Origin of the sequence: Rhizobium sp. RSm-3, from assembly GCF_001854685.1 — a bacterium.
In the GTDB taxonomy this organism is placed as follows: domain Bacteria; phylum Pseudomonadota; class Alphaproteobacteria; order Rhizobiales; family Rhizobiaceae; genus Rhizobium; species Rhizobium ecuadorense.
Genome location: NZ_MAWZ01000059.1, coordinates 112853 through 275450 on the forward strand (window position 1 = coordinate 112853; position 162598 = coordinate 275450).

Annotated in this window: 141 protein-coding genes and 2 pseudogenes (1 of these 143 only partly in view); 72 read left to right on the plus strand and 71 right to left on the minus strand. The window is 61.6% G+C overall.

Annotated elements, in window-relative coordinates; translation table 11 throughout:
- Positions 1-32, plus strand: the 3' portion of a protein-coding gene (locus tag BBJ66_RS30720; protein WP_071092882.1) for a TonB-dependent siderophore receptor. Its footprint begins 2143 nt before the window's first position; the window shows 32 of its 2175 coding nt (coding positions 2144-2175); the start codon falls outside the window, past its left edge; the stop codon is at positions 30-32.
- A gap of 3 nt (positions 33-35) precedes the next feature.
- Positions 36-380: pseudogene (locus tag BBJ66_RS35575) on the plus strand (siderophore-iron reductase FhuF); the annotation flags it as partial.
- A 211-nt stretch (positions 381-591) separates the two neighbouring features.
- Here the strand turns inward: BBJ66_RS35575 and fhuB are convergent.
- Genes fhuB through BBJ66_RS30740 form a run of 3 tightly spaced genes read right to left on the minus strand, consistent with a single transcriptional unit; the run spans position 592 to position 3910 of the window.
- A complete protein-coding gene (gene fhuB, locus BBJ66_RS30730) occupies positions 592-2559 on the minus strand; it encodes a Fe(3+)-hydroxamate ABC transporter permease FhuB (RefSeq protein WP_071092886.1) in 1968 nt (655 codons plus the stop codon).
- A complete protein-coding gene (locus BBJ66_RS30735) occupies positions 2556-3389 on the minus strand; it encodes an iron-siderophore ABC transporter substrate-binding protein (RefSeq protein WP_049732141.1) in 834 nt (277 codons plus the stop codon). The genes fhuB and BBJ66_RS30735 overlap by 4 nt, the downstream gene beginning before the upstream one ends.
- A gap of 32 nt (positions 3390-3421) precedes the next feature.
- Positions 3422-3910, minus strand: a complete 489-nt coding sequence (locus tag BBJ66_RS30740; RefSeq protein WP_049732140.1) for a GNAT family N-acetyltransferase — start codon at positions 3908-3910, stop codon at positions 3422-3424.
- 164 nt (positions 3911-4074) lie between these two features.
- Here BBJ66_RS30740 and BBJ66_RS33920 point away from each other — a divergent pair, with 164 nt between their 5' ends.
- Complete coding sequence (locus tag BBJ66_RS33920) at positions 4075-4731, plus strand: sigma-70 family RNA polymerase sigma factor (RefSeq protein WP_083335664.1); 657 nt, start codon at positions 4075-4077, stop codon at positions 4729-4731.
- Here BBJ66_RS33920 and BBJ66_RS30750 read toward each other — a convergent pair.
- From BBJ66_RS30750 to BBJ66_RS30760, 3 genes are read right to left on the minus strand one after another with little or no spacing between them, the layout of a single operon-like run.
- Entirely contained in the window at positions 4622-5809 is a 1188-nt protein-coding gene (locus tag BBJ66_RS30750; RefSeq protein ID WP_049732138.1) for a PLP-dependent transferase, read from the minus strand. The two genes, BBJ66_RS33920 and BBJ66_RS30750, sit on opposite strands and share 110 nt — an antisense overlap.
- 10 nt (positions 5810-5819) lie before the next feature.
- Positions 5820-7241, minus strand: coding sequence for an MATE family efflux transporter (locus BBJ66_RS30755; protein ID WP_071092889.1), 1422 nt, complete (start codon positions 7239-7241; stop codon positions 5820-5822).
- Positions 7238-8227 (minus strand): GNAT family N-acetyltransferase, encoded by a 990-nt coding sequence (locus BBJ66_RS30760; protein WP_071092891.1) that lies wholly within the window; start codon positions 8225-8227, stop codon positions 7238-7240. Before BBJ66_RS30760 ends, BBJ66_RS30755 begins: the two co-directional genes overlap by 4 nt.
- 193 nt (positions 8228-8420) lie before the next feature.
- Here BBJ66_RS30760 and BBJ66_RS30765 point away from each other — a divergent pair, with 193 nt between their 5' ends.
- Genes BBJ66_RS30765 through BBJ66_RS30775 form a run of 3 tightly spaced genes read left to right on the plus strand, consistent with a single transcriptional unit; the run spans position 8421 to position 14001 of the window.
- Positions 8421-8639, plus strand: coding sequence for an MbtH family protein (locus tag BBJ66_RS30765; protein WP_049732135.1), 219 nt, complete (start codon positions 8421-8423; stop codon positions 8637-8639).
- A 20-nt stretch (positions 8640-8659) separates the two neighbouring features.
- Positions 8660-12649, plus strand: a complete 3990-nt coding sequence (locus BBJ66_RS30770) for a non-ribosomal peptide synthetase (protein WP_071092893.1) — start codon at positions 8660-8662, stop codon at positions 12647-12649.
- Positions 12646-14001, plus strand: coding sequence for a lysine N(6)-hydroxylase/L-ornithine N(5)-oxygenase family protein (locus BBJ66_RS30775; RefSeq protein ID WP_071092896.1), 1356 nt, complete (start codon positions 12646-12648; stop codon positions 13999-14001). The genes BBJ66_RS30770 and BBJ66_RS30775 overlap by 4 nt, the downstream gene beginning before the upstream one ends.
- On the opposite strand, the gene BBJ66_RS30780 is transcribed toward BBJ66_RS30775, so the two are convergent.
- On the minus strand, positions 13974-14687 hold the full coding sequence (locus BBJ66_RS30780; protein ID WP_049732163.1) for a 4'-phosphopantetheinyl transferase family protein: 714 nt from the start codon (positions 14685-14687) through the stop codon (positions 13974-13976). The genes BBJ66_RS30775 and BBJ66_RS30780 overlap by 28 nt on opposite strands.
- Positions 14688-15076: 389 nt before the next feature.
- Between BBJ66_RS30780 and BBJ66_RS30785 the strand changes: the two genes are divergently transcribed.
- Entirely contained in the window at positions 15077-16954 is a 1878-nt protein-coding gene (locus BBJ66_RS30785) for a HAMP domain-containing methyl-accepting chemotaxis protein (RefSeq protein ID WP_071092898.1), read from the plus strand.
- Between the two features lie 136 nt (positions 16955-17090).
- Here BBJ66_RS30785 and BBJ66_RS30790 read toward each other — a convergent pair whose 3' ends face one another.
- Together BBJ66_RS30790 and BBJ66_RS30795 are read right to left on the minus strand one after the other, a co-directional pair.
- Complete coding sequence (locus tag BBJ66_RS30790; protein WP_071092900.1) at positions 17091-17735, minus strand: NrsF family protein; 645 nt, start codon at positions 17733-17735, stop codon at positions 17091-17093.
- Complete coding sequence (locus tag BBJ66_RS30795) at positions 17732-18280, minus strand: sigma-70 family RNA polymerase sigma factor (protein ID WP_049732162.1); 549 nt, start codon at positions 18278-18280, stop codon at positions 17732-17734. The genes BBJ66_RS30790 and BBJ66_RS30795 overlap by 4 nt, the downstream gene beginning before the upstream one ends.
- Before the next feature lie 186 nt (positions 18281-18466).
- On the opposite strand from BBJ66_RS30795, the gene BBJ66_RS30800 reads away from it, so the two are divergent.
- From BBJ66_RS30800 to BBJ66_RS30835, 8 genes and pseudogenes are all read left to right on the plus strand, one after another.
- Positions 18467-18715, plus strand: a complete 249-nt coding sequence (locus tag BBJ66_RS30800; protein WP_010067279.1) for a pentapeptide MXKDX repeat protein — start codon at positions 18467-18469, stop codon at positions 18713-18715.
- A gap of 88 nt (positions 18716-18803) precedes the next feature.
- Positions 18804-19646, plus strand: coding sequence for a cytochrome b/b6 domain-containing protein (locus tag BBJ66_RS30805; protein ID WP_071092902.1), 843 nt, complete (start codon positions 18804-18806; stop codon positions 19644-19646).
- A complete protein-coding gene (locus BBJ66_RS30810; protein WP_071092905.1) occupies positions 19643-20419 on the plus strand; it encodes a molybdopterin-dependent oxidoreductase in 777 nt (258 codons plus the stop codon). Before BBJ66_RS30805 ends, BBJ66_RS30810 begins: the two co-directional genes overlap by 4 nt.
- Before the next feature lie 151 nt (positions 20420-20570).
- The gene (locus BBJ66_RS30815; RefSeq protein ID WP_071092907.1) at positions 20571-21329 is read left to right on the plus strand and encodes a FadR/GntR family transcriptional regulator; all 759 of its coding nucleotides are present in this window, start codon (positions 20571-20573) and stop codon (positions 21327-21329) included.
- A gap of 23 nt (positions 21330-21352) precedes the next feature.
- Positions 21353-22325, plus strand: a pseudogene (locus tag BBJ66_RS30820) (sialic acid TRAP transporter substrate-binding protein SiaP).
- A 260-nt stretch (positions 22326-22585) separates the two neighbouring features.
- Positions 22586-23158: a TRAP transporter small permease gene (locus tag BBJ66_RS30825; RefSeq protein ID WP_071092909.1), complete on the plus strand. Its 573-nt coding sequence runs from the start codon at positions 22586-22588 to the stop codon at positions 23156-23158.
- A gap of 4 nt (positions 23159-23162) precedes the next feature.
- Complete coding sequence (locus BBJ66_RS30830) at positions 23163-24569, plus strand: TRAP transporter large permease (protein WP_049732125.1); 1407 nt, start codon at positions 23163-23165, stop codon at positions 24567-24569.
- A gap of 9 nt (positions 24570-24578) precedes the next feature.
- On the plus strand, positions 24579-25613 hold the full coding sequence (locus BBJ66_RS30835) for an L-idonate 5-dehydrogenase (RefSeq protein WP_071092911.1): 1035 nt from the start codon (positions 24579-24581) through the stop codon (positions 25611-25613).
- Between the two features lie 20 nt (positions 25614-25633).
- Here the strand turns inward: BBJ66_RS30835 and BBJ66_RS30840 are convergent, their stop codons facing one another.
- From BBJ66_RS30840 to BBJ66_RS30855, 4 genes are all read right to left on the minus strand, one after another.
- Positions 25634-26980 (minus strand): NAD(P)/FAD-dependent oxidoreductase, encoded by a 1347-nt coding sequence (locus BBJ66_RS30840; protein ID WP_071093097.1) that lies wholly within the window; start codon positions 26978-26980, stop codon positions 25634-25636.
- A 2-nt stretch (positions 26981-26982) separates the two neighbouring features.
- On the minus strand, positions 26983-27870 hold the full coding sequence (locus BBJ66_RS30845) for a dihydrodipicolinate synthase family protein (protein ID WP_071092912.1): 888 nt from the start codon (positions 27868-27870) through the stop codon (positions 26983-26985).
- Between the two features lie 77 nt (positions 27871-27947).
- Complete coding sequence (locus BBJ66_RS30850) at positions 27948-28643, minus strand: GntR family transcriptional regulator (protein WP_049732122.1); 696 nt, start codon at positions 28641-28643, stop codon at positions 27948-27950.
- 227 nt (positions 28644-28870) lie between these two features.
- Positions 28871-30181 (minus strand): GGDEF domain-containing protein, encoded by a 1311-nt coding sequence (locus BBJ66_RS30855; protein ID WP_071092914.1) that lies wholly within the window; start codon positions 30179-30181, stop codon positions 28871-28873.
- Positions 30182-30333: 152 nt separating this feature from the next.
- On the opposite strand from BBJ66_RS30855, the gene BBJ66_RS30860 reads away from it, so the two are divergent.
- Positions 30334-31983 carry a sensor histidine kinase gene (locus tag BBJ66_RS30860; protein WP_071092916.1) on the plus strand — a complete coding sequence of 550 codons (1650 nt, stop codon included), beginning with the start codon at positions 30334-30336 and terminating at the stop codon, positions 31981-31983.
- 41 nt (positions 31984-32024) lie between these two features.
- On the opposite strand, the gene BBJ66_RS30865 is transcribed toward BBJ66_RS30860, so the two are convergent.
- The 10 genes from BBJ66_RS30865 to BBJ66_RS30910 all read right to left on the minus strand — a co-directional run bounded on the left by BBJ66_RS30865 (position 32025) and on the right by BBJ66_RS30910 (position 43172).
- Positions 32025-32540: a hypothetical protein gene (locus BBJ66_RS30865; protein WP_071092918.1), complete on the minus strand. Its 516-nt coding sequence runs from the start codon at positions 32538-32540 to the stop codon at positions 32025-32027.
- A gap of 231 nt (positions 32541-32771) precedes the next feature.
- Entirely contained in the window at positions 32772-34427 is a 1656-nt protein-coding gene (locus BBJ66_RS30870) for an alpha-keto acid decarboxylase family protein (RefSeq protein WP_071092920.1), read from the minus strand.
- 38 nt (positions 34428-34465) lie between these two features.
- Complete coding sequence (locus BBJ66_RS30875; protein WP_049732117.1) at positions 34466-35290, minus strand: MBL fold metallo-hydrolase; 825 nt, start codon at positions 35288-35290, stop codon at positions 34466-34468.
- A gap of 57 nt (positions 35291-35347) precedes the next feature.
- Positions 35348-36376, minus strand: coding sequence for a sugar phosphate isomerase/epimerase family protein (locus BBJ66_RS30880; RefSeq protein ID WP_190238041.1), 1029 nt, complete (start codon positions 36374-36376; stop codon positions 35348-35350).
- A 128-nt stretch (positions 36377-36504) separates the two neighbouring features.
- Positions 36505-37443 (minus strand): myo-inosose-2 dehydratase, encoded by a 939-nt coding sequence (gene iolE / locus BBJ66_RS30885; RefSeq protein ID WP_071092922.1) that lies wholly within the window; start codon positions 37441-37443, stop codon positions 36505-36507.
- A 39-nt stretch (positions 37444-37482) separates the two neighbouring features.
- Entirely contained in the window at positions 37483-37971 is a 489-nt protein-coding gene (locus BBJ66_RS30890) for a hypothetical protein (RefSeq protein ID WP_049732115.1), read from the minus strand.
- Positions 37968-39086: a ferritin-like domain-containing protein gene (locus tag BBJ66_RS30895; protein ID WP_049732114.1), complete on the minus strand. Its 1119-nt coding sequence runs from the start codon at positions 39084-39086 to the stop codon at positions 37968-37970. The genes BBJ66_RS30890 and BBJ66_RS30895 overlap by 4 nt, the downstream gene beginning before the upstream one ends.
- Positions 39087-39184: 98 nt before the next feature.
- Entirely contained in the window at positions 39185-41056 is a 1872-nt protein-coding gene (locus BBJ66_RS30900; protein WP_071092924.1) for a GMC oxidoreductase, read from the minus strand.
- Positions 41057-41152: 96 nt separating this feature from the next.
- Positions 41153-42580, minus strand: a complete 1428-nt coding sequence (locus tag BBJ66_RS30905; protein WP_071092926.1) for a glycoside hydrolase family 15 protein — start codon at positions 42578-42580, stop codon at positions 41153-41155.
- A gap of 247 nt (positions 42581-42827) precedes the next feature.
- Positions 42828-43172 carry a helix-turn-helix domain-containing protein gene (locus tag BBJ66_RS30910; protein WP_012490137.1) on the minus strand — a complete coding sequence of 115 codons (345 nt, stop codon included), beginning with the start codon at positions 43170-43172 and terminating at the stop codon, positions 42828-42830.
- A 179-nt stretch (positions 43173-43351) separates the two neighbouring features.
- Between BBJ66_RS30910 and BBJ66_RS30915 the strand changes: the two genes are divergently transcribed.
- Together BBJ66_RS30915 and BBJ66_RS30920 are read left to right on the plus strand one after the other, a co-directional pair.
- Positions 43352-43990 (plus strand): acyl-homoserine-lactone synthase, encoded by a 639-nt coding sequence (locus BBJ66_RS30915; RefSeq protein ID WP_071092928.1) that lies wholly within the window; start codon positions 43352-43354, stop codon positions 43988-43990.
- A 162-nt stretch (positions 43991-44152) separates the two neighbouring features.
- Positions 44153-44878 carry a helix-turn-helix transcriptional regulator gene (locus BBJ66_RS30920; RefSeq protein ID WP_049732109.1) on the plus strand — a complete coding sequence of 242 codons (726 nt, stop codon included), beginning with the start codon at positions 44153-44155 and terminating at the stop codon, positions 44876-44878.
- A 16-nt stretch (positions 44879-44894) separates the two neighbouring features.
- Here BBJ66_RS30920 and BBJ66_RS30925 read toward each other — a convergent pair whose 3' ends face one another.
- Positions 44895-45359 (minus strand): Lrp/AsnC family transcriptional regulator, encoded by a 465-nt coding sequence (locus BBJ66_RS30925; protein ID WP_003575601.1) that lies wholly within the window; start codon positions 45357-45359, stop codon positions 44895-44897.
- 126 nt (positions 45360-45485) lie between these two features.
- Here BBJ66_RS30925 and alr point away from each other — a divergent pair, with 126 nt between their 5' ends.
- From alr to BBJ66_RS30940, 3 genes are all read left to right on the plus strand, one after another.
- Positions 45486-46619 (plus strand): alanine racemase, encoded by a 1134-nt coding sequence (gene alr, locus BBJ66_RS30930; protein ID WP_071093099.1) that lies wholly within the window; start codon positions 45486-45488, stop codon positions 46617-46619.
- 30 nt (positions 46620-46649) lie between these two features.
- Entirely contained in the window at positions 46650-47930 is a 1281-nt protein-coding gene (locus BBJ66_RS30935; RefSeq protein WP_071092930.1) for a D-amino acid dehydrogenase, read from the plus strand.
- 82 nt (positions 47931-48012) lie between these two features.
- Positions 48013-49032, plus strand: coding sequence for an AraC family transcriptional regulator (locus BBJ66_RS30940; protein ID WP_071092932.1), 1020 nt, complete (start codon positions 48013-48015; stop codon positions 49030-49032).
- Positions 49033-49154: 122 nt separating this feature from the next.
- Here the strand turns inward: BBJ66_RS30940 and BBJ66_RS30945 are convergent, their stop codons facing one another.
- From BBJ66_RS30945 to BBJ66_RS30955, 3 genes are all read right to left on the minus strand, one after another.
- Positions 49155-50825 (minus strand): globin-coupled sensor protein, encoded by a 1671-nt coding sequence (locus tag BBJ66_RS30945; RefSeq protein WP_083335667.1) that lies wholly within the window; start codon positions 50823-50825, stop codon positions 49155-49157.
- A 296-nt stretch (positions 50826-51121) separates the two neighbouring features.
- A complete protein-coding gene (locus BBJ66_RS30950; protein WP_071092934.1) occupies positions 51122-51841 on the minus strand; it encodes a helix-turn-helix transcriptional regulator in 720 nt (239 codons plus the stop codon).
- 159 nt (positions 51842-52000) lie between these two features.
- On the minus strand, positions 52001-53332 hold the full coding sequence (locus BBJ66_RS30955) for an aspartate aminotransferase family protein (RefSeq protein ID WP_071092936.1): 1332 nt from the start codon (positions 53330-53332) through the stop codon (positions 52001-52003).
- 142 nt (positions 53333-53474) lie between these two features.
- Here BBJ66_RS30955 and BBJ66_RS30960 point away from each other — a divergent pair, with 142 nt between their 5' ends.
- Positions 53475-54023 carry a cupin domain-containing protein gene (locus BBJ66_RS30960; protein WP_049732103.1) on the plus strand — a complete coding sequence of 183 codons (549 nt, stop codon included), beginning with the start codon at positions 53475-53477 and terminating at the stop codon, positions 54021-54023.
- 61 nt (positions 54024-54084) lie between these two features.
- Here BBJ66_RS30960 and BBJ66_RS30965 read toward each other — a convergent pair whose 3' ends face one another.
- Positions 54085-54870, minus strand: a complete 786-nt coding sequence (locus BBJ66_RS30965; protein ID WP_071092938.1) for a pyrroline-5-carboxylate reductase — start codon at positions 54868-54870, stop codon at positions 54085-54087.
- Positions 54871-55262: 392 nt separating this feature from the next.
- On the opposite strand from BBJ66_RS30965, the gene BBJ66_RS30970 reads away from it, so the two are divergent.
- Positions 55263-55940 (plus strand): GntR family transcriptional regulator, encoded by a 678-nt coding sequence (locus tag BBJ66_RS30970; RefSeq protein WP_071092940.1) that lies wholly within the window; start codon positions 55263-55265, stop codon positions 55938-55940.
- A 27-nt stretch (positions 55941-55967) separates the two neighbouring features.
- Here the strand turns inward: BBJ66_RS30970 and BBJ66_RS30975 are convergent, their stop codons facing one another.
- Entirely contained in the window at positions 55968-56969 is a 1002-nt protein-coding gene (locus tag BBJ66_RS30975; RefSeq protein WP_071092942.1) for an Ldh family oxidoreductase, read from the minus strand.
- 226 nt (positions 56970-57195) lie between these two features.
- On the opposite strand from BBJ66_RS30975, the gene BBJ66_RS30980 reads away from it, so the two are divergent.
- Both BBJ66_RS30980 and BBJ66_RS30985 read left to right on the plus strand, forming a co-directional pair.
- Positions 57196-58248, plus strand: coding sequence for a proline racemase family protein (locus BBJ66_RS30980; RefSeq protein WP_190238040.1), 1053 nt, complete (start codon positions 57196-57198; stop codon positions 58246-58248).
- Between the two features lie 98 nt (positions 58249-58346).
- On the plus strand, positions 58347-59201 hold the full coding sequence (locus tag BBJ66_RS30985) for a hypothetical protein (protein WP_049732157.1): 855 nt from the start codon (positions 58347-58349) through the stop codon (positions 59199-59201).
- Positions 59202-59281: 80 nt separating this feature from the next.
- On the opposite strand, the gene BBJ66_RS30990 is transcribed toward BBJ66_RS30985, so the two are convergent.
- From BBJ66_RS30990 to BBJ66_RS31010, 5 genes are all read right to left on the minus strand, one after another.
- Positions 59282-59866 (minus strand): TadE/TadG family type IV pilus assembly protein, encoded by a 585-nt coding sequence (locus tag BBJ66_RS30990; protein ID WP_049732098.1) that lies wholly within the window; start codon positions 59864-59866, stop codon positions 59282-59284.
- A gap of 1 nt (position 59867) precedes the next feature.
- Positions 59868-60398 (minus strand): TadE/TadG family type IV pilus assembly protein, encoded by a 531-nt coding sequence (locus BBJ66_RS30995; protein WP_049732097.1) that lies wholly within the window; start codon positions 60396-60398, stop codon positions 59868-59870.
- A complete protein-coding gene (locus tag BBJ66_RS31000) occupies positions 60395-61729 on the minus strand; it encodes a TadE/TadG family type IV pilus assembly protein (RefSeq protein ID WP_049732156.1) in 1335 nt (444 codons plus the stop codon). Before BBJ66_RS31000 ends, BBJ66_RS30995 begins: the two co-directional genes overlap by 4 nt.
- Before the next feature lie 222 nt (positions 61730-61951).
- Complete coding sequence (locus tag BBJ66_RS31005; RefSeq protein WP_071092947.1) at positions 61952-63217, minus strand: ABC transporter substrate-binding protein; 1266 nt, start codon at positions 63215-63217, stop codon at positions 61952-61954.
- Positions 63218-63269: 52 nt separating this feature from the next.
- A complete protein-coding gene (locus tag BBJ66_RS31010) occupies positions 63270-65381 on the minus strand; it encodes a putative bifunctional diguanylate cyclase/phosphodiesterase (protein ID WP_071092949.1) in 2112 nt (703 codons plus the stop codon).
- Between the two features lie 910 nt (positions 65382-66291).
- Between BBJ66_RS31010 and BBJ66_RS31020 the strand changes: the two genes are divergently transcribed.
- Positions 66292-68469 (plus strand): putative bifunctional diguanylate cyclase/phosphodiesterase, encoded by a 2178-nt coding sequence (locus BBJ66_RS31020; protein ID WP_071092953.1) that lies wholly within the window; start codon positions 66292-66294, stop codon positions 68467-68469.
- Positions 68470-68495: 26 nt separating this feature from the next.
- Here the strand turns inward: BBJ66_RS31020 and BBJ66_RS31025 are convergent, their stop codons facing one another.
- Positions 68496-69428 carry a LysR family transcriptional regulator gene (locus BBJ66_RS31025; protein WP_071092955.1) on the minus strand — a complete coding sequence of 311 codons (933 nt, stop codon included), beginning with the start codon at positions 69426-69428 and terminating at the stop codon, positions 68496-68498.
- Between the two features lie 132 nt (positions 69429-69560).
- On the opposite strand from BBJ66_RS31025, the gene BBJ66_RS31030 reads away from it, so the two are divergent.
- From BBJ66_RS31030 to BBJ66_RS31090, 13 genes are all read left to right on the plus strand, one after another.
- The gene (locus BBJ66_RS31030; RefSeq protein WP_071092957.1) at positions 69561-69992 is read left to right on the plus strand and encodes a DoxX family protein; all 432 of its coding nucleotides are present in this window, start codon (positions 69561-69563) and stop codon (positions 69990-69992) included.
- Between the two features lie 295 nt (positions 69993-70287).
- On the plus strand, positions 70288-70488 hold the full coding sequence (locus BBJ66_RS31035) for a hypothetical protein (RefSeq protein ID WP_225881113.1): 201 nt from the start codon (positions 70288-70290) through the stop codon (positions 70486-70488).
- Positions 70489-70914: 426 nt separating this feature from the next.
- On the plus strand, positions 70915-72108 hold the full coding sequence (locus BBJ66_RS31040; protein WP_071092961.1) for an ABC transporter substrate-binding protein: 1194 nt from the start codon (positions 70915-70917) through the stop codon (positions 72106-72108).
- A gap of 21 nt (positions 72109-72129) precedes the next feature.
- Positions 72130-73002 carry a branched-chain amino acid ABC transporter permease gene (locus BBJ66_RS31045; RefSeq protein ID WP_071092962.1) on the plus strand — a complete coding sequence of 291 codons (873 nt, stop codon included), beginning with the start codon at positions 72130-72132 and terminating at the stop codon, positions 73000-73002.
- A gap of 40 nt (positions 73003-73042) precedes the next feature.
- Positions 73043-74029: a branched-chain amino acid ABC transporter permease gene (locus tag BBJ66_RS31050; protein WP_071092964.1), complete on the plus strand. Its 987-nt coding sequence runs from the start codon at positions 73043-73045 to the stop codon at positions 74027-74029.
- Complete coding sequence (locus BBJ66_RS31055; RefSeq protein WP_071092965.1) at positions 74026-74796, plus strand: ABC transporter ATP-binding protein; 771 nt, start codon at positions 74026-74028, stop codon at positions 74794-74796. The genes BBJ66_RS31050 and BBJ66_RS31055 overlap by 4 nt, the downstream gene beginning before the upstream one ends.
- A complete protein-coding gene (locus tag BBJ66_RS31060) occupies positions 74789-75529 on the plus strand; it encodes a branched-chain amino acid ABC transporter ATP-binding protein (protein WP_049732087.1) in 741 nt (246 codons plus the stop codon). Before BBJ66_RS31055 ends, BBJ66_RS31060 begins: the two co-directional genes overlap by 8 nt.
- Positions 75530-75556: 27 nt before the next feature.
- Complete coding sequence (locus BBJ66_RS31065) at positions 75557-76765, plus strand: aspartate transaminase (protein WP_071092967.1); 1209 nt, start codon at positions 75557-75559, stop codon at positions 76763-76765.
- 76 nt (positions 76766-76841) lie between these two features.
- Positions 76842-77780, plus strand: a complete 939-nt coding sequence (nac, locus tag BBJ66_RS31070) for a nitrogen assimilation transcriptional regulator NAC (RefSeq protein ID WP_071092969.1) — start codon at positions 76842-76844, stop codon at positions 77778-77780.
- A 153-nt stretch (positions 77781-77933) separates the two neighbouring features.
- Positions 77934-79997: a hydantoinase/oxoprolinase family protein gene (locus BBJ66_RS31075; RefSeq protein WP_071092971.1), complete on the plus strand. Its 2064-nt coding sequence runs from the start codon at positions 77934-77936 to the stop codon at positions 79995-79997.
- A gap of 11 nt (positions 79998-80008) precedes the next feature.
- Positions 80009-81685, plus strand: a complete 1677-nt coding sequence (locus BBJ66_RS31080) for a hydantoinase B/oxoprolinase family protein (RefSeq protein ID WP_071092973.1) — start codon at positions 80009-80011, stop codon at positions 81683-81685.
- Positions 81686-81696: 11 nt separating this feature from the next.
- Positions 81697-82506 carry an SDR family oxidoreductase gene (locus BBJ66_RS31085; protein ID WP_071092975.1) on the plus strand — a complete coding sequence of 270 codons (810 nt, stop codon included), beginning with the start codon at positions 81697-81699 and terminating at the stop codon, positions 82504-82506.
- 10 nt (positions 82507-82516) lie between these two features.
- On the plus strand, positions 82517-83218 hold the full coding sequence (locus tag BBJ66_RS31090; RefSeq protein ID WP_071092977.1) for an HpcH/HpaI aldolase family protein: 702 nt from the start codon (positions 82517-82519) through the stop codon (positions 83216-83218).
- Positions 83219-83255: 37 nt separating this feature from the next.
- Here the strand turns inward: BBJ66_RS31090 and BBJ66_RS31095 are convergent, their stop codons facing one another.
- From BBJ66_RS31095 to BBJ66_RS31110, 4 genes are all read right to left on the minus strand, one after another.
- Positions 83256-83966 carry an RNA polymerase sigma factor gene (locus tag BBJ66_RS31095; RefSeq protein WP_071092979.1) on the minus strand — a complete coding sequence of 237 codons (711 nt, stop codon included), beginning with the start codon at positions 83964-83966 and terminating at the stop codon, positions 83256-83258.
- 37 nt (positions 83967-84003) lie between these two features.
- Positions 84004-84324 carry a cupredoxin domain-containing protein gene (locus BBJ66_RS31100; protein ID WP_071092981.1) on the minus strand — a complete coding sequence of 107 codons (321 nt, stop codon included), beginning with the start codon at positions 84322-84324 and terminating at the stop codon, positions 84004-84006.
- 7 nt (positions 84325-84331) lie between these two features.
- Positions 84332-84853, minus strand: a complete 522-nt coding sequence (locus tag BBJ66_RS31105; RefSeq protein WP_071092984.1) for a DUF4142 domain-containing protein — start codon at positions 84851-84853, stop codon at positions 84332-84334.
- Positions 84854-85002: 149 nt separating this feature from the next.
- Positions 85003-85350, minus strand: a complete 348-nt coding sequence (locus BBJ66_RS31110; protein WP_071092986.1) for a DUF488 domain-containing protein — start codon at positions 85348-85350, stop codon at positions 85003-85005.
- 206 nt (positions 85351-85556) lie between these two features.
- Between BBJ66_RS31110 and BBJ66_RS31115 the strand changes: the two genes are divergently transcribed.
- The gene (locus BBJ66_RS31115) at positions 85557-86696 is read left to right on the plus strand and encodes a polysaccharide biosynthesis/export family protein (RefSeq protein ID WP_071092989.1); all 1140 of its coding nucleotides are present in this window, start codon (positions 85557-85559) and stop codon (positions 86694-86696) included.
- On the opposite strand, the gene BBJ66_RS31120 is transcribed toward BBJ66_RS31115, so the two are convergent.
- The 14 genes from BBJ66_RS31120 to tssA form a co-directional block, all read right to left on the minus strand.
- Entirely contained in the window at positions 86693-87601 is a 909-nt protein-coding gene (locus BBJ66_RS31120; protein ID WP_049732075.1) for a serine/threonine-protein kinase, read from the minus strand. The genes BBJ66_RS31115 and BBJ66_RS31120 overlap by 4 nt on opposite strands.
- Complete coding sequence (tagF, locus tag BBJ66_RS31125) at positions 87591-88958, minus strand: type VI secretion system-associated protein TagF (protein WP_071092991.1); 1368 nt, start codon at positions 88956-88958, stop codon at positions 87591-87593. Before tagF ends, BBJ66_RS31120 begins: the two co-directional genes overlap by 11 nt.
- 10 nt (positions 88959-88968) lie before the next feature.
- Positions 88969-92445, minus strand: a complete 3477-nt coding sequence (gene tssM, locus BBJ66_RS31130) for a type VI secretion system membrane subunit TssM (protein WP_071092992.1) — start codon at positions 92443-92445, stop codon at positions 88969-88971.
- The gene (tssL, locus tag BBJ66_RS31135; protein ID WP_071092994.1) at positions 92442-93965 is read right to left on the minus strand and encodes a type VI secretion system protein TssL, long form; all 1524 of its coding nucleotides are present in this window, start codon (positions 93963-93965) and stop codon (positions 92442-92444) included. The genes tssM and tssL overlap by 4 nt, the downstream gene beginning before the upstream one ends.
- Complete coding sequence (tssK, locus tag BBJ66_RS31140; RefSeq protein WP_071092996.1) at positions 93962-95302, minus strand: type VI secretion system baseplate subunit TssK; 1341 nt, start codon at positions 95300-95302, stop codon at positions 93962-93964. Before tssK ends, tssL begins: the two co-directional genes overlap by 4 nt.
- Positions 95292-96482: a type VI secretion system-associated FHA domain protein gene (locus tag BBJ66_RS31145; protein ID WP_071092998.1), complete on the minus strand. Its 1191-nt coding sequence runs from the start codon at positions 96480-96482 to the stop codon at positions 95292-95294. Before BBJ66_RS31145 ends, tssK begins: the two co-directional genes overlap by 11 nt.
- Positions 96483-96493: 11 nt before the next feature.
- The gene (gene tssG, locus BBJ66_RS31150) at positions 96494-97495 is read right to left on the minus strand and encodes a type VI secretion system baseplate subunit TssG (protein WP_071093000.1); all 1002 of its coding nucleotides are present in this window, start codon (positions 97493-97495) and stop codon (positions 96494-96496) included.
- Between the two features lie 21 nt (positions 97496-97516).
- Complete coding sequence (gene tssF, locus BBJ66_RS31155; protein WP_071093002.1) at positions 97517-99298, minus strand: type VI secretion system baseplate subunit TssF; 1782 nt, start codon at positions 99296-99298, stop codon at positions 97517-97519.
- Entirely contained in the window at positions 99291-99800 is a 510-nt protein-coding gene (gene tssE, locus BBJ66_RS31160) for a type VI secretion system baseplate subunit TssE (RefSeq protein ID WP_071093004.1), read from the minus strand. The genes tssF and tssE overlap by 8 nt, the downstream gene beginning before the upstream one ends.
- Positions 99793-100623: a type VI secretion system accessory protein TagJ gene (locus BBJ66_RS31165; protein ID WP_071093006.1), complete on the minus strand. Its 831-nt coding sequence runs from the start codon at positions 100621-100623 to the stop codon at positions 99793-99795. Before BBJ66_RS31165 ends, tssE begins: the two co-directional genes overlap by 8 nt.
- Positions 100620-102008, minus strand: a complete 1389-nt coding sequence (gene tssC / locus BBJ66_RS31170) for a type VI secretion system contractile sheath large subunit (RefSeq protein WP_071093008.1) — start codon at positions 102006-102008, stop codon at positions 100620-100622. Before tssC (BBJ66_RS31170) ends, BBJ66_RS31165 begins: the two co-directional genes overlap by 4 nt.
- Positions 102009-102078: 70 nt before the next feature.
- Positions 102079-103560, minus strand: coding sequence for a type VI secretion system contractile sheath large subunit (gene tssC, locus BBJ66_RS31175; RefSeq protein ID WP_049732064.1), 1482 nt, complete (start codon positions 103558-103560; stop codon positions 102079-102081).
- A gap of 129 nt (positions 103561-103689) precedes the next feature.
- Complete coding sequence (tssB, locus tag BBJ66_RS31180; RefSeq protein ID WP_049732063.1) at positions 103690-104214, minus strand: type VI secretion system contractile sheath small subunit; 525 nt, start codon at positions 104212-104214, stop codon at positions 103690-103692.
- A gap of 79 nt (positions 104215-104293) precedes the next feature.
- The gene (gene tssA / locus BBJ66_RS31185) at positions 104294-105358 is read right to left on the minus strand and encodes a type VI secretion system protein TssA (RefSeq protein ID WP_083335671.1); all 1065 of its coding nucleotides are present in this window, start codon (positions 105356-105358) and stop codon (positions 104294-104296) included.
- Positions 105359-105588: 230 nt separating this feature from the next.
- On the opposite strand from tssA, the gene tssH reads away from it, so the two are divergent.
- The 12 genes from tssH (at position 105589) to BBJ66_RS31255 (ending at position 121167) form a co-directional block, all read left to right on the plus strand.
- The gene (gene tssH / locus BBJ66_RS31195) at positions 105589-108351 is read left to right on the plus strand and encodes a type VI secretion system ATPase TssH (RefSeq protein WP_071093014.1); all 2763 of its coding nucleotides are present in this window, start codon (positions 105589-105591) and stop codon (positions 108349-108351) included.
- Between the two features lie 41 nt (positions 108352-108392).
- A complete protein-coding gene (locus tag BBJ66_RS31200; protein ID WP_003575677.1) occupies positions 108393-108869 on the plus strand; it encodes an Hcp family type VI secretion system effector in 477 nt (158 codons plus the stop codon).
- Positions 108870-109000: 131 nt separating this feature from the next.
- Complete coding sequence (locus BBJ66_RS31205; protein ID WP_210293460.1) at positions 109001-110083, plus strand: hypothetical protein; 1083 nt, start codon at positions 109001-109003, stop codon at positions 110081-110083.
- Between the two features lie 10 nt (positions 110084-110093).
- Positions 110094-111026 carry a hypothetical protein gene (locus BBJ66_RS31210; RefSeq protein ID WP_071093016.1) on the plus strand — a complete coding sequence of 311 codons (933 nt, stop codon included), beginning with the start codon at positions 110094-110096 and terminating at the stop codon, positions 111024-111026.
- A 27-nt stretch (positions 111027-111053) separates the two neighbouring features.
- The gene (gene tssI / locus BBJ66_RS31215; protein ID WP_071093018.1) at positions 111054-113318 is read left to right on the plus strand and encodes a type VI secretion system tip protein TssI/VgrG; all 2265 of its coding nucleotides are present in this window, start codon (positions 111054-111056) and stop codon (positions 113316-113318) included.
- Between the two features lie 13 nt (positions 113319-113331).
- Positions 113332-114438 carry a DUF2169 family type VI secretion system accessory protein gene (locus BBJ66_RS31220; RefSeq protein ID WP_071093020.1) on the plus strand — a complete coding sequence of 369 codons (1107 nt, stop codon included), beginning with the start codon at positions 113332-113334 and terminating at the stop codon, positions 114436-114438.
- Positions 114435-116129, plus strand: a complete 1695-nt coding sequence (locus BBJ66_RS34820; RefSeq protein WP_071093022.1) for a PAAR-like domain-containing protein — start codon at positions 114435-114437, stop codon at positions 116127-116129. Before BBJ66_RS31220 ends, BBJ66_RS34820 begins: the two co-directional genes overlap by 4 nt.
- 8 nt (positions 116130-116137) lie before the next feature.
- Positions 116138-116875, plus strand: coding sequence for a GAD-like domain-containing protein (locus BBJ66_RS31230; protein WP_071093024.1), 738 nt, complete (start codon positions 116138-116140; stop codon positions 116873-116875).
- A 113-nt stretch (positions 116876-116988) separates the two neighbouring features.
- Positions 116989-117717, plus strand: coding sequence for a GAD-like domain-containing protein (locus BBJ66_RS31235; protein WP_071093026.1), 729 nt, complete (start codon positions 116989-116991; stop codon positions 117715-117717).
- Between the two features lie 693 nt (positions 117718-118410).
- Complete coding sequence (locus BBJ66_RS31245) at positions 118411-118974, plus strand: hypothetical protein (protein ID WP_071093030.1); 564 nt, start codon at positions 118411-118413, stop codon at positions 118972-118974.
- Positions 118975-119072: 98 nt separating this feature from the next.
- On the plus strand, positions 119073-120251 hold the full coding sequence (locus BBJ66_RS31250; protein WP_071093032.1) for a hypothetical protein: 1179 nt from the start codon (positions 119073-119075) through the stop codon (positions 120249-120251).
- A gap of 472 nt (positions 120252-120723) precedes the next feature.
- Positions 120724-121167, plus strand: a complete 444-nt coding sequence (locus BBJ66_RS31255; RefSeq protein WP_225881115.1) for a chemotaxis protein — start codon at positions 120724-120726, stop codon at positions 121165-121167.
- A gap of 56 nt (positions 121168-121223) precedes the next feature.
- On the opposite strand, the gene BBJ66_RS31260 is transcribed toward BBJ66_RS31255, so the two are convergent.
- The 8 genes from BBJ66_RS31260 to BBJ66_RS31295 all read right to left on the minus strand — a co-directional run bounded on the left by BBJ66_RS31260 (position 121224) and on the right by BBJ66_RS31295 (position 129781).
- Entirely contained in the window at positions 121224-122669 is a 1446-nt protein-coding gene (locus tag BBJ66_RS31260) for an aldehyde dehydrogenase (protein ID WP_071093037.1), read from the minus strand.
- A 22-nt stretch (positions 122670-122691) separates the two neighbouring features.
- Positions 122692-123477, minus strand: coding sequence for a coniferyl-alcohol dehydrogenase (locus BBJ66_RS31265; RefSeq protein ID WP_071093039.1), 786 nt, complete (start codon positions 123475-123477; stop codon positions 122692-122694).
- Between the two features lie 41 nt (positions 123478-123518).
- Entirely contained in the window at positions 123519-124544 is a 1026-nt protein-coding gene (locus tag BBJ66_RS31270; RefSeq protein WP_071093041.1) for a branched-chain amino acid ABC transporter permease, read from the minus strand.
- Positions 124541-125455, minus strand: a complete 915-nt coding sequence (locus BBJ66_RS31275; protein ID WP_071093043.1) for a branched-chain amino acid ABC transporter permease — start codon at positions 125453-125455, stop codon at positions 124541-124543. Before BBJ66_RS31275 ends, BBJ66_RS31270 begins: the two co-directional genes overlap by 4 nt.
- The gene (locus BBJ66_RS31280; RefSeq protein WP_071093045.1) at positions 125452-126180 is read right to left on the minus strand and encodes an ABC transporter ATP-binding protein; all 729 of its coding nucleotides are present in this window, start codon (positions 126178-126180) and stop codon (positions 125452-125454) included. The genes BBJ66_RS31275 and BBJ66_RS31280 overlap by 4 nt, the downstream gene beginning before the upstream one ends.
- The gene (locus BBJ66_RS31285) at positions 126177-126929 is read right to left on the minus strand and encodes an ABC transporter ATP-binding protein (protein ID WP_071093048.1); all 753 of its coding nucleotides are present in this window, start codon (positions 126927-126929) and stop codon (positions 126177-126179) included. The genes BBJ66_RS31280 and BBJ66_RS31285 overlap by 4 nt, the downstream gene beginning before the upstream one ends.
- Before the next feature lie 6 nt (positions 126930-126935).
- Entirely contained in the window at positions 126936-128252 is a 1317-nt protein-coding gene (locus BBJ66_RS31290; protein ID WP_071093050.1) for an ABC transporter substrate-binding protein, read from the minus strand.
- Positions 128253-128314: 62 nt separating this feature from the next.
- Positions 128315-129781 (minus strand): aldehyde dehydrogenase, encoded by a 1467-nt coding sequence (locus tag BBJ66_RS31295; protein WP_071093052.1) that lies wholly within the window; start codon positions 129779-129781, stop codon positions 128315-128317.
- Positions 129782-129981: 200 nt separating this feature from the next.
- On the opposite strand from BBJ66_RS31295, the gene BBJ66_RS31300 reads away from it, so the two are divergent.
- From BBJ66_RS31300 to BBJ66_RS31310, 3 genes are all read left to right on the plus strand, one after another.
- Positions 129982-130881, plus strand: coding sequence for a helix-turn-helix transcriptional regulator (locus BBJ66_RS31300; RefSeq protein WP_071093054.1), 900 nt, complete (start codon positions 129982-129984; stop codon positions 130879-130881).
- A 319-nt stretch (positions 130882-131200) separates the two neighbouring features.
- Positions 131201-131872 carry a DUF938 domain-containing protein gene (locus BBJ66_RS31305; RefSeq protein WP_071093056.1) on the plus strand — a complete coding sequence of 224 codons (672 nt, stop codon included), beginning with the start codon at positions 131201-131203 and terminating at the stop codon, positions 131870-131872.
- Positions 131873-132031: 159 nt separating this feature from the next.
- Positions 132032-133141 (plus strand): sulfite oxidase, encoded by a 1110-nt coding sequence (locus tag BBJ66_RS31310; protein WP_071093058.1) that lies wholly within the window; start codon positions 132032-132034, stop codon positions 133139-133141.
- Positions 133142-133311: 170 nt separating this feature from the next.
- Here BBJ66_RS31310 and BBJ66_RS31315 read toward each other — a convergent pair whose 3' ends face one another.
- Complete coding sequence (locus BBJ66_RS31315; RefSeq protein ID WP_071093107.1) at positions 133312-134235, minus strand: LysR family transcriptional regulator; 924 nt, start codon at positions 134233-134235, stop codon at positions 133312-133314.
- A 178-nt stretch (positions 134236-134413) separates the two neighbouring features.
- Between BBJ66_RS31315 and BBJ66_RS31320 the strand changes: the two genes are divergently transcribed.
- Positions 134414-135232, plus strand: a complete 819-nt coding sequence (locus BBJ66_RS31320; protein WP_071093060.1) for an alpha/beta fold hydrolase — start codon at positions 134414-134416, stop codon at positions 135230-135232.
- A gap of 141 nt (positions 135233-135373) precedes the next feature.
- Here BBJ66_RS31320 and BBJ66_RS31325 read toward each other — a convergent pair whose 3' ends face one another.
- Positions 135374-135814 carry a hypothetical protein gene (locus BBJ66_RS31325; protein WP_071093062.1) on the minus strand — a complete coding sequence of 147 codons (441 nt, stop codon included), beginning with the start codon at positions 135812-135814 and terminating at the stop codon, positions 135374-135376.
- Positions 135815-136314: 500 nt separating this feature from the next.
- Here BBJ66_RS31325 and BBJ66_RS31330 point away from each other — a divergent pair, with 500 nt between their 5' ends.
- The 3 genes from BBJ66_RS31330 to BBJ66_RS31340 all read left to right on the plus strand — a co-directional run bounded on the left by BBJ66_RS31330 (position 136315) and on the right by BBJ66_RS31340 (position 137798).
- On the plus strand, positions 136315-136824 hold the full coding sequence (locus BBJ66_RS31330) for a nucleoside kinase (protein WP_071093064.1): 510 nt from the start codon (positions 136315-136317) through the stop codon (positions 136822-136824).
- 130 nt (positions 136825-136954) lie between these two features.
- Positions 136955-137302 (plus strand): ArsR/SmtB family transcription factor, encoded by a 348-nt coding sequence (locus BBJ66_RS31335; protein ID WP_071093065.1) that lies wholly within the window; start codon positions 136955-136957, stop codon positions 137300-137302.
- The gene (locus BBJ66_RS31340; protein WP_049730881.1) at positions 137295-137798 is read left to right on the plus strand and encodes an SRPBCC family protein; all 504 of its coding nucleotides are present in this window, start codon (positions 137295-137297) and stop codon (positions 137796-137798) included. Before BBJ66_RS31335 ends, BBJ66_RS31340 begins: the two co-directional genes overlap by 8 nt.
- Before the next feature lie 88 nt (positions 137799-137886).
- Here the strand turns inward: BBJ66_RS31340 and BBJ66_RS31345 are convergent, their stop codons facing one another.
- The gene (locus tag BBJ66_RS31345) at positions 137887-139293 is read right to left on the minus strand and encodes an adenylate/guanylate cyclase domain-containing protein (RefSeq protein ID WP_071093067.1); all 1407 of its coding nucleotides are present in this window, start codon (positions 139291-139293) and stop codon (positions 137887-137889) included.
- A 124-nt stretch (positions 139294-139417) separates the two neighbouring features.
- Positions 139418-139903, minus strand: a complete 486-nt coding sequence (locus BBJ66_RS31350) for a MarR family winged helix-turn-helix transcriptional regulator (RefSeq protein ID WP_071093110.1) — start codon at positions 139901-139903, stop codon at positions 139418-139420.
- Positions 139904-140103: 200 nt separating this feature from the next.
- Here BBJ66_RS31350 and BBJ66_RS31355 point away from each other — a divergent pair, with 200 nt between their 5' ends.
- The 7 genes from BBJ66_RS31355 to BBJ66_RS31385 all read left to right on the plus strand — a co-directional run bounded on the left by BBJ66_RS31355 (position 140104) and on the right by BBJ66_RS31385 (position 150082).
- A complete protein-coding gene (locus BBJ66_RS31355) occupies positions 140104-141687 on the plus strand; it encodes an AMP-binding protein (RefSeq protein ID WP_071093069.1) in 1584 nt (527 codons plus the stop codon).
- Positions 141688-141732: 45 nt separating this feature from the next.
- Positions 141733-142557 (plus strand): p-hydroxycinnamoyl CoA hydratase/lyase, encoded by an 825-nt coding sequence (locus BBJ66_RS31360; protein WP_049730877.1) that lies wholly within the window; start codon positions 141733-141735, stop codon positions 142555-142557.
- Positions 142558-142612: 55 nt separating this feature from the next.
- Positions 142613-143719, plus strand: coding sequence for an NAD(P)-dependent alcohol dehydrogenase (locus tag BBJ66_RS31365; RefSeq protein ID WP_071093112.1), 1107 nt, complete (start codon positions 142613-142615; stop codon positions 143717-143719).
- Between the two features lie 21 nt (positions 143720-143740).
- Positions 143741-145180, plus strand: a complete 1440-nt coding sequence (locus BBJ66_RS31370; protein ID WP_071093071.1) for a coniferyl aldehyde dehydrogenase — start codon at positions 143741-143743, stop codon at positions 145178-145180.
- A gap of 305 nt (positions 145181-145485) precedes the next feature.
- Positions 145486-147417, plus strand: a complete 1932-nt coding sequence (locus BBJ66_RS31375; protein ID WP_071093073.1) for a diguanylate cyclase — start codon at positions 145486-145488, stop codon at positions 147415-147417.
- An 86-nt stretch (positions 147418-147503) separates the two neighbouring features.
- Entirely contained in the window at positions 147504-149801 is a 2298-nt protein-coding gene (locus BBJ66_RS31380) for an FdhF/YdeP family oxidoreductase (protein WP_049730873.1), read from the plus strand.
- Positions 149798-150082, plus strand: coding sequence for a hypothetical protein (locus BBJ66_RS31385; protein WP_071093075.1), 285 nt, complete (start codon positions 149798-149800; stop codon positions 150080-150082). Before BBJ66_RS31380 ends, BBJ66_RS31385 begins: the two co-directional genes overlap by 4 nt.
- 6 nt (positions 150083-150088) lie before the next feature.
- Here the strand turns inward: BBJ66_RS31385 and BBJ66_RS31390 are convergent, their stop codons facing one another.
- The 6 genes from BBJ66_RS31390 to BBJ66_RS31415 all read right to left on the minus strand — a co-directional run bounded on the left by BBJ66_RS31390 (position 150089) and on the right by BBJ66_RS31415 (position 156972).
- Complete coding sequence (locus tag BBJ66_RS31390; protein WP_049730871.1) at positions 150089-151087, minus strand: AraC family transcriptional regulator; 999 nt, start codon at positions 151085-151087, stop codon at positions 150089-150091.
- A gap of 1324 nt (positions 151088-152411) precedes the next feature.
- Positions 152412-153491, minus strand: coding sequence for a quaternary amine ABC transporter ATP-binding protein (locus BBJ66_RS31395; protein ID WP_049730870.1), 1080 nt, complete (start codon positions 153489-153491; stop codon positions 152412-152414).
- The gene (locus BBJ66_RS31400) at positions 153484-154371 is read right to left on the minus strand and encodes an ABC transporter permease (RefSeq protein WP_003592380.1); all 888 of its coding nucleotides are present in this window, start codon (positions 154369-154371) and stop codon (positions 153484-153486) included. Before BBJ66_RS31400 ends, BBJ66_RS31395 begins: the two co-directional genes overlap by 8 nt.
- A 95-nt stretch (positions 154372-154466) precedes the next feature.
- Positions 154467-155468 (minus strand): ABC transporter substrate-binding protein, encoded by a 1002-nt coding sequence (locus tag BBJ66_RS31405; protein WP_049730869.1) that lies wholly within the window; start codon positions 155466-155468, stop codon positions 154467-154469.
- A gap of 68 nt (positions 155469-155536) precedes the next feature.
- Complete coding sequence (locus BBJ66_RS31410) at positions 155537-156331, minus strand: pyrroline-5-carboxylate reductase family protein (protein ID WP_049730868.1); 795 nt, start codon at positions 156329-156331, stop codon at positions 155537-155539.
- Between the two features lie 11 nt (positions 156332-156342).
- Positions 156343-156972, minus strand: a complete 630-nt coding sequence (locus BBJ66_RS31415; RefSeq protein WP_071093077.1) for a TetR/AcrR family transcriptional regulator — start codon at positions 156970-156972, stop codon at positions 156343-156345.
- A 146-nt stretch (positions 156973-157118) separates the two neighbouring features.
- On the opposite strand from BBJ66_RS31415, the gene BBJ66_RS31420 reads away from it, so the two are divergent.
- From BBJ66_RS31420 to BBJ66_RS31445, 6 genes are all read left to right on the plus strand, one after another.
- Positions 157119-159155, plus strand: a complete 2037-nt coding sequence (locus BBJ66_RS31420; protein ID WP_071093079.1) for an NADH:flavin oxidoreductase — start codon at positions 157119-157121, stop codon at positions 159153-159155.
- Positions 159156-159199: 44 nt separating this feature from the next.
- Entirely contained in the window at positions 159200-159805 is a 606-nt protein-coding gene (locus BBJ66_RS31425; protein WP_071093114.1) for a dimethylsulfoniopropionate lyase, read from the plus strand.
- A gap of 34 nt (positions 159806-159839) precedes the next feature.
- Positions 159840-160601, plus strand: a complete 762-nt coding sequence (locus BBJ66_RS31430) for an electron transfer flavoprotein subunit beta/FixA family protein (RefSeq protein WP_071093081.1) — start codon at positions 159840-159842, stop codon at positions 160599-160601.
- A 23-nt stretch (positions 160602-160624) separates the two neighbouring features.
- Positions 160625-161554: an electron transfer flavoprotein subunit alpha/FixB family protein gene (locus BBJ66_RS31435; protein WP_071093083.1), complete on the plus strand. Its 930-nt coding sequence runs from the start codon at positions 160625-160627 to the stop codon at positions 161552-161554.
- Between the two features lie 15 nt (positions 161555-161569).
- On the plus strand, positions 161570-162268 hold the full coding sequence (locus BBJ66_RS31440) for a dimethylsulfonioproprionate lyase family protein (protein ID WP_071093085.1): 699 nt from the start codon (positions 161570-161572) through the stop codon (positions 162266-162268).
- A 94-nt stretch (positions 162269-162362) separates the two neighbouring features.
- Positions 162363-162598: alcohol dehydrogenase catalytic domain-containing protein (locus tag BBJ66_RS31445; RefSeq protein ID WP_148663758.1), on the plus strand; the 236-nt coding region annotated here is incomplete at its 3' end.

Here is a 162598-nt window from a genome sequence, read left to right on the forward strand (position 1 = left end):
ACATGACCGGGACGCTGAAGTATCGGTGGTAGGGCATGGCGGCAAAGACGAATAGGGTGTCTCAGCGTCCGACTTCGATTGCCAATCATCCTGTCGCCCACCAGGCCGTTGACGGCGTGGTGGGCGATGGCGCGTTCTCCTATTGGCCGCGGCAAGCTGCTCGGTGCCCCACCGCAGACGGGCATCGTCCTTGCTTGCAGGGATCTCAGCGGCGCCGCACTCTTTGACGGGCTCATCGCCCGGTATGCGCAAAAATTTCCAGGCAGCGACCGCCGTGCGGTCGTCTCGATGTGGACCCTCTATTATTTCAGCATCCTGTCGATTGCCCCAGCCCGCAGATATTCATGCACCGGATCGGGCTGCCGTTGGAGATCGATAGGCCGGGCGTCGGCGGCCGCGGCGAAGCCTGCCCGCTGAAGGACGGCGCCATTGATCTTCCCGACCTCGGTCTGCCCCTCATTTGGCTGCCGCCACCGACCGGGGTTGAGCCACCGGTCTCGACCTCGGTCGGGTTGGGGTGAGGGGCTGTCATCGGCATGAGTCAGGCGGCCGAACATAAGCCCGCTTGAGACGCCGATTACCGATCACCTTTCATGCCCGCCGGCGCAGAACGATCAGCAGCATCGGGGCGCCCACAAGAGCCGAGATCAATCCGGCGGGGATCTGGTAGGGGAAAGCGATCATGCGCCCCGTCCAGTCGGCGATGACGAGAAGAGCCGCCCCGATGAGGGCGGCAGCGAGGAGCTGGGCGGCGGGCCGGCGAAGACAGAGCCCGTGGGCAAGATGCGGCGCCATCAAGCCGACGAAGCTCAAGGGGCCGACGACGAGTGTCGCCGCCGCCGTCATGATCGCCGAGAGACCGAACAGCACCACGCGTGCGGGAACGATCCTGAGGCCGAGTTCGCTTGCCGTCTCGGTTCCGAGCTGCAGCAGGGCAAGCCAGCGGCTGGCGAGAAAGGCTACGGCCAGGCAGGCGAGCGCAATCAGAAGGGCGCTTGCCGCCACCGCATTGTCGACGAAATAGGTAGAGCCCGCCATCCAGCGGATGAGCGCCAGGCCGCGCGGATCGCCGCTCGCGGCAAGGACGCCGATCCCGGCGTCGAGGATCGCACCGAAGGCGATGCCGGCGAGCAGCACACGGTTCGGGCCGAAGCCGGAACGCGCGCTCAAGAGGAAGATCAGGGTCAGCACGGCAAGGGCGCCGCCGCCGGCAAAGCCAAGCTGGACGGCCAGGCTGGGCGCCGCAAAGACAAACATGGCGGCCGCAACGCCAAGCGTTGCTCCTGCCGATACCCCGAGCACCTCGGGGCTTGCCATTTCGTTTCCGGTCAGCCGCTGCAGGATCAGCCCGGTCACGCCGAGCACGGTTCCGGCACCGAATGCGGCGGCGACCCGCGGCAGCCGCAGGGGAAGGATTTCGTCCCACGAGGCGGCCGGCAGCCATGCCCAGGAGCCGTCGGGTGCACGGCCGAAGAAGATCGCGGCAGTCGCCAATGCGATGACCAGGACGAGCAGCGCAGCGAAGGATGCCGTTCTGTTGTTCATTAGATGTTGGGGTGATGCCACGCCGGGCAGCGCGCGCGAGGCGGTGGCGAGACGTGGGAGAAGAGCGATCAGGATCGGGCCGCCGAGCAGTGCCGTCACCGCTCCCGTCGGGACGAAATCGCCTGGAGCAACAAGCTTGATCGCCTGATCCGTCAGCAGCAGAAGTCCGGCGCCTGCAATAGGTGACCAGATCAACTGGCTGAGAATCCGCCTGGCGCCCGCGAGCCGCACGATCTGCGGGGCGACCAGCCCGATGAAGCCGATGACGCCGACGGCGCTGGTGACGAAGGCGCTGAGCGCGATGGCAATCGCCAGCATGAAACCGCGGGCCCATTTGATCGGCAGGCCGAGGCTCGTTGCGCCGGCATCACCGATCTGGCTCAGCGTCAGCGGTCTTGTGGCCAGAAGGGCAAGCGCCGCCAGCAGCGCCACCTTCGGCAGCAGCGACGCCGGGATCGCCCAGCTCTGCTGCGACAGCGACCCGGCGCCCCAGATGAAAATCCCCGAGAGATATTGATCGTTCATCAGCACCAGGATGGCCGCCGCCGCCCCGCACCAGAGACCGACAATCATGCCTGACAAGATAAGCGAAAAGGGCGAAAAACCGTGGCGGGCGCTGATCGAAAAGATGGCGAAGGCGGCAGCGGCACTGCCGGCAAGCGCGACCGCGTCCCTGCCCCATCCCGTGAGTGAGGGAACAGCGAGCATGACGGACACCAGCGCCAGATTGGCACCGGTGGAAATGCCGAGCGTCGTCGGCGAGGCCAGCGGATTGCGCAGCACCTGTTGCAGGATCGTGCCGGAGAGTGCGAGTGCTGCGCCGGCAATCAGCGCTGTCGCCATGCGCGGCAGCGTCGAATAGAGGAAGAGAAGGCGCTCGGCATCATAACCGCCGGAGGCCGCCTCGAGATGGGGCAGTGCCGCCCAAACCTCCCTTACGGCAAGGGCCAATCCGGAAAAGAGCAGGAGGCCCGCAAGTGCGGGCGCCCCGAAGTGCGAAAATCTGGCCTTCATCGGGCTGAAGTCTCCAGCGTATCGACGACCAGGGTCGAAAACCGCAGCGCCTCCTGCACCATTCCGAACATCAGAACGCCCGGAATGACCGAGATTCGCCGCTGTCTGACAAAGGGAAGGCTGGTCCAGAGCGGGCTGTCGGAAAGCTGCGTCAGGACGTCGGGTGGAAGCAGCGGCGAAACGACAATCAGATGCGCTTCTTCGTCGAGTTCGGCGAGCTGTTCCAGGCCGATCGTTTGAAATCCCCAGTAGCTGGTCTCGCCCTTCCAGGCATTCTCGAGGCCGATGCGCTTCATGGCGCCGCCGAAAAGCCCGGGGCCGCCGTAGATGCGGGCATGTCTGTTGTCGATAAAGTTGATGACGGCAACCGGAGGCGCAGACAGGTTTTTTGTCCGCTCGCGCAATCGATCGAACGTGGCATTGGCATGGGACAGAAAAGCCTTTGCCTGCTCTGCCCGTCCGATCATCGTGCCGAGCCGCAGCGTTTCGGCGTAGGAACAGGTCAGCGCCTCGCTGTGCTCGGCGTAGATGGTGAACCGCTCCACCGGCGCGATCCGTGACAGTTTATCGTCCAGTGCCGCAAGGAAAGGGGTGCTCAGAATGAGCGACGGCCCAATGCTGGTGAGGACTTCGAGATTGATCTCCGATGTGGTGCCGAGATCGACGACGCCGGCCGGCATCGTCGGTTCGACCACCCATTCTCCCCAGTTTCTCAGGGAAACGACGGCGCGCGGCGTCTGGCCCAGCGCCAGCATCGTCGAGGCCAGTCCATAGTCAAGCGAAACCACCCCGCCGTCGCCGGCGCGCACGGTTGCGGGTGCGCCGGTCATTACCAGCGCGCCAAGCAGAAAGTCTCGTCGTCTCAAAGCGTCGTCTCGGCCTGGACGCCGGCGAGCGGCTTGACCATGAACAGGCACGGGTGGTCCTCGTCCCATAGTTTTGCAAAGACCTCCGCCCTGACGAAGCCGTTCTGGTCGTAGAAGCGCCGCGTAGCCTCGAATTGCGGTTCCTCGCGGTCGCGCGGGGCGAGCGTCTTGACCGTCAGCAACCGGGCACCTGCGTCATGGCTGAAGCGTTCGGCTTCTTCGATGAGCTGACGTCCGGCGCCGCGACCGTGATGTTCGGGGCGGGTCGCGATCAGCGCGATTTCGACGGCGCCGGGCAGGTGCGGCTTCAAAGCCATCAGCGCGGTGACGACATCGGCTTCGATATAGCCGAACACCGGCAGCTCTTCGATCACCTGGACACTCGCCTCGATGACCTCCGGTTCGGAAAACCAGTCGGGCAAAGCCCCCATGATCGATCGGCAGAGCTCCGCCTTGCCTGTCAGGATCTCAACTGTCCTTCCCATTTTTTCTCGCTTTCACTCCGTCGATTTAAACTTGACTCCTGTTATCACCTTAAAATAGACACTGCAATCAAATCGTGTACTTTCCCTCCAAAAAGGAGCGCCACGACCGCGTCGACCAGTAACGACAGAGCCTGATTTTCCATTTGTAAAAAGGGTACAGGACAATGCAAGCATTGCTTCGCGATGTGAATGGAAATGCCGTTGTCAACGCCATGATCGAAAACAAGGATAAGCTCCTGAAAACGATTGAAAGCGTTGTCAAATCAAGGTCATATTCCGAGGATATCTTTCAGGATGGCGTGATTAAAGCTTACGGGGTCAAAACAGATGGTATTCGTTGCCCGATCGGCTACGCCTTCCGGATGGTCTATAATCTCGCACTCGACGAAAGCCGCCGCCGCCGTCAGCAGATGAACAACTATAGGTCGATCGACCAGGTTCAGGAGATCACGGCTCCCATCCCCACCGTACTCGACCAGCTTGTCGCTGCCGAGACGCTGCGCGATGTGCTTGCCTCGCTCGAGGCCCTGCCGAAGCGCACCAACGATGCCTTCATACGGCACCGCCTCAACGGCGTGCCGCAGAAGGATATTGCCGCCGAACTCGGCGTCTCACGGACCCTCGTCAACTTCATGATCAAGGCGGCGGAGGAGCATTGCCATCTGGCAATGAACGAGCCCGCCCGCCCCGATCACGAACGCGCGCGGGATATTACCGCTTCGCGGCGTGCAGCGCCTGCTGCAAATCGTTCCACAACAGTTCCGGCTCTTCCAGCCCAACGGCGAAACGAACTGTCTGCTCGCTCACGCCGAACCGGATGAAGGAGGTCATCCGGTCGGGGATCTGCAGCGCCACCTTGGCGGGGACCACCAGCGTTTCGGGTCCCCCCCAGCTGACGCCGAGGCGGATGTCGCGGAGACTATTCACAAAACGGGCGACGTCGATATCGGGATTGAGGTCGAAGGCGAACAGCCCGGCATAACCCGTGAGCGTCGCCCGACCGGGATGATCCTGAAAGACCGGGTGACGAACGCGGGCGATTGCCGCATGCTGCTTCAGCCGATCCGCCAGCAGAAGCCCGCTGCGCTCATGCTCCTTCAGCCGCACACGCAGGGTGCGCATGCCGCGCAACAAGAGCCAGGCCTCGAACGGCGAAAGCTTGGCGCCGACATAGGGATAGGAGGTCGCGTTGATCCTGGCGATCGCCTCCTTCGAACCGACGACGACGCCGGCGACCGTATCGCTGTGGCCGCCGAGATATTTCGAGGCGGCGTGAATGACGATATCGACGCCGTGCTGGATCGGCTTCTGAAAGAGCGGCGTTGCCCAGGAATTGTCGATGATGGTGGTAACGCCCGCCTCTTTCGCCATGGCCGACAGGGCCGCGATGTCCTGCAGCTCGAAGACGAAAGATGTCGGGTTTTCAAGGTAGAGCAGCTTGGCGCCCGAGAGCGCCTTGCGGACCTCGTCGTGGTCCGCCGGGTCGACGAAATCCACCCCGACGCCGAGCCTGCCGAGCAGTTTGACCAGAAGACGGTAGACATCATTATAGAGATGGCGGACGGCAACGACCCGGTCACCAGCCTCTACGAGGCTCAGAATTGTCGAAGTAATGGCGGCCGTTCCGCTCGAGAAGGCGCGTCCATCCTCGGCGCCCTCGAGGCGGGCGACCAGGAGCTCGAATTCGCGGACGGTCGGATTGTCGCCGCGCGAATAGATGTAGTTGCGCGTGCGGCCTGCAAAAACATCCTCCATCGCCTCGTAGCTGTCATAGGTGAAGAGCGAGGTCTGGAAGATCGGCGGCGACACGGCGTTGAATGCCGCCGGATCGACAGGGGTGAAGAGATCGTCGGCGATCGCATGGGCGCCGAGGTCGTGCGGGTTGATCGACTGGTTCATGGTCATCCTCTCATGGACAAAAGCTGGGAGTGGGACGGATGGAGGTCAGATGGCCGGTGGAGCGTTGCCGGAGCGCGCTGAGCGACCTCGCCAGGCAGACGGCCGACAGCAGGCCGGTCAGGGCGGAGGCCAGGAACATGGCGGCCAGCAGGCCTGAAAAGCCGAAGAAGGGCGGCAGCAGCGCAAGCAGCGGAAACAGCAGATAGCCGTTTTGCGCCAGGCCGACGGCAATCGCGGCTTTCGGCCGGCCCTGCGCCTGGAAGAGGATCAGCACCGTTTGCCGCAGGCCGAACAGCAGAAGAGGAAGATGGGTTGCGATGATCGCCTGCCCGGCGATCCCAATCACCGCCTCATCGTCGGTGAAGAACGAGGCGAGATGTTCGGAGAAGGCAAGCGCCATCAGACCATAGGCGCCGCTCACCGCACTCGTGACCGCTGTCAGGATGCGGGTCGCCGACAGCACCCTGGCCATATCGCCTCGACCCCAGGCAAAGCTTAGAATGGACTGAGCCCCAAGCGAGATACCGATAACGGGAAGTGTCCCGACAGCAAGCAGCCGCAAGGCAATCCCGATGCCGGCAATGCCGGCTTCTCCGTGATAGGTGGCGGCGAGCGACACCATGATCGCAATCGCGCCTGCCGTCGTCAGGCTGGTCAGTGTCGTCGGCGCCCCGACGGCAAGGACGGGCCTGAGATTGCGGATATCTGCCAGCCGCCAGTCAAGGCTCAGCTGGACCGTCCCAAGCCGCCTGAAGTGGTAAGCGCCATAGATGGAAAGCGCGACGAGTTGGGACAGGATGGTGGCGATGGCCACGCCCTGCAGGCCGAGGCCGAAGCCGAAGATCATGATCGGGTCGAGGATCATGTTCAAGGCAAAGCAGGCGACCAGCGTCCACATGCTGAAGCGGGCGTTACCCTCGGCGATCGCCAGGAAATCGAGAATAATCTGCGCCATCGTCAGCGGGATCGAGATCGCGATGATGAGGAGGTAATGCTGCGCAAGCGGCTCGATTGCTGATGTGGCGCCGAACAGCAGCAGATCGGGAAACAAGATGAGTGCGAGCGCACTTGCCGCGCCGAAGGCGACGCCGGCAGCAAGACTGATCGAAGCGATTGCGCCTGCCCGCGAGCGGTTGCCGGCGCCGAGTAGCCGCCCGACCTCGGTTGCGACGCCGACGCCGATGCCTTCGCCGAAGGCGGCGATCAGCATCAGGATCGGCAGGACGATCATGATCGCCGCGATCTGGTCTTCGCCGATCATGCCGACGAAGACCATGTTGATGGTGTGATGCGCGGCATTGATCGATAGGCCGAACATGGCCGGCAGTCCAAGCCGCAGCAGCAGCCTGAGAAGCTGAGGACTGGCAAGATCCTCCGGGGCGAGGCTCCGTCGTTTCCTCATGCTGCCGCTCATCTCGCTCATGTCGTTCATGATGCAGGCACCCAGAGATGATCGCCGAAGAAGCGCTCGCGGGTCAGCATCACCAGCAGCGCCCGCTTATGCGGAAAATTGAAATGCTTGACCTTGGCGAAACCCGAGCGATCGAGGTTGCGGATCTGCTGCTCGTGACTGGCGCGCGGCTCGCCGACGATGCGCCTGGTGCGTGGATCGTCGAGGAAGATGAAATGCATCAGCGACGGAAGCCAGGCGCTGATCCATTTCTTGCCGCGATAATCGGGTTCGCCGATCGCCACATGCCAGCCGCGATCGTAATCGTCGGCGTCGTAGAAGGGGCCGAGCCGGTTCTCCTTGGCCCAGTAGACCTCGAAATAACCGAAAGGGATATCCGCGAAACTGCCGATCAGCGGCAGGACATGCGGATCGGCGATCCGCTCCTCCAGGATCTCCCGGTGTTTGTCGAGCGAGCCGGCATCCTCCCAGATCGTGTTGACCTGTTCGTCGTTCATCCAGCGGTGAAAGATGGCAAGGTCGGTCTCGGGGTCGGCGACCCGCAAGCTGATATCGCGTTCCAGCCAGGGGATGAAGCGCTGGTAGACCGTGCCCTTCGGCTTTGCCGGCCGGCGCGGATGATAGCGGCCGGCGGTCATTTCCTGCACCGGCGGCAGCGGATAGGTGAGCTGCGGCAGCCAGAGCGACGGCCATTGCCAGAGGATCTCCGACTCCAGCCTGCCGCCGTCACCGGAAATATGCAGCGGGAGGCTGGTCCGATGCCCCTCGAACATGATTGATTTGATCGAGCGATTTTCCGCCGTCACCGCTTCGGCGGCCGCCATCAGAAGCTCCGCCGATCGCGCGGGATCACCATGGTAGAAGGTCAGCGTCGCGGTGCCGGCCTCGACCTCGAATGCGGCTTCGTGGTGCCCGTGCGCGGTCTTCAGATGGATGAGATTGGGTGCGAGGCTGACGTAGCTGCGCGACTGCAGAACGCGCCTTTGTTTGGCGGCGTCGAAATCCATGATGTTCTCCTTGACCGACAGGGCTTTTGATGCGGCGAGCGTAAGCCCGCTCTTGTGCTGATTTGGTAGAATGACGATCCATCTCCGGCCCGATTTAGGGCTTGGAGAAGAAAAAAATTCTCAGGAATTTTCTAAACCGCAGCCGTCGGGATCCGTCATTTGCGCATGACATCCATCTCTGCAGGAGCCTCGAATGGACAATCTTGAGCCTCGCGACGATCTCTGGATCGCCGTCATCGACACCGAGCGTCACTACTCGGTCTGGCCGCAGGACAAGCGGATTCCCACCGGCTGGGAACCGGCCGGCTTTGCCGGTTCACGTCAGGAATGCCTGGCCCATATCCGCGGCGTCTGGACCGACCCGCGTCCCCTCTCGCTGCGCTCGGCAATGTCAGGCGATGCGCGTCTCTGAATAACGTCCGGATCCCCAAGATGAACAAGCAAATCACAAATTTCGCCGATGCTTCCCCGACCGATGCCGCAATGGATGCGGTCTTCGAGAGCTTTCCGCTGACGATCGCGCAGAAGCGCATCTGGTCGCTGGAGCAGATCGGCAACTACACCGTCTTTCCCGACCAGGTCATCGGGCTGCGATTGAGCCCGGCAGCCGGCATCGAGACGATTGCCGGCGCCTGCCGGGCGCTCGTGGCACAGAATCCGTCGCTTGCCTTGCGCTTCCGCCGGCTGGCGGGCGGGCGCATCGAGCAATATCGCGGCGCATCGAACGCGGTGCCGATCGAGATCCTCGGCCAAGACGGCGCGGCCCTTTCCGAGCCGGATGCCGCGGCTGCACGGAAAGCCTTCCGCGACAAGCGCTTCGATCTCCTGGAGGCCCCCGGTGCGCGCATCCAGATCATCCGGCTTGCCCAGGGACAGTCGCTGCTGACGATCGTGCTGCATCCGATCGTCTGCGACGACCGCGAAAAATCCGCCCTCGCCGGGTCGCTGGCGCGCATTCTCGATGACGAGCCGGTTGGCGACATGCATCCGGTGGACATGTCGGCCGGCACGCGGGAGGCCGATTGGCTGGAGACGGACGAGGCGCGGGAAGCACTTGCCTATTGGCGCGATGCGATCGGCCTCGACTATGCCGCCTCGACCTTTCCCACCCGCTTCAACAGCGGCGGGCTGGCAGGCGTGGCGCGCGCCCAGCATCGATTTTCGATCGAACCCGACCTCTGGAGCAAACTCGAACGGCATGCGGGGGATAAGGGAGTGCATGTCAAGCGTGTGCTGCACGCCGCCTTTTGCGCGCTGCTGGCGCGCTATAGCGGCAACTACGCTTTGCTGACCGGCCTGCTGGTCGCGCGGCCCGACAGGCAGCATTTTGCCAGCCGCGGCCGTGCCGAGCAGGTGCTCCCCCTCATCCTGTCGCTGACCTCTAGACATTCCATCGACGATGTCATCGCGGCGATCTCGCAGGCGAGCGAGGAGGGCGAGCGCCGGCTCGTGCCGCTGGAACGCATCACCCAGGAACTGGTGGTCGACGAAGCCGCCGCCCAGGAAGCCGTGGTCAAGGCGCTGTTCGAATTCCGTGGACCCTATGCGCTGCCCGGCAACGCCACCAATCTAGAGCCGCCGGGGGCCCGCGCCGACAGCGAGCTTTCCCTGGTGGTCGAGGCGCATTCGGACGGTGCATCCGTGCTGATCGACTACGCGCAGGATCTTTATGACGGCGCTTTGGTTGCCCGGCTCGCTAGGCATTTCGGCCTCGTGCTGGAACAGATGGTCGCGCAGCCGAATGTGCGGATCAAGGATGTCGAACTGGTGGGGGCTGACGAGCTCGACTGGTTGTCGGCGCCTTACGAGGATGATGTCGTCAACGACGACAGGCCGGTGCATGAATTGATCGCAGCCCATTCGCGTCGGACGCCCGAGAAGACCGCGATCGTCTATGGCGACGAGGAGTGGAGCCATGGCTGGCTGGAGGCGAGCACCAACCGCCTCGGACATCGGCTGCGGCAGCTCGGCGTCCGCGCCGAGGTGACGGTCGCCATCTTCATCAAGCGCTCGCCTGAGGCCGTGGTCGGCATCCTGGCGACGCTGAAGGCCGGCGGCGCCTATATCCCGGTCGAGCCGGATCATCCGCCGGTGCGCAACCACCACATCCTGCGCGACGGCGGCGTCAAGATCGTGCTCACCCACAGCTGGCTGCGCCATCGCCTGCCGGAAGAGCTCGACACGATCGTCCTCGAACTCGACAAGATCGATCTCGACGGCGAGCCGGATACGCCGCTCTATATTCCCACCCACAAGGATCAGCTCGCCTATGTCATGTACACCTCGGGCTCGACAGGATTGCCGAAGGGCGTCGCCGTCGAGCACGGCCCGCTGACGCACCATTTGCAGAATACCTCGCGTGTCTACGGCATGAGTTCGGAGTCCCGCGAGCTGCCGTTCCTGCCCTTCAGCTCGGACGGCGGTCATGAGCGGTGGATGAACCCGCTGATGGAAGGCGGCAGCATCATTCTTCCCGATCAGCCGCTGTGGACGCCGGAGGAGACGCTGACGGCAATGCGCAAACACGGCGCCAACAATGCCAGCATTCCCACAACCTATCTGCAGCAGCTGGCGGAATGGGCCGATATCACCGACGGCGCGCCGCCGATGCGGCTTTATTCCTTCGGCGGCGAGGGGCTGGCGCAACCGACCTTCGATCTTCTGTCGCGGGCGCTGAAATCGGAATGGCTGATCAACGGCTACGGTCCCACAGAAACCATCATGACGCCGATGGTCTGGAAGGTGAGGGCCGGCACGAAGTTCCAGGGCGTCTACGCCCCGCTCGGCCGCGCCGTCGGGCTGCGGCGCGTCTATGTGCTCGATCCCGATCTCAACCCGTGCCCGATCGGCGTGACCGGCGAGCTCTATATCGGCGGCGAGGGGATCGCCCGCGGCTATCTCGGCAAGCCGGATACCACGGCCGACCGCTTCGTCCCTGATCCGTTCTCGAAGGAGGGCGGCCGGCTTTATCGCTCCGGCGATCTGACGCGCTGGCGCGATGACGGAACCGTCGAATTCGTCGGCCGTGTCGACCATCAGGTGAAGCTTCGGGGCTACCGCATCGAACTCGGCGAGATCGAAGCAGCACTCCTCCAGCAGCCCGGTGTCGGCGAAGCCCTGGTCGTGCTGCGCGACGACGATGCCGGCGAGAAGGCGCTGGTCGCCTATGTCGTGCCCAAGAAGGACGAGACGTTGAACGTCGAGACCGTCCGCGCCGGTCTCGAACGCAGCCTGCCCTCCTATATGGTGCCGGCAGCCGTGGTCGAGCTGGAAAAGATGCCGACCAATCCGAACAGCAAGCTCGACCGCTTCGCGCTGCCGGCGCCCCAGCCGGTCCGGCGCGAAATCGTCGAGCCGGCGACCACACTCGAAGAACAGGTGCTCGACGTCTGGCGGCAGGTTCTGAAGCTGGAAGCGATCAGCGTCGAGGATAATTTCTTCACGATCGGCGGCAATTCGCTCGGCGCGATCCGCATCCTTTCGCAGCTTCGGCAGCGCCGGCCGAAAACGCCGCTCACCGTCGCCGATATTTTCAATAACCCGACCATCCGCGCCTTTGCCGGCGTGATGGAGCAAGGGGCCGACCGGGATCTGTCGGAGGTGATCGTGCTGCGCGCCTCCGGCGCCAAGCCGCGGCTCTATTGCTTCCCGGGGCTTCTCGTCAGCACCCGCGAATATGTGAAGCTCGTCGATTATCTCGGCGCCGACCAGCCGGCGACCGGCTTCATTTGCCATTCGCTCTCCGAAAAGAAGGAAGTCGGCGCGCCGATCGAAGATATCATCGAGAGCTACGTCGATAACATCAGGACCCATAGCAGGGGAGCGCCCTGCACTTTCCTCGGCTGGTCCTGGGGCGGGCTTCTCGCCTATGAGGCTGCCCGCACGCTCGGCAACGAGGTCGACGTCAGGATGATGGCGATGGTCGACGTTTGCGATCTCGGATCGGAATTTGCGATCGGCGCCAAGCCGAGATTCCGGCCGGGCGAGCGCGACGCGCTGCACCGCGACGTCGAGGCATGGCTGCAGAAGACGCAGATGCGTTCCGAATGGGACCGGCTGCTGTCGACGATGGATGCCGATACCTACGATCAGTTCCTTCGCTTCGTCGGCGACGAAAAGGATCCGCTTCCGACCGACGGGCCGGATATCAGCAGCCGCGAGCATACGTTCTGGGTGCTGATCGACAACGCCCTGATCTTCCGCAAGCATCGGCTGGTTCCCCATGATGTGCCGATCTATCCCTGGGCGGCCGACGACAGCCTCAACCGCGGCCTCAACCTGATCGATTGGCGCCGCCTGTCGCCGCGGGCGCACGCGGCCGAAATCATCACCGGCACCAACCATCTGCATATGATCGGGTCTCCCGCCTTCCACTCAAGGCTCGCCCTGCGTCTCAAGGAAACAGAGAAGGACTTCGCATGACCGTCGCTTTTACCCGCAGGGACGCCCTCAACGAGCCGCTCGATCTTGCCGGCATCGGCATCGGCCCCTCCAATCTGAGCCTCGCCTGCCTGCTGGAATCGGTGCCCGAGGTCCGCAGCCGCTTCTTCGAGCAGCGGGACTCCTTCGACTGGCATCCCGGGATGATGATGCCCGGCGTCGAGCTGCAATCGTCCTTCCTGAAAGACCTCGTCACGCCGGTCCTGCCGACCAGCCGCTGGTCGTTCGTTTCCTATCTGGTGGCGCATAAGAGACTGTATGCCTTCCTCAACGCCAATTACGACGCCGTTCCCCGGCAGGAATTCGCACGTTATCTCGCCTGGGTCGCCAAGGGCGTGGAGGGTTTGCGCTTCGGAACGGAGATCCGCGATGTCGAGCACCGCGACGACCGCTTCGTCCTGCGTTTCGACAACGGCCAGGAAGAGGCGCGCAACCTGGTGATCGGCACGGGATCTTCGCCCTTCGTACCCGACTGGGCAAAACCCTTCCTAGGTGCTGATTGCTTCCATAACAGCGAGGCGAAATCGCGTATCAGCGATCTTCGCGCCGGCCGCATCGTCGTGGTCGGCGGCGGTCAAAGCGGCGGCGAGGTCGTGGAAGCCCTGCTTGCCGATCACGGTTCCATGAGCGAACTGACATGGATCAGCCGGCGGCACAATTTCGAGCCGATCAACGACACGCCGTTTTCAAACCAGGTCTTCTCGCCTGAGTATGTGCAGGCCTATCTGAAGCTCAGCGGCGAGCAGAAGCAGGCAGCCCTGAAGAACTCGATCCTGACAAGCGACGGCCTGTCGATTTCGACGATCCACTCGATCTACCGCCGTCTCTATGCGCTGCGTTATCTCGAACCGGGCACGCTCAATGCATCTCTGTCGCCGAGCCGTGACGTGATCCAGATGGAGCGAAACGGCAATGCCTATCGGCTCATCGTCCGGAACCATTTCGACGGCGGCATAGAAGTGCTGCATGCCGATGCCGTGGTTCTGGCGACCGGCTACAGGTTCCGGTTGCCCGATGCGCTCGGCTCGCTCAGCGAAAGGATAAGCCTCGACAGAAACGGCTATCCCACCCTGAACGACGATTACACCATGCAGTGGACGGGGCCGAGAACCAACCGGCTGTTCGCGCAGAATGCCGGCCGGTACTCACACGGCATCGCCGACTCGCAGCTCAGCCTCATGGCCTGGCGCAGCGCCGCCATCGTCAACTCGCTTCTCGGCCGGCAGCATTTCGATGCCGAGCCCGACAACTCGCAACTGGTCTGGGCGACGGAGGTTTCGGCGATGCCGCATCAGTTGCGCGCCGGCTATTCGGACGGCATGCTGTCGTCCTGAAACAGGCGTGTATGAATCTCGGGGAGCCCTGACCGGGAGCAAACAGCCAGCGCAACGACGTGCTGGCTGCCCCTCTCGATCAGACGGTGATGCCATTGCCGGTCCGGTTCGCCGATCATGACAGGGATGCCGACCTTCCGGGAAAAAGCGACATTGCGAGGATCTTCCCGCAAGCCCACGCCAAGCGCCTTGAGATGGCTCTCCTTCAGCGTCCAAAGTTCAACGGCGGCTCGCGCACGTTGATGCGCGGGCAATTCATCGAGCCAGCGTCGCTCGTCCAAGCTGCAATAGGTGTCCAAAGTCACCTCTTCGATCTCGGTGTCGGCGCGCTCGCAATCTATTCCGATGCGCTCGCAGCCCGCCGCAACCGCGACCGCCACCAGCCCGTCGGCATTGGACAGGCTGAATTGCGGTCTATCGCGACCCTCAAGGCTTAGCTTGCCGTGTTCGTCCGCGACCAACACGATCCCACCCGGCAGCGTCCCGGTATGGGCGCTCAACAGGCGCCGTAAGAGATAGCGGCCGGCTATGAACGAGGCTCGATCTCGTTCAAACCGATAGGTCGCCGCCCGATCCCGTTCATCCGGTGAGAGCGACTGCATCCAGCGGTTTCGGTCACGTTCGTTCCTGGAATACTGCCAGAGAGAGATTTCGATACCGGCAGGTTGGCTTTCTGATAGCTGCATGGATCCAGTATGGGTTCCCAGGGCCGATTGGCAAGCACGCAGCTGCTTGCCGACGTTGCGGATGGCAGGCAGCGGCGTCCATTCCCTGACAGGTGCCACACAAGTTAATTTCAGGACCTCTTTCGGCTCTGCTCCACGGCCGACGATCGGCGAGGAGCCGATCTCGGCCAAGAGATATTTTCACTCGCTGAGGCTGTTTTTCTCAAAGTTACCATGAACTTATGGTCGTGTCATGGCTCCAATTAATCGCAGAAGTGTCGGTCGGCGCAAAGTTTTCTAAAAACGACACCGGCGCCGCCGTTTAGTTAATACTAAATTATTAAATCCGGTGCGAGATTTTGCATCAACCGGAAAGCCGGTCGTCCCAGCAAACCTTCGAGGAGACCCGCATGAAGCGCCCGAGTATCAAGCAGGCCCTGATCTTAAAGCTGACAATTATCAGCGCGTTCATGGTTGGACTGTCCTATATCTCGCTGACCACGATGTCGACGCTTCGGGCCAATGCCGAACAGATCGGGACCTTCTGGATGCAGCGGCTGGTGACGGCTCGTGAGATCAAGGACAACTTCCTCGATCTGAAACTGAGCTATGCTCAGTATCTCCTGGAAGACACGGCTGAGGAGCAGAAAGCCGGAAAGCAAGAGATCGACGCCGCAGGCATCGCGCTCGACAAGATTGTCGCCGAATATGAAAACGGCGTCCGCACGGCGCGTGGGCGCGAACTGATCAATCAGATCAAACCGGAACTCAGCAAATATCGCGAACTGGCAGATCACATGATCGCGCTTCAGACCAGCGAGAAGACACCTGAAGCCGTTCGGTTCTTCAAGGAAAATCTGGAGCCGCAAGCTGTGCTGGTGAACAAGGCGGTGGCCGATCTGGTTGCTTTCATTCTTAGTCAGGCCGAAGGCTTCGTAACTGCGAGCGGTGTTTCTGCGGATTCGGCCTTCATCTTGACGGCAGCAATTGCAGCAATCGCCGTATTGATTGCCGTGGCGGGCATCGTGTTTGCCATATCAGGAATTGCCAACCCGATCCGAAGAACCGCATCCGCCATGAAGCGCTTGTCGGATGGCGACCTCGACAGTGATATTCCCTATGCCGGCCGCGCCGACGAAGTCGGTGAAATGGCCAACGCGGTCGAGATCTTTCGTCAGAACGCCCTTAACGTCGTCAGGCTTGAGAAGGAGGCCGCCGACTCCCGCAGTGAGAGCGAGGCGGCGCGCAAGGCCGCCCAGCAACGCGCCGAACGCGAAGCTGAACAATTGCGTTTCGCAACCACGACATTGGGTGGGGGCCTCCGGCGGCTAGCGGCAGGCGACATATCCTTCCAGCTCTCGGAACAGTTTGCATCCGAATACGAAACCTTGCGCGAAGACTTCAACGCTTCGCTCCGGCAGTTGGGTACGACGATCGGCGCGGTGCTGCAGACCGTACACAGCATAGACAATGGCACCGGCGAAATTGCATCTGCCGCGCAGGACCTTTCCAAGCGTACCGAACAACAGGCAGCTTCTCTTGAGGAGACGGCCGCAGCCTTGGACGAGATCACGTCGAATGTGACGATGGCCAGCAAACGCACCGATGAGGCACGCCATGTAGCGGTGGAAGCCAATGTCAGCGCTCAGCGGTCGGCAACCGTGGTAGCGGAGGCCGAACAGGCCATGCGGCGTATCGAGGACAGTTCAGAACAGATTTCGAACATCATTGGTGCAATCGATGAAATCGCCTTTCAGACGAACCTCTTGGCGCTTAACGCCGGCGTCGAGGCTGCCCGTGCGGGTGAGGCGGGCAAAGGTTTTGCCGTGGTCGCACAGGAAGTCCGTGAGCTTGCCCAGCGCGCCGCTCAAGCAGCCAAGGAGATCAAAGGCTTTATTCAAAAGTCGTCAACCGAAGTGCAAAATGGCGTGAAGCTGGTTCTCGAAACCGGAACGTCGCTCAAGTCGATCGGCGAGTATGTCGTACAGATCAACCAGCTGATGGATGCGATTGCCACTTCGGCGCGCGAGCAGTCAACCGGGCTTGCCGAGATCAATACCGCCGTCAATCAAATGGACCAGACGACCCAGCAAAATGCGGCAATGGTCGAGCAGTCGACGGCCGCCGCCGCCTCGCTGTCCTCCGAGGCAGGCCGCCTGCGGGATCTGGTCAATCAGTTTCAATTGGACGGCGACAAAAGCGCGGCAGGCATGGAGCGCGCCGGGCGGGCCTTCGAAGGCAACATGCCGATCCGGTTGGTCACTCCGCGACGTGTGACGCAGAGATGAAGCGCGACTGACGTCCGGTCAGAGAACCGGCATCATTTGTCGTGAGGTCGATGCAGTCAGCATCGAGTTGCTCTTGATCTCCGCGACAACCGGCTGTCTTTGCAGCCCACCCGACGTCGATGCGCCGGAGAAGGATCTACCAGCGCAGCAGGCGAGGGCCGGTGGCGGCGCCGAGCGCGCCGGTGAGCAGGATGCCCAGCGAATACCAGATCAGCACGAAGGGCATGCCGTTCTCGGTGCAGAACCACGAATAGACCCAGGCGCCGGCTGCGCCTGCGGCAATGCCGGCGACGAAGCCCGTCAGCCGCAGATCCGAGGGTGCCGCCTGGCGCAACGCCCAGACGGCGCCGGCATAGACGGGTATCGCGAAACCGAGAATCAGCAACGGGCAATGAAGGGCCGAGGAGCCGAGGATCAGCACCGGGTAAGTTTCGGTCGGGGCCATCATCAGCTGGGCGGCTGCGGCCGCCGTCATGGCGGCGAAGATTAAGGCAAGCAGGCCGAAAAAGCGGCCCTCGGATCCGTCGGGGCGGGAAAGCCGATAGACGGCGAGGAAGGCGGTTACGGCAATCAGCGCATTATAGGCCGATTTGATCCAGAAGACCGGCAGCATCAGCACATCCGGCATATCGACCCGCGGGCCGAGAATGGCCAGCATCAACAGCAGCGAGAGCCCGAGCGCCGGCACGATGCCGAGGGCGAAGCGGCGCCGTAGCGCATTACGCGGCACCGGCTCCAGGTCGCTTGCCAGGCGTTCGATGATATCGTCCGTCTTTGTCACGATGCGCCTCGCAATCTCTCCGCGAGCGCCTTCAGCGCCCGGTGGATGCCTACCTTCACCGCCGATTCAGACTGACCGGTGCGGCTTGCGGCGTCGGCGACCGACTGGCCTTCCAATTTCACCTGGCGGATCAGCTCGCGCTGTCTCGGTGACAGCCCGTTCAGCAACCGCTCGACATCCATGCGGGCCGTCAGCGTATCCTCGCTGAAGTCGCTTTCGATCTCCTCGCCAAGCTCGATCTCGGCCAGCCTGCGCCCGCCGCGGCCGCGATGATGATCGATCAGCTTGTACCGGGCGATCGAGAAAAACCAGGCCGTGAACGGTCTTTTCCGATCATAGGTGGATCGGCGCGAATGCAGTGCCAGCAATGTCTCCTGGACCAGGTCTTCCATATCCGCTTTCGTCGCCGCAGCCATCCTGCGGCTGTAATAGCCGACAAGCAACAGGCGCAAAGCCGTCAGCAAACGCCGATAGGCCGCCTCGTCCCCGTCAAGGGAGAGAAGCATCAATGCTCTCAGGGCTTCTTCCGAATGGGCGGTTGTCATGCTGTCGAAAAGTTCATTCGCAGAAAGCGGCAATCGGTTACAGGGAGGATCAAAAATAATGCCGGCATCACAGCCCTATCACATGCGCGTGAGGCTGTAACGCATTCCGGCGTTGCCTCGAATGGGTTGATGTGAGCCGTCGGCAGACCGCTGGCGGACACGACAATCCCATTCCAGGAGAGTTCCATGACCAAACTTGTTTCCAGCCTTGCAGCCTGCGCCTTCATCGTCGGCCTTTCGCTCGCCGGTGCGGCGTCGGCTGAAGACGCGATGAAATCCGATACGATGAAGAAGGACACGATGCACAGCGACGCGATGTCGAAGGATGCCATGAAGATGGCGGGCACCAAGAAGGACTGCATGCACAAGGCCGGCATGGAAAAGGATGCGATGAAAAAGGCCGATATGACGAAAGCCTGCGATGCGATGAAGTAGGCGTTTCAGATCGGCGCGGCCGCTGAAACTTTATCTGCGGCGGCTGCGTCTTCTCTGCTCGAAATGTACATTCCTCCGGAGAACCATCATGGCGATGATCGATGCCGGCACGAAAACCGGCCGCATGCTTGTCTACCGCCACAGCCTTGCCGTCCGCCTGTCGCATTGGGTGAACGTGCTTTGCCTCACCGTGCTGCTGTTCAGCGGCCTGCAGATATTCAATGCCCATCCGGCGCTCTACTGGGGTCAGTACGGCGCCGACAACGATCCGTCCTTTATCTCCATGGAAGCTGCCGAAGACGGCAGCCAGGTGAAGGGGCTGACGCATGTCGGTTCGTTCACCTTCGATACGACAGGTTTCCTTGGTGTCTCCAATGTCGACGGCGAGGCGACAGCAAGAGGTTTTCCAAGCTGGCTTACGGTTCCCAGCTATCAGGATCTGTCGACCGGCCGGCGCTGGCATTTCTTTTTCGCCTGGCTCTTCGTCTTCAACGGCTTCGTCTATCTCCTCTATGGGCTGATCAGCCGGCATTTCCGCCGGGATCTTGCCCCTGAAGGCAAGGAGCTGACGCTCGCCCATCTCGGCCACGAGGTCGCCAATCATGCCCGGCTGCGTTTTCCGAAAGGAGCCGAGGCACGCCACTACAACACTTTGCAGAAGCTGACCTATCTCGTTGTGATTTTTCTGCTGTTGCCGTTGATGGTTGCGACGGGACTGACCATGTCGCCGGGCTTCAATGCCGTGGCGCCCTGGCTGCTCGATATTTTCGGCGGACGGCAATCGGCCCGCACCCTGCATTTCCTCACGGCCTTTTCGCTCGTCGCCTTCGTCGTGGTGCATGTCGCGATGGTGATCCTGTCGGGTGTGTTCAACAATCTGCGCTCGATGATCACCGGCTATTACGCGATCGAACAGGGAGATGAACGATGAGCCGCCTGATCACCCGTCGACGTTTCCTGATCGGCTCGACACTGACCGCCTCCGCACTGGGATTGAGCGGCTGCGACGCATTGGTCGAGAGCGAGCGGACGAAGTCGGTGCTGAAGATCGCCGAGGGCTTCAGCATGAAGACGCAACGCTTCCTGCTCGGCGACAAGGCGCTCGCCCGTGAATACAGCGAGGCGGATCTGTCGCCGGTCTTTCGCTCGAACGGCACCAGCATGCCTGACAACCCGCAATATCTCGACTGGATGAGCCGGCAGTTCTCGACCTGGAGGCTTGATATCGGTGGGCTTGTGGAAAAACCGGCTCAGCTCTCGCTCGCGCAGTTGAAGGCGATGCCGTCGCGCACGCAGATCACCCGGCACGACTGCGTCGAAGGCTGGAGCGCGATCGGCAAATGGACGGGCCTGCCGCTCGGCGCCTTGCTGCAATCGGTCGGGCTTAAGCCCGAGGCGCGTTACATCGTGTTCCATTGCGCCGATGAATACGAAAAGACGCTGGATGGCACCGGCTGGTATTATGAGAGCATCGATCTGGTCGATACCTTTCATCCGCAGACGATCCTTGCCTATGCGATGAACGGACGCGACCTTGAAGTGGCGCATGGAGCGCCGTTGAGGCTCAGAGTGGAGCGACAGCTCGGTTACAAACAGGCGAAATATCTGACCCGCATCGAGGCGGTCGCCGATCTCGGCCGGCTTTATGGCGGCAGCGGCGGCTTCTGGGAAGATCGTGGCTATGAATGGTATGCCGGCATATAGGGTGCGGGCAGACCTGGCCCACCAGGGGCAGGCTCTCCTGTTTAAGTTTTATGCGGCGGATTGACGCACAACCCCGGCGATGATACCTCTGTCTCAATTGGTCAGGCCAGTTGACCAGATGCGCGCTTAAGAGAAGCCGCGGGGAGGCCCAATGTTTTCGCCTGTTGAATCACGCCGCCTCTACAGGCAGGTGGCGGACCAGATTCGTTTGATGATATCAAGCGGCGAGCTTGCCGTCGGCCAGCGGCTGCCGGCCGAGCGCGACCTAGCGGAGCAGCTGTCGGTGTCACGCCCGACGGTGCGCGAAGCGCTGATCGTCCTGGAGGTCGAAGGCCTCGTCAACATCCGCATGGGATCCGGCATCTACGTGGTGCGCCAGCATGCCGCGACTGCGGCAGGCAGCGAGCGCGAGCCGGTGGAAGGGCCTTTCGAGCTGCTGCAGGCACGCGCCATCATCGAATGCGCCATTGCCGAGGAAGCCGCAGGCTGCGCCGGTCCGGACGGCGTCGCCCTGCTCGACGACGCGCTGACACGCATGAGCGGCGGCGTCAACGATGCGAGCACGGTGCTTGCCGCCGATCGCGCCTTCCACACCGGCATTGCCGCCATCGTCGGCAATGCGACATTGATCCGGGTGACGGGCGAGATGTTCGACATGCGCATGACGCCTTATTTCGCCAAGCTCGCCAGCCACTTCGAGGGGCCGGGAACATGGCGCAGCGCCGTCGACGAGCATCGGGCCATTCGCGACGCGATCGCCGCCGGCGATGGAGCGGGTGCCAAGGCGGCCATGCGCGCCCATCTCACCCTATCGCAGAAGAGGTTTTCCGAGAGCTTCGGGGAGGAGTTTTCGGGAGAGGAGGAGCGCGGCCGCCAAAAGCGGCCCGCGAAAGGAACTGAAAAGATTTAACCCGAGCTCGGGAGGAGAGAGCGATGAAGAGCAGACTGGCAACGATACTTTGCACCGCAGCCGCGATCATGGCGACGACGGCGGTCGCGCATGCCCAGACGGTACTGAAGTGGGCGCATGTCTATGAAACCTCGGAGCCCTTCCACACGGATTCCGTCTGGGCCGCCGAAGAGATCGCCAAGCGCACCGACGGGCGCTACAAGATCGAGGTCTATCCGGCCTCGCAGCTCGGCAAGGAAGCCGATATCAACCAGGGCCTGAAGCTCGGCACGGTCGACATCATCATCTCGGGATCGAGCTTTGCCGCACGCGACTACAAGCCGATCGGCGTCACTTATTTTCCCTATATTTTCCGCAGTCCCGAGCATCTGATCGCCTACACCAGGAGCGATGTCTTCAAGCGCCTCGCCAAAGGCTATGAAGACAAGACCGGCAACCACATCGCCGCCGTCAGCTATTACGGCACGCGCCATACGACCTCGAACAAGCCGATTGCCAAATGCGCCGATATGCAGGGCCTGAAAATCCGCGTGCCCGACGTCCCGGCCTATCTCGCCATGCCGCGCGCCTGCGGCGCCAACACGACGCCGATCGCCTTTGCAGAAGTCTATCTCGCTCTGCAGAACGGCACGGTCGAGGCGCAGGAAAACCCGCTGACGACGATCGAGGCGAAGAAATTCTACGAGGTCCAGAAGAACATCATCCTCACCGGCCATATCGTCGATCATCTCAACACGGTGATCTCGAAGACGCGGTGGGCGAGCCTGTCCGACGAGGACAAGAAGATCTTCGGCGAGGTCATGCAGGAGGCCGCGGAGCGTACGACCAAGACCATCGCCGGCAAGGAGGCCAGCCTGGTTGCGACCTTCAAGGAAAAGGGTCTCAATGTCACCGAGGTCGACAAATCCGACTTCGAAAAGAACGTGATGGAAAATCAAGTTCGAGGATTTCGGCTATGAGAAGGCCGATTGGGAAGCGATCCGGGCGATCCAGTAAGAGCCTGGTCCGTTCGCGCCTGCGGCTGCCCCTCACCCTAACCCTCTCCCCGTAAAAACGGAGAGAGGGGACCTGCCCCGCGAGACGTTGGCGAGGGACGGAGACGTCGCCGCATATCCCCTTCGCCCCGCAGGCGGGGAGAAGGTGGCGGCAGCCGGATGAGGGGCTGCGCCTCCCGGTAGGCAACAAGGCTTATCGACAAACCAAAGGTCGCGCCTGCACGCCGCGCCCTCCTTCCCCAACAGGAACAAGGCCGAGTCATGTCGCAAGAAATTCAAACGCCAATCACGGCCGAGGAAATTGGCCACGAGTTCGAAGGCCACGCACCGACCGCAAACGTCGCGGACTACGCCATCGAGGACTGGATCACGCTGACCGTCTTCTGGCTGATGGCTGGTTGCGTCTTCCTGCAGTTTTTCACGCGCTACGTGCTGAACGACAGCTATGCATGGACCGAGGAGATCGCGATCAACTGCCTGATCGGCGTCGTCTTTCTCGGTTCGGCCATGTGTGTGCGGACATCGCGGCATATCCAGGTGGATGTATTCTATCATTATATGCCGGCAGGGCTGGCGCGCGTGCTCGCCACTTTCGTCGACATCGTCCGCATCGGCTTCTTCGCCTATGGCTGCCACCTGATGTGGCGCTATGTCGATATCGTCGCCGACGAGCAGATGGTCACTGTCGAGCTGCCGCGCAACATCGTCTTCTACTCCGTGCTCGTTGCCTTCGCGCTGATGCTGATCCGCGCGGTCATCGTCTTCATCGCCAATATGCGCCGCGGCTACTCCGTTCTGGAGCGCCCCGAAGAATTCCAGACTGTCGAGGGTTGATCCGATGCTGCTGCTTCTTGGTTCGTTTCTGGTGCTGATGCTGATCGGCGTGCCGGTCGCCATCTCGATGGCCGTCGCATCCGTGCTTTATATCGTGCTTTACGGTGTGGCGCCCGATATCATCGTCGCCCAGCGCATGATCGCCGGCGTCGAGAGCTTTCCGCTGCTCGCCGTTCCCTTCTTCATCCTGGCAGGCAATCTGATGAACTCGGCGGGTGTGACCGGCCGCATCTATTCCTTCGCGGTCGCCCTCGTCGGCTGGATGAAGGGCGGACTGGCGCAGGTCAACATCATCGGCTCCGTCATCTTCTCCGGCATGTCCGGCACCGCACTTGCCGATGCGGCCGGCATCGGCACGATCGAGATCAAGGCGATGAAGGATCACGGCTATCCCGTCGAGGCCGCCGTCGGCGTCACTGCGGCGTCTGCCACGCTCGGCCCGATCTTCCCGCCGTCGCTGCCCTTCGTGATCTACGGCATGATGGCGAATGTTTCGATCGGCGCTCTGTTCATGGCCGGCATCCTGCCCGGCGTCGTCATGACGCTGTTGATGATGATCACCGTCGCCGCCTTCGCCTATAAGAAGCGCTGGGGCTCCGATGCGCCCTTCGATATCAGGCAACTGCTGTCGGCCGGCATGGAAATCGTTGTCGTCCTGCTGGTGCCTGTGGCGATCTATCTGATGATGCAGGCCGGCATGTCGATGAATGCCGCGGCCGGCATCGCCCTTCTCGCCCTTCTGGCGCTCGACTGGTATTTCGGCTTTTCCGCCGTGATGGCGTTGATGACCCCGGTCATCCTGATCGGCGGCATGACGATGGGCTGGTTCACGCCGACGGAGGCCGCTGTCGCCGCCGTGCTCTGGTCGCTGTTCCTCGGCCTGGTGCGCTACCGCACCATGACCTTTTCGACACTCGCCAAGGCCAGCTTCGATACGATCGAGACGACGGCATCGGTTCTCTTCATCGTCACCGCCGCCTCGGTCTTCGCCTGGCTGCTGACGGTCAGCCAGGCGGCGCAGCTGCTTTCGGATGCGATCCTGTCGATCACCGACAATAAATGGGTGTTCCTGATCCTGGTGAACCTGCTGATGCTTTTTGTCGGCTGCTTCCTGGATACGATCGCGGCGATCACCATCCTCGTGCCCATCCTGCTGCCGATCGTCGCCAAGTTCGGTATCGATCCGGTTCAATTCGGCCTGATCATGACGCTGAACCTGATGATCGGCCTGTTGCATCCGCCGCTCGGCATGGTGCTTTTCGTGCTGTCGAGGGTCGCGAAACTCTCGGTCGAACGCACGACGATGGCGATCCTGCCCTGGCTGGTGCCGCTCTTCCTGGCGCTGATCCTGATCACCTTCATCCCCGCCGTATCGCTCTGGCTGCCGCAGCAGCTCGGGCTGCTGAGATAGGAGGGTATAATGCAGACACGTCTGGCACGGCTTTACCAGAAGGGCGATCTCAGGGTCGAAACCGACACCGTTCCGGCTCCCGGCCCAGGCGAGGTGCTGCTCAAAATGGCGGCGGCAGGCATCTGCGGCTCCGATCTGCATTATTATCAGGATGGCGGCTTCGGACCGGTCAGGGTTCGCGAGCCGATCATCCCGGGCCACGAAGCCGCGGGAAGCGTGAGCCGGGCAGGCGAGGGGGTCGATTTCAAAGCCGGCGCGCTGGTCGCGGTCAATCCCAGCCAACCCTGCGGGCATTGCGAATATTGTCAAAAGGGCTTGCCGATCCACTGCCTGGAGATGCGCTTCATGGGCAGCGCAATGCGCCTGCCGCACGAACAGGGCATGTTCCGGGAATGGCTGGTGGTGCCGGCCAAACAATGCTTCGAAGTCGGGCCTGCGACGACGGCTGCCGAAGCGGCCTGCAGCGAGCCATTGTCGGTCTGCCTGCACGCCGCATCGCGGGCCGGCGTTACCACCGGCAAACGTGTCCTCATCACCGGCGCCGGCCCGATCGGCGCCCTGATGGTTGCGGTTGCCGCTTATCACGGTGCGGCCGAGATCGTGGTGACCGATCTGGCGGATGCGGCGCTGGAGAGGGCCAGGGCGATGGGCGCCAGCCGCACGATCAATGTTTCCCGGGATGCCGCAGCGCTTGGCGAATTCGAGGCGGGGAAGGGCTATTTCGATCTCGTCTTCGAATGCTCGGCCGCCGCACCTGCGATCCGCAGCGCCATTGCCGCCATCCGGCCGCGCGGCACGATCGTGCAGGTCGGCGTCACCGGAGAGATCCCGATCCCCCTCAACGCCATTGTCGGCAAGGAGCTTCACATCCACGGCACGCAGCGTTTCCACGAGGAATTCGCCACCGCCGTCGCGCTGATCTCCCACCGCAAGATCGACGTGCGGCCGATCATCAGCCACAGCCTGCCGCTCGAACAAGCCACCGCCGCTTTCACCCTTGCCGGCGACCGCTCCGCCGCCTGTAAGGTGCAGCTTACGTTTTAGAGCGGGAAGCTCAGCGCGCCTTACTCCGTTCCGGCGCGCCATTCGCGGTAGGCAAGATGGATCTTCGCGCCGATCGTCGTCAGCGGCTGCGGCGGCAGTAGAACCGGCACTGCCAGACGGCTGTAGACGCGGCCAAGTTCGGAGTCGTGCCCGAGCACGCGCTCGGCCGCGGCGATGCCGGCGGCGGTGGAGTTCGATGCGCCGAGGCCGTTGCAGCCGCAGGCCGCGAAGACGCCGCGCTCGATTTCTCCGAAGGCCGGCACGTGGTTGCGCGTCAGCGCCATCGCGCCTCCCCAGCGATACTGCATGCCGACACCGGCGAGCGTGGGGAAACGATGGGAAAACTTGCCGTCATGCAGGCGGCCGGCGCTGCGAATGGCGGCATCGCTGATCTCGATGCCGGGATTATAGCTGTAGCGTGAGCGCACCAGGATGCGGTCGCCGCCACCAGTGTTGATGCGGCGCACCGTTGATCCCATCGGCAGCGCCGGGGTCGCCGCCCACTTCCTGTCGCCGCCGAGTCTTGCCGGATCGAATTCCTCGGTCAGGGACGCATAGGTGAAGACATGCAGCAGGCGCCCGCGGAAGAAACCGAAGCTTTCCGCATGGCCGTTATTGGCGAGGATGATCTTGCCCGCCTGCACCGATCCCTTCGGCGTCTTCACCAGCCAGCCGCCGCCGGAGCGCTCGAAGGAGAGGGCGGGCGTCTGCTCGAACAGCCTCACCGGCAGCTTCAGGCAGTCGGCCACGCCGCTGATGTAAGCGGCCGGCTGGATGATGATCGTGCCGGGCGAAAACAGGCCGGAGGTGAAGGCCTGCGATCCGGTCACGGCTTCGATTTCCGGGCGTTTGAGCAGGCGATGTGCTTCGCCCATCTTCGACAGCTGCAGCGAATAGGCCTCGAGATGCTTGTCGCCCTGCGTGCTCATCGCGATGCTGTAGCGGCCACAGGGATCGAACAGATCCTTTCCCCAGCCGTTCTCGGCGGCGAGTTCGCTCGCAAGAGCGATGGCCGAACGCTGCAGGAGCACGGAGTCGCGGAATTTGCCTTCCGACTCGCCGCTGAAATCGTCCGAGGAAACCTCGTGCGGCAAATCGATGATGAAGCCTGAATTGGCGCCGGCCGGGCCTTCGCCGACGATGCCGGCCTCGAGAACGGCGACCCGGACGGTCGGATCGAGCCGCGAGATCCGGTGGGCCGCCGACAGGCCGGCAAAGCCACCGCCGATGATGGCGACATCGACACTGATCGCTTCGTCCAGGGTCAGGCGCGGCGTGCGCGGCGCAAGTGTGGCCACCCAGCCCGACAGGCCGGCGCGTTTGGGAAGCCTGGATGCGACGAAGACGTTCTGTGCGGCCTGGGTCACGGTCAAATCGCTTCCCGCTCCATGAGCGGTTCGATCGCGCGCCGGAGAGCGGGAAGCTTTTCCGGAGCAAGGGCGCGCAGCGGCTTTCTCGGGGCGCCGGCGCCATAACCGATCAGCTCGGCGGCTGCGTAGACGGACTGGACGTAGTCACCTTCCCAGATCAGACCCATCGCCGGCTCCAGGATTTTCCAGAGCGAGCGCACCTCATCCCAGTTGCGCTGTGCGGCGGCCTCGACGAGGGCAACAGAGGTTTTCGGCGCAAAATTTGCACCACCCCAGATCAGGCCGTCGCAACCGGCATAAAGCGCATAGGGAACGAGAGGGTCGGCGCCGTTCATGACGAAACGACCGGTACGGATGAGGGCTGCCTGTTTTCCCAAATCCCCGCTGCTGTCCTTGACGGCTGAGAAGCCCGGAATGTCGTTCAGCTTTTCGAGGAGTTCCGGCGTGATGGCGACGCCGACCGCCTGCGGCACGTTATAGCCGATAACGGGAAGGCCAGATTTGGCGACCTCGGCGTAGAAATCGAGGATGCCCTGGTCGTCGGTCGGCCCTTCGAAGAAGGGTGGAAGCACCATGACGCCTTCGGCGCCGGCGTCGCGGGCGCGGGCCGTCCGCTCCACCACGTCTTCGACCAGCAAGGCCGACGTCTGGGCGATCACTTTGGCGCGGCCATTGACGATCTTCGCGCCACGGCGGACCAGTTCTTCGGACTCCTGCTTGGAGAGATAGACGTGCATGCCGGTTCCCGAGCTGAACAGGAAGCTGCCGATCCCGGCGGCGAGATAGTGTTCGACGTTGATTTCAAGCCGTCCGTAATCGATGCGGCCGGCATCATCGAATGGGGTGGTGATTGCGAGATTGAGTCCTGGAAAGGGAAAGGCGGTCATCGATTAAATCCCGTTATGTCAGGCTGTGAGGTCGAGCCAGATTGTGTTGAGCTGCGTGTACTGGCCTTGACGGAGCTTTAGAGGGTCGGCGTCTCCAGTCCCTCGGGGGCCGCGTACATGGCCATGTTCCTCCGGGAGAGTTCGATATGGAGTCGCGCCAGTTCACCGGAGGCTTCGACATCCCGCCGCTCGATGGCGTCGATCATCTCCTCGTGCTGATCCGATGCCAGCTCGAGTTCTTCCTGCATGCGCGGCGTGTTCGGGTGCTGGTAAAAGATCTTGCCGATACGGGCGTGGTCGATCTGCAGGCGGCGCAGGCTTGGAACGACATAGACATTGTGTGCCATCTCGCCGACCTGCCGATGGAACTGGTCGTTGTGGAGCACCCTGCTCTCCACATCGCAGTCCTCGACCGCTTTGCGGAAGGCGCGCTGGATCTGCTTGAGAGTGTCGAGTTCCGCTTTCGTGCGGTTCTCCGCCGCGAGCTTGTTGGCGGTGATGTAAATCATCGGCGCCAGCAGGAAGAAGTCGCGCAGCGACTGATAGCTCATCGAGCTGACGCGGGCGGCGCGGTTCGTCTCGAGCTCAATAAAACCCTCGCCGGCCATCTGCCGCATCAGCTCGCGCACCGGCGGGCGGGAGAGCCCGAACTCTTCGCTCAAGGCCACTTCATCAAGCACCGAGCCCGGCGGCAGCTCCATGGTCAGGATGCGCCTGCGCAGCGCAAGTTCGAGGCTGGTCTTGCGGTCGGGACTGGCGATTTCAGCGTTCATGGAGTTGTCCGTCTCATAGTCTCTTCTGAAGACATTATGTAGACATATGATAGGCGTCAAGTCGTCAAAAAGAATTATGGCAGTCGCTCTCGGCTCGTCAGGCGTGACGACCGACGGTTTCTCCCAGCTCAAGAACTTGTTTTCATTGCCATTTATCGCATCGCGGACGCTTACGCATCACAGCGACCCCGAACGGGTCCGATCCGGTGTGGAGATCAGAGCGGCAATCACAAGCTCTGGCGCCGAGCGACGATCGGTTCCGACGGCGCAGCCTGGTGTTGCCGGCGAAAGACACAGACCTGGTTGCGGCCCGCTTCCTTGGCGCGATAGAGAGCCATGTCGGCCTCGTGCTGGAGGCTGGCCAGTGAAATGTCGATGTCGAGCGCCGATTTCAAGGCTACTCCGACGCTCAGCGTCACCGAAGGGCCGACACCGGAGGAAGGATTCGGCAGGGCGGCGGCTTCCACGCTTTCGCGTATTCGCTTTGCCACCGCGATGGCCTCGTCTTCATCGACATCCGGAAGCACGATCAGGAATTCCTCGCCGCCATGGCGCGAGACGAGGTCGCGGTCGGCCCGCACGCAGCTCTGGATGATGCCGGCAACCTTGACGAGGCAGCGGTCGCCCTCGCCATGGCCGAGCTTATCGTTCAGCGCCTTGAAGTGATCGATGTCGCACATGAGCATGGCTGTGACGACGTCGGTTTCCCGGCCGTTGCGCCACAGGCTCTCGAGCGTTTCCATCATCCAGCGGCGGTTGGCAATCCCCGTCAGCGGATCGGTTCTGGCCAGCCGTTCCAACCGGGCGTTCGCATCGGCCAGTTCCGCAACCCGGCGCTGGTCCCTGCAGTCCAGGAGAAATGTCTTCTGCGCCAGGATGTTCATCGTGCGCCGGGCAACCACGGTCGCGATGATACCGCAGGAAAAGAACAGGGTCCCGGCAATGACGCTGCCCGTTTCCGCAAGCGGATTGTACCACTGCAGGATGAAATAAAGGCAGAGGGCATAACAGGCGATCGCAATCGTCCACGCCAGCGGCGCGCTGAAGATGGTGATTGCACTCGTTGCCACAAAGAGCATGATGGTCAGATGCCGCTCGTAAAACTCCCCTCCGGCAAAGACGCCGACGAGGGCGACCGACAGCAGAATGAGACACATTCCTACCAGCAGCGATGCGCGCTGAACCGCCGCCGGGCGCGGCTTGCTCCAGACGACCGCTGTGAAAATTGCCGCCGGCGGCAAAAGGCAGGCGGGAGCGACCATCGGCAGGACGATTTGGTGGGGAAGCAGGATAGCGTTCAGCGCCAGCGTCAGGATATCGACGAATGCCACCCATATCATCCAGGACCGGATAACCTTCGCGGTCTGCCGCCATGACCTTTCGTCATATCGGCGGCGCAGATCCCCCGTCAGGCGGATATCACGGGTTCGGCCCGATAAAAGACGTTCGACCTCATCCGCCATCGCGCCAGTCAGCGGTCGCGGCGAGAAAGACCCGGCGGCAGAACCTTCGGAGGAGGTGCTTCTGGTATCATTCATCCTTGGATTATCTAGCCGCGATCGAAAGCTCGGCAAGGCTCACGCCTGGATGTCCTGATTCCTATGTTGATATTTTGTAAACAAGATTGCCTGCGTGATCTGGGCCAGATCGTCCCGATCATGCTACGAACCCTCGTCCGAGAGGGAACAGGATGAGACTCAAGCTGGTTGCAGTTGCGGTCGCGGCGCTGGCGCCGGTGGTCGCGATGCTTGCATACAATGAAGTCGCGCTCCGCCATCAGCGCAACGAGGAGGTGCGCGCATCCGCGGCGCAGGCGGCCAGGCAAGCGTCGTCGGAAGTCGAAGGGATCGTGGAGGGGCTGCACGCCCTTCTGGTGTCCGTCTCCGCCATGCCATCCGTGCGGCACCTTGAAGTCCAAGGCTGCAATGAAGCCCTCAAATCGGTCGCGGAAAACGTTCCGAACATCCGCACCATCTTCGTCGTCGGGCTCGACGGACAGCCGGTCTGCGGCAGCATGGCTTTTCCCGATGGCGTGATGTTCTCCGATCGAGACTATTTTCAGCAGGTACTCGAAACCAAGGGGTTCGCCGTCGGCACCTATACGCAGAGCCGCCTCGTCGACAAGCCCGTCCTGCCGCTCGCCATGCCCCTGATGGAGGGCGACGCCGTCAAGGCCGTCATCGTCAGCGGAATCCGGGTGGATTGGCTGCAGAACCGCATCACCGAGCGTGGCGTCGCGCCCGGTAACGAGGTGACGATCGCCGACGGCAAGGGAACCGTCGTCGCGCACGTTCCCCTTCCGGAGCGGTTCGTCGGCACTGTCCTATCCGAGGAATACCAGCGCCTGGTCCATGCCGAGCAGCCCGACGTGGTCGAGATCACAGGCAAGGATGGAACAACGAGCGTTCTCGGCTATCGGCCGATCGCGCTGCCTGCCAGCCCGCTCTATGTCAGCGCCGGCTTCTCGAAGCTGGAAGCCTTCGCGCCGATCAACCGGGCGACGCTGATGAATACGCTCGCCATCACCGGCGGTGCGCTTTTCGCCTTTCTTGCCGCGATCTTCATCGGCAACCGCTTCATCCTCGTGCCGATCTCCCGGATCGCCGAGGTGATGGAGAAGTGGCGCAGCGGCCAGACGACGGCGCGCACCGGCATGACAGGGCCGGACGAGTTGGATGTCGTCGGCGCGACCTTCGATCGGCTGCTCGACGAACTCGATGAGCGGAGACGCCGGAACGAGCAGGCGGAGGAGGAGCGAACCCTACTCGTCCGCGAAATGGCGCACCGGGTCAAGAATGGCTTCGCCCTCGTTCAGGCGATCGCTCGGCAGACCTTCTCGCGTGCCAATCCGGAAAGCTATGTCGCCTTTGCCGAAAGGCTCGCCGCACTTGCCGGCACATATGATCTCATTCTGTCGCGGGAGGGGTCGGCCGCGTCCGTCCGGGAGATCATCTCCGCCGCCTTGCGGGCGCATATCACCTCGGAGGAACGCATTCGTCTCGATGGTCCCGACGTGGTTCTTCCCGCCGATATAGCCCTGCCGCTTTCCCTCGTGCTCCACGAACTGGCGACCAATGCGACGAAGTACGGAAGCCTCGGAAGCGAGCAGGGAACCGTCGCCATCGAGTGGAAGCACGATGACGGGCGCGTCCTTCTCGTCTGGACGGAAGCCGGCGGGCCGCCGGTGTCGACGCCGACGAAAAGAGGTTTTGGCTCCGTCCTCATAGAGCGGGCATTTTCCTCCAACGCGCAGGCGCGCTCCAGGTCGGACTACAGGCCCGAAGGGCTGGTCTTCGAAGTTGTCTTCTTAACCGGGGAACCTGCAGCCAAGGCCGGATAGAGATATTGCGCCCGAACTCGGATCCAGGCGGATAGACCTCCCTATTTTCCGGCAGGGGGACGCTGCAGATCGATGCGGCTCGTCACCACGGATTTGCCCGAGGTCGGGTCCTGATCGACCGTCTGAAGCCGAAGCCTGTCCTGTCCGAGTTTTTCGATCATCAACGTCGCGTTTCGGTCGCCATTGACCACGCGAGCCCAGGTCACGCGAAGATTGAGCGCATCGCCTTGTCTGCTGCCGACCAGTTTGGATGGCTGTCCCGATGGGCCGATGTAATTGCCGATGTATCGTTGTCCCAAGGCTTTGACATTGGCCGAGAAAGCTCTTGTGAAGACCGCAAGGCCGCGACATTTCCCGTTCATCGAGACCGCGGATTCACTCGCGTCTGATTTGAGGGTGCAGGAGACATTGAAGTTTGTGCCGCCGATCCTGGTGAGAACCATGCCGGTCCCGCGCCAATCGCCGGCCAAGGATCGCAAAAATCCCGCCTCCGACGCCTTTGCTGTGTGCGGCAGGCAGAACAGCGAGAACAAAGCAGCGATCAGAGCAGCACGCATGAAAGCCTCCCCGGTTAAGCGGCTCTACCAAACCGCTGAACGCTGCCGATTGTTCCGACAAGGCTCATGCCGTTGAATGGGCGTGCCACGTTTGCGGTGAAGGTCGGTGCCCTTGCCGAATTGCGGCGTCAATCGGGTCGCCTTCTATGGGATACGATAAATCGGGGCATGCCGGCTGTCGAGAACACGCGTACCGGGAAAGGCACGGTGGCCGCTAAAAGTTGAACCGCTCTAGCTTGCTTTCCAGTTCGCATTATCGGGGATCGATCGCTGAGGCACGACGACCTGGATGATGGACGGGCTGTTCAGGTTTTCTTTGGCGCCGTTTATGGCTTCCTCCAGTTCGCCATAGGTGTCCACTTTCCAGCCTTGGCAGCCAAAGACCTCTGCCAACTTGCTGTAATTCCATCGGTGCAGGATGCATGAATTGTAGAACGGCTTGTTACCATGGAAAACCGATGCGTCGGCAAGCCATTGCTCCACGCCGTAGATGCCGTTGTCCATCACGAAGATGATCGGGTTGAGATTGAAGCGCGTTTGTGTCGAGAGGCATTGAGCGGTCATCTGAAACCCGCCATCCCCCGCAAAGACCAGCAGCCTCTGTTTATCTTGCTTCGCCAACGAAACCCCGGTCGTGGCAGGACCGATATAACCGATCGCCGAATAGGATGATTGGACGATGAAACCGCGGCGAGCACCGACTTCAAGAAGCAGGCTCCCGAAATAATTCAAACTGGCGTCGGCACCAACGATGGTATTTTCGTCGATCTGCTGCTGAATGAAATCGTAGAAGCCCTGATAGGTAATTTCGCCTGCCGCGTTCACGACCGGCGCTTGCCGAGCCGTTTTCGCCGGAAGACTTTGGGCTTTGCACGTCAGCCTTTTGTCAATCAAACCGTTGACGAGATCCGCCAGCGAAACCTGTGCGTTGAAGATCGTCCCATACTTCACTGTATCCCGGGAGGCGAATGCGGTTTTAGCGAGATCGATAGGCCAGCCCAAATCATTGATATCAGTCAACCAGACGCCCAGCGCCAGTACGAAGTCGGAGTCTTTGGCCAAAGACTGGACATAGGGTGACGACGATTTGCCATCGAACACCCCGGCGAACTGGACATCGTCTTCCGACAGGATGGCTTTGCTCAAAAGCTCGGTCACGTAGGGAATTTTGAGGTCCCGAATGAGCCGCTCGGCCTGGTCGTGAAGGCCAAACCGGTCGATCTCGACACCGATCCAGATCAGGGGTTTGGTGGCATTCTGCAATCTTTCGCTGATTTGCGCGATCGACTGATCGAGACTGTCCTCGTCGGATATAACGGGCGCCGGTTTTAATGCATTCGACGGACGTGTGCATTCCAGGTCGACCATGTCCTCCAGCAACTCGATATAGACCGGACGTCTTTCCGTGATGCACTGTGTCAGCGCATAATCTATGAGCATTGGCGCAAGATGAGGGCTGTCGACGCGGACGGCAGCGGCAGTGATGTATTCGAACACCTGAAGATCCGTTTCCCGTCCGCTGATGAAGTGATGCGAACTGTAGCCGGTTTGTTCGAATGTGAGCGTTTTCTGGATACTTGGAGCACCGTTGATCAGGACGACCGGCACTTTCTCGACGTAAGATCCGGCGATCGCATTTGTTGCGCAAAGCGAGCCTGCGGAATAGGTGACGCACAGCGCACCAATTCCTTTCAGTCTCGCATAGCCGTCGGCCGCATAACCGGCATTCAGTTCATTCACTTCTTCGATGACCTGAATACTGCTTTTCTCGACATAACTGTTCACCCATTCGATCGAATAATCGCCCGCTACGGAAAACAGGTGCCCCAGGCCCAGTTCGCCAAGTCTGTCGACCAGATATTGCCCAACCGTGTATGTATCGCCCATGTTCCGACGGCTCCCCTGTTGACGACAATTGACGTGTATTAGAACTCGCTCGCGTTATCGAATAAGCGCGGTATGTATATGTCGAATATTCCGGGGCATTTCCGCTCGGGAAATCTTTCCAGCAGGAAGTGCTTGAAAGCATCATTGGCGAGTCCGTTGCCGGCGGCCTCCATGGCGACGGACAAATACTCTATATTTTTGGCAACCTCGTTTTTGTCAGCCGGAAAGCCGTGACCGGGAAGGAACAGGTCATAGTCGGACAGCAGCATGCCCTGCAAAATCCCGATCCAATGCTCCATGTATTTCGTCAGATAAAGGTGCGTTCCGCTGTAGATCAGGTCTTGCGCAATAAAAACGCCCACGTCCGGAAGACCTATGGTGAGGAGAAAATCGATCTCCGTATCAACGACTTCATCAAATACGTATTTGACCCCGTCGATGATCTCGTGGCCGGCGCGGACGGTTTTTTCGGGAATGACCAAGCTCTTCGGAGCGAGGTTGCCCAGTTTCCAATGGTCATTCAGGGACTCCTGGCCATGCTGCCTCAGGAACTCCTTCGTTTCCGGCAATGCATGAATCGGAATATCGCTGAATGCGGCTCCCAGGCCGAACCAATGGTCGGGGTGCCTGTGCGACAGGTAAATCCGGTCGATCTCCTTGCCGATACTGTCGGCATACGCTCTGAATTGCAACGCATAGGGGACGAGGAATTGCCCATCGACAAGAACAAGCTTGTTCCTGCTTTCGATGATGTGCGTTGCATTGGCGATATTGTCATCCGTGAAAGCTGAAATGAACGTATGAATACGGACATCGCCTGCTCGCCTGACGATTTTAATGGGATCCGGCAATTGCGCCACCATAGGTATCTCCCTGATTGAATGGTCGTTTGCTGAGGTTTGGCGTTTGCGCGCGCGCCATCACGGATGAGATCGACGGCCGTGGGACGCGATCTTTTCCTCCAATGTCCTCAGGGCGGCACGCGCAACGTCGTAGGCGCTGTCGACATCAGCCTCCGGCGCGTCCTCGCCGGGCCGCCAGAATCGTCTGCGCGTCATTCTCATCGAGCTCTCGAAGGGGGGAATCGCGTTAAAGACTTCGACGAGATAAGGGCCGGAATAGACCGGCTCGATTTCGTCCAGCATGATCTCCCAGGGAATCCAGCTGTCTTTGACGGCGCCCCGGTCCGGCGCTGAGATGTGAACGTAATTCAGCCGGCTCTGCCGTGCGGCACGGGCGACATTTTTCCTGAAGGTTGCCGGCCCCTGGCTTTCCATCACGACCTGGGCTGTATCGATCGTGACGCCACAGGCCGGAATGTCGGCGCTTTCGAGGAAATCCAGTGCTTCCGAGACCATGGTCGGTCCGGGCGTTTCCCAATTCTTGACGGGTTCTATGGCGAGCTTCACCCTCTTCTCGGCGGAATATTGCGCCAATTCCCGGAAGACGGAGGCTGCCGCTGCATATCGTGGCTTCATCCAATCCTGAAGCGCGTCGCTCCAGATCCCTTCACCGCCATCCGTCAGCGGAAAGATACCATAGGGGTACAGGAACGGCCCCGACATGATCGTATTCTCCCCGCCCAGCACCGAGGTGATGTCGACGCGGGATTTGAGATAGGACAAAGCCTGCTTGCGCTGTTCCTCGTAGGGCGAGGTCGGATCGAAGGTTCGCGTGGTCCCCACATTGGTTGTGAACTTCACATCCCGGAAGCCGGCCTGATCGAACGCTCGTCTGAGGCTGATATAGCTTTCGACCTCAGCGTGATGATCGGCATACGCCGGTCCCGGGGCGATATGCACATCGAAGCCGGTGTAGCCGATCTCGGTAAGAGCTTTCAGATGTCTGACGAGAACCTGGGTATAGCCCGCGTCATTCGGCCTCAAATCGGCTGTAAACATAAAGAAGCTGAAATATATATCGCGCCTGCGTGCCTCTTCCATCTTCATCGCTCCAGCTGTGACTATCCAGTAATGCGTGGTTCAGGATGGTGTCCCGCCCGGCATTGTGATGAGGCGAGATCCGTCCCCGCCTCCTTCACATCGCCATCGGGCTGAAACAAACGCTCCGCGTCGGGCTACCATCCAAGCAGCTTGCGCAGATATTCGCGGCCCATTTTCGCGTATTGCAACGGATTGGCCTTGGCCGGGTCCTGCTCTGCCTCGACGCAGATCCATCCGGCGAAATCCGCCTCGGCCAACGCATCGAGGATTTCCGGAAAGGTCTCTATGGAGCCGTCGCCGGGCACGGTGAAGATCCCCGCCTCGATCCCTTGCTGGAAGGACAAGCCGTCGTTGTGAATGTTCTTAACCACCTCGGCGCGAATGTCTTTCAGGTGAACATGCTTGATGCGGTGGGCGTATTTTCTGGCCAGCGCCAGCGGATCGACGCCGGCAGCCGCCTGATGTCCGGTGTCGAGAAGCATGTTGACCAGGCGTGGATCGGTCTCGTCCATGAGCCGGTGGATCGCTTCCGTCTTCATCACTCCGGTCCCCAGATGCGGGTGATAGCAGAGCCGGCGGTTGCGGGCCCTGGCTTTCTCTCCGGCGGCATGCAGGCCTTCGATCAGTTGTTTCCACTGGTCCTCGGAGAAATCGGGGCAATTCGGAAACAGGGCGACCGGGAGCGGATTGACCGCCCCGCCAAACTCGGCGACGACAAGATCCGCCCTGCGCGGATCGTCGCTGCCGCCTTCCATGGCTTCGAGGAAGTCGAGCTGAGCATCGACGTTTTCAAGCGTATGACGATTCATCGCCTTGATGGTGAAATAGGTGCTCACCCAAGGCTCGGAAATCCGCAATCCCCTGAGTTCGAGGACAGGCCGCAATATTTTCGGATCCGTCGGATATTTATGGCCGACGCCGCATCCGACATAGCCGGCGAGCGCCATTTCACTCAGAGCCTGCTCGTAGGGGATGCCGATGTCGATGTTGATGAAATCGTCATTCCACCAGAGCGTGGGGATGACACCGAGCCAGACCTTGGAGGGCGTCAGTCGATGCAGATGTGTCGTCATGGCAATGATCCAGTTCTGTGAAGACAAACGGAAGCGGCGTCAGGTCAGGTTGTGGAATCGAGAGCCGGAGAAAGCCGGAATTTTCGGCGGAGAGGCCCAGGAGCCGAAACCGGGCCCCTTGGCGCCTGCAGGGTGGGCTCCGATCGCCTTCCAGAGCAGACCTTCGACATAGGCGTCGGGAGAAATGACGAAGGTGATATTCGCAGGCTTGGGGCCAAAGCGCTCCGTCCAGGTGGTGGGCAACTCGAACCAGGTGCCGGAATACCAGAGCTTGATCAGCGCACGGGCCACGTCTCCCAGCAATTCATTGCCGAGAATGGTCGTGCGAACGGCCTGGATACGGGCCTCACCTTCCGGCGGCGGCAGGGCGGTGAAAGCGGCCAGCAACGCGTCGGTGATCTCGCTGCCGACCACCTTGTCGAGCGTGGCGAGATAGCGTTCCGCCAGGCCGGTTCCCAGAAGATCGAAGTGGGAGAAGGCTGTCAATTCGACGGAGATACCCAGAAATGGTTCGAAACGGCTGCTCATGCGTTCACCTCCGCCTGCCGGGTGACGGCTGGCTGTGTCATACCGCCGGGGATCTCATAGGTGGGGCTGCCGTTCTTACCGGGATGCTTCGGCAGCGGATTGCGGATGAGTTCGAGAATCATGTTGCGGAATTCGAACATCATCGGAACGGCTTCCAGCAGCAGGTTTGGCTGGCCGTTATAGGCACGCGTCAAAAGCTGGAGAAATTCGCCATAGCGCGTGTTGAAGGCGATCGCCGCCTCACGCAGTTCCGAACCTTCGAGTATATCTTTTAATTTCAGGTTCTCTTTTATGGGATAGGCGCCCTCCCAATCGACCTGTAAGTGCGGACCCGTGGGCTGGCCGGGCTGGTCGCCCTTCTGGTAGTAGCGGCCTTTGACCAGCTCCTCGAAACGATAGTAATGGGCCAGTTCGTGGTCGTTGTCGTCGTAGATACCGCCGCCGTCGCCCTCGCCCTGTTCGATGATGAGCTCGATGGCTTCCTGGGCGCTTTTCAGATCGGTCACGGGAAACAGCTCGCCGCCGCCGGAGTAATAATATTCCGAGGTGATCTGGCGCGACCTGTCGCCGGTAAAGATAGTTGTGCCCGCCCCATGCGCTTCGGCTTCCAGATATTTGATGCCTTCCGCAATGGCCGAGTAGAACTCGCCGATACTGTAGAAATGGAGGTCCTCATGGCTCGGATGGCTGGCAAGCGCGGTGATGTCGGCGGGAGTTTTGCGGTACATCAGGCCCTTGCCGACGAGATGTTCAGGACGCTGGGCCGGCCGCTCGATTTTCAGGAAAGTCGCCAGCGCCTCACGGCCGAATGCCTGGATGCCGACCTTGAAATCGGTCTCGCCGTCCGGCAGGGCGGCGGGATAGCTGGCTACGAAGTCCGGCCTGACAAGATCCGGCTTGCCGCCGATGGCATTGAGAATATTGGCCGCGATCGTCAGATGCAGCATCTCTTCCACCACGATCACGCGCAGAACCTGGGTCGCATCCTGGTTGACGCCGGGCTTGATCGAGTAAAGCGCCGTCAGATACGGCGGAATCGTCGCATGTTCGAGCTGCATCGCCCGGTAGAGAAACTCTTTCAGCTCATCGAGCGTCTTAATACTGTAAGAATACATGCTCAGGGCTCCATGAAAGATAAGTTGGGTGCACCGGCCGGCTTCGTGTCGCTTGCGTCGAGATCGGTTCGTTCCGCGCAGCGGATGCCGGTTTTCGTTCAATGCAGAGATTTCAGAATGTCGCGACCGCTTCGGAAACACATGGCGGCCAGCGTCAAGGTGACATTGGCCGTGCCGATCGTCGGCATGCTGCCGCCGCCCACGAGATAGAGGTTTTCGTGGTCCCAGCTGCGCTGGTTCTTGTCCACGACGGAGTTGGTCTTCGTCGTTCCCATGATATGAGTACCGGCCAGATGATTGCCGCCGCGGATCGCATAGCCTTGCCCCTCATAGGCCACATAGCCGAAATCGCCGGGGTCGTAATGGGTATGGTCCTGCGCGCCCATGCGGGTAAAGACGGTGCGCGCAAACTGGCGGCCATAGGCGGCGCCCTTCATGGTATATTCCGGAACCGTGAAGGACAGGATGGGCCGCATGTTGCCCAGAGCATCGGTATATTGCGGATCCACCGCGATGCGATTGCTTTCGACGGGCATGACCTCGATCATGAACGCCAGCAGCAACTGCCGCGAAACCTGGTCGATCATGCCGCGCCGAAGATCCGCTCCGTAAAGGTTGCGATCATCCACCAGTTCGAGAAGGTCGGAGGTCGGCGCACCCGTGGCCCAACCCCAGCCGTCGTTGTGGATATCGATGGCGAAGGCGGCTTGCCTTTCCCGGAAAGGGCCGTCCCGCAGGTCGACGATACCACCCGTCGAACTGGTTCCGCGCATCGTGCCGCAGATTTCCGGCATCAGCGCCCAGTTCAGCAGATAGGCGTGGTCCATCAGATTGCGTCCGACAAGACCGCTGGTGCTGCGCAGGCCGGAGGCCAGCATGAGGCGCGCCGTTTCGATGGCGCCTGCCGCAAGCACGAAAACCTTGCCCTTCACGGTGATGGTCTCGTGGGCCGGTGAGGCCGGGTCCTGGTAAATCTTGACCTCGAGAGAGCAGACTTTCCCGCTATCCGGGTCGATGTTGACCTTCGATGCGACCGCCTGCGGCAGCAGTTCGACAAGCCGCTCGCCCCTTTCCCCGTTTACCGCGAACGCCTTGGCAAGCGTTTTGCCGGAGTGGTAGCGCGCTTGCACGGGACAGAGCGGTACGCAGTTGGTGTTGCCCTGGCAGCGGCCGCCCTCTTCGACCTGATGCGTATCGACGGCGCCGATCGGACGGTAGCCCTTCCCCCCGTCATAGGCCGGGTTTGGTATGCTGTTGCGCCCCTGCGGATAGGGCCTGACCTTCAGGGGATATGTTTTGTCGTAAAGTTTGACGCTGGTGCCTTCGATGCCCTTGTTGACCTGCTGATCCAGATAGGAAAGCGGCAGGCCGCGCATGGGAAAGACATAATCGTCCGGGAAAGTCTGCCCCAGATATTGCTGATCTTCGACATTCGCCGACACGCCGATTTCCCGCTCGGCCAGGCGGTAATCCTCCTCGACTTCCTCAAAGCTCAGCGGCCAGTCCAGCCCTTGGCCGAAAATGGTGCGCGTCTTGAAATCCGAGCGAAGCAGACGGGGCGTTTTCGCCTCCCAGTGCATGGTCGTTCCGCCGAAAATACGGGTATATGTCGTATCACTGACATAAGGGCCGGATTGAACGATATAGCTCGAGCTATCGGTTTCCCCCGCCTGCAGCTTGCGAAGCTGCGGGCTGCGGGGCATGGCCGCGTTCGCATTCAGCGGAAAGGGCGACTGGTTGTCCTTGGAGGCGGCCGAATAGAAAGTCGTCAGCAGATTGTCGTAGCCAGCCAGAGTGCTATTGGCACCGGTTCCGGCTTCAAGGATAAGGACACGCTTGCCCGCTTCCGCAGCCTGCTTGGCAATAATGGCGCCTGAAATGCCGCTGCCGACGATCACGATATCGTAGTCGCCAGACTCTGCGACAGTCTTGACATCGGCCTTTATCGCCGATTCGAGGGGAAAAAGCACTTTAGTCCTCCATTAATCCCGGAAAGCCGCATCAGGCTTTGCGGATCATGCCGTTCTGGACTCAATCGAGATCTCAGGCCGGACGGCCTGAAATCGTCATGATTTCGGGCCGCGGGAGTTTCGGGGTTTGGACTTGGCTGGGGCGGCGGCGGAGCGGGCTCTGACTGCCGAGAGGAAGGAGGCATAGCTCCAGGTCAGATTCCTGACGCTTTTCTCATAGCCGACGGTTCCGTCGAACTGTTCGCTCAGCTCATAGTGATCGCTGTGATAGATGATGGCGCGCAGCATGACGTCGGACGAAGCCCGCAAGGCTGCCGACGCGTCGGCGGCGCTGCTGGATGCGCCGAGTCCCAGTTCCGCGAAGAAGGGTTGGGAGAACTGATCGAGGGGGAGGGCGCCGCTGGCCTCGATGGCATTGGCAAGCCGATATTGAAACTCGGCGAAGTTGGCGGTGCACAGAGCCCAGGGATGCCCGCCGGCAACCGGAGCCGCCACATCGCCATCGTAATGATCTCCTGGATAGCGCCCGAAGAGCGGTCCGAGCCCCCTGGCCGCATCGGCGCCATTGACCGGATAATAGTTCGAAGACGAAGGATCGGCCCACTGGCGCCGCAGGATGGCCGCCGTTGCCAGAAGCTTGGTATCGGTCGGCTCGATCCCGCCATAGCAGACCGAAGAGACGATATCGATGTTCGCGTCGTAGCCGGCTTGCTCCGCGGCATCCAGAATGCTCACATAGAGCTGCCCGTTCCAGTGGGTGGCCAGCTGGCTTTCCAGCCAGGAGATGGCATCGGCCACCCCGGCAGGCACCGCAATGCCGATCGTGTTTGTGGAAATTTCCCGGAAAAAGCGCAGCTGTACGGCTCGTGCGAAAAACGAATAGCCCTCATATTCCTCCCAGAGATTTGTGGTCTTGTTCTGGTAAACTTCGAGAAGATAAGAGAGGTTGGTCTCGACCAATTGTTTGGCGATCGTCTGCGTGGCGCCATCCAGCTGATTGAACAAGGTCATGATCGCAATCGACTGAATGGCCGGCCCGTCATTCTGCTCCGACCACGGACGAACCTCGCCGGTGATGGTGAAGCAGGCGTGGCCAAGTGTGACGGTCGCGGAATTCTTCGCATTCGCCTGGCAGAGCGCGGCGAAGTTCACATAGTCGACCAGGCTCGGCAAAACCCCGCCCGAAACGGGCAGCAAGCCGGCAAGCGCGATCTCGATGGCCGTAATCGCCCCGTCGCGGACCCAGTTGAAAACATAGTCCTGGTCGACGCCCGGCGTGTTCGCTGGATAGGAGGGGGCGGCGATGACGCAGCCGGGGGCGGAGAAGACGCCGGGCGATGCCGGATCCTCGATGACATAGCCATCGCTGGTGATGTTGCGCATCATCAGAAGAGAAAAATAGCGCGACAATGCGACCAGATCGGTCTGCGCAAAGGCAGGCCGCGGTTTGACTGTCGGCGCATTGGCGCCGATATGGGCCGGGTTCGCACCCGTCATTGACTGACTCCAAAGCGCAACTGTCATTGACTGTCTCCAAGATCGGTTGAGACTTGCCGGGACCAGATCGAGAAATATTCCGGACCCGGATGGGAGAAATATTGCGGCCGTATGGGCGTTGAGAGTGAACAAAGGTCTCTGCGGCGGCGAGGGGAAGATGCTGGCCACCCGCCGCCGCTGAACCTTTAACTAGAAATATCGGCGACGATCTGCTTTTTATCAACCTAAAGCTGTTGATCTCAGGTCAAAAAATCTCAGAGAATTGCGCCTGGCGTTACGGGTGCTCCGGCGGGATGGATTCAACCAGCCCGACGAGATTGGACCGCGTTGCCGCAGACCGGTTGCGCAACGCCAGAACCATTTGCAATTCCGTGGCGGAGATCGCGCTGTTCCTATGCCAGTCCATCGTGCCTCGCCCGAGCAGCAGCCAGTCGAGGGAGACATCCAGCAAGTCGGCGAGCGCGCAGGCGCTCTCCAGCGAGGTATGGCCGCCATTCTGCCAGCGTGAGACGGCGGCGACGGACACGTCCAGTTCGGCCGCCAAGGCGTGAACTTTCCGGAACTTGCCGCGGGATATCGCCTCTCGAATACGTTTGCCGCGTGCCATGTCATGGGTCATCAAGAATCCTCCCGTTGTTGCGTTAAAATTGGCAATTACCAAGAGCTTTCGATCGACGAATATCAGAGATTTCTTATGGAAGGGGACGGCAAAGCCAAGCACCGGTCAACCTGGTGAAATATCCAGATTGCGCCCGGCCGGCCTCCTGTTGAAACGTCGGCACATCAGGAGGGACGGATATGTTGCGGATACTCACCAAAGACATGCTCGAGACCGATCGACGGGCTTTCGACGAGATGTTTCGGGCTCGCGCCGCCGTTTTTCGCGATCGGCTGGGATGGCAGGTCGATGTCCGGGATCAATGGGAGAGGGACCGATACGACGAGGCCGAGGATCCCGTCTATCTCGTCACGCAGCAACCTTCCGGCACGCTGACGGGTTCGTTGCGCCTGCTGCCGACCACCGGAGCAACGATGCTCAAAAGCGAGTTCCGGCATTTTTTCGATCAGCCTATCGACGTCGATAGCCCGACGACCTGGGAATGTACCCGCTTTTGCCTTCATCCGCATGCCGGACACACGGAGCAATCGCGCGCAGTCGCCACGGAACTGCTCTCAGGGCTTTGCGATCTTGCGCTCGACACCGGTATCGAGAGCATTGTCGGCGTCTATGACGTCGCGATGGTCGCTGTGTACCGGAGGATCGGCTGGAAGCCGACGCCGCTTGCCCGATCCCGGCCCGAGATCGGCAAGCTGTATGTTGGCCTATGGGATGTGACGGCGGACAATTGTCGAACCCTTCGGGCCAACCTGTCCCGGCTTCTGGAGCAAGCCTCTCCCTATCCTGCCAAAGCCCTTGTCGATGGCGGCGTGCGGTAGGCGCCGTCGCTGTCCCAACGCCCAGCAGTGGGATAGGTCTCTCCAGTCTTTAACCTGTTCTTCATGTCGCGCCATGGTTGCCAAAAAATATGCTGTTCTCGGCAATCGCGAAATGTTACCACTGCGAGCAGTTAGGAAAATACGCAACCACGAGTCCATCTCATGCTGAGCAGTTCTCGTTTTTTCTACTGTCTGGACCGGATCTCGGCATCGCCGACATTGCGGGATTTGGAAACGACGCTGGATGAAGTCCGTCACATCTATGCGATATCGCATATGGTTCTGCATGTGACCCGCTCCTCGGGGGCGGCCGACAGCAATCCATTGCTGATGCTGACCTATCCGCCCGAGTGGGTGAAACAATATCGTGACCGGGACTATTTCAGCATCGATCCGGTCGTGCGTCTCGGCAGGCGCGGCTTCCTGCCCGTGGAATGGTCCGCATCGAAATGGGATTCAGGCCGAGCCTATGGCTTCTTCAAGGAGGCCATGGCTTTCGGCATCGGCCGTCAAGGCGTGACTCTGCCGGTGCGAGGACCTCAAGGGGAGCGATCGCTGTTTACGGTCACGTCCAATCATCCCGATGCCTATTGGCGGCAGTTCCGCATGGACAGCATGCGCGACCTGCAGTTTCTCGCCCACCATCTCCACGACAGGGCCATGGTTCTGTCGGGCCTGAGGGAGATTGCGGATTTTCCGCAATTGTCGCGCCGGGAACTGCAATGCCTGGAGATGACCGCCAGCGGCCTTATGGCAAAACAGATCTGCGCCCGCCTGTCCATTTCAGTGAGTGCGGTACAGCTCTATCTCGCCTCGGCACGCCGGAAGCTGACTGTCGCGACGACGAGCGAAGCGGTCGCCAGGGCCACGGCGCTTGAATTGATATGAACGTGGGGATCGCGTCTCACCGCCGGCCTCTGGTGCGCGTCGCCAGAACATTGCGGATCGAGAAGCTGGAATGAATCCTGAGAACGCCCGGCAGGGTCGATAGTATTTCCTTGTGGATCCGCTCGAACTCGCCCGGACTGGCGACCTCCACGCGCAAGAGATAATCGGAACCGCCCGTCATCAGAAAACATTCCCGGATCTCGGGATGCCGGCGAACCGCCGCCTCGAAGCGGTCGAGATGATCCTCTGTCTGTCGCTCGAGCGTGATGTTGATGATCACGGCGATCATCTCGTCGGCATTGCCGGTGTCCACCAGCGCCGTGTAGCCGCGGATCACCCCTGATTTTTCCATGATCTTGATGCGCCTGAGGCAGGCCGATGGCGACAGGCCGATCTCGGCGGCGAGCTTGGCATTGCTCATGCGTGCATCGAGGCGCAGCAGTCTCAGGATATTGCGGTCGATCGAGTCGAGGGCGGGCATGATGGATTATTCCGAATTTTCGTTGATTATGCAGATAATAGGTAAATCGTGCAATAATAGACTGCTGATTGATAGGCAATTTCGCGCATTGTTTCATAAACTTTCTTGAGATCGAGAGGGATGGATATGGATAGCGGTATTTTGGTTTCCCGCACACGCACCACGACGACCGCGCAGGGAGCCACGGGCTATCTGACGATCGATCTTGCCGCGCTTGGCCGCAACTACCGCAAGCTCGTATCGATGCTGGCGCCGGTCCGCGCGGGGGCGGTCGTCAAGGCCGATGCTTATGGCCTCGGCGCCGAGCGGGTTGCGAGAACGCTCTACGGCGAAGGCTGCAGGCATTTTTTCGTCGCCCAGTTTGTCGAGGCCGTCAGGTTGCGGCCAACCCTTGCCCGCGATGCTCAGATTTTCGTGTTGAACGGCTTGCAGCCGGGCAACGAGATCGCCTGCGCCGAGATGGGCATCGTCCCGGTTCTCAACTCTCTCGCCCAGTGGCGGCAATGGTCGGCGGCGGCGCGCATACTGAAGCGCTGCCTGCCTGCCGTGCTGCAATTCGACACCGGCATGTCGCGGCTCGGCTTTCCCCGGCAGGAACGAGCCGAGCTGGCCGCAGCGCTTCGCGACGGCAGCAATGTCGAAATCCTGTTCATCATGAGCCATCTGGCTTCAGCCGACGATATGGAGAGCGACCAGAACGGCGAACAATGGGCCGAGATGTCCCGCATTGCCGATGAATTTCCCGGCTTCGACATGTCCTTCGCCAATTCCGGCGGGGTCTTCCTCGGCGATGCCTATCATGGCGTGCTCGCCCGCCCCGGCATCGCGCTTTACGGCGGCGCGCCCAACACCGGCGAGGCGAACCCGATGGAGCCGGTCGTCAGTCTCGACGTCGCCGTCGTGCAGACCCGCACCGTGCCGGCAGGCACCAAGGTCGGCTATGGCGGCGCGCATGTCGCTGAGCGGGAAATGCGTCTCGCCACCATCGCCGCCGGTTATGCCGATGGTCTGCCCAGGTCGCTCAGCGACCGCGGCGCTGTCTATGTCAACGGCATCCGCTTGCCGATCGTCGGCCGCGTCTCGATGGACAGCGTGACCGTCGACGTCTCGGCACTGCCCGAAGGCACCCTGACACTGGGCAGTCTGGTCGAAGTGCTCGGCCCGAACCAGACGCTCGAGGACATCGCCCGCGATGCCGGCACGATATCTTACGAAATCCTAACCGGTCTGGGCGATCGTTACGACAGGCAATATCGCTGAGAGCCCGGCGGCTCCATCATTGGGAAGATCATGAAAGTCATTGTTCTGGGTGCCGGTATCGTCGGCGTCACATCCGCTTATCAGTTGGCGAAATCAGGCCACGAGGTCACGGTCGTCGACCGGCAGAAAGGCCCGGCGCTGGAAACGAGCTTTGCCAATGCCGGCGAAGTCTCCTTCGGCTATTGCTCGCCATGGGCAGCGCCCGGCATTCCGGCGAAGGCGATGAAGTGGCTGTTCATGAAACATGCGCCGCTGATCCTGCGCCCGAAGCTCGACATGGCCATGCTCTCGTGGATGGCGCGGATGCTGTCGAATTGCACCTCCGAGCGCTACGCGATCAACAAGAGCCGCATGCTGCGGCTTGCCGATTACAGCCGCATCGCGCTGGCCGACCTTCGCGCCGAGACCGGCATCGCCTATGACGAACGCATGCAGGGAACGCTGCAGCTGTTCCGCACGCAGCAGCAGCTCGACGCCTCGGCCAAGGACGTCAAGGCGCTGGCGGCCGACGGCATTCCCTATGAGGTGCTGGACCGGGACGGCTGCATCCGCTTCGAACCGGCACTGAAACACGTGCGCGACAAGATCGTCGGCGGCCTGCTGACGCCGAAGGACGAAACCGGCGACTGCTTCAAATTCACCAATGCGCTGGCCGCCAAAGCCGAGGCGCTCGGCGTCCGCTTTGCCTATGGCACGACGATCAAGGCGCTGGATGTCGAGGCGGGCCGCGTGCGCGGCGTCATCACCGATCGCCATCGCGATGGCGACGGCGATCGCGAGCGCGAGCGGATGAGTGCGGATGCGGTGGTGGTTGCGCTCGGCAGTTATTCGCCGCTGCTGCTCAAGCCCTTCGGCATCAGATTGCCGGTCTATCCTGTGAAGGGCTATTCGCTCACCATCCCGATCACCGATGCGTCGCGCGCACCGGAATCGACCGTCATGGACGAAACCTACAAGATCGCAATCACCCGGCTCGGCGACCGCATCCGCGTCGGCGGCATGGCTGAAATTTCGGGCTATACCAATGATCTCGGGTTCGCACGCCGCAGCACGCTGGAACATTCGGTCACCGATCTTTTCCCCGGCGGCGACGTTTCCAAGGCGTCCTTCTGGTCCGGCCTGCGCCCGATGACGCCGGATGGCACCCCGGTCATCGGCCCGACCAAGATCATCGGCCTCTTCCTCAATACCGGCCACGGCACGCTCGGCTGGACGATGAGCACCGGTTCGGCGCGGTTGATCAGCGATCTGGTCGGCGGCGCCAATCCGGAAATCGACGCGAAGGATCTGGCAATTAATCGATATCACTGAAATATGCCGGGGAACGAAAAAAGAAAACATATGATTGCGGAAATCAACTATCACTCGCGATCATTGTCTTTCGAGGTCGCGCATGTCTCATATTTCTAATATGCCAGCCCATAGCAGCTCCCTCCACGATCCGGCGAGGCAGAGCCCGTTGTTTTGGGAGACGGCCTTCAGCGGCACGGACCCGGACGCACTCTCGGAAATATTGTCGACGCCGAGCTCCCCGATCAAGGCCGCGGCGCAAGCCGGCACGCCCATCGCCTACTACTGCAATTTCATCTCGACGGAAGAGCTGACCATCGCCGACTGTGCCTACGACGGCACGATCTCGCTCAAGCGCGAGGCGCCCAACGGCAAGGTGATCATTTTTCTGCCGATGGAGGGGAATGCCGTCTTCGATGCCGGGAAGGAACAGATCCATTCGATTCCCGGTCGCGGCGCCATTCTCGGGGCTGGCCGCGCCTCGGGTTCCCGCCTGATCGGCCCGCGCCGCCATCTCGGTCTGTTTGTCGATCAGGCGAGGATCAACAGGCAGCTGACGCATATGTTCGAGCGAACGATCAGCGGTGACACCGATTTTCATCCGACCATCGATCTGACGAACGGTTCGGGGCTCGTCTTGCAGCAACTCGCCGCAAGCCTCCATCGCGGGCTCAGCGGCGAGGGGCCGCTGCAGCAGTCGCCGCTGGCTCTGCGCGCGCTCTGCGACGCAATAGTCTACCTGCTTCTGGAGACCTGTCCCCATCGTTATTCGGAGGCGCTTGCGCTTCCCGCGCCGGCCCCGGCTCCTCGCCACGTGAAATGGGCCATCGACTTCATGCGGGAACATATGGCCGAGCCGATTTCGCTGAACGACATCGCGACCGCAGCCAAGGTCAGCGTCCGCACCTTGCAACAGGGTTTCCGGCAGTTCAGGAATACCACGCCGATGGCCTACCTGCATGAACTCCGGATGCTTGCCGCCCATCGCGATCTGCTCGAATCCGGCGCGAGACAGGCCGTCGCCGACATCGCGCTCAGATGGGGGTTTACCCATCTCGGGCGATTTTCAGCCGAGTACCGCAAGCGTTTCGGTCAACTGCCGTCGCAGACCTTGAGGGCCTGATCGCGACAAGGCTGCTCATGACCGGCCGCATCTTCTGCGGATGGGCATGAGCAGGATCTTGGCTTCGTGTCAGCGGGCAGCGATGATCTTAGCCGGTCTGCGGTCGAGACCAGCCGGCGGCATCAGAACTCTTCCCACTCGCTGCTTGCAATGGCGGCGTTGCCATGGCTCGGATAGGCCGCGCCGAGTTTTGCCCGCAACGCGCGCGCCGGCGAGGCAGCTGTCGAGGGGCTGTTTGCTTGTCGGGCCGGGCGCATCTGGGATGCCGCAGATTTGCCAATGTGGAATTCGCTCAGCATCTGAGCGATATGGCCGACCTGTTGGACCAGGGCATGGCTCGCCGCGGTCGACTGCTCGACCATGGCGGCGTTTTGCTGGGTGCCCTGATCCATCGCGTTGACGGCAGTGTTGATCTCGTGGAGCGCCGTTGCCTGCTCGCTCGACGCCCTGACGATGGCGCCGATGTGCCGGTCGATCTCCTGGACCTCGTCGACGATCACCGTCAGCGTCTCGCCGGTCTGCCCGACCAGGGACACGCCCGCCTTTACCTGTTCGCCCGAGTTGTTGATCAGCCCCTTGATCTCTTTTGCCGCCTTGGCGGAACGTTGCGCCAGTTCGCGAACCTCCTGGGCGACGACGGCGAAGCCCTTGCCGGCCTCTCCAGCGCGCGCCGCTTCGACGCCGGCATTCAGCGCCAGAAGGTTGGTCTGGAAGGCGATTTCATCGATGACGCCGATGATGTTGGAGATCTCCCGCGACGAGCTGTCGATCGCCCCCATCGCGGCGACGGCCTGCTGGACGATCTGGCCCGACTTCTCGGCGCCGATGCGGGCCTTTGCGACCAGTTGCCCCGCCTCTTCCGCGCGCCGGCTGGAGTCCTTCACGGTGGTGGTGATCTCCTCGAGCGCGGCCGCCGTCTCCTCGATGGAGGCGGCCTGCTGTTCGGTTCGCTTGGCAAGATCGTCCGCGGCGGACCGGATCTCCTGCGACCCCGCATTGATCTGCGTAGCAGACCCGCTGATCTGCTCGATCGTCGTCGACAGCTGTTCCAGCGCATTGTTGAAGTCGTCACGCAGGGCGTGATAGGCTTCCGGTAGATCATCGTTGATCCGGTAGCTGACATCCTTGGCGGCAATCGCTGCCATGGCTCTGCCGAAAGTGGTGCCGACAAGCTGCCGCTCCGCCTCGATTGCGTCGGCCTGGGCCTTCTGCTTGGCGATCTCCGCCTCGTCGATATAGACCGAGATGGCGAGATCCATATCCAGCATGACAGCCTTGACGAGGCTTGCCAACGCGTTGCCGAACTCCGCCGGCTTCATCGTTTTTTTCGAGAATACCCCGCCCTTGGGGACCATTTCCTCGACGGCGCGGTTGATCAGATGATCGACGATGATCGCGTAGCCGCCGATATACCACTGCGGCTCCAGGCCGATGCGGGCGTGGACGGTTCCGATCGTCTTGACCTTGGCGACATAATCCTCGTTGAAATTGCCGTCGGCGATATTGACCCAGTGGCCCGCCTGCGCACCCTTCGCGCGGGCGATATTCTCCTCCGTCGAGAAGAAGCGACTGACTTCCGGGCTCTTGCGCAGCTGAGCGTAGAACTTGTCCAATCCGTGCGGCAGTTCGCGTTCGATCAGCGTCTTCAGAGCGCGGATGCCTGCGCGTCCCTGATGGTCGAGCTGCATGAAATCGAGACGGCGTTCGACGCTTCGGCTTTTGGTTTTGGCGGCTCCGCTGTCGTAACCGGGAACCGAATTGCTGCTGGCATGCATATGAGAGTGACTCGACATTCTGACCTCAACTGAAAACCGTAATTGGGCACGCGCCGCAATCACATCGAAGCCCGTCGTCATGTCGGAACTGGGCGTCTACCCGCCTGATCGATGACCCCAGAAATGGGATAAGGTGGTTTATTTGCGGTTAACCAAACCGACCCCCCAAATTGATTTTCGTCAAACGCTTCGTGATCTGGATACTCTCTGCGATTTTTGAATGGCGAGCTTCGAGCCGTCCGGCTGCAGCATACGTCCGAACGAAAAAATGGCCCCGTTTCGCGGAGCCGTTTCATGATTCGGAGTTCCGGGCGTCAGCTTATCAGTTGCCGGCGGATCGCTTCGGCAATTGCATGGGCGCGATTGGCCGCCCCCAACTTCTTCGTCGCGCTCTTCAGATAGCTGTTGATGGTTTCCGTTTGATAGTCCGACGCACCGGAAATTTCCTCGCTGGTGAGCCCTTTACCCGCGAGTTCGAGGCAGCGGAGTTCGCCGCTGGTCAGGCGAAGGACGCCGGCGGCAAAACGGTCCATCAGCGGCTTGGTGATCGCCCGATGCAGCGGCTCGGCAAAGAAGACAAGCAGTTCCTGTTCGCTCGCGGTGAACGGCTTTTCTCGCGTGAAGCAAACCCCTGCGTAGACAAAGCCATTCCGTGAGAGCGGAATCTGTATTCGCCGCCCGATCTCATAGGATCGCAGCAAATACCGGAGGCGTTGGGTCGGCGCCACGATATCGAAGGCTTCTTCTTCCGTCAGCGGCGTCGTTCGTTCGAGCGAGTGGACGACAAGCGGATCGGACAGGCCGAGCTTTTCTCCAAAATAGGTGTCGATATAGGCGGGCGGCATATCGGTATCGATGGAGCGGCCCCTCCCTATCCGATATCCTTCAAGATCCAGTCCACCGACGGCGATGTAGCGGAAATCGACGGCCTTCCTCAGTTGTTCCAGCAGATCGCTGTTGCGCAATTGCCGGTGAGCGGGAACCTCGGAAAGTTCCCTGAAATGGCAAAGGCTTTCAATTGAGGCGCACCCCATCGGGCCCCCGATTCGCGGCTGGTTAACGATTAACCCCGACTCTGGGGTCTGAGAGTTAATAAATCTTTACGTTCGACCGTGAGTGCCTGGCAGGATGCAGTCTTCCGACCCCGAGCGTGCTGCCCGAGGTCGTCGTGTCGATATTTTCCGTCGACAGGTCTATGCGGCGCGCTTCAGCGCGTCGGCGATCGTCGAGACGATCGTGTCGATCTGGCCCTTCTCGATGATGAGCGGCGGTGAGAGCGCGATGATGTCGCCGGTCACGCGGATCAGCAGGCCCTTGTTGAAGCAGTCGACGAAGACGTCGTAGGCGCGGGTTCCCGCTGCGGCTCGGGGCGCCAGCTCTATCGCGCCGACCAGACCGAGATTGCGGATGTCGACGACATTGGGCAGGTCTTTCAACGAATGCAGCGCCTCCTGCCAGTGGGTGGCAAGCTCGGCTGCGCGGGTCAGCAGCCCTTCCTCCTCGTAGATTTCGAGGGTGGCGAGCCCGGCTGCGCAGGCGACCGGGTGGCCGGAATAGGTATAGCCATGGAAGAGCTCGATCGCATTTTCCGGGCCGACCATCAGGCCATCATAGATCTTGCGGCTGGCAAAGACCGCGCCCATCGGGATCGCGCCGTTGGTGAGGCCCTTTGCCGTGGTGACGAGATCGGGCACGACGCCGAAGTAATCGACCGCGAAAGGCGTGCCGAGACGGCCGAAGCCGGTGATGACCTCGTCGAAGATCAACAGGATGCCGTGCTTGTCGGCGGTTGCACGCAGCTTTTCCAGATAGCCCTTCGGCGGCAGGACCACGCCCGCCGATCCCGACATCGGTTCGACGATGACGGCGGCAATGGTCTCGGCGCCGTGCAACTGCACCAGGCGTTCCAGGTCGTCGGCCAGTTCCACGCCGTGGGCGGGAAGGCCCTTCGAAAAGGCATTGCGCTCGACGTCGAGCGTATGGCGCATATGGTCGGCCGGTATCTGCGGGAAGACCCGCCGGTTGTTGACGAGGCCGCCGACGGAAATGCCGCCGAAGCCGACGCCGTGATAACCCTTCTCGCGCCCGATGATGCGCGTGCGGGTGCCCTGGCCGATGGCGCGCTGATAGGCAATGGCGATCTTCAGCGCCGTATCGACCGATTCCGAACCCGAGCCTGTGAAGAAGACCCTGTCGAGCTTGCCGTCCGGACCGCCCGGCGCATTCGCAGCCAGCTTCGCGGCGAAGTCGAAGGCGATCGGATGGCCCATCTGAAACGTCGGAGCATAATCCAAGGTCGAAAGCTGCCGCTCGACCGCCTGGGCGATCTTCTTGCGGCCATGGCCGGCATTGCAGCACCAGAGCCCGGCGGTGCCGTCAAGCACCTGGTTTCCATCGACATCGGTGTAATACATGCCCTCCGCGGTGGCCAGAAGGCGCGGCGTGGCTTTGAACTGCCGGTTCGCGGTGAACGGCATCCAGAAATTTTCGAGTACGGGCGCGTTCGTCTTGCTGATCTGGTCCATGCTGGCCTCCGTTGAATGGCGGGGAGAATGGCAATTTCTCCCTGTCAAACAAGTCCTTTTCTTCTGCGGTACAAGTCATTGAAACTCAACGGACATGCGGATATGTTTTTCGATATTCTGGACAACACAAACGGACCGCATCATGTCAGTCGATATCGGCAGCCGCCTTCGCCATCTCCGCATCGCCCATAAGCTTTCCCAGCGGGAACTCGCCAAGCGCACCGGCGTGCCCAATTCGACGATTTCGCTGATCGAATCGAACGCCTCCAACCCCTCGGTCGGGGCGCTTAAGCGAATTCTGGACGGCATCCCGATCGGCCTGGCGGAGTTCTTCGCCTTTGAGCCCGAGCGTCCGAGGAAGGCCTTCTATGCGGCCGAGGAACTGGTGGAGATCGGCAAGGGCGCCATCTCCTACAGGCAGGTCGGGGAAAACCTGTTCGGGCGCAGCCTGCAAATACTCAAGGAATGTTACCAGCCGGGCGCCGGTACCGGGAAGATTCCGCTCGTTCACGAGGGAGAGGAGGGCGGGATCGTGCTCTCGGGAAGGCTTGAGGTGACCGTCGATGACGAGCGGCGTATCCTCGGGCCGGGTGATGCTTATTATTTCGAAAGCCGGCGACCGCACCGGTTCCGCTGTGTCGGGCCGGTGCCTTGCGAAGTCATCAGCGCCTGCACGCCACCGACGTTCTAAAGCGCGTCGCCGGGAAAGACGACGCCAAGACTTATCCGCAGCCATGTCGATGCCATGCGTTTCAGCTGTTGCGGCCCTCGATGCGGGCGAGCACGCCATCGAGCGCGGCGGTGAGCGCGGCAAGGCCGCCCTTGTTGTCGAAATCCGAAAGAACCTGCTCGTTCAGGCCGCCCTTGGTGGCGAATTCGCGGCTGAGCGCGCTGAACGGCTCGTTACAGGGGTTGTTGGCCTTTTGCGCCAGGCTTGCAAAGAGCGGGGCGATATAGGCTTGGCCCTTTGCCCTTTCGAGGCCGCTTTTTTCCAGCCAGCCGGTGATCGACTCCATGACGCCGAAATAAGTCGACATGACAGCGCTTGCGGCTGCGAGGAGATCGTACTCCTTCCGCGACTGACATTGTACGGCCGTTCCGAGCGTGTCGAACAGCGCCGCGATGGTGGCATTGGCGGGGTAGATGGCGGTGACGCCTTGCCGCTGTGCGACGAAGGGCAGGGGGATGGCCTGGACGAGATTGATATCGGCGCCGATCCAATCGAGCACGGCCTGGCGCTCCGTGGCCGCGACAAGGCTGACAATTGTCTGGCCGGTCCTGAACGATAGTGCGCGCACGACTTCCTCGGCGATCTGCGGCCTTATCGCCAGGAACACCATATCGCTGCGATCGACGACAGTCTGGTTGTCCCCGGCAATTCTGACCGAGGCGAATTCGGCTGCCAGTGTCGCGGCGATATGCGCGCTTCGCGGAGACACGTGGATCTCGGAGGCATAGGCCGGTTCGGCCAGAAGCCCGCGAACCATCGCTTCGGTGATGGCGCCGGTACCGACGAATCCGATGCTGTTGATTGTCATGCGATTACTCCGCAGCCCGCAACGGCCCCAGTGCGACATCCGTCATGTCGTTCTCGCGCCGGAAGTGGCTGAAATTCGCGGATGCGTTTCACTTCCGATTCATCAGGCACCTAAGTCCCCTCTCCAGACGCCGATCCCCATTGGGTCAGAAAACCAGCCTGTCGGCAATGTAATTTTTCCGCTTGAATTTGTCGACACGCTGTTGAAATAGACGTCGAAAGGAGCGGTCCCATCGGGCCCGCACGGCAATTCGTCGGTGAACGCAATCGGCGGCTGGATCCGGAGATTACCGGCGCACAAGCCCTGCTGGAAAAGCTCATCGATCTTGAGGAATGAGATCGTCTACGATATCCCAAGTGGGATCTTCATCCCGGAAAGAAGGAGCTTGGGGAATGCCTTTCAACACCGCTCAGGTGACAAATCTCGGGAAGGCGCCGACGGCCTCGGATATAATTTTGAAATTCATCCGTGATTCCATTGCTGACGGTTCTCTGGATGAAGGGGAACCGATCCGCCAGGACGATGTCGCCCGGCTGTTCAACGTCAGCAAGATTCCCGTGCGGGAGGCGCTCAAACGGCTCGAGGCCGAAGGCCTGGTGGAATTCCACCGCAACAAGGGCGCGATCGTCACCAGCGTTTCCGAACCTGAGATCGCCCAGATCTTCGAGGTGCGCGCAATCCTGGAAACGAACGCCATCAAGCTCTCGATCCCGCATATGACGGAAGAGACCTTTGAAAAGGCGCTTGCCTATTGCGACGCCTTCGCCAAGGAAACGGATGTGGCGCGCTGGTCGGAATTGAACTGGCGATTCCACAGCTGCCTCTACGAGGATGCGCAGCGGCCATTTCTCGTCAGGACTATCCGTTCCGTCAATGACCGGCTGGAACGTTATCTCAGGGTGCAGTTGACACTGTCGCATGGCAAGGAGACGGCGGATCGAGAGCATCGGCAGATCCTCGAAGCGTGCCGCGCGCGCGATGAGGAAAAGGCGGCAGAGCTGCTCTACGCGCATATCATGAGCGCCTGCCAATCGCTCCTCGAACATCTTCCGGCAAAAAAGCCCCGCTGAGCGTCAACCCATCGATGGCGAGAACCGTCAGGCGCCTGCGATCTTCACGACAGCCTCGAATACGGCGCGCGGCACTTTCAGCTTTTCCGATGCCGGCCTCGGATATTCGATGCCGGTGACACCGGGCACGAAGACGCCGTGCTCCTGAAGGCGGGTTGCCTGGCGGCGGGCACGTTCGACAAGGCCATCGTCGGTGCGCCCCGGCATCATCGCGACGACGGTCAAGCCCACTGCGGGGCTGGCGCTTCCCTCTCTGAAAGACGGCGTGTCCAATGACCAGGGGCCGCCGGAGAGACCCGCCGACAGCATTTCCACCATCAGCGCCACATTGGCGCCCTTACGCCCGCCGAAAGGAAGCAGCGCGCCGGCAAGCACTTTTGCCGCATCCTGGGTGTCGATACCCGCTGCGTCGACGGCCCATCCCTCCGGGATGGCGCGCCCCTCGGCGGCGGCGGCGACGATATTGACATAGGCCGTCGCGCTCGATGCCTGGTCGATGATGAGCGGCAGCGAGCCTTCCCCCAGCGGAAAGCCGAAGGCCATCGGGTTGGTGCTGTAGACGGCGGGTCCACCGGCTTTGGCGACCACCATGGCATTGGCATTGGTGGCGGCGAGGCCGACGATCCCTTCGTCGGCAAGCCTGCGGATGTAGTAGCCGAGTTCGCCGGCCGTATAGCTGTTGGTCTGCGTAAAGATCGCGACGCCGAAGGTGTGCGCCGCCTCGACCAACTGTTCGAAGGCAACATCGAAGCCGAGCTGTGCAATGCCCCGATCGGCATCGGCGATGAAGAAGGCGGGGTAGGGGCGCTCGCAGCTCGGCGAGGGATCGCCGTTGATGCGGCCCTCGCGGAAGCTGTCGAGGTAATCGACCATATGCGGAAATCCGAGTGTGGCAGGCCCATAGAGCGCGGCTGATAAGGTGGCGTCCACCAAGGAGCGGGCACTGGTTTCCCCCGCACCTGCCGCCAGGCAGGCTCGCATCGCCAAAGCCTCGGCTTCCGTCTGATCGAGCAGGACCTCATCCGTCATCGCAAATCTCCAATCCCGTGTTTCCTTGTCCGCCGGATGCTGTTGAGCCTTCGGGCCGACTGTTCCCGCAGGCGATTTCAGCAAAGGCAAGGCGCTTACGACGAAAAATGTACATTTATGTTCATAAACATGACTCTCGTGATTGACAAGCCTGCGCATTCGTATAAATAATATCGTATACGAAATCTCCGCCATTGGCGGGACCGAACCGCAGAGGAGAATGGTCATGGGATTCAAAAGGACAATCCACGCGGTCGATACTCACGCAGGCACGCCGATGCGCGTGATCACGGGCGGCGTGCCCCATATTCCCGGCAATTCCGTCTATGAGAAGATGAAATGGCTGGAGACCAATGACGACCAGCTGCGCAAGCTGATGCTGCGTGAGCCGCGCGGCTATCCCGCCCATTGCTGCAACATCATCGTGCCGCCTTGTCATCCGGAGGCCGGTGCCGGCTATGTCATCATGGAGCAGGTCGAATATCCGATGATGTCCGGCGGCAACACCATCTCGGTGGTGACGGTCCTCCTGGAAATGGGCATGCTATCGATGAAGGAGCCGGTCACCGAACTGGTTCTCGAGGCGCCGGCCGGCCTGATCCGCGTCAAGGCGGAATGCAGCAACGGCAAGGTCAAGAGCGTGACCTTCAAAAACGTGCCGGCATTTGCCGCCCATCTCGATGCCGTTATCGACGTGCCGCATCTTGGAAAGGTCACCGTCGATGTCGGCTGGGGCGGTATGTTCTATGTCATCGCCGATGTCGGGCAGTTCAAAGGCCTTGAACTGATCCCGGCACATGGGCGGGAGATCGCGCGTGTTTCGGCGATGATCCGGCAGGCCGCCATCGAACAGTTGCCGGTTGCCCATCCGCACTATCCCGGCGTCGGCATCACGATCTCGCAGCTGTCGGGGCCGACGGACGATCCGAACGCCGACTGGAAAAATACGGTGACGATGGCCACGGGCGATCTTTCCTGGGACGATCCCGCCACCTGGACGGGTGCGCTCGATCGCTGCCCCTGCGGCACCGGCACCTGCGCGAAGATGGCCGTTCTGCATGCCAAGGGCGAATTGCCGCTCGATCAGGATTTCCGGCATCAGGGTATCCTCGGCAATATCTACACCGGCAGGCTGGTCGAAGAAGCCAGGATCGGCGACAGATCCGCCGTTGTCCCGACGCTGACCGGCACCAGCTGGATCTCCGGCCTGAATACCCTCGTTCTCGACAAGGACGATCCCTTCACCGAAGGTTTCACGCCAGGGGATATCTGGGCCTGAGCATCGCCTTGGCGATGGTGATGTCTTTCGTTTCGGATTTCGGATGTTTACAAGGCTGAGGCAGGCCGAAACATTTGACCGAACGAAAGGCATCGATCGTGAATCTCATGCGTCGGGCGCTGTTGGGGGCCCTGTGGGCCATGCTCGGCTGGAGGTCGTCATCAGCCAAGGAGCCCGGCCCTGCTTCCGGCGAGCAAACGCTGCAGGCCGAGGCCGAGGCATCGTCGGTGACACCAAGGCATGTCCTGTGTTTTCTCGGGCGGGATCGCGACCTGAGCCATCTGTCCGAGGCGGCATCGCAGGCGATCGCCGACTTCGCCACCGGATTCAGCATCGACGATGATTATTCGCAGGCCGAGCCGGATGATCGCATGAGCCGGTCATTCGACGTCTGCTGGGATCGGGTCGAACCCGATGCGTGGGGTCAGGCAGACGAGAAAGCCGTCGCCGATCATCAGTCGGTCCTCTACATCCTCGGCCCGAGCATGGCGCAGGCAGAGACGGTGAAGGTTTCGATGCTGGCACTCCGCCTCGTCGAATGTGTGATCGATGCGGGAGCTATTGCTGTGAAGGGCGAAAGCGCCGGCATCGCGCATGGCCTCGATCGGTGGCGAGAGCTGATCCGGCAGGGAACTGAGGCGCAGAATGCCGCGGACAGGCTGGCTCAGCAGCGGATCGGCCGGCTGGCCTTTGCAAAGCGGCCGCTCTCCGCACGGGGGTATCTCGAAAGCGTCGGCTTCCATCTCGTCGGACTACCGGATGTCTATGTGCCCGACACGGCCGGCAGCGAACGGGAGATCGTCGCGATCATCGATGCTGTCGCCGACGAGATCGCCGAGCGCGGTCTCAAGCCGACGCTGAAGGAACGCCGGGCGAGCCTCTCCTTCAATTCCACTTACGAAGTCGACGAGTTCAAGTTCAATCCATACGGCATTGTCAGGCTCGGCGGCTGAATGGGCCAATCTCGCGCCGGGGCTTTTGCTTGTCTCCTCCCTCGGGCGCATGGTTTGGCGATCCGGCGGGCGTCTTCGGCTTACTTGTAAGTGATCGTGTCGCTCACGCGCGGGCGGTTGAAGAAATAGCGGTCGAAACTGTAGCCGTTCTGGCCGGTGAAATTTGAGAAAAACGCCGAGACCGGCGTCGTCAATGTGTATTGCACCCGGGTCAGCACCACCTGCACGCCTTTTTCCTGGATTTTGGCGGGGATTGCGACTGCGCTCGCCGTGCCGGAATTCACCGCCGAGGTGTTGAGCGCGGCAGACCAGTTGACGGTCGCGCTGCCGCTCGTATTGACGTCGTTGACCGCGACCGTGATCGTCAGCTTGGTGGTTTCGTATGGCTGCAGGATGAAGCTGGCGCCGGAAAGCAGCTTGGCGACGTCGGACTTCGTCCAGGAGCTCTGCTGGGCAATCATGTCGCCCGTGGACGAGGCGATCTCGTCTATCTTGCGGCTGACCGTCAGCGCATGGCCGAGATCGGCGGTGCCGAACAGCAGCATCAGCAGGATTGGCAGCACGAGTGCGAACTCCACGCCCGAAGCAGCCGACCGGTCGCGCACAAGATGACGGATGCCGGACTGCGCGAAGCGGAAAAGGGACAGGCTCCGTTTCATAGTCATGTCAGAAAGGCTCGTTGCGGAATAGAGCGGAGGATCCGAGGAGATAGCGGCCGTCGGAAAGCTTGGCGCTCGACAGGTTGAAGAAACTGACGACGGCCGTCCATGGCATGAACGCCTGAACCAGGATGTAGTCGCTGCCCTTGCCGATATCATAAGTCTCGGTGACGGCGAGTTTGCCGCTGCTATCGATCGGATCGGTGTGGGCTGCGGACGACATGTCGGACAGCACGTTCACCTTGACGACGAGACCGCTGGAGCAGCCGAACGACAGAAGCATGTCTTCGCATATCTTGGCTTTGAAACTGGCCAATGTGATCTTGGAGGATGCCACCTCGCCGGTGCGGATCATCCGGGAGATCTTGTGCACCGAAGCGTCCAACGCGGAGTTCACGAAAAACATCAGCGACACTTCGATAATGCCGAACAATATGATGAAGAGCGGCAGGGCCAGGATCGCAAATTCGATCGCAGCAGCTCCTTTATTGTCGCCGATCAGGCGGCGCAGCGGCGCACACGGTTTTCTCAGTCTCATTGGGTCAGCCGCACGGAAGAGAGATATTGAGTGAAGAGCGCCGACAGGCCCTCCGTGATCTCGGTGGACGACGAGGCCGACAGGAACAGGCTCTTGGACGACGCACAGTCGGCCAGCGCATAGGGGATGTAGTCTCGCCTGGTGATGCTGGTCGACACGCCGCTCCGCATGGTGCCGCCCCAGTTGCTCTTCCAGTTGGCGCTCGCCATGGTTGAGCCGACGGTGTCATTGTAACCCCAGTCCGTAGTGATCGGCAGATATTCGGTATAAAGAACCGCCATGGTGGCGGACTTGTTTTTGACGTAGCCGCACCAGTCCGGGTTGAGTGGCGCCACCTTTTTCAAGTTGCTTGAGTTCTTAACCACCCATCCGCGCTGTGACTGAACGCCGTCTGTCAGCAGGAGAACCAGCTTGAGCGGATTTGCCGAAGAGGTGCCATCACCACCCGTGCCGACTATGTTCTGTAGTGCCGCTAAGGCGACGTCAAAATAGGTATAGTTCATCGAAGTTGCGCTTGTCAGACCGTAGCTGTCATCTGACAGGCGTTTGCGTGCGTTTGAAGTATCCAGGGTTGGAGCGAGAACTTCCTTGGTCGTATCACCCAAGCTGTATAGCCCGACCTTGATCCGTTCGTGATTGCTGTCGGATTCATCGATCATGTCGAGCACTTCTCGGACGGCGTCACCGGCGACATCGGCACGCAGCTTTATCTTCTTCTCGGTGCTATATTCATAGTTGTTGGCATATTTCTTATTGCCGACGGTGTGCGCATCACCCGTATGGCAGGCGAACTGGCAGCCGATGCCGGAATACATGGTCGATTGACCTGAAGTCGTAGCCGCCAGAAGCATCGACGGCGATCTGTCGATGACGATATAGACGTTGAGATAGGACGTCGCCGGCCCCTTGACGGCACTACCCACACTGACGGGGACGGTGTCGATATTGGCGATCTTCATGAACGTCGTCGGCACGGTGCCGCTTGCCGTCGCCGTGATGTTGTGATTGGTCGTATCGATGTCGATTTCGCCAAGCGTGTAGCTGTTTTCCACTTGCGCATGGAACCAGTCGGAAACCTTCGCCTTGAGGGCGTCGGTATCCGCGGTGTTGTTGATCTGCTTGACCGCGGCGATCAGAGCGGCGTCAAGGTCGCTCTGCATTTTCTGCCGGACATTGTAGCTGCGAATATAGTCAAAACTTGCGCCGACGGCGACGAGCATCGGCACCAGGGTGAGGGCAACGACGATCGCGACGTTACCGGTTCTGTCCCTTCCGAGGCCGCGAAGAGCGCGGAAATATCGACCCAATGAAAATGAAAGAGCTGACTTCAAAAAACCACCGCCGCGCAGCACATCAAAAAATACTAATGCAAGATGTATCCTGGAAACTTAAGCCTTTGTTAAAACTTGCAAGTTCAGGCGGGAAACGGGTTTCCCGCGCGTCGTTTGCTGCGTGTATCGGACATGTTTGCGAATTATGGATATTCGTGCAACGCCGCCCCACCGCCTTTCGCGGCGCCGATCACGCCTCTAGCGGGCACGATGTCCGCGCCCTCAGCGCTGCATCAGCAAGTCATGCAAACGTTTCTGAACCTCTTGCGCAGACATATTCCTGCTATTGAAGAAATCGCCCACCACGGCGATCCAGCCCTCCGACATCTGGGTCGGCATGGCCTGGGATTGGGCGCTGACTTCACCCTTCTTTGCCTTGATCATCTCCAGCCCCAGCTTGCCGCAACGATCGAGTCCGGACGGATCGACATCGGTGCGCACCGGCAAGGACCCCTTGATCCGGCTGAATGCGACCTGATTGTCGCGGTCGAGCACCATGCGCGCGAAAGCCTGCTGAGCGTCCGCCGTGCCGTCCCGATTGGTCAGCGGAAAGGCAAAGGCATCGATCACCATGAAATAGGCGATGGACGTGCCGGGAACGAGGCTGCAATCGAAATCCTTGTCGACGCTGTAGCCGCGCGCCACAAGTTCGCCCTTGGCCCAGTCGCCCATGAACTGCATGCCGGCCTTGCCCTGGCCCACCGCCGCCGTGGCATCGGCCCATGTCTTGTCCTTGCGCTGCTCGATCGGCTCCACATAGTTGGATAGGCGCAACAACAGTTCCAGAGCTTCGATCATGCGCGGGTCCTGCACCAGGGCGGCATCGCCGCTCATCAGACGGGCGTAACCCTCTGGCCCGAACTTGTGATAGATGATGTCGTTGAAGATGAGTGACACTTCCCACCGCGTGCCGCCGAGCGCGACCGGCAGACGTCCCGTCGCCTTGATTTTTTCAGCCGCATCGAAGAGTTCGTCCCAGGACTGCGGCGTCTTCACGCCGGCGTCTGCCAGTGCCGCCTTGCTTGTCCAGAGCCAGTTTTCCGCATGGATATTGGTCGGCGCGAAATAGACCTTTCCCTTGTAGGAAATCCGGTCGAGAACTGTGGCCGGAATGACGCCCTGCCAATGATCCGCCTGTGCGACGTCATCTATATCCCGCACGATGCCCATTTCCGGCAGTTCGCGCGATCCCTCGTTTGCATTCCACTGCATCACTGCCGGTGCATATCCGTTGGCGATGCGATCGCTCACGACCCGCTGGACGGCGACCTTGTTTTCTGCCGGCATGTCGACCCACTGGTTGCCGGCTGCTGCCCAGGCCCTGCGGAAAACGTCGAGCGCCGCAGCTTCGCTTTTCGATACCCAGAAATGCACGACGTCAACCGCTAGATCCTGCCCCTCGGCAGCCTGCCCCGCCGCAGCCTGTCCCGCGGGAGCTGCGGCCGCCAAAGCCGCAACAAACCACACCCGAAAGATTCCCCGTTTCATTCGCTTACCCTCTTTTTATTGAACCCTGCCGCACCGTCCGTGCGCGCCTTGCTCAGGAGACAGTTTCAGCCCGCATGGTGCGTGGTCGCCGTGATAACCTGCTTGGCGCCGGCCGGCGTGCCAATCGTTCGACCGCCGCGTCAGCCGGTTCCGGCTTGGCGAACAGATAACCTTGGCCGATCTCACAACCGGCATTCAAAAGGAAATGACGCTGGACCTCGTCCTCAATGCCTTCGGCAACACACCTTTTGCCGAGGTTGCGGGCCAGGTCGATGATCGCCCGGATGATCTGCTCCGAGCGAACATCCTTGCCGATGTCGGCGACGAAGCTGCGGTCGATCTTGAGTTCGTCGAAGGGAAAGTCGCGCAGGTGCACGAGCGACGCAAAGCCGGTGCCGAAATCGTCGAGCGAGACCGACACTCCATGCTTGCGGAAACGAGAAATGGTCTCCGCGATCTGATTGGCGCCGCGATTGAGGAAGACGTCTTCCGTGACTTCGATGGCAAAGTCGAGCCAGTCGAGGCGGGTCGCTTCCACCGCTGCAGCGATGACGGTGTAACCATCGTCCCCGACCAGCAGGGCTTCCGGCAGATTGATGGCAACCGACCCGGCCTTGAGCCCGGCTGCCTTCCACGTCTTGAGATCGCGAGCGACCGTATTGACGATACAGCGCGTCATGCTTTGGATGAGATGGCCTTCCATGAGCGGCAGGAAGCGGCCGGGCGGCAGAATGCCGAGTTGGGGATGGCGCCAGCGCACGAGCGCCTCGAAGCCGAGATGCTCGCCGCTCTGCAGATTGACCTTCTGCTGGTAATAGACGACGAACTCGTCACGGTCTGCGGCGACGGCGAGAGCTGCTGCAAGCCGGTTCTGCTCCAGACGCTGGGCGAAGGATGCTTCATCGAAAATGACGGCGGTGTTTCGCTTGGCCTTGGCGGCGTAAAGCGCCAGATCTGCAATGCGCATAAGTGTCACCTCGTCCGACGCATGGCCTGGCACGAGCGCGCCGCCGAGACTGGCCGAAACCGGCAGCAACCGGCCTTCGAAATGACATTCCGTTGCAATGGCGGCGACTGCGCGCTCGGCAATTCCCTCAAGCGTTGCCGCATCCGAAATGCCGGGAAGCAGAGCAGCAAATTCGTCACCGCCAAGCCGCGCAACCATGTCGCCGGCGCGAAAAGTCTTCTGTAAAGCACTGGCGACGTGACTCAGAACCGCGTCGCCTGCCGGATGGCCAAAACTGTCGTTGGTGGCCTTGAAGTGGTCGAGATCGACCAGCAGCATCGAAAAGCCCGCTCCCGTCCGCTCAAGGGAAGCAAACAGCCCGTTCAGCGCCTCATTGAACGACGATCGGTTGCCGAGGCCCGTCAGCGTGTCGGTATGGGCCAGATGCGTCAGCTTGATCTCGAAATCGAGGGTTCGCCGATGCTCGGTGCGCAGCTTGACGAGGAGCGGTATGAAAAGAATGAGAGTGGCCAGGATGAGCGTGGCTGCGGTCAGGGTGAGGAGCACCGCGCTGATCAGGCGGGTATGATCGATGCTCATATCGCTCCGGTCATGCGCACTCTCGATCAAGGCGCCGAACTGACGCATCAGCATGCTGTCGGATGAAACGGCGAAGTCGATCGGTCCCCAGAAGCTGTATCGCTCCCGCCGATCCAGCAATTTCGCGGACACGACGCGTTCAGCCCTTCCAAGGAAATCCTCCAGCCGCCCGTCGAGTTCCACGCGCAATTTTTCAGATGCCGCATCCCGGCCGTTCAGCCGTTCGAGAAGATTTGCGTCCACCGCGATATTCAACGCGTTCAACTGTGCGCTCATCGCGCGGATATCGTCGATCGCTTTCTGAACGTCCTCGACCATCGGCCTGACGATATATTCCGGCATATTCGGATCGGCCGAAGCGCGCATGATCGCTCGCGTCTGATTGGCAAGCTGCTGGAAACGAATGAACTGGCGCCCGATCAGATAGCTGATGTTCTGCTGCAGGGAATGGCGATCGAGCGCCACCTTGACCGTCAGAAAGGTTGCCCCGATCAGAACCGTCATGACGACGACGGCGATGACGTAATGCCGCCCGATGGAGCGGATATATTTCGCCACGGAGGAATGGGACTCGCCTGATGGCATCACCCCGTTTTCCAAATCCGATCCCACCACCATTCGCGCTCCATCAGGACAAATAAAAGCCGGCCAAGCAGCCTCCGGCGGGCGGAGGTTGCGTCACGATCACTATCTAGAGATTGGCCATCATGGCCGCGGTCCGCGCATCGAGCGCCGGCGCACCGGAAATGGGTTTCACGTCGATGATGCGCTCTCTCCGGACCGCTGTCGCAATCGGCGTCAGTTTGACAGCAATGCCAGGAGGCCTTCAGCAAACCAATACGGGCGCGTCAACAGTTCCAGACGGGAATGCTCTGGGCGCTGCACTTGGGATAACGGCTGTCATGCGCATGCGAATTATCGAACATTTCCACCTCTGAACGCGCGCGCTCATCGTTTGATGAGCAGCGCGGATTTCTGGCTCGTCTCTGAACCCGTCATCATGGCGGAGAAGTACAAGCAGCACCTCATTCGGTGACCCAAATTTGTCGATGGTCTGGTTTCAGAAGCGTAAACACTTTTATGAAAACGCAACGAAACCAGTTCCTTGCATGGAAGCCGGCGCGAAAGCGTCGTGATTTGGCCAGTGGGTTCGGATTTTGGATAACGGAGGCGCGTTTGTGGGCCGATCTGATCGTGCGACCTCCTCAGCTGGCTCATTTCCGCAACGCTGGCGAGGCGACGGCAGCCGGGAGCGGGTTGTGAGAATGGTGGATATCCATATTGCGCAGCTCGATCCGTATCGCGCGTCGAAAGTGACGGCGGCACCGGAGACGGCAGCAATCTCTTAAATTTTGTCTCCGCATATTCAGGTCGAAGCCGAAGTGCTCGGTCCTCGCGGACCGATGCCATTGCGGCGATATCTTCGGATCGCTGTTTTCGCCTCAAATGACTTGGGCGGCCTTTCCGAGAAAATTCTCGATTGGATGGATGATGCATTCGGTTGATGTCCATGGTGAGGAGATCCGTCATGACGTTGTCCCAATCGCTTTCGCAGCCGGCCGCTGTCGTCGATATTAGCGAACACAAGCAGGCGGAGCGCGAGCTCAGGAAGGCGCTTGAATTCGCCGAGGGGATCATCGCCGCCATACCGGATGTTCTTTTCGAGGTGGACGAGGGCGGCCGTTATCTTCAGGTCTGGACAAGAAACCCCGAACTGCTGGCCCAGCAGAAAGAGATGCTGCTCGGCAGGACGATCAACGACGTTCTAGCGCCGGACCAGGCGACCATCGCGATGGAGGCTCTGCACGAGGCCGGCAGAGAGGGAGCTGCTTACGGCCGATGCATTTGCATTTCCCTGCCCAATGGTGAGACGCGATGGTTCGAGCTATCGATAGCCAAGCGGCCGAGCGCCGATCCGGGGGCGGCCACCACGCTCCTGGCGTTCTCGCGGGACATTACCGAGCGAAAACAAGCCGAAGACGCCATCAACCTCATGCGAATGCAGTTGCTGAGCGTGCTTCAGACTATGCCCGATATGGTCTGGGTCAAGGACATGGACGGAGTCCATGTGATGTGCAACCACGCCTTCGAACGGCTAACCGGATTGGCCGAAGCGGACGTTGTCGGAAAAACGGATTTCGAGCTGTTCGATATTGACAGGGCCCGGTACTTCCGGGACTCGGACAAGGCGGCGGTCGAGGCGGGAAAGTGCATTATCAGTGACGAGGAATGGGTCGTTTCCAAGGAGAAGGGCCAATCCGTACTTCTTGAAACACGCAAGGTGCCGATTATCGATGCAGGGGGAGACATCGTCGGGGTTCTCGGCGTGGCGCGAGATGTGACCGAGTTGAACGTCTCGCGCCAGAAAATCCACCAGATGGCCTTTTACGATCCGTTGACCTCGTTGCCCAACCGGTCGCTGTTCAACGATCGGCTGCGGCAGATGATCACTTCGGCCGGATCGCGAGGCCAGCGGGCCGGCTTAATGCTGATCGACATCGACCATTTCAAGGTGGTCAACGATACGATGGGCCACCCCGTCGGCGATGATTTGCTCTGCCAGGCGGCCGCCCGTCTCAATGCGAGCGTGCGCGACTATGACACCGTCGCCCGTCTCGGTGGCGACGAATTCGCGATCCTGTTGCCGGATATCAGCCAAGGCGACGATCTCGGCCGGATTGCCAACAATATCCTCGATAAGTTCAGGGAACGCTTCCTGCTGGATGGCCAGGAGGTCTTCATTTCTTGCAGCGTCGGCATCGCGCTCTATCCCAATGACAGCGCCGATGCCAACGACCTTGTGAAATACGCCGACTCGGCAATGTATCTCGCCAAACGCTCCGGGCGAAACAGTTTTCGTTTCTATTCGAAGGACCTGACGGCAAACGCCGAAGAGCGGATGCGGCTGGAATCGGAATTGCGCCGTGCGATCGAGCGCGGCGAACTGGAGCTGCATTACCAGCCGAAGGTGCTTCTGGATGGCGGCGCAATGGTCGGCTGCGAAGCCTTGCTGAGATGGCGCCACCCCGAAATGGGCATGATTCCTCCCACCCGTTTCATTCCGGTTGCGGAAGACACCGGGCTGATCGTGGAGCTCGGGCGATGGGTGCTGCGCGAGGCGTGCCAGACGGCGGCGGAATTGAACGCCGATAGCCGGTCGCTGCACAAGGTGGCGGTCAACCTGTCGGTCAAACAATTCCAATCCGCCGGACTGGTGAGGTCGATCGTCGAAATTCTCGGCGAGACCGGTTGCCGCGCGGAATGGGTCGAAATCGAAATAACCGAAAGCCTTCTGCTCGATCAGAAGGATGAAACGCTGCAGGCGCTCTCCGAACTCCGAAGCATGGGATTTTCGATCGCCATCGACGATTTCGGCACCGGCTATTCGGCGCTGAACTATCTGGCCCGCTTTCCGATCGATACGCTGAAGATCGACCGGTCGTTCATCAACAGCACCGACAGACGGAACGAGGAACTGGTGAAGGCGATCCTCTCCATCGCGCGCTGCCTCGGGCAGAGTGTCGTGGCGGAGGGCGTCGAAACCGCCGAGCAGGCAGCTTTCCTGGCGGCAAACGGATGCGGCTCGGCGCAGGGGTTTCTTTACAGCAAAGCCGTGCCCAAGGCTGATATCATCGCCCTGTGGCTGCGTTCTCCGGCTGGTGGCGCCAATCCAAGCGAGCGGGTTTGCGGGTCAATTCCATCCTAAGAAGGCATTGACCGGGTGCAACTCGTTCAGTGTACGTCCTTTTGATCTCCCGCGGCTTTGTCTGTGCCTGAAAGCCTGGCCTTGAGTTTCGCAGTCAGCCATCTCGCCGCCGGTCCCGGCGGGTTTGCGACGTTGCGGATCACATGGATCGGGTACTCGCTTTGGTCGAAGGCCGGAAACTGTAGGTGGACGAGGCGGCCATCGGCGAGATCATCCCTGGCCAGGGATGCCGGAAGCCCGCCCCAGCCCAATGCGCCGCGGATATAGAGATGTTTTGTCGCATTGTCGCTGACCCGCCAGGTCTTGAGCGAAAACACGTTGAAATCGCGTCCCTTCGTCAAGCCCGAAGCGTCGTAGACGACGAGCTGGGTTTCGTCCCGCACATCGGCGAGGGTCATCGGCCGGCGCAACTTTCCAAGCGGATGATCGGGGGCGGCGACAGGGATCATCGCCGCCTGGCCGATCCGTTCGAAAACGATCTGATCGTTCCTTGTCGCCATGGCGCCGCCAAAGCCGACGACGGCCCTGCCATTGATAACCGCATCCATGACGATCCCCAGTGTGCCAACCGTCACATTCAGCGAAACTGTGGGATAGTGACTGCGGAAGGCACGCAGGGTGTCGACGACGATGTCCGACGGCACGAAAGCGCTCATCGCCACATTGAGTTCGGCCTCCAGCCCGTCGCTCAAGGCCTGGACGCGCGCCCGCATCAGGTCGAGATCGCCCAGCAGCCGGCGGGCATCCTCGAGCACCGACCTGCCGGCTTCCGTCAGTTGCGGCCGCTTGGTGCCGGAGCGGCTGAAAAGCGCCACCCTGAGCTGAGCCTCGAGATTGGCGATCGTATAGCTGACGACCGACTGCGTTCGGTTGAGGGCGCGGGAGGCGGCTGAAAAACTGCCTTTCTCCACCACGGTCAGAAATACTTGAAGCTGATCCAATGTCGGATGGGGCTGCATTCTCATCGATCCAAACGATAAGTTTCTTCGGAAATATACCGGTTTTCGCGATGAGCTTCCAGCTTTATCTGTGTGGCTCGGTCGCGATCGCAAGTCGGTTCGGCGCGCCGCCATTGTTCAAGAGAGGTTCGAATGTCCAACATCACCACCGTTTCTTCTGCCCCGCCTGCGGGAAAATTGCTCCGGATGGGGTTATGGGCCGCGCAGGTGCTGACCTTTGCCGCTTTCACCCTGTTTGGCTGCATGAAATTCTTCATGCCGGTCGATCAACTGGCGGCAATGTGGGTATGGCCTGGCCAGGTTCCTGCATGGTTCCTGCGTCTGATGGGGATTATCGATTTTGCCGGCGGAGTGGGCGTCCTGCTGCCGGCCTTGACCCGGATCCAGCCGCGTCTGACTGCGCTTGCGGCGCTTGGCTGCGTGCTGCTGCAGATCGCTGCGATGATCTTTCATCTCTCCCGCGGCGAAGCGCCGGCCTTGCCGCTCAACGTCATCCTGCTTGCGCTTTCAGCATTCATCTTCTGGGGTCGCGGCAAGAGGGCGCCTATCGCGCGGCGCGGGTAGCGATGCCGAGTGATCGTCTGGCTGTTGCGGCAATTCATGGTTGTGGTATCCGATTGTCGCAGGCTTGTCCAATTGGCGCAGCAAAGCCCCAAAGTGAGACTGCCACGAAGGCGAAAGTAGGGATTTGTTAAGGCTGGCGCGGCGTTTATGACCTGGCGAACACACGCAACTCGCTGACATGAAGAGCGAGGATGTTCCGGTCGATCGGCAATGAAACGCGCCGCATCCCCTAAGCCGTCGGAGCTGGAGACATGAGCGTTTCCTGTCCGCCAAAACAACCAAACAAAGAATGCAAATGGCTGAAATCATCCTCTTTCCAAACCCGGTCTCCAACACTGCGATAGACACTCCCGACCTGGAGGTCGCGGGCGAACCGTCCGGCAATCCGGAAATGGAACAGATGCTCCAGGCGCGCGCCCGGATCCGAAATGTTTTGAACGAACTCGATAGGCTGAGCGGAGAGCTGCAAGCCTGCTCCTTGTCGACTGGCGCGTAGGATCGCAACCGTGTCATTCGGGGTGACGATCCTCGTCTGAACGCCGAGGACATCGGCTTTCCCAGTGCCGAGAGTGGGAGCGCTTCCCGGCGATGATCTCGGCGCGATCGAATCTGAACGAAGGGCAAGCTGCAAACTCCTTGCATGATTTCACATCGACACCCATTGCCTTTGGCAGCATGGGAATATCAGCCGCGACGTCGCGAGCGCGGGTTGGCAGGCTGATATCGCCGTGTTCTGAAACCTTCCCCGCTATAAAGATTCGCTATGGCGGCAGAAGCGAGTTGTGTTGGCCATGCGGCAATGGATGAACCTACTCTGACAGCGTCAGCAGAAGACTGGCGCAACAAGAACCGCGGCAAAGCGGCATTTGAGCACATGACGGCAGGGGCCGATCAGACGTGTCCAACAAACGGAGTGGGAACCATGAACAAGACTTTGACGCGCCGGGTATTTTGCATTTCCACGGCAATCCTTTCCTTCACCGCGCTCATGACCGGCGTCTCGCACCAAGCTCTCGCCGCGGATGAAACGATCAGGCTCGGCCTGGTATCGCCGATGAGCGGGCCGAATGCCCGTTACGGCGCGTTTTCGCTGCACGGCGCCGAACTCGCCGTGAAAGAAATCAACGATGCCGGCGGCATCGACGGCCGCAAGATCGAAATCTTTTCCGCAGACAGTCAGGGAACGCCGGTCGAAGGCGTTTCGGCAACCCGCCGCCTGATCGACCAGGACAAGGTCAACTACATCATCGGCGACGTTTCGAGCTCCGTCACTCTGGCGATGCAGCCGGTCGCCGAAGATGCGGGCGTGCTTCTGCTGAACGCCGCATCCTCCAACCCGAAGATCACCTATGGCGCCGGCGTTGGCGGCTACAAGTGGACCTTCCGCAACTATCCCACAGACGAGAACCGGGCGCTGATCGTGGCGAAATATGCCGCCGAGCAGCGCGGCTTCACCAAGTTCGCGGTTCTCTCGGTCGACAGCGATTACGGCCGTTCGGCAATCACCTTCACCAAGAAATACCTGCCCGATTTCAAGGGCGAGATCGTCAGTGAGGACTATTACAAGGAAGGCGAAGTCGACTTCCGCAGCGTGCTCGCCAAGATTCGTGACAATGGCGCCCAGGCGATCATCATGTACGGTCTTGCCGATACCACCCCGATCATCGCCCGTCAGATGCTGGAACTCGGTCTTGCCGGCAAGGTGACCCTGATCGGCAATGGCGAGTTCAATACCGAAAAGACCATCAAATCGGCGCCGAAGGTTCTTGAAGGTGCGGTCGAAGCCGCGGCTTGGCTGCCGGCCTTCGATTCCCCCGAGAGCAAGGCTTTCGTGGAGAAGTTCACGGCCGCCTACAACGAGGCGCCGAACAACCACGCCTATGTCCACTGGGACACGGTTCACCTTCTCGCCCAGGCGATCAAGGAAGCCGGCAGCCCCGACCAGGCCAAGGTGCGCGATGCGCTCTCCAAGATCAAGTACAAGAGCGCCGTCGGAGAGGTGACCTTCGACGATCACAATCAGGCTCGCCTGCCGATGATCCTGCTGCAGATCGAGGACGGCAAGCCGAGCATCAAAGGTGCCTACGCGGCGGATATCCAGTATCCTGCGAACTGATCCATCGTCGGGGATAGGGCCATGTTCTCAACAATCCTTGAGCAGATCATCAACGGCATCGTGACGGGCTCCGTCTACGCCATCGTTGCGGTCGGCATGACCATGATATTCGGAGTGCTGCGGGCCATCAATTTCGCTCACGGCGAATATTACATGCTGGGAACGTTCGGAGCATGGTTTGCCATCGACTATCTCGGACTGTCCTATGAGGCCTCGATCGTCGTCGGCGTGCTGTCGACGATCGTCATCGCCTATGTGGTCGGCAGATTTGTGATGCAGCGCATGGTCGGCGCTCCGGCCGAATCCGGGGTGCTCGCCACGCTCGGCATTGCGCTCGTCCTGCAGAACACCGTTATCCTGGTCTTCGGCGGCGGCTACAAGTTCTTCTCGGGCGGCTATATCGAACCGGTGTCGATCCTCGGCTTCAGCCTGGCCGAGCAGCGCGTCATCATCCTCATCGTCTGCCTGATTGTGTTCATCGGCCTCGAACTGATGGTGACCTACACCAGGATGGGCAAATCCATGCGGGCGGTGTCGCAGAATGTCGAATGCTGCGAGGTGGTCGGCATCGACGTGCCACAGGTCGTGCTCCGGACCTTCATCCTCGGCGCTGCCCTTGCCGCCCTTTCCGGGGTGCTGACGGCGCCGGTCAATGTCAGCGTCTATGGCGGCATGGGTGAGCTGATCACCTTCAAGACCCTGCCGATCATCATCATGGGCGGCCTCGGCAATGTGCGCGGCACCTTCTTTGCGGCGATGATCCTCGGGATCGCCGAGAGCCTGGTTGCCACCTATGTGGGACTGCAGTTCCGCGACACCGTCGGCTTCGCCACCCTGATCCTGATGCTGATGTGGCGCCCGCATGGACTGTTCTCGACGCAGGCGCGCTTCTGAGCGCGCTCGGCCGAACCTTTCTCGAATTTGAGGACTCGCTATGTCTCTCACGGAAGTCTCGCAATCACAGCAGCGTCGCGATCTTCGCCTGCCGCTCGGTTTGCTGCTGTTGTTGGCCGCGCTCTGCGCCCCCTTCGTCGCCAGCACCTATGTCGTCCACGCGCTGATCATCGCGCTGATCTTCATGCTGCCGGCGCATGGCCTCAATCTCCTGGTCGGCTATACCGGCCTGCTCTCGCTTGCCCAGGCCGCGTTTTTCGGCATCGGCGCCTATACCTCGGGCTTGCTGGCCGTCACCTACGGCACGCCGTTCTACGTCAACGTCGCCGCTGCCGGGCTGGCGGCGGGCGCCATCGCCCTGCCTCTCGGCATCCCCGCCCTGCGGTTGCGCTCGACATCCTTCGTGATGTGTACGCTCGGCTTCGTGATCATCGGCCAGGCGATCGCCAAGAACTGGATTTCGCTCACCCGCGGCGATATGGGCCTCTCCAGCATACCGAAGCCGCATTTTGCGCTCGGGCCGCTGTCCTTCACCGTATCGGGCACGACGGCCTTCTATTATCTGGCGCTGACCGTCGGAATTCTGGCGACGCTCGCCGTCTGGATGATCGTCCGCTCGCCTGCCGGCCGCAACATGATCGCCATCCGCGAGAACGAGACGCTGGCCGAATCCGTCGGCATTCCCACCTGGCGCTACAAGCTGATCGTCTTCATGCTGAGCGCGGTCTTCGCCGGCGTCGGCGGCAGTCTCTACGCGCATTATCTGACGGTGGTCAGCCCGCTGACCTTCCAGATGTATTATTCGACGACGATGCTGATCATCGTGCTCGGCGGCGGCGCCGGCACGATCTCGGGCGTCGTCTTCGGCAGCCTGCTGTTCGTCGGTCTGACCGAGGCCCTGCGTGTGACGCCGGAACTTCGGATGATCGCCTACGGGCTCTGCCTGCTCGTCCTGGTCTTCTGGTTCAGAAAGGGCTTTGCGCCCGTGATCAACCGCCTCTGGGATTCGATCGGGAGCGCGAAATGACCGGTCTTCCCATTCTCGAAATCAGCAATCTCACGAAATCCTACGGCGCGGTGAAGGCGGTCGACGATGTCAGCATCCATGTCGAGCGCGGCGAGATCGCCGGTTTGATCGGGCCGAACGGCTCGGGTAAATCGACCTTCTTCGATTGCAGCACCGGCCTCGGCAAACCCGATAGCGGCAAGGTGAGGCTCGACGGCCAGGATATCACCGGATGGAAGCTGAACCGGATCGCCCGCGAGGGGCGCATGCTGCGCTCCTTCCAGAAGACGGTCGTCTTCAAATCGCTCGACGTCGAGGAAAACCTGATCATCGCCGGGCAGATGTTCAGCTTCCCCTCTCTCTTCTCCACCTTCGGGATCGGCAAGCTGTCGCGCAGCCGGGTGTCGGGATTGCGGGAAAGGGCGCAGGAACTGATCAGAATGGCCGGATTGTGGGATGTGCGCAAACAGCCGGCCGGCAATCTTTCCGGCGGGCAGCAGAAGCTCATCCAGTTCGCCTCGATGTTGATGCCGGAGCCGAAGCTGATCCTGCTCGACGAGCCGATGGCGGGCATCAATCCGAAGATCATCGAGCGGGTGGTCGAGACCATCGTCTACGCCAACACATCGCTCGGCGTCAGCTTCCTGATCATCGAACACAATATCGATGTGGTGACCAGCATATGCCGGCGGGTGATCGTGCTCGACCAGGGGCGCAAGCTCGCCGAGGGTCTGCCACAGGAAATCATCAACGACCAGCGGGTCAGGGAGGCCTATCTCGGTGGCTGATTCAAACCTCTCGATCAAGGGCTTGCGCGCCGGCTATGGATCCCTCGACATCCTGAACGGCGTCGATCTCGACGTGCCGGCAGGCCAGTTCGTGGCGCTGATGGGGCCGAACGGAGCGGGGAAATCGACACTTCTGAAGACGCTCTACGGCATGACGACGATCAAGGACGGCAGCATCGACTGGCGGGGCACGAATATAGCCGGCTACAAGTCGCGCGCCATTCTCGGTGAAGGCATCTCCTTCGTGCCGCAGGGCCGCTGCAATTTTCCGGTCATGACGGTGGACGAAAACCTGCAGATGGCGGCCTATACGCTGCGCGACGACAAAGTGAAGGCGGATCGGGATTATGTCTACGATCTCTTTCCGATCCTGAAGACGCGGCGCTCGACGCTGGCCGGCAATATGTCGGGCGGCGAGCAGCAACTGCTCGAAGTGGCGATGGCCGTCCTGCAGCGCCCGAAGGTGCTGCTGGTCGACGAGCCGTCGGTCGGCCTTTCGCCGGCGGCGATCGGCATCGTCTTCAACGAGCTGCTGCGCCTGCATGCCGCCGGGCAGACCATTCTGCTTGTCGAGCAGAATACCAAGAAGGCCATGGAGGTCGCCGAACGCGCCGTGATCCTCCGGCTCGGCAAAGTCATCTGGGACGGCCTGCCGGGGGAGATCAGCCACGACGAACTCGGCGAGCTTTTCCTGACGGGCAAGATGCGCGGCGAGACCGAAGCCGTTCACTGAAACCCACGAAGAAATAAGGAAATATCCATGAGCACTTTCGTGCCCGCTTCACGCGTCTCCAGGATCAAGGTTTCGCCGAGCACGGCGGCTGCGGCGCGCGCTCGCGAGCTGAAGGCGGCCGGCCGCGACATCGTCGACATGACGGTCGGTGAGCCAGATTTCGATACGCCGGATCACGTCAAGGCCGCGGCCCATGCCGCGATCGACCGGGGCGAGACCAAATACACCGCCGTCAATGGCACGCCTTTGCTGCGCAAAGCAATCATCGGCAATTTCGATCGGCGTCTCGGATTGCGATATGCCGATAATGAGATCTGTGTCGGCGGCGGCGCCAAGCAGATCCTGTTCCTCGCTCTGATGGCCAGCGTCGAGAACGATGCCGAGGTCATCATTCCGGCCCCCTATTGGGTTTCCTATCCCGATATGGTGATCGCCAACGAGGGCAAGCCGGTCATCGTGCAATGCCCGCAGGAACAGGGCTTCAAGCTGACGCCTGATGCTCTCGAAGCGGCGATTACGCCGAAGACCATGTGGCTGATCCTGAACGCGCCGTCGAACCCGACCGGTGCTGCCTATAGCCGCGACGAATTGCGGGAGATCGGCAAGGTGCTGCTGCGGCACCCCCAGGTCATGATTCTCTCCGACGACATTTACGATCAGGTTTGGTTCAAGGACGAGCCGATGACCACGCTGGTCGCAGCCGTGCCGGAACTGAAGGAGCGGGTGCTTCTCACCAACGGCGTGTCGAAATCCTATGCCATGACCGGCTGGCGCATCGGTTACGGAGCGGGGCCGGCGCCCCTGATCGCCGCGATCAACAAGCTGCAGTCGCAGATGTCGTCCTGCCCGTCCTCGGTCAGCCAGGCGGCGGCCGCGCACGCTTTGGCCTCGGAGCAGGGCTTCGTCACCGACAGCGTCAAGATCTACAAGGAGCGCCGCGATTATGCCTGCCGGCGTCTGAACGCCGTGCCCGGCCTGTCCTGCCTCGTGCCGGACGGGGCCTTCTACCTCTTTCCGAACTGTGCCGGCGTGATCGGCAGGAGGACGCCGGAGGGCAAGGTGATCGAGACGGATCTCGATTTCGTCCTCTATCTTCTCGACGGCGTCGGCGTGGCGGCCCTGCAGGGCGCGGCCTACGGCCTGTCGCCGTATTTCCGCCTATCGATCGCCACCTCGATGGACGCCATCACCGAAGCCTGTGACCGCATCGAGCGGGCGGTCGGCGAATTGCGTTGAATTCTGCGGCACGCGGGAGGGGCTTGCGCGTCTCCCGCCCTAGGTCTTAGGTTCCGTAAAACCGAAGCTTGAGGCCATGAGCGTAGATTTCAGAAAACTGCGAAGTTTCGTCAAGATCGTCGATACCGGCAGCGTATCGCGCGCAGCCTCCCTGCTTCGCACCGCCCAGCCTGCGCTCTCCCAGCAGATTGCCGCGCTGGAGGCCCACTTCAAGCACAAGCTTCTGATCCGAAGCAATGTCGGCATCACCCCGACCGAGGCCGGCCTGATCCTCTATCGGCATGCCCAGCTGATGCTGAAGCAGATTGATCAGGCTCAGACCGATATCAACCAGTCGGCAAAGTCGGTGGCTGGACGAGTATCGATCGGGCTTGCGACCTATTCGACGTCGAGCGCCTTGTCGCTTCCGATCCTGAAGGAAATGAAAGCCCGCCATCCCGACGTCGTCGTGCACATAAACGACAGTTTCGGCCATATCCTCAGCGAACTCATCATGACCGGCAAGATGGATATGGCGCTGATCTATGCCGCAGACCCCATCAAAGGCGTGACGCTCCAGCCGCTGTTTCGCGAGCAGATGTTCCTGGTATCGCCGCCGGGCATGGAATTGCCTGGTGATGCTTCCGAGCCCCTGCCGCTCGCATCGGTCGATGCCCTGCCGCTGCTGCTGCCGAGCAAAGGCCATCTGCTGCGCCGGCTCATCGACGAAGCGTTCGCCCGCGCCCGCGCCCATCCGCAGGTGCTGTCGGAGATCGAGTCGGTGCCGGCGCTCGACGCCGCGGTGCGCGAGGGGCTCGGCTCCACCATCCTTCCGGCATCGGTGGTGACCGAGACCTCCTATTTCGCCGGCACGCAGGTGCGGGCGCTGACCAAGCCCGTCATCGAAGCGACGGTCTCTCTCTGCGTCTCCGACCATCTGCCCCTGTCGGAGCCGGCGCTCGCGGCTCGGGCCGTCCTGCTGGAGATCGTGGCAAAGCTGATGAGCAGCCAGCATCAGGGCATCAAGACGGTTTAGGGCCGATCCTTTTCCGACCTCCTCTGCCATAAGCAAACCCTATGGCGGCAGACGGCAACTGTGTTAGCCAAGCCGGTCGCCGATCCCATAACCTCCTCAGAAGACATGAAGGTCTCCGAAACCGCATGAGACCACGGTTGCTTCGAGGGAAACATGGCAAAACTGGCATTCGACACTGGCGGCACCTTCACCGACTTCGCACTGCTGGATGATAATGGTGATCTCCACCTGCATAAGGTGCTGAGCACGCCGAAGAACCCGGCCGAAGCCGTCGTGCAGGGCGTGTCGGAACTCCTGGAGCAATTCTCCTCCGCCATCTCGATCGAGCGTCTGCAGGTTTTGGGTGCGACGACGGTGGTGACGAATGCCGTGCTGGAGCGCAAGGGCGTCGAGACCAGCTTCATCACCACCGACGGCTTTCAGGATATGCTGCGCATCCGCAACGAAGGCCGCTACGACCTCTACGACCTCAACATCAAATACCCGGATCCTCTGGTCACGCGGTCGAACAGCTATGGCGCCGTCGAGCGCATCGCGGCCGATGGCGAGGTGATGACCGAACTCAAGGAAGAGACCGTCCGTGAAATCGCATCGCATCTGAAGAAGAGGGGCATCCGTTCCGTCGCCGTATGCCTGCTGCACGCCTATAAATATCCGCAGCATGAGCAGCGCGTGGCAGCCCTGTTGCGTGAGGAAGACCCCGATATTTTCGTATCGCTGTCGTCGGAAGTCTGCCCTGAGATGCGGGAATTCGACCGCGCCTCGACGACGGTCGTCAATGCCTATACCCGCCCGCAGATGGCCGGTCACGTTGCCCATCTTCAGCGCGAATTCGCTGCGAAAGGCATCGATCGCCAGGTCCTCTGGATGACCTCGTCGGGCGGCCTGGTGCCGAGCCGGCGCGCGGCCGAACTTCCTGTCCGCCTGATCGAATCCGGGCCTGCGGCCGGTGCCGTCGCCGCCGCCGAATTCGGGCGCATCGCCGGCGAGGGAAGCGTGCTCTCCTTCGACATGGGTGGCACCACCGCCAAGCTTTGCCTGATCCCGAACGGCGAGCCGACCGTTGGAACGGACCTCGAGGTCGCTCACTATCAGCGTTTCCGCAAGGGCTCGGGCTTTCCGCTGAAGATTCAGTCGATCCAGATGATCGAAATCGGCGCCGGCGGCGGTTCGATCGCGGCAAAGAACCCGCTTGGCCTCCTCGATGTCGGCCCGCATTCGGCAGGCGCGATGCCGGGGCCGGCCGCCTATCAGCGCGGCGGCACGCAGCCGACGGTGACCGATGCGGATATCCTGCTCGGATATATGGGGACGGAGTCCTTCGTCGGCGGTTCCTTCAAAGTGTCGAAGGACGCCGCGCGCGAAGCGATGGCGGCACTTGCCAGATCGCTCGATGTCAGCGTCGACCGCTGCGCCTGGGGCATTCACGATCTCGTCAATGAATCCATGAGCAAGGCGGCGGCCATGCATGCCACCGATCTCGGTGTCGATCCCCGGTCGCTGCCGATGGTGGCATTCGGCGGCGCCGGCCCGGTGCATGCCTATGGGATCGCCCGCAAGCTCGGCATCAAGCGCATCATCTGCCCGACCGGGGCAGGCGTCACCTCGGCGATCGGCCTGTTAATCGCACCCGTCGCCGTCGATCTCTCCGCAAGCCATCCGATGCCTGTTGATAATTGGGATGTCGCCGCGGTCGACCGTCTGCTGGACGATCTGGCTGCGCAGGGCGCCGAAGTGGTTTCCGCCGCCGGTGTCGCCAAGGAGACGATCACCAACCGCTATACGGTCGATATGCGCCATGTCGGCCAGGGGCACGAGATCACGGTGGTTCTGCCCGATCGCGGCCTGCCGAGGCAAGAATTCCTCAAGCAGTTGCTCGCCAATTTCTACAAGCTCTATCGCGAGCTGTTCGGCCGCACGGTCAACGCGTCCGTCGAGGTCATCACCTGGCGGCTTCGCGCCAGCGGCGAAAAGGATCGGGTGACCCGGCCTCATGAAGTCAATGCCGCCGATGCGTTGAAGGGGCAGCGGCAGGTCTATTTCCAGGAGCTCGGGGCCTATGCCGAGACGCCTGTCTACGACCATTACCGGCTTCCGGTGGATCGGGAATTTACGGGGCCGGCGATCGTCGAGCAGCGTGAATCCACGGCTGTCGTCGGGCCAAGCGGCGTCTTCCACGTCGATGCCAACGGCAACCTCGTCATCAACATTCAGTAAGGCGAAATCCGATGTCGAAGACCGCTACCGATTTCAACGATCCGATCAATCTGCAGGTCATGTGGAACCGCTTGATCTTCATCGCCGACCAGGCCGACAACGTGCTCGGCAAGACGGCCTTCTCGCCGATCGTCCGTGAGAACCACGATTACGTCACCGTGCTGCTCGACAGCAAGGGGCGGGCGCTTGCCCAATGCACCTGGTCCATCCCCGTCTTCATCACCTCGCTGCCGGCCGCGGCCCAGAAATATTTCCTGCCGAAGTTTCCGGCCGAGACGCTTGCCGAAGGCGATGTCCTTGCGACCAACGATCCGGAGATCGGTACCGGTCATCTGCCCGATGTGACGATGATCACGCCGATCTTCAAGAACGGCAAGGTGGTCGCCTATGCCGGCTCGATCGCTCATCTGCCTGACATCGGCGGGGCGCCGCTTCATTCGGAGGCGAGCGACATTTTCGAGGAAGGCATCCGTTTCCCGATCGTCAAACTGCACAAGGCCGGCGTTCCCAATCAGGACGTTCTCGATATCATCGCCGCTTCGGTGCGGCTGCCGACCGAAGTCCAGGGCGATCTGGAATCGATGATCGCCGCCAACAATGTCATGGGCCGCGAACTGGTGAAGTTCCTCGATGAATACGGCCTTGACGATATCGACGGGCTCGCAGAGGCGATCCATTCCCGCTCGGAGGCGCAGACCCGCAAGGCGATCAAGGCCTGGCCGAATGGTCGCTATTCGGCGCAGATGACGCTGGACGGCTACGAGACCGACATCACCTTGAAGGCGACCGTCATCGTCAGCGACGATTCCATCCATGTGGATTACGCCGGCACATCCGATCAGGTTCTCCACTCGATCAACTGCCGCACCAACTATCGCTACGCCCATTCCGTCTATGCGCTGAAATGCCTGCTCGATCCCGATACGCCGAACAATGAGGGTTGCATCACGCCGATCACCGACGACGCGCCATTGGGCTCCGTTCTCAATCCGGAGCAGTGGACGGCGGGCAATTCCCGCAACCTGATCGGCCATGCAATCCCCTCCCTGATCTTCCGGGCGCTCGAAGGCGTGGTGCCCGACAAGGTCATGGGCGACAGCGGCGGCGCCCCCATATGGGCGGCCAACTGCGTCGGCCGCAGGGATGATGGTTCGCAATACGGATCGGTGCAGAATTTCCACGGCGGCCAGGGCGCCCGTGCGGAATTCGACGGCCTGGACACGCTGAGCTTCCCGTCGAACTGCAAGGTGACGGCCGTCGAAATGTTCGAAATCGCCGTGCCCGTGCTGATGGAGCGCAAGGAGCTGATCGCCGATTCCGGCGGCGCCGGCAAATATCGCGGCGGCCTGGGGCAGCGGGCCATCCTGCGCAATCTCGGCCGCTCGGCGATGAATATCTATCTCGCATCCGAGCGTGTCCGGCATCCCTGCTTCGGTGTCGTCGACGGGCAGGACGGCACGCCGGGCAAGGTCAGCAAGGAAGGCCGGCCGCAATTCCCGAAGGGCAAGGTCGTGCTGAAGACCGGCGAGCGGCTGGAAGTCGAAACGCCGGGCGGCGGTGGATGGGGCAGGGTGAGCGAGCGGCCGGCCGCCCTGATCGAGCAGGACCTTGCCGAAGGCCTGATCACCCAAAAGGCGGCGAAGCTTATATATGGCTACAAGGGCGCGGCCGCGGTGGCCGCGGAATAGGAGGAGCCATCATGGGCCTGTTGGACGGAAAGATCGCGCTCGTCACCGGGGCGGGGACAGGCATCGGTCGCGAAGCCGCGATCCTTCTTGCCGAGGAAGGCGCCACCATCGTTCTCACAGGCCGCCGGATGGCGCCGCTGCGGGAGGTCGCCGGCCTGATCGAGAAGCGGGGCGGCAAGGCCTTTATCCGGCCTCTGAACATCGAATCGCGGCAGGAAATCTTCGAAAGCGTGAAGTGGATCAGGGACGGCATCGGCCCGGTCGATATCCTGGTCAACAATGCCGGCAGCGCGAGCAAGGTGCTGAACGCGCGGTTCCTCGGCGAAGAAGAGTGGAACTCCACGGTCAACGTCAATCTGACCGCCGTCTTCAACCTTACCCAGGCGGTCCTGCCCGACATGATCGCCAATGGCGGCGGCACGGTGATCACCGTCTCTTCGCTTGCCGCTCTCAATCCGAACCTTCTGGGCGGGGCGGCCTATGGCGCTGCGAAGGCGGGCGTGAAGAATTTCATGACCTTCGTTCACAACACCTATCGAAACCAGGGCATCCGGGCGACGACGATCCTTCCCGGCGAAACCAATACGCCGATTATGGATAACCGCGCACGGCCGCCGCTTGAAAGCGAGCGGGCAGTCATGCTCGATCCGCATGACGTGGCGAGGGCGATCGCGCTCTGCGCAAGCCTGCAGAAGGGCGCCGTCATCCCGGAGCTTCACATCTGCCCGACTTTCATGCGCGACACATCGGCCGATATCGAGACCGCGCGCTGGGTCGGCGCGCCGGCCGATACGTCCGACATGCCGCGATCAAGAAAATAGGAGGACAACCATGAACGGCGCAAAGCTGCGTGCCCGGCTGCAGGCCGGCGAAGCCATCTCGATGTTTACGCCCCATCACTCCTCTTCGGGCCTGGCCGCCCGGCTGGTGGAGCTGGGTGCGGATTCGGTCTTCGTCGACTGCGAGCATGGCACCTGGAGCTTCGAGGATGTCAGGATGACTTCCCAGATCGTCCGCTCGGTCGGCGGCGCTGCAATCGTCCGCCCGCATTCGCACGAACGTCCCGTCATCATCCGCTATTTGAATGCCGGCGCCGATGGGATCATGGTGCCGATGGTGGAGACTTCAGAACAGGCGCGCGCGATTGTCGATGCCGTCCGTTATGCCCTGCCATCCGATTACGAAAAGCGGCTGGTGATCGCCATGGTCGAGACGCAGGATGCGATCGCCAATCTGGACGAGATGCTTCGTGTCGATGGCATCGACGTGTTCTTCATCGGTCCCGGCGATCTCTCCCAGGATATGGGTTATCCGCCGGCTCCGCCGTTCGGCGAGCCGCGCCCGGCAGCTGTGACGGACGAGGTCGCCCGCGCCGTCGGCAAGATCCGTACTGCGGGCAAGATTGCCGGTACGCTCGTGACCGCCGAGGAACTGCCGCATTGGCGGAAAAAGGGCGTGCAGTTCTTCTATATTCACTCGGACCCGTTCCTGCGTCGCGGCCTCGCCGGCGTCAGGCAGGCGCTTGCCTCGTAGCGCAGGCGCATGGGCGCACCGTCGATATGGCGGCGTATCATGACGTCTGGCGAAGCGCCGCGATGACGCGATCGGCCATGAAGGCGCAGCGGGCGCCATCGAAGGGGAACAGCGCCGAGAATGCGCCGGAGAGCCGCTTTTCGATCGACTGACGCATCATCTTCCGCGCCCGGTGCAGCCGCGTCTTGGCGGTTTCGGGTCTTATGCCGAGGTGAGATGCGGTCTCGTCGGTGCTCATGCCCTCGACATCCCGCAGCACGAAGATGGCGCGAAAGTCATCCGGCAGTTCGTCGACCGCCTGTTCGAGCAGATGCCGCGCCTGGCTTCGCGACAGCTCGGTTTCCGGATCTGTCGCGGATAGCGAGGACGGGAACTGCACGACCTGGCCGTTTGCCGACGTCGCCTGCATGTCGATCTCCTCCAGCCCGGTGGTGTTCTTTCGGGCGCGCACCCGGCCCAGCGCCTCGTTGAGCGCAATCCGGGTCAGCCATGTCGAAAGCTCGGCTTCACCGCGGAATGCCGCCAGATTGGAGAAGGCCTTGATATAGGCGGCTTGGACGACATCTTCCGCCTCCGCATCGTTGCGGATGACGGCGCGCGCGGTGCGGAACAGGCGCTGATTGTGACGCTGGATGATGGTGCGGATGGCGGGCTCGTCGCCGATTTTTGCCAGCGGCACGAGATCGGCGTCGGCAAGCGCCGATGGAAGCGGTCGATGTCGTGTGACCGGAACCGGAATGGCTGTCATGGAAACCTCCGCTACGCCCTCTTTCCAGGAGCCCGGCCTATGGCCGGACCTGCAGTGTGCCCGTCATGGCGGGATGAAAGCGGCAATAGAAATCGACCGCTCCCGCTCGGCCGATCGGCATGCGGCCCTCCGATTTCGGCGGCAGATCGATGTCGAAGCTTTTGTCGCGTGCCGTCGCCGTATGCCGGAATATATCATCGTTTCGCCAGACGATCACATCGCCGACGTGCAGCTCGGCTGGCGGCGCGCTGAATTTCATGCCCGCAATGGTCAGCTGATATTCCGCCGCAACGGCAAACCCGCTGCCTGTCCAGAGCAGCACAAACAGCGGCAGCAGCGATTTCATCGGCAAGCGCATCGCAAGTCTACTTCATCATCGAGGCAAGATGCTCGGCATGCATCTGGTGCTGCTTGAACAGGGTCAGGCCGGTTTCCAGGAGCGACTTGAGCGCTTTATTCTGAGCCGACGGGATCAGCACCGTGGAAAGCGCTGAGTTGACCGACTTGTGATAGGCGACTTCGTTTTCGACATAGGCCTTGTCGAAAGCCGCACCGTCGAGAGCGCCGAGCGTCGTCAGTTCCTTGCTTGCCTCAGTCGACAGTGACTGGCTGATCTTGTTGTCCTCGGGCGTCACCTTCAGCTTCTTGACGAGGGCGAGCGCCTGATCGTTGACGGCCTTGTGATCGCGTTCCATCGTCTTGGCGAATTCGATGACTTCGGCATTCTTGCTTTTCTTCAATGCCTGTTCAGCGGCGGTGACGTCGATCTGCCCCGCGGTATAGGCGATATGGGCGATCTGAGGGTCGGTCGGCTTGGCATCGGCGGCGATCGAAACCGTGCCGAGCGAGGCCGCTATCAGGGCTGCACCGAAAATCTGTTTCAACATGATCTGTCTCCCTTGTGTCGTATGACGGAATGCCTTCCGCAGCGCCGGCGCGTCTTTGGAAGCAGGCATTGGATGCAGATCCGTCGAAAAGGTTCCCCGAAATTTTTACACAGGGCGGCAGCCTCTCATCGGCGTCGGCCGCCGATGCTTCAGTCTTTACCGAGGAAGCGCTGAAGCACGATCGCGTGATTGTGCTCAAGGTCTTTCGCTGCGTAGAGAAGTGTCGCGTTCGATTTCCCGATATGGCGTTCGATCTCCTCGACGACCGAGGTGTTCTCTTTGAGTTCTTCCCGGTAGCGGCGCTGGAACTCTGTCCATTTGGCGGGATCTTGCCCGAACCAGCGGCGCAGCGCCGGGCTCGGCGCCACCTCCTTCAGCCAGAGATCGACTGCCGCATCCTGCTTGCTCAGTCCGCGCGGCCAGAGCCTGTCGACGAGAATGCGGATGCCGTCCTTATCGTGCTTTGGTTCATAGATTCGCTTGATGTGCACCGTCATTTGCTCAGCCGCATTGGTTTCAGAACCAGTTTTCGACCGAAGCGATGAGCAGGGACCTGGTTCCACCTTAAGACATATGGTTGCCAATTAGTCACAGTTGGCTGCCTCTGAGCTGTCACAATTGATTTTTCGCGTGTAACTGGTATTGCTCGCCCATCTACCGCTGATATTTTCCGATTCTCCCAATATTGCCAAAAGGATAAGTGATGCGAAAGCTGGCGCCGTTCGTCCTGGTTGCAGTTCTCAGTGCCTGCGCTCGGCCAGCCGACGGCCCGACGGCCGGTGGCTTCTACAACGCCACGGCACCTGGAACCAACGAGCGGATTCCTGTCGTCCGGCTTTCGGAAGCGCCGATGGGCTCGGTTTCGGCCGTCCCGCTTGCCTATGCCGCCTCCGATCCCGGCCTCACCGTCATGCGCTCAAGCGGATTTGCCGATACGAAACTCAGGCGCGGCGACGTCATCGAGGTGACGATCCTCGATCCCGGCGAGGATGGGCTTTTCTCCTCGACTGAGAGCAAGACCCTCAATCTCGGCCGCTTCACCGTCGATTCGACAGGCAATGTGACGCTTCCCTTCGTCGGCAAACAGCGCGTGGTGGATTCCTCGACCGAGGCGCTGCAGACACGCATCGTCACCGGCCTGAAGGGTTCGGCCGTCAATCCGCAGGCTGTCGTCACCGTGGTCGACAGGCCCTCCAGCGGCGTCACCGTCAATGGCGACGTGCGCTCCGCCGGCCGTTTCCCGCTGACCGCACGCAAGGAGCGCGTGCTTGACGCGGTGGCGCTTGCCGGCGGCGCTGCCTCCGATCCGGGCTCGGCGAACGTCACGTTGATCCGCGGCAAGCAGCGCACCACCGTGCCGCTGCAGCGCGTCATCGACGACAGCAAGCAGAACGTCTACCTGCTGCCGGATGATCAGATCTATGTCGACAAAGACGCCCCGACCTTCACCGCCTTCGGCGCCTTCAAGAGCGTCGGCGAGTTCGAATTCGAGCCGGGCAGACTGACGCTCGCCCAGGCGCTCGGCCGGGCGGGCGGCCTGCTCGACGACCGGGCCGATGCGAGCAATTTCTATGTGCTGCGCAATCAGCCGGTCTATACGCAGGTGGCGGCGGCGAACGCCAAGACTGCCGCGCCGGTCGTGGTCAGCAGCAAGCCGGTGATCTACCGCGTCAATATGAAGGACGTTTCCAATCTGGCGCTGATGCAGCGTTTCCAGATGATGGATGGCGATATCATCTACGCCAGCAATGCCAGCCTGGTCGATTTCGCCAAGCTCTTCAATGTCTACCAGAAGAGCGTACCGACGGCCGCTGCACCAATCCCCGGTTCGAGCGGAAATTAAACCTCTACAAGACGTTTCGCGGGGCCGCCGAGCAGATGCAAGGCGGCCTTCGCATTTTGGGGGCGCTCCTGAGGATCCCGTTCGGACAGGCGGACGGCCAGCGTTTCCAGCCCTTCGTCACGTTCCTTGCAATGACGCAGCAGCAGGGACAGCAGTCGCCCGGCTGAGTAGAGATCGGATCGCCCGTCGAGCGGTTCGCCGGCCGTCTGTTCGGGAGAGGCGAAATCCGGCCGGCCGGCAAAGGCGAGATCGAATTGGTCATGACGGCGTCCTGCCTCCAGCGCCACGCCGAAATCGGCGATCTTCAAACGGGAGAAATCGTCCTCGGCGGATAGAAGGTTGAGCGGCGACAGGTCGCAATGCACGAAACCGGCGGCATGGATCGCTTCCAGGCCGGAAAACATTGTCGTCATGACCGATGTCACCTCGCGAAGGGATAGCGGCCTCTGCTGCAAAAGCTCCGTGAGCCGGCTTCCGATCCATTCCATGACAAGGGCAGGGCGTCCGTCGGCAAGACGCAGGACGGTCTGCGTCGCGGCAATATGGGGATGGCGGAGCGCCATGCCGATTTCAGCCTCACGCAGCATGAGTTTCCTGAGGATGGGATCGGCCGCATGCTCGGGCCGCGGCATCTTGATGGCGTGAACCGTTCCGAGATCGCGGTGGCGGGCGCGATGGATCTGAGTGAGCGCGCCCTCATGGACCAGCGCTTCGAGCGCGAAGCTGTTGGCGACGATCCCGCCATCGGCATCGCCAAGGCGGGCCTCGCCCCGGTCGAGCGCATCCCGGACCCGGTCTACCAGGATTTTCCTGGTCTCGGCTGGGCTCTGATTCAACGCCTGCCGGAGATGGGAGAAGCGTCGCGCGATCTCCTCATAATCCGCATCCTGAAGATCATGGCTCATCGGTTTTCACGTCGATCACGATGGCGCTGAGATTGTCGCGGCAATTGGCGATCAACCCCTCCTGGACGAGAATATCGGCCGCCTTCTCGATTTTTGCGGAAAGCAGGATTTCGGCGATGCTGCGCTCGGGGACGGCGCCTGGCAGCGGCGCGCTGCAGAGCAGGAGCCGGTCGCCGGCCTGCAATCCGCCGGAGAGGACTTCGGGAATAAGATGCCCGCGCAGGCCGATGGCGCGCGACAGTGTGCGCTTCAGGCCGATCTCCACATGGTCCCGGGTGAGGCAGCGCATCATGCCGTCCCGCAGCAGATAGCAGCGGGCATCGCCGACCCAGAGCAAGGCGCAGCTCGCCTGAAGCGTGGCCAGCACGACGATGCTGGCGGCCGACGGCTCGCGATTCTCGGAAAGATAGGCCGATTGAAGCAGGCCATGGGCACGGCCGAGCTTGCCTTTAACCTCCTGTACCAGGGCCTCGATCGTCTCGTGCCCGGCAGCTTCGGCCAAGATATGAACGGCGATCTTGCCGGCATCTGCGGCAGCGTTGCCGTCACCGACGCCATCGGCGACGGCGAAGAGCGAGGGCGTTTCCGAAACGAGCAGCGCGTCGGCATTGACGGTAAGCCGCGTGCCGGCATGCGTGGCATGGCTGTGCTGAAGCACCAGAGGATGATGCGGTTCGACGATGACGGGACGCGGGGTTGTTTCGGGTTGCGGGGCTGCCGAAGCGGCGGGGGAGTTGTCGTGCAGCAGCTTCGGAAAATGCTCCGGCTCCGGGGCGCCGCTGACACCAAACCCCTTTGCCCGCCGCTCCTCAGGGTCGATCCGCCACCAGATCGAGCCTCGGGTGGACGCCCTGTCCTGCAGTATCTCGTTTTCGGCGAGGTCGGCCGGACGCAAGGTCCGCAGCCGCTTCAGGTTTGCGGTGAAATGATTGATGTCGAAGTCACGCTTGGCCGAGCTTTCGGCGATTGCCTCGGCCGCCGTAAACCACGTGTCGTCGAGATAGAGCTGGCGCGGATGCTCGGTAAAGTCATGAAGCTGGGCGGCGATGACGAGCGGAAAGCTACGCCCGACGCGATCGAGGCTTGGCAGCAGAACGCCTGCAATGGTTGCCGGCCCCCAAAGGCCGCGTTCGACGATGAAACGCCATGCCGGCATGGTGCGAAACCGGCGTTCCCAATCCTCGCCGAGTTCCTGCCGCACCGCTTGCAGCCCGGCTTGTAGCCAGGCGTCGAGCGCGGATTGCAGGTTGTGGCCCAAGCCCATCGAAACGAAATCGCCATGGCTCGGCAGCTTGCCGAAGAAGCCGATCCTGTCGGCTTCAGCAGGATTTCGCTCGAGGGTGGCGCGCTCGTTCATCTCAGGCCGATCAGAATTGCACCGGGCATGAGAATGCGCCGAGCGCCTCCAGCCGGAATGGATTGAGCACCGAACCGAACTGCACGTCGAACTCCGCCGCTCGGCCATCCTGCTGAAATTTTGCCCGGAAGAGATCGTCGCCCTGCACTGTGACATTGGCATCGTCGAAAAGGCGGAAGGGCGACCAGTCGCCATTCTCCGTCAGGGCCTGCTGCCATCCGCCCGGCTGGAAGGCGATGCGCGAAGCGTTGCTCGCTTCTGTCGACGGCCAGGTGATTGATTTCGACTGGATCGGGCCGTGGAAATAGACGACGCGTTCGCCTTCGATCTCAAGCATCACGGCGCTGGCGGCATCGGTCAGCGAGACCGGCTTGATGTTGATCGTGATCGACGGATCCTTGCTGCCGGCCGGGAAGAAGGCGCGGTTGATCTTGTCGGCATTCTCGAACTGGGCGATCGCCGCGCTCGGAATGCTCGCCGCGCCGAACGTGCCCTTCCAGCCCCATGGCGAGGCGCTGGTATCGACGAAGGCTTCGAGCTTCTCCTTGAAGAAGGTCTTGAACAGCCCTTCGGGGCCGAACAGCCTGATGAAATCGCTCATCGCCACGTCGCGAGGGGATTTTCGGTCGAAGGGATAACGGCCGGCGACGACGTTCGAGCAGAAGCCGGCGCCTTCCGCGGCCCAGGCGCCGCTGATGCGCGAACGGGCGGATTTGACCGCCAGCGACCCGACATCCGCGGCCAGCCCCGCCATCCAGGTGTCGACCGGTGCGGGTAGCTTGCGGGCCTGCTGCAGCAGGTCCTGATTGGCGTCGGTCAGCTGGCTGTCGACGTCGAAGACTTTCGCGACTTCCGCGGTAGAGGTCGTCGCCCGCGAAAGCTGCTCCTGCACCCTCTGCAGGATCGGCTCGAGCTCCCCGATCTCCGATCGCGGCGCCTCCTTCGATTGGTCGGCAAGCGGCGACTGACCAGCCGGCGACGTCAGCGCGTCGCGCAGGCGGCCGAACGGATCGGGCGCATTCGCCGCACTGGCAAGCGCCGTGGTGGAATCCGGTAGGCTGTCGCCGGCGGCCGAGGCGATTTCGGCGCCGGGTCCGCGCAGATCGGTGGCGGCGGCGATCGATTTCGCGATCGTCTCGACTGGTCCCGGTTTGCCCGCCAGGATGCGGGTGGTTTCCGCCGCATCGCCGATCGTCTGCGAGGGTTTGACCTTGATATCGGCGAGCAGCGTCGACCAGCGCTGCTCGAAATTGTCGAAGTAGAGCTGAAGTGTGGCCTGGGCGACGGTGTCGACCGTGACGCCGGCGGGATTGGGATCGCCGCGCACCCATTGCTCGTCGAGCGCCTCGCGCGCGGCGTCGCTGATCTCGGGCAGAACGACGGTGCGGTAGCCGGTCGCGGAGAAAAGGCCGGGGATGCTTTCGCTGAGCGGCGCCTTGGAGCTGCGCTCGAATGCCTGTTCGCCGAGCGGACCCAGCGCGCCGGCCGGGCTCCAGCCGGGAAGGGCGCGGGAGTGGCGGTATTCGGCCAGGACGTCATAGGCGCGGCTGGCGATGTTCTGCGAACGGATGATCGCGCGGGCCTTGGCGATCAGTGCCTTGTCGAGCTCGATCGGCGGCAGCGCGCCGCGCGCCATGGCTTCGGCATGGGCGATCAGCGCCTTGCGGGCCGCGGCCCTGCCTTCGTCGGGATAGAGCCTGGTGAACATGTCCTCCGCCTCCAGCGAGGCAAAGTCGGCATTCACCGGGCCGAGACCGCCGAGCATGCCGTAGAGTTTCAGCGCGTCGAAGGTTCTGTTGATGTCGGTGGTTTCGGTCATCTCCTTCTGGAGCCGCACCAGCATGCGCGGCAGAAGCAGCGTGTTCAGCGCCCGCTGATAGGCCTCGCGCTGGCGGCTCGCGACCTTGCCTTCCTGGTCGAGGCCGAGGCTCACCGGCCAGACGCGGGTCCTGGAGAAATCGGTGGTGACGGCGGCGAGATTGTCGAGCGCCGGCAGGATGCGCAGGAAATCCGCATCCGAGACGTCGCGCACCGGCACGCCGCGCACCAGCTGCTCATAGGCGTCGATGCGTCTGTCCGCCCCGGCGAGCGCCGTGGTGTTCTGGAAGTAGGTCGCCGTCCAACTCGTCAGCACCACGGCCAGCAGCAGCACCGCGCTTGCGTAAGCGGCGCGGCGGAAGAACAACTGCCGGCCGGACAGCCGCTTGTCTCGGGCAACCAGCGAGGCCTCGCCGAAGATCACCTCCTTGAAGAGGCGCGAAAGGAAATAGCTGCGCCGCATGCGGGGGGCGGCAGCCGTCTCGTCTCTTTGTGTGCCGGAGGCGAAATAGATGCCGCGCAACAGCGGCGCTTCCACCAGTTTCGAACCGGAGCAAAGCTCGGTCATCACCTCATGCAGGCGCTCTTTCAAAGAGACGAGCTCGGCCGGGAAGCGGAAGATGCGGCCGCGCAGTTCCGGATTGGGCTCCTGCTGCAGGCGCTCGATCAGCATGGCGTCGACGCGCTGCTGCAGCAGGGTAAATTCCTCCGTGAAGCGTTCCGGCAGATTTGATGCCTTGTAGCTTTCGTCGAGCCCGAAGGTCGTGCCCCAGACCTGCTCGCGGTCGCTTTTGTTGAAACCGTCGAAGAACTCGACGAAGCCGGTCAGGAGATCGGCCTTGGTCAGGAGCAGATAGACCGGCACGCGCGCATGCAGGAGCTGGTCGAGTTCGGACAGCCGCTGGCGGATCGCCCTGATCTCCTCGCGCTGGGCTTCGGCATCGCGTGTCAAGAGATCGCCGATCGACAGCGTCACCAGCGCGCCGTTGATCGGCTGCGAACGGCGGTATTTCCTGAGCAGGCCGAGAAAGCCTTCCCAGCCGGCCCTGGCGGTGCCGTTCAGATCGTCCTGCGTCGTGTAGCGGCCGGCGGTATCGATGAGGATCGCCTCGTCTGTGAACCACCAATTGCAGTTGCGCGTGCCGCCGATCCCCTGCACCGAATTGCTGCCGAGCGCATCGCCGAGCGGGAATTTCAGGCCGGAGTTGGTGAGCGCCGTCGTCTTGCCGGAGCCCGGCGCGCCGAAGATGACGTACCAGGGCAGCTCGTAAATATAGCCGAAGCGCCTTTTGGTGATGCGGCGCAGGAGCTGCAGCGCTTCTTTGAGCCGGCCATGAATTTCGCCGACCTCGGCCTGCTGGCTCGCCGCCGCTTCGGCTTCGGCGTCCCGCTCGATCCCATCGACGAGCTGCTTGTCGCGGCGGCGGTCGCGGATCACGGTGAAGAGGAGATAGGCGAGCCAGGCAGCGAGGACGATGCCGATCAGCGTCAGCCGCGCCGACGCGCTCGCCAGCGGCTTGAAATCGCCATAGGCGGCAAGATAGCCGTAGAACCAGATGACGACGCAGATCGCCGCCACCCATATGATCGAAATGAAGCGGCGGCCGAGGAGGCCGGCATAGGCCTCCACATAGGAGCGCAGCGTATAGAAATAACTTAAAGGGTTCATCGCGAAGCGCCTCCTGCGGCGGGCGACAGTTCAGGGGCAGCCTCGATCGGCGGTGTCTTGAGACCAGCATCGCTCAGTTGCTCGCTCGGATCGGTCAGCACAAGGATCTCGGTGCGGCGGTTCATCTCCCGGCCCTCCTGCGTGTCGTTGCCGGCGATCGGATCGCTGTCGGCGCGTCCCTCGGTCAGGATTGCACCCGGCCCGGTGAAGGACGCCAGGATGTCGCCGACCGCCTTGGCGCGGGCTTCCGACAGATGCCAGTTGGAGGGGAACTGGATCGTGCGGATCGGCACATTGTCCGTATAGCCTACGACGACGGCGCGGAATTTCTCCGCGGCCAGCGCGCCGCCGATGCGCTGCAGGAGATCGTGGAACTTCTCGCTGACCTCGGCGCTGCCGGTCGCAAACAGACCTGAGTTGCTGATGCGCACCAGGAGCCGGCCGTTCGAATCCGAGAGCGTGACCAGCTTCTTCTCGACCTCCGGCTGAAGGAAGGCCAGCAGATTGTCGAGCCGGCTCGGCGGCTTCACCTGTGGCGGCGGAGGTGGCGGCGGCGTTTGCGCGACGACAACAGGCGGCGGTTCGCGCGGCGGCTCGGGAATCTTGACCAGCACGCTCGGTGTCTCGCGCGGAGGCAGATTGGCAAGACGCTCGAAAGTGCCGTCGGAGGCGCGGTTCAGCGAGAGCGTGAAGAACAGGTAGCCGAACGTCAGGATCAGCGCCAGAACGGAAAGAAGCGTCCAGAGGGCGGCAGCGGTGCGCAGCGGCTGGTGTCGGGCGGAAACCCCTTTCCAATGCGGGGAAAGCTCGCGCTCGAAGACGCCATATTGGCCGAGCAGCGTCTTATAGAGACTGTCGCGGATGCGTGCGAGCTCCAGCCCGCCGCGCGCGGAAACGCGGGTGCGGCCCTCGAAGGCGAGCGACAGGCAGAGATAGATGAGCAGCAGCAGGTCCTTGTTGGCGCCGGGGCTCTGGTGGAAATGGTCGAGCAGGTCGAACACGCGTTCGCCGCCGGTCACGTCCATATGGAAGGTGGAGACAAGCCCCGAGCGGGCCCAGCCGGCGCGCACGCCCCAGGCTTTGCTCAGCACGACATCGTCGACCGTTGCGCAGACGACGTAATGGGCGGCGCGCGCCCGTTCGGGACTGATACGGGCGCTCGCGAGATCCCGCTCGTAGCGACCGACGGCTGCGATCGCTACCGCCCTGAGTTCATCGATATCAGGTTGCTCTTCCGTATAGCGCAGGCCATGGGCAAGGTTGAGCAGCGGTGCCGCCGAGCGCACCAGGGTCGGCACGTCTTCGGCGCCGAAGCGGAAGTCCCGGACGAGTGTTTCGACCGATGCTCCGCCCGTCGCAGACGCTCCCGCCGGTCTCGTTCCTTTCTCGCCTTCGGGAAAATCGAGAACGTCGTCCAGCATCTCCGCCATCTTGCGGGCGGATTGTTTTTTCTTCGCGCCGTCCTCGGTAAGTTCGACGACGGTCGGCAGGTTCTGCCAGGAGGTGGGGTCGGTCTTCATTCTCTAAGGGCCCACAGTTCGATTTCGAGCCCGGGGAAATCGCCGGCGAGATGCACGGCGATGGCGCCGGAGGTATCGAGTTGTTTCCAGAGCGGATTCTTGGTGTCGAGTTCGAAATAGATGGTGCCGGAGCGATAGGGCAGCTGGCGCGGCAGCACCGGCAGCGGCCGGACGGGAATGCCCGGCAGCGCCACGTTGACGAGGTCGGCAATGCGCTCGACCGGGCCGACCTTGATCTGCGCCGGCAGCTTGCGGCGCACGTCCTCGGCCGGCATCTCGGCCCGCACCGCCAGCACGAAGCCGGCATCCCGGAGCAGCGTGCGGTCATTGATCGTGCCGATCCTGACACCATGCCGGCGTTCGGCGAGCTCGATCGCCACGGCCGCCTGTTCGAGCACGGAGGAAAGCGAGGCGCGCAGATCGTCGAAAACCGCAGCAAATGTCGCCTTCAGGTCGTCATGCCGATAGGGCGGGAAGTCGCTGGCGCGCTTGCGCTCGGTGGTGAAGGTGGCGAGTTCGCCGGCAAGCTGGATGCAGTTCTCGTAAAAGACGATTGGGTGGGTCCGCGTCGCATTGGCCGAAATATGTTTCAGCATCGGATCGGCGCGGTTGAGGATCTGCAGCAGCAGGTAGTCGCCGACCTCCGCCGTGCCGCGAATGGTGGGATCGCCGATCCGTTCGGCGATTGCCTCGGCACGATGGCGCACGATGCCGAGAAGCTCGGTGATCAGCTCGTTCAGCCGGCCGGCGGCCGTGCAGTTGAGGCTCGGCAGGATATAATCCGGGTCGAGGATCACGGCCCTGTCGGAACGCACCTCGATGATCCTGGCAAGCCCGATCAGCTCGTAGCCGGCAAGCTCGTCGCCGGTCCGGAGGTAACGCAGGCTGAGGCGGCCGACATCGATCGGCGCCATGAAGTCGGTCTCGACATTGGCGTCGGGCGCCTCATAGGGCGAAGCCACGAGACGGACACTGTTGCGCGCGGCGCCGCCGTTCAATGCCACATCGGCCTTGCCCGGTTGGCGAGCGGGAAGGGCGAGGTAGACGATTGCGTTTTTGGTGTTCTCGTCGAGATCGAGCGGCGGCGGCAGGTCCGTATCGATCGGGGCTTCGAACGGCGTGCCGTCGGGCAGGACGCCGCGCAGGTTCGAGAGCGCGAACTGGCCGATTGCCAGCGCGCCGCGGTCGATGCCGATTTCCGCTATGCCCCAGGGATAGGGCGACAGGCCCTGCGTGGCAGTGCGAACGAGCCGCTCGGTCCAGCGGTCCGCCTGCTGAAAATGCTGTACACGAAGGAACATGCCTTCGCTCCAGGCCACCCGGTTCTCATTCCTCATGATGCGCGTCTTTTCCTTCCTGCCTGTCTTGCGGGCGAAGCCTTGCGTCTCTGCCGTTCACTGCATCCGTCATCGCGTCACGGAAAACATCCTGAAACGACCGGTCTTTGCCGTCCTTTTCGAATTGCGCCCGGTAGGCCCGCCAATAGCTCTGCTCCCTGCGCCCGGGCAGTCCCCAGGGGCTCGTCTCCACCTGTGCCTCTACGCTGCGAGGCTCCAGTCGGCCTGCCGCTTGAACGACGGCATCGAGCGCGGAACCGAGCTTCAGCTGTTGCCCGAGCAGAATTTCGATGCGGGCAAGGAGCGCTTCCTCCCTGCTGCCGGCCAGGAAATCCGCCTGCCTGGCAGCGGACGGCACTTTCATCTCGAAAACGGCGTAGCTATTTTCGACAGCCTCTTCGAGCCGGTTGAGCAAAGGCTCCAGGCGCTCCGCGAAGGCTTCGGGCCGGCCGATCGCAAGCGCTGGAAAATCCTCGGTTTCGCCCTGCGGATCGTTGTCGGTGACGATTTCGACCACCGGCGTAGCCCGGCGCTGGGCGATCGGGACGGCGACATGGGTGGCGGAACCATGCTCCAGGTGGCTGCCGTAATCGGTCTCCTCCGAATTCCAGTCCTCCGGCAGAAGCTGGGTAACCGAGCGGATCTCCGGAGGGCCGCTCCAGCCGATCTCGACATTGCGGGATGAGGCCGCACCTTTCTTCCCGCTCTTTTCCGGAAAAGCCCAGTCGTCGCTCCTACGCTCGCCGAGAATGCCGCTTGCGGTCCGGCCGCCCGGAGCGATATCGGCCAGGATCGCGGAAATGGTCAGCGGTTCGTCGCTCAGCACCAGACCGGCATCGGGATCCTCGATCTCACGGTCGCTTTCCCCGGATATGTGGACGGAAAAGGCAAGTCCGCCCATCTCCAGCCGCGACCTGTCGGAAAGCCTGGCGATCTGGCCTTCATGGACGGAGACGCCGTCGACCCGCGAGCCGTTGGCGCTCTGGTCGCGCAGCAGGAAACCCTCGCGGTCGCGCTCGATGATGCAATGCAGCTTGGAGATGGAGCGCCGATCCTCCGGCAGCTGCCAGTCGCAATCGGGCGCCCGGCCGAGCGTGCGCCGGCCGCGTTCGAAAAACCATTTCGAGCGGCCGGCCGGCGCTGCCACATTGCTGGTGATCTCTCTCAGTTCGAGCCGCATCCTTGCCTCCCTCACTGCATCTCTGCCGACAGGCGCTCGACGATCACCGCATCGCCGCTGTCTTTCGCCGCCGGCGCGATCCTCGCCCAGCTGTTCCAGCCCAAGCGCGGCGGATCGCCGGCCTGTCCGAGCTGGCAGAAGGGAACGTCCTCCTTCTTCAGGATGGCCTGGATGTCGAATTCGAGCGCCGAGCCGACATAGAGCCGCGTCAGCGCGAAGAGCTCGGTGATGGCGCGCCCGCCCGGTGCGAGCGAGAGGTAGTCGGCACAGCCGAGCGGACCGATGACGATGCGAAAACCGCCGCTGAAATCGTGGATCGCAGCACCCGCCGTCGCATTGACGCCAAGCTGGACGCCCTGCGGCTGACCCATGCGGCTGCGCTCTTCCGCCGGAATGGCCAGCCAGCGGCCGCGGAACAATTCGATCTCCACCGGCAGGCCGCTGAATTCGGCAAGCATGGCGCGGAGATTGACGGCATTGCGGTTGCGCGCGGCGAAGAAGCCGGAAAAACGCAGGATCAGCTCTTCGTCGACGCCGCTCTGTTCGACCAGCCGCTTGGTGCCGAAGCCGGTGAGCGAGAGCAGCGTGGTGACGAAGGCATTGCTGGACCAGGTGCCGCCCCAGCGCAGCCGCCGGGCGATGCGGTATTTCTCGCAGGCATCGGTGAAGAGTTCCGCCATCCGTGTGCCGAACAGGTCGAAGAAGCCCGCCAGCGCCCGCGACCGGTTGCGCTCCTCGCGCATGATCAGTTCGTTATAGGCCGAGGGCATCGAGCCGAGCGCCCCGACGAGACCGGCAAGCGCGCTGCGCACGATGGCGCGGCCGGCCTTGCGGCTGTATCCGCTGACCGCAAGCGGCGCCGGCGAGACGCCGACATGGGAGGCGACGTCAAGCCGTCCTTCGCCGACCGATGCCTGCGCGACGCGGAAAGCCGTCACCGGCTCGAAGCGGCCGGGGTCGCGTTCGAGCAGGTCGGTAAGCGCGTCTGGCTTGCTGGCGGCTTGCATGTCCATGATTGGCTGGCGGTCCTTTCCTCAGAGAAGCGGGCGTTCGGCGGCGCGTGCCGGCCATCGGGCGATCGGTCTCGATTGTCCCTTCATGCCGATGGTGAGCCGGGTGAAGCTGTTGACCGAGGTATAGAGGCTGAAGAAGCGGTCGAGCACGCTTCCGAACAGGAAGGCCGAAGGCCGGTCGATGGCGGCGGGATCGAATTCCAGCGTGACCTCGGTGCCGGGTACCATGCCGCCACTGCCGAGACGGGCGGTCGAATTGGCGGCCTTGATCCTGACCAGCGCGTCGACGAATTGCTTGGTCTCGGGGCTGTCGCGGAAAGCGTAGAGCGACAGGATATCTTTCAGCGCAGCACCCTCATTGTCGAAGAGCGAGAGATGGTTGAGCACGAGATGCGAGATCAGCCGCCAGTTCCGGCCTTCCTGGTCGTTCATCCGCACCGAGGGCGTCGGCGGGATCAGCGCCTCGACGCCTGCTACCGCCTCATGGCCGGAGGCAAGCTGCAGGAAGGGATGGCCGCCGCCGAAGGGAAGCTGTTCCGGCAGGTCGCGGTTGAGGCAGAGCGTGTCGACGCTTGCGACCGCATCGACGGGACCCGCGGAGCGGCGCTGCCGGTCGACGAAGGCGATATCCATGTCGCTGGTCCTGTCGTCTTCGTCGAAACGACGATAGGCCTGCCAGTAGGTCGCGCTCGTGCCTGCCCGCTGCGACCGTCCGAAGAACGGCTGGCAGAACTCCTCCTGGCCGCGCGATCCGGTGAGCAGAACGCGGTCGATCGAATAGATCTCGCGGGTCTTCTGGCGCCGCGCATCGGGCAGAAGGCGGTATTCCGTGCGGGTGCCGTCGATGGCGATCGGCTCGCAGACCTGGCGAAAAAGGTTGACGACGGGCGTCGCATTGAGGGCGAAATCGCGGACCGACACTGCCCGTTCGAGCTTCGCGTCGCTTTCCCTGAGATAGACGAAGAGTTCCAGCGTCTCGCCCGTCCAGGCGTCGAGTCCGTCGATATCGAGAAACAGAAACTTCCGGGGCAGCGCGAAAAATTCGGTGAGCAGCCGGTAGCCGGTGAAGCTCGGCGCCGGATAGGGCAGCATCGCCTCTTCGGGCTCGAAGCCGACAGGCTTGAGATTGCCAGCCGGCAGGAAGACCGGCGAGCGGTCATCGGCATGTTTGGCAAGCGCGATGCCGAGCGTGTGATTGGCAAGCAGTTCGTAGATCGCCACCGCCTGCTGCCAGGGGGAGGGAATGTGCAGGCGCAGCCGGCTGATGCCGAGGCTGCCGAGAGGCTTTCGGGCATCCAGGGAGCGAATGGAAAGCCGGAGGCAGCCGGCAACCCCGGCGTGGGGCGAAACCGGCGCATTGATCGGCTGGCCGGAAAGGCTGGCGCCTGTCATTTCGATCGGCGCCATCTCGACGTCCTGCGTGGTGCGGAAGCGGCAGGCTTCCCCTCTCACCGGCTCTGCCAGCACCTCAGTATGGCGCGGCACGGTCTGGACGGAGGCGAGCGTATCGCTTGGCCGGAACCTGACGATGCTCATCGAGGGCAGCGGCGCGAGATAATGCGGATAGAGCGTTTCGAGCAGGCCGTCGGTCAGTTCGGGAAATTCGTCGTCCAGCTTCTGGCGGACGCGGGCGGCCGAATAGGCGAAACTCTGGATCAGGCGTTCCACATGCGGATCGTCGGCGACGTCGCCGGTCATACGCAGCCGGCCGGCGATCTTCGGGAAGGCATCGGCAAAGCGCGCGGCGCGGCGGCGCAGCGCCAGCAGTTCCTCATTGTAACGGTGGAGGAAACCTTCAGCCATTGCCTGCCTCCACGAGGAAGCGCTGGGTCGACGGATCGATAGTCGATTCGAAGCTGATCGGCGGCATGCCTTCATGCAGGCGGAAGGTCGCCTGGATGCGCATGCGCAGCGCCCGCTCGGTCATCGTCCGGCTTTTCAGGATCGTCACCCTGACATCGGCAAGCCGCGTCTCGAACAGCGCGATCCGCCGCTCGATCGCTGCCGCCAGCCTGAGCTTAGCCTGGTCGGTCATCAGATTGGCCGAGACGATGCCGTCGACGCCGTAGCTCACCAGGGCGTCCTTCAGTTCGGAAAGCGCGGCCGGCGGGGTGGTCGGGGAGCGCCGTGTGTTGAGCAGCGCCTCCAGATCGCGGCGGATGGCCTCCCTGACCTCGCGGACCTGGTCGACGAAGCTCACCGGCGGATCGACGGCGCGATCCGGAGCCTCGTCGATCAGCCTGTCGAGGATCGAGCGGGCAAGGACGCGGTCGCGCAGCCGGTAGTGTTCGAGCGGATCAACCATGCGCGGCCTGCCGGCCGGCCGGGACTGCCGGTACGATCTCCAGACTTTGGGTATCGTGGAAGGAGACGAGTTCGTCACCGGCGAGATAGCAGCGCTGGCCGCGGCCGGTGGTGATGCCCGTGGGTTCTTCGATCCAATCGGTCTCGCGGCCGAGCCTGAGCGTCGCATCCTTGCCGGTGCCGTAATAGACCGCCGGCAGAAGCACCGACGCGGCCGCGCCGTCGACCAGCGTCAGTTCGGCGCGACGGAAGGCGAGATCACGCGGCCGGGCAATCGGCTCGATCGACAGCGCCGCGATCTTGGCGAAGTCGATCCAGAGATAGCCGCCGCCGGTCATGATGACTTCGAGAGCGTGCGGCGTGCGATCATCGAGGTCGCGGAAATCGGAGACCGCCTTGCCGTTCCAGATCAGCGGATGTTCGCCTCTGAGATTCTCCAGCGCATCGAGCTGGGTTCTCGTCTCTTCCGCATTGCCGTCGCGATGGGCGATGCCGAGGCGGATGGCGAGCTTGTCGAGCTTGCTCGGCCCCTGAGGAAATTCCGGCACGGCGCCGCTCATAAACCAGGCGTCGCGTGCCGCCATCGCCCGAAGTTCGTTGCGCAGCAAGGCGAAGCCCATCGTCGCGTCGGGAGAAAGCGTGGCCGCAAGACTGCATTGATTGTCGGCCCGCTCATAATCGCCGGCAAGCACGAGAAGATCGATATAGAGATGGCGCGCCTCCTGATCCGAGGGCTTGGCCTTCAGATGCGCCTTGGCCTCTTCGAGCGCCTCCTCAAGGGCATTGTCGCTGAGCGATTGGGCGATGCTGGCGGAAAGCGTCATGCGGACATCCTCTCGGGGATAGTGACCGGGCGGCTCAGGATCTGGCCCGTGGTTGCGGTCTCGGCGATGAGATGGAAGCTCGTGGCGACATCATCGAGCTGGAAATGCGGCTGCAGCCGGACCGTACAGGAGAAGCTGCCGGGCTTGCCCGGGATCTCGGCGACGCCAATGCCGGCGGAGCGCAGCGGAAACCGCGTGCGCAAGGCGATGTCGGCATCGTCATTTCCGAGCGTATAGGCGGTCAGCCAATCCATAAGCTTGCGCTCGATCGAGATCGCATCGGAGAGCTGGCCGATTTCGTCGCGCATGATGACCTTGAGATAATGCGCGAAGCGCGAGGCGCAGAGCACATATTGCAGCATGGCGGCGAGGCGGGCGTTTTGGCGGGCATGCTCGTTGGAATAATGCGGCGGCGCATGCAGCGACTGATTGGAATTGAAGATCGCCGAAGAGGAGAGATAGGTGGTGGCGGCAGGAATGATGCCGAGCTCGCAGAGCTGCTGCTCCTGGCCGCTGGTCAGGTGGATTTCCACCGGCGCCTGGGCGGATAGTCCGTTGCTCTCCGTGCCGAAATCATAAGGCGGCAATTCGGCTGCGCTCAGCAGGCCGCCGTCGACCGCATCCTGCGTGACGCCGCGGATATCGGCGAACCAGCCGGAGGTGATGAAATTGCGGATGACGACGGTCCCAAAGGCAAAAGCGGCGTTGCCCCAGAGGAGCGAACTGCCATCGGCGGCGATGCTTTCGCGGAAGGGAAAGCCGTCGTTGCGACCCCGCGCATGCGGCGTCAGCGGCGAGCGCATCAGGACGCGCGGGGCGGCAAGCCCGAGGAAACGCGAATCCTCGCTGGCGCGAAGGCTGTTCCAGCGGATGCGGGCCGTCTCGGTGGCGAGCCAGGAAAAGTCGCTGACGCGGTTCAGCTCGTGAAAGTCCTCAAGCCCGATCGACAACGGCGCGGCACCGGCGACGAAAGGGCAGAAAGCAGCGGCGGCCACCATGCCGATCTGCGACAGTGTGCTGACGGGATCGCCGTCGGCGGGATCGGCGGGAGAAAGATGATAATCGCCGATCAGCAGACCGAAGGGCTCGCCGCCCGGCATGCCGAATTCGCGGCTGTAGATCAGTTCGAAGAGGTGGCTCTGGTCGAAGTCGCTGGCGCGCTCCATGCTGCGCGCGAGCTCGCGCCAGCTGACACTGAGCAGCTTGACCTTCACCTCGCCGCTGCGGCTTGCCTCGCGCACGAGCATGGCAAGGCCCAGCCATCTCGCCTCCATCGCCTGAAAATCGGGATGGTGGAGGATGGCATTGACTTGCCTGTTCAGTGCCTCGTCGATCAGCGTAATCAGCTGATCCGCCCGGCGCCGCCATTCAGTGCTGGAACCCATCGTTCGACCTGACCAAATGTTTCGGAAGAGTTTGGCGCGGCGGTTTCAGCCGCGCCGGACCCTGATGTCATCAGTTCTTCGAAGGAATCCGGGCGACCATGCGCAGCGAGGTCGTCAATTCCTCCATCTGCAGCCACGGGCGCATCCAGGCGACGGCATTGTAGGCACCCGGCCTGCCGGGAATTTCCTGGACGGTGACCTTTGCCTCGCGCAGCGGATATTTCGCCCGCGACTCCTCGCCGGCGTCGTCATTGGCGTTGACATAGTTGGAGATCCAGCGATTGAGCCAGGCCTCGCAATCTTCCGCTTCCATGAAGGAGCCGATCTTATCGCGGCCCATCACCTTGAGGTAATGCGCAAAGCGCGAGGTCGCCATCATATAGGGCAGGCGAGCGGAAACGGCCGCATTGGCGGTTGCCTCGGGCCGGTCGTAGAGTTTTGGCCGGTGCGCGGTCTGCGCTCCGAAGAATACGGCATAGTCGGTATTCTTGTAGTGGCAGAGCGGCAGGAAGCCGAGCTTGCCGAGTTCGGCGTCGCGGCGATCGGTGATGCCGACTTCGGTCGGGCATTTCAGGTCGAGGTCGCCGTCGTCGCTGGAGAAGATGTGCATCGGCAGGCCCTCGACCTTGCCGCCGTTCTCAGCCCCGCGAATGGCCGTGCACCAGCCGTTCTTGGCGAAGGCTTCGGTCAGCCGCGTGCCCATGACATAGGCCGCGTTCATCCAGCAGTAGGAGCCGTGCGGCAGTTCGCCGGTCTTGGAACCGCCGGTCTCGTCGAAATTGAACTCCTCGATCGGGCTGGTCTTCGGCCCGTAGGGCATGCGGGCCAGCACGCGCGGCATGGCGAGCGTCACGAAGCGGGAATCGTCGCTCTCGCGCAGACTGCGCCACTTGGCATATTCCACCGTCTCGAAGATCTTTTCGAGATCGCGCGGTTTTGCGAGCTCGCGGAAATCCTCGAAGCCGAACATGCGCGGGCTGGCGGCCGAGATGAACGGCGCGAAGGCGGCGGCCGCGATCATCGACACGCCCTGCAGAAGCTGGACGTCGTCGAAGGAATTGTCGAATTCATAATCGCCGATCAGCGCGCCCATCGGTTCGCCGCCCGGTGTGCCGAACTCGTCTTCATAAACCGACTTGAAAAGCCTGGACTGGTCGAATTCGACGGCCTTGGCCAGATCCTTGGCGACATCGCGCTTGGAGGCGTTGAGCACGCGGATCTTCAGATTGGCACTGGTCTCGCTGTTCTTGACCAGATAGTTCAAGCCGCGCCAAGCGCCTTCGAGCTTGGTGAACTCAGGCGACTGCATGATTGCCGCAAGCTGGCTCGAGATCGCCTTGTCGATCTCGGCAATGGCATTGTTCAGGGTGATCGTCAGATTGCGATCATAGGTGACGGTGCCCTTGAGGGCTTGGTCGGTCAGCGTGCGCAGCAGATCCTGCGCACGGTCGGGCTCGGTCTGGCGGGTTGCCGCAACGACCTTCGAGAGCAGGTTCTCATCAGGCGCGAACCCTGCCTCTTCCTTTGTCTGCAATTGCGTTTCAGCAGTCATCTATCGATCCTTTTTGCGAAAGCGGCGGCCCTCGAAGCATGAGGGGTTCCCTTCAAAAGGGGCCGCGCCGGACAACGACTTTTCAGGAATTGAGCGCGCGGGCCGCGATCGGCCCGCGATCCCAGACACTCAGTTCAGTACGTCCTTCGTCTCTTCGGACTTGCCGCCGCCAAGCTGGGCCACCAGCTGCGAGAGATCGGCCTTGTTCTGCAGGATGTCTTCCAGCAGGCGCTCGAGTTCGTCGGAGCGGTCCGCCTTGCTCATCAGGTCGCGCAGCTGGTTGCGCGCGTTGAGCAGGGCCTTCAGCGCCGGCACCTGATCGACGACCGCGCCGGGTTCGAAATCGGCCATGCTTTCGAATTTCAGCGAAACCGGCAGCTCGGTTCCGTTCTTCTCCAGGGTGTTTTCGACCGAGAGGGTGAGACCCGGCGTCATGCGGCGCATGACGTCGTCGAAGTTGTCGCGGTCGATCTGCACGAACTTGCGCTCGCCGAAAGCCTTGAGCGGCTGCGTCGGGTTGCCGGAGAAATCGCCGAGCACGCCGACGACGAAAGGCAGCTCCTTCACCACCATCGCGCCTTCGGTTTCGACTTCGTATTTGATGTGGACCCGCGGCTTGCGAACCCGTTCCAGTTTCTCATGCACACTTGCCATCGAGGCTCTCCTTCGTCTCATCGGCGGATTGCGAATTGAGGTGCTTCGGATTGCGGCCGGAAAGCCCGGCCGTAATCCGCTAGCCTCCCTTGTCGGTTGCGGGCTGAATGCCGGCCGCCGTCAGCACGGCATTGCGTGTGTGCTGTTCGGGCAGAAGCTCGGCAAGAAGCTCGGAAAAATCCATGCGGCCCCGACGCACCAGCGTCTCGATCGACATGGAGATCGGCGAATGGGGTTCCGTGCGGCGGAAATAGCGCGCAACGGCGATCAGAAGTTCGAAGGCCTCTTCCCGCGACCGAATCGCCTCAGCGCCGACAGGCCGCGTGCGAACGGCCTCGGCCTCACCGGCATCGCCTGTCTGCCGCGGCTCCAGCCCTTGCGCAGCAGGCGTTTCAGGTATGGCCGGCGAAGCTTCGAGCCCGGCGATCATCCGGATTGCAGATGCGGCCTCCTGCAAAGCATTGCGTGTATTCGAACTCGGCGGCGCCTGGTCGCCGCAATGTTGGTCAAGTATTTCGACCATGCGATCGAAAGCGGCGATGCACTCGGTCAGCACTCCGAGATAGGCTGACATCTGAGCGACACCGGCTTCTGCTGCTGCCTGCTGCAATTCCTTGCGCCGTTCGGTTTCGTTCGGCCGCTGCGAAAGCTGGAAATCCCAAAGCGAAAATTGTGCGAACTTCCCGTCCGGGATCAACGATGTCAAACGAATAGCCTGGATGAGGGTGCCTTCGCCGCCCACGCCGTTGAGGCCTGCGAAGGGCGCGAACCGTTCCTCGAAATCGCCGTCCCCAATCGAATGCAAAGCGTCGAAATACTTGTCCAAAAGCGACGCGGTTGCAACGTAAACGTCGCGCAATCCTGAGAAGCCGCGCAGCCGCAACTGTGCCTCCGCAAGCCAGGCCAATACTTCGATATCCTTGCTTTTGGAAGAAAGGATTTGCAATCCAAGATTGCTAACATCGTGCCAGGCAGGTGCAAGCGAAATAACGTCACCGGGGGAAATACTACGTTCGGCTGTACGGGCGGCGTTTCTTGCATCCTTAATTCTATAGTATATTTCACGAGACGAAGTATTAATTCGCACGTTTTCTCCGCACGGGCGGTCTTTCTCAAGTGGGTCTATAATTTCGTCGACGTTCACGCGGTTAAATACCTCAAAAATAAGAGCATCCTGCAGAGATTTCGCATTTTGGGCGGCCTGTATTGGCTTGTCAACCATCTCCGGATGATGACGGATTTATGACGAATTTCGATATGCTCATTTTTTAAAATAGAGTTGTTTTTCTTCTGGACAAGGGTTTATGAGCGCCCTAGTTGTTTCTTCGCATCACGAGAGCGCGCTGAATTTCGACGTAAAAACAGGACTAACGGATGTCCCATATCGATCTCAATCGTCTGATAAGAACGCTTGAGCCCAATCTACGTGTCGGTCTTGAGACAGCGGCTTCGCTTGCCGTGCGTCACCAGCACGCTGTCGTGGACATCGCCCACTGGCTGCGCTCCCTGCTTGATATTGCGGGCTTTTCCGCCGTTTTCGAAGACCTCGGAGTCTCTTCCGCGGCGCTGCGGACCGAGCTCGATGCGGCAATCGCCGACATCGCGCGGGAGGATGGCGCCGCACTTGCGCTCTCGCCCAACCTGCTGGCTCTTGGCCGCGAATCCTTTCTGGTTGCATCGCTGCAATGCGGGCGCAATGTCGTGCTGCTTGCCGATCTGCTTGCTGCACTGCTGAGCGATCCGGCATTGCGTGCGCTTATCCGCGGCATTGCCCCATCGCTGCGTAATCTCGACAGAGCCATGCTCGATCGGTTGCTGGTGCAGGCGGCATCCGATCCGTCGGAACCGCTTTCCGTGCCGGCCGTGGCGGCCGGAGATAATGAATTCCTGCGGCTCTATACCCGCGATATGACCGCGGATGCCCGCGCCGGCCGCACCGACCCGGTCATCGGGCGCGACCGCGAGCTGCGGCAGGTGATCGATATCCTGATGCGCCGGCGGCAGAACAATCCGATCCTCGTCGGCGAAGCGGGCGTCGGCAAGACCGCGGTGGCCGAAGCGCTGGCGTTGGAGATTGCCGGCGGCAACGTGCCGGCCCGGCTGAAGGATGTGAAGCTGCTGCTCCTGGATCTCAGCTTGCTGCAGGCCGGCGCCGGCGTCAAAGGCGAGTTCGAGCGGCGGCTGCATGGCGTCGTCGATGCGGTGAAGACTTCCGCGCAGCCGATCATCCTGTTCATAGACGAGGCGCATGGGCTGATCGGCGCCGGCGGACAGGCAGGGCAGGGCGATGCCGCCAATATCCTGAAGCCGGCTTTGGCGCGGGGCGAACTGCGCACGATCGCGGCGACGACCTGGAGCGAATACAAACGCTTCATCGAGAAGGACGCCGCCCTTACCCGCCGCTTCCAGACCGTGCATGTCCGCGAGCCGGACGAGGAGGCGGCGATCCGCATGCTGCGCGGCGTGGCGGAAGGCCTGAAAGCCCATCACAAGGTTCGCATCCGCGACGAGGCGATCGTCGCCGCCGTCCGGCTTTCGGCGCGGTATATCCCGGACCGGCAGCTTCCCGACAAGGCGATCAGCCTGATCGACACGGCCGCTGCCGCCGTGGCGCTGGCGCGCCAGACGGTGCCGGAGGCGCTGAAGCTGCTGACCGACGAGCGTGATCTTCTGGAAGCCGAGGCAAACTGGCTGGCACGCGAACCGGAGACGCCGGAAAAGCGCGCCCGCCTGGAAGGCATCGCCGCCAAGCAGCAGGAGATCGTCTCGGAAATCGAAGCGCTCCGGTCGAAATTCGACGAAGAAAACCGGCTGGTCCGCGAGGCCGACCGGCTGGAGGAATTCTTCTCGCCGGACGACGCCGTCACCCCGCTGGCGCCGGCCGACAATTCAGGCGACGGCACGAATGTGGCGCCTTTCCCGCCGCAGGCGATGACCGCCGAAAGCGCCCGGGCAGCCCTTGCCGCAACCGAACGGAGCCTTGCGGCGGTGGTGGACCAGACGCCGCTGCTGCCGCGCGTCGTCGACAAGGAAGTCGTTGCCGCCGTCGTCGCCCGCTGGACCGGGATCCCCTTGGGCAAACTGCTCGCCGACCAGATCGAGACGGTCAAGACGCTCGATATCAGGCTGAAAGAAAGAGTGCTCGGCCAGGACGCGGCGATCGAACGGATTGCTTCGGCCATGCGGGCGGCCCGCGCCGGGCTTAACGATCCGCGCCGGCCGCCGGCCGTTTTCCTGCTCACCGGCATGTCCGGGACCGGCAAGACCGAAACGGCGCTGTCGCTTGCCGACATGCTCTATGGCGGCAGCCGGTATCTGACGACCATCAACATGTCCGAGTTCAAGGAGGAGCATAAGATTTCCATGCTCCTCGGCTCGCCCCCCGGCTATGTCGGTTACGGCGAAGGCGGCGTGCTCACCGAAGCGGTGCGGCGCAGGCCCTACGGCGTGCTGCTGCTCGACGAGATCGACAAGGCGCATCCGGGCGTTCAGGAAATCTTCTACCAGGTGTTCGACAAGGGAACGCTGCGCGACGGCGAAGGCCGGGACATTGATTTCAAGAACACCACCATCGTCATGACGGCGAATACCGGCTCGGAAATGATCGCCGCCCTTTCCGCCGATCCCGACACCATGCCGGAAGGCGAGGCGCTCGAAGCGCTGCTGCTGCCGGAATTGCAGAAGCATTTCAAGCCGGCCTTCCTCGGCCGCACGATGGTGATGCCCTTCATGCCGCTTGGACCCGAGACGCTGTCCGGCATCGTCGATATCCAGATCGGCCGCATCCGCGAGCGGGTCGGCGTCACATACGGAACGGCGCTTTCACTGTCGCCGGAGGCCCGTGATGCGCTGATTTCGCGCGCGCGCACCAGCGAGATGGGCGCCCGCGCGATCGAGGTGATGATCGCCCGCGACCTCTTGCCCGTTCTTTCAACGTTTTTCCTCGATGCCGTCGCGGCGGGGAAGAAAATGACGGGGATCACCATCGGATATGACGGGCAACGCTTCGGGCTCGATGCCGAAGAGGCTGCCCCGCAGAAATTCGACACGCCGGGGGAAAGCCGGTTGTCGGATGAAGTAGCCCCGAGCCGCAAGCGCACTCGGGGAGCAGGAAGAAGAAAGGCAACTACGCCTTAGACGCAACTAGGCACTCAACCGCCAACAGGAGAGCTTACAGAATGCCGATTTATCTTCAGATCGACGGTATCCAGGGCGATGCTACCCACGAACAGCATCGCAAGTGGATGGATATCGAAGCCATCCACTGGAATGTCGCCCGCAACATGAACACCTCCGCGGGTTCGGCGGCAAACCGCGAAGCTTCCGAGCCGACCGTTTCGGAAGTGATCCTCACCAAGGTCAGCGACTCCTCGTCGACCAAGCTTTTCCAGGAGGCCTGCTCGGGCCGTACCGGCAAGCGCTCCGTCATCCATCTGGTCACGACCGGCAATCCGGGCGACACCTACATCGAATATTCGCTCGAGAACACGCTGATCGCCAGCTACTCGATCGATTCCAACGGTGACCGCCCCGTCGAGACGATCAAGCTGAACTTCACCAAGATGGAAGTGAAGTACACGCCTTACGACGACAAGCACTCGCCGCAGTCGCCGATGATCGCCTCTTACGATCTCGCGACCACCAAGGCCGCTTAAGGCTTCTCAATATCGGCAGTGCCAGCCTTGCCGCTGGCACTGCGCCCATATTTCCGTTGCCTTCCCCCACCCGGAGCAGGCGATGAAGCAGGCTGTTTTCGAGAGACATTTTTGCGCTTTGGACAATGGAGATGATCGTGTCGGCTGCAATTGATCGTTTGAACGATATTCTTGTGGAATTGCCCAAATACAAATCCCAATGGGAGACGAACGTCGCCAGTCCCTATGTCAGGGCTTACGATCTCGCCATCGACAATTTCCAGAAAACCACGAAAGCCCAGGAGGCCCGTGACCGGATGCTGGCCGAGCTCTTCGTGTTTTCCGCGTCGGTCCTGACCGGCAGCATCATGATGGCCGCCTTTGCCACCACCTCGGTGCGTGTGCTGGCGGGCCGCGCCGCGCTGAGTGTGATCTGCAACAACAACCTCAACCGCACCTTCGACCTGATGCATGCCGCCGCCAACAGCAAGCCGGTGATGTTTGCGCTCGGCGGTGTGCTCGACGAGGCCAAGAAACTTGCCAACAAGCAGGTGACCAGCGCTGCCGAGAAACTGACGAGCAGCGCGTCGATCGCCTCTGCGCCGACCGCGCTCAATTTCATGACGCGGATCAGGGATTTCATCGACACCAACCACATCTGCGTACATGAGTTCGTCAGGGGCGTGCAGCACGACAATTCGATCAGCGAGGCCAACAAATCCAGGCTTGCCGATCTGGTCGGCAAGACGCCGTTCTGCAACCCGCCGGAGAGCCGGCGGGTGGACGAAAACCGCCTCTCCCAGAAGATGGAGCTCCTGTTCTACATGAGCGCCGTTCTGGATTCCGACAAGCTCGTGACCTACGTTCCGGCTACCGGCGGGACCGTCGGCGGCGCCGGCCGGGATATCCAATACAGCAAGAACGCCATTCCGCAGATGCCCTCGGCATCGGATTATCCGAAGGCCACTTCGCCCCGCTTTATCGGCCGGCCGCTGCAGCCTTTCGAACCCGGGCAGCGTGTCGAATACGACAATATCGGATCGGTCGTCCGCGAGCGCATAAACACGCTCAGCCGCCTTACCGGCAATTCCTCCTTCTATCCCGAGCAGAATTTTGCCGAAAAGCTGCTGATCGACCCCACTGGCAGCACGCAGATGGTGAAGGCGGAGCAGATCATCAACCGCCTTTCCACCGAAGCGCGACCGAAGCAGCTCACCGATGTCAGGATGATATAAGGCGGTGCCGATGCTGTTGACGGGTCTTCTAAAGCCATCCGGATTGGCGCGGCGTATGCGATGGCCGCTGGCGGCCGCCGCTCTCGCCTGCGTCATGGCGGCAAGTGCTGCCGGGATGGTCGGGGCGTCCGACTCCACCGATCAATCCCTGCTTCAGATCGAGGAGGTGTCTTCGCGCCTTTCCGGCACGCCCGCCGCTGTCGAAGATGTTTCTAAGGCCGCCACCGACCGGGGCATCCCCGAGACCTCCCAGGCGCGGCCCCTGCTTGAAGCGGCTGCACGGTCTTCCTTCAATGCTGACAGCATGCTTGCCGAAATATCGAAAGCCATCGGTGCGGCCGGCGGTGATGCTGCCGACCCCAAGGCTTTCGCCAAAGCGGCAGCGGCATTGAAAGAGGGGCAGGCAAAGATTGCCCGCATGTACCAGGCGCAGGATCAGGCAGCGGGCAAAGATATCGAAAGGCGTCTTGCCGATCCGGCTGACGGCCCGCGGATCAAAGAGCTTGCCGATCTGATGGCCGGCCCAGATCTTGCCGTGGAATCCGCTTTCACCGCGCAGCTGATGTATCTCTCGCTTGAGGCCCTTTCCAATACCGCTGCCGGGACATTGGCGTCCGCTTCTGAGGACAAGCTCAAATCCGAGATCAAGAGCGTGATCTCATCGCTGCGTTCGAAAAGCGAGAACGAGAAGCCGGTTCCCAAGGACATAGCGCGGGCGAACGAAAAGACGCGGCTTACCCTAGTGCTCGCCACCCTGTCGCCGGAAGATCTGTCGGTGCTGACGGATTTCTATCGAAGTGCGGGCGGAAAGGCCAAGCGCGGCGCGCTGGTCGAAAGTTACAAGCAGGCCTCCAATCAGGCCAATACCGACATGCTGGGGCACTTTTTCCAGGCACTGGCGGATTATCTCAAAACCCATCCTCGGCCGCAACAGCAGCAGTAATCGGCTTTCAAGACGGAACGTGATGTTATGGACGATTTGCAATCCCTGGCCGCCGATTTCATCCAGGCGAACCGTATTCTGAAGATCGTCTCGCCGCTCGGTGAGGACCAGCTTCTGCCGGAGCGGGTGACGATCGAGGAAGGTATTTCGTCGTTGTTTGAGATCAAGATTTCGGCGCGCGCCAAGAAACCGTCGGTCAACCCGGAGGAGCTGATCGGCCGGCTGATGGACGTCTCCGTCGAGGTGCAACAAGGCGACGGTGAGGGCGGCGTGCGCCGGCCGTTCAACGGCCTGGTGACCGAACTCAACGAGGGGCCGCCGATCACCCGCGGCCTTAGGTCTTATTCGATGGTCCTCAGGCCGCAGATGTGGCTGCTGTCGCGCCGGTCCGATTGCCGCATCTGGATGGACAAGACCTCGGTCGATATCGTCGAGACCCTGTTCTCAGAGCATGGCATCCCGGCGCCGGACACGTCAGGCGTCATCACGCCACCACCGCCGCAGCATTATTCGGTGCAGTGGAACGAAACCGACCTTGCTTTCCTCACCCGCCGTTTCGAGGAGGATGGCCTGTTCTATTGGTTCTCGCACGAGGACGGCAAACACAAGCTGCATGTGGCCGACAGCGCCCGCTCCTGGCTCGGCCCGTCGCCCTCGGCACAGGGCGAGGGCCAGGTCCGCCTGGCGCAGGGCTCGGCTGACCGCAACCACATCACCGAGTGGAGCCGGCGCTATTCCTATGTGCCGGGCCAGCGGGCCGGTGCCGACTGGAACTTCGAGACGCCGCGCATGGTGCCCGGCACCATGACGCCGTCGCTGGTGCAGATGCCGGAGGCGACCAAACGCGAGCTTTACGAATATCCGGCGCGCATTTCCTCCGTCGCTGAAGCCGAGCGGGCGGAAAAACTCAGGATGCAGGCCTCCGAGGCCGACCACGACCGGGTTTTCGGCGGCTCGACATCCCGCATCCTGGAGGCAGGACGCCGCTTCACCCCCTATGAAGTCGCCCATCCCGACCATGCCTATGAGGAGCATGTGGTGGTCAAGGCGACGCATACCGTCGTCGACCGCTCCTATGAGACCAACAGCAACGAGCCGGAGTACACCAATACCTTCGAGGCGGTGCCGTCGCGGGTATCGATGACGCCCCATCGCGAGACGAAGCGGCCGCGCATCGAAGGCACCCAGGTGGCAATCGTCGCCGGCCCATTCGGCGAGGAGATCCATCCCGACCAGTACGGCCGCATCAAGCTGTGGTTCCCCTGGGATCGCAAGGCCAAGAAGGACGGGTCGGACACCTGCTGGGTGCGCGTCAGCCAGGTCTGGGGCGGCGGCACCTGGGGCGCCCAGGTCATTCCGCGCATAGGCATGGAGGTGATGGTCGCCTTCGTCGACGGCGACCCCGACCGGCCGCTGGTGACAGGCGTGGTGCCGAACCCCGCCAATGCGGTCCCCTACGACCTGCCTGGTAACAAGACGCGCATGGTCATGCGCTCGAACACCCATAAAGGCACCGGCTTCAACGAAATGACCTTCGAAGACGAGGCCGGCCAGGAGAATATGTTCTTCCATGCCCAGAAGGACCAGACGACGCGGGTGCTGAACGACCGCATAAAGCGGGTGGACCGCCACGAGGTCTCTGCCATCGGCGCCAACCGGACGGTCGAAGTGGGCGGTAACCAGAAACACGAGGTTGGCGGCTCAATGAACACCGTCGTCGGCGGCACCGGGCCGATGGCGATGGCGCTGATGGGGGCGGTGAGCGGCCTCTCCGGACATACGGCGGGGCTGCTCTCGCAGGCCGGGCAGATTGCAGGCGGCGGCGGGGCCGGGCTTGCGGCCTTTGCCGGCACAGTTGCTTCCTCGGCCCTCGGGTTCCTCGGCGCCGGTGGGTTGGGCAGCCGCGAGGGTGTGGTGTCGGGGCCGTCGCCGAGAGCGGATGCCGGCACGGCGCTCGCCGGTTCCGGCACCGGTGTCGGCGATGCGGCCTCCGGCCTTTTCCCGCTGCCCGGCATCATGAACACCGTCGTCGGTGCCTTCAAATCCGACACGATCGGCATTGCGCGAGCCGAGCAGATCGGCATGAGCAAGGTGACCAATGTCGGTCAGACCTCACTCGAAAGTGTCGGCAAGTTCAAGAAGATCGCAGTCGGCGAGGAATTCGTCATCGAATGCGGCGATTCCAAATTCATCATGAAAGCCAATGGCGAAGTGATCATCCTCGGCAAGACGTTCAACTTCGTCGCTACCGAGCACTTCCAGATGCGCGGCAAGCCGATCGACCTGAACTGAGGAGGACGTTCGCTTGGAACTGATCAACCGGCTTCCCTTTCCGGCCATGGCCTTTCGGCAATTCGACGCCAATGGGGATTTGGATTGCGTCGTGTCGGTTCGCGGGACGTTCGTTCACCGCCAGGGCGAGGCGCTCGCCATCGCCGCAAAGCAGGAGGACTTCCAGTGGGAGGACGCCTATGACGGTGATCCCCATGCCGGCCCTTTGTTGCGCCAAACCGATCTCACCCCCGAGAAGGCCGGGACCGATATCACCTTCCTCGGTAATGCTTATGCGCCGAACGGCGCACCGGCGCGTTCATGGCAAGTCGGTCTGCGTGTCGGAGAGTTGTCCAAAAAACTTGAGGTCCATGGCCCGCGTTTTTGGCGCCCTGTTATCAAGGAAAAATGGGCCGGCTTTTCGGCAAGGGAAGCAAAGCGCGTGCTGGCGGACTGGCAACTGAGTGAAGCCGAGCCGGTATCCCAGGTGCCGATGTGCTGGAGCAAGGCCTATGGCGGCCAAATCCCCGCTACAGGCGATCCGGAAACCGAAACACCCGCCGATGTCGAAGCGCGCAATCCGCTCGGTTGCGGCATCGTCAATCTCGACATGCCGTCGGATCACGCCCCTGTCGCCGCCCCACAGATTACCTCACCTGGTGAGACGCTGAATTGGCGCGAGCCGGCCGAGCCGCAGGGATTGGGCCTCGTGTCGCCCTGGTGGCGGTCCCGCCAGCAGCACGCGGGCACTTATGACGATGTCTGGCTCAACGAGCGCCACCCGCTTCTGCCCAGGGATTTCGATGCGCGTTTCTGGCAATGTGCCCATCCAGATCTGATTGCCGTTCCGCGTCTGGCCGGTGACGAGGATTATCAGTTGGATGATCTGCACCCGCGCTTTGCGCGCGCCGCAGGACGGCTGCCCGGAATGACGCTGGGGGTACGGTGTGTCGGTCATGATCGGGACGAATGGCACGTGCTGTCGCTCGACGGCGTACATTTCGACTGGCGAGACGACGAGCGAGTGATGCTGACCTGGCGAGCCCGCTTTTCGCTTGCGGAGGCTCTCGGAACCGAGCTGACGCTGACGCGGGTACGGCTCAACGTCGAGGCCGATGCTCCTGGCGGGGTAGCGGCATGAGCATCCCGCGCGACAACTATGTCGGCGAGCCCGATTATCCAAGCCCCTGGACGACGAAACAACCGCGAGAGGGATTGCGCGACTTGGACGAGGCGCGGGTCGTCTCGCTGTCGCCGGATGTCTGCCTGACTCCGGTAGGCTCGTCCGCCGTCCCCATCCCGTACCCGATCGTCGACTATTGCGGGCACGACAAAGATTATACGCCATCTGTCCTCTTCACCGGCAAGAAGGCGATGGTCATGCGCTCCTGCACGACCCACGTCCATGGTGACGCCCCGGGAACAAAAAAGGGTTTCAAATCCGGCACCGTTGAAAATATTTGCGAGCCGATCGGTCATGCCGAGCAGGTACGCGCTGAGGGTTCCCACGTCATCCGCCATCTCGACCGTTTCTGGATGAACAATCGGAACACGCAGGGCGAAGCGATCTTCGTCCGTGGCACACAGACATATGCCCCGCCGCAAGACGACGATCCCGTCTGGGGATCGCTGCGCTTGAATGGCGCCAATGCAGACGAAGGCCGCGTGATGAGCGATGCCTCGCCCGAGCCGCTGATCATGGGTGCGCAATATGCGCAAGCGAATGTCGGCACAATGACGAATGCAGGTGGCGGACTGGTCAGTGGAACGACGAGGGGAGCGACCACAACCGCTCCGCCCACAACGCAGACGCCAACCGCCAGTTGGCCTAAAATTGGTTCGGCGGCGCTCCAAAGATTTGGAATTTGGGGTCGCGTCGGATCGCTGATCTTAGACGACCTCAGCAAAACGCAGGCTGAGAAAGCTGCGGAAGCGCGCGCTTTCCAGACGATTCTTTCTGGGCCGGGCGATTATGTCATGACTCAGAATCGCCTCCTGGGCGGTCGCCAACATGTCAGTAATCCTCTGGACATGTTTAATTCTTCAGCTTGGGAAGGGAAATACGGCCTCGTTATCAACGATAGCGAACGCATTCCGCTTGCCAATGACATTTTGTCTGCCCTGGCCGGAAAGCCGATGGACGTCCGCAGAATGTCGGATGCCGAAGTTCAGAGTGTCCTCTCTCCCTTTCAGGGGCTATCAGAAGATCAAATCGAGCAAAAGCTCAAGGAGATGACCGAGGCCCGGAAAAAGGAAGAGGAGGAGAATAAGCCGAAGCCGGAGGAGCCAACGCCGGTTCCCATTTTGCCGGATAGTAGCGTCCGTATCGATGAAGATTATAACCGGCGCTGCCCGATCAAGACGATTCCCTTCGAGAGCCACGGTAAGCGCGATGAATTCGAACGGCAGATTGAGGAGCAGGAGGGACGTCTCAACAGGATGGCTGTATCGGAATATATGCAGAGGCGCGCACCGATCCTACCGGGTGTCCCCGGACGTCAACAAACTCTCGCGTCTCGCCGAGCCGCATCTCTCCCTTATCAAAACAATGCGCGGAACGCTTACATCCGAGATAATCAAGTAGCCTATGTTGCTCAGTATGGACGTCAAGCGTGGCAGGATCACCTTTCCTCTCTGGCCGCAACCCATGAGCTAGATCTGATTGCAGGCGGGTATGAAAATGAGATATCTGGCATGGGCGGTACTGTAGAAAACAGCTCCATAGGACCTCAATGGCGAGCCGACAGCCGCAGCGGCGCGCTTGACCGGCATGCGCAAGAACTCGCGCGCAACGGTTGCCCAATGATGCGTGTCAACCTCGTTGTCAAATAGGAGCCAATATGTCTGTTACACCTCGGCGCCCCCTGCAGGAAATCCTGGATGAATTCGGACCGCTCAAAGATGGCACAACGGTTTCTGCTTCGGAGGCCGATGGCTATCGTGGGAGGCTGCCTGACGCCATGGTTGATTTCTGGATTGAACATGGTCGCGGGCAGTGGCGTGATGGTCTCTATTGGATCTGCGATCCCGAGCCCATTATGCCTGTTCTGCATGCGTTGTTTGCCGGCGATCCGGAATTTGACTCCGCAAGAATGGTGCCCTTCATGCGTGATGCCTTCGGCGAAGTCAGTATCTGGCATTCCAAATTTAAGGTGATCACGCTCAACGTGAATAGCGGCACCGTCACTACCACTGACATTACTACCAAGGTTATCGAGGGCATCCCTCCATTCGATGACGATATGGCGGTAGCTGCCGCCGTGGACGCCAGTGTTTTCGATATTAACGGCTGGGTGGATTCTACGACCGGCAAGCCAGTTTTCGATGCCGTACGCCGGCGGCTCGGGCCGATTGATGCAAATCAGGTCTATACTATGGTCCCGCATTTCCGCCTCGGCGGCGGCGGCGCCGCTAAGGATTTTTCAATCGGCGGCTTCATCGAATATCTGGGCGTTCTGACGCAGATGGGATCCTTTACATTTGAACGTTATGTCGATCCGAAGGAGGGTGGTCGGGGTGCCTTTGGGCATCTCGAAGCTGTTCGTACGATCGGCCATGACCGTCTGATCGATAATTGATGTGCGCTTCGCCTTAGGTGCAATCCGTATGATTAAGCGTTGCCCATGCGAGGAAGCGGGCACTGTCCAGCAGCTTGTCCCACTCAGGCAAATGCTTTTCGGGAACATAGGACGTGGCTTCAAACTACAATATCTTCGAGATCAAGTGGTTCGACGAGTTCCTCTCGGCTTATAAGATCGACGATATCACCCGCCCGAGCGCGGCCGATGTGGAGGCCTATCGCGGCAAGTTGCCGGATTTTCTTCTCCGTTTCTGGGCAGATCATGGCTGGTGCAGCTGGTCCAACGGTCAGTACTGGCTTTGTGATCCTTCCTTGCCGAAGCCGGTGCTGGACTATGTCTTTCGCGGCGATCCGGAGCTCGATCCCGAAAAGATGTATGCCTTCGGCTATACCGCCTTCGGTGAAATCGATATCTGGTATGGCGATGCCATGATCAGGCTGCACCTCCTGATGGACAAGGTTAGTGTTGATCCTCGCGAGTATGATGAGGAAAACCAGCGTGAATGGACCGACGAAGTTATGCTGGGTCTGTGTTTTTCAGGGCGCTTCTCACCGGCCACGCCACCATGGGAGGATGAAAATCGCAAAAACATGATGCCTCAGGCTTTGGAAACTCTCGGGCCTCTGACATGGGGTCAAATTTACGGTTTTGCGCCCGCGCTTAGCCTGGGCGGCCGCAACATTTTGAAGAATCTTCAGAAGATGCCGTTGGGCGAGCATCTGGTCTTTCTGGCTTCCATGGAACCGCCAACCTATTACGACTATGCACCGCCCGCTGAGGGAGAAAGTGGTTTTGATACCGTGACGCCACACCGAACGATCGGGTTTCAGCGTTATTAGATCGAGGTCGGTTAGGCTGCCGGCAGCGCCTATTTTGGATAGAGGGCAGAGCCGAAAACTCCTGGGAAACTATGCACCATCAAAAGATCGCTTGCTGTGCGCTATGGGACCAGGCACGTCTGCTGCTGCAGGGCAGCGCTGAAGTATGCCCGCTTCCGGATTTTTAAGCCGCGGCGCTATTGGTTGGCGAGATCACGAGGAGAGAAAGTGCAGCAGGAGTTCGCGGAAATCATGTCAGGTCGGTCAGCCAGAGGATTGCGCTGGACAATGGCTCAGAGAATTTTGAACTATATGGCATCTCTAAGTTTTTTTATGGCCGCCCTGCTTCATGTGTTCTTCGTATACAAGACGAGCCCAGCTCATATAGATATTAGTTTTGTCGTCACGAGTAAAAGTGTATATTCATACTTTGTAATATATTCTATAAACCTTATTATTTTTTACGCCATCGTGTCGCTTTTAAAGATATTTATTGGGCTGTCGTTGGGCGGTAGAAGATTTTTCTATATAGATATTTCGTCGTTTATATTTGGGTATATTGCAATTTTTTCGATATGCGTGGCTCGGGGCATCCCTGTTTTTTAAAGGAAGGGGCCGAAGGATTGGGCCAGAACGGCGATAATGCCGCAGCGGAAATATTCGACTTTTCAAGCCGAGACAGCGAGATCAACTTATCTTAATTCCGAAAGCCAGATGATGAAGCAGATCCTGTTCTTTGCGACTCCAAACGATATACGACCGGTAATTTCCGCTTTGGACACGACGAACAAAATCGCGTTCGCTCGAGTTGGAAGCTACGACGTTAAAGACCCTCCGATGATATCCGGCCCCGAAATACCCAATCCAGGATTTGCCACGAACGAGACTGCCAGCGGATCGGTTTCATATCTCGCTGTTCCTGCGGGCTCTCGATTGAATGTGCATCCCTATACGAGCGAAGATTCCAACACGTTCGGAAAGAAGATGTGGAGTGTTTACAGCGGATTTAATGACGAGTCCGTTGAACTGACGCTCGCCGGGATTTGGGAAGACGGCACTCTTTTACCTGGAAGCGTCAAGGCAATGCACAATAATGAATTTTCGAAGAAAATAATGCGGGATTTTCAGTCTTCTCTGAAAAAGGCGAGGTTCGAAAAGGCTCAATCTTGGTGGCTGGGCACGGAGGCAGTTGAAATGCTGAGAGCTGGTAAACGGCTGAGCACCACAGCGGTTCAATCGCCGCCGGAATATGACTTGCGGCCGGAGCATCTCGGTTGAGCTGAGGCACTTCGACGCGACTTGCGCTCGGTGGCGGAGGTCGGAAACCTTTTCCTTTTCCGCCGTTAAACAATTTCGCCACAAGGAATTAGCACACCATGACAAACACCGATGCCCAGCCGTTGCGCACATTCATCGCCGACGAGAACCAAGCCTTTGCCGACCGGCGTCAGGGAAAATTCTGGCCGGCCAATCATCATCGTATCGGGCCGCTGGCGACCAAAGCTTCCGGGCTGCTCGATCGAGACGAGCAAGTGGATTTCTATTTCCATTTCATGCGCGTTGCCGGCGGAGCGCCCTTGGTCGGGGAGAAGGAAATGCCGCTGTTGCTCGAGGCCTATAGGCGCATGCTGCCCTTTCTCGATCTCGGCGGCGTCATTTCGATGCCGCGGCGGCACAAGCTGCTCTTCGTGTTTGGTTTTGACGATGCCGGTATCCTGCCGAGCGGCGAGACGATTTCGGCCAAGGCGCTGAAGGCGCGCCTCAAGCTCATCACGCAGGTCGGCGCTTATACGACGATGCCCGCCCAGCGCGACAAGAAGGCAAAGTTTCTTCCCTTCGCCGACGAGGCGGTGCGCATTCTCGAGACTCTCCGGCATCTCGGCTATCGCCACGACAGGCGCTATGGCGAAGATCTCTATGATGTCACCAATCTCAGCTTCTGGGGTATGGTGTTTATCTGCCTGCTCAACAAGGCGACCCGTGCCGATCTCGTTGCGGATATGGTCGAGGGCAAATACGACCTGATGCGGCGTGTCGAGCAGCTGGCGATGCTGCATCGCTATGTCGATGCGGTTCTGCCGGATGCCGGGCCTGACGAAGAGCGTTTCGCCTCGCTGGCGCGGCAGCTCAAGGAGATCGAGTTTGCTCGCCGCAATGCTACGGAATCCGTCGCTCTGGTACAGGAGCTGGGCCTGCCATTCGGCGACGATGAGGACTGGGAAATCCATATCGCGATCCCGCTACGCGGCACTGAAGGTCATCCGCTGGTTGCCCGGAACGTCGTGCGATTGCATATCCGGCCGAACCCGGACTGGCAGTGGGAATTGAATGCGCGCTTGGCCGAGCGCGGGGAGTTCTCGGAAGACGAGAAAAAGATTTACCGCAACGATCTCCATTTTCCCGTTCTCGGCCGTGGAAACCTTCGTGCCTTTCCGGCATGGCTGAGACAGGTGCGTGAGAAAAACGGGTTGGATTTCGACACTGGCGCCGCCGACATTCGGGTGGGCCGCAAGCGGGCGGCGGCCAAGCTGGTGGCCCAATGGATGGGAAATTGAACCCAGGCAGAGCGAGACTGCCGGGAAGCGTATCACGCCATAAACGTGGAGCTGTTCAAGCGGAGGGCCGGACCTTCGCAGCAGCGCCGAGTCGTTTGCACGACCCAATCATAACAAAATACGTCGACGCTATCCGTTTCGCGCGCAAAACATCCGATCGGAGCGGCGCCGAAGCACTTTTTTAAGCGTTGCCGCCTTGGATGGGATCGCGCTTGTCACGGGGGCAGCGGCACGATTGGTCCGCAGGGATACAGGAATACGACATGGTCCATAGCAGTTGTGCACTTATGATCCGCCGCTGGTCCTACGGCTGCGGTGCATTGCGCTAAGGCTCGGTCGCATGGTCGAGACAACGAACAGCCCGGGTTGGAATGCGGCGTATCGGGATCGAGCTCCTGATGGTCCGGACAGCGTTGAAGCGCCGACCGATCTCAACGATGAGAAGGCCAGATTCTCTGCGGAGATCGCGGCATTGGCGGCGGCTGTCCTGGGCGGGGATCTGATGCGGCGGATGAAAGCCGACTATGCCGATCCGGATCTCTCCCGTTCGGCCGCTATCCTCAATGAGCTGATCGTCTCGATTGGTGATAATCTGTCCGATTTCAACGATGCGATGGCCGCGCTCGCCCATGGGGATCTCCATCGCGGCATGCGGGACAAACATCGCGGCGCCTTCGGACAATTGCAGAAGAATTTCAATCTCGCCCTGGCGACGGTCCGCACCGTGCTGGGCGAACAGGGCTCGGGCCGGTTCACGGAGAAGGCGACGAAATTTCGCCGCATGCTGGCGGGCGTCAGATCGAAGAGTGTCGCTTTCGAAATCCGGGTCTCCGATGAAGAATCGCGGCCAATTCCTTCGCCTCCCCATGATCTCTGGCTGAAGCTTGCCGATGCGCTGGATGGTTTCTCGGCCTGAACATCGACCGCGCCACAACCGCAATGGCGGTTGTGGCGCGCTGATGCGCCTCACTATCAGAAGGGATAGTGCTGGGCGGAATCCTCCATCGTGATCCAGCGCAGATCGGTGAATTCGGCGATGGCCGCCTTGCCGCCGAAGCGGCCGTAGCCGCTGCCCTTGACGCCTCCGAAAGGCATTTGCGCCTCATCATGCACGGTCGGGCCGTTGATGTGGCAGATGCCGGATTCGATGCGCGCGGCAACCGCCATCGCCCGCTGGATGTTGCGGCTGAAGACGGCGGATGACAGGCCGTATTCGGTGTCGTTGGCGATGCGGATCGCTTCCTCCTCGCCCGAGACGCGAATGATTGGCTTGACCGGGCCGAAGGATTCTTCCGCATAGACGCGCATGTCAGGAGTGACGTGATCGAGTAGCGTCGCCTCGACCACGGTGCCGGAGCGCTTGCCGCCGGCCACGAGTTTTGCACCCTTGGCCGTCGCATCGGCGATCAGCTCCTCCATTTTCTTGGCGGCGTCGAGGCTGATCAGCGAGCCGAGCACGACGTGGCCGCGCGGATCGCCGGCCGGGAGCTGGCTGGCGCGGGCGGCCAGTTTGGCAACGAATTGATCGGCGATCGAGCTATCGACGATGATCCTTTCCGTCGACATGCAGATCTGGCCCTGATGCATGAAGGCGCCGAAAGTGGCGGCATTGACCGCGCCGTCGATATCGGCGTCGTCGAGGATGACCAGCGGGGCCTTGCCGCCGAGTTCGAGCAGGGCAGGCTTGAGGTGCTTGCCGCAGGTCTCGGCGATGATCTTGCCGACTTTGGTCGATCCGGTGAAGTTGACGCGCTTGACGGCGGGATGGGCAATCAGCGCGGCGACGATCTCAGGCGCATCTTCCGGCGCGTTGGTGATGACGTTGAGGACGCCGGCCGGCAGGCCCGCTTCGGTCAGCACCGTTGCGATCAGCCGGTGCGTGCCCGGGCATTGTTCGGACGCTTTGAGGATGGCGGTGTTGCCGCAGGCGATCGGCATGGCGATGGCGCGGGTCGCCAGGATGACGGGCGCGTTCCAGGGGGCAATTGCCAGGCAAACGCCGGCCGCCTGGCGAACACCCATGGCGAGTGTGCCGGGTTTGTTGGAGGGAATGATTTCGCCGGAGATCTGCGTCGTCATGGCGCCGGCTTCGCGCAGGATGTTGGCGGCGAACATGACATTGAAGCCGGCCCAGGGCGCGGTGGCGCCGGTTTCCTCGATCATCAGCCGGGTAAACTCGTCCACCTTGGAATCCATGATGTCGGCGGCCTTCATCAGGATCGCGCGGCGCTGGCCGGGGCCGGTCTTGGACCAAGCGCCGAAGGCGGCTGAAGCGGCATCGGCGGCGGCAGCGGCATCCTCCAGGCTCGCCGCGGCGGCGCGGCTGGCGAGCTTTTCGGTGAAGGGATCGATGCGGTCATAGGTCCGGCCGTCGGAAGCCGGCCGGTCTGCGCCATTGATCAGCAGGGAAATATTCATCATGGGTCTCCTTTGAGAATGACTAGAAGCCGAGGACGTCGGCATTGATGGATGCTTCGAGGCCGCCGTCGGCGGCAAGATTGGCGCCGTTGATCCAGCGTCCGCCATCCGAGCAGAGGAAGAGCACGGCGGGCGCAATATCGGCGGCGGTGCCGGCGCGGCCGACGCGGGTGATGTCACTGTCGACCCTGGCGTCGCCGAGCACGGCGCGGAACTGTTTGAGGATCGGTGTTTCCACCGGCCCGGGGCTCACCGCATTGACGCGGATGCCACGCTGCTTGAACAGCGGCTGGTGGGCCGCGCGCATGGTCCAGAGCAGCAGCAGTTCCTTGGAGAGCGGATAGGCTTGCTCATCCGTGAGGCCGTGTTCGGCAACGATCGCCGCCACATCGGGAAAGCCCTCGATCGATGTCAGCGACTTCGCCCGTTCGAGATTGGCCCGCCAGCCGTAACCGGCAATCGAGGCGACGTTGACGACGGCGCCGCCTTCGCGCAGCCGGGGCGCCACGGCCTCCGACAGGGCGCGCAGACCGTAGAAATTGACGGCGAGCGTCGAGACGACGCCGGTGCTGCCGGAAAGGCCGGCGACATTGGCGAGCGCATCGAGACGCGTCGGGAGCCGTGCAATGATCTCGGCCACGCCCGATGGCGTGGACAGATCGGCCTTGATGAAGGCGGCACTTCCACCGGCCGGTTCGCGCACATCGACACCGATGACCTCAGCGCCCATCTGGCCGGCCAGTTCCGCCGTTCGGGCGCCGATGCCGGAGGCCACCCCGGTCACCAGGATTGTCTTACCAAAAAGCATGAACGTCACCTTTCGCTGGAGAGTCCGGCAAGCAAACCGGCTCATTCCTTCCATTTGATCTTGGTGGGACCGGGCAGTTTCAGCCGGTAGCCGACCGGCAGAAGCTGAAAATCGAAGCGGCGCTCGATTTCGCCCCAGAGGCCGCGCGGCAGATAGAGGGAGAAAACCAGGGCGGTGGCGCCGAGGCCGATCAGGTACCAGACACCGGCGCCTCCGAAGAAGGTCTCGATGACGAAGAACAGGATGGCGCCGAGGATCGCGCCCTCGAACTTGCCGATCCCGCCGACCAGCACCATGAAGATCATGTAGGCCGTCCACTGGACGCTGAAATAGGTCTTCGGCTGGAAAGTGGTGGCGGTCGCCAGCCACAGGCCGCCGGCGATCGCAATGCCGAAGGCGGCGAGCACGAAGAGCAGCCTCTTGGTCGCGGTCACCCGCACGCCGACCGAGGTCGCCGCCTCCTCATTGTCGCGGATCGCCTGCATGGCGGCACCCGCGCGGCTGCGCATCAGCATGAAGAGAGCGCCGAGCAGGGCTGCCATGGACGCCAGCGCAAGCCAGTAGATCGTCGCCCGCCGCATGCCGCTGTCATAGAGGTTGAGCGAGATCAGCGAGGTTCCGGTTTCTCCCTGGATCAGCCGGTCGAGGTTGACGAGCAGATGGGCGAGTTCGGCCACGACCCACATGCCGATTGCGAACTCGCCACCCTTCAGCCGCAGCATGAACAGCGAGAGCGGGATCGACAGAGCGCCGGTGACGACCGCGGCGGCAAAGACCGAAACGAAGGGATCGAGCCCGGCGTCCGCGAGCCGGATGGTGAAATAGGCGCCGAGGCCGAAAAACACCTGCTGGCCGACCGAGACCAACCCGCCGAAACCGGCAAGCGCATTCCACATGGCCGCAAGGATCACGTAGATGAACAGGGCCGTCAGTCTGTCGATCGCGCCGGCGCCGAGCACGGCGGGGGCGAGCGCCAGGAGTGCCAGCGCCGCCGCCATGGATCCGAGCGCCAGCCGCGAGGCCCTTGTCCAGCGTTCTATCGATATTCCGTTGGAGACGAATGTCATGTCGGGCTCCGAAGACGGGCGCGAAAATTGAGGAACGCGCCGAGCTTGTCGAGTTGGGGCATGCCGAAGCGGGACAGCCTGACGAAAAGGACCAGCAGAAACACGGCATGGCCGCCGATCAGGAAGCCTTGCGGATGCAGCTGCGCGCCGAGCGATTGAGCAAGGCCGAGCACGATGCCGCCGGCAAGCGTGCCCCAGAGCGATCCCGCCCCGCCGATGACGGCCGTCTCGAAGGCAAAGAGAAGCTGCGGGCCGCCGGCATAGGGGCTGAAGGTCGCCCGCATCCCGAGAAAGGCGCCGGCGATCCCGATCGTGACCATGGTGATGGCGGTGGCGACGGCATTCACCCTGCGCGCGTCGATGCCGACGAGCCCTGCCGTATCGGGATCTTCGGCCGTGGCGCGGATGGCGCGGCCGAGCGCAAAACGGCTGAGGAAAAACTGCAGCGCGCCGAGAACGAGGATCGCCGTCACCATCATCATCACGGCAAGCTTGCCGACGAAGATGTGGCCCGGCAGCTGCCAGGATGCATAGGACAGGTTGCCGATGAAGGGGGCGAGCGATCTGGTGTCGGCGCCGAACTGTTCGAACAGCAGGTTGTCGATGACGATCGACAGGCCGAAGGTGGTGAGGATCGGCAGCAGCGTGCCGCCGCGGGCGCTGCGTTCGAGAATGAAGCGCTGCAGCAGCCAGCCGATCGCCGCCATGACCGGCAGCACGATCAGCAGGCCGGCGAAAGGTGGGATGCCGGCCTTGGCGGCGAGCAGCCACAGCCCATAGGCGGCCGCGACCGCCAGGCTGCCATGCGCGAGATTGATGATCCGCATGACGGAGAACATGAAGGACAGGCCGCAGGCGATGACGGCGTAATAGCCGCCGAGCAGGATGCCCTGGATAAGGGAATTGATCATGATGGGCTCCTTTCGCCGGCGGCCCGATGCAGCCCGAAATAGGCCTGGGTGACGTGCTCGCGGGTGACGGCTGCGGCCGGCCGGTCGAGCACGACGCGTCCTTCCAGCATGCAGACGACACGGCTTGCGACGCTCATGGCGCGGGCAAGATCCTGCTCGACGAGCACGATCGTCGTTCCCGAGGTCAGCAATGCCTGCAACTGGGCATAGACGCGATCGACGACCAGCGGCGAAAGCCCGAGCGAGACTTCATCCAGCAGCAGAATATCCGGGTTGCTCATCAGCGCCCGGCCGATCGCGGTCGCCTGCTGTTCGCCGCCCGAGAGATGCCCGGTTTTGGCGTGGCGGCGGGGCTTCAGGTTGGGAAAGGCGTCGAGGACACGATCGATCTCCCACTCGCCCTTGCGGCCGCAGCTCTTTCCGAGAAGCAGGTTTTCTTCGACCGTCATCTGCCAAAACAGCCGCCGGCCTTCCGGCACCAAAGCGATGCCCTTGGCGATCCGCTTATGGGAGGGGATCGGGGCCAGATCTTCATCGTCGAGAAGGATCTGCCCGGAGGCTGGAAGGTGGGCGCCTGCGATCGATCTCAGCAGCGTCGTCTTGCCCGCGCCGTTGGCCCCGACCAGCGCCAGCACCTCGCCCTTGGCGATATCGAAACTGACCCCGCGCACCGCCTGGAGCAGGCCGTGGCGGACGTCGAGATTGCGAATGGAAAGGAGGCTCATGCCGGCGTCCCTCCGAGATAGGCTTTGACCACCTCAGCATTGCTCATGACCGCTTTCGGCTCGCCATCGGCGATGATCCTGCCGGCGTCCATGCAGATCAGCCGTTCCGCCACCTGCAGCAGGATATGGACGATATGCTCGATCCAGACGATGCCGATGCCGCGGCGGCGCAATTCGAGGATGGTTTCCACGAGTTCGCTCGCCTCGCCATCGGTCAGGCCGCCGCCGATCTCATCGAGCAGCAGCAGCCGCGGCTGCGTGGCGAGTGCGCGGGCAAGCTCCAGGCGTTTGCGATCGAGAAGGCCGAGCGTGTCGGCCGGGCGGTTGGCCACCCCGAGCATGCCGCAGAGCGAAAGCGAATCCACCACACGCTCATAGGCTTCGTCGCGGCTTGCGGCATGGCCGTGCGATGCGGCGACGAAGACATTTTCGAAGGTCGTCATGCCGCTGAAGGGTTTGGGCACCTGATGTGTCCGCACCAGCCCGGAACGGCAGCGTTCCGCCGCCGTCCGGCCCGTGACATCGACGCCATCGAAGGTGATGGTTCCGGCACTTGGCGGGAAGGCGCCGGCGAGCACGGAGAGCAGCGTCGTCTTGCCCGCGCCGTTCGGCCCGACGATGCCGACCGCATCGCCGTCGCCCATGGAAAAATCCAGGTTTTCCAGGACGACGAGGGCGCCGAACTGCTTGTGGATCCCTTTGGCCGAGAGAAAGGCTCCTCCCGGCCGATTTTGAGCTAGCTGCTGCACCGTGCGTTACCCGTTATAAGCGATGAGCTTGGCGCCGACCGGGACATTGGGGTCGGTGGCGTTTTCGGTGACGACATAGTCGAGCGCGAATTTCGAGCCCTCGGCCGCCTTCACCCATTGCGTGCCGATGATCGGCCCGGGTGAGACGTTGGCGACCGGACCGCTGGTGAAGTCGACCTTGCCGGCGATCGTCGTGGTTTTCAGCGTGGCGATCGCCTTGGCGACGGCTTCCTTGCTCTTGACGTCGCTGCTCGCCTTCAGCGCATCGAAGCCGGCATCGAGAAGCGCGAGGCTGGCGCCGAGTTGCTGCGTCCATTGTTTGCCGCTTGCCGTTTCATAACCGTCGGCAAGCTCGGTTCCGGAGACGCCGGTCAGCGTGGATTTATAAGGGAAGGCCTTGTGCCAGTAGGCGGCGCTGCCGATGTTCATCCCGAGATCGCCGAGTGCCTCGATGTCGGAGGGAAACAGGCCTGTCTTGGCCACCTGGCAGATCTTGATCTGCTGGGTCAGACCCTGCTGTGCGGCCTGACGCCAGAAGGCGGCGAAATCCGGCGGTATCGGGAAGGAGTTGAAGATCTCGACACCCTCCTGCCGAAAAAGGGCGATCTGCGCCGTAAAATCGGTGGTTCCGGTTTCATAGGCGCCGGGATCGACGATGGTGAAGCCGGCCTTGGCAAGTGCGGGCGCCAGATGGGCGCGGATCGCATTGCCGTCGGCATCGTTGGGATACATGACGCCGACCTTCTTGTTGGTCTCGATCAGGTTCCACTGCGAGACATAGGCCTTGTGGAACTCTTCGACGCCGAAGCCGAAATGATAGGTCCACTTGAACGGCGAGGGCGCGCCCGGCTTGGCGCCGCGGCCGAAATACCAGGCTTCCCAGGGCATGACCGTGGACAGGCAGGGAATGCCTGCTGCTTCGCAGGCGTCGGCCACCGGATTGATGGTTTCCGGTGTGGAGACAGCAAGCATCAGGTCGATCGCCTGGTTGTTGATCAGGTCCTTCGCCAATTGACCGGCACGCGAGGGGTCGGACTGGGTGTCCTGGTCGAGTATCTCCACCTTCCAGGTCTTACCTCCAGCCTGCAGGCCGTTCGCCAGCGCCTTGCGCGCGAGGTCGAGAACATAACCGTCGGTCTCGCCGAAGCCGCCGAGCGGACCGGTGCGCGGGCTGATGAAGCCGACCTTCAGCGTATCGCTGTCAGCGAAAGCCGTGCGACCGGAAAGCGCGAGTGCCGCGCTGCCCGCCGCAGCCGACGCGATGAAAGACCGGCGGGTCAGAGACGCCGCGTTGAGTTTGCCGTTGCGGAAAATGCCGTTCATGAAATTCCTCCCTCTTGATGCGGGCCTCCCAGCCCGTTTCCTGTGTTCATCCCGATCCGAACTCAGATCGGGTATTGCCGTTTTCCCGATGCCATGGTGACCCATCTGAGCTCGGTGAATTCGTCGATCGCCGCCTTGCCGCCGAAGCGGCCGTAGCCGCTCGATTTGACGCCGCCGAACGGCATTTGCGGCTCGTCGGAAACCGTCGCCTCGTTGATGTGGCAGATGCCGGATTCGAGCCGCATGGCGACGGCAAGGGCCGCATTGACATCGGCGCTGAAAACCGCCGCCGAAAGCCCGTATTCATTGTCGTTGGCAACCGTCACGGCCTCATCGACGCTGCCGACGCGAATGATCGCCGCGACCGGGCCGAAGCTCTCCTCGCGGTAGATGCGCATGGCCGGCGTCACGTGGTCGATGACGGTCGCATCCATCAGCGTGCCGTGGGCCTCGCCGCCGCAGACGAGGACCGCGCCCTTCTGCAGGGCGTCGTCGATCAGCGATCTGACGCGGCGCACAGCTTCGGCGTTGATCAGCGTGCCGAGCGGCGTGTTGCCTTCCCCCGGGTGGCCTGCAACGAGGGTCGCAGCTTTCGTCCCGAACTTGCCGACGAAGTGGTCGGCGATCTCGTCCATCAGGATGATCCGCTCGGTCGACATGCAGATCTGGCCCTGGTTCATGAAGGCGCCGAAGGCGGCAGCGCTGACCGCCTCGTCAATATCGGCGTCGGCTAGCACGATGAACGGCGCCTTGCCGCCGAGTTCGAGCAGGCAGCGCTTCAGATGCCTCGCCGAGGCTTCGGCGATGATCCTGCCGACACGGGTGGAGCCGGTGAAGTTGATGCGGCGCACGGCCGGATGGGCGATCAGGGCGTCGACGACGGCGGCGGCATCGCCCGGCGCGTTGGAGACGACATTGACGACGCCGCGCGGGAAGCCGGCATCGCGCATGATGTCGCCGATCAGGCCATGGGTCTTCGGGCAGAGCTCCGAGGCTTTCAGGACGACAGTGTTGCCGCAGGCAAGCGGCATGGCGACGGCGCGGGCGCCGAGAATGACCGGCGCATTCCAGGGGGCGATCCCGACGCAGACGCCGGCCGGCTGGCGCACGGCCATGGCGAGACTGCCGGGAATGCCCGACGGAATGAGTTCGCCTGAGATTTGCGTGGTCATCGCCGCCGCCTCGCGAAAGATATCGGCGCCGAGCCCGCAATTGATCGCCGCCCATTGCGCGGTGGCGCCGGTTTCGCCGGTCATGGCGGCAACGAGTTCCGGCGTGCGGGCCTCCAGCAGATCGGCCGCGGCATTCAGCAGCCGGCGCCGTTCGCCGGGGCCGGTCTGCGACCAGTCGGGAAAGGCGGCAGCGGCTGCATTGGCTGCCCGGGTCATGTCGACGACCGATCCCGCCGAGGCGACCGTCGCGACATCGCCGCTCAGCGGATCGATCCGTTCGAAGGTGGCCCCTTCGGAAGCCTCCATCGCCTCGTTGTTGATCATCAGCTTTGCCGAAAACACCGTTTCACCCCGCATTGTTGCCATGGGGAGAAGACGAGCGGACGCAGCAGCCCGAAGGCTGTCTCAGCGTTGCCGCGTCTGTCGGAATGCCTCCTCCCAAAGGCTGATGACGATAAGGTTACGCCGATCAATTGCGGATGGAATGCGATTTATTGGGTTAATATTGTAATTATCCGGCGATTGCGGCAATGTTTGAGGCGAGCGGAGGAGAAGCATTGGCGACGGACGGCGGCATTCATCACTATGCCAGGGGCGAGTGGCATGCGCCGTCGCTGTCGCATCGGCGCATCCGTCTTCAAAAAGGACTGTATGCCGATTTCTACCATTTCCTGCTGCTCGGGGAGGGGCGGGCCGAGCTCCATTTCGATGGCGGCGAAGATCGGCGGTTGCAGGGGCCGCTGCTTGCCTTCCTGCCGCCGCAGGCCCGCTGCGACCTGTCGATTTCCGCCGGAACCGCGGCTCATCTCGTCGGCGCCTCGGCGCAGGTCATGGTCGATGCGATCGGCGACAAGGTCGAATCCTATTCTCTGCGCATCTTCACCGAGCAGCGCAAACTCGTGGAGGCGCTGGATTCCTTGCTGGTGGCCGAAATCAGCCCCTTGATTTCAGGCTTCGTGCGGGAACTCGCCGATCCCTCCCGTTCTTCCTGGATGGTGGCATCGGCCTATATGCGGCTGATCCTGATGACGCTGTGGCGCGGTTCCGACGGCGAGAGAAACGAGCCGCGCGGGCAGGGCGAAACCGGATCGATCCTGCAGCGATATCGGCAACTGGTCGAGGCCGGCTTCCGCCGGCATCGGCCGATCAGCGACTATGCCGCCGAACTGGGCGTCACCGCCGACCGGCTTCATTCGATCTGCCAAAGGGGGCTCGGCCGCTCGCCGATCCAGCTTTTACACGAGCGCGTGGTGCAGGAGGCAAAACTCAGACTGGAACGGTCGGCCCGCAATATCCAGGAAATCTCCGACAGCCTCGGCTTTCGCGATCCGACCTATTTCAGCCATTTCTTCAAACGCAAGACCGGCCTTTCCCCCGCCGGCTACCGCGACATCGCCCGCGCGTCGGCCGGCTCGGAAAACGGCATGCTCTCCTCAGGCTACGCCGACTGGCCTTAGGCTCAGGGCTCATTGGTCAAAGCTGGAATTTGCCGGTCTTGGATCGCAAATCACATTGATAGGGAAGCCCCAACAGATGGAGGACTGCAATGCGCCAATAGTAACCGTCACAACGGATCGGGTGAACGACGGCTTCCGGGCTCCGATTTTCGAAAGCAGACCTTGAGCCTAGCGGGCGATCTGACGCGAAGTGGACATTCGGTCCCCTTCGGCCGAACGCACGCGCCGACGACCCCTTCGCAAGTCCGAAATGCTTGGTTTCAGTCCCATCATTTCAGCTATAAGGTGGGAGACGTCGCCCAAAGGGGATTCAAGGTCAATGCCCCCAGAGAAGAAGGACCGTTCGCCTGTTGCGCTGGAACAGCGCGACGTAAGCGCCGACCAGCGCATATTCTCACCTTCCGTTGCGCGAAATTCGGCACCGATCCTCGCGGTCCTAAAACGTGTCCTTCCAACACGTGGCGCCGTGCTGGAGATTGGATGCGGGACCGGTGAGCACGCCGTGTGTTTTGCGGGAGCAATGCCCAACCTCACCTGGCAGCCGAGCGATCCGGATGCCGACGCCCGCACCAGCACGTCTAACTGGATCAAATTCGCAGGGCTGAAGAATGTGCTGGCACCGCGGGATATTGATGTGTGCTCAGGCCAATGGGGCGTCGAACAAACCGGGCATTTTGACGCCATCGTGTCGATCAATATGATCCATATCGCGCCATGGGCGGCAAGCTTAGGATTGTTCGCAGGAGCTGGCCGTTTGCTTCACGCTGGTGGGCTTCTTCTTCTCTACGGCCCATTCATGCGCGACGGGGCACACAACGCCCCCTCGAACGCTGCTTTCGACGCGGCTCTAAAGGAGCGCAACCCATCCTGGGGTGTGCGTGATATCGCTGATCTTGAACAAGTGGGTGAGGCCGCTAGACTTAATCTCCGCGAGACGATCGAGATGCCTACCAACAATATGTTGCTGGTCTTCTCCAGCGGTCGTGCCTGAACGACAAGGGGGGGGCGAAAGAGACGTGGGCAGCATTCGGGCCCTTTGCTGCCGTTCGGAGTCGATCCAGGGAACGTACGGTATGTGCTAGAATGCGGCCGAAGGCGGAACGCGACATGCGCACTGCGAGGGGCGGTGTGAAAGGGGAGACGAGGACGAATGCCGACACCAGAGAAACCCAGTCTAATAATTCGACAGAAGTCCCCACCAAACATCGAGTTTCCGTTTGCGTCGCTCTCCGATTGGCTGATCCCGACCGAGCTGTTCTTCGTGCGAAACCATTTCCCGTCGCCGGACCTCGATGCGCGTGACTGGAGATTGCGCGTTGGCGGGGCGGTGGAGCGGCCGATCGAACTTGACCTCGACAGCATCAAGGCGATGCGGAGCACGACATTAACCGCCGTCGTCGAGTGCGCAGGGAACGGGCGCGTCTACTATGTCCCGCCGAAGGAGGGGTTGCAGTGGCAGAACGGAGCCGTCGGCAATGCCGCGTGGACAGGTGTTCTTCTGCGCGAGATTCTGGAAATGGCGGGCGTTAAGTCAACCGCATGTGAGGTTCTGCTCACAGGCGCCGACAGCGGCGTCGTCGACACGAACAAGAAAACGGCTTCTCCCGGCCCCATCGCTTTTGCGCGCAGTTTACCGCTTGAGAAGGCCATCGCTGACAGCACGATCCTTGCCTATTCGATGAACGAGGAGCCGTTGACGCGCGATCACGGTTACCCGATACGCGCGGTTGTCGGCGGCTGGTTCGGCATGGCTTGGGTCAAGTGGATCACTGATATCACGGTTGTGGAGCAACCGTTCCTTGGCTACTGGCAGGCGCGCGACTATTTCCGTTGGGAGCGCAGCCTCGGGGAACCCAGGCTGGTCCCCCTCGCGGAGATGGAGGTCAAAGCGCAGATCGCGCGTCCCGTGCAGGGGGCGCGTCTCATCGCCGGCCAACCGTACCGGATTTTCGGAGCCGCCTGGAGCGGAGAGGCTGTTGTCCGGCAGGTGCAGGTCTGCACCGGAGATGGCAGGGGCTGGCGCGAGGGAAGGCTCCTCGAAACAGAACGTCCCTTTGCATGGCGCTTGTGGGAGTACATGTGGACCCCTAAAGAAGTGGGGCAATATATACTGCGATGTCGCGCGATCGATGCGGCGGGGTGCGTGCAGCCCGACCTCCCGCGTTCCGACTGCGAAAGCTACGCGGCCAATTGGATCGTTCCGGTGGAGGTTACGGTCGTTCCCGAGCCGCAGACTTACGAGGAGGAATTCGTGATCTAATCACCCGCATGGGGCGGAACGGCGGCTTTTGGCGCAACTGCGACCCGCGTAGTCACATGCGTCATGTCCGCTTTGCAGCAACCGCTACCTGCGGCTAGATGACCATTATGGTCGCGCGACAAAATTCGGGAGCACGCCAACAAGCAGAAATCGCATGAGCTTGATCTCTACTATGGAACTTCAGCATAGCGGATGATGCTCTGATTTTGTACGTTGGCGACCAATTCATCAGAACGAGACAAAAATCGGCGGAGCAAAGGTGAGGAATTTGAATCGTTGTATCCTAAGGTGAGATCAATTGTCGGAGGCACACCCTCAAGTGCTCTAGCAACGACATTTGGCGTCAGCATATTTTGCGCATAAAGCGGAATAAGCGTTATTCCACCTGTAGACACGACGAGCGACATTGCTGATGGCAGGCCGTCACCTTCGTACTCTGCCTTGAGGGTGATCCCGATTTCCGACGCGTAATCCTGGATCACGGATTGCAGTACGGGAGAAATTCTGGCCGAACTGACGTAAGTTTCGCGGGCGAGGTCCTGCGGCGGGATCTTTTTACGCGACGTCAGGCGATGGTCCGCCGGCAGTACGGCGATCAGTGGCTCCTTGGCTAAAAACTTGAAGGACACACCAACACTCTGCGTCTCGGGGCGAAGGAAAGCGACATCAAGCTTGCCTCGCATCAGTGCCAGGGCAAGGTCCGGGGAAGACTGACTGGACAGTATGATTTCAACCTCCGGCGCTTCCTCGCGAATAATGCGCAATGCATGGGGTAGCCACACGACCTCTTGTCCTGCGAGAAAACCGATGGTGAACGACTGCTTTTGCGGCCGTTCCGCCCGCCGGGCCCCTTCCGCAGCCGCCTCGACTTGCAATAAGGCCAGCCGCGCGTGATCAAGAAACACTTTACCGGCGGCGGTGAGCGTCACGCCGCGCGGCTGCCGTTCCAGCAGTTTCACACCGATTTCGGTTTCCAGATCGCGAATTTGCCTGCTGAGTGAGGGCTGGGAAGTGTGTAGCCGCCGCTCGGCTGCGGTCAGTAAGCTTCCCTCTTCCGCAACAGCAACAAAATAGCGCAAATGCCTGAGTTCCATCGGGTCCTCGCTATACATTTAAGGCATAGCTCGAACGTACAAGGTATTTGTCCTTGATAAAGAGGGGATTTAGTCAACGTCTCAGTTTTGAGATATGATCGAACACGCCTCGCCGGAGGTATTTCGCAATCAACTGTATCGAAAAACGAATGTTCAACAGAGCAGATGGAGCGACACGATGCCTACAATTACTACGACGGACGGCGTAAACATCTTCTACAAGGACTGGGGCTCAGGCCAGCCGATCGTTTTCAGCCACGGCTGGCCGCTGTCGGCGGACGACTGGGACGCCCAGATGACCTTCTTTCTTGGCCACGGCTACCGGGTGATCGCCCACGATCGGCGCGGCCACGGCCGGTCCGACCAGCCCGGCACCGGCAACGACATGGACCACTGGGTTGCCGACCTCGCGGCCCTGACCGAGCGCCTCAACCTGCGCGACGCGATCCACATCGGCCACTCCACAGGTGGCGGCGAGGTGGCTCGCTATGTCGCCCGCCACCCCGAGCGCGTCGCGAAGGCGGTACTGGTCGCTTCCCTGACGCCGAACATGTACCGGAGTGAGGAAAACCCGTCCGGTCAGCCGCCGGAGTGGTTCGAAGCGATCCGCGCGGGTGTGCTGGGCAACCGGTCGGAATTCTACCGTTTCGTCCCTGAGAATCCGTTCTACGGGTACAACCTCGATGGGGCCAAGCCTTCGGAGGCAATCATTGCGAACTGGTGGCGCCAGGGCATGGGCGGTGGTGCTCTCGCTCACCACGCGACTGTCGCCTCCTGGCTGGAAGATTATACCGAAGACCTCAAGAAGATCACCGTGCCGGTGCTAGTGATGCATGGCGAGGCCGATCAGGTCGTCCCATTCGCAAGTTCCGTGCCGCGTGCGGTCGACCTGCTCAAGAACGGGTCGCTGAAGACCTATCCGGGCTACCCCCATGGCATGCTGACCACGCATGCAGATGTCCTTAACCCCGACCTGCTCTCGTTCATCAGGTCTTGACGACATCGACCGGACCGCGGCCTTCATCCAACGTCATCAGGACGATCTGTCACCCGGCAGTGCCGGGTGACACCTGTTGGGCCGACCTTTGTATTCAGCGTAGTGGGCCGAAGAACGGGAAGACGAACGGAGCGACGGCCCCTACTTTACCGTGATGGCAATTCCGCTGAGATCAGCGTTGACTTGGAGGCCTACCTGCTTGCCTGAGAGTTCGAGTTGGGCGCCCTTCTCATTGGTCATGACGATCATCTGGGCCCCTTTGCCGAGCGCGCCGCGACCGCCCGCCGCACCGTAGACCCCCGTCACATCTCGGGCGCGGCGAATGTGGCGAACGGTACCATGAAAATAAGTCTTAGAAGCCCCGAAGGCGAGGCCGCCCGAGATGCCGCCGATAGAGACGGGATAGCGGTGACCATGGAAGGTCAGCGTACCCTCGCCTCCAGAACCGCCCACAAAAAAGGCAGCCTTGTAGACTGAGAAGCTGATTGTACCGCCGTCGGCGTGCGCGGAGCCGGCAAAGCTGATTCCTGCTGCAGCGATAACAACAGCCGCGACTGAACGAAATCTGGACGAATACTTCATGATGCGTCTCCTCAAAATCGAGGCTTACCCAGCCAGGAGGGCACGTCTGCGTTATGCCAAAATCACAGTCTGAAACAGTCTCGCCCGCCATTAGTTCCAAGCACGCCGCCAGAATCCGGCTGGGAGAAAGCCGCCACGAAACGAGGCTGGTGGTAAACATAGCCTCGGTGGCAGGGCCAGTGGCCACGCTCGGCTGACTCATCTAGAGTACGAAAGCGACCGATGCGCAAAGCTGTAAACATTTCACAACCCGCAGCCTTTGACGGCGGTGCCGAGATGTGCTCGGAGGCTCGTCGCGACGCCAGCGCGGTCACAGCAGATGTCTGCTTCCGGGCAACGTCAAGATCGACTTCCGCGGCGACATGGGGGCGTGATGCCGCCAGACATTCACCCTTAATCCAAATGTTCCGAATGCTCACCTTGATCAGGTGAGCTCGTTGGCGGAGCACACCCAGGGAGAGTGTCTTCTCACCGTATTGAAGACTGTGATAAATGGGCCCATGGGCATCAAGAACTATCTGATCGAAGGCGGGTCGGGGACTGGAAAGACGTCTGTCGCTACCGAACTGGAGCGGCGGGGCTACCATGTCGTCCATGGTGACCGCGTTTTGGCCTATGTCGGCGACCCCGAGACAGGCCAGGCGCTCGCAGGGCCACCCGAAGGGGCAGACCGTATCGCTTGGGGATACGCTCACTGGATCTGGCCTGTCGACAAGGTCCGAGCTATAGCGGCCGACATCACCCATCCTGCCACGTTCTTTTGTGGCGGTTCGCGCAATTTCCACAAATTCTTGGACCTGTTCGATAAGGTGTTCGTGCTCGACATCGACGTTGAGACGTTGAACCGACGGCTGGATGGGCGGCCGAATGAGCCGGGCTTCGAGCCGGCCGAGCGGGTCCTGGTGCTCCGCTACCATCGTAGCCGGGAGCATCTTCCTGCCGGCAATCATATCGACACGGCGAAGACTGTTCCTAATGTCGTCGACGATATCCTCGCTAAACTCACCTGAAGCTCGGCAGTCGCATTTGCAGCTGTCGGCGCGCGCCAGACCATTTTCTGCTGCCGCCACGTGCGCTCGACAGCATGGAAAGTTCGGGAGGCTTGCGCTTCCCGCACGAGCGGGTTATACACTGAACTAGATGGTTCAGTATTTAGGTTCTCCCCTCGATCTCTCGTTTGCGGCGCTGTCCGATGCGACCCGCCGCGGGATTATCGATCAGCTTGGGCGAGGGGACGCGTCGATCTCCAGTCTCGCGGATCAGTTCCGGATGACGCTGACCGGCATGAAGAAGCACGTCCAGGTTCTCGAGCGGGCGGGGCTCGTCGTCACGCAGAAAGTCGGACGGGTGAGAACCTGCAAGCTCGGGAAACGCGGCCTCCTGGCGGAGGCCGAGTGGATCGAGGCGCATCGCAAGCTCTTTGAGGCCCGCTTCGAAGCGCTGGACGAGATCATCAGCGAAATGAAACAGGAGAGAAGCGATGACTGAGCAAGTCAACAGTGCAAGTGGTGCGCAGAACCGCACGTCAGTCGAGCGCAGAGGGGATCGCGAACTCTTGGTAACGCGGATATTCAATGCGCCGCCGAGCACGGTTTACAGGGCATGGAGCCAGCCCGAGCTGTTCCAGCGCTGGTGGGTGCCAAAATCGGTATCCGGCATTTCGCTCGTATCATGCGAGATGGACGTCCGTACCGGCGGCAAATATCGGCTGGAATTCGGTGCCGGCGGTTCGGACACCATGGCCTTCTATGGCAAGTATCTCGAGGTGGTGCCGAACGAGCGCATCGTCTGGACCAACGACGAGGGCGAAGAGGGCGCGGTCACGACTGTGACCTTCGAGGACCAAGGCGGGAGCACGCTCCTGATTTTCCACGAAGTCTATCCGTCCAAGCAAGCGCTTGAGGAAGCACTACAGGGCTCGGCGGCTGCATTGCCGGAGCAGTTGGATCAGCTCGACGAATTGCTTTCCAGCCTAGGCGAATAGCGCGGGTCGGGAAATTCGCATCGAGGGAATGTCTGCTCTCGGGAGGCGACTCCGGCCTTTTGACTTGATGTCGATGAGAAGATCAACGTCACGACAGCGCGAAGATCCTGACCTCCCGCCCAATGCCTTGAAGCTCCGCCATCCGGGAGGCGGAGCTGATGCCGCTGTCGTGCAGGATCTCTGAAACCTTGATATCGCCGACGATCGCCTCCGTCGTCATGATCACATTGGGGTCGGCAAGGCCCTGGACGCGGGAGGCGATGTTGACGGTCTGTCCGAAATAGTCCTGCCGGTCGTTGAGGTTGACTGCGAGGCATGGTCCCTCATGGATGCCGATCTTCAGCAGGAGATCGTCGCTGCCGTGTTCGGCATTCAGCCGAAGCATCGCCTCGCGCATTCTGAGTGCTGCCGCCACCGCGCGGTCCGGGCTCGGAAAGGTCGCCATCACGGCATCGCCGATGGTCTTCACCACTGCTCCGGCCTCCGTGGCGACGATCTCGTGCAGGACCCTGAAATGTGCCCGCACCAGATCGAAAGCGGCAAGATCCCCGACACGCTCATAGAGCGCGGTCGAGCCGCGCAAGTCGGTGAAGAGGAAAGTCAGGCTGGTGATCTTGAGACGCTGGTCGACATCGAGCGTGTCGGTCCGGTAGATGTCCCGGAAACTCTGATTGGTCAGCAGACGTTTGGCTGTGAGAAACGGCCGCCTGCGGCCCAGCAGGTCGTGCAGGTCGTCGCCTGCGATGCAGACATTCGGCACCACTCTGCGATCGGTGTGGTTTTCGAGGGTGAGCCGCAGCAGTCCGGGACGCAGGGTCAGCGTTTCGCTCAGCGCATGCGCCCGGCTGATGACCATCGACAGGTTTTGCCGCTCGTCGGTGGGCTCCCCCTTGACGTCGATGAACTGTGCCGAGTGCGTGACCGCATCGAAGATGATGACGAATTGCGCCGGCAGTTTTAGAGAGACGAAAGCCTTCTCGCCCGGCGCCAGCTCGATCATCTCCAACAGGATGCGTTCGAACCGCGCCTCCAGGTCCTCCGGCAGGTCGACGCCGGAGCTGAAGAAGATCTGGCGGTAATATTCGAGCGGCGGCAGCAGATCGGGGTCGTGGGCGCCGATCCTGCGCACGCGCGGGCTGACCGTGAACGTCACCTCGACCATCTCGTCGAGGGTCGGCTCGTATCCGGCCGCGCAGAGGGCGCAATGGTAGGTGTCCTGGACGACCCCTTTCAGGGTTGCGCCGCTGTCGAGGACGCCGCCGCATCCCGGGCAGAGCACATTCCAGGTCATCTCGAACGCGCCGATGCGGGCTGCGTGCAGAAGCGCCGCGATCGTTTTCTCTTCATCGAGATGATGTTTTTCGGCGAAGGCCAGCGCATTGATGCGATTGAGGTCGCGATCCAAGCCATGCTTGACGACGTTTTCGATGCACGCGACCGTCTGCGGGTCAGCCGCCTGCCGCAGGGTGGCAAAAAGCACGTCCATTTCACTCATGAGACAAGTCTCCGTGTGCAGAACCCACGGCGGACGACGCCTGGGCTGGGATCATAACACGGGATTTTCCCAATAGAAATCTACAGGCCAGGACGTTGCGTGCTTCCCAAGCGAAAGCGGTAGTTCAACCGCCCTTGTAAATCCGCTTCAGCGCCGCCAGCAGCCCATCCATTTCGTCTGATGAAAACCGGTCGATGAAACGCTGTTCATGCGTGTCGATCAGCTTACGCGCCCGCGCGAGCATCGCGCGCCCGGCCTTCGTCAGATGCAGTTCCTGGCGCCGGCGGTCGGCCGCGGAAGGGCGGCGCTCGATGAAATCGCGGGCTGCCAGCCGGTTGACGAGGGCCATCATCGTTGCGCGGTCGGTGCCGAGCGTATTGGCAAGATCGATCTGCGATGCGCCCGGATTGCCAGCGACAAGTTCCATCACCGCAAGCTGCTTCTGCGTCAGCCCGAGCTCCTCCATGGTGTCGGCGAAGTCGCGATAGATCGCCACATGCGCCATGCGCAGGTGAAATCCGAGGAGATCGCCGAGCCGGCCGACGTCGAGCGGCGGCGCTGCCGAAGCCTCCTCGGCCTCGATTTCGTCCTGCGGTGGTTTTGCGGCCATCATTCGTCTCGCTTCGTTCAGGCGCCATAACCATCAAAATCAGCGGGTTAGTCAATATCCCCGTTGGGAAATTTCCCGTGCTCCCTCGAGCACCAGGATTTGTCGAAAACAGCCTCTTGCATCTCACCGGAAAAAGATATTAGTATGTGTTGCATACAAAATTGCCTACCGCGGAGAAGCGGCGGGCATGGGAGGAGAAAATGGCGCATTCCTTTTCCGGGATGGCTTCGTCGGCGGATTGCGGACTGGTGACGGATGATCCGATCCTTTACCGCGCCCGCGTCGCGGGGGATCGTCAGGCTCTGTTCGAGATCGCCACCGGCCGGCAACTGACCTATGCCGAACTCGATGCACGCATCGCCCGCTGCGCCGGTTTCCTCGGCGCTGTGCTCGGAGCGGGACGAGACGGGACGCGTGTCGCCATGCTGGCGCGCAATTCGATGGATTCGATCGTGCTTGCCTTTGCCTGCCAGCGCGCCGGCGCCATCTACGTGCCGCTCAACTGGCGTCTCAATGCCGCCGAGCTTCGGCCGATCCTGGCCGATTGCACGCCGGCGCTTCTGGTCTGTGACGAGGAGTTTTCGGCGGCCGTGGCGAGCCTTGCAGAGAACGATCCCGAGATGGCGGTGATCTCGACTATCGATGGCCCGGGCGGGCTTGCCGCCCGGATCGAGGCGAGCCTCCCAGTGGAGCCCATGCCCGCCGATGCCGATCGGCCTTGCGTGCTGCTCTATACGTCGGGCACGACGGGACAGCCGAAGGGCGTCGTCATCACCCGCCGCAACGCCTTTTTCGCCGCCGTCAATTTTTCCTTCGTCGGCGAGATCGGCCCGGGATCGGTCGCTCTCTGCGACCTGCCGTTCTTTCATACGATCGGGCTGATCGCGGTGGCGCGCACCACATTGATGCTGGGCGGCACGCTTGTCGTCTCCGACCGCTTCACCCCGGCCCGCACGCTTGCGGCCCTTGCCGAACCGCAGCGTGCCATCACCCATTATTTCGCCGTGCCGCAGATCGCGCTCGCCTTGCGTAGCGATCCCGCCTATAGCGCCGCGGCTCTTTCCGGCCTGCACGCGCTCTTTGTCGGCGGCGCGCCGCTGACGCAGGCGCTGATCGAAAGCTATCTCGGCGACGGCGTGGCGCTGGTCAACGGCTACGGCATGAGCGAGGCGGGAACGGTGCTGCATGTGCCGATCGACCGGCGCGCCGTGCAGGACAATCCCGGCAGCGTCGGTCTGCCGGCGCCCCTGCTCGACATCCGCATCGTCGATGAGGCCGGCCGCGACGTCGGGCAAGGTGAGATCGGCGAACTCTGGCTGCGCGGGCCGGCGGTGACGCCGGGCTACTGGAACAAGCCGCTGGAAAGCGCTGCCGCCTTCACCGACGGCTGGTATCGCACCGGCGATCTCGGCCGGCGCGAAGCCAACGGCTTTTATCGCATCGTCGACCGGCTGAAGGACATGTATATCAGCGGCGGCGAAAATGTTTACCCCGCCGAGGTCGAAGCCGCCCTCGCAGGCCATCCCGATATTCTCGACGTTGCGGTCGTCGGCATTCCCGACGTCAGGTGGGGCGAATGCGGCATCGCCTATGTCGTGCTGCGGTCGGGTGCCGCGGCAACGGGCGAGGCGATTGCCGGCCACTGCGCCGCAAGGCTTGCCGCCTTCAAGCGCCCGGCGCGTATCCTCTTCGTCGAGACCATTCCCCGCACCGCCTCCGGCAAGGTGCAGAAACATGTTCTGCGCCAGCTGCATTCCGACGAAACCCTTCAACGACAGGCCTGATGAAGCGGCCCCGGCATTCAATGCCGAAACCAATGGAGTAGACCCATGACTGATATGAAATCGCCGGTTCTGGTCGAATTCGATAACGGCATCGCTTTCGTGACCCTCAACCGTCCCGAAAAGCGCAATGCGATGAACCCGGCCTTGAATGCGCGGATGCTGGAGGTGCTCGACGAGCTCGAGGGCGACGAGCGCTGCGGCGTCCTCGTGCTGCGCGGCGCTGGCGAGTCCTGGTCGGCCGGCATGGATCTGAAGGAATATTTCCGCGACAATGATGACAAGCCGCGCGATGTGACGCTGAAGGCGCGGCGCCAATCCGGCGGCTGGTGGGGCCGGCTGATGTATTTCGAAAAGCCGACGATCGCCATGGTCAACGGCTGGTGCTTCGGCGGCGCCTTCACGCCGCTGGTTTGCTGCGATCTCGCCATCGCCGCCGAGGAGGCGAATTTCGGCCTGTCCGAAATCAATTGGGGCATCCTGCCGGGCGGCAACGTCACCCGCGCGGTCGCCGAAGTGATGCGCCATCGCGACGCGCTCTACTACATCATGACCGGCGAATTGTTCGGCGGGCGCAAGGCTGCCGAAATGGGCCTCGTCAACGAAGCCGTGCCGCTCGCCGAGCTTGAAACCCGGGTCCGCAAGATCTGCGCCAGCCTGCTCGAAAAGAACCCGGTGACGCTGAAGGCCGCCAAGGACACCTATAAGCGCGTGCGCAATCTGCCCTGGGATCTCGCCGACGATTACATCTACGCCAAGCTGGAGCAGATGCTGTTTCTCGACAAGACCAAGGGGCGCGACGAGGGGCTGAAGCAGTTCCTCGACGACAAGACCTATCAGCCGGGGCTCGGCGCCTACAAACGCGGGCGCTGAGGTCAGACCCGGCATGGCCGGGCTTTCGCAGGCCGATCATCGGGAGGAGGATAGAATGAAGATACATGCCGCCGTCGCGCGTGCGCCGCATATGCCGTTTTCGCTGGAAAGCCTCGATCTGGAGGAGCCGCGCGAGGGGGAGATCCTGGTTCGTGTGGTGGCGACCGGGGTTTGCCACACCGATATCGTCATGCGTGACCAGCACCTGCCGGTGCCGCAGCCGGTCGTGCTCGGCCATGAAGGTGCCGGGATCGTCGAGCGTGTCGGGCCGGGCGTTGCCAAAGTGGTGCCCGGCGATCATGTGGTCATGACCTTCAACTCCTGCGGTCATTGCCCGAGCTGCAACGAGCACGAAGAGACCTATTGCCACGAATTCTTCCCGCGCAATTTCTTCGGTTCGCGCGCCGATGGTTCGAGCGGGCTCTCCTATAGAGGGGAGCGGGTGAACGGCAACATATTCGGGCAATCCTCTTTCGCCAGCCACGCGCTCTGCCATGAGCGCAATATCGTGAAGGTGCCCGCAGATGCCGATCTGGCGCTGCTCGGGCCGCTGGCCTGCGGCATCCAGACCGGCGCCGGCGCGGTCATGAATGCGCTGAAGGTCGAACCCGGAAAAGTGCTCGCGGTTTTCGGCATGGGGTCGGTCGGTCTTGCCGCCGTGATGGCGGCGCGGATCGTCGGCGCTTCCAGGATCATCGCCGTCGATGTCAACGAGGCGCGGCTGGCGCTTGCCGCCGAACTCGGCGCGACCGATATCGTCAACGGCAAGGCGAACGATGCCGTTGCCACGATCATGGCGCTGACCGGCGCCGGCGTCGATTATGCGATCGATGCTTCCGGCGTGCCTGCCGTCATCGATCAATGCGTGCGGGTGCTGGCGCCGCGGGGCACCTGCGGCATCGTCGGCGCCTCGCCGCACGGCGCGACGCTGACGCTCGACCTCACCCATATTCTCTCCGGCGGACGCCGGGTGCGCGGGATCGTCGAGGGCGATTCCAATCCCGACGTGCTGATCCCGCTGCTGATCGACCTCCACCGGCAGGGCCGCTTCCCCTTCGACAGGCTCGTCACCTTCTATGATTTTGCCGACATCAACCGGGCGGTGGAGGATGCGGAAAAGGGCATCGTGCTGAAACCGGTCGTGCGCCAGCCGGCCGTCTGACATCGTTCAAGGGAGGAATCAATGAACACCGTCACCCCAATCGCCACCGATACCAGCCCCGATGCGATGAAGGCGCTGCTTGCCCGGCAAAGGGCGTCCTTCCTGAAGGACGGGCCGCCTGATATCGAGATCCGTACCGATCGTATCGACCGCGTCATCGCCCTTCTCGTCGACCACAAGCATGCGATCGCCGCCGCACTGTCGGAGGATTTCGGCAGCCGCAGTGTCGAGGCAAGCCTGCTTCTCGATGTTTTCACCTGCGTCGGTTCGCTGAAATATGCCAAGGCCCATCTGGCCGAATGGCTGAAACCCGAGCGGCACGAGGCGCTGTTCCCGGATGCGGTCGCCGAGGTGGTCTATCAGCCGAAGGGCGTTGTGGGCATCCTCAGCCCCTGGAATTTCCCCTATCAGCTCGCGCTCGCGCCGCTTGCCGGTATTCTGGCCGCCGGCAACCGCGCCATGATCAAGCCGTCGGAGGTGACGCCTGCTTCGTCAGCACTGATGACGGAACTGATCGCCCGCGCCTTCGACGACACGGAAATCGCCGTCGTCCAGGGTGGACCGGCCACCGGCACGGCTTTCACATCACTCGCCTTCGATCATCTGATCTTCACCGGTGGCACGGCGATCGCCCATCAGGTCATGCGCGCGGCGGCGGAAAACTTGACACCGCTCACACTCGAGCTCGGCGGCAAATCGCCCGTCGTCATCGGCCGCTCGGCCGATCTGGCGGATGCCGCGCGCCGCGTCATGACCGTCAAGACGCTGAATGCCGGTCAGATCTGCCTGGCGCCCGACCATGTCTATGTGCCGGAGGAAAGTGTCGAGGCCTTTGCCAAGCACGCGGTGGCGGCGGTCGGGGCGATGTATCCGACCCTGAAGGAAAATCCTGATTACACTTCGATCGTCAATGGTCGTCATCATGAACGCGTCCAGGGCCTGATCGACGATGCGAGGGCCAAAGGCGCCCGTATCGTCGAGATCAATCCGGCGGCGGAGAATTTCTCGCAGCAATCGGCCCACCGCATCCCCCCGACCCTCATTTTGGACACGGCCGAGGATATGCGGGTGCTGCAGGAGGAAATCTTCGGGCCGGTGCTGCCGGTCATCGCCTATCGCGATATCGCCGACGTCGTCGACCGCATCAATGCAAAGGCGCGTCCGCTCGCTCTCTATTATTTCAGCCAGGATGGTGACGAGGAGCGCCGGGTTGTCGACAATACAACCTCCGGCGGGGTGACGGTCAACGACTGCATGAGCCACGTCACGGCCGAGGGCCTGCCCTTCGGCGGCGTCGGCCATTCCGGCATGGGCGCCTATCACGGCAAGTTCGGCTTCCTCACCTTCTCGCATCCACGCGCCGTCTATCACCAGAGCAGGATGGTGGAAGCGGAATATATGATGCGGCCGCCCTTCGGCGAGGCGATGCGCGGCTTCCTGGCCGCGGCGATTTGCAAGTAAAGGAAGTCATGCCCGGCGGACCACGCCGGGCTCCTTGTTCGACCGCGGGGCGCCGGCGAATTTCGGCTGGCTGGCAGCGGAATGCGCTGCAACTATCGGCATCTCAGCGGCTTTTAATCGCGCGATAATAGTCCCATTGCGCAGTCTTATCCGAATAACGCATTATTGCGCCATCCCAAGACATGTCCAGACGAAGAGGGGGCGGTTGTTAAGCATGCCTTATAACAGGCGTGTCAGGCTGGCCTGGTCGATATTCCATGCCGCCCCATGAGATCGGTTTAACCAAGCTCAAACCAGTTTCGCCTATGATGAGTTCGTTACATGTCTTGGAAGGTGGATCCAGCGCGGTGAATGGCAATTGGACGCAATTCGGTGGCAACCTTTCTTTCGTGTGCCTGGCCATTTCGCTGTGGGCGCTTTTTTCGATTCAGTTTCAGCACCATTCCTTCCGGCAGGAAAAAATCGCCTTCGGAATCATAGCCGGCGGCGCCTCCATCGGCTCCATATTGCTGGCCATTGAATTCCATCCCGGCATCTATATCGACATGCGTTTTTCGCCGCTTGCATTGGCCGGCATGTTCGGTGGGCCGATCGCGGCCGCCTTTGCCGCATTGCTGGCGATCGCCTTTCGTTTTTTCGTCGGCGGCGCGGCGATGGTCGACGGGATCATCACCATGGCCGTCGCCACCGGCATCGGTCTGGCCGGTCATGTCTGGACCCGCAAGAGATCGCCGGGGCTCATGGACGTTGCGCTGCTAAGCCTCGCCCTCGGCGTTGCATTGGTCCTGTCGATGGCGATGCTTCCCACCTTGGTGAATGCCCATGTGCTCGCCGGCGTCGGGTTTCCCCTGACCGCATTGAATTGCCTGGCGACCGTTCTGGGCGGGCTCGTCCTCCTGAAAACACAGCAATGGGAGCTGGAACGAAGCATATTGGTGACCGCGTTTTCGCAGTCGCCCGACTATCTCTATGTAAAGGACCGAAACAGCCGGTTCATCACCGTCAATGAAAACATGACCCGTCTCTTCCGTTTCAGGACGACGGCGGAGATGACCGGATTGTCGGATTTCAATCTGATGTCGCGGCCGCTCGCCGAGGAATTATATTATCTCGAGCAGCAGGTCATAGACACCGGGGTGCCGCTGATCGATTCCACCGAATATATCGAAGGCAGATTCCTGCTCGCCTCCAAGGTTCCGCTGCGGGACAAGCAGGGGCGGGTGATCGGCCTTGCCGGTGTAACGCGCGATGTTACGGAGCGTACTGCCCTGGAGCGAGAGTTGCGCGAAAGCAAGAACCTGCTCTCGCATGCGATGGCCGGCATGTCCGATGGCATCGCCATGTATGACAGCAACGGCTTTATCCTCTTTTGCAACGATCAGTATCGCCATGCGTTCCCGCTCTCCGGCGATGCCCGCGTGGTCGGCGCCCATATCAGCGACATCCTGCGCCGCGTCGTCGAAACCGGCGAGCGGCCCGGTATCCCCGAAGGGGATATTGAAGGTTGGATCAAGGCCGCCGCGGCTTCCCTGCACAGCAACAAGGACGAAGAGGTTCAGCTCCATAACGGCGACTGGCGCAGCATCCGGACAAGGCTTGCGGAGGACGGCACGGCAATGGCCGTCGTCTCCGACATCACGGCGACGAAGCAGGCCGAAATCGCGCTCAGATTGTCGGCGGAGCAGCTGAAAAACCTTGCCGAGACCGATGGCCTCACCGGCATGGTCAACCGCCGCGCTTTCGACGAAGCTTTCACCCGCGAGACCGCGGGCAGCGCCCGGAAAAACACGCCGTTCAGCCTGCTGATGGTCGATATCGACCGCTTCAAGGCCTATAACGATACCTATGGTCATCCCGCCGGAGACCAATGCCTGCGGGTCGTCAGCAAATGTCTGCGCCAATCCGTCAGCCGACCGGCGGATATCGTCGCGCGCTACGGCGGCGAGGAATTCGTGGTGTTCCTCCCCGACACCAGCGCCAAAGGGGCGATGATCGTCGCCGAGCAATTCGCCCGGCGCCTGGCCCAGGAGAATATCGCGCATTCCGGTAGCGAATTTGCCCGAGTGACGGCGAGCATCGGCGTATCCTGTGCCACCGGCGCCGTCCTGCGGACCAACCCGAACCGCCTCCTGACCGAGGCCGACGCGGCGCTCTACGACGCCAAGACACAGGGCCGCAATCGCATTCTGGCCCATTCGCCAAACGGGGACCGGCCCACCATCAAGGAAGCCGGTTAAATCGAGATCCTTCTTTGATAGGTTTTTTCTATCAAACCATCGCGCCTGTGGCCTTGATGTTTTCCGCGCTTCGACAATAAGGGCGCATGGACACAAAATTCATTGGCAAGAAATCGGCGGCGGCCGGCGGTTGGGGTGCTTTGAAGAGCTGCGGCAAGCAATTGCTGCAAAGCGGCATGCCCATCTCGGGCGCGCGCACCATGCTGAAGGCGAACCAGCCGGATGGCTTCGATTGCCCCGGCTGCGCCTGGGGCGATCCGGAACACGGATCGTCGTTCGAGTTCTGCGAGAACGGCGTGAAGGCGGTCGCCTGGGAGGCGACGGAGAAGCGGGCAACGCCCGCGTTCTTCGCGGAGAAGACGGTGTCTGAGCTTCGCCGGCTGACGGACTATGAACTCGAACTCAACGGCCGCCTGACACATCCGATGCGCTACGACGCGGCGAGCGATCGCTATCTGCCGGTTGCGTGGGAGGATGCCTTTGCCGAGATCGGCAGCATCCTGACGCGCCTCGATACCCCCAACCGGGCGGAATTCTACACCTCGGGCCGGGCCAGCAACGAAGCCGCTTTTCTCTACCAACTGTTCGTGCGCGTCTACGGCACCAATAATTTTCCCGACTGCTCAAACATGTGCCATGAAGCAAGCGGCATCGCCATGCGCCAGGCCATCGGCGTCGGCAAGGGCACCGTGCTTCTGGAGGATTTCGAAGAGGCCGACGCGATCTTCGTGATCGGGCAAAACCCGGGCACCAACCATCCGAGAATGCTCGGCGACCTGCGCCGGGCGGCGATCCGCGGCGCGCGCGTCGTCGTCTTCAATCCGATCCGCGAGCGCGGACTGGAGCGCTTCTCCGATCCGCAGGACAAGATGGAAATGCTGCGCGGCGGTTCGACCGATATCGCCAGCCTTTATCTGCAGCCGCAGCTCGGCGGCGACATGGCCGCGGTGCGGGGCATGGCCAAGGCCGTGCTGGCTGCAGAAGACAGAGCGGTCGCCGCCGGTCTGCCCGCCGTTCTCGACCATGCATTTCTCACCGAACATTGCGCGGATTTTCAAGCGTATCGGGCGGCGGTCGAGGCCACAGGCTGGGCTGAGATCGAGGACCAGTCGGGACTGAGCCGGCAGGAGATCGAACGGGCGGCCGATGTCTACATCACCGCCGAACGTGTCATCTGCACCTGGGCGATGGGCGTCACCCAGCATCTGCATTCGGTCGCGACGATCCGCGAGATCGCCAACTTCATGTTCCTGCGCGGCAATATCGGCAAACCAGGCGCCGGCCTCTGCCCGGTGCGCGGCCATTCCAACGTGCAGGGCGACCGCACCGTCGGCATCAACGAAAAGCCGGAGGACGATTTCCTCGATGCACTGGAAAAACACTTCCGCTTCGCCGTTCCTCGCGAACATGGCCACAATGTTCTGGCCGCGATCGGCGCGATGCTCGACGGCTCGGCCGAGGCCTTTATCGGGCTCGGCGGCAATTTCGCCCGCGCCACGCCCGACAGCGCCCTTGTGGAAATGGCGCTTCGGCAGCTGAAACTGACGGTGCACATCGCAACCAAACCCAACCATTCGCATCTCATGCCGGGCGAAGCGGCCTTTATCCTGCCCTGCCTCGGGCGCACCGAGATGGATCTGAACGAAGCCGGCAATTCCCAGCTCGTCAGCGTTGAGGATTCGATGAGCATGGTGCATGGCTCCGCGGGCATCAATCGTCCGGCCTCGCCGCATATTCTCTCGGAAGTCGCCATCATTGCCGGCATTGCGGAAGCGACGGTCGGTTCGACGGTGGTCGATTGGGCGGAGCTCGCCGATGACTACGATCTCATCCGCGATCATATCGAGGCGACCATTCCGGACTTCGAAAACTATAATGCGCGCCTGCGCAAACCGCGAGGCTTCCATCTGCGCAATGCGGCAAGGCATCGGGAATGGCAAACGCCAACGGGCAAGGCCTCATTCTCGTCCGAGGCGCTTCCCGACGAGACGGTGCATCAACGCGCAAGAAAGGGCGAGGGAGGTCGCTTCGCCCTGCAGACATTCCGGTCGCACGATCAATACAATACGACAGTCTATGGTCTCGACGACCGATATCGCGGTGTCTACGGAGAGCGGCAGGTCATTTTCATTCATCCCGACGATCTGAAGGCGATGAATGCCGAGGCCGGCGAGCGCATCGACGTGGTCGGCGAGCATGATGACGGCATCGAGCGCGTCGCTGAGGATTTCCGTCTGGTGCCCTATGACATTCCGAGGGGCAGCATCGCCGGTTATTATCCGGAGCTGAACGTGCTGGTGCCGCTCGCCAGCGCTGGCAAGGAAAGCGATACGCCCACCTCGAAATCGATCATGGTGTCCTTCCGCGGGCGAAACGCCGCGTGAGCGAAGAGCCGTCCGAAGTCGATCGGTTTCTCGCCCTCGTCGCTGCGGCGCGGGAGGGGGACATCAGCCTGACAGCCATACAGGCAGGTCTCCTCGTTGCCGCCAAACTCGACATTGCGCGTGACAGCCGCTCTTTTGCGCGCAAGCTCGGGATCGCACATTCCCTCGTGCTGCGGGAACTTAACGCGCTGGCGGAGCGCCAAGGCATGCTTGAAATCGTCAAGCGGGATCAGAAGACGATGAGACTGCACTACATATTGCCGCCGTCTTCTTCGCGGTAACCGCTGCTATATACGGCAGACGCGCTTCCTGGTGTCGGAAGGATATTCCCCATAGGTCGATTTGTAGACCGCTGAAAACCTTCCGAAATGAAAGAAGCCCCATTTGAGACAGATGCCTTTCATGGTCGCCTTGCTCTCGGGATCGAGAAGGTCCTGCCGCGCCGAGCGCAAGCGAAGCGTCAGCAGATAGGCGGCGGGGGAGGTGCCCCTGAAGGCCCGGAAGCCGGTTTCGAGTGCACGGCTGGAGACGCCGGCGGCTTCGGCCACCTTCGGCATGGTGATCGGCTGATCGATATTAGCCTGCATGAAATCGATCGCCTTGCGGACATGCCGGGGAGCGATGAGGGCGGGCCCCTTGTCGAGGAAATGCGACAGCCGGTTCGGCACCATGCGCACGACAAGATCGGCCAGTGCCTGGGTCATGTGCGCCATGGCGATCGGCGACTGCAGCAAGGGGCCGTCGTCGCGCATGCCGATGGCGATCGTCTCCGTCAGGTTGCCGATCGTTCGGCCGACCGGCGTCGACAGATCCAGTTCCGGCAGCAGATCGAGCGAGCCGCTGAACGGTATTTCGAACGTCTGGCCGATCGTCTGGAGGATCACCGACCAGTTGATCAGCAATTCGTCGATGACATTCGACTGGCCGTGCATGATGACGCTGTCTGGTTCGAAATTATTATAGAGAAGCAATTTTCCTCGCCCCGCCTCGGCGACGCGGGATCCATAGGTCACCCCCATGCCGCCGCTTCGCGGCACGACAACCGACAGATATTCCGCCGTATCGACGGTCGGCTCGATGTTGAACTGAAACTCCGCTTCGTGATAGCCGGTAAGCAGGACGGCGCTGTCACTGGCGGAAAAATCCAGCCCCCAATGGAACTCCTGGGCGCGGCCGACAGGCTCGGCATCGAATGCGCCGAAGGCGCCCCCGAGCGTTTCGACCATGTTGTCGAAGGATGAACCGCGAAACCGGAACGAAAATGGCGAAGGGCTAGTTTCGGACATGCTGTTCCCCCTGTTCCGTGTGGCGGCGTTGACCTGCTCTCAACTGCTCGCTCCCGTGGCGATGCGCGGTCCGGGCTGACGGTTTGATGTGCGTACCTCTTTCGGCCCTGCCGATAGCCATGATCATCGTCCCCCGCTTCTCAGTGCTGACGGGCGGGTTTGATGGGCGAGCCCTGGCTATATCCTAGCCGATCGAGGCCTGGAGTGCAGCAGGCAGCCGCGGAGCAGGTCGATCTCCGCGTGGTATCGACAGCAGGATCAGCGCTTTGCGCAAGCCGACACAGGCCGAATTCGGGCGTGGCAGGCGTCAAAAAAACCGACCCATTGAATGCATTGTCGACAGTCTCCATCCGACCGGTTTTCGCAGCCTGAGGGCAGGAACTGGCAGAACTCGGAACAATAGGCAAGCGTTCGCGCCACCGGTTATCGGTGATAAAACGATTACGCAGAGGGGCAATTTTATGGGGTGTATCCGTGATGCCACGAAGGGCTCAACGCGGCGATCTTGCCGAGATACGCATCATCATCATCTGACGCTATGGAGAATATCACGGTCCGGGATCAGAGCAGTCGCCTGCCGAAGGTTCATAGTGGACCGCTTATAGCCTTCGGCAGGCAGACAGGCATGCAGGCATACGCACGGGATGGGGTGCGTATGTACGGTCCCTTCCATCCTTTTGGGGGTGATGGATGAACGGGCTTGGCTTGAGGACCGCAAACCATCATGGCCTTGGTCGAGAATCATCTTATTGCTCCGTGGCCATCGAGCAATTGCCGGCCCCCGATAAAGTCGGCCGAGGAGGTTTTCGCGACGCAGTCTGGACTGGGTTTGCGCAAAATGTATAGGAAGGCGCTGGCTGGAGGCATGGTCGCGCCGCAGCTTGCGCAAAGTGGATAGAGACTTGAATGTCTCGTTTGGCAGGCAGAAAAAGCTTGCTTAACGCAGCGGGAGTGCTCCGGCGTCACTGCTCGACCCGCCCACCCTCATAGAAGGCATAGGGCGCCCGGCGCCGGCCGCGCAGTCTCCGATCTCTATGACATCGATACGCTACGAGCGCAATTCCCCGGTCAGCCGATATTGTGATCGGGCAGGCCACAAGACGCCATTTGACATCAAGTATCTTCACCGCTCGGCGCGGCCGGCTTCCCAGTTCCCGAGATGGCGACGTGTTCGATGTCCAGCGAAATGGAAGACGGCCGCATTAGAACAGAATGATTTTAGGCCCGGTCGGCCTAAAATATGAATTCTGTTCTAAATCAAAAGGTTAGAGCATGATGTCGGGAGAAAACCGCTTACACTTTTCGACATCATGCTCTAGGAGCTTCAGAGGGCGACCGACAGGGCGCTGTCGCGCTGGGGGGCTGTCTCCTGCGAGTTCACCATCGCACTTGCGAGCTGGCGGAAGGTGACGAGCCCCAAGGTTTCCCCGGCAGGCGAGACCACCCTGGCATCGCCCTCAGGCGCCGATGACAGCATTCGGACGGCCTCTTCGACGGTCGTTCCTGCGGCAATCGCCAGTCCGACCGGCGCCGCACCGGCGTGCAGCGGCGTCATGACGGCTTCGACATGGATGACCCGGCCGCGATTGACCTCCTTGACGAAGTTGGCGATGTACTCGTCGGCCGGGCGCAGGACGATGTCCTGGCTGGTGCCCTGCTGGATGACTTCGCCGTCGCGCAGGATGGCGATCTGGTCGCCGAGCCGCAGCGCTTCGTCGAGATCGTGGGTGATGAAGACGATGGTTTTCTTGATCTCCTTCTGGATGTCGAGAAGCACCGTCTGCATGTCCGTGCGGATCAAGGGATCGAGCGCCGAATAGGCTTCGTCCATGAGAAGGACCGGGGCATCGTTGGAGAGAGCTCTGGCCAGGCCGACACGCTGCTGCATGCCGCCGGAAAGCTGGTTGGGATAACGCTGCTCGAAGCCTTTGAGCCCGACCCGCTCCAGCCAGCGCATGGCGACGTCGACGGCTTTCGACCGCTCCATGCCCTGCACTTCGAGGCCGAAGATGGTGTTGTCGAGCACGTTGCGGTGCGGCAGCAGCGCGAACTTCTGAAACACCATCGCCGTCTGGTGCCGGCGAAACGCCCGCAACTCTGCCTCGTTCATCTTCACGACATCGACGCCGTCGACCAGCACTTCGCCGGCGGTCGGATCGATCAGCCGGTTGATGTGGCGGATCAGCGTCGATTTGCCCGAACCCGACAGGCCCATGACGACCTGGATGCGGCCGGAGGGGATCTCGACATTGATATCCCGGAGACCGAGCACGTGACCGTGCTTTTCGTTGAGCTCGGTCTTCGACAGTCCCTTCTGAACCGCCTCGACATGGGCGGCGGGATTGGGGCCGAAGATCTTGTAGAGGTGGCGGATCTTGATGCCGCCGAAACGCTGCTCAGCCATGGACGGTCTCCCGATGCTTCTGGAGCCTTTTGCCATAAGCCTGGCTGACTCGGTCGAAGATGATGGCGATGCCGACGATGGCAAGACCATTGAAGATACCCAGCGTGAAATACTGGTTGGCGATAGCTTTGAGCACCGGCTGGCCGAGGCCCTGGACGCCGATCATCGAGGCGATGACCACCATGGCCAGCGCCATCATGATCGTCTGGTTGATGCCGGCCATGATGGTCGGCAGCGCCAGCGGCAGTTGCACCTTGAACAGCTTCTGCGATCGCGAGGTGCCGAAGGCGTCGGCTGCTTCAAGCACGTCCTTATCGACGAGCCGGATGCCGAGATCGGTCAGGCGGATCATCGGCGGGATGGCGTAGATGACGACGGCGATCAGGCCGGGTACCTTGCCGATGCCGAGCAGCATGACGACGGGGATGAGGTAGACGAAGCTCGGCATCGTCTGCATGACGTCGAGGATCGGGTTGATGACGCGCTGCAGCCGATCGGAGCGGGCCATCAGGATACCCATCGGAATGCCGATGGCGATGGACAGAATCGTGCAGACGAAGATCATCGAGACCGTCCGCATCGTATCGTCCCACATGTCGAAATAGCCGATCAGCATCAGCGTCACCAGACAGCCGAAGACGATCTTCAGGCTGCGGCTGGCAAACCAGGCGATGGCAAGGACGATCAGGGTGATGATCGGCCATGGCGTCTGGGTCATGAAACGCTCGGCGGCGATGAGGAAATGCTGCAGCGGCACGAACAGTGTTTCGATGCCGTCGCCGTAGGCGCGGGTGAACCCGCGAAAGCCGTCATCGATCGCCTTCTTCAGATTGCGAAGCGCGTCGTCGTCCATATGTGGAAACTTATAAAACCATTCCATTCGGTTCCCCTTTTCTTCAAAGAGCCGCGGCAGTCTTTTTGTTTTTATCGGCGAGCGAGAAGCGGTGCGCTTTTGGCGCACCGCGATAGTCAGTATTAAAGGGCAGCTTCGATCTTCGTGGCTGCCTCAGGCGAAACCCACTTGGACCAGATGTCCTTGTTTTCTTTCAGGAAGTGCTTGGCGCCGTCTTCGCCGGTCGCCTGGTTGTCGGTCATCCACGACATCAGCTTGTTGACCGTGTCGTTGCTCCAGGAGCGCTTCGCCAGGTAGTCCATGACCTCAGGCCCGACCTTTTCCGAGAAAGGCTTGGCAACCAGGGTGACGACGTGATCGACCGGCCACGAAGCGGGCTTGGGATCGGGGCAGTCGGCAACGGTGATGCAGCGCTTCCATTCGGCTGAATCCTCCGGCACGCCGGCTTCGAGCTTGACCATCTGATACTTGCCGAGCAGCGCGGTCGGCGCCCAGTAATATCCGGCCCAGCCTTCCTTGCGTTCGTAGGCCTTGGCGATCGAACCGTCGAGGCCGGCGGCGGAACCGGTGTCGACGAGGGTGAAGCCCGCCTTCTCGGCTTCAAAGGCCTTGTAGAGCTGCGAGGTGACGACCGTACCGCCCCAGCCCTGCGGGCCGTTGACGATGGCGCCCTTCTTCGGATCTTCGGGATCGGGGAAGAGTTCCGGATGCTTCAGCACGTCGCCGATCGTTTTGATATCGGGATGGGCGTCGGCGAGATATTTCGGAATCCACCAGCCCTGCACGCCGCCGTCCGGCAGCGGCGAGCCGACCTGGACGATGCGGCCTTCTTCCGTGCCCTTCTTGACGACGTCGGGCAGAAGATCGATCCAGGCTTCGGGCGCGATATCCGGCTGGCCCTTTTCGGCCATGGAGGTGATCGTCGGGACGGTGTCGCCGACGGTGATGTCAGCGCTGCAGCCGTAGCCTTCGTTCAGGATGAACTTGTCCAGGTTGGAGAGAACTTCGGCGCTCTGCCAGTTCATGCTGGCGATGGTCACGCTGCCGCATTCGGCAGCGCTGGCGAATGACGCGCCGCCGATCAGGCCGAACGTCAAACACGTCGTTGCAAGTAATTTTTTCATTTCTCGTTCCCTCTGTTTAGCGGCTTGTCTTGCCGAGCGGGGTGCCGCAGTACCCGCCCCAACGGTCGTCAGGAAACCTTTCCCATACTCACCGATTTCTGAAATGCTGCCGATAATCCCTTGGCGACCGAAGCGTCGAACCCCGCCGCCCGCATGCTGTCGATGGCCGCCGCCGTCGTGCCGCGATAGTCGAGAAAGGTTTGAACGACCTCCTCAGGGCTCTCGTCACGGCGCTCCAAAAGCCGGCCGGCGCCCGATATCACCGTATTGACGGCGCGGCGCGCAATCGCGGCCGGCAGGCCGCGGGCGATGGCGTCACGCATCATGGCGGCCGCAAGCAGCGCAGGGAAGGCCGGTCCGGACCCGGAAAGGCCGGTGAGGTAATCGATGTCGCTTTCGCTTGCGACCTCGTCCTGCGATCCGCATGCCTCGAAAATGGCGCGGACGACGGCGCGGTCGCCTTCCGGAATGTCGCCCGCAGCAATCCAGGGCGTATAGGACCTGGCCACTTCGGCGCCGGCATTCGGCAGGGCGCGGACGACACGGCCGGTCTTGTGGCGTTGTGAAAGGGCGGCAAGACTGATGCCCGCCATGACCGAAATGACGAGCTTGCCGCCAGCATCGACATCAAGGGTGCGCCAGTCATCGGGCCGGACGGAGAGAAGGATCACGTCCGAGCGGTCGGCAAGCACCTGATTGTCGGAGGTCCAGAAGGAGTTCGCGAAGCGATCCGGCTGCAGGCTGCGATAGGAGAGCGAGAGATTCCGAGGCTCGACCAGGCCGGCATCGACAATCGAGCCGGCGATTGCTCCGCCCAGCCAGCCGCCGCCGCCAATGATACCGATCCTCAAGGAAACGCTCATCCGGGCCTCCTCTAGCCGGGCCTGTAGCCATGCCGGGAGAAGAAGCGGTCGAGCTCCCTCTGCTGCGGCACGACGCCCGTGTAGATCGCGATATATTCCGGAATCCGTTTCATGCGGACGGCGAGTTCCTCCCTTGATTGCATGGAAATATATCCGATCTGAACAAGGTACGTTGTGCGCGCTCTGACATCCGATGTCGTTTCTGGTAACCCGAACCGCATGAACATGCGTTTGAGCGCCTCAAGCCGGATCTGATCGGCCTGCTGGACTTCTGCGAGAAGCTCGTCGGACTGCAGCGCCCAGCTGCGCACGGCAAACTCGAACTTCGCGTCGAACAGATCGTTGTCGAGCCAGCAATCGAACACGTTGAGCATCGCCTCGGCCAGCGATTCCGCATAGGCTTCGGCCCGCTTGACGATGTTGCCGGTGTTTTTGTCGCGCCACAGCGCGACGAGCGCGCTCAATAGCTCCTCCCGATCCTTGAAGAACCAGTAGAAGCTCGTGCGCGAGAGATTGAGCTTCTTCGCCAGCGGCAGAATCTTCACCGAATCCACGCCGGATTCCAGCAGGGAGTGGTAGGCTGCCTCAAGCCATCCTTCCTGCGACCCGCGCCAGCCAGTGTCGTTTAAAGCCTGATCCATGCCTTATCTCCTATCAAATTATGAAGCCGCGCACAAGAAAAATGTACATCAGTGTCTAAAATAGCGACTTAACTGTTTTCGTCGTTGACACATATGTACATTGCGCTTAGCGTTTCCCTCGATGTTTTAATCCGGAACCACGGCCCATGTCGAATGATCCCCTTCTGCAGCCCTATCAGCTCAAGCATTTGAAGTTGCGCAACCGTATCATCGTGACGTCTCACGAGCCGGCCTATCCGGAAGACGGCATGCCGAAGGGAAAATATCGCGCCTATACGGTGGAACGGGCAAAGGGTGGGGTGGCTTTGACGATGACGGCGGGCTCGGCTGCCGTCTCCAAGGACAGCCCGCCGGTTTTCAACAATCTGCTTGCCTATAAGGACGAGATCGTGCCCTGGATCAGGGAAATGACCGATGCCGTGCATGAAGAGGGTGCGGCGATCATGATCCAGCTGACCCATCTCGGCCGGCGCACCCGCTGGGACAAGGGAGACTGGCTGCCGGTCGTTGCCCCATCCCATCATCGCGAAGCTTCGCACCGCGCCTTCCCGAAGAAGATGGAAGATTGGGATATCGAGCGCATCATCAAGGACTTCGCCGATGCGGCCGAACGCATGAAGGCGGGCGGCATGGACGGTGTCGAACTCGAGGCCTATGGTCACCTGATCGACCAGTTCGTGTCTCCGCTCACCAACGAGCTCGATGGCCCCTATGGCGGCTCGCTCGACAATCGTCTGCGCTTCTGTTTCGACGTGTTCAAGGCGATCCGGAAGCGGGTGGGCGACGATTTCATTCTCGGTCTGCGCTATACCGCCGACGAATGTCTTCCCGGCGGCACCGGCAAGGCCGAAGGCATCGAAATCTCCAAGCGCCTGAAGGAAAGCGGCCTCATCGATTACCTGAACGTGATCCGCGGCCACATCGATACCGACGCGGGTCTGACCGACGTGATCCCGATCCAGGGCATGGCGAATTCACCGCATCTCGACTTCGCCGGCGAGATCCGCGCCGCGACCGACTTCCCGACCTTCCATGCGGCGAAGATCCCCGACGTCGCCACCGCCCGCCACGCGATCGCGGCCGGCAAGGTCGACATGATCGGCATGACCCGCGCCCACATGACCGATCCGCATATCGTCCGCAAGATCATCGAGAAGCGGGAAGAGGATATCCGCCCCTGCGTCGGCGCCAATTACTGTCTCGATCGCATCTATCAGGGCGGGGCCGCCTACTGCATCCACAATGCTGCCACCGGCCGCGAACTGACCATGCCGCATATCGTGGCAAAGGCCGACACCAGGAAAAAGGTCGTCATCGTCGGCGCCGGTCCGGCCGGTCTGGAGGCGGCGCGCGTCGCCGGAGAGCGCGGCCACCAGGTCGTCGTCTTCGAAGCGGCGAACAACGCCGGCGGCCAGATCCGGCTCACCGCCCAAAGCGAGCGCCGCAGGGAGATGATCAGCATCATCGACTGGCGCATGAGCCAGTGCCAGAAATACGACGTCACCTTCCACTTCAACACCTGGGCAGAAGCCGACACGATCGAAGCCGAGAACCCCGATGTCGTCATTATCGCGACCGGCGGCCTGCCGCATACCGAGGTTCTCTCGCGCGGCAACGAGCTGGTGGTCTCCTCCTGGGACATCATCTCCGGCGACGTGAAGCCTGGAACCAACGTGCTGATCTTCGACGATGCCGGCGACCATGCCGGTCTTCAGGCGGCGGAGTTCCTCGCCAAGGCAGGCGCCAAGGTCGAGATCATGACGCCGGACCGCTCCTTCGCGCCGGAGGTCATGGCCATGAACCTGGTGCCCTATATGCGCGCGCTTCAGAAGCATAACGTGACCTTCACCGTCACCTATCGTCTGGAGGCCGTCGAGAAGAGCGGCAACCAGCTCGTCGCCCATGTCGGCAGCGATTACGGCGGGATTGCCAAGCAGAGCAGCTTCGACCAGATCGTCGTCAATCACGGGACCATCCCGCTCGACGAGCTCTATTTCGAGCTGAAGCCCAGTTCGAGCAATCTCGGCGAGATGTCGCACGACCAGCTTCTCCAGGGAGAGCCGCAGTCCGTCATGCGCAATCCCGAAGGCAAGTTCCAGCTGTTCCGGATCGGCGATGCTGTCGCTGCGCGCAACACGCATGCCGCCATTTATGACGGCCTGCGCATCGCCAAGGATATATGATTGCAGGAGCGGCCGCGCGTCGGCCGCTCCTTTCGGGGGATGATATGAGTTTACGTGAAGAAAGCCTCCAGCTTTTCCTGGGTGCCGCATCTCTGGCTTTCGATCAGTTCGCAAAAGGCCCGGAATCCCGGCGCTCGATCGGTCAATTTTCTGCGGCGCTGGAACAGCCGGGGATCATGCGTGCGGGGAAGGGAAGCCGGTTGCCTGTCTGCGCTCAGCTTGATGTGGCGCTTGCGGTCGATCCCTCCTATGATCCTTCGCTGGCGCGATTGATCGCGGCGTTCAAAGGCATCGAGCCGATGCTTGAATGGCGTCGGCGCACCAAGTATGACCACACGGCCGGCGACAATTTCGTCGATGGACATGCCAATGCCATGATCATCGGCCCGGGAGGATTGGAGGAGCGGAGCGACCTGTGGCTCGGTGTGACATTGCTGGCGCCGCACGTGCGCTATCCCGATCACGACCACCCGCCGGAGGAAGTTTATCTCGTGCTTTCCGAGGGAGAATTTCAGCAAGGGGAGGGGGACTGGTTTTCGCCTGGTATCGGCGGATCGTTCTACAATATCCCCGGGATCAAACATGCCATGAGGTCGGTGGACACACCGCTCTTCGCCTTCTGGGCGCTGCTTGCCGAACGGCCGCATTGATGGCCGGCAGTCTAGACATAAAGGGGTTTTGCAAATGAAGATTCTCGTGCCCGTCAAGCGCGTCGTCGACTACAACGTGAAGATCCGGGTGAAGCCGGATGGTTCCGGTGTCGAGCTTGCCAATGTGAAGATGTCGATGAACCCGTTCGACGAGATCTCGGTGGAAGAGGCGCTGCGTCTGAAGGAAGCCGGCAAGGCTGAGGAAGTGGTGGTGGTCTCGATCGGCCCTGCCAAGGCCGAGGAGACGTTGCGCACCGCTCTTGCCATGGGCGCCGACCGGGCGATCCTGGTCGAGACCGACGATGCGGTCGAGCCGCTGGCGGTCGCCAAGATCCTCAAGGGTGTGGCCGATGCCGAACAGCCGGGGCTTGTTATCGTTGGCAAACAGGCGATCGACGACGATTCCAACCAGACCGGCCAGATGCTGGCGGCCCTTCTCGGCTCTGCCCAGGCGACCTTCGCCTCGAAGATCGAAATCGAAACCTCAGGTTCTGGGGGCAAGGCGCAGGTGACCCGTGAAGTCGATGGCGGCCTGCAGACGATCGAGATCAAGCTGCCGGCGGTGATCACCTCGGATCTGCGGCTCAACGAACCGCGTTATGCCTCGCTGCCGAACATCATGAAGGCGAAGAAGAAGCCGCTCGACAAGAAGGCACCTGCCGATTTCGGTGTCTCCACCACGCCGCGGCTGAAGGTGCTGAAGACCGAGGAGCCGTCGGGCCGCAAGGCCGGCGTCAAGGTCAAGTCGGTCGCCGAACTGGTCGACAAGCTGAAGAACGAAGCCGGCGTGCTTTAAGGCAGGAAAGAGAGAACACCATCATGACCATTCTTCTTCTGGCCGACCACGACAATGTCAGCCTCTCCGACCAGACCGCCAAGGCGCTGACGGCAGCAAGCCAGATCGGCTCCGATATTCACATCCTCGTTGCCGGCAAGGGCGCCAAGGCTGCGGCCGATGCCGCTGCCAAGCTCTCCGGCGTCTCCAAGGTGCTGCTGACCGAAAGCGACGAACTGGCAAACAATCTGGCCGAGCCGCTGGCCGACCTGATCGTCTCGCTCGCCGGCTCCTACGACACCATCGTCTCGGCCGCCACCTCGACCGGCAAGAACGTGCTGCCGCGCGTCGCGGCCCTGCTCGACGTCGCCCAGGTCTCGGAGATCATCGAGGTGATCTCATCCGACACCTTCAAGCGGCCGATCTATGCCGGCAATGCCATTCAGACGGTACAGGCCAGCGATGCCAAGAAAGTCATCACCGTGCGCACCGCCTCGTTTGCCTCGGCATCTGAAGGTGGCTCTGCTGCCGTCGAGGCGATCCCGGCGGCTTCCAATCCGGCTCTGTCGCGTTTCGTCGGCGATGCGCTGTCAGCTTCCGACCGTCCGGAACTGACCTCGGCCAAGATCATCATCTCCGGCGGCCGGGCGCTCGGCTCTGCCGAGAAGTTCAAGGAGGTTATTCTGCCGCTCGCCGACAAGCTCGGGGCTGCCGTCGGGGCCTCACGTGCGGCCGTCGATGCCGGTTATGCGCCGAACGACTGGCAAGTCGGCCAGACCGGCAAGGTGGTGGCACCGCAGCTTTATATCGCCGCCGGCATCTCCGGGGCGATCCAGCATCTGGCCGGCATGAAGGATTCGAAGGTGATCGTCGCCATCAACAAGGACGAGGAGGCGCCGATCTTCCAGGTTGCCGACTACGGCCTGGTTGCCGATCTGTTCGAGGCCCTGCCGGAACTGGAAAAGGCGCTCTAAGCGAGGGGACTGAACGTGGCGCGCGGGGTGGTACGTCCAATCAAACGTGGGGCCGATCTTCTTCTGAACGATGAGGAAAAGCCGGCCTATATACGGCTGCACGACATCGGCAGGGAAAGGCGTCCTCGGCCGCTGCAGGAATTCCTGAACGATGTCGGCGGCCTGATGTTGTCGGCCGACGCCCCTGCCGTCGCCAGTTTCGTCGCGGGCAAGGTTCTGCAGAAGCTGCTCAAAACCGGCAAGGTGCGCCCCTTGGAGGGCGGGCCTATTCCCGGCGCTCCCGAAGGGCTTGACGACGCCATTGGCCATCTTGCAAAATCAGGACGGAAATACGAGGCGATCGCCAGCCAATTCAGAAGTCTTGCTGACAGCCTGCTCTGGCGGCGCGGCCGCTCCGGTCCGTTTGCAAGCCTGAATTTCGGCAACACGCATTCGCATGCTGTGGTGGTCGGTCCCGGCGGGATGGAGGAGCGCGCCGATCTCAGGGTCGGCGTGATCTACATGGACCGCTACACCCGGTTTCCCGATCATGTTCAGACGCAGCCGCGGGCCTTCATTCTGCTGTCGCCCGCAGAAATCTGCCTTGGCAATTCCCAGTGGTTCTCTGGCGAGACTGGCACGGTCTTCGCGAACGATGCGGGGCAATCCTTCGCGATAAGATGTACGGCAAGGCCGCTTCTCGCAGTCTGGTGCCAGGTTGAGCCCCAGACGTGATGGGGTTTGGGCAGCGATCGGCGAAAGCCGGTGAGGCGCCAGTCTATCGAATTATGTAGCAGTCAGAATTCAATTTCAGAGGAAGGATATCAAAATGGACGTTCGCGCCGCCGTAGCCGTTCAGGCCGGAAAACCGCTCGAAGTGATGACCGTGCAGTTGGAAGGCCCGCGGGCCGGCGAAGTGCTGGTCGAGGTCAAGGCGACCGGCATCTGCCACACCGACGATTTCACGCTCTCGGGCGCCGATCCGGAAGGCCTGTTTCCGGCCATCCTCGGCCATGAGGGCGCCGGCATCGTCGTCGATGTCGGCCCCGGCGTCACCTCGGTCAA

Coding starts and splice junctions, on each gene's coding strand:
- fhuB (WP_071092886.1), bottom strand. CDS start 2,559: ATGAAGGCCAGATTTTCGCACTTCGGGGCGCCCGCACTTGCGGGCCTC.
- BBJ66_RS30735 (WP_049732141.1), bottom strand. CDS start 3,389: ATGACCGGCGCACCCGCAACCGTGCGCGCCGGCGACGGCGGGGTGGTT.
- BBJ66_RS30740 (WP_049732140.1), bottom strand. CDS start 3,910: ATGGGAAGGACAGTTGAGATCCTGACAGGCAAGGCGGAGCTCTGCCGA.
- BBJ66_RS33920 (WP_083335664.1), top strand. CDS start 4,075: ATGCAAGCATTGCTTCGCGATGTGAATGGAAATGCCGTTGTCAACGCC.
- BBJ66_RS30750 (WP_049732138.1), bottom strand. CDS start 5,809: ATGAACCAGTCGATCAACCCGCACGACCTCGGCGCCCATGCGATCGCC.
- BBJ66_RS30755 (WP_071092889.1), bottom strand. CDS start 7,241: ATGAACGACATGAGCGAGATGAGCGGCAGCATGAGGAAACGACGGAGC.
- BBJ66_RS30760 (WP_071092891.1), bottom strand. CDS start 8,227: ATGGATTTCGACGCCGCCAAACAAAGGCGCGTTCTGCAGTCGCGCAGC.
- BBJ66_RS30765 (WP_049732135.1), top strand. CDS start 8,421: ATGGACAATCTTGAGCCTCGCGACGATCTCTGGATCGCCGTCATCGAC.
- BBJ66_RS30770 (WP_071092893.1), top strand. CDS start 8,660: ATGAACAAGCAAATCACAAATTTCGCCGATGCTTCCCCGACCGATGCC.
- BBJ66_RS30775 (WP_071092896.1), top strand. CDS start 12,646: ATGACCGTCGCTTTTACCCGCAGGGACGCCCTCAACGAGCCGCTCGAT.
- BBJ66_RS30780 (WP_049732163.1), bottom strand. CDS start 14,687: ATGCAGCTATCAGAAAGCCAACCTGCCGGTATCGAAATCTCTCTCTGG.
- BBJ66_RS30785 (WP_071092898.1), top strand. CDS start 15,077: ATGAAGCGCCCGAGTATCAAGCAGGCCCTGATCTTAAAGCTGACAATT.
- BBJ66_RS30795 (WP_049732162.1), bottom strand. CDS start 18,280: ATGACAACCGCCCATTCGGAAGAAGCCCTGAGAGCATTGATGCTTCTC.
- BBJ66_RS30800 (WP_010067279.1), top strand. CDS start 18,467: ATGACCAAACTTGTTTCCAGCCTTGCAGCCTGCGCCTTCATCGTCGGC.
- BBJ66_RS30805 (WP_071092902.1), top strand. CDS start 18,804: ATGGCGATGATCGATGCCGGCACGAAAACCGGCCGCATGCTTGTCTAC.
- BBJ66_RS30810 (WP_071092905.1), top strand. CDS start 19,643: ATGAGCCGCCTGATCACCCGTCGACGTTTCCTGATCGGCTCGACACTG.
- BBJ66_RS30815 (WP_071092907.1), top strand. CDS start 20,571: ATGTTTTCGCCTGTTGAATCACGCCGCCTCTACAGGCAGGTGGCGGAC.
- BBJ66_RS30825 (WP_071092909.1), top strand. CDS start 22,586: ATGTCGCAAGAAATTCAAACGCCAATCACGGCCGAGGAAATTGGCCAC.
- BBJ66_RS30830 (WP_049732125.1), top strand. CDS start 23,163: ATGCTGCTGCTTCTTGGTTCGTTTCTGGTGCTGATGCTGATCGGCGTG.
- BBJ66_RS30835 (WP_071092911.1), top strand. CDS start 24,579: ATGCAGACACGTCTGGCACGGCTTTACCAGAAGGGCGATCTCAGGGTC.
- BBJ66_RS30845 (WP_071092912.1), bottom strand. CDS start 27,870: ATGACCGCCTTTCCCTTTCCAGGACTCAATCTCGCAATCACCACCCCA.
- BBJ66_RS30850 (WP_049732122.1), bottom strand. CDS start 28,643: ATGAACGCTGAAATCGCCAGTCCCGACCGCAAGACCAGCCTCGAACTT.
- BBJ66_RS30855 (WP_071092914.1), bottom strand. CDS start 30,181: ATGAATGATACCAGAAGCACCTCCTCCGAAGGTTCTGCCGCCGGGTCT.
- BBJ66_RS30860 (WP_071092916.1), top strand. CDS start 30,334: ATGAGACTCAAGCTGGTTGCAGTTGCGGTCGCGGCGCTGGCGCCGGTG.
- BBJ66_RS30865 (WP_071092918.1), bottom strand. CDS start 32,540: ATGCGTGCTGCTCTGATCGCTGCTTTGTTCTCGCTGTTCTGCCTGCCG.
- BBJ66_RS30870 (WP_071092920.1), bottom strand. CDS start 34,427: ATGGGCGATACATACACGGTTGGGCAATATCTGGTCGACAGACTTGGC.
- BBJ66_RS30875 (WP_049732117.1), bottom strand. CDS start 35,290: ATGGTGGCGCAATTGCCGGATCCCATTAAAATCGTCAGGCGAGCAGGC.
- BBJ66_RS30880 (WP_190238041.1), bottom strand. CDS start 36,376: ATGAAGATGGAAGAGGCACGCAGGCGCGATATATATTTCAGCTTCTTT.
- iolE (WP_071092922.1), bottom strand. CDS start 37,443: ATGACGACACATCTGCATCGACTGACGCCCTCCAAGGTCTGGCTCGGT.
- BBJ66_RS30890 (WP_049732115.1), bottom strand. CDS start 37,971: ATGAGCAGCCGTTTCGAACCATTTCTGGGTATCTCCGTCGAATTGACA.
- BBJ66_RS30895 (WP_049732114.1), bottom strand. CDS start 39,086: ATGTATTCTTACAGTATTAAGACGCTCGATGAGCTGAAAGAGTTTCTC.
- BBJ66_RS30905 (WP_071092926.1), bottom strand. CDS start 42,580: ATGACAGTTGCGCTTTGGAGTCAGTCAATGACGGGTGCGAACCCGGCC.
- BBJ66_RS30910 (WP_012490137.1), bottom strand. CDS start 43,172: ATGACCCATGACATGGCACGCGGCAAACGTATTCGAGAGGCGATATCC.
- BBJ66_RS30915 (WP_071092928.1), top strand. CDS start 43,352: ATGTTGCGGATACTCACCAAAGACATGCTCGAGACCGATCGACGGGCT.
- BBJ66_RS30920 (WP_049732109.1), top strand. CDS start 44,153: ATGCTGAGCAGTTCTCGTTTTTTCTACTGTCTGGACCGGATCTCGGCA.
- BBJ66_RS30925 (WP_003575601.1), bottom strand. CDS start 45,359: ATGCCCGCCCTCGACTCGATCGACCGCAATATCCTGAGACTGCTGCGC.
- alr (WP_071093099.1), top strand. CDS start 45,486: ATGGATAGCGGTATTTTGGTTTCCCGCACACGCACCACGACGACCGCG.
- BBJ66_RS30935 (WP_071092930.1), top strand. CDS start 46,650: ATGAAAGTCATTGTTCTGGGTGCCGGTATCGTCGGCGTCACATCCGCT.
- BBJ66_RS30940 (WP_071092932.1), top strand. CDS start 48,013: ATGTCTCATATTTCTAATATGCCAGCCCATAGCAGCTCCCTCCACGAT.
- BBJ66_RS30945 (WP_083335667.1), bottom strand. CDS start 50,825: ATGTCGAGTCACTCTCATATGCATGCCAGCAGCAATTCGGTTCCCGGT.
- BBJ66_RS30950 (WP_071092934.1), bottom strand. CDS start 51,841: ATGGGGTGCGCCTCAATTGAAAGCCTTTGCCATTTCAGGGAACTTTCC.
- BBJ66_RS30955 (WP_071092936.1), bottom strand. CDS start 53,332: ATGGACCAGATCAGCAAGACGAACGCGCCCGTACTCGAAAATTTCTGG.
- BBJ66_RS30960 (WP_049732103.1), top strand. CDS start 53,475: ATGTCAGTCGATATCGGCAGCCGCCTTCGCCATCTCCGCATCGCCCAT.
- BBJ66_RS30965 (WP_071092938.1), bottom strand. CDS start 54,870: ATGACAATCAACAGCATCGGATTCGTCGGTACCGGCGCCATCACCGAA.
- BBJ66_RS30970 (WP_071092940.1), top strand. CDS start 55,263: ATGCCTTTCAACACCGCTCAGGTGACAAATCTCGGGAAGGCGCCGACG.
- BBJ66_RS30975 (WP_071092942.1), bottom strand. CDS start 56,969: ATGACGGATGAGGTCCTGCTCGATCAGACGGAAGCCGAGGCTTTGGCG.
- BBJ66_RS30980 (WP_190238040.1), top strand. CDS start 57,196: ATGGGATTCAAAAGGACAATCCACGCGGTCGATACTCACGCAGGCACG.
- BBJ66_RS30990 (WP_049732098.1), bottom strand. CDS start 59,866: ATGACTATGAAACGGAGCCTGTCCCTTTTCCGCTTCGCGCAGTCCGGC.
- BBJ66_RS30995 (WP_049732097.1), bottom strand. CDS start 60,398: ATGAGACTGAGAAAACCGTGTGCGCCGCTGCGCCGCCTGATCGGCGAC.
- BBJ66_RS31005 (WP_071092947.1), bottom strand. CDS start 63,217: ATGAAACGGGGAATCTTTCGGGTGTGGTTTGTTGCGGCTTTGGCGGCC.
- BBJ66_RS31010 (WP_071092949.1), bottom strand. CDS start 65,381: ATGGTGGTGGGATCGGATTTGGAAAACGGGGTGATGCCATCAGGCGAG.
- BBJ66_RS31020 (WP_071092953.1), top strand. CDS start 66,292: ATGACGTTGTCCCAATCGCTTTCGCAGCCGGCCGCTGTCGTCGATATT.
- BBJ66_RS31025 (WP_071092955.1), bottom strand. CDS start 69,428: ATGCAGCCCCATCCGACATTGGATCAGCTTCAAGTATTTCTGACCGTG.
- BBJ66_RS31030 (WP_071092957.1), top strand. CDS start 69,561: ATGTCCAACATCACCACCGTTTCTTCTGCCCCGCCTGCGGGAAAATTG.
- BBJ66_RS31035 (WP_225881113.1), top strand. CDS start 70,288: ATGGCTGAAATCATCCTCTTTCCAAACCCGGTCTCCAACACTGCGATA.
- BBJ66_RS31040 (WP_071092961.1), top strand. CDS start 70,915: ATGAACAAGACTTTGACGCGCCGGGTATTTTGCATTTCCACGGCAATC.
- BBJ66_RS31045 (WP_071092962.1), top strand. CDS start 72,130: ATGTTCTCAACAATCCTTGAGCAGATCATCAACGGCATCGTGACGGGC.
- BBJ66_RS31050 (WP_071092964.1), top strand. CDS start 73,043: ATGTCTCTCACGGAAGTCTCGCAATCACAGCAGCGTCGCGATCTTCGC.
- BBJ66_RS31055 (WP_071092965.1), top strand. CDS start 74,026: ATGACCGGTCTTCCCATTCTCGAAATCAGCAATCTCACGAAATCCTAC.
- BBJ66_RS31065 (WP_071092967.1), top strand. CDS start 75,557: ATGAGCACTTTCGTGCCCGCTTCACGCGTCTCCAGGATCAAGGTTTCG.
- nac (WP_071092969.1), top strand. CDS start 76,842: ATGAGCGTAGATTTCAGAAAACTGCGAAGTTTCGTCAAGATCGTCGAT.
- BBJ66_RS31075 (WP_071092971.1), top strand. CDS start 77,934: ATGGCAAAACTGGCATTCGACACTGGCGGCACCTTCACCGACTTCGCA.
- BBJ66_RS31080 (WP_071092973.1), top strand. CDS start 80,009: ATGTCGAAGACCGCTACCGATTTCAACGATCCGATCAATCTGCAGGTC.
- BBJ66_RS31085 (WP_071092975.1), top strand. CDS start 81,697: ATGGGCCTGTTGGACGGAAAGATCGCGCTCGTCACCGGGGCGGGGACA.
- BBJ66_RS31090 (WP_071092977.1), top strand. CDS start 82,517: ATGAACGGCGCAAAGCTGCGTGCCCGGCTGCAGGCCGGCGAAGCCATC.
- BBJ66_RS31095 (WP_071092979.1), bottom strand. CDS start 83,966: ATGACAGCCATTCCGGTTCCGGTCACACGACATCGACCGCTTCCATCG.
- BBJ66_RS31100 (WP_071092981.1), bottom strand. CDS start 84,324: ATGCGCTTGCCGATGAAATCGCTGCTGCCGCTGTTTGTGCTGCTCTGG.
- BBJ66_RS31105 (WP_071092984.1), bottom strand. CDS start 84,853: ATGTTGAAACAGATTTTCGGTGCAGCCCTGATAGCGGCCTCGCTCGGC.
- BBJ66_RS31110 (WP_071092986.1), bottom strand. CDS start 85,350: ATGACGGTGCACATCAAGCGAATCTATGAACCAAAGCACGATAAGGAC.
- BBJ66_RS31115 (WP_071092989.1), top strand. CDS start 85,557: ATGCGAAAGCTGGCGCCGTTCGTCCTGGTTGCAGTTCTCAGTGCCTGC.
- BBJ66_RS31120 (WP_049732075.1), bottom strand. CDS start 87,601: ATGAGCCATGATCTTCAGGATGCGGATTATGAGGAGATCGCGCGACGC.
- tagF (WP_071092991.1), bottom strand. CDS start 88,958: ATGAACGAGCGCGCCACCCTCGAGCGAAATCCTGCTGAAGCCGACAGG.
- tssM (WP_071092992.1), bottom strand. CDS start 92,445: ATGAACCCTTTAAGTTATTTCTATACGCTGCGCTCCTATGTGGAGGCC.
- tssL (WP_071092994.1), bottom strand. CDS start 93,965: ATGAAGACCGACCCCACCTCCTGGCAGAACCTGCCGACCGTCGTCGAA.
- tssK (WP_071092996.1), bottom strand. CDS start 95,302: ATGAGGAATGAGAACCGGGTGGCCTGGAGCGAAGGCATGTTCCTTCGT.
- BBJ66_RS31145 (WP_071092998.1), bottom strand. CDS start 96,482: ATGCGGCTCGAACTGAGAGAGATCACCAGCAATGTGGCAGCGCCGGCC.
- tssG (WP_071093000.1), bottom strand. CDS start 97,495: ATGGACATGCAAGCCGCCAGCAAGCCAGACGCGCTTACCGACCTGCTC.
- tssF (WP_071093002.1), bottom strand. CDS start 99,298: ATGGCTGAAGGTTTCCTCCACCGTTACAATGAGGAACTGCTGGCGCTG.
- tssE (WP_071093004.1), bottom strand. CDS start 99,800: ATGGTTGATCCGCTCGAACACTACCGGCTGCGCGACCGCGTCCTTGCC.
- BBJ66_RS31165 (WP_071093006.1), bottom strand. CDS start 100,623: ATGACGCTTTCCGCCAGCATCGCCCAATCGCTCAGCGACAATGCCCTT.
- tssC (WP_071093008.1), bottom strand. CDS start 102,008: ATGGGTTCCAGCACTGAATGGCGGCGCCGGGCGGATCAGCTGATTACG.
- tssC (WP_049732064.1), bottom strand. CDS start 103,560: ATGACTGCTGAAACGCAATTGCAGACAAAGGAAGAGGCAGGGTTCGCG.
- tssB (WP_049732063.1), bottom strand. CDS start 104,214: ATGGCAAGTGTGCATGAGAAACTGGAACGGGTTCGCAAGCCGCGGGTC.
- tssH (WP_071093014.1), top strand. CDS start 105,589: ATGTCCCATATCGATCTCAATCGTCTGATAAGAACGCTTGAGCCCAAT.
- BBJ66_RS31200 (WP_003575677.1), top strand. CDS start 108,393: ATGCCGATTTATCTTCAGATCGACGGTATCCAGGGCGATGCTACCCAC.
- BBJ66_RS31205 (WP_210293460.1), top strand. CDS start 109,001: ATGATCGTGTCGGCTGCAATTGATCGTTTGAACGATATTCTTGTGGAA.
- BBJ66_RS31210 (WP_071093016.1), top strand. CDS start 110,094: ATGCTGTTGACGGGTCTTCTAAAGCCATCCGGATTGGCGCGGCGTATG.
- tssI (WP_071093018.1), top strand. CDS start 111,054: ATGGACGATTTGCAATCCCTGGCCGCCGATTTCATCCAGGCGAACCGT.
- BBJ66_RS34820 (WP_071093022.1), top strand. CDS start 114,435: ATGAGCATCCCGCGCGACAACTATGTCGGCGAGCCCGATTATCCAAGC.
- BBJ66_RS31230 (WP_071093024.1), top strand. CDS start 116,138: ATGTCTGTTACACCTCGGCGCCCCCTGCAGGAAATCCTGGATGAATTC.
- BBJ66_RS31245 (WP_071093030.1), top strand. CDS start 118,411: ATGATGAAGCAGATCCTGTTCTTTGCGACTCCAAACGATATACGACCG.
- BBJ66_RS31250 (WP_071093032.1), top strand. CDS start 119,073: ATGACAAACACCGATGCCCAGCCGTTGCGCACATTCATCGCCGACGAG.
- BBJ66_RS31260 (WP_071093037.1), bottom strand. CDS start 122,669: ATGAATATTTCCCTGCTGATCAATGGCGCAGACCGGCCGGCTTCCGAC.
- BBJ66_RS31265 (WP_071093039.1), bottom strand. CDS start 123,477: ATGCTTTTTGGTAAGACAATCCTGGTGACCGGGGTGGCCTCCGGCATC.
- BBJ66_RS31270 (WP_071093041.1), bottom strand. CDS start 124,544: ATGACATTCGTCTCCAACGGAATATCGATAGAACGCTGGACAAGGGCC.
- BBJ66_RS31275 (WP_071093043.1), bottom strand. CDS start 125,455: ATGATCAATTCCCTTATCCAGGGCATCCTGCTCGGCGGCTATTACGCC.
- BBJ66_RS31280 (WP_071093045.1), bottom strand. CDS start 126,180: ATGAGCCTCCTTTCCATTCGCAATCTCGACGTCCGCCACGGCCTGCTC.
- BBJ66_RS31290 (WP_071093050.1), bottom strand. CDS start 128,252: ATGAACGGCATTTTCCGCAACGGCAAACTCAACGCGGCGTCTCTGACC.
- BBJ66_RS31295 (WP_071093052.1), bottom strand. CDS start 129,781: ATGCGGGGTGAAACGGTGTTTTCGGCAAAGCTGATGATCAACAACGAG.
- BBJ66_RS31305 (WP_071093056.1), top strand. CDS start 131,201: ATGCCCCCAGAGAAGAAGGACCGTTCGCCTGTTGCGCTGGAACAGCGC.
- BBJ66_RS31310 (WP_071093058.1), top strand. CDS start 132,032: ATGCCGACACCAGAGAAACCCAGTCTAATAATTCGACAGAAGTCCCCA.
- BBJ66_RS31315 (WP_071093107.1), bottom strand. CDS start 134,235: ATGGAACTCAGGCATTTGCGCTATTTTGTTGCTGTTGCGGAAGAGGGA.
- BBJ66_RS31320 (WP_071093060.1), top strand. CDS start 134,414: ATGCCTACAATTACTACGACGGACGGCGTAAACATCTTCTACAAGGAC.
- BBJ66_RS31325 (WP_071093062.1), bottom strand. CDS start 135,814: ATGAAGTATTCGTCCAGATTTCGTTCAGTCGCGGCTGTTGTTATCGCT.
- BBJ66_RS31330 (WP_071093064.1), top strand. CDS start 136,315: ATGGGCATCAAGAACTATCTGATCGAAGGCGGGTCGGGGACTGGAAAG.
- BBJ66_RS31335 (WP_071093065.1), top strand. CDS start 136,955: ATGGTTCAGTATTTAGGTTCTCCCCTCGATCTCTCGTTTGCGGCGCTG.
- BBJ66_RS31340 (WP_049730881.1), top strand. CDS start 137,295: ATGACTGAGCAAGTCAACAGTGCAAGTGGTGCGCAGAACCGCACGTCA.
- BBJ66_RS31345 (WP_071093067.1), bottom strand. CDS start 139,293: ATGAGTGAAATGGACGTGCTTTTTGCCACCCTGCGGCAGGCGGCTGAC.
- BBJ66_RS31350 (WP_071093110.1), bottom strand. CDS start 139,903: ATGGCCGCAAAACCACCGCAGGACGAAATCGAGGCCGAGGAGGCTTCG.
- BBJ66_RS31355 (WP_071093069.1), top strand. CDS start 140,104: ATGGCGCATTCCTTTTCCGGGATGGCTTCGTCGGCGGATTGCGGACTG.
- BBJ66_RS31360 (WP_049730877.1), top strand. CDS start 141,733: ATGACTGATATGAAATCGCCGGTTCTGGTCGAATTCGATAACGGCATC.
- BBJ66_RS31365 (WP_071093112.1), top strand. CDS start 142,613: ATGAAGATACATGCCGCCGTCGCGCGTGCGCCGCATATGCCGTTTTCG.
- BBJ66_RS31370 (WP_071093071.1), top strand. CDS start 143,741: ATGAACACCGTCACCCCAATCGCCACCGATACCAGCCCCGATGCGATG.
- BBJ66_RS31375 (WP_071093073.1), top strand. CDS start 145,486: ATGATGAGTTCGTTACATGTCTTGGAAGGTGGATCCAGCGCGGTGAAT.
- BBJ66_RS31380 (WP_049730873.1), top strand. CDS start 147,504: ATGGACACAAAATTCATTGGCAAGAAATCGGCGGCGGCCGGCGGTTGG.
- BBJ66_RS31390 (WP_049730871.1), bottom strand. CDS start 151,087: ATGTCCGAAACTAGCCCTTCGCCATTTTCGTTCCGGTTTCGCGGTTCA.
- BBJ66_RS31395 (WP_049730870.1), bottom strand. CDS start 153,491: ATGGCTGAGCAGCGTTTCGGCGGCATCAAGATCCGCCACCTCTACAAG.
- BBJ66_RS31400 (WP_003592380.1), bottom strand. CDS start 154,371: ATGGAATGGTTTTATAAGTTTCCACATATGGACGACGACGCGCTTCGC.
- BBJ66_RS31405 (WP_049730869.1), bottom strand. CDS start 155,468: ATGAAAAAATTACTTGCAACGACGTGTTTGACGTTCGGCCTGATCGGC.
- BBJ66_RS31410 (WP_049730868.1), bottom strand. CDS start 156,331: ATGAGCGTTTCCTTGAGGATCGGTATCATTGGCGGCGGCGGCTGGCTG.
- BBJ66_RS31415 (WP_071093077.1), bottom strand. CDS start 156,972: ATGGATCAGGCTTTAAACGACACTGGCTGGCGCGGGTCGCAGGAAGGA.
- BBJ66_RS31420 (WP_071093079.1), top strand. CDS start 157,119: ATGTCGAATGATCCCCTTCTGCAGCCCTATCAGCTCAAGCATTTGAAG.
- BBJ66_RS31425 (WP_071093114.1), top strand. CDS start 159,200: ATGAGTTTACGTGAAGAAAGCCTCCAGCTTTTCCTGGGTGCCGCATCT.
- BBJ66_RS31430 (WP_071093081.1), top strand. CDS start 159,840: ATGAAGATTCTCGTGCCCGTCAAGCGCGTCGTCGACTACAACGTGAAG.
- BBJ66_RS31435 (WP_071093083.1), top strand. CDS start 160,625: ATGACCATTCTTCTTCTGGCCGACCACGACAATGTCAGCCTCTCCGAC.